Source organism: Aeromonas sp. s7(2024) (assembly GCF_040907825.1).
Classification (GTDB): domain Bacteria; phylum Pseudomonadota; class Gammaproteobacteria; order Enterobacterales; family Aeromonadaceae; genus Aeromonas; species Aeromonas veronii.
Genome location: NZ_JBFOCM010000023.1, coordinates 1 through 227,796, shown reverse-complemented (window position 1 = coordinate 227,796; position 227,796 = coordinate 1). Strand labels below are relative to the sequence as shown.

The 227,796-nt window shown below is 58.2% G+C and carries 207 protein-coding genes, 1 pseudogene and 1 other annotated feature (1 of these 209 only partly in view); of the genes and pseudogenes, 97 read left to right on the top strand and 111 right to left on the bottom strand.

Annotated elements, in window-relative coordinates; translation table 11 throughout:
• Positions 1-590: the 5' portion of an ABC transporter substrate-binding protein gene (locus AB5Y73_RS10725; protein WP_107683039.1), read on the bottom strand. It extends 532 nt beyond the left edge of the window; only the first 590 of its 1,122 coding nucleotides appear in the window; its start codon is at positions 588-590; the stop codon falls past the left edge of the window.
• A gap of 261 nt (positions 591-851) precedes the next feature.
• Here AB5Y73_RS10725 and AB5Y73_RS10720 point away from each other — a divergent pair, with 261 nt between their 5' ends.
• Positions 852-1,775: a DMT family transporter gene (locus AB5Y73_RS10720; RefSeq protein WP_181497335.1), complete on the top strand. Its 924-nt coding sequence runs from the start codon at positions 852-854 to the stop codon at positions 1,773-1,775.
• Positions 1,776-1,845: 70 nt separating this feature from the next.
• Here AB5Y73_RS10720 and yqeB read toward each other — a convergent pair whose 3' ends face one another.
• On the bottom strand, positions 1,846-3,438 hold the full coding sequence (gene yqeB / locus AB5Y73_RS10715; protein ID WP_107683037.1) for a selenium-dependent molybdenum cofactor biosynthesis protein YqeB: 1,593 nt from the start codon (positions 3,436-3,438) through the stop codon (positions 1,846-1,848).
• Positions 3,439-3,465: 27 nt separating this feature from the next.
• Positions 3,466-4,314, bottom strand: a complete 849-nt coding sequence (gene yqeC / locus AB5Y73_RS10710) for a selenium cofactor biosynthesis protein YqeC (protein ID WP_107683036.1) — start codon at positions 4,312-4,314, stop codon at positions 3,466-3,468.
• Between the two features lies 1 nt (position 4,315).
• Here yqeC and mocA point away from each other — a divergent pair, with 1 nt between their 5' ends.
• The 11 genes from mocA (at position 4,316) to xdhC (ending at position 22,241) form a co-directional block, all read left to right on the top strand.
• Positions 4,316-4,963, top strand: coding sequence for a molybdenum cofactor cytidylyltransferase (mocA, locus tag AB5Y73_RS10705; RefSeq protein WP_265781917.1), 648 nt, complete (start codon positions 4,316-4,318; stop codon positions 4,961-4,963).
• Positions 4,964-5,283: 320 nt separating this feature from the next.
• Positions 5,284-8,394: a putative selenate reductase subunit YgfK gene (gene ygfK / locus AB5Y73_RS10700; protein WP_107683035.1), complete on the top strand. Its 3,111-nt coding sequence runs from the start codon at positions 5,284-5,286 to the stop codon at positions 8,392-8,394.
• Between the two features lie 30 nt (positions 8,395-8,424).
• A complete protein-coding gene (gene ssnA, locus AB5Y73_RS10695) occupies positions 8,425-9,753 on the top strand; it encodes a putative aminohydrolase SsnA (RefSeq protein ID WP_107683034.1) in 1,329 nt (442 codons plus the stop codon).
• Positions 9,754-9,833: 80 nt separating this feature from the next.
• A complete protein-coding gene (ygfM, locus tag AB5Y73_RS10690) occupies positions 9,834-10,610 on the top strand; it encodes a molybdopterin-dependent oxidoreductase FAD-binding subunit (protein WP_107683033.1) in 777 nt (258 codons plus the stop codon).
• Entirely contained in the window at positions 10,607-13,504 is a 2,898-nt protein-coding gene (locus AB5Y73_RS10685; protein ID WP_220128896.1) for a molybdopterin-dependent oxidoreductase Mo/Fe-S-binding subunit, read from the top strand. The genes ygfM and AB5Y73_RS10685 overlap by 4 nt, the downstream gene beginning before the upstream one ends.
• 95 nt (positions 13,505-13,599) lie before the next feature.
• Positions 13,600-15,123, top strand: coding sequence for a nucleobase:cation symporter-2 family protein (locus tag AB5Y73_RS10680; protein ID WP_181497331.1), 1,524 nt, complete (start codon positions 13,600-13,602; stop codon positions 15,121-15,123).
• Positions 15,124-15,175: 52 nt separating this feature from the next.
• Positions 15,176-16,492, top strand: coding sequence for a guanine deaminase (guaD, locus tag AB5Y73_RS10675; RefSeq protein ID WP_118853873.1), 1,317 nt, complete (start codon positions 15,176-15,178; stop codon positions 16,490-16,492).
• Positions 16,493-16,891: 399 nt separating this feature from the next.
• Positions 16,892-18,193 (top strand): NCS2 family permease, encoded by a 1,302-nt coding sequence (locus AB5Y73_RS10670; protein WP_180343373.1) that lies wholly within the window; start codon positions 16,892-16,894, stop codon positions 18,191-18,193.
• 376 nt (positions 18,194-18,569) lie between these two features.
• Positions 18,570-20,888 (top strand): xanthine dehydrogenase molybdenum-binding subunit XdhA, encoded by a 2,319-nt coding sequence (xdhA, locus tag AB5Y73_RS10665; protein WP_107683030.1) that lies wholly within the window; start codon positions 18,570-18,572, stop codon positions 20,886-20,888.
• On the top strand, positions 20,881-21,759 hold the full coding sequence (xdhB, locus tag AB5Y73_RS10660; protein ID WP_107683029.1) for a xanthine dehydrogenase FAD-binding subunit XdhB: 879 nt from the start codon (positions 20,881-20,883) through the stop codon (positions 21,757-21,759). The genes xdhA and xdhB overlap by 8 nt, the downstream gene beginning before the upstream one ends.
• Positions 21,756-22,241 (top strand): xanthine dehydrogenase iron sulfur-binding subunit XdhC, encoded by a 486-nt coding sequence (xdhC, locus tag AB5Y73_RS10655; RefSeq protein WP_042080820.1) that lies wholly within the window; start codon positions 21,756-21,758, stop codon positions 22,239-22,241. Before xdhB ends, xdhC begins: the two co-directional genes overlap by 4 nt.
• 117 nt (positions 22,242-22,358) lie before the next feature.
• On the opposite strand, the gene AB5Y73_RS10650 is transcribed toward xdhC, so the two are convergent.
• The gene (locus AB5Y73_RS10650) at positions 22,359-22,898 is read right to left on the bottom strand and encodes a glycine zipper 2TM domain-containing protein (RefSeq protein WP_107683139.1); all 540 of its coding nucleotides are present in this window, start codon (positions 22,896-22,898) and stop codon (positions 22,359-22,361) included.
• A 503-nt stretch (positions 22,899-23,401) separates the two neighbouring features.
• On the opposite strand from AB5Y73_RS10650, the gene AB5Y73_RS10645 reads away from it, so the two are divergent.
• Positions 23,402-23,590, top strand: coding sequence for a hypothetical protein (locus AB5Y73_RS10645; RefSeq protein WP_279499631.1), 189 nt, complete (start codon positions 23,402-23,404; stop codon positions 23,588-23,590).
• Between the two features lie 62 nt (positions 23,591-23,652).
• On the opposite strand, the gene AB5Y73_RS10640 is transcribed toward AB5Y73_RS10645, so the two are convergent.
• Positions 23,653-25,179, bottom strand: a complete 1,527-nt coding sequence (locus AB5Y73_RS10640; protein ID WP_107683027.1) for a YfcC family protein — start codon at positions 25,177-25,179, stop codon at positions 23,653-23,655.
• A gap of 666 nt (positions 25,180-25,845) precedes the next feature.
• Here AB5Y73_RS10640 and AB5Y73_RS10635 point away from each other — a divergent pair.
• On the top strand, positions 25,846-27,468 hold the full coding sequence (locus AB5Y73_RS10635; RefSeq protein WP_107683026.1) for an acyl-CoA synthetase: 1,623 nt from the start codon (positions 25,846-25,848) through the stop codon (positions 27,466-27,468).
• A gap of 87 nt (positions 27,469-27,555) precedes the next feature.
• Here the strand turns inward: AB5Y73_RS10635 and AB5Y73_RS10630 are convergent, their stop codons facing one another.
• Positions 27,556-28,845 (bottom strand): sensor domain-containing diguanylate cyclase, encoded by a 1,290-nt coding sequence (locus AB5Y73_RS10630; RefSeq protein ID WP_107683025.1) that lies wholly within the window; start codon positions 28,843-28,845, stop codon positions 27,556-27,558.
• A 360-nt stretch (positions 28,846-29,205) separates the two neighbouring features.
• Between AB5Y73_RS10630 and AB5Y73_RS10625 the strand changes: the two genes are divergently transcribed.
• Positions 29,206-30,684 carry a P-loop NTPase fold protein gene (locus AB5Y73_RS10625; protein WP_234829654.1) on the top strand — a complete coding sequence of 493 codons (1,479 nt, stop codon included), beginning with the start codon at positions 29,206-29,208 and terminating at the stop codon, positions 30,682-30,684.
• A gap of 34 nt (positions 30,685-30,718) precedes the next feature.
• On the opposite strand, the gene hisIE is transcribed toward AB5Y73_RS10625, so the two are convergent.
• The 8 genes from hisIE to hisG all read right to left on the bottom strand — a co-directional run bounded on the left by hisIE (position 30,719) and on the right by hisG (position 38,075).
• Positions 30,719-31,339: a bifunctional phosphoribosyl-AMP cyclohydrolase/phosphoribosyl-ATP diphosphatase HisIE gene (gene hisIE, locus AB5Y73_RS10620; protein WP_265781861.1), complete on the bottom strand. Its 621-nt coding sequence runs from the start codon at positions 31,337-31,339 to the stop codon at positions 30,719-30,721.
• Positions 31,340-31,467: 128 nt separating this feature from the next.
• Positions 31,468-32,241, bottom strand: a complete 774-nt coding sequence (hisF, locus tag AB5Y73_RS10615) for an imidazole glycerol phosphate synthase subunit HisF (protein ID WP_005345639.1) — start codon at positions 32,239-32,241, stop codon at positions 31,468-31,470.
• A complete protein-coding gene (hisA, locus tag AB5Y73_RS10610) occupies positions 32,241-33,002 on the bottom strand; it encodes a 1-(5-phosphoribosyl)-5-[(5-phosphoribosylamino)methylideneamino]imidazole-4-carboxamide isomerase (RefSeq protein ID WP_042030922.1) in 762 nt (253 codons plus the stop codon). The genes hisF and hisA overlap by 1 nt, the downstream gene beginning before the upstream one ends.
• A 5-nt stretch (positions 33,003-33,007) precedes the next feature.
• A complete protein-coding gene (gene hisH, locus AB5Y73_RS10605; RefSeq protein ID WP_118853867.1) occupies positions 33,008-33,649 on the bottom strand; it encodes an imidazole glycerol phosphate synthase subunit HisH in 642 nt (213 codons plus the stop codon).
• Positions 33,649-34,758, bottom strand: a complete 1,110-nt coding sequence (gene hisB / locus AB5Y73_RS10600; protein ID WP_118853866.1) for a bifunctional histidinol-phosphatase/imidazoleglycerol-phosphate dehydratase HisB — start codon at positions 34,756-34,758, stop codon at positions 33,649-33,651. Before hisB ends, hisH begins: the two co-directional genes overlap by 1 nt.
• A gap of 15 nt (positions 34,759-34,773) precedes the next feature.
• Positions 34,774-35,844, bottom strand: coding sequence for a histidinol-phosphate transaminase (hisC, locus tag AB5Y73_RS10595; RefSeq protein ID WP_181497329.1), 1,071 nt, complete (start codon positions 35,842-35,844; stop codon positions 34,774-34,776).
• Positions 35,841-37,166 (bottom strand): histidinol dehydrogenase, encoded by a 1,326-nt coding sequence (gene hisD, locus AB5Y73_RS10590; protein ID WP_279499629.1) that lies wholly within the window; start codon positions 37,164-37,166, stop codon positions 35,841-35,843. Before hisD ends, hisC begins: the two co-directional genes overlap by 4 nt.
• A gap of 12 nt (positions 37,167-37,178) precedes the next feature.
• Entirely contained in the window at positions 37,179-38,075 is an 897-nt protein-coding gene (gene hisG, locus AB5Y73_RS10585) for an ATP phosphoribosyltransferase (protein ID WP_151285979.1), read from the bottom strand.
• 28 nt (positions 38,076-38,103) lie between these two features.
• Positions 38,104-38,228, bottom strand: a sequence feature (His leader region).
• 187 nt (positions 38,229-38,415) lie between these two features.
• Between hisG and AB5Y73_RS10580 the strand changes: the two genes are divergently transcribed.
• The 7 genes from AB5Y73_RS10580 (at position 38,416) to rnd (ending at position 46,048) form a co-directional block, all read left to right on the top strand.
• Positions 38,416-38,661, top strand: a complete 246-nt coding sequence (locus AB5Y73_RS10580; protein WP_005336755.1) for a hypothetical protein — start codon at positions 38,416-38,418, stop codon at positions 38,659-38,661.
• A 67-nt stretch (positions 38,662-38,728) separates the two neighbouring features.
• Positions 38,729-40,639 (top strand): ATP-dependent DNA helicase, encoded by a 1,911-nt coding sequence (locus AB5Y73_RS10575; protein WP_058056828.1) that lies wholly within the window; start codon positions 38,729-38,731, stop codon positions 40,637-40,639.
• Between the two features lie 90 nt (positions 40,640-40,729).
• The gene (tsaB, locus tag AB5Y73_RS10570) at positions 40,730-41,431 is read left to right on the top strand and encodes a tRNA (adenosine(37)-N6)-threonylcarbamoyltransferase complex dimerization subunit type 1 TsaB (RefSeq protein WP_181497327.1); all 702 of its coding nucleotides are present in this window, start codon (positions 40,730-40,732) and stop codon (positions 41,429-41,431) included.
• A 118-nt stretch (positions 41,432-41,549) separates the two neighbouring features.
• A complete protein-coding gene (locus AB5Y73_RS10565) occupies positions 41,550-42,065 on the top strand; it encodes a Slp family lipoprotein (protein WP_167556559.1) in 516 nt (171 codons plus the stop codon).
• Positions 42,066-42,073: 8 nt separating this feature from the next.
• Positions 42,074-42,952 (top strand): alpha/beta fold hydrolase, encoded by an 879-nt coding sequence (locus AB5Y73_RS10560; protein ID WP_181497326.1) that lies wholly within the window; start codon positions 42,074-42,076, stop codon positions 42,950-42,952.
• Between the two features lie 198 nt (positions 42,953-43,150).
• Complete coding sequence (gene fadD / locus AB5Y73_RS10555; RefSeq protein ID WP_181497736.1) at positions 43,151-44,827, top strand: long-chain-fatty-acid--CoA ligase FadD; 1,677 nt, start codon at positions 43,151-43,153, stop codon at positions 44,825-44,827.
• A gap of 108 nt (positions 44,828-44,935) precedes the next feature.
• Complete coding sequence (gene rnd / locus AB5Y73_RS10550; protein WP_107683017.1) at positions 44,936-46,048, top strand: ribonuclease D; 1,113 nt, start codon at positions 44,936-44,938, stop codon at positions 46,046-46,048.
• 189 nt (positions 46,049-46,237) lie between these two features.
• Here rnd and AB5Y73_RS10545 read toward each other — a convergent pair whose 3' ends face one another.
• From AB5Y73_RS10545 to AB5Y73_RS10520, 6 genes are all read right to left on the bottom strand, one after another.
• Positions 46,238-46,882, bottom strand: a complete 645-nt coding sequence (locus AB5Y73_RS10545) for an MBL fold metallo-hydrolase (protein ID WP_118853860.1) — start codon at positions 46,880-46,882, stop codon at positions 46,238-46,240.
• 22 nt (positions 46,883-46,904) lie between these two features.
• The gene (gene mnmH, locus AB5Y73_RS10540) at positions 46,905-48,020 is read right to left on the bottom strand and encodes a tRNA 2-selenouridine(34) synthase MnmH (RefSeq protein WP_181497325.1); all 1,116 of its coding nucleotides are present in this window, start codon (positions 48,018-48,020) and stop codon (positions 46,905-46,907) included.
• Positions 48,017-49,054, bottom strand: coding sequence for a selenide, water dikinase SelD (gene selD / locus AB5Y73_RS10535; RefSeq protein ID WP_107683014.1), 1,038 nt, complete (start codon positions 49,052-49,054; stop codon positions 48,017-48,019). The genes mnmH and selD overlap by 4 nt, the downstream gene beginning before the upstream one ends.
• Before the next feature lie 408 nt (positions 49,055-49,462).
• Positions 49,463-50,647, bottom strand: a complete 1,185-nt coding sequence (locus AB5Y73_RS10530) for an acyltransferase (RefSeq protein ID WP_181497324.1) — start codon at positions 50,645-50,647, stop codon at positions 49,463-49,465.
• Between the two features lie 350 nt (positions 50,648-50,997).
• Positions 50,998-52,191, bottom strand: a complete 1,194-nt coding sequence (locus tag AB5Y73_RS10525; protein ID WP_005336736.1) for a class I SAM-dependent methyltransferase — start codon at positions 52,189-52,191, stop codon at positions 50,998-51,000.
• Between the two features lie 113 nt (positions 52,192-52,304).
• Positions 52,305-53,735, bottom strand: coding sequence for a methyl-accepting chemotaxis protein (locus AB5Y73_RS10520; protein ID WP_118853858.1), 1,431 nt, complete (start codon positions 53,733-53,735; stop codon positions 52,305-52,307).
• An 82-nt stretch (positions 53,736-53,817) separates the two neighbouring features.
• On the opposite strand from AB5Y73_RS10520, the gene AB5Y73_RS10515 reads away from it, so the two are divergent.
• Together AB5Y73_RS10515 and AB5Y73_RS10510 are read left to right on the top strand one after the other, a co-directional pair.
• Positions 53,818-54,090 carry an acylphosphatase gene (locus tag AB5Y73_RS10515; protein WP_005345583.1) on the top strand — a complete coding sequence of 91 codons (273 nt, stop codon included), beginning with the start codon at positions 53,818-53,820 and terminating at the stop codon, positions 54,088-54,090.
• 15 nt (positions 54,091-54,105) lie between these two features.
• Positions 54,106-54,972 (top strand): CHAD domain-containing protein, encoded by an 867-nt coding sequence (locus AB5Y73_RS10510; RefSeq protein WP_118853857.1) that lies wholly within the window; start codon positions 54,106-54,108, stop codon positions 54,970-54,972.
• 136 nt (positions 54,973-55,108) lie between these two features.
• Here AB5Y73_RS10510 and metG read toward each other — a convergent pair whose 3' ends face one another.
• A complete protein-coding gene (gene metG, locus AB5Y73_RS10505; RefSeq protein WP_118853856.1) occupies positions 55,109-57,142 on the bottom strand; it encodes a methionine--tRNA ligase in 2,034 nt (677 codons plus the stop codon).
• A gap of 186 nt (positions 57,143-57,328) precedes the next feature.
• On the opposite strand from metG, the gene apbC reads away from it, so the two are divergent.
• The 4 genes from apbC (at position 57,329) to AB5Y73_RS10485 (ending at position 61,658) form a co-directional block, all read left to right on the top strand.
• Entirely contained in the window at positions 57,329-58,411 is a 1,083-nt protein-coding gene (gene apbC / locus AB5Y73_RS10500; protein ID WP_118853855.1) for an iron-sulfur cluster carrier protein ApbC, read from the top strand.
• A gap of 110 nt (positions 58,412-58,521) precedes the next feature.
• A complete protein-coding gene (gene udk / locus AB5Y73_RS10495; protein ID WP_005345570.1) occupies positions 58,522-59,166 on the top strand; it encodes a uridine kinase in 645 nt (214 codons plus the stop codon).
• Between the two features lie 63 nt (positions 59,167-59,229).
• Positions 59,230-59,811 (top strand): dCTP deaminase, encoded by a 582-nt coding sequence (gene dcd / locus AB5Y73_RS10490; protein WP_005336719.1) that lies wholly within the window; start codon positions 59,230-59,232, stop codon positions 59,809-59,811.
• A gap of 377 nt (positions 59,812-60,188) precedes the next feature.
• Entirely contained in the window at positions 60,189-61,658 is a 1,470-nt protein-coding gene (locus AB5Y73_RS10485) for an inorganic phosphate transporter (protein WP_107683006.1), read from the top strand.
• A gap of 132 nt (positions 61,659-61,790) precedes the next feature.
• On the opposite strand, the gene AB5Y73_RS10480 is transcribed toward AB5Y73_RS10485, so the two are convergent.
• On the bottom strand, positions 61,791-62,042 hold the full coding sequence (locus tag AB5Y73_RS10480; RefSeq protein WP_040065610.1) for a DUF1289 domain-containing protein: 252 nt from the start codon (positions 62,040-62,042) through the stop codon (positions 61,791-61,793).
• A gap of 150 nt (positions 62,043-62,192) precedes the next feature.
• On the opposite strand from AB5Y73_RS10480, the gene mltA reads away from it, so the two are divergent.
• The gene (gene mltA / locus AB5Y73_RS10475; protein WP_107683005.1) at positions 62,193-63,344 is read left to right on the top strand and encodes a murein transglycosylase A; all 1,152 of its coding nucleotides are present in this window, start codon (positions 62,193-62,195) and stop codon (positions 63,342-63,344) included.
• A 118-nt stretch (positions 63,345-63,462) separates the two neighbouring features.
• Here the strand turns inward: mltA and yfaE are convergent, their stop codons facing one another.
• The 5 genes from yfaE to ubiG all read right to left on the bottom strand — a co-directional run bounded on the left by yfaE (position 63,463) and on the right by ubiG (position 69,299).
• The gene (yfaE, locus tag AB5Y73_RS10470; protein ID WP_162519675.1) at positions 63,463-63,786 is read right to left on the bottom strand and encodes a class I ribonucleotide reductase maintenance protein YfaE; all 324 of its coding nucleotides are present in this window, start codon (positions 63,784-63,786) and stop codon (positions 63,463-63,465) included.
• Positions 63,783-64,916 carry a class Ia ribonucleoside-diphosphate reductase subunit beta gene (gene nrdB, locus AB5Y73_RS10465; RefSeq protein WP_107683134.1) on the bottom strand — a complete coding sequence of 378 codons (1,134 nt, stop codon included), beginning with the start codon at positions 64,914-64,916 and terminating at the stop codon, positions 63,783-63,785. The genes yfaE and nrdB overlap by 4 nt, the downstream gene beginning before the upstream one ends.
• An 80-nt stretch (positions 64,917-64,996) precedes the next feature.
• Entirely contained in the window at positions 64,997-67,264 is a 2,268-nt protein-coding gene (gene nrdA, locus AB5Y73_RS10460) for a class 1a ribonucleoside-diphosphate reductase subunit alpha (protein WP_181294870.1), read from the bottom strand.
• A gap of 623 nt (positions 67,265-67,887) precedes the next feature.
• A complete protein-coding gene (locus AB5Y73_RS10455; protein ID WP_107683003.1) occupies positions 67,888-68,583 on the bottom strand; it encodes an HAD family hydrolase in 696 nt (231 codons plus the stop codon).
• Complete coding sequence (gene ubiG / locus AB5Y73_RS10450) at positions 68,583-69,299, bottom strand: bifunctional 2-polyprenyl-6-hydroxyphenol methylase/3-demethylubiquinol 3-O-methyltransferase UbiG (RefSeq protein WP_021230071.1); 717 nt, start codon at positions 69,297-69,299, stop codon at positions 68,583-68,585. The genes AB5Y73_RS10455 and ubiG overlap by 1 nt, the downstream gene beginning before the upstream one ends.
• Before the next feature lie 198 nt (positions 69,300-69,497).
• On the opposite strand from ubiG, the gene gyrA reads away from it, so the two are divergent.
• Positions 69,498-72,245 (top strand): DNA topoisomerase (ATP-hydrolyzing) subunit A, encoded by a 2,748-nt coding sequence (gyrA, locus tag AB5Y73_RS10445; RefSeq protein WP_047434960.1) that lies wholly within the window; start codon positions 69,498-69,500, stop codon positions 72,243-72,245.
• A gap of 107 nt (positions 72,246-72,352) precedes the next feature.
• Here gyrA and AB5Y73_RS10440 read toward each other — a convergent pair whose 3' ends face one another.
• Positions 72,353-73,750, bottom strand: coding sequence for an alpha-amylase family protein (locus AB5Y73_RS10440; protein WP_279499628.1), 1,398 nt, complete (start codon positions 73,748-73,750; stop codon positions 72,353-72,355).
• 262 nt (positions 73,751-74,012) lie between these two features.
• Between AB5Y73_RS10440 and AB5Y73_RS10435 the strand changes: the two genes are divergently transcribed.
• Positions 74,013-74,168, top strand: coding sequence for a hypothetical protein (locus AB5Y73_RS10435; RefSeq protein ID WP_181294868.1), 156 nt, complete (start codon positions 74,013-74,015; stop codon positions 74,166-74,168).
• Positions 74,169-74,339: 171 nt separating this feature from the next.
• On the opposite strand, the gene AB5Y73_RS10430 is transcribed toward AB5Y73_RS10435, so the two are convergent.
• Positions 74,340-75,395 carry a PA0069 family radical SAM protein gene (locus tag AB5Y73_RS10430; protein WP_107683001.1) on the bottom strand — a complete coding sequence of 352 codons (1,056 nt, stop codon included), beginning with the start codon at positions 75,393-75,395 and terminating at the stop codon, positions 74,340-74,342.
• 173 nt (positions 75,396-75,568) lie between these two features.
• On the opposite strand from AB5Y73_RS10430, the gene AB5Y73_RS10425 reads away from it, so the two are divergent.
• The 14 genes from AB5Y73_RS10425 (at position 75,569) to AB5Y73_RS10360 (ending at position 92,522) form a co-directional block, all read left to right on the top strand.
• Positions 75,569-76,156: a tetratricopeptide repeat protein gene (locus AB5Y73_RS10425; protein WP_181294867.1), complete on the top strand. Its 588-nt coding sequence runs from the start codon at positions 75,569-75,571 to the stop codon at positions 76,154-76,156.
• A 233-nt stretch (positions 76,157-76,389) separates the two neighbouring features.
• Positions 76,390-78,318: a threonine--tRNA ligase gene (gene thrS, locus AB5Y73_RS10420; RefSeq protein ID WP_064336042.1), complete on the top strand. Its 1,929-nt coding sequence runs from the start codon at positions 76,390-76,392 to the stop codon at positions 78,316-78,318.
• A 21-nt stretch (positions 78,319-78,339) separates the two neighbouring features.
• Positions 78,340-78,870 carry a translation initiation factor IF-3 gene (gene infC / locus AB5Y73_RS10415; RefSeq protein WP_196783562.1) on the top strand — a complete coding sequence of 177 codons (531 nt, stop codon included), beginning with the start codon at positions 78,340-78,342 and terminating at the stop codon, positions 78,868-78,870.
• A gap of 86 nt (positions 78,871-78,956) precedes the next feature.
• Positions 78,957-79,154: a 50S ribosomal protein L35 gene (gene rpmI / locus AB5Y73_RS10410; protein ID WP_005336688.1), complete on the top strand. Its 198-nt coding sequence runs from the start codon at positions 78,957-78,959 to the stop codon at positions 79,152-79,154.
• Positions 79,155-79,169: 15 nt separating this feature from the next.
• Complete coding sequence (gene rplT / locus AB5Y73_RS10405) at positions 79,170-79,526, top strand: 50S ribosomal protein L20 (protein ID WP_005336687.1); 357 nt, start codon at positions 79,170-79,172, stop codon at positions 79,524-79,526.
• A gap of 380 nt (positions 79,527-79,906) precedes the next feature.
• Complete coding sequence (gene pheS, locus AB5Y73_RS10400) at positions 79,907-80,890, top strand: phenylalanine--tRNA ligase subunit alpha (protein ID WP_005351972.1); 984 nt, start codon at positions 79,907-79,909, stop codon at positions 80,888-80,890.
• A gap of 12 nt (positions 80,891-80,902) precedes the next feature.
• Entirely contained in the window at positions 80,903-83,290 is a 2,388-nt protein-coding gene (pheT, locus tag AB5Y73_RS10395) for a phenylalanine--tRNA ligase subunit beta (protein WP_107682999.1), read from the top strand.
• A 3-nt stretch (positions 83,291-83,293) separates the two neighbouring features.
• Positions 83,294-83,590 (top strand): integration host factor subunit alpha, encoded by a 297-nt coding sequence (ihfA, locus tag AB5Y73_RS10390; RefSeq protein WP_005300715.1) that lies wholly within the window; start codon positions 83,294-83,296, stop codon positions 83,588-83,590.
• Positions 83,591-83,605: 15 nt separating this feature from the next.
• Entirely contained in the window at positions 83,606-87,595 is a 3,990-nt protein-coding gene (locus AB5Y73_RS10385; protein WP_181497320.1) for a transporter substrate-binding domain-containing protein, read from the top strand.
• Positions 87,582-88,826 (top strand): response regulator, encoded by a 1,245-nt coding sequence (locus AB5Y73_RS10380; RefSeq protein WP_107682997.1) that lies wholly within the window; start codon positions 87,582-87,584, stop codon positions 88,824-88,826. The genes AB5Y73_RS10385 and AB5Y73_RS10380 overlap by 14 nt, the downstream gene beginning before the upstream one ends.
• A gap of 3 nt (positions 88,827-88,829) precedes the next feature.
• Entirely contained in the window at positions 88,830-89,471 is a 642-nt protein-coding gene (locus tag AB5Y73_RS10375) for a GNAT family N-acetyltransferase (protein WP_107682996.1), read from the top strand.
• A 60-nt stretch (positions 89,472-89,531) separates the two neighbouring features.
• Positions 89,532-90,305: a Sir2 family NAD+-dependent deacetylase gene (cobB, locus tag AB5Y73_RS10370; protein ID WP_107682995.1), complete on the top strand. Its 774-nt coding sequence runs from the start codon at positions 89,532-89,534 to the stop codon at positions 90,303-90,305.
• A gap of 91 nt (positions 90,306-90,396) precedes the next feature.
• Positions 90,397-90,873, top strand: a complete 477-nt coding sequence (locus AB5Y73_RS10365; RefSeq protein WP_107683133.1) for a hypothetical protein — start codon at positions 90,397-90,399, stop codon at positions 90,871-90,873.
• Positions 90,873-92,522 (top strand): diguanylate cyclase, encoded by a 1,650-nt coding sequence (locus tag AB5Y73_RS10360; RefSeq protein WP_181294866.1) that lies wholly within the window; start codon positions 90,873-90,875, stop codon positions 92,520-92,522. The genes AB5Y73_RS10365 and AB5Y73_RS10360 overlap by 1 nt, the downstream gene beginning before the upstream one ends.
• Positions 92,523-92,592: 70 nt before the next feature.
• Here the strand turns inward: AB5Y73_RS10360 and AB5Y73_RS10355 are convergent, their stop codons facing one another.
• The 13 genes from AB5Y73_RS10355 to potA form a co-directional block, all read right to left on the bottom strand.
• Entirely contained in the window at positions 92,593-93,612 is a 1,020-nt protein-coding gene (locus AB5Y73_RS10355) for a substrate-binding domain-containing protein (protein ID WP_107682993.1), read from the bottom strand.
• Positions 93,612-94,544, bottom strand: coding sequence for a ribokinase (rbsK, locus tag AB5Y73_RS10350; protein WP_107682992.1), 933 nt, complete (start codon positions 94,542-94,544; stop codon positions 93,612-93,614). Before rbsK ends, AB5Y73_RS10355 begins: the two co-directional genes overlap by 1 nt.
• 109 nt (positions 94,545-94,653) lie before the next feature.
• Complete coding sequence (gene rbsB / locus AB5Y73_RS10345; protein ID WP_107682991.1) at positions 94,654-95,529, bottom strand: ribose ABC transporter substrate-binding protein RbsB; 876 nt, start codon at positions 95,527-95,529, stop codon at positions 94,654-94,656.
• Positions 95,530-95,564: 35 nt separating this feature from the next.
• On the bottom strand, positions 95,565-96,533 hold the full coding sequence (gene rbsC, locus AB5Y73_RS10340) for a ribose ABC transporter permease (protein WP_107682990.1): 969 nt from the start codon (positions 96,531-96,533) through the stop codon (positions 95,565-95,567).
• Positions 96,530-98,059, bottom strand: coding sequence for a ribose ABC transporter ATP-binding protein RbsA (gene rbsA, locus AB5Y73_RS10335; protein ID WP_100653740.1), 1,530 nt, complete (start codon positions 98,057-98,059; stop codon positions 96,530-96,532). The genes rbsC and rbsA overlap by 4 nt, the downstream gene beginning before the upstream one ends.
• A gap of 36 nt (positions 98,060-98,095) precedes the next feature.
• Positions 98,096-98,515 carry a D-ribose pyranase gene (gene rbsD / locus AB5Y73_RS10330; RefSeq protein ID WP_107682989.1) on the bottom strand — a complete coding sequence of 140 codons (420 nt, stop codon included), beginning with the start codon at positions 98,513-98,515 and terminating at the stop codon, positions 98,096-98,098.
• Positions 98,516-98,748: 233 nt separating this feature from the next.
• Positions 98,749-99,366 (bottom strand): glutathione S-transferase family protein, encoded by a 618-nt coding sequence (locus AB5Y73_RS10325; RefSeq protein ID WP_107682988.1) that lies wholly within the window; start codon positions 99,364-99,366, stop codon positions 98,749-98,751.
• Between the two features lie 433 nt (positions 99,367-99,799).
• Positions 99,800-100,489, bottom strand: coding sequence for an RES family NAD+ phosphorylase (locus AB5Y73_RS10320; RefSeq protein WP_005336650.1), 690 nt, complete (start codon positions 100,487-100,489; stop codon positions 99,800-99,802).
• Positions 100,489-100,893, bottom strand: coding sequence for an MbcA/ParS/Xre antitoxin family protein (locus tag AB5Y73_RS10315; protein ID WP_005336648.1), 405 nt, complete (start codon positions 100,891-100,893; stop codon positions 100,489-100,491). The genes AB5Y73_RS10320 and AB5Y73_RS10315 overlap by 1 nt, the downstream gene beginning before the upstream one ends.
• Positions 100,894-101,269: 376 nt before the next feature.
• A complete protein-coding gene (locus AB5Y73_RS10310) occupies positions 101,270-102,337 on the bottom strand; it encodes an extracellular solute-binding protein (RefSeq protein ID WP_005345409.1) in 1,068 nt (355 codons plus the stop codon).
• Positions 102,338-102,418: 81 nt separating this feature from the next.
• A complete protein-coding gene (gene potC / locus AB5Y73_RS10305) occupies positions 102,419-103,189 on the bottom strand; it encodes a spermidine/putrescine ABC transporter permease PotC (RefSeq protein ID WP_107682987.1) in 771 nt (256 codons plus the stop codon).
• Entirely contained in the window at positions 103,186-104,073 is an 888-nt protein-coding gene (gene potB / locus AB5Y73_RS10300; RefSeq protein WP_107682986.1) for a spermidine/putrescine ABC transporter permease PotB, read from the bottom strand. Before potB ends, potC begins: the two co-directional genes overlap by 4 nt.
• Positions 104,060-105,163 (bottom strand): spermidine/putrescine ABC transporter ATP-binding protein PotA, encoded by a 1,104-nt coding sequence (potA, locus tag AB5Y73_RS10295; RefSeq protein WP_042083132.1) that lies wholly within the window; start codon positions 105,161-105,163, stop codon positions 104,060-104,062. Before potA ends, potB begins: the two co-directional genes overlap by 14 nt.
• Before the next feature lie 201 nt (positions 105,164-105,364).
• Between potA and AB5Y73_RS10290 the strand changes: the two genes are divergently transcribed.
• Positions 105,365-106,102 carry a hypothetical protein gene (locus AB5Y73_RS10290; RefSeq protein WP_005351939.1) on the top strand — a complete coding sequence of 246 codons (738 nt, stop codon included), beginning with the start codon at positions 105,365-105,367 and terminating at the stop codon, positions 106,100-106,102.
• Between the two features lie 16 nt (positions 106,103-106,118).
• Complete coding sequence (locus AB5Y73_RS10285; RefSeq protein ID WP_107682985.1) at positions 106,119-106,805, top strand: DUF2987 domain-containing protein; 687 nt, start codon at positions 106,119-106,121, stop codon at positions 106,803-106,805.
• Positions 106,806-106,907: 102 nt separating this feature from the next.
• Here AB5Y73_RS10285 and ttcA read toward each other — a convergent pair whose 3' ends face one another.
• The 11 genes from ttcA to ccoN all read right to left on the bottom strand — a co-directional run bounded on the left by ttcA (position 106,908) and on the right by ccoN (position 117,150).
• Positions 106,908-107,816 carry a tRNA 2-thiocytidine(32) synthetase TtcA gene (ttcA, locus tag AB5Y73_RS10280; RefSeq protein ID WP_005336634.1) on the bottom strand — a complete coding sequence of 303 codons (909 nt, stop codon included), beginning with the start codon at positions 107,814-107,816 and terminating at the stop codon, positions 106,908-106,910.
• A gap of 74 nt (positions 107,817-107,890) precedes the next feature.
• Positions 107,891-108,838, bottom strand: a complete 948-nt coding sequence (gene uspE, locus AB5Y73_RS10275; protein WP_005345417.1) for a universal stress protein UspE — start codon at positions 108,836-108,838, stop codon at positions 107,891-107,893.
• A 151-nt stretch (positions 108,839-108,989) separates the two neighbouring features.
• The gene (locus tag AB5Y73_RS10270) at positions 108,990-109,745 is read right to left on the bottom strand and encodes an FNR family transcription factor (protein ID WP_005351934.1); all 756 of its coding nucleotides are present in this window, start codon (positions 109,743-109,745) and stop codon (positions 108,990-108,992) included.
• 68 nt (positions 109,746-109,813) lie between these two features.
• The gene (locus tag AB5Y73_RS10265; protein ID WP_005336631.1) at positions 109,814-110,500 is read right to left on the bottom strand and encodes a sulfite exporter TauE/SafE family protein; all 687 of its coding nucleotides are present in this window, start codon (positions 110,498-110,500) and stop codon (positions 109,814-109,816) included.
• On the bottom strand, positions 110,484-110,672 hold the full coding sequence (gene ccoS, locus AB5Y73_RS10260) for a cbb3-type cytochrome oxidase assembly protein CcoS (protein WP_005336630.1): 189 nt from the start codon (positions 110,670-110,672) through the stop codon (positions 110,484-110,486). The genes AB5Y73_RS10265 and ccoS overlap by 17 nt, the downstream gene beginning before the upstream one ends.
• A 137-nt stretch (positions 110,673-110,809) precedes the next feature.
• Positions 110,810-113,194: a heavy metal translocating P-type ATPase gene (locus tag AB5Y73_RS10255; RefSeq protein WP_107682984.1), complete on the bottom strand. Its 2,385-nt coding sequence runs from the start codon at positions 113,192-113,194 to the stop codon at positions 110,810-110,812.
• Positions 113,195-113,280: 86 nt separating this feature from the next.
• Positions 113,281-113,781 (bottom strand): FixH family protein, encoded by a 501-nt coding sequence (locus tag AB5Y73_RS10250; RefSeq protein WP_043820362.1) that lies wholly within the window; start codon positions 113,779-113,781, stop codon positions 113,281-113,283.
• A 140-nt stretch (positions 113,782-113,921) separates the two neighbouring features.
• Entirely contained in the window at positions 113,922-114,905 is a 984-nt protein-coding gene (gene ccoP / locus AB5Y73_RS10245; protein ID WP_107682983.1) for a cytochrome-c oxidase, cbb3-type subunit III, read from the bottom strand.
• Complete coding sequence (locus tag AB5Y73_RS10240; protein WP_005336620.1) at positions 114,905-115,084, bottom strand: CcoQ/FixQ family Cbb3-type cytochrome c oxidase assembly chaperone; 180 nt, start codon at positions 115,082-115,084, stop codon at positions 114,905-114,907. Before AB5Y73_RS10240 ends, ccoP begins: the two co-directional genes overlap by 1 nt.
• Before the next feature lie 10 nt (positions 115,085-115,094).
• Entirely contained in the window at positions 115,095-115,709 is a 615-nt protein-coding gene (gene ccoO, locus AB5Y73_RS10235) for a cytochrome-c oxidase, cbb3-type subunit II (RefSeq protein ID WP_005336618.1), read from the bottom strand.
• A gap of 16 nt (positions 115,710-115,725) precedes the next feature.
• Positions 115,726-117,150, bottom strand: a complete 1,425-nt coding sequence (gene ccoN / locus AB5Y73_RS10230) for a cytochrome-c oxidase, cbb3-type subunit I (protein WP_005336616.1) — start codon at positions 117,148-117,150, stop codon at positions 115,726-115,728.
• 281 nt (positions 117,151-117,431) lie between these two features.
• On the opposite strand from ccoN, the gene AB5Y73_RS10225 reads away from it, so the two are divergent.
• The 9 genes from AB5Y73_RS10225 (at position 117,432) to AB5Y73_RS10185 (ending at position 131,102) form a co-directional block, all read left to right on the top strand.
• Complete coding sequence (locus tag AB5Y73_RS10225) at positions 117,432-117,893, top strand: hypothetical protein (protein WP_107683132.1); 462 nt, start codon at positions 117,432-117,434, stop codon at positions 117,891-117,893.
• 93 nt (positions 117,894-117,986) lie between these two features.
• Entirely contained in the window at positions 117,987-118,445 is a 459-nt protein-coding gene (locus tag AB5Y73_RS10220) for a GAF domain-containing protein (RefSeq protein WP_005360536.1), read from the top strand.
• 102 nt (positions 118,446-118,547) lie between these two features.
• Positions 118,548-119,186 (top strand): RNA chaperone ProQ, encoded by a 639-nt coding sequence (gene proQ / locus AB5Y73_RS10215; protein ID WP_005351923.1) that lies wholly within the window; start codon positions 118,548-118,550, stop codon positions 119,184-119,186.
• A gap of 8 nt (positions 119,187-119,194) precedes the next feature.
• Entirely contained in the window at positions 119,195-121,210 is a 2,016-nt protein-coding gene (gene prc / locus AB5Y73_RS10210; RefSeq protein WP_005351922.1) for a carboxy terminal-processing peptidase, read from the top strand.
• 143 nt (positions 121,211-121,353) lie between these two features.
• The gene (pepN, locus tag AB5Y73_RS10205; protein ID WP_279499626.1) at positions 121,354-123,978 is read left to right on the top strand and encodes an aminopeptidase N; all 2,625 of its coding nucleotides are present in this window, start codon (positions 121,354-121,356) and stop codon (positions 123,976-123,978) included.
• A 70-nt stretch (positions 123,979-124,048) separates the two neighbouring features.
• On the top strand, positions 124,049-124,270 hold the full coding sequence (locus AB5Y73_RS10200) for a DUF2835 family protein (protein WP_005351919.1): 222 nt from the start codon (positions 124,049-124,051) through the stop codon (positions 124,268-124,270).
• 278 nt (positions 124,271-124,548) lie between these two features.
• Positions 124,549-129,387: an NAD-glutamate dehydrogenase gene (locus AB5Y73_RS10195; RefSeq protein WP_181497316.1), complete on the top strand. Its 4,839-nt coding sequence runs from the start codon at positions 124,549-124,551 to the stop codon at positions 129,385-129,387.
• A gap of 77 nt (positions 129,388-129,464) precedes the next feature.
• On the top strand, positions 129,465-130,475 hold the full coding sequence (pyrD, locus tag AB5Y73_RS10190; protein ID WP_005336601.1) for a quinone-dependent dihydroorotate dehydrogenase: 1,011 nt from the start codon (positions 129,465-129,467) through the stop codon (positions 130,473-130,475).
• A gap of 90 nt (positions 130,476-130,565) precedes the next feature.
• Positions 130,566-131,102, top strand: coding sequence for a cell division protein ZapC (locus AB5Y73_RS10185; RefSeq protein WP_005345444.1), 537 nt, complete (start codon positions 130,566-130,568; stop codon positions 131,100-131,102).
• Here the strand turns inward: AB5Y73_RS10185 and AB5Y73_RS10180 are convergent.
• Positions 131,090-131,233, bottom strand: coding sequence for a hypothetical protein (locus tag AB5Y73_RS10180; RefSeq protein ID WP_234829653.1), 144 nt, complete (start codon positions 131,231-131,233; stop codon positions 131,090-131,092). The two genes, AB5Y73_RS10185 and AB5Y73_RS10180, sit on opposite strands and share 13 nt — an antisense overlap.
• 249 nt (positions 131,234-131,482) lie before the next feature.
• Here AB5Y73_RS10180 and AB5Y73_RS10175 point away from each other — a divergent pair, with 249 nt between their 5' ends.
• From AB5Y73_RS10175 to rmf, 6 genes are all read left to right on the top strand, one after another.
• Complete coding sequence (locus AB5Y73_RS10175) at positions 131,483-131,746, top strand: type B 50S ribosomal protein L31 (protein ID WP_005345445.1); 264 nt, start codon at positions 131,483-131,485, stop codon at positions 131,744-131,746.
• A complete protein-coding gene (gene ykgO / locus AB5Y73_RS10170) occupies positions 131,747-131,872 on the top strand; it encodes a type B 50S ribosomal protein L36 (protein WP_118853828.1) in 126 nt (41 codons plus the stop codon).
• A 141-nt stretch (positions 131,873-132,013) separates the two neighbouring features.
• Positions 132,014-134,209 carry a bifunctional 23S rRNA (guanine(2069)-N(7))-methyltransferase RlmK/23S rRNA (guanine(2445)-N(2))-methyltransferase RlmL gene (rlmKL, locus tag AB5Y73_RS10165; protein ID WP_162895348.1) on the top strand — a complete coding sequence of 732 codons (2,196 nt, stop codon included), beginning with the start codon at positions 132,014-132,016 and terminating at the stop codon, positions 134,207-134,209.
• Positions 134,209-134,439, top strand: coding sequence for a glutaredoxin family protein (locus AB5Y73_RS10160; RefSeq protein WP_107682975.1), 231 nt, complete (start codon positions 134,209-134,211; stop codon positions 134,437-134,439). The genes rlmKL and AB5Y73_RS10160 overlap by 1 nt, the downstream gene beginning before the upstream one ends.
• A gap of 74 nt (positions 134,440-134,513) precedes the next feature.
• The gene (locus AB5Y73_RS10155) at positions 134,514-136,427 is read left to right on the top strand and encodes an ABC transporter ATP-binding protein (RefSeq protein WP_107682974.1); all 1,914 of its coding nucleotides are present in this window, start codon (positions 134,514-134,516) and stop codon (positions 136,425-136,427) included.
• A gap of 161 nt (positions 136,428-136,588) precedes the next feature.
• A complete protein-coding gene (gene rmf, locus AB5Y73_RS10150; RefSeq protein ID WP_010674759.1) occupies positions 136,589-136,765 on the top strand; it encodes a ribosome modulation factor in 177 nt (58 codons plus the stop codon).
• 83 nt (positions 136,766-136,848) lie between these two features.
• Here the strand turns inward: rmf and fabA are convergent, their stop codons facing one another.
• From fabA to AB5Y73_RS10135, 3 genes are all read right to left on the bottom strand, one after another.
• On the bottom strand, positions 136,849-137,388 hold the full coding sequence (fabA, locus tag AB5Y73_RS10145) for a 3-hydroxyacyl-[acyl-carrier-protein] dehydratase FabA (RefSeq protein ID WP_196783564.1): 540 nt from the start codon (positions 137,386-137,388) through the stop codon (positions 136,849-136,851).
• Between the two features lie 98 nt (positions 137,389-137,486).
• Positions 137,487-139,463 carry a Lon protease family protein gene (locus AB5Y73_RS10140; protein WP_005351909.1) on the bottom strand — a complete coding sequence of 659 codons (1,977 nt, stop codon included), beginning with the start codon at positions 139,461-139,463 and terminating at the stop codon, positions 137,487-137,489.
• A 49-nt stretch (positions 139,464-139,512) separates the two neighbouring features.
• The gene (locus AB5Y73_RS10135) at positions 139,513-139,905 is read right to left on the bottom strand and encodes a helix-turn-helix domain-containing protein (RefSeq protein ID WP_368147549.1); all 393 of its coding nucleotides are present in this window, start codon (positions 139,903-139,905) and stop codon (positions 139,513-139,515) included.
• 124 nt (positions 139,906-140,029) lie between these two features.
• On the opposite strand from AB5Y73_RS10135, the gene AB5Y73_RS10130 reads away from it, so the two are divergent.
• The 8 genes from AB5Y73_RS10130 to AB5Y73_RS10095 all read left to right on the top strand — a co-directional run bounded on the left by AB5Y73_RS10130 (position 140,030) and on the right by AB5Y73_RS10095 (position 146,791).
• On the top strand, positions 140,030-140,281 hold the full coding sequence (locus tag AB5Y73_RS10130; protein WP_323968367.1) for a hypothetical protein: 252 nt from the start codon (positions 140,030-140,032) through the stop codon (positions 140,279-140,281).
• Positions 140,268-141,803 carry a replication initiation factor domain-containing protein gene (locus tag AB5Y73_RS10125; RefSeq protein ID WP_139495663.1) on the top strand — a complete coding sequence of 512 codons (1,536 nt, stop codon included), beginning with the start codon at positions 140,268-140,270 and terminating at the stop codon, positions 141,801-141,803. The genes AB5Y73_RS10130 and AB5Y73_RS10125 overlap by 14 nt, the downstream gene beginning before the upstream one ends.
• Positions 141,804-141,837: 34 nt before the next feature.
• Positions 141,838-142,158 (top strand): hypothetical protein, encoded by a 321-nt coding sequence (locus AB5Y73_RS10120; RefSeq protein ID WP_247822795.1) that lies wholly within the window; start codon positions 141,838-141,840, stop codon positions 142,156-142,158.
• Positions 142,159-142,456: 298 nt separating this feature from the next.
• Positions 142,457-142,672 carry a Flexible pilin gene (locus AB5Y73_RS10115; RefSeq protein WP_139731406.1) on the top strand — a complete coding sequence of 72 codons (216 nt, stop codon included), beginning with the start codon at positions 142,457-142,459 and terminating at the stop codon, positions 142,670-142,672.
• A 111-nt stretch (positions 142,673-142,783) separates the two neighbouring features.
• The gene (locus AB5Y73_RS10110) at positions 142,784-144,211 is read left to right on the top strand and encodes a hypothetical protein (RefSeq protein WP_368147547.1); all 1,428 of its coding nucleotides are present in this window, start codon (positions 142,784-142,786) and stop codon (positions 144,209-144,211) included.
• Between the two features lie 4 nt (positions 144,212-144,215).
• Positions 144,216-144,530: a DUF2523 domain-containing protein gene (locus tag AB5Y73_RS10105; protein WP_323968369.1), complete on the top strand. Its 315-nt coding sequence runs from the start codon at positions 144,216-144,218 to the stop codon at positions 144,528-144,530.
• Positions 144,531-145,733 (top strand): zonular occludens toxin domain-containing protein, encoded by a 1,203-nt coding sequence (locus AB5Y73_RS10100; protein ID WP_323968370.1) that lies wholly within the window; start codon positions 144,531-144,533, stop codon positions 145,731-145,733.
• Positions 145,734-146,458: 725 nt separating this feature from the next.
• The gene (locus tag AB5Y73_RS10095; protein WP_156808826.1) at positions 146,459-146,791 is read left to right on the top strand and encodes a hypothetical protein; all 333 of its coding nucleotides are present in this window, start codon (positions 146,459-146,461) and stop codon (positions 146,789-146,791) included.
• Between the two features lie 22 nt (positions 146,792-146,813).
• Here the strand turns inward: AB5Y73_RS10095 and AB5Y73_RS10090 are convergent, their stop codons facing one another.
• The 5 genes from AB5Y73_RS10090 to AB5Y73_RS10070 all read right to left on the bottom strand — a co-directional run bounded on the left by AB5Y73_RS10090 (position 146,814) and on the right by AB5Y73_RS10070 (position 149,861).
• Entirely contained in the window at positions 146,814-147,164 is a 351-nt protein-coding gene (locus AB5Y73_RS10090) for a DUF3653 domain-containing protein (RefSeq protein ID WP_368147546.1), read from the bottom strand.
• Between the two features lie 473 nt (positions 147,165-147,637).
• On the bottom strand, positions 147,638-147,910 hold the full coding sequence (locus AB5Y73_RS10085; protein ID WP_279499625.1) for a hypothetical protein: 273 nt from the start codon (positions 147,908-147,910) through the stop codon (positions 147,638-147,640).
• 65 nt (positions 147,911-147,975) lie between these two features.
• The gene (locus AB5Y73_RS10080) at positions 147,976-148,236 is read right to left on the bottom strand and encodes a hypothetical protein (RefSeq protein WP_270817343.1); all 261 of its coding nucleotides are present in this window, start codon (positions 148,234-148,236) and stop codon (positions 147,976-147,978) included.
• 853 nt (positions 148,237-149,089) lie between these two features.
• Complete coding sequence (locus AB5Y73_RS10075) at positions 149,090-149,443, bottom strand: hypothetical protein (protein ID WP_279499623.1); 354 nt, start codon at positions 149,441-149,443, stop codon at positions 149,090-149,092.
• Between the two features lie 163 nt (positions 149,444-149,606).
• Positions 149,607-149,861 (bottom strand): hypothetical protein, encoded by a 255-nt coding sequence (locus tag AB5Y73_RS10070; RefSeq protein ID WP_279499622.1) that lies wholly within the window; start codon positions 149,859-149,861, stop codon positions 149,607-149,609.
• Positions 149,862-150,075: 214 nt separating this feature from the next.
• On the opposite strand from AB5Y73_RS10070, the gene AB5Y73_RS10065 reads away from it, so the two are divergent.
• Positions 150,076-150,507, top strand: a complete 432-nt coding sequence (locus tag AB5Y73_RS10065; protein ID WP_279499621.1) for a hypothetical protein — start codon at positions 150,076-150,078, stop codon at positions 150,505-150,507.
• A 28-nt stretch (positions 150,508-150,535) separates the two neighbouring features.
• On the opposite strand, the gene AB5Y73_RS10060 is transcribed toward AB5Y73_RS10065, so the two are convergent.
• From AB5Y73_RS10060 to AB5Y73_RS10015, 10 genes are all read right to left on the bottom strand, one after another.
• Positions 150,536-150,826: a hypothetical protein gene (locus AB5Y73_RS10060; RefSeq protein WP_279499620.1), complete on the bottom strand. Its 291-nt coding sequence runs from the start codon at positions 150,824-150,826 to the stop codon at positions 150,536-150,538.
• Between the two features lie 222 nt (positions 150,827-151,048).
• The gene (locus AB5Y73_RS10055; RefSeq protein ID WP_279499619.1) at positions 151,049-152,023 is read right to left on the bottom strand and encodes a zonular occludens toxin domain-containing protein; all 975 of its coding nucleotides are present in this window, start codon (positions 152,021-152,023) and stop codon (positions 151,049-151,051) included.
• Positions 152,024-152,026: 3 nt separating this feature from the next.
• Positions 152,027-152,293: a DUF2523 family protein gene (locus AB5Y73_RS10050; protein WP_341535954.1), complete on the bottom strand. Its 267-nt coding sequence runs from the start codon at positions 152,291-152,293 to the stop codon at positions 152,027-152,029.
• Positions 152,293-153,405, bottom strand: coding sequence for a hypothetical protein (locus tag AB5Y73_RS10045; RefSeq protein WP_368147544.1), 1,113 nt, complete (start codon positions 153,403-153,405; stop codon positions 152,293-152,295). Before AB5Y73_RS10045 ends, AB5Y73_RS10050 begins: the two co-directional genes overlap by 1 nt.
• A gap of 59 nt (positions 153,406-153,464) precedes the next feature.
• Complete coding sequence (locus tag AB5Y73_RS10040) at positions 153,465-153,593, bottom strand: major capsid protein (RefSeq protein WP_005333101.1); 129 nt, start codon at positions 153,591-153,593, stop codon at positions 153,465-153,467.
• A gap of 191 nt (positions 153,594-153,784) precedes the next feature.
• A complete protein-coding gene (locus AB5Y73_RS10035) occupies positions 153,785-154,039 on the bottom strand; it encodes a hypothetical protein (RefSeq protein ID WP_167572763.1) in 255 nt (84 codons plus the stop codon).
• Between the two features lies 1 nt (position 154,040).
• Positions 154,041-154,382 (bottom strand): DNA-binding protein, encoded by a 342-nt coding sequence (locus tag AB5Y73_RS10030; protein WP_279499617.1) that lies wholly within the window; start codon positions 154,380-154,382, stop codon positions 154,041-154,043.
• A 51-nt stretch (positions 154,383-154,433) separates the two neighbouring features.
• Positions 154,434-156,182, bottom strand: coding sequence for a phage/plasmid replication protein, II/X family (locus tag AB5Y73_RS10025; RefSeq protein WP_279499615.1), 1,749 nt, complete (start codon positions 156,180-156,182; stop codon positions 154,434-154,436).
• 438 nt (positions 156,183-156,620) lie between these two features.
• The gene (locus AB5Y73_RS10020) at positions 156,621-156,809 is read right to left on the bottom strand and encodes a hypothetical protein (RefSeq protein ID WP_203131437.1); all 189 of its coding nucleotides are present in this window, start codon (positions 156,807-156,809) and stop codon (positions 156,621-156,623) included.
• 409 nt (positions 156,810-157,218) lie between these two features.
• Entirely contained in the window at positions 157,219-158,043 is an 825-nt protein-coding gene (locus AB5Y73_RS10015) for a hypothetical protein (RefSeq protein WP_368147543.1), read from the bottom strand.
• 345 nt (positions 158,044-158,388) lie between these two features.
• Between AB5Y73_RS10015 and AB5Y73_RS10010 the strand changes: the two genes are divergently transcribed.
• Positions 158,389-158,748 (top strand): hypothetical protein, encoded by a 360-nt coding sequence (locus AB5Y73_RS10010; RefSeq protein ID WP_107682966.1) that lies wholly within the window; start codon positions 158,389-158,391, stop codon positions 158,746-158,748.
• Positions 158,749-158,782: 34 nt separating this feature from the next.
• Here the strand turns inward: AB5Y73_RS10010 and AB5Y73_RS10005 are convergent, their stop codons facing one another.
• The 5 genes from AB5Y73_RS10005 to AB5Y73_RS09985 all read right to left on the bottom strand — a co-directional run bounded on the left by AB5Y73_RS10005 (position 158,783) and on the right by AB5Y73_RS09985 (position 162,583).
• Positions 158,783-159,022, bottom strand: a complete 240-nt coding sequence (locus AB5Y73_RS10005) for a hypothetical protein (protein ID WP_146163484.1) — start codon at positions 159,020-159,022, stop codon at positions 158,783-158,785.
• 63 nt (positions 159,023-159,085) lie between these two features.
• Positions 159,086-159,535, bottom strand: coding sequence for a hypothetical protein (locus AB5Y73_RS10000; RefSeq protein WP_146163483.1), 450 nt, complete (start codon positions 159,533-159,535; stop codon positions 159,086-159,088).
• Positions 159,536-159,911: 376 nt separating this feature from the next.
• Complete coding sequence (locus AB5Y73_RS09995; protein ID WP_118853817.1) at positions 159,912-160,250, bottom strand: hypothetical protein; 339 nt, start codon at positions 160,248-160,250, stop codon at positions 159,912-159,914.
• A 372-nt stretch (positions 160,251-160,622) separates the two neighbouring features.
• Entirely contained in the window at positions 160,623-161,900 is a 1,278-nt protein-coding gene (locus AB5Y73_RS09990; protein ID WP_181294876.1) for a site-specific integrase, read from the bottom strand.
• Between the two features lie 380 nt (positions 161,901-162,280).
• Entirely contained in the window at positions 162,281-162,583 is a 303-nt protein-coding gene (locus AB5Y73_RS09985) for a YebG family protein (protein ID WP_005333111.1), read from the bottom strand.
• A 170-nt stretch (positions 162,584-162,753) separates the two neighbouring features.
• Between AB5Y73_RS09985 and AB5Y73_RS09980 the strand changes: the two genes are divergently transcribed.
• The gene (locus AB5Y73_RS09980) at positions 162,754-163,629 is read left to right on the top strand and encodes a triacylglycerol lipase (RefSeq protein ID WP_107682962.1); all 876 of its coding nucleotides are present in this window, start codon (positions 162,754-162,756) and stop codon (positions 163,627-163,629) included.
• Positions 163,630-163,719: 90 nt separating this feature from the next.
• Here the strand turns inward: AB5Y73_RS09980 and AB5Y73_RS09975 are convergent, their stop codons facing one another.
• Complete coding sequence (locus tag AB5Y73_RS09975) at positions 163,720-165,693, bottom strand: SDR family oxidoreductase (protein WP_107682961.1); 1,974 nt, start codon at positions 165,691-165,693, stop codon at positions 163,720-163,722.
• 248 nt (positions 165,694-165,941) lie between these two features.
• Between AB5Y73_RS09975 and AB5Y73_RS09970 the strand changes: the two genes are divergently transcribed.
• The 4 genes from AB5Y73_RS09970 to AB5Y73_RS09955 all read left to right on the top strand — a co-directional run bounded on the left by AB5Y73_RS09970 (position 165,942) and on the right by AB5Y73_RS09955 (position 169,253).
• Complete coding sequence (locus AB5Y73_RS09970; RefSeq protein WP_005333118.1) at positions 165,942-166,514, top strand: phasin family protein; 573 nt, start codon at positions 165,942-165,944, stop codon at positions 166,512-166,514.
• 94 nt (positions 166,515-166,608) lie between these two features.
• The gene (locus AB5Y73_RS09965; RefSeq protein WP_040065538.1) at positions 166,609-167,796 is read left to right on the top strand and encodes a patatin-like phospholipase family protein; all 1,188 of its coding nucleotides are present in this window, start codon (positions 166,609-166,611) and stop codon (positions 167,794-167,796) included.
• A gap of 1 nt (position 167,797) precedes the next feature.
• On the top strand, positions 167,798-168,439 hold the full coding sequence (locus tag AB5Y73_RS09960) for a TetR/AcrR family transcriptional regulator (RefSeq protein WP_005345492.1): 642 nt from the start codon (positions 167,798-167,800) through the stop codon (positions 168,437-168,439).
• 25 nt (positions 168,440-168,464) lie between these two features.
• Positions 168,465-169,253, top strand: a complete 789-nt coding sequence (locus AB5Y73_RS09955) for a hypothetical protein (protein ID WP_118853816.1) — start codon at positions 168,465-168,467, stop codon at positions 169,251-169,253.
• 115 nt (positions 169,254-169,368) lie between these two features.
• Here AB5Y73_RS09955 and AB5Y73_RS09950 read toward each other — a convergent pair whose 3' ends face one another.
• The gene (locus AB5Y73_RS09950; protein ID WP_118853815.1) at positions 169,369-170,799 is read right to left on the bottom strand and encodes a wax ester/triacylglycerol synthase family O-acyltransferase; all 1,431 of its coding nucleotides are present in this window, start codon (positions 170,797-170,799) and stop codon (positions 169,369-169,371) included.
• Between the two features lie 254 nt (positions 170,800-171,053).
• A complete protein-coding gene (locus AB5Y73_RS09945; protein WP_019446402.1) occupies positions 171,054-171,386 on the bottom strand; it encodes a polyhydroxyalkanoic acid system family protein in 333 nt (110 codons plus the stop codon).
• Between the two features lie 259 nt (positions 171,387-171,645).
• Here AB5Y73_RS09945 and AB5Y73_RS09940 point away from each other — a divergent pair, with 259 nt between their 5' ends.
• Positions 171,646-172,374, top strand: coding sequence for a hypothetical protein (locus tag AB5Y73_RS09940; RefSeq protein WP_107682957.1), 729 nt, complete (start codon positions 171,646-171,648; stop codon positions 172,372-172,374).
• 99 nt (positions 172,375-172,473) lie between these two features.
• On the opposite strand, the gene AB5Y73_RS09935 is transcribed toward AB5Y73_RS09940, so the two are convergent.
• The 3 genes from AB5Y73_RS09935 to prpB are packed head-to-tail and all read right to left on the bottom strand — an operon-like array spanning position 172,474 to position 175,955.
• A complete protein-coding gene (locus tag AB5Y73_RS09935) occupies positions 172,474-173,919 on the bottom strand; it encodes a bifunctional 2-methylcitrate dehydratase/aconitate hydratase (protein ID WP_107682956.1) in 1,446 nt (481 codons plus the stop codon).
• A gap of 10 nt (positions 173,920-173,929) precedes the next feature.
• Positions 173,930-175,057 (bottom strand): 2-methylcitrate synthase, encoded by a 1,128-nt coding sequence (prpC, locus tag AB5Y73_RS09930; RefSeq protein WP_107682955.1) that lies wholly within the window; start codon positions 175,055-175,057, stop codon positions 173,930-173,932.
• Between the two features lie 10 nt (positions 175,058-175,067).
• A complete protein-coding gene (prpB, locus tag AB5Y73_RS09925; protein ID WP_107682954.1) occupies positions 175,068-175,955 on the bottom strand; it encodes a methylisocitrate lyase in 888 nt (295 codons plus the stop codon).
• A gap of 147 nt (positions 175,956-176,102) precedes the next feature.
• Between prpB and AB5Y73_RS09920 the strand changes: the two genes are divergently transcribed.
• The 4 genes from AB5Y73_RS09920 to rsmF all read left to right on the top strand — a co-directional run bounded on the left by AB5Y73_RS09920 (position 176,103) and on the right by rsmF (position 181,497).
• Positions 176,103-176,729 carry a paraquat-inducible protein A gene (locus AB5Y73_RS09920; RefSeq protein WP_005345516.1) on the top strand — a complete coding sequence of 209 codons (627 nt, stop codon included), beginning with the start codon at positions 176,103-176,105 and terminating at the stop codon, positions 176,727-176,729.
• Positions 176,713-177,315 carry a paraquat-inducible protein A gene (locus tag AB5Y73_RS09915; RefSeq protein WP_005333132.1) on the top strand — a complete coding sequence of 201 codons (603 nt, stop codon included), beginning with the start codon at positions 176,713-176,715 and terminating at the stop codon, positions 177,313-177,315. Before AB5Y73_RS09920 ends, AB5Y73_RS09915 begins: the two co-directional genes overlap by 17 nt.
• 55 nt (positions 177,316-177,370) lie before the next feature.
• Positions 177,371-179,923 (top strand): MlaD family protein, encoded by a 2,553-nt coding sequence (locus tag AB5Y73_RS09910; RefSeq protein ID WP_107682953.1) that lies wholly within the window; start codon positions 177,371-177,373, stop codon positions 179,921-179,923.
• 143 nt (positions 179,924-180,066) lie between these two features.
• Positions 180,067-181,497 (top strand): 16S rRNA (cytosine(1407)-C(5))-methyltransferase RsmF, encoded by a 1,431-nt coding sequence (rsmF, locus tag AB5Y73_RS09905; RefSeq protein WP_107682952.1) that lies wholly within the window; start codon positions 180,067-180,069, stop codon positions 181,495-181,497.
• A 226-nt stretch (positions 181,498-181,723) separates the two neighbouring features.
• Here the strand turns inward: rsmF and AB5Y73_RS09900 are convergent, their stop codons facing one another.
• From AB5Y73_RS09900 to yceD, 15 genes are all read right to left on the bottom strand, one after another.
• A complete protein-coding gene (locus AB5Y73_RS09900; RefSeq protein ID WP_234829652.1) occupies positions 181,724-181,996 on the bottom strand; it encodes a RepB family protein in 273 nt (90 codons plus the stop codon).
• A gap of 172 nt (positions 181,997-182,168) precedes the next feature.
• Positions 182,169-183,197, bottom strand: coding sequence for a site-specific integrase (locus AB5Y73_RS09895; RefSeq protein WP_107682950.1), 1,029 nt, complete (start codon positions 183,195-183,197; stop codon positions 182,169-182,171).
• 286 nt (positions 183,198-183,483) lie between these two features.
• Complete coding sequence (locus AB5Y73_RS09890; protein ID WP_279499608.1) at positions 183,484-184,263, bottom strand: YchF/TatD family DNA exonuclease; 780 nt, start codon at positions 184,261-184,263, stop codon at positions 183,484-183,486.
• Between the two features lie 24 nt (positions 184,264-184,287).
• Entirely contained in the window at positions 184,288-185,235 is a 948-nt protein-coding gene (holB, locus tag AB5Y73_RS09885) for a DNA polymerase III subunit delta' (RefSeq protein ID WP_107682948.1), read from the bottom strand.
• The gene (gene tmk / locus AB5Y73_RS09880; protein WP_107682947.1) at positions 185,220-185,861 is read right to left on the bottom strand and encodes a dTMP kinase; all 642 of its coding nucleotides are present in this window, start codon (positions 185,859-185,861) and stop codon (positions 185,220-185,222) included. Before tmk ends, holB begins: the two co-directional genes overlap by 16 nt.
• Positions 185,861-186,862 carry an endolytic transglycosylase MltG gene (mltG, locus tag AB5Y73_RS09875; RefSeq protein WP_005333156.1) on the bottom strand — a complete coding sequence of 334 codons (1,002 nt, stop codon included), beginning with the start codon at positions 186,860-186,862 and terminating at the stop codon, positions 185,861-185,863. The genes tmk and mltG overlap by 1 nt, the downstream gene beginning before the upstream one ends.
• On the bottom strand, positions 186,852-187,658 hold the full coding sequence (gene pabC, locus AB5Y73_RS09870; RefSeq protein ID WP_118853813.1) for an aminodeoxychorismate lyase: 807 nt from the start codon (positions 187,656-187,658) through the stop codon (positions 186,852-186,854). Before pabC ends, mltG begins: the two co-directional genes overlap by 11 nt.
• Before the next feature lie 67 nt (positions 187,659-187,725).
• Complete coding sequence (gene fabF, locus AB5Y73_RS09865; RefSeq protein WP_107682945.1) at positions 187,726-188,967, bottom strand: beta-ketoacyl-ACP synthase II; 1,242 nt, start codon at positions 188,965-188,967, stop codon at positions 187,726-187,728.
• An 82-nt stretch (positions 188,968-189,049) separates the two neighbouring features.
• Positions 189,050-189,286 (bottom strand): acyl carrier protein, encoded by a 237-nt coding sequence (gene acpP / locus AB5Y73_RS09860; protein ID WP_005300909.1) that lies wholly within the window; start codon positions 189,284-189,286, stop codon positions 189,050-189,052.
• Between the two features lie 158 nt (positions 189,287-189,444).
• A complete protein-coding gene (gene fabG / locus AB5Y73_RS09855) occupies positions 189,445-190,179 on the bottom strand; it encodes a 3-oxoacyl-ACP reductase FabG (protein ID WP_005351850.1) in 735 nt (244 codons plus the stop codon).
• Between the two features lie 13 nt (positions 190,180-190,192).
• Positions 190,193-191,128, bottom strand: a complete 936-nt coding sequence (gene fabD, locus AB5Y73_RS09850; RefSeq protein ID WP_107682944.1) for an ACP S-malonyltransferase — start codon at positions 191,126-191,128, stop codon at positions 190,193-190,195.
• Positions 191,129-191,199: 71 nt separating this feature from the next.
• Entirely contained in the window at positions 191,200-192,159 is a 960-nt protein-coding gene (locus AB5Y73_RS09845; protein WP_064336099.1) for a beta-ketoacyl-ACP synthase III, read from the bottom strand.
• Positions 192,160-192,166: 7 nt separating this feature from the next.
• The gene (plsX, locus tag AB5Y73_RS09840) at positions 192,167-193,186 is read right to left on the bottom strand and encodes a phosphate acyltransferase PlsX (protein WP_118853811.1); all 1,020 of its coding nucleotides are present in this window, start codon (positions 193,184-193,186) and stop codon (positions 192,167-192,169) included.
• A 9-nt stretch (positions 193,187-193,195) separates the two neighbouring features.
• Positions 193,196-193,363: a 50S ribosomal protein L32 gene (rpmF, locus tag AB5Y73_RS09835; RefSeq protein WP_005300935.1), complete on the bottom strand. Its 168-nt coding sequence runs from the start codon at positions 193,361-193,363 to the stop codon at positions 193,196-193,198.
• Positions 193,364-193,382: 19 nt separating this feature from the next.
• Positions 193,383-193,904, bottom strand: coding sequence for a 23S rRNA accumulation protein YceD (yceD, locus tag AB5Y73_RS09830; protein ID WP_013723766.1), 522 nt, complete (start codon positions 193,902-193,904; stop codon positions 193,383-193,385).
• Positions 193,905-194,023: 119 nt separating this feature from the next.
• Here yceD and AB5Y73_RS09825 point away from each other — a divergent pair, with 119 nt between their 5' ends.
• Complete coding sequence (locus AB5Y73_RS09825; RefSeq protein ID WP_118854768.1) at positions 194,024-194,605, top strand: nucleoside triphosphate pyrophosphatase; 582 nt, start codon at positions 194,024-194,026, stop codon at positions 194,603-194,605.
• Between the two features lie 100 nt (positions 194,606-194,705).
• Here the strand turns inward: AB5Y73_RS09825 and AB5Y73_RS09820 are convergent, their stop codons facing one another.
• Positions 194,706-195,380 carry an HAD family hydrolase gene (locus AB5Y73_RS09820; RefSeq protein WP_368147536.1) on the bottom strand — a complete coding sequence of 225 codons (675 nt, stop codon included), beginning with the start codon at positions 195,378-195,380 and terminating at the stop codon, positions 194,706-194,708.
• Positions 195,380-196,324: a 23S rRNA pseudouridine(955/2504/2580) synthase RluC gene (rluC, locus tag AB5Y73_RS09815; RefSeq protein ID WP_005351815.1), complete on the bottom strand. Its 945-nt coding sequence runs from the start codon at positions 196,322-196,324 to the stop codon at positions 195,380-195,382. Before rluC ends, AB5Y73_RS09820 begins: the two co-directional genes overlap by 1 nt.
• 413 nt (positions 196,325-196,737) lie before the next feature.
• On the opposite strand from rluC, the gene rne reads away from it, so the two are divergent.
• A complete protein-coding gene (gene rne, locus AB5Y73_RS09810; protein WP_107682941.1) occupies positions 196,738-199,830 on the top strand; it encodes a ribonuclease E in 3,093 nt (1,030 codons plus the stop codon).
• A gap of 745 nt (positions 199,831-200,575) precedes the next feature.
• On the opposite strand, the gene fruA is transcribed toward rne, so the two are convergent.
• The 3 genes from fruA to fruB are packed head-to-tail and all read right to left on the bottom strand — an operon-like array spanning position 200,576 to position 204,386.
• A complete protein-coding gene (fruA, locus tag AB5Y73_RS09805) occupies positions 200,576-202,300 on the bottom strand; it encodes a PTS fructose transporter subunit IIBC (protein WP_107682940.1) in 1,725 nt (574 codons plus the stop codon).
• Entirely contained in the window at positions 202,297-203,286 is a 990-nt protein-coding gene (pfkB, locus tag AB5Y73_RS09800; RefSeq protein ID WP_107682939.1) for a 1-phosphofructokinase, read from the bottom strand. The genes fruA and pfkB overlap by 4 nt, the downstream gene beginning before the upstream one ends.
• Positions 203,286-204,386: a fused PTS fructose transporter subunit IIA/HPr protein gene (gene fruB, locus AB5Y73_RS09795; protein WP_107682938.1), complete on the bottom strand. Its 1,101-nt coding sequence runs from the start codon at positions 204,384-204,386 to the stop codon at positions 203,286-203,288. The genes pfkB and fruB overlap by 1 nt, the downstream gene beginning before the upstream one ends.
• A 296-nt stretch (positions 204,387-204,682) precedes the next feature.
• Between fruB and cra the strand changes: the two genes are divergently transcribed.
• The 5 genes from cra (at position 204,683) to AB5Y73_RS09770 (ending at position 209,605) form a co-directional block, all read left to right on the top strand.
• Complete coding sequence (gene cra / locus AB5Y73_RS09790; protein WP_162895346.1) at positions 204,683-205,669, top strand: catabolite repressor/activator; 987 nt, start codon at positions 204,683-204,685, stop codon at positions 205,667-205,669.
• 557 nt (positions 205,670-206,226) lie between these two features.
• Positions 206,227-207,420, top strand: coding sequence for an aromatic amino acid transport family protein (locus AB5Y73_RS09785; protein ID WP_107682937.1), 1,194 nt, complete (start codon positions 206,227-206,229; stop codon positions 207,418-207,420).
• Positions 207,421-207,673: 253 nt separating this feature from the next.
• Complete coding sequence (locus tag AB5Y73_RS09780; RefSeq protein WP_107682936.1) at positions 207,674-208,231, top strand: hypothetical protein; 558 nt, start codon at positions 207,674-207,676, stop codon at positions 208,229-208,231.
• A gap of 220 nt (positions 208,232-208,451) precedes the next feature.
• Complete coding sequence (locus AB5Y73_RS09775) at positions 208,452-208,838, top strand: MAPEG family protein (RefSeq protein WP_107682935.1); 387 nt, start codon at positions 208,452-208,454, stop codon at positions 208,836-208,838.
• A 116-nt stretch (positions 208,839-208,954) separates the two neighbouring features.
• Entirely contained in the window at positions 208,955-209,605 is a 651-nt protein-coding gene (locus tag AB5Y73_RS09770; RefSeq protein ID WP_107682934.1) for a hypothetical protein, read from the top strand.
• Positions 209,606-209,724: 119 nt separating this feature from the next.
• Here AB5Y73_RS09770 and AB5Y73_RS09765 read toward each other — a convergent pair whose 3' ends face one another.
• A complete protein-coding gene (locus AB5Y73_RS09765; protein WP_005333194.1) occupies positions 209,725-211,125 on the bottom strand; it encodes a DEAD/DEAH box helicase in 1,401 nt (466 codons plus the stop codon).
• A 349-nt stretch (positions 211,126-211,474) separates the two neighbouring features.
• Here AB5Y73_RS09765 and AB5Y73_RS09760 point away from each other — a divergent pair, with 349 nt between their 5' ends.
• A complete protein-coding gene (locus AB5Y73_RS09760; RefSeq protein ID WP_107682933.1) occupies positions 211,475-212,305 on the top strand; it encodes an ABC transporter substrate-binding protein in 831 nt (276 codons plus the stop codon).
• Between the two features lie 111 nt (positions 212,306-212,416).
• On the opposite strand, the gene aroC is transcribed toward AB5Y73_RS09760, so the two are convergent.
• Complete coding sequence (gene aroC / locus AB5Y73_RS09755; protein ID WP_107682932.1) at positions 212,417-213,505, bottom strand: chorismate synthase; 1,089 nt, start codon at positions 213,503-213,505, stop codon at positions 212,417-212,419.
• 12 nt (positions 213,506-213,517) lie between these two features.
• Positions 213,518-214,453: a 50S ribosomal protein L3 N(5)-glutamine methyltransferase gene (prmB, locus tag AB5Y73_RS09750; RefSeq protein WP_107683130.1), complete on the bottom strand. Its 936-nt coding sequence runs from the start codon at positions 214,451-214,453 to the stop codon at positions 213,518-213,520.
• An 82-nt stretch (positions 214,454-214,535) separates the two neighbouring features.
• On the opposite strand from prmB, the gene smrB reads away from it, so the two are divergent.
• The gene (gene smrB / locus AB5Y73_RS09745; RefSeq protein ID WP_005333198.1) at positions 214,536-215,060 is read left to right on the top strand and encodes an endonuclease SmrB; all 525 of its coding nucleotides are present in this window, start codon (positions 214,536-214,538) and stop codon (positions 215,058-215,060) included.
• A 57-nt stretch (positions 215,061-215,117) separates the two neighbouring features.
• Positions 215,118-216,413 (top strand): diguanylate cyclase, encoded by a 1,296-nt coding sequence (locus tag AB5Y73_RS09740; protein WP_123173034.1) that lies wholly within the window; start codon positions 215,118-215,120, stop codon positions 216,411-216,413.
• 133 nt (positions 216,414-216,546) lie between these two features.
• Here AB5Y73_RS09740 and AB5Y73_RS09735 read toward each other — a convergent pair whose 3' ends face one another.
• The 4 genes from AB5Y73_RS09735 to AB5Y73_RS09720 all read right to left on the bottom strand — a co-directional run bounded on the left by AB5Y73_RS09735 (position 216,547) and on the right by AB5Y73_RS09720 (position 221,028).
• A complete protein-coding gene (locus tag AB5Y73_RS09735; protein ID WP_123173033.1) occupies positions 216,547-217,155 on the bottom strand; it encodes a histidine phosphatase family protein in 609 nt (202 codons plus the stop codon).
• 31 nt (positions 217,156-217,186) lie between these two features.
• The gene (locus AB5Y73_RS09730; RefSeq protein WP_019445125.1) at positions 217,187-217,573 is read right to left on the bottom strand and encodes a GFA family protein; all 387 of its coding nucleotides are present in this window, start codon (positions 217,571-217,573) and stop codon (positions 217,187-217,189) included.
• A 463-nt stretch (positions 217,574-218,036) separates the two neighbouring features.
• Positions 218,037-219,500, bottom strand: coding sequence for a chitinase (locus AB5Y73_RS09725; protein ID WP_181497300.1), 1,464 nt, complete (start codon positions 219,498-219,500; stop codon positions 218,037-218,039).
• A gap of 307 nt (positions 219,501-219,807) precedes the next feature.
• On the bottom strand, positions 219,808-221,028 hold the full coding sequence (locus AB5Y73_RS09720; RefSeq protein WP_107682930.1) for a methyltransferase: 1,221 nt from the start codon (positions 221,026-221,028) through the stop codon (positions 219,808-219,810).
• A 181-nt stretch (positions 221,029-221,209) separates the two neighbouring features.
• On the opposite strand from AB5Y73_RS09720, the gene AB5Y73_RS09715 reads away from it, so the two are divergent.
• Positions 221,210-221,788, top strand: a complete 579-nt coding sequence (locus tag AB5Y73_RS09715; protein ID WP_107682929.1) for an alkylphosphonate utilization protein — start codon at positions 221,210-221,212, stop codon at positions 221,786-221,788.
• Positions 221,789-221,994: 206 nt separating this feature from the next.
• On the opposite strand, the gene AB5Y73_RS09710 is transcribed toward AB5Y73_RS09715, so the two are convergent.
• Entirely contained in the window at positions 221,995-223,521 is a 1,527-nt protein-coding gene (locus tag AB5Y73_RS09710) for a fumarate hydratase (protein WP_005351759.1), read from the bottom strand.
• A gap of 294 nt (positions 223,522-223,815) precedes the next feature.
• On the opposite strand from AB5Y73_RS09710, the gene pabB reads away from it, so the two are divergent.
• From pabB to AB5Y73_RS09690, 4 genes and pseudogenes are all read left to right on the top strand, one after another.
• On the top strand, positions 223,816-225,099 hold the full coding sequence (pabB, locus tag AB5Y73_RS09705; RefSeq protein ID WP_234829683.1) for an aminodeoxychorismate synthase component I: 1,284 nt from the start codon (positions 223,816-223,818) through the stop codon (positions 225,097-225,099).
• 42 nt (positions 225,100-225,141) lie between these two features.
• Positions 225,142-225,708 (top strand): CoA pyrophosphatase, encoded by a 567-nt coding sequence (locus tag AB5Y73_RS09700; RefSeq protein WP_118853805.1) that lies wholly within the window; start codon positions 225,142-225,144, stop codon positions 225,706-225,708.
• Positions 225,709-225,924: 216 nt separating this feature from the next.
• Positions 225,925-227,223: a serine/threonine transporter gene (locus tag AB5Y73_RS09695; protein WP_118853804.1), complete on the top strand. Its 1,299-nt coding sequence runs from the start codon at positions 225,925-225,927 to the stop codon at positions 227,221-227,223.
• Between the two features lie 116 nt (positions 227,224-227,339).
• Positions 227,340-227,796, top strand: a pseudogene (locus AB5Y73_RS09690) (IS3 family transposase); the annotation flags it as partial.

The window sequence follows — 227,796 nt, the reverse complement described above, 5'->3', positions numbered from 1 at the left end:
TTCGCGTTGGCAACGCGGGAGGTGATGATGTCAATCTTGGTCTTGTATTCGTCGGCCATCTGTTGGGCACGAGCTTCCTGACCTGTCACCTTGCCCAGCAGCAAGGTACTCTCCATGTGGCGCTCCAGGGTCTGGGCGTTGTAGTCGATGACCATCACCGGGATCCCGGCCTGTTCGAAGCGTGGCAGATCCGGGCCGAGGGCCTCATATTGCCACTTCGCCAGGATCAGCAGATCGGGCTTGACCGCCAGGGTCTTCTCGATGGAGAAGCTCTGATCCTGCACATTGCCAAGGTCAGGCACCTTGGCCAGTTGCGGCAGGCTGGCCACATAGAGCGACCAGATGGCGGGGCGGGACTTGACGAACCAGCCACGGGACATGCCCACCAGCCGATCGGCGCCGCCTTCACCGGCCACGGCCAGATAATCCTCGGGATAGAAACCGAGCACGATACGGCTGGCCGGAAGTCTGAGGGAGACCTTGCGGCCCATCACATCTTCTACTTCAACCGGGGGATTTGCCTGCGCCATCCAGCTCATCAGGGCGAGCTGACCGAGCAGCAGCAACTTTGCCAGGGGGTGACGAAACATCTTGTGAAAACCTTGAAAGTATTTTGGGGTGAGAAGTATTAGCATTTGCATTTGATGATGGCAATCGATTTTACCAGGGGTCATAAAGGGACGTATATAGCGTGTTGGTCGTTCGAGGCCCACCTTGGCAAGGTTCTTCGCCAACGCCCCTCTTCAGGGGGCGTACACGTTTGGGCTGTCGGCCCCCACAAGAGTAAGATGGTCCTTTTCGTGGCTGGTTAGCCCGGCATGCAGGCGCACAGGCGCCAAAAAGGCAGAGTAATGAGCACAAAGATCAATATGGCGGCGCTGGGGGGACTCGTCCTGCTCACCGCCATCTGGAGTTACAGCTGGATCGTGATGAAGCAGGTGATGCTCTACGCGGGGGCGTTCGAGTTCACCGCCCTGCGCTGCTTGTGTGGTTCATTGGTGTTGTTGCTGGTATTGGCCCTGCGCGGCCGCCGTTATCTCAAACCCACCCCGTTTCGTTATACCTTGGCCATCGCCCTGTTCCAGACCTGCGGCATGGTGGGGCTGGCCCAGTGGGCCCTGATCAGCGGCGGGGCGGGCAAGGTGGCCATTTTGAGTTACACCATGCCGTTCTGGGTGGTGATCTTCGCGGCGCTCTTTCTCGGCGAGCGGATGCGCAAGCTGCACTATCTGGCGGTCGGAGTGGCGGCCTGCGGGCTGCTGCTGGTGATCCAGCCCTGGTTGCTGCATCTTGAATCCCTCAAGAGTGCCCTCTTGGCGATCCTCTCCGGCATCTGCTGGGGGATCAGCGCCATCATCGCCAAGCGGATGTATGCCCGCCATCCCGGGGTGGATCTGATGTCCCTCACCACCTGGCAGATGATCTACGCAACCGTAGTGATGGCGCTGGTGGCGGTGCTGGTGCCGGAGCGCCCCATCGACTGGCAGCCCTACGTGATGGGGGCGCTGGCCTATAGCGCCATCTTCGCCACCGCCATAGCCTGGAGTCTCTGGTTGTTTGTGCTGAAAAAACTGCCAGCGGGTATCGCCAGCCTCAGCACTCTGGCGGTGCCGGTGACCGGCGTGCTGCTCTCCTGGTGGCTGCTCGGGGAAAACCCGGGGCCGGTGGAAGGGAGCGGCATCGCCCTTATCGTGCTGGCATTGTTGGTGATCAGTCACAAGGGCAAACGCTCCGTGGTGTCGGTGGCGGGGGAGACCCGTATCAAGCACGGCTGAGCCGATTGCCAGCGAAGAGATAAAAGGGCCCGCCATCATGGCGAGCCCTTTTGGTTTTAAGAACACTCTCTTATCTGCGCTGGGCTAGATGCATCATGGCTTCCAGCACGGCGCCGCCGATAGCGCGTGCCTTGTCCGATACCGTGGTGGCATCGGCGCGCTCGCCACGCGGGTCGATATCGCCAATCTTGAAGCCGATAGGCACTTCGATGCCATCGCTGAGCAGCCCCCGCACCATGCCGGAGAGCGGCGCGATAATAGGGGCATCCCCCACATGGGCAATCACATCTCCCTCCTGCACCAGATCACCGAGCTTGATAATGCTCTTCATCACTCCGGCGACGGGCGCGCGCACCACCCGGCGGGCGGAGTGCCCCTCGATCACCCCGGGAATACCGGTATTGGGCTGGGCGGGGCCCTGATAGATGACCCGGCCCAGATGGTGGCCACGGTTGGTCTCGATCACCGCATCGCAGTCGCGTCCCGCCTCAAAGCCTGGGCCAAGGGCCACCGTAATGGGGGCCATCTCCTTGTGAGTGTCGAGATTTTGCTTGGCGAGGATGGCATCCACCAGATAGTGGGGCTTGAGCTCGGCGAGGGTGGCACAGTCGGGGTCAACCAGTAGCGGAATGACGCCCCGATCCAGCTGCTCGAACGCCTGTTCGACGCTCTCGACCCGCTTGGCTCGTACCCCTTCGACGCTTGTTTCGCCGTCAAACATCCCCTGGGCGAAGGCGACAGTGCGACGGATCACCGTGGGTTTGTCGAGATCCAGCATCACCACCTTGAAGCCTGCATTGTGCAGGCGCAGCGCCACCCCGGTGGCGATATCGCCGGAGCCACGCATCACCACCAGCTTATCCCGCTTGAGCCGCACGTCATCCTGCATTAGCCCACCCGATTTGCCGTTTTTCACTTGCAGCAGTTCGGCGAGGATGCTGATGGCGATCTCTTCCGGGGTTTCGGCTCCTATGTTGTAACCGATGGGGGCGTGCAGCCGCTGCAACTGTTCCTGGCTCACCCCTTGCTGGCGCAGCGCCTGGGTGAAGGTCTGTACCTTGCGCTTGCTAGCGAGCAGCCCCAGATAGGCGAGGGGACGGCTTATCAGCCGCTCCAGCGCCTCCTTGTCCTGATGGTTGGTGGCGATGATAACGAAGTTGGCGGGCTCGATGGCCAGCGCCTCGATCACCGCGCTGATGGTATCAGCCTGTTTGAGGTGAGTGCCGACGGGGAAGTGATCGGGATTGAGGCTCCCTTCAAAACAGTCGCCAACATGGATATCAAAACCCAGTGGCGCGGCTGCATGGGCCAGCGCCCGGTTGACGTGACCGGCGCCGATCAATACCAGACGGGGGCGCAGACCGTAGATATCGATATAGACCGACATGGCGCCACCACAGTCCGACCCGACCGCATGCTCACCGTTGCGGGCCATCCGGCCGTGGAAGATGCGCGGCTTGCGCTCGGCAATGGCCGCCACGGCCTCTTCGATCACCAGCCGCTCGATCATGCCGCCGCCGATGGTGCCGAGGATCTGGCCATCGGCCATCACCAGCATCTGGGCCTGATGGCGGGGGGTGGAGCCACGGCTCTCGATGATCTGGGCCATGGCAAATGGCGTGTTCTCCTGTTCCAGTCGGGCTGCGTGTGCAAACAGATTCATAAGGTACCTCTTCTTATCCTGAAACCATCATGGGCGAGGCGGCTGTGCCTCATCCTGAGCGAAGTAACCGAGTGCGTGGCGAATGGGCTGTGGCTCGCGAACCGCCCCCTGCCAGATGGCATAGATCTCGGGGTGGCGGCTATGCAGCTTTATCAATTCATCGAGCCACGACGCCTCATTTTGATAATCCCCATTGATAAACCAGATCCGGCGCGCCTTGGCCGGGGTGCCCTTGAACAGCCCCTCGGGGTGGGAGAGCAGCTGGTGAAACAGAACCCAGTCGAGGGGGTCACCGGCCTCTATCCCGCACAGGGCCTGAAGCTCTGCCCAGCGGTGGATCTGCTGCGGGTCGGCCTTGGCCCCCACCATGGCGCCGCCCGTCAGGGCGATCACCCAATCACTGTTCTGGGGAATGCAAGGTTCGTGCAAAGCGGGCACTTTCAATAACTTGTGATGGGCGCCATCCGCTTCGACCAGGATCAGATCGAAGCGCTGCTGCCCCTTGATGAGATCAATCTGCTGGGGCGTGGGGCCCGCCACCTTTCCGGTGCGCTCGTCGAGATGGCTGAACAGGGCAACCAGCGCCGGGCCATCCGGTAGCGCCTGACAGCGGGTAAGTTGACGAACGGGATCCGTCTCGATAATCAATTCCCGATAGTGTGACGGGGCAGGCAGAAACATCCTGGTGGTGGTGGTAATTAGCACCCTTTTACCCTGTTGATAAAAATATTCCGCCAGCCAGAACAGGGTGCTGGTTTTTCCACCGGCGCCGCAGAGGCTAATTAAGGTGGTATGGCTATCAATATTTTTGGTGAGCGGGTTTAATAGCGGATCTATATCTGGAAATGCGACAGCAACAACATATGGTAGCGACATAATGACGACCAAAATAAATATCGAAGGGAGTGGGGAACAACGTTGCCAGGAACAGGTGCAGTGTGACTGTATAATAACGGCGGCGGGTTTATCTTCCCGAATGGGTACCTGGAAAATGATGCTACCTTATTGCCAGGGGACAATGCTTGATGCAAGTCTCAAAAATGCCTTGGCTTTTTGTCAGCGGGTTATTCTGGTGGTGGGCCATCGTGGCGAGGAACTTCAAGCGCGCTACGGATCACGGCCGGATATTGCTGTCGTCCACAACCCCGACTATCGGCAGGGGCTGGGCAGCTCCATCCGCAGCGCCCTGGCGGCCAGTGACGCTGACTACCTCTTTATCAGCCACGGGGATCTCCCCTGTATCCCGCGCGATGTCTATCAACAGCTCTGGCAGACACGGGGCTGTGAGACACTCTTTCCCACCTGGCAGGGGGAGGCGGGTCATCCGGTGTTGCTGCCAAAATCCATCGCAAGGGAGCTGGCTACCGCGCCGGCACAAGGTTCGGTGCGCCGCTGGTTGCAAGGGCATCCACACCGTATGGTGCCAGTTGACAGCCCCGCTATCCTGTTTGATGTGGATACCCCGGAGCGCTATCAGGCGCTGCTGGGTGGCATTCTTGAAAATGAGAGCGAGCCCACGAAATAACCCAGTTTAAAAAAGATAACGGGGAGATAAATGGCGTATCAAAGTGATATTTCTCGCACTTGATCTGATAGGGCGAGTTCTTTTTGAACTGCTCATTAAGTAAATTTCAGAGTGATTGATAACTACTCGCAATACCCATAATGGTGGCATCGTAAATTCTCTCCATTAATTGGAGCTGTCTCACGCTTTTACCGTAAAAAATAGTTTTGTAACTGTAGTGGCCTGATTGTTGCTCTTCTCCTTGCCAAGGGGGAACACCCGTGCGGGATACCCCATTTATTCATGCTGCCAATGCGCAGAACAGCTGCAAGGAGATAGCCATGGGCGATATTATGCGACCCGTTCCGTTCAAGAACCTGCTGACCCGTATTTTTGCGGAATATAAAGAGAGTCAGAGCATTTTCGGTATTCCCGCCGCGCAATTCTATCGCAAGCAGGACGAGCGCAAGATCAAGGTGTTCGGTGAAACCTGCGAGACCCCCATCGGCCCGGCAGCCGGCCCCCATACCCAGTTGGCCCAGAACATCGTCACCTCCTGGCTGACCGGCGGGCGCTTTATCGAGCTCAAGACGGTGCAGATCCTGGACCGTCTCGAACTGGAAAAGCCCTGCATCGATGCCGAAGACGAGTGCTTCAACACCGAGTGGTCTACCGAGTTCACCCTGCCCAAGGCGTTTGACGAGTATCTTAAAGCCTGGTTTGCCCTCTATCTGCTGGAGGAGGTGTTCGACCCCCGTCTCGACGGAGATGCCAAGTCTTTCATCTTCAACATGAGCGTGGGTTACAACCTCGATGGCATCAAACAGCCGCCGATGCAGCAGTTCATCCACAGCCTGATGGATGCAAGCCAAAGTCCGAAATTTGCCGAGTACCAGCAGGTGGTACGTGACCTCGTGGCCGACGAGCAGTTTATCGCCGAGCTGGGACTGGGGGCGCGGCGCGATCGCCTGCAACAGCTGGTGGATCGCATCCCGGCCAATCTGGTGCACGGTGTCACCCTCTCCACCATGCACGGCTGCCCGCCCAACGAGATTGAGGCCATCTGCCGCTACATGCTGGAAGAGAAGGGGCTCAACACCTTCGTCAAACTCAACCCGACCCTGCTGGGTTACCCGCGGGTGCGCGAGATCCTCGATACCTGTGGCTTTGATTACATTGGTCTGAGCGAAGCGTCGTTCGATCACGACCTCAAGCTGGATCAGGCCAAGGCGATGCTGACCCGTCTGATGGCGCTGGGAGCCGAGAAGGGGCTCACCTTCGGGGTGAAACTCACCAATACCCTTGGCACCATCAACCGCAAAGGGGCGCTGCCGGGGGATGAGATGTACATGTCCGGCCGGGCGCTGTTCCCGCTCTCCATCAACGTGGCGGCCGTGCTGTCCCGCGCCTTCGATGGCAAGCTGCCCATCTCCTACTCGGGCGGTGCCAGCAAGTTCAACATCGCCGAGATCTTCGAGACCGGTATCCGTCCCATCACCATGGCCACCGACCTGCTTAAACCGGGTGGCTACCTGCGCCAGATCGAGTGCCTCAAAGAGATCGATGCCTCTGACAGCTGGGGCATGACTCAGGTGGATGTGGCCAAGCTGGAGGCGCTTGCCGCCAAGGCGCTCACCATGGATTACACCCAGAAGGAGTGGAAGTCCGACGATCGTATCGAAGTGGGCGGTGGTCTGCCGCTGACCGACTGCTACGTGGCGCCCTGCGTCACCGCCTGCGCCGTGCATCAGGATATCCCAGAGTACATTCGCCTGATGGGCGAGGGGGAGTATGTGGCGGCCCTTGAGCTGATTTATCAGCGCAACGCCTTGCCCGCCATCACCGGCCATATCTGCGATCACCAGTGCCAGTACAACTGCACCCGTCTCGACTACGACAGCGCGCTCAATATCCGCGAGCTGAAAAAAGTGGCGCTGGAGCGCGGCTGGGAAGGGTACAAGACTCGCTGGCATAAACCGGCAGGCAGTGGTGACAAGCACCCGGTTGCGGTGATTGGCGCCGGTCCGGCCGGTCTCTCCGCCGGTTACTTCCTGGCCCGTGCCGGTCACCCGGTCACCGTGTTCGAGCGCGAAGCGGATGCCGGTGGCGTGGTCAAACACATCATCCCCGAGTTCCGCATCCCGGCCGAGCTTATCCAGCACGACATCGACTTTGTCGCCGCCCACGGGGTCAAGTTCGAGTTTGGTTGCGATCCGGCGCTCACCGTCGACAAACTGCACGCCCAGGGCTTTACCTATGTCTTCGTCGGCATCGGTGCCGACAAGAATGGCGGCATGCGCCTCGAAGGGGGACATGATCGGGTCTACAAGTCCTTCCACTTCCTGCGCAGCTTCAATCAGGGCAAACCGCTGCCGCTCGGCCGCCATGTGGCGGTGATCGGCGCCGGTAACACCGCCATGGACTGCGCCCGCGCCGCCCTCAAGGTGCCGGGAGTGAGTGATGTCACCGTGATCTACCGTCGCAGCGAAAAAGAGATGCCCGCCTATCGCGAGGAGTATCTGGAAGCGGTAGAAGATGGGGTGCGTTTCTGCTTCCTCACTAACCCGGAGCGCTTTGACAAAGATGGCAAGCTTGTCGTGCGGATGATGGCGCTGGGGGATCCTGACGAGCAGGGCCGCCGCCGTCCGGTGCCCACCGAGCAGACCGAAGTGATGCAGATGGATGCCCTGATCACCGCCATCGGCGAGCAGCCTGACTGCGAGGTGCTCAAAGCCATGGGCATTCCTCTTGGCAGCGATGGCTGGCCCGAGGTGGACAGCCAGACCGGCGAAACCAGCCGTCGCAACGTCTTCCTGATCGGTGACGTACAGAGCGGCCCGTCCTCCATCGTCGGTGCCATCGGTGGCGCCCGCCGCGCCGCGGATCTGGTGCTCTCTCGCGAGCATGTCGCCAGCCAGCAGAGTGACGTGACCATCCAGCCGTCGGGCAAGGATGAGATCTACCGCCGCAAGGGGAGCATCGCCGTCACCATGGTTGACAAGAACGAGCGCGATGCATTCGTGGCGCAAGAGGCGCACCGTTGCCTCGAGTGCAACTACCTCTGCAGCAAGTGCGTGGATGTCTGCCCCAACCGGGCCAACGTCGCCATTGCGGTGCCGGGCTTCAAGGATCAGTTCCAGACCCTGCACCTGGATGCCTACTGCAACGAATGTGGCAACTGCGCCCAGTTCTGCCCGTGGCAGGGCAAGCCCTATCAGGACAAGGTCACCATCTTCAGCCTGCCCGAGGACTTCGACAACAGCCGCAACCCCGGTTTCTATCTGGCTGATGGCGGTGAGCTGCGGGTGCGTCAGGATGGCGAGACCTATCGCCTGACCATAGACGCCCAAAGCCGGATCAAGGATGCGCCAGTGGCCCTTGGCGACATGTGCCGGATCATCAGCCATGTCCATGCTCATCACCACTACCTGCTGGGGGCCGTCGAGGCCTGAGCGAACCACGAATAAGCGAAGGAGCAAACCATGTTTATTCTGAAGAACGTCACCGCTGTCCAGCTGGAGCCGACCCGGGTGCTGGAAGGGGTGGATATCGCCATCGAAGGATCGCTTATCAAAGCGGTGGGGCCCAATCTGCGGGCCCTCTACCCGGAGGCCAACTATCGGGAGATGGGCGGCAAGCTGGTGATGCCGGGCATCGTCTGTGCCCACAACCACTTCTACTCCGGCCTGTCGCGGGGGATCATGGCCAATATCGCCCCTTGCCCGGATTTTATCTCTACCCTGAAAAATCTCTGGTGGCGGCTCGATCGGGCGCTCGATGAGGAGTCCCTCTACTACAGCGGTCTCATCTGCTCGCTGGAAGCGATCAAGAGCGGCTGCAGCGCGGTGATCGACCACCACGCTTCGCCCAACTTCATCAAGGGCTCCCTGAATGTGCTGCGCAAAGGGTTTATGGAGGCGGGCCTGCGCGGCATGACCTGCTTCGAAACCACGGATCGCAACGGCGGCCTCGCCGAACTGCAGGCCGGGGTAGAGGAGAACATCCTGTTCGCCCAACAGATCGATGCGGCCAAAGCCAAGGGGAGCGAACCCTATCTGGTGGAGGCTCATATCGGCGCCCACGCCCCCTTCACCGTACCAGACGAAGGGTTGGCCATGCTGCGCGAAGCGGTGCAGGTCACCGGTCGCGGGCTGCATATCCATGTGGCGGAAGACCGTTACGACATGGCTCACGGTCACCACCACTATGGCAAGGAGCCCATCGCCCGGCTGGACGAGTTTGGCCTTATCGACAGCAAGACCCTGATCGCCCACGGCATCTACCTGAGCCCGGCTGACATCGAACTGCTCAACAGCCGCGATGCCTTCCTGGTGCACAACGCCCGCTCCAACATGAACAACCATGTGGGCTACAACATGCACCTGCCGGAGTATCGCAATCTGGCGCTCGGTACCGATGGTATCGGTTCCGACATGCTCGAAGAGCTCAAGTTCGCCTACTTCAAACACAAGGATGCCGGCGGAGCGCTGTGGCCCGACAGCTTTGCCCGGTTCCTCTGGAATGGCAACACCCTGCTGGAACGCAACTTCGGCGCCAAATTTGGCCGCCTGGAGCCGGGATACAAGGCCGACCTCACCATTTGTGACTACGCCGCACCGACCCCGCTGGCGCCGCGCAACCTCGGTGGCCATCTCGCCTTTGGTATGGGATCGAACAGCGTCAACAGCGTGATGGTGGAGGGGCGCATGGTCTATCAGGATCGCGAGTTCGCCTTTGACGTCGAACCCATTTATCAGCAGGCCAGCAAGGTGGCGAGCCGCCTGTGGCAACGGATGGATCAGCTGGCCTAAGGCCACCTTCCACAGTTTTGGACCGGATTGCCCGCCCTGTGGATTTTCCCGGCGGCGGGCAGCAAGAGTAAGGACGACACATGATTGAGCAATTCTTCCGACCCGAGCAACTGGGTCAGGCTTTGGAACTCAAGGCCAGTTTCGGCAACGACGCCGTCTACATGGGAGGCGGCAGCAAGCTTAACGCCGCTCCGACTCGCACCGACAAAAAGGTCGCTATCTCGCTGGACAGGCTGGGGCTTGACCAGATTGAGCAGCAGCACGGCCAGCTCCATATCGGCGCCACCGTCACCCTGCAGACCCTGAAAGATGATCCCCGTACCCCGGCCGCCCTGTGCGACGCGCTGGGGTTTGTCTACTCCCGCCATCTGCGCAATCAGGCCACTCTCGGCGGCGAAATTGCCTGCCAGCAGCAAGACTCCCCGCTGTTGCCGGTACTGCTGGTGCTTGAAGCAGTGGTGGTGCTGGAGAACAACCTGCTGCAACCCATCGACGCCTATCTGGCGGGTCAGCGCAATGCCCTGGTGCTGGGGATTGTGCTGCCGGAGCCTGAACTGCGCTGCGCCACCCGCCGCATCAGCCGCAATGCCGATGGCTTGGCGGTGATGACCGCCGCGGTAGCCCTCGACAGCATTGGCGAAAGGCGGGTAGCCGTCGCTGGCGTTACCCCGCAGCCGATGCGCCTGCGGGATCTGGAGCGCCGCGATCTGCACGATGCCGCGCTGGAGGCCGCCGTGAGCGAGCTGATTGCGCCCCGTGAGGATTTGGCGGGCAGCATAAGTTACAAGCGGTATATCACCGGCGTGGTAGTGGCGGATCTGCTGGTGGACTGCCAGCAGCAGGAGGTGCAAGCATGATGGAACTCAACTTTACCCTGAACGGTGCCCTGCGCACTGTCATCTGCAAGGCCGGTGACAATGCCCAGCGGGTGCTGTTCAACCAGTGCCGGATGCACTCGGTGCGCAACAGTGACGACGGCTTCGGCTTTGCCGGCTCCGATGCCATTCTCTTCAACGGCAAGGTGATCAACGCCTCCCTGCTGATCGCCGCACAACTGGATGGAGCAGAGGTGCGCACCGCCGAGTCGCTGGGCAGCTGGAACCAGCTCAGTCTGGTACAGCAGGCGATGGTAGATGTGGGCGTGGTGCAGTCCGGCTACAACGATCCGGCTGCGGCGCTCATCGTCACCGACCTGCTTGATCGCCATCCCGAACCGACCCGTGATCAAATCGATGACGCGCTCTCGGGTCTCTTTCACCGGGACGGCGGCTACCAGCAGTTCTATCAGGCCATCGAGCTTGCCAGTTCACGGATGAAGGATCCCGATTATCTGTGCCAGATTGCCCCCGAGTTTCGTGACGACCTGCGCCACATCGGCAAGAGCTGTCCCAAGGTTGACGCCGCCAAGATGGTGCAGGCCAAGCCCTGCTACGTGGAGGATCGGGTCACCGAGGATGCGCTGGTCATCAAGATGCTGCGCAGCCCCCATCCCCATGCGGTGATCACCAAACTCGACGTGAGCCGCGCCGAAGCCATACCGGGGGTGGTGCACGTCATCACTCACCTCAATTGCCCGGATATTTACTACACCCCGGGTGGCCAGAGCGCGCCCGAGCCGTCACCGCTCGATCGCCGCATGTTTGGCCGCAAGCTGCGTCACGTAGGTGACCGGGTGGCCGCCGTGGTGGCCGAGAGCGAAGCCATCGCATTGGCTGCACTCAAGCTCATCGAGGTCGAGTATCAGGTGCTGCCAGCGGTCATGAACATCGATGAGGCGATGGCCCCCAATGCGCCGCTGGTGCACGACGAGCCCATCGTCTACATGGCCGGTGCACCTGCGGATCTCGAGCAGCAGAACGCCTGCTCGGTGCGCCGTGGCGACGAGCACATGATCATCAACTTCCCCATCGGCTCCCGCCCGCACGAGAACCTGGCCGCCAGCGTCCATGGCCAGATCGGCGATGTGGCCAAGGGCTTTGCCGAGGCGGACGAGATAGTCGAGCGCACCTACGAATCGACCCAGGCCCAGCAGTGCCCGACCGAGCCGCACATCTGCTTCACCTACATGGATGGGGATCGTCTGGTTATTCACGCATCTACCCAGGTGCCGTGGCACGTGCGCCGTCAGGTGGCGCGCATCGTCGGCATGAAGCAGCATCAGGTGCATGTGATCAAGGAGCGGGTAGGGGGCGGCTTTGGCTCCAAGCAGGATATCCTGCTGGAAGAGGTGTGCGCCTGGGCGACCAGGGTCACCGGCCGTCCCGTCACCTTCCGCTACACCCGTGAAGAGGAGTTCATCAGCAACACCTCCCGCCACGTGGCCAAGGTGAAGGTGAAAGTGGGGGCCAAGAAAGATGGCACCATCACTGCCATCGACATGGATTTTCGTGCCAACACCGGCCCTTACGGCAACCACTCATTGACGGTGCCAAGCAACGGCCCGGCGCTCTCCCTGCCGCTCTATCCGTGCGACAACGTGCGCTTTACCGTCAACACCTACTACAGCAACATCTGCCCGACCGGTGCCTATCAGGGTTATGGCGCGCCCAAGGGCAACTTCGCCCTGACCATGGCCATTGCCGAGCTGGCCGAGAAACTGGGGATCGATCAGCTCGACATGGTGGAGCACAACCGGGTGCACGAAGGGGACATCCTCAAGGTGCTGGGGGCCATCGGCGAGGGAAAGATGCCCACTTCTGTGCCCCACGCCGCCAGCTGCGCCCTCGAGCCCATCCTCAAACAGGGTCGCGAACTGATTGCCTGGGATAGCCCCAAACCCGCCGACGGGGATTGGCGCATCGGCCGTGGCGTCGCCATCATCATGCAAAAATCGGGGATCCCGGATATCGATCAGGCCAACTGCATGGTCAAGCTGGAATCGGACGGCACCTTTATCGTCCACTCCGGTGGCGCCGATATCGGTACCGGCCTCGATACCGTGGTCGCCAAGCTGACCGCCGAGGTGCTCGGTTGCCCGCTCAGCGATGTGCATGTGATCTCCGGTGACACCGACCACGCCCTGTTCGACAAGGGGGCCTACGCCTCGTCCGGTACCTGCTTCTCCGGCAACGCGGCCAAGATGGCGGCCGAGAACCTCAAGGCGAAGATCCTGTTCCACGGCGCCTCCATGCTGGGCGAGCCGGTGGAGGATGTGGAGCTGGTTCATCCGGGCATAGTGCGCGGCAAGCAGGGGGAGGTGAGCCTCGCCAAGCTGGCCCACAAGGCCGAGACCGGTACCGGCTTCGGCATTCTGGTGGGCACCGCCAGCTACATCACCTCTGAGCTGGCCTTCCCGTATGGCGCCAACTTCGCCGAGGTGGCGGTCAACGTCAGAACCGGCGAGATCCGGCTCGACAAGTTCTACGCCCTGCTCGACTGCGGTACCCCCATCAACCCGGAGCTGGCCCTCGGCCAGATCTACGGGGCGACCATGCGGGCCATCGGCCACACCATGACCGAAGAGATCTGCTACGACAGCAAGGGCATCCCGCTCACCCGGGATCTGAAGAGCTATGGCGCGCCCAAGATTGGCGACATTCCGCGCGATTTTCGGGCCTTCCTGGTGCCGAGTGACGACAAGGTCGGCCCCTACGGCGCCAAGTCCATCTCGGAGATCGGGGTGAACGGCGCGGCGCCTGCCATCGCCACCGCCATCCACGACGCCTGCGGTGTCTGGCTGCGCAAGTGGCACTTCACGCCGGAGCAGATCCTGCGCGAGCTGGGCAAGCTGGAGCAAAAAGTGTCGGCATAACAAAAGAAAAGGTGAGGGGCGGGCGCCAGCTCGCCCCCAGCGCCTGACGGCGGAATGAGTACTCCGCCTACATTCTGTGTGATGGGACAAACACGATGTCTAAAACAACACGCAAGCACTCGGATCTCATTTACGAGCTGGAAGACAAACCCCCGTTTTATCAAACCCTGATGGGCGCAGTGACCCATCTGCTGGCCATTTTTGTCCCCATGGTAACCCCGGCGCTGATCGTCGGCGGCGCCCTGGGCCTATCCACCGAGATCACCGCCTATCTGGTCTCCATGGCGATGATCGCCTCCGGTATCGGCACCTGGCTGCAGGTAAACCGTTATGGCCCCATCGGGTCTGGGCTGCTCTCCATCCAGTCGGTCAACTTCTCCTTCGTCACCGTGATGATCGCCCTCGGCGGCGCCATGAAAAAAGATGGCATCCACGAGGAGCTGATCGTCTCGACCCTGCTCGGGGTCTCCTTTGTCGGTGCCTTTCTGGTGATGGGCTCCTCCTTCGTGCTGCCCTACCTCAAGCGGGTGATCACCCCGACCGTGAGCGGGGTCGTGGTGTTGATGATTGGTCTGAGCCTTATCAAGGTAGGGATCATCGACTTTGGCGGCGGCTTCTACGCCATGAGCAGCGGCACCTTTGGCAAATACGAGCACATCGGGCTGGGGCTTTTGGTGCTCTGCGTCATCGTCGCCTTCAACTGCAGTCGAAGCCCACTGCTGCGGATGAGCGGCATTGCCATCGGCCTGATGGTGGGTTATGCGGTGGCCCTGATGCTCGGTATGGTGGATTTCTCCGCCCTTGAGAACCTGCCGCTTATTACGGTGCCTATCCCGTTCAAGTACGGTTTTTCCTTCGACTTTCACGCCTTTATGTTGGCGGGCACCATCTATCTGTTGAGCGTGCTGGAGGCGGTGGGGGACATCACCGCCACCGCCATGGTCTCCCACCGGGATATTCAGGGCCCCGAGTTTCAAAAACGGCTCTCCGGCGGCGTACTGGCGGACGGTCTGGTCTCGGTCATTGCCTCGGCACTCGGCTCTTTGCCGCTCACCACCTTTGCCCAGAACAACGGCGTCATCCAGATGACCGGGGTGGCCTCACGCCATGTGGGCAAGTTTATCGCCGTCATCCTGGTGCTGCTGGGGCTTTTCCCCGTAGTAGGGCGCTTCTTTACCACCATACCGTCACCTGTGATGGGGGGCGCCATGGTCATCATGTTCTCCATGATCGCCATCGCCGGTGGTCGCATCATCATCAGCCACGGTTTCGATCGGCGGGAGACCCTGATTGTCGCCACCTCGCTGGGTCTTGGGCTTGGGGTCTCCTATGACCCGAACGTCTTCAAGGTGCTGCCGGCGGGTATCTACATGCTGGTGGAGAACCCCATCTGCGCCGGCGGCATCACCGCCATCATCATGAATCTGGTGCTGCCGCAAAGCCGCAAGCGCAAGGCAGCCGTCAGGGATGCCGAGGCGGTGGAGGTGATCCAGCTGAGCGACAAGCCGGATGTGATCTTTACCGCCCGCAGTGCGGGCCAGCCATCGGCCAGCAAGGGTGAGGGTTCACCAGAGCCAGTACCCGGGGAGGCGGTGGCGCCACAAGTGGAACGGATCTGACGGTTAAACCGGCAAAAAACGTCAACAGAACAAGAAAAACAGGGAAACGGTTATGAAAAACGACAACTCTGTCAAAGCGGTACGCGGCAGCTTCTTCGATATCACCCGGGTGGTGGATCAGCCCGAGGAGATTGAGTCCAACGCCCGTCTTATCGAGGATGGTCTGCTGATCATTCGCAACGGTTGCATCGACTGGTTCGGTGAGTGGGAGGAGGGGAAAGATCGCATTCCGGCCGAAGTGCGGGTGCGCGATTATCGCGGCAAGATGATAGTGCCGGGCTTTGTCGATACCCACATTCACTATCCCCAAAGTGAAATGGTGGGGGCCTATGGCGAGCAGCTGCTGGAGTGGCTCAACCGCCACACCTTCCCGGCCGAGCGGCGCTACAACGATCTCGAGTATGCCCGTGAGATGTCCACCTTCTTTATCAAGCAGCTGCTGCGCAACGGCACCACCACGGCGCTGGTGTTCGGCACAGTGCACCCCGAGTCAGTGGATGCCCTGTTCGAGGCGGCCAGCCGCATCAATATGCGGATGATCGCGGGCAAAGTGATGATGGATCGCAATGCCCCCGATTATCTGCTCGATACCGCCGAGAGCAGCTATGTGCAGAGCAAGCAGCTTATCGAGCGCTGGCACGGCAACGGTCGACTGCTCTATGCCATCACACCACGATTTGCTCCCACCTCGACACCCGAGCAGCTGGAGATGGCGCGGCGGCTGCGCGAAGAGTTTCCCACCACCTATCTGCACACCCATCTGTGCGAGAACAAGGACGAGATCGCCTGGGTCAAATCCCTTTTCCCGGCGCACAAGGGTTATCTCGATGTCTATCACCAGCATGGGCTCACCGGCCACAACTGCGTGTTTGCCCACTGCGTCCATCTGGAAGAGCAGGAGTGGGATTGCTTGAAGGAGACAGGCTCCACCATCGCGTTTTGTCCCACCTCCAACCTCTATCTCGGCAGCGGCCTGTTCAAGCTGCACAAGGCGTGGCGCAAGCAGGTGAAGGTGGGGATGGGCACCGACATCGGCGCCGGTACCACCTTCAACATGCTGCAGACCCTCAACGAGGCCTACAAGGTGATGCAGTTGCAGGGTGAGCGGCTCTCCGCCTATCAGGCCTTCTATCTGGCGACCCTGGGCGGCGCCCATTCGCTGGGGCTGGACGAGAAGATCGGCAGCTTTGCGGTGGGCAAGGAGGCGGACTTCGTGGTGCTCGACCCGGTCGCCACCCCGCTGCAGCAGCTGCGTTATGACAACTCCACCACCCTGCGGGACAAGCTCTTTGTGCTGTTGACCCTGGGGGATGACAGATCCATCTACCGCACCTATGTGGATGGCCAACTGGTGCATGAACGGGGGTAGGGCTTGTAGTGGGCTGCCGCGGCGCAGCCCCAACGAATACGGCGGCTGGCGTGCCCCACAGGGGCGCCAGTCTTGCCGCACCACAGGGGATCTCCCCGCATAGAACGTGAAATGGCCCGGTTTTTTTTGACCAGCAAGGCAAACGTTTGAGTCAAGGCTGCCTGCCCTGGTCTGTCTGTCGCATCCTCTGCCGCCATCGCCTGTTTTTTTATCAAACTGGCGCGAGGCAGACCCGCAGATCCTGTCGCCATTTCGTCATGGAACATTCAGGCGCGTGTGAAGGAGTTGGGTATGACCCAAGCAAACAGCAGGACAAACAGCGTGGAACAGCTGGCCAATGATGACGCCAGCCAGAGCGCAGCAAAGCAACAGCCGCTCACGGCTCTTGATCGCTACTTTATGATCAGCGAGCGGGGCAGCAACGTCAGACAGGAGGTGCTGGCGGGCCTCACCACCTTCCTTGCCATGGTCTACTCGGTGATCGTGGTGCCGAGCATGCTCGGCAAGGCGGGCTTTCCCCCCGGCGCCGTGTTTGTCGCCACCTGTCTGGTGGCGGGGTTCGGTTCGCTCTTGATGGGGCTCTGGGCCAAGTTGCCGATGGCCATCGGCTGCGCTATTTCTCTCACGGCGTTTACTGCATTCAGTCTGGTGCTGGGGCAGCAGATCCCCATTCCGGTGGCGTTGGGCGCCGTCTTCCTGATGGGGGTGCTGTTTACCGCCATCTCGGTGACCGGGGTGCGTAGCTGGATCCTCGACAACCTGCCGATGGGGATTGCCCACGGCACCGGCATCGGGATTGGTCTCTTCTTGCTGCTTATCGCCGCCAACGGGGTGGGGCTGGTGATCAAGAACCCGCTGGAGGGGCTGCCGGTGGCGCTGGGGGCCTTCACCTCCATGCCGGTCATCATGTCCCTGATCGGCCTTGCGGTGATCTTCGGGCTGGAGAAGCTGAGAGTACCGGGGGGGATCCTGCTGGTGATTATCGCCATCTCCATCTTCGGCCTGATTTTCGATCCGGCGGTGAAATATCAGGGGCTGTTCGCCCTGCCGAGCCTGTCGGACGATCAGGGCAAGTCCCTCATCTTCAGTCTGGATATCATGGGGGCCCTCTCGCCGCTGGTGCTGCCCAGCGTGCTGGCGCTGGTGATGACGGCGGTATTCGATGCCACCGGTACCATCCGCGCCGTGGCGGGGCAGGCCAACCTGCTCGATAAGGATGGTCACATCATCAACAGCGGCAAGGCGCTCAGTGCCGACTCGGTCAGCAGCATCTTCTCCAGTCTGGTGGGGGCGGCCCCCGCTGCCGTCTATATCGAATCGGCCGCGGGCACGGCGGCGGGAGGCAAAACCGGCCTGACCGCGACCGTGGTTGGCGGCCTGTTCCTGCTGATGCTGTTCCTCTCGCCGCTCTCTTATCTGGTGCCCGCCTATGCCACCGCACCGGCCCTGATGTATGTGGGTCTCCTGATGCTGAGCAACGTCACCAAACTCGATTTCGATGACTTTGTCGGGGCCATGTCCGGGTTGGTGTGCGCCGTCTTTATCGTGCTCACCTGCAACATCGTGACCGGTATCATGCTCGGCTTCAGCTCGCTGGTGATCGGCCGCATCTGCTCGAAGGAGTGGCACAAGCTCAACGTCGGCACCGTGGTCATCGCCCTGGCGCTGGTGCTCTTTTATGCTGGAGGGTGGGCTATTTAGGGATAACCCGCCCGTTTGGGGTCGCTCTGGCGGCCCCATTTTTATGCCTGTTATTTTTAGCCCGCTCATGCTGACTATCACGTCTCGGCTGTCTCCGCAGTTGGGGGGGCATCGCGATACCATTTTGATAAATCCTCCTACCAGATTGATAGGCTCCCACCCTTGCTCTCCTCGCTCTGCCGTTTTTTTCACCGCAAATGTGCCCCGTTTGCTCAGGGGCTGCCCTTGGCTTGTCGCTGCGAGCCAACAAAAGCGGGCTAGATGGGATCCCCTTCACACTTCTCCCCATTGTCCTGACGATGGCGGGAATCAGGCGCATATCTTGCTGTTTTTTATACCGGTTCCAGATTTTTCCCTTCGAAAAAAGGACTTGCATATGTCCATAGGATTACCGCTCAAGCGGGTGGATGCCGAGGCCAAGGTGACCGGCAGCGCCCGCTATACCGATGACAACATCATGCTCGGGATGCGCCACGCCAAGTACGTGCGAAGCAATATTGCCCACGGCAAGGTGCTTGCCATCGATGCGACCGAGGCACTGGCCCTGCATGGGGTCGAAGCCGTGTTTACCCATGAGGATGTGCCCACCACCTGTTTTCGCACCGCCGGTCACGCCTGGTCCCTCGATGAGGCGAAACGGGATGTGAAAGACCGGCGTCTGCTCACCGACCATGTACGCCACTTTGGCGATGGGGTCGCCATAGTCGTAGCCCGTGATCCGCTGGTGGCCGAGAAGGCTGCCGCGCTGGTCAAGGTGACTTACGAGCCGCTGCCGGTGATGACGGATGCCCAAAGCGCGCTGGCCGACGGTGCCTATCCCATCCACCCGAGCGGCAATCTGCTGCGCCAAAGCCAGCTTCGCGCCAATGACCCGGAGCAGGCCATTGCCTCCGCTGACCTGCAATTTCAGGCGCACTACCGGACGCCGGTGGTGCAGCACTGCCATCTGGAGACGGTGACCTGCTACGCCTACATGGATCAACCGGACCACATCATCGTGGTCAGTAGCACCCAGATCCCCCAGATAGTGCGTAGCCGGGTGGCCAAGTCCCTCGGCCTGCCCTGGTCTAGCGTGCGAGTGATCAAACCCTATATGGGCGGCGGTTTTGGCAACAAGCAGGATGTGCTGGAAGAGCCGATGGCGGCGTTTTTGAGCTACAAACTCGGCGGTGTGCCGGTCAAGGTGACTCTGAGCCGGGAGGAGTGCTTTTTTGCCTCCCGCACCCGCCACGGCTTTGCCATCGATGGCAAGATGGGCCTCAACCGCGATGGCATCCTCAAGGGCTATCAGCTCGACGTGCTCTCCAACACCGGCGGCTATGCCTCTCACGGCCACTCCATCGCCAGCGCCGGTGGCAACAAGATCAGCTACCTCTATCCGCGCAGCGCCTTCGGTTATGACGCCAAGACCTTCTACAGCAACCTGCCCACCGCTGGTGCCATGCGCGGTTACGGCGCGCCGCAGGCGATTTTTGCCCTCGAGTGTATGCTGGACGATGCCTGCGCCGAACTGGGGCTGGATCCGCTTGATGTACGTATCGCCAACGTGGCGCGGGAAGGGGATGTCAACCAGGTCAACCAGAAGACCATCTACAGCGCCGGGTTGCCCGACTGCCTGCTGCGTGGCCGCGAGATATTCGAGTGGGATCGACTCAAGGCCGAGTGCTTGGCGCAGGATCCTGCAAGCCGGGTGCGGCGCGGCATTGGGGTTGCGTGCTTTAGCTACGGCTCCAACACCTATCCGGTGGGGGTGGAGATCGCCGGTGCCCGCATGCTGCTCAATCAGGATGGCACCGTCAATCTGCAGATCGGCGCCACCGAGATAGGGCAGGGGTCGGACACTGTCTTTGCCCAGATGGCGGCCCAGACATTGGGCATTCCGTTTGAGCAGATCCGGGTTATCTCGACTCAGGATACCGACATCACCGCCTATGATCCTGGCTCGTTCGCCTCGCGTCAGAGCTATGTGGCGGCCCCCGCCATCCATCAGGCGGCGCTGCAACTGCGGGCCCGCATTTTGTCGCTGGCGGCCCAGCTCTGCCATCAGGATGTAGGATCCCTGACCCTGATCGACGGTTACGTGGTGCTGGCCGGTGCGCCGGACAAGGTGCTGATCAGCGTCGCCGAGGTGTCGGTCAACGCCTACTACCACCTCACCATCGGCGGTCAGATCACCTCCGAGGTCTCCCACAAGACCACCACCAACCCGCCCAGTTTCGGCTGTACCTTTGTCGATCTCAGCGTTGATATCGATCTCTGCAAGGTGACCATCAATCGCATCATCAACCTGCACGATGCGGGCAAGATCCTCAATCCGCAGCTGGCGGAGGGGCAGGTGCACGGCGGCATGGGGATGGGGATCGGCTGGTCCCTGTTCGAGGAGATGATCATCGACGCCAAAACTGGCGTGGTGCGCAACCCCAACCTGCTCGACTACAAGTTCCCCACCATGCTGGACTTGCCGGAGCTTGAATGCGACTTCGTGCAGACCTACGAGCCCCAATCGGTCTATGGCCACAAATCCCTGGGGGAACCGCCCATCATCTCGCCGGGCCCGGCGATCCGTAACGCCATCCGCATGGCGACCGGGGTGGCCATCAACGAGCTGCCCATCACCCCCAAAACCCTGTTCCGGGAGTTTGTCGCGGCGGGTTTGATTGGCGAGGGATCAGGGGAGGAGCAACACCATGTTTGATATTGCCCGTTACTACAAGGCGCACAGTGTAGCCGAGGCGGTCGCCCTGCGTCAGGCTGACCCCGAGGCGCGCCTCCTGGCCGGTGGCACCGATGTGATGATCCAGCTGCATCACCTCAACGCCGCCTATCGCCATATCGTCGATATTCACGACTTGCCCGAGCTCAAAGGGGTGAGCGAGTTGCCTGATGGATCGGTCCGCATCGGCTCCGGTACCACCTTTGCCGAGCTCATCGAAAACGAGCTGGTGCAGCGCCGCCTGCCGATGTTGGCCGAAGCGGCCGCCACCATCGCCGGCCCGCAGATCCGCAACGTCGCCACCTATGGCGGCAATATTTGCAACGGCGCCACCAGTGCTGACTCGGCGGCGCCGACTGTCGCGCTGGAAGCAGAGCTGGAAATCGCTGGCCCCGATGGTACGCGCCGCATCCCCATCGCCGGTTTTCATACCGGCCCTGGCAAGGTGGCGCTGCAACCTGCGGAGATCCTGGTGGCGTTTCATTTCGCCCCGGATACTCACCCCCAGGTGGGCTCCCACTACTTCAAATACGCCATGCGCGATGCCATGGACATCGCCACCATCGGCTGCGCCGCCTACTGCCAGATTGAGGATGGTCACTTCAAGCGCTTGCGGCTTGCTTACGGCGTGGCGGCACCGACGCCGGTGCGCACCCCTCACGCGGAAGCGGCGGCCGAAGGGCAACCCCTGACTCGCGCCACACTGGCCGCCATTGCCGAGGCGGTGGTGGCCGATGTGGCGCCACGATCCTCCTGGCGGGCGGAGAAAGAGTTTCGCCTGCACCTTATCAAAACCCTGGCGCTGCGGGTGGTCGCCTGCGCAGTCGAACGTGCCGGAGGCAAGATCCTATGATGCAACCGCAAAGCTGTCCCGCCGTGGAGATCCAGTGCGAGATCAACGGCAAGCCTTACTCCTATGCAGTGCCGCCCACCATGTCGCTGCTCCACTTCCTGCGCGGGCAGGGGCTCATCAGTGTGAAAGAGGGGTGCAGTGTCGGTGAGTGCGGCGCCTGTACCGTGCGGGTGAATGGCACTGCCATCGACAGCTGCCTCTATCTGGCGGTCTGGGCCGATGGCAAATCCATTCGCACCGTGGAGGGGGAGCGCAAAGGCAATGAGCTCTCCGACGTGCAGCAGGCCTTTATCGACGAGGGGGCGGTACAGTGCGGTTTTTGTACCCCGGGCCTCGTGATGGCGAGTGCCGCCCTGCTCGACAAGACCGCACGTCGTCCGCTGACCGATGCGGAGATCCGCCGCGGGCTGTCGGGCAACCTCTGCCGCTGTACCGGTTATCAGAACGTGGTACGGGCGGTGAAGAAGTGCTGCAAAGGGTGATAGTTCGGGTGCCGTGAGTGGTGCGTGCCGTTATTTGAAAAAAGGAAATCAAGCCGCCCAAAAACACAGGCCCGCCTCGAAAGAGGCGGGCCTGCTGCTGAGTGGGGTCAGGAGAAATCACACTTTTGGCTGGTCGATCACCAATTTGCCATCTTTGACCGGAATGGTGGCGCCCGGGGCTTGCTTCATGCGGATCACCCCCTCCTGACCGGCGAGGCGATAGGTCACGTCATAACCAATGGTGTTGACGCTCGTATCCTGTACGGTTTTGCAGCGCTGCTCGGTGGTGGTGTAGGTATCGCCCGCCTGCATATTGCCCTGCACCTGATTGCCGGCATAACCTCCCGCGACCGCCCCGGCGGCAGTAGCCACCTTCTTGCCGCTGCCACCGCCAAACTGGTGGCCGACCACGCCACCCAGCGCCGCGCCCACCACGGTGCCGAGGATCTTGTGCTCATCCTGTACCGGCTTGCGGTGAGTCATGGTGACGTTGCGACACTCCTGGCGGGGGGTCTTGATGGTCTCGGTGATCGGCTTGCTGGCTATCACCTCGGCAAAGGTGGGTTGGGGTGTAAAGAGGGAGCCGCTGGCCGCCGCCGAGAGCGCCAGGGCCGAGGCGATGCCAATACCGATACCTGCCATCATGGATCTGTTCATCTTGTTGTTCTCCTGCATACCCATACGGGCTGTTCCAATCTGGCGCCATCTTGTCATAACCGGTTGGCCGGACAAGGCGAGGGGGATGGGCCTGCGACAGGCGCTGGCAAGGTCAAAAAACAGCCACCATGAAAAAGTGTCTGGCTTTGGCGACAACGGACTAAAAGTGACCAGTTTCCGGCACATGGCGGGCTTTGCCAGTGTGATAAGGAGCAATTCGAGTCGCAATTTGCAAGGCGGGCGGTGAGCAGAATGCCAGAGTGGCAAGGCGTTGGCGGTGGCAGGTCAAGGGATAGGTTTTGAACGGGCGCGCTGTTCTTTGAGATGGCCACGTAAGTGGTTGATAAATGGCTCCAGCCCCATCGGATGTTGGCCGATAAGAGATCACGGCAAGCATTTTGCTTTGATTGAGTGAAGCAAAGGGTGAACGGGTCGGCAGACAACTGCGTAAGACCTGATATGAAGATGTTCACCCGAGATCACCGGATCAACGAGGGGGAGATATGTCAATGTTACCCAGCTGGATCACCCCGGCCATCCAGGCCAACATCATCACGGTGCAGCAGGCCGAACGTCTGCTCTCATCCTTCTACCAGCCCCTTGCCGAGCAGGGAGAGGAGCTTACCGCCGATATCGCCGACATCAGCCTCAAGCTCTACTGCTTCCGCCAGCAGGGGCGGGTACGCCACTAAGGCTGACAAAAGAACACCCCGCGCCAGGCACGGGGTGTTGTCACTCATGTATCACAGGCCCATCAGGCCAACATCACTTGCGCCACAAGCATCAGGGCGCCAAATCCCAGCACAAAGCCCACCATGGGCAGCACGAACTTGACCCACTTGTTGAACTGGATGCCGAGCATCTGCAGGGTGACCAGCACCAGTCCGGTGGGGGCCAGGAACAGCATGGCGTATTGGCCCCAGTTGTAGGCCGACACCACGATATAGCGGGGGATCATCACGGTATCTGCCAGCGGCGCCATGATGGGCATGGAGAGCACTGCGAGCCCCGAGGAGGAGGGCACCACCAGCCCCAGCAGGGTGAACACCAGCATCTGCGCCACCGCGAACACGGCGCCGTGCATGCCGGAGACCAGATCGGAGGCGTAGGCCAGAATGGTGTCCGAGATCATCCCCTGATCCAGCACCAGATTGACCCCCCGTGCCAGCCCGATGATGAGGGAGACCGCCACCAGCTCCGACGCCCCCTGGGTGAAGGCTTCGACCGCCTCTTTCTCTTTGAGACCCGAGATAAAAATGATGATGATGGCGATGGTCAGGAAGGAGGCCGCCATCTGCGGAAACCACCAACCGGCCATGGAGACGCCCCACACCATCAGCGGGAAGGCGAGGATAAACAGGGTCAGAATGATCTTGCGGCGCAGGGTGAAGGGCACCCCTTCGTCCATAGAGCCCTCTTTGAGAAAACGGGCGCGAAAACTCTCTCTGTCCTCATAGGTGTAGGAGAAGGCAGGGTTGGCCTTGATCTTCTTGCAGTACCAGTAGAGATAACTGATCACCACCAAGGTGCCCACCAGACAGCCAATGGCGCGAAAGATCAGCCCCTCGGTAAAGGGAATGCCGGCGGCATTGGAGGCGATCACCACCGAGAAGGGATTGATGGTGGAGAAGGTGGTGCCCATGGAGGCAGCGAGGAAGATGGCTCCCACGCAGACGATGGAGTCATAGCCGAGCGCCAGAAAGATGGGCACCAGTATGGGGTAGAAGGCGACCGCCTCTTCCTCCAGTCCGCAGGTGGTGCCTCCCAGCGCCATTACGAAGCAGACCAGCGCCACAAACAGGAACTCGTTGCCCCGGGTCTTGTGCGACAGCGCCACCAGCCCCGCACTGAATGCGCCTGTCTTGTTGATGACGCCGATCAGCCCCCCGAGCACCAGAATAAAGACGATGATATCCGCCCCCTCGATGGTGCCCTTGACCATGCTGACTGCCACGTCACCGAGCCCCTTGGGCGCTTGCTCCAGCCGTGCATAGGTGCCGGGAATGGCGATGGGCTTGCGGATGGTGCCGTTGGTAAATTGCTCCACCGCAATATTGATATTGAGTTTTGCCAGGGCATCCTGGGTTGCGGGAAGTCGGCTTATTTCCCCCTGTGGGCTATTGACCATCAGGCTTTCACTGGCCGGATTATAAGAGAGCTTGGCATAGGCGCCCGCCGGAATTATCCAGGTCAGCGCAATGGCCAGCAACATAATAAGAAACAGAATGGTAAATGCAGTAGGGAATTGTCTGCGTGGTGTGGTATTCGGCACGGCACTCATAAAATGCTCCTTGATAAAGCAGGTTTGGGCTCGGCGGAATATCGGGTCGATAGGGTTTCTGCGTCATACATCTAAGGTACGCAAACTCACTGTGGATTGCGTAGTGATTGGCGAGAAATCTGGCCTGATATTGAACATCCGGTAGATTGTTTCAAGTTGTAACCGTAACCCGTGCGTGGCTGGATGAACATGGCGCCATGCTCGCTTTATGGGATGGCTCACAAAATTTATTTTCCATGGATTTAACAGCTGATATGAAATAAAAGTTATTATGCAATAACTATTTCAGCTTTCGTTTTACGCGGCTTACTTTAAATAAAGGTCATGAAAATAGTGTGTACCGAGATGAATGAAATGACATATAAATCAGCTTTGATGGAATAATATTCCACTATTGTCATTTTTCGTTGTTCGCCAAAAACAGCCTGTGAAAAAAATGGCACGCTTTCCAGTAACGAAATATTTTTTGCAACGAAAACAGAAGGCCCCTGTTGGTAGCAGGCTGCCCCTGTCTAAGACGTTTTGCTAATACCTGCCGCCGCAGGCTCACTGTTAGGCTGTCATCCCCATAAGAGACCAGTTACGGGCAGGATGCCCATGTCGCTTGCTGATCTCTGATTGATCCCGAAACTGCCCGTTTTGTGCCACCTGTGAGGAAGGAATCCGATGACAGTGCAGAACATCTATGAGCGCGACCTTGCCAAAACCGCCGCCAATTTCGAGGCCCTGACCCCCATCAGCTTTCTGGGGCGGGCGGAGCGGGTTTATCCTGACTATCCGGCGCTGATCCACGGCTCGCTGCGCCAGAGCTGGGGCGAGACCGCCCGCCGTTGCCGCCAGTTGGCTTCGGCCCTGCGGCTTAGCGGTATCGGGGAGGGGGATACCGTCTCCATCGTTGCGCCCAATATCCCGGCGATGTTTGAAGCTCACTTTGGCGTGCCCATGAGCGGCGCTGTGCTCAACACCATCAATACCCGCCTCGATGCCGAGTCGATGGCTTTTATCTTCCAGCATGCCCAGAGCAAGGTGGTGCTGGTGGACAGGGAGTTTGGTACCGTGGTGCGCAAGGCGCTGGATCTGCTGAAGAGCCAACCTCTGGTCATCGCTATCGACGATCCCCTCTACCGGGAAGGGGCGCTTGTCAGTGACCTCGACTATGAGACCTTTATTTCCACTGGTAACGGCGATGAACCCGGCTGGTTGCCAGAGGATGAGTGGCAGGCCATTTCCCTTAACTACACCTCCGGCACTACCGGCAATCCCAAGGGGGTGGTCTATCACCATCGCGGCGCTCACCTCAACGCCATCAACAACGTACTCTCCTGGGAGCTGCCCAAACATCCCGTCTACCTCTGGACATTGCCGATGTTTCACTGCAACGGCTGGTGTTTCCCCTGGACGCTGGCGGCCACCGCCGGGGTGAGCGTCTGCCTGCGCCATGTGCAGGCAGACGCTATTTATGAGGCGCTGCACGAGCACAAGGTGAGCCACTTCTGCGCGGCGCCCATCGTGCTCAATATGCTCAACAATGCCGATCCGGCGCTCAAGCGGGGGCTGGATCACCCCATCAAGGTGATGACCGCTGGCGCTGCGCCCCCCGCCACCGTGATCGCCGGTATGGAAGCGATGGGGATCGCCGTGACCCACGTCTATGGCCTCACCGAAACCTATGGCCCCTGCGTGTTGTGCGAACCGCAAAGAAGCTGGCAAGGTCAGGATGCCACGGCGCTCTCCCGCCTCAAGGCGCGGCAGGGGGTTGCGTCACCTCTGCAGGGGGAGATGCGGGTTATCAACCCGGTCAGCGGCGAGCCGGTTGCCAAGGATGGCAAAACCATGGGGGAGATAGTGCTGCGCGGTAATGTGGTGATGAAAGGCTATCTCAAAAATCCGGCGGCCAGCGCCGAGGCGATGGCGGAGGGGTGGTTTCGCAGTGGCGATCTGGCGGTATGGCACCCGGATGGTTATGTGGAGATCAAGGACAGATCCAAGGACATCATCATCTCCGGCGGGGAGAACATCTCCAGTCTGGAGGTGGAGGATGTGCTCTATCGCCATCCCGATGTGGACGAAGCGGCGGTGATCGCCATGCCTGATGAGAAGTGGGGGGAGGTACCCTGCGCCTTCGTGAAACTGAAAGAGGGGCGAGAGACTACCCAGGCGGAGTTGATCGCCTTTTGCCGGGAGCAGATGGCCCACTTCAAGGCCCCCAAACGCATCATCTTCACCCCGCTGCCGAAAACCTCTACCGGCAAGGTGCAAAAATTCGTGCTGCGCAAACAGCTGGGGTAGCCGCCTGTTCGTAAGGAACCAGCACAGACTTTCATAGAAGCGAGAAACGAGGGAGCATGGAGGGCTGCTGGCCCTCCCATTGTGTGGCTAGGGAGCCTTGCAGGCGACGCAGTTGCGGCCGCTCTGTTTGGCCTGATAGAGCATCTGATCGGCGCGGGCGTAGAGGCTCTCCATCTGCTCCCCCTCGCCATTTTCCACCAGTCCGGCGCTGATGGTGATGACCAGCTTATCCCCATCGGGCAGGGGCAGCGGGCTTTGCATCACCTGCAGGCGCAGCCGTTCGGCCAGTGATGCGGCGGCCTGGAGGGTAGTGTTGGGCAGTAAAATGGCGAACTCGTCGCCACCGATACGAGCCAGCACATCTTCGCTGCGCAGCACCGATTGCATCACCCTGCCCAGATGCATCAGCGCGCTATCCCCAAGGGGATGCCCGAAGCGATCGTTGATGCACTTGAACTGATCCACATCCAGCACCATCAGCACCGAGGTGAGGTGGTGGCGCATGTCCAGACTGAGGTTCTTCTCGCACAACTCGAAAAAGAAACGGCGGTTGTAGAGACCGGTGAGGCCATCGCGCACCGACTGCTGGTGCAGCTGCTCCTTGAGCTGGTGCAGTTCGGTAATGTCGGAGGAGATACCGATCAGGGTGGGAGTGCCATCCCCCAACAGAAAGGGCACCTTGACCGACCAGTAGTAGTGCTGATTTCCCTCGGGATCGGTCAACATCTCTTCCCCGGCTTGCAGCTCGCCGGTTTCGAATACCCGGTTGTCCAACCGCCACAGCTGGCAGGCGCTGGCAGCCGGGATCACCTCGTCATCGCGCCGGTTGATGATCTGCTCGGCAGGAAGGCCCAGCAGATCGGCGACCTTTTGGTTGACGTAGAGAAAGCGGTGCAGGCTGTCTTTCATATAGATATGGGCATCCACATTGGCGAGGATGAGCTCCAGCAGCTGATGCTGCTCCGCCATGCGGGCCTCAATCAGCTTGTGTTCGGTGATATCGGTGGAGATGCCGCACAGGCCGATCAGGTTGCCATCCCTGTCATACATGGGCTTTTTGACAGTCCAGTAGTAGCGCTTTTCCCCGGTGGTTTTGAGGTAGTTGACCTCCTCCTGGGCGAGGGCAAGCTGCTGCTCCAGTACCAGTTGATCGTTGCGCTGAATCGCATCCGAGAATTCGAGATCAAAAAAAGCCCGATCATCCTGTCCCTGCAACTCGGCGAGGGTGCAGCCAAAGAGATCCAGCACCGCCTGATTGGCATAGGTGTAACGGCCCGCCAGATCCTTGGTGAACATGTAGGCGTCCGTCTCGTTGAAGATGGCTTTGAGGTGATCCAGCTCATGCTGCAATCGGGTCGAGAAGGGTTCTTCCTTCATGGGGCTAGCCATCCTTGGGTCGCTGCGATGGGTTGGTTGAACAGAGATAACCAACGTGCATCATCTTCTTTAAATTAAGCACCGAACAAGCCAGATTTCGCGTTTATTTCTGCAGGTTCTGCGCCATGTCACACGGTTGTCATCGTTGGCGTGGTCAAAGGAAATCAGCTGAGTCCGTGGCTATTTAGATAACCGTCCCCCTATATCGGCCCGGCTTCGTGAGCCAGCAGCGGAGAAATTAACCGGCAGTCAAATACGCCAGCCCGAGTGGCAGAAAGGGCAACAAACAGGTCTTTAATCAAACTATTTTTACTGTGCCCCTGATATCATCCTCAGCAACGCAATATGGAGAGATACGAGATGGCAGTGGCACCGTTTAATTGGGATGACGCAGTTCAGTGGGACGGGCCGGGGGCCATTGCGGGTAGCGAAGAGATCTTGAGTGCCGATCGGCTGGATCGCGCCCGCTATGCCGAATTTCTGACTAAATACCTGGCCGCCGAAGGCAAGCAGCGCAACTATGTGCTTAACCTCAATGCCGAATGGGGGGCGGGTAAAACCTGGTTTATCAAGCGCTGGTATATGGAGCTCAAAGCGCACTATCCCACCGTCTATATCGATGCTTGGCAACAGGATTTTTCCGATGATCCCTTATTGACGGTTATTTCATCGATTATCGACCAGTTAAAAATGATTGCGGGAAAAGAAAACCCGATTCCAGAAGGAATGCGTCAGCGGCTGCTGGGATTGTTTAAAGTGGGTGGCAAATTGGCCCTGAAAGCGGCAATCAAAAAAGCTGGATTGGAAGAAGATGATTTCTCTCTGGAAGGGGAGGATGCCAATCTGCTGGTCGATGCCTTATGCAGCAATCAGAAAGAGCGTTATGAATCTATCCAGTATCTTAAACAAGAGATACGGCAATGGGTTGAAGGTGCTGTTGTTTTAGGTAATGGAGAGCTGGATTATCCCGCTTTTATTTTGATTGATGAACTGGATCGCTGCCGCCCCTCCTATGCGGTAGAAATGCTGGAAACAATCAAGCATATATTCGACATTCCCAAAGTTGTTTTTGTATTGGCAACGGATACCGAGCAGTTGCAACATGCCATCAAGGTAATTTATGGCGGTGGGTTTGATGCCCAGACTTACTTGGGGAGATTTTTCAAACGACGTTTTTATTTGAATAAATGCCCTAGTCATTTTCTCATAGAAGAGTTTGTTGCGGATCGGTTTGAGCTTTTATGTAGTAAAACATTTCATTGCTTTTCAGATGCTAATGACTTTTCTAAAACACTTGCAAAAATTGTTGATGCATACCATCTCTCTGCAAGAGAGGTTGAGTCATTCCTAGATACTTTGTTTGCTATATTGCATTCAGTATCGGAGAATTCCATAGACATTATCTATTTATCGGCCTTACTTATTATGCACTCAAAAGTTTCTACGGCATATATGATTCTTCGTAATGGTGGTATTCTCTTAGATGCTGAGATTGCTAATATTAGTCTGAATAAAGATACTGTGCTGTCATTTAAAAGTAAGGCTAAACTGCCATTAACGATTAGTTATTGGTCTGGTGTTCAGTCAGGATGCAATGAAAAGGTGGTTTGGAAAGTGGATGACTTTTATGCATATATAATACAGGTTCACAAAACACTCAATGATTACTACTTATCTAGTAATAAGTATGCGCTGAATGAAATGAATCAGATAACTGTTATAAAATCAGATGTCAGGTGTGATGACAGCGGTGTGTATTATCAAGTATGTCTGAAAAGTAAAGGGTTGGGAAATTCTGACTATATAGAGTTGGTCGAATTATCAACTTTGTTATTATGATAGATGGGCTAAACGCCCATCTATCAATATGCAGTTATTTATTATGCCGCTCATAAAGCCGCTGAACGACATCCTGTAATCCCAGCCCTTCGTTTTGCAACAGCACGGTCAGGTGGTAGAGCAGATCGGCGGATTCGTTAATGAGCTCCTCCCGATCCTTGGCCATGGCGGCCAGCGCCACTTCGACACCTTCCTCACCTACCTTCTGGGCGATGCGCTTGGTGCCTTTGCCGTAGAGGCTGGCGGTGTAGCTGGTGGCTGGATCGGCCCCTTTGCGAGAAGCCAGCACCTGCTCCAGCTCTGCCAAAAAACCGAGCGGTGGCAGAGGGTGGCCGTTAAAGCAGGAGGTAGTGCCCTTGTGGCAAGTGGGGCCGACGGGGTTGGCGGCAATCAGCAGGGAATCCTGATCGCAGTCGGTGCTGATGGCCACGAGTTGGAGCATATTGCCCGAGCTTTCACCCTTGGTCCAGAGCCGCTGTTTGCTGCGGCTAAAGAAGGTGACCTGACCGGTAGTCTGGGTCTTTTCCAGCGCTTCACGGGTCATAAAGCCCTGCATCAGCACCTCGCCGCTGGCGGCGTGCTGGACGATGGCGGGGATCATGCCGTCACACTTTTCCCAGTCGAGCTCTTCAATTAATAAGTTGGAATTATGCACGGGTATCGGCTCCTCTATTATCAGACCGGCACTCAGGGCGGGGGATCATGGCGCATTTACACTTTTCCCAGTCGAGTTGTTCGGCGAGGGGGCGCGCGCTGGCGGTTGCTTGTGTGTTATCTGAGAAGTTATTCACGGATGGCGACTCCTTCGGTTTTTAGCCAGCGTTTCAATTCGGGAATGGGGATAAGGCCCTTGTGGAATACAGAGGCAGCCAGCGCCCCGTCCACATCGGCGAGGGTAAAGGCATCGCGAAAGTGCGCCATGGCACCGGCGCCGCCGGAGGCAATCAGCGGCACCTTGCAGACGCTGCGTACCAGCTTGAGCTGGTCGAGATCATAACCTTGGCGCATGCCGTCCTGATTCATCACGTTCAGCACGATTTCGCCCGCGCCGCGTTTTTGCACCTCCTGCACCCAATCGAGGGTGTGCCAAGCGGTGGTGCGGGTGCGACTCTCGTCGCCGGTAAACTGTTTGACCTGATAGTGGCCCGTGTCGGCGTCGAAGTAGGAGTCAATGCCCACCACCACGCACTGCACGCCAAAGCGCTCGGCCAGTCGGCTGATCAGGGTCGGGTCGGCCAGCGCAGGGGAGTTGATGGAGACCTTGTCGGCGCCAAATTCGAGGATCTGGCGGGCATCCTCAACGCTTTTGATGCCACCGGCGACGCAGAAGGGGATATCGATCACCTCTGCCACCCGGCTCACCCAGCTTTTGTCCACCACCCGGGCATCGCTGGAGGCGGTGATGTCATAGAACACCAACTCGTCAGCGCCCTCTTCGGCGTAGCGGCGCGCCAGCTCGACTATGCCGCCCATCACCTCGTGGTTACGAAATTGCACCCCTTTGACCACCACGCCATCTTTCACGTCGAGGCAGGGGATAATGCGTCTTGCCAGCATCAGTTGCCTCCTGTGGTGTCGGCTGCGGGGGCTTGCCAGCAGGCGATGGCGTCACCTACCGAGAACTTGCCCTCCAGCAGGGCGCGGCCAAGGATGATCCCCTTGACGCCGGAGCCCTTGAGCGCCTCGATATCCGCGATGCCGCCAATGCCGCCGGAAGCCTGAAAAGCGACGCTCGGGTAGCGGGCGCAGAGATCCCGATAGAGCTCGACGTTGGTGCCAGCCAGGGTGCCGTCACGGCTGATGTCGGTACAGAGCACATGCTTGAGCCCGGCGGGGAGGAAGCGCTCGATCAGCGCTTCAATGGTCACACCGCTGTTCTCCTGCCAGCCTGCCACAGCGATATGGCGATTGCCCTGCTCATCGATATTGACGTCCAGCGCCAGCACTATCTGCTCGGGGCCATATTTCTCCATCCAGCTCGCCACCAGATCCGGGGATTTGACGGCGGTGGAGCCAATCACCACCCGGCTGGCACCGGCGGCCAAGAGGTCTGCCACATCCTGTTCGGTGCGCACGCCGCCACCGACTTGCACCGGTGCTTCGGTGGCCGACAGCAGCTGGGTCAGCAGGGGGAGCTGGCGCGCCTTGGCATCCTTGGCACCGTCCAGATCCACCAGATGGAGCTGCACCGCCCCCTGAGAGACATATTCGTCGAAGCGGGCCTGCGGGCTGCTGCTGTATTCGGTCTTCTGCTCGTAGTCCCCCTGATAGAGGCGAACTACCTGACCGTTGATAAGGTCAATTGCGGGAATGATCATGCTAGTCACAGCTCCAGAAAATTTTGCAGCAAACGGGCACCGGCTGCGCCTGAGCGCTCCGGGTGGAATTGGGCGCCGAAGAAGTTGCTGTGCTCTGCAACCCCACCGACGATGGCGGTAAACGGCTGGCCGTAGTCACAGGTCGCCAGCGTCGCTTCGGTCACCTCCAGCGCATAGGAGTGAACGAAGTAGAAGTAGCTGCCGCTCGGGATCCCCTTGAGCAGAGGATGGGTCTCGTCATGCTCAATCTGGTTCCAACCCATATGGGGCAGGCGCAGATTGCCGACTTCCATCAACCGGATCTTGCCCGGCACAATGCCAAGGCAGTCGATAAGCCGCTCTGACGGGTCATCCGTACTCATGCTCTCTTCGGAGGCCTCCGCCAGCATCTGCATGCCGAGGCAAAAGCCCAGCAGCGGCTGCTTGGCGGCGCGAATTAGCGGTATCAGCCCGCGCTCGTTGAGGTTTTTCATGGCGGCCACCGCGGTGCCGACACCCGGCAGGATCAGCTTGTCCGCCTGCTCGATATCGGCTGCCTGGCTTGAGACCAGCGGCTGCACGCCGAGGCGCTCGAACGCCATCCTGACCGAGGCCAAATTGGCACAGCCGGTGTCGATAATGACCAGTTTCTGCTTGCTCACATCCATCACAGCACTCCCTTGCTGGAGGGAAGCTCGCTTCCTTCCACCCGAATAGCCTGACGCAGGGCGCGGCCAAAGCCTTTGAACAGCGCCTCCACCTGATGGTGGGTATTGCCGCTGCCCACCTTCATCTGCAATGTGATGGCCATGGCGTCCGAGAGGGAGCGGAAGAAGTGGGGCACCATTTCGGTGGCCATCGCGCCCACGTTGTCACGGCCAAAGCCGCTCGGGCAGTCAAACACGAAGTAGGGGCGGCCGCTGAGATCCAGCGCGGTGCTCACCTCCTGCTCGGTCAGCGGGCGCGCATCGATCACTGCCTGCACCTCGTCCATCGCCAGCACAAAACCGAAACGGCCGATGCCGCGCTTGTTGCCAAGGGCCTGACGCAGCGCCTGACCGAGGGCCAGTCCCACATCCTCTACCGTGTGGTGATCGTCAATATGCAGATCGCCGCTGACGTTCAGCTTGAGCTGGAAACCGGCGTGGGTGGCAATCTGATCCAGCATGTGATCAAAGAAGCCGATACCGGTGGCGATCTGGTTGCCGCCGCTCTTGTCCAAGTCAACAGCTACCTGAATGCGGGTCTCTTTGGTGTAACGTTCTACTTCGGCTACTCGTCCTTTGGATAACAGCTGATCACGGATGGCGAGCCAGTCGTGATCCTGCGGGTGGTAGCGAATACCGCCAATGCCCATATTCTCGGCGAGTTGCAGATCGGTCTGGCGATCGCCAATCACGAAGGAGTTGGTAAAGTCGATGCGACCCGAGGCGAGATACTCCTTCACCAGCCCGAGGTGGGGCTTGCGGCAGCTGCAACCGTCGGTGGGGAAGTGCGGGCAGATCAACACCTGCTCCCACTTCACCCCTTGCGATTCAAACAGGTGCATCATCAGGTCGTGGGGGGGCTGGAAGTTCTCCAGCGGCAGGCTGGCGGTGCCCAGCCCGTCCTGATTGGTCACCATCACCAGCACGTAGCCGGCGGTCTGCAACTCGCGCAGCACCGGAATGACCATGGGCTCGAAGCGAAGCTTGGCGAGGCTATCCACCTGCTTGTCGGTCACCGGCTCTTCAATCAGGGTGCCGTCGCGGTCGATAAACAAAAACGGGGTCTTCATCGCTACATCCTTGTCTTACAAAGTGGGAGAGGGCAGATCACGCAGTACCGCCAGCACGGCATCCATCTCGCCCTGATAGCCGATGGTGACGCGAATGCTGTTATCCAAGCCGGGTTTGGTCGAGAAATCCCGCAGTATGATGCCAGCGGCCTTCATGGCGGCAAAGACGGCGGCGCCATCCACAAAGCGCACCAGCACGAAGTTGCCCTTGTCCTCGAACACCGCTTTGACGCAGGCAAGCTTGGCCAGCTCTGCCTTGAAGGCGGCCTTTTGCTTGTTGAGCTCCATCACTCGCTCCTGCATCAGCTCCAGCCCCATGGGGGAGAGGGCCTGCGCCGCGATCTGGGCGATGGGCTCGGGGATGGGATAGGGGGCGATCACCTTGGCCAGCATGGCGATCACCTCGGGGCTTGCCAGCGTAAAGCCGCAGCGGATCCCCGCCAGCGCAAAAGCCTTGGAGAGGGTGCGGGTCACCACCAGATTGGGGAAGCGGGCCAGCAGGTCCACTACGGACGCTTCCGGGCAGAACTCGATATAGGCTTCGTCCACCACCACGATGGCGCGATCCTTGGCCTTCTCCAGCAGGGCGATGAGGCCATCGCGCCCCACCAGATCCCCGGTGGGGTTGTTGGGGGAGCAGAGAAACACCAGCTTCACATCGCCGAGGCGATCGGCGATGGCGGGCCAGTCGGGCTGGCGGCTGGCGGTCAGCGGCTGCTCGACGATGCCCACGCCACAGGTCTCGGCGCTGATGGCGTACATGCCGTAGGTGGGCGGACAGATGAGGATCTGATCTTCACCCGCTTCGCAGAAGGTGCGAATAAGCAGCTCGATGGCCTCATCGGCGCCGCGGCTCACCAGCACCTGATCCGGATTAACCCCGGCGTAGGCGGCATAGCCGTTCACCACCTCGGCCGGTTGGCACTCGGGGTAGCGGTTGAGACGGCTCCCCTCGATGGTGAAGGGATAGGCCTGCGGCGCCTCGTTGGCGTTGAGCCAGACGTGGCCCTTGCCGCCGATGCGGCGGGCGGATTGATAAGGGGTGAGGGCCCGCACCACGCGGCGCGCCAGATTGGCAATGCTCATGACAAATCCTTCTGCTGTGCTGTTGGTTGGGGCACGGCGGCCAGGGCGTTCAATCTGAGGGTGACGGCATTTTTATGGCCATCGAGCCCCTCGGCCTCTGCGATGCGCTCGACGATAGGGCCAAGGCCGCGAATACCTTCGGCGCTCAGCTCCTGCACCGTGTAGCGGCGCTGATAATCGGCGAGGCCAAGGCTGGAGCAGGTGCGGGCATAGCCGTAGGTGGGCAAGGTGTGGTTGGTGCCGCTGGCGTAATCGCCGACCGACTCGGGGGTCCATGCTCCCAGAAAAATGGAACCGGCGTTCTCGAGTTTATCCAGCAGATCACGGGGGTCGCGGGTCTGCACAAGCAGGTGCTCCGGCGCGTAGGCGTTGGAGATGACACATGCCTCGGCCAGATCGTCACAGAGGATCACCAGACTGCTGCCGAGCGCCTGCGCGGCGATATCGCGGCGGCTCAACTTGGCCAGCTGGCGCTTGATTTCCCCTGCGATGGCATCGGCCAGCAGCGGCGAGGTGGTGACCAGCACCACCTGGCTGTCGGGGCCGTGCTCGGCCTGGGAGAGCAGATCCGCTGCCACGAAGGCGGGGTTGGCGCTCTCGTCGGCAATCACCAGCACCTCGGAGGGGCCGGCGGGCATATCGATGGCGGCGCCGCGCCAGTCGCGGGATACCTGCCCCTTGGCTTCGGTCACATAGGCGTTGCCCGGGCCGAAGATCTTGTCCACCTTGGGGATGCTCTCGGTGCCGTAAGCCATAGCCGCGATGGCCTGGGCGCCGCCGATGGCGAACACCTTCTCGACGCCGCAGGCGCGGGCGGCAAACAGGATCTCGTCGCTGGCGGGGGACGGGGTGCAGAGCACCACTTCACGGCAACCGGCGATAGCCGCCGGAATGGCCAGCATCATCACGGTGGAGGGGAGCGGCGCGCTGCCCCCCGGCACATAGAGGCCGACCCGACTGATGGGCTGGGTGCGCAGCTCGCACACCACACCTGGTTGGGTTTCCACTCTTACCACCGGCTGTACTTGTGCGGCATGGAAGGTTCGAATGTTGGCAATGGCCGCTTCGATGGCGCTTTTGATGTCGTCATCCAGCCGCGCGCAGGCGGCTTCAATTTCAGCCTCGCTAACGCGCAACTGCTCACGGGGGGCGCGCTCGAAGCGCAGGCTCAGCTCGCGCAGGGCCTCATCGCCACGGCTGCGCACCGCGGCGATGATATCTCGCACCACGAGCCCGATATCGGCCTCGTCACTCAAGGCCGGTCGGGTCAGCACGTCGGCCTGCTGGGCGGGGGAGAGGGTCTTCCAGATCAGGGTCTGCATGTTGTCCCTTCCTTATTCCATCATTTTTTCGATGGGCAGCACCAGAATGGAGCTGGCACCCAGAGCCTTGAGCTGCTCCATGGTCTCCCAGAACAGGGTCTCGCTGGAGACGACGTGCAGCGCCACCTGATTGGTGTCACCGGCCAGTTGCATGATGGTGGGGCGCTCGGCACCCGGCAGCAGATCGGTGATGGCATCGAGCTTGTCCTTGGGGGCGTGCAGCATGATGTACTTGCTCTCGCGGGCCTGCTGCATCCCCTGAATGCGGGGTAGCAGTTTGTCGATGAGCTTCTGCTTGGCATCGGACAAGGGGTTGGGGGCCTGTACCAGTACCGCCTTGGAGCGGTAGATCACCTCTACCTCTTTCAGGCCGTTAGCCTCGAGAGTCGCACCGGTGGAGACCAGATCGCAGATGGCATCGGCCAGGCCTGCGCGGGGTGCCACTTCCACCGAGCCGCCCAGCATCACGCTCTTGAAGCCGAGCCCCTTGTCGTCAAAGAAGCGCTTGAGCAACCCGGGGTAGGAGGTGGCGATGCGCTTGCCGGCAAGGCTCGCTGGCCCTGTGTAGTTCACATCTTCCGGCACCGCCAGCGAAAGGCGGCAGCCACCAAAGTCCAGCTGCTTGAGGGTTTTGACCTCGAAGGGGAGGCCCTGTGAGGCGCGAATAAGCTGCACCTCTTCCAGCACGTTTTCGCCGATGATGCCAAGATCGACCACCCCTTCCATCACCAGACCCGGGATGTCGTCATCACGCACCCGCAGGATATCGATGGGCATGTTCTCGACATGGGCGATAAGTCGCTGCTCGCGCAGGTTGATTTTCAGGCCACAGCTCTTGAACAGGGCTTGGGAGTCCTGGCTCAGACGACCGGACTTTTGCATGGCGATACGCAGACGTTGTGTTTCCATTGCTCGATTTCCTTCTAGTCAAAAACGAAAAAACCCTCGGAAGTGGGTGCTTCCGAGGGTTTATGAATCTTGCGGTCCTTTTGGAAGTCACCAGTTAAGTGTCTTCCAGCAGTCAACCTCCTGAAAGACTAGTCGGGATGATGGTGGTGGTGATGAGTCTTCAGGGTGGTGAACTTCATGTAATCAATCCTTTACAAAATAAGATGTCGTAATTGACGCCTGATTTAAACTACCTGCCTTGACAGAAAATGCAACCCGAAAATGTGATTTGATCGATTAAAGTGGCGAAAACGGTTTTCTGGTCGATAACTAGACAATAACCCCTGCAGGAGTCGCCATCATGCCCAGCCAGGACCTGTTGTTCCCCATTTTGCCCCGGGCGCCCGCTGCGCCCGGCAGCGAAGAGATCAAGCGGGAAGTAAATCAGATCAGCAAAAAGCACCAGCTGCGCAAGACCAGCACTGACAACAGTGACTCCCAGCAGCGCCAGCAGGCGTATAGCACGCCCGCCAAGCGTGATCAGCCCAAGGCGGAGGAGGGCGATCACAAGCCGGATCCCGAGCATCAGATCGATCTGTTCGTCTAGGCAGATTATCTGTCCCGCTTTTGCCGCGCTTTTGGCATAATGGCCGCTTTTGCTGCGGGACGCCCTTTTGACCATCCAGACCCTGTTCAAGCCAGATGGCCCTCTGGCCAGCCATATCGACGGTTTCAAAGCCCGCGCTCCCCAACTGGAGATGGCCGAAGCGGTCGCGCGCGCCATCAAAAGTGGTGGCCGTCTGCTGGTGGAGGCAGGAACCGGTACCGGCAAGACCTACGCCTATCTGGTTCCTGCGCTGGAATCCGGCAAGCGGGTGGTGATCAGCACCGGCTCCAAGAACCTGCAGGAGCAGCTCTTCTATCGGGATCTTCCGACCATCACAGGGGCGCTCTCCTACACCCCGCCGGTGGCCCTGCTCAAGGGGCGCAGCAACTATCTCTGCATCGAGCGGATGAACCGGCTCTTGAGCGAATCCCATCTGCAAAAGCCTGAAATCCTGAACGATCTGGTGAAGGTCAAATCCTGGTCCACCGCCACCGATAACGGCGATGTGGGGGATATTCCGGGATTGCAGGAGAACGCCGAGATCCTCGCTCACGTCACCAGCACCAACGACAACTGTCTCGGTCGCGACTGCCCCTATTACGACGACTGCCATCTGGTGGTAGCCCGTCGCCGCGCCATGGATGCCCAGGTGGTGGTGATCAACCACCACCTCTTCTTCGCCGATATGGCGGTGAAAGACACCGGATTTGGCGAGTTGGTGCCGGAAGCACAAGTCTATGTGTTTGATGAAGCCCATCAGCTGCCGGAGATCGCCACCAACTACTTCGGCAAGTCGGTAGGCAGCCGAACGATTCAGGATCTGGCGCAGGATATCCAGCTAGCCTATCGGGCAGAGGCCCACGACATGGCCCAGCTTGGCAAGGCGGCGGACCGGCTCGCTATCGCCAGTCAGGATCTGCGTCTGGCCTTCGGAGTGGATGGCGGTCGCGGCAATACCCGCGACATGCTGCGCCAGCCGCTCTGGGGTCAGGCCTTGGCTCGTCTCAACGACGCCATCGGGCTCTGTTACGAGGTGCTGAAACTGGCTCTCGGCCGTGGCGAGCAGCTGGATCACGCCTTCGAGCGCATCAGTGAGCTGCGCACCCGCCTGGGTGAAGTGCTGGCGGTCAACCAGACCGGTTTCTCATACTGGTACGACTGCTCACGGCTTCATTTCACCCTCAATCTGACGCCGCTCTCGGTGGCCGAGCGATTCAGTGCCGAGGTGCAAAGACCGGAAGTGGCCTGGGTCTTTACTTCCGCCACCCTGACGGTGGATATGCGGTTTGACCACTTCAAGGCCGAGCTGGGGCTGGCGGGCAGCGCCGAGCTGATCCTCGACAGTCCGTTCGACTATGGCGAGCAGGCGCGGCTCTGTGTGCCCCGTTATCTACCGGAGCCCAACGCCTTTGGCCGTGGCGAGCAACTGGCCAATCTGATGATCCCCCTCATCAACAAGACGCCAGGGGGCTGTTTCTTCCTCTGCACCAGCCATCAGGTGATGCGTCAGGTGGCTGAGGTACTGCGCCGGGAGATCGGTCGCACCGTCTTGTTGCAGGGGGAGGACAACAAGCAGCGGTTGCTCAAGGAGTTTGTCGAGAATGGCCGCGCCGTGCTGGTGGCGACCAGCAGTTTTTGGGAGGGGATCGACGTGCGAGGGGCGGCGTTGTCGTGTGTTATCATCGACAAACTGCCGTTTGCCAGCCCGGATGATCCGCTGCTCAAGGCGCGGGTGGATGATTGCAAGCTTAAGGGGGGTGATCCCTTCGCCGAGTTGCAGTTGCCCAAGGCGGTGATTGCCCTCAAGCAGGGGGTGGGGCGGCTTATTCGTGATCGCAGTGATCACGGGGTGCTGGTGATCTGTGATCCACGCATGGTCAACAAACCTTACGGTGCCACCTTTATCAAGAGTCTGCCCGCCATCCCCCGTACCCGGGAGTTGGGAACGCTGGGGAGCTTTTTCGATCGCGGTGAATAAGTGTGCCGCCAGCTAACAGATTTGAACAACGGGTGAGCATATCTCGCTTGCCGGTTATGTAATTGACTGATTTTATAGAGATTGGAAAGCATGAATGAGTTGAAGATCCTGGCCGTAGATACCGCCACCGAAGCCTGCTCCGCCGCCTTGCTGGTGGGTGACAAGCTGTTCTCCCGCTGGGAGGAGGCGCCACGGGATCACACCCGAAAAATCCTGCCCATGGTTCAGGCTGTGTTAGAGGATGCCGGGATAAGTTTGAGTGACCTCGATGCCATCGCGTTCGGCCGTGGTCCGGGCTCCTTTACCGGCGTGCGGATCGGCATCAGTGTGGCGCAAGGTCTGGCGTTTGGTGCGGGGGTGCCGCTGATTGGCATCTCGACCCTGGCCGCCATGGCGCAAGGCGCCTATCGACTGGATGGCGCCCAGCAGGTGCTGACCGCCATTGATGCGCGGATGAACGAGGTCTATTTCGGCCGCTATAAGCTGATTGATGGCCGCATGCAGCTGGTGGGGGACGAGGTGGTGAGCGAGCCCGCGGCACTGGTTGACGCCCGTGGCAAGCAGGCGGGCCCTGTGACCTGCGTCGGCACCGGTTTTGAAACCTATGGCGAGACCCTGAGTGGTCTGGCCGATGAGCTGGCGGTGAGCCAGGTGCGTTTCCCGGCGGCAGAGGACATGCTGCCGCTGGCCCGCGCTGCCTGGCTGGCGGGGGAGGCGGTGCCGGTTGAGCAGGCTACGCCGGTTTATTTGCGTGACAAGGTGACCTGGAAAAAACTGCCGGGTCGCGAATAAGGGCAGGAGCACTGACAGCATGTCGCTCTTGCCGCTCATCAGCTGCAACACAAGCGGATGGCCCGACGGGCTACGCCGGCAACAGGAGAGTGACATGATGCGTAATACCAGAAGCGACATGATGAAACGCGGGTTGGTGGTCGGGGCGCTGGCCCTGCTGCTCGGAGCCTGCAGCTCGGTTCCTAAAGAGCTGGCCTATGAGCCAGAAAACCAGCTGGTGGCCTATCAGCCCGCCCTTGGCGGGATGGAGGGCAAACCGGCCCGCTGGAGCGGCGTTATCTCGGCGGTGCACAACAAGGCGGATCAGAGCGTCATTGAAGTGGTCTATCTGCCGCTTAAATCCAACGGCGTGCCGGAGCAGACCGAGCAGAGCCCGGGCCGTTTTCTGGCCATCATGAAGGGCTTTGTCGACCCGACCCTCTATGCCAAGGGGCGCAGCCTGACTGTGCTTGGCACCATAGGCAAACCGGTTGATAGCCAGATTGGCGAGCACAAGTACCGCTTCTCTGTGCTCAATGTGACGGGCAGCAAGCTGTGGCCGCCAGTCAAAGAGGTGGAGGTACGCTATATGGACCCCTACTTCTATGACCCCTTCTATGATCCCTTCTGGCCGAGACGGCCGCTGCGTCGCTAAGGCTTGCCATGATCAAGAGCATCAAAAGCACTCTGCACGAACGTCTGCTCACCTTGGCAGATGGTCGGCAGGTGGCCCTGCTTGAGAATCAACTCGCGGATCAGGCTCAGCAGGGCAAATCCCTGCTGATTGCCCTGCACGGCTGGCTCGACAATAGCGCCAGCTTCTTGCCGCTGGCGCCCCATCTGGGGGATTTTTACCTCATCTGTGTCGATCTGCCGGGGCACGGTCACTCCGGTCACAAAACCACCCCTTATGTCTTTGTCGACTGGCTGGACGATCTCTACCAGATCGTGCAGGCGGCGGGCTGGTCGCGTTTCACTCTGCTCGGTCACTCCCTCGGGGCGCTGATCGCCTCCGCCTATGCCGGGGTGTTCCCCGAACAGGTGGAGCGGTTGATCATGCTGGAGGGGCTGGGGCCGCTGAGCCAGCCCGATGAGGAGGTACCTGCCCAGCTGCGACGTGCGATTTTAAACCGTAGTCGCACCCGGGAGCGCAGTGCCAACGGCTTTGCCTCCATCGATGAGGCTGTCGCCGCCCGTTGCAAAGTGGCGGATATCACGCCGCAGGCGGCGCGTCTTATCTGTGAGCGGCAGCTTGAAGAGCGGGCAGGGCGCTGGCACTGGCGCAGCGATCCCCGTTTGCGGGATCTGTCGCCCCTGAGAATGAGCGAAGGGCAGGCGCGGGCACTTATGGCGGCTATCCGTTGTCCTGTGCTGTTGATTCAGGGGGAGCAGGGCTTTGCTGCGCTTGAAGCCCAATGGCAGGCCCGTCAAGATGCCTTCCAGCAGATCGAGCGGGTCATATTGGGTGGAAACCACCATTTTCATATGGAAAATTCGGTTGATACGGCCGTTTGTATCGTAAAGTTTTGTCAAGTTCGGTAGAATCGCCAGCTTTCAATAATTCCAGGTTTGTTTTCTCCCTCACATTTTTCTGTTGTTAATTTGCTGTTAATTGATGTTGCACTGTGTAAATATGTGCGGCATTAGAGCATCAGCTTAAAACAACCGATTAAAATGGATGTGAACCGGGACGGAGGCAACACAGTGAGCGCACAGGTGCTAGTTATGCAGGAGAAGTTTGTGGAAAAAGTCTGGCTGAAACGTTATCCGGAAGGGGTCCCCGCCGAGATCAATCCAGACCAATACAGCTCCCTGGTCGAGATGTTCGAATCCTCGGTGACCCAGTTTGCCGATCAGCCCGCCTTCGTCAACATGGGCCAAACCATCACCTACCGCCGATTGGAAGAGCAGTCCCGCGCCTTTGCTGCCTACCTGCAAAACGAGCTGAAGCTGGAGAAAGGGGATCGGGTTGCGGTGATGATGCCTAACCTGCTGCAATATCCCATCGCCGTGTTCGGCATCCTGCGCGCCGGCATGATCGTGGTCAACGTCAACCCGCTCTATACCCCGCGTGAGCTGGAGCATCAGCTCAAAGATTCCGGTGCCAAAGCCATCGTCATCGTCTCCAACTTCGCCCATACCCTGGAAAAAGTGGTCTACGACACCCCGATCAAGCACGTTATCCTGACCCGGATGGGGGACAATCTGGGGCTGGCCAAGGGCACCCTGGTCAACTTCGTGGTCAAGTACGTCAAGAAGCTGGTGCCGAAATACAATCTGCCCCACGCCACCACCATGCGTCAGGCCCTCTCCAAGGGGCGTTTCCTGCAGTACATCAAGCCAGAGATCACCAACGACGATCTCGCCTTCCTGCAGTACACCGGTGGCACCACCGGCCTCTCCAAAGGGGCCATGCTGACCCATCGCAACATGATTGCCAACGTCGAGCAGTGCCTCGGCGTCTACGGCCCCATGCTGGAGCGTGGCAAGGAGTTCGTGGTCACCGCGCTGCCGCTCTACCACGTCTTTGCCCTGACCGTGAACTGCCTGCTCTTTATGCGCATCGGTGGTTACAACCTGCTGATCAGCAACCCGCGCGACATCCCGGGTTTTGTCAAAGAGATCAAGAAGTACCCCTTTACCTGCATTACCGGGGTCAACACCCTGTTCAATGCGCTGGTCAACAATGAAGAGTTTCAGGGGATCGCCTTTGATAAGCTCAAGCTCACCATCGGCGGCGGCATGGCAGTGCAGCGTGTGGTTGCGGAGAAGTGGAAGACACTGACCGATACCCCGCTGCTGGAAGGCTATGGCCTGACCGAGTGTTCGCCACTGGTGAGCGTCTGCCCCTACGATCTCACTGATTACAACGGTTCCATCGGTCTGCCGGTCTGCTCTACCGAGATCCGTCTGGTAGATGACAACGGTCAGGTGATCCACGCCCTCGGCACCCCGGGCGAAATGCAGGTGCGCGGCCCGCAGGTGATGGTGGGCTACTGGCAGCGTCCCGAGGCGACCGCCGAAGTGATGCAGGATGGCTGGCTCTGTACCGGTGATATCGCCGTCTGCGACGAGCAGGGCTTCTTCAAGATCGTTGACCGCAAGAAGGACATGATCCTGGTCTCCGGTTTCAACGTCTATCCGAACGAGATCGAAGATGTCGTTGCCCTGCACCCGAAAGTGCTGGAAGTGGCTGCCGTCGGCGTGCCGCACAAGGTCTCCGGCGAGCTGGTGAAGATCTTTGTGGTCAAGAAAGATGCAAAATTGCAGGAGGACGAGATTATTGCCCACTGCCGCAAACATCTGACTGCCTATAAGGTGCCGAAACTGGTAGAATTTCGTGACGAACTTCCCAAGACCAATGTGGGCAAGATCCTGCGCCGCGTACTGCGCGACGAGGAGATTGCCAAGCAATAACCGGACTGCGGCTGCAGAATCTTCTGCAAACCAGCACCGTCGTTATGCAAAACCGTGGGTCATCCCACGGTTTTTTCTTTTTGGCCCTGATCAACCGCGCAGGCACAGATGCACTATCAACTTATCACTCAGCAAGCCGAACTTGAGCAGTATCTCGCTTCTCTGGCCGACGTTCCCCTGGCTATCGATACTGAATTCGTTCGCACCCGTACCTACTACCCCCAGCTTGGCCTGTTCCAGATCTATGACGGCGAGCATCTGGCGCTGCTGGATCCGCTGACCCTGGATCTCTCCGCCCTCTGGCAGCGACTGGGCAGGGAAGGGCAGATCGCCATCCTGCACGCCTCTGGCGAAGATCTGGAGCTTATCCAGCATCAGGCAGGTCACCTGCCCAACCAGATGCACGACACCCAGCTGGCTACCGCATTTCTCGGTTACGGCGTTTCGGTCGGCTTTGGTGCGCTGGTGAATGAATTCCTCGGGGTCGAGCTGGAAAAAGATCAGGCGCGCACCGACTGGCTGGCCCGCCCGCTTACGCCACGTCAGCTTGAATACGCGGCAGCGGATGTTTTCTACCTGATGCCGCTCTACGAGAAGGTGATGGCCAAACTGCGGGAAAGCGGCAAGTTTGCCTGGTTCGAGCAGGAGTGTCAGAACCACTCCGCCCGCAAGACCCAGGGCAGCGATCCCCGTCAGGCATATCTTGACATCGTCAACGCTTGGCAACTGGGTCGCCGCGAGCTCGCCATTCTGCGCGAGCTGGCCGCCTGGCGCCAGCAAGAGGCGGTGCGCCGGGATCTGGCCCTCAATTTTGTGGTGAAAGAGCTGCACCTGTTCAAGGTGGCGGAGCGTCGTCCTGCCTCCCTGAGGGATCTCAACGAGCTCGGCCTCTCGCCCATCGAGATCAAGATCCACGGCAAGCGGATGCTCGATATTGTCGCCAAGGCGCAGCAGAGCGATCCTGACAGCTGGCCCGAGCCCATTCGCCGGCTTGTGGACTTCCCCCAGTACAAGGCCGAGCTCAAGCGCATCAAGGGCATGGTGGAAGAGAAGGCCAAGGCCAGCAATATTCCGCCCGAGCTGATTGCCAGCAAGAAGATCATTCACCAGTACTTCACCTGGAGCTGGCGGATGAACGACAAAGAGCGGGCCCGCAGCGACAAACCGATGCTGCTGCAAGGGTGGCGTCATGAGCTGGTCGGTCACCTGCTGGCACAATAAGCCACCAAACGGTTGCACCCCATAAATCAATCCTCACCCTCGGGTGGGGATTTTTATTGGGCGAGAGAAACAAACGGGCATGCCGGTCTGGAGAAAACGACGAATCAGCGCGGGGCCAGATGGCTCGGAATGGAAAATGAAAAAGAATGAAAATAGAAAAGGCAGCGGCTAACACCGCTGCTTTTTTGATCACCAGATAGGCTGGGTCAGGTAGGGGTTGTTCACCTTCTCGCGGCCGAAGGTGGAGCTGGGACCATGGCCCGAGATAAAGACGATTTCGTCCCCCAGCGGCAGCAGGGTCTCGGTGATCGACTTAATCAGAGTCGCGTGATCGCCACGGGGGAAGTCGGTGCGGCCTATGCTACCGGCAAACAGCACGTCGCCAACCCAGGCGAGCTGCTCGGTTTGGGAGAGCAGCACGATATGGCCCGGGGTGTGGCCTGGGCAGAAGTAGACATCCAGCTCGCACTGGCCAACCTGCACCTTGTCACCCTGCTCCAGCCAGCGATCCGGCGTGAACGCGGGGGTATGGGCGAAGCCGAACATCTGGCTCTGCTGGGGCAGCATGTCGAGCCAGAAGGCGTCCTCCTTGTGGGGGCCGGTAATGGCGACGCCGGTTTTTTCCCGCAGCTCGGCGGCGGCACCAACGTGATCCAGATGACCGTGGGTCAGCAGGATATGAGTCAGGGTCAGGCCGCGCTTGGCGATGGCAGCCAGCAGTTTGTCCGCTTCGCCGCCCGGATCGATCAGGGCGGCCTGATGGGTCTCGTCACACCAGATGAGGGAGCAGTTCTGGGCGAACTGGGTGACCGGGATCACCTCGAATTTCAACATAGAGTTCCTCTCTTGGGATGGGTCAGCCGCGCAGCGCGCTGGCATGCTGCTCGGCGAAATAGTCGAGACAGGACTGTTTGTCACCGCGAAACACGATGCGCTCCTGCTTGTTGCCAAGCTGGTAGAGATACATGGGGTCGTAGTAGCGGGTCAGCAGCAGGGTGATCCAGGCCAGATGCTGCGCGGTATCGCCGTTTTTTTCCTGCTCGGTGAGGGCGGTCTGCATCAGGGCATCCAGCTCGCGGTGGGCCTGATCGCCGAGGCGGCGCTTGAGACGGGCCAACGCATCGGTGAGGTAGGCAACAAACAGCGGCCATCCCTCTTCTTGGCCATACATGGCTTGATAGCGCAGCCAGAGATCGTGCACGTAATCTTCGCGGATCTGCTCGGCCCGATCGATCTGCGGTACATCTACCACCACCAGCGGTGCCTGACTCATGGCCTCATGGAGGGAGAGGGGCAGGCAGCAGCGGCCGATCAGGCGACTCTCATCTTCGACCACGAAGGCATGCTCGCCCTGATGGCGGCGCTTGAACAGTTCGATGGCCATGTTGTTTTCAAAATTGATGTTGCTGGGCTGGCCGCCGGGCAGTTGACCAAACGACGAGCCCCTGTGATGGGCGTGTCCTTCCAGATCGAGCGCTTGGGCCACGTGGTCCAGCATATGGGTCTTGCCGGAGCCGGTCATGCCGGTCAGCACAGTCCAGCGGCACTCGGCAGAGGCCTTGTCCTGGGTGTCGATCAGGAAGCGGCGCAGCTCCTTGTAGCCACCGGCGACGCGGGGGCGAGTCACCCCCGCTTCAACCAGCCACTGTTGTACGGTTTGCGAGCGCAGGCCGCCGCGAAAGCAGTAGAGCACGGCATCGGGCTGCTTGCGCAACTGCGCCAGCCAGCCTTCGATACGTTCGGCACGTACTGCTCCCCCCACCAGCTTGTGTCCAAGCTCAATGGCGGCGGCCTGCCCCTGCTTCTTGAAGCAGGTCCCCACCTGGGCGCGCTCATCGTCTGTCATCAAGGGCAGGCTGGTCGAGCAGGGGAAGGCCCCCTCCTTGAACTCGATGGGGGCGCGCACATCAATCAACGGCACATCGTCCAAAAAGAGTTGGGCGTAGTCCGTGGCCAGTGGCAATTCACTCATTGGACAATCTCGATAAAGCGGGAGCCCTCAAGGGGCTTGATCTGGCCGATGGGCGAGAGCGCAATGCCAGCCTCTTGCGCGATGGCGAGCAGCTCGGCTTCGCTCTCTTTACCCACGGCGACCAGCAGGCCGCCGCTGGTTTGCGGATCACACATGATGTTGCGGGTGCGATCGTCCATGGCATCCAGCTTGTGGCCGTAGGAGTCATGGTTGCGCAGGGTACCGCCCGGAACGCAGCCCTCACTCAGGTAGTAATCCACCTCGTCCAGTAGCGGCAGCGCCTTGAAGTCGAGGCGGGCGCTGACATTGGATCCTTCGCACATCTCCAGCAGATGGCCAGCCAGACCAAAACCGGTGACGTCGGTCATGGCGTGCACACCCGGCAGCTCGGCAAAGCGTTGACCGATCTTGTTGAGGGTGCACATGGCGTTGGGGGCCAGCTGCTCGTGTTCAGGCTTCAGCTTGCCCTTCTTCTGGGCGGTGGTGAGGATACCGATACCGAGGGGCTTGGTCAGATAGAGGATGTCACCCACTTTGGCGGTGTCGTTCTGCTTGATGGCATTCAGAGGCACGATACCGGTGACCGCGAGGCCGAAGATGGGCTCGGGGGCATCGATACTGTGACCACCAGCCAGTGAAATGCCCGCTTCGTGGCACACCTGACGGCCGCCGTCGATCACCTGCTGGGCCACTTCCGGCGCCAGGGTATTGATGGGCCAGCCGAGGATGGCGATGGCAACGATGGGCTTGCCACCCATGGCGTAGATATCGCTGATGGCATTGGTGGCGGCAATGCGGCCAAAGGTGAAGGGGTCATCGACGATGGGCATGAAGAAGTCGGTGGTGGAGACAATGCCCTGACCGTTGCCGATATCGACCACGGCCGCGTCATCCTTGCTGCTGTTGCCAACGATCAGGGTCGGGTCGTTGAAGCCCGGGATCTGGCTCTTGAGAATGGTGTCGAGCACCTTGGGAGAGATTTTGCAGCCACAGCCAGCGCCGTGGCTGTATTGGGTCAGACGAATGGAAGACATACTTACCCCTTGTTTGTGCACCGTGTGCAGAGGCTCTGCGGGAGCCATCTTGGTCAATGCGCGGCCATCTACCGTCATGTAAAGAGCCGCAAAAATAGGTGGCCTTGGCTGCTTCTGGAAGCAGTGATGTCAGGCAGTCACGCAGGGCTGCCGGGTAGGACGGGGAAGAAGAGGCGACAGATGCGCCAACACAGCCCCGCCAAGGGCCACAGGACAGGGCATTATGCCACAAATGCCCCCTCCGGTTCGAACAGGAATTCACACAAAGCGAAGGGGATTGGCGGGTGAAAGGTAAGGGAGTAGAGCGCTGGCTTGAGCCACTCAATTATCGGCAGGGGGAGAGCACTCGCGGATTTGCCCGCAGAGGTTGGCTTGACCTCTGCGGGGCTATCAGTTGGCGAAAACGGGTTAGCCAGCTTGCTCCAGCACCGGCTGGCGAGCCTTGCCCCAGCGGCGCAGGCGCCGTTGCAGTGGCCGCTCCAGCAGGTTGTAGCTCAGCGCCGAGAGCCCGATCAGCACCGCCAGCATCAGCAAGGTTGCTACCACCCCCAGCAGCGGGTTGGTCTGGCCATACCACCACTCGGTGATCCCCGGCGCCAGATAGTGGATGAGCTCGCAACCGGTGAGCAGCACCAGCGCATGGAGCAGGTAGATGGAGTAGGAGAGATCCCCCAGCCAGTTGGTGAAGCGGTTATCCAGGAGGCGTAGCAGCGGGCTTTGGCGATCGCCCTGGCAGGCGGCAATCCAGATCAGCAGCACGTAGGAGCCGATCAGCAGCAGTGTCAGTGGTGGCGTCATAGTGAACTGCATCAGCGCGAAGGGCAGCACAAAGGCGACCAGCAGCGGCAGATCTCGCTTCATCATGGGCAAGCCTTGCGCGGCCTTGACCCTCGGCAGCAGCCAGAGGCCGAGCACAAATTCACTCACCCCGCGCCCCACCGCCAGCGCGCCGCTGGTGACATCCAGGGTGCCGCGACTGTGCACGATAAAGGCCAGCACCGTCAGCGCCAGCAGGGGGGCGAGATGGCTCCAGCGACTGCGGGTGACCGCCAGCGGAATCAGCAGCGGGAACAGCAGGTAGCTGATCCACTCCACGCTGAGCGACCAGGCGGCGAAGTTCCAGGTCAGCCCGTGATCGGTCACCACCTGCAGCAGCAGGAAGGCGCTCGGCAGCGCCTCGGCCGGGGTGAAGGGGGAGCCGAAGGGGGGCATCCCTTCCCACTCCCACATCTTGAACAAGGGGCCGGCGTAGAAACCCACCCCGTGCTGCGCCTTGTAAAGCTCCCAGCCGACCAGCAACAGCAGGGTTACCAGGTAGAGGGGGTAGACGCGGGTCAGCCGCAGCCAGAGAAAGCGGCCATAGCCCACGGTGCGGGGCGTGCGGGTGAAGGCCTCGCCATAGACATGGGCCAGCACCACGCCGCTCAAAATAAAGAACAGATCGACCCAGAGGTAGCCGTTCTCGATGAGTTGGGTGTGGCTTGCGATCGGCTCCATCCACTGGGGAAAGAGCAATAATCGGGCATGGAACAGCACCACCATCAGGGCAGCGATGCCCCGCAGCGGCGTTAACAGCGGCAATGATTGATTCATAACGGGATCCCTTGTGATGTTCAGCTTGGCCTGACATCGATTTTGTTGTTGTACCGCCCATCAATCCTGACGGGACGGTTGCCCCGGCTCGGCTGCCGCAGGCGGGATCACACTACGGAAAAGAGAGTCATACGGATGTGATTTAAATCATAAATGTGCAGTTATTGTGCAAAGTAATTTAAACAGAGAAGAAGTGGGGCGCTGGCAGCAAAAGAGGAGGAGAAGGAACGCGAATAAAGCAGAGAGGGTGGTCATCGGGGCGAGCGTCAGGCTCAGGTTTATACGGCGCGATGCAAAACAATCAGGCCCGCAAGGGGCCTGATTGATCACAAGGGGAGGGTGGTTGCCGATCAGCGGGCGCGTACCACCAGACCCTTGAGGTAGAAGCCTTCCGGATAGGCGGTACCGATGGGGTGATCAGAGGCCTGGGAGAGCAGCTCCAGGATCTGGGCATCGCGACCGGCATCGAGCGCCGCATCGGCGACGATCTTCTGGAACAGGCTCTGCTCCATCAGGCCGGAGCAGGAGTAGGTCAGCAGCACGCCACCCGGCGCCAGCAGCTGGAACGCCAGCATATTGATGTCCTTGTAGCCTCGGCAGGCACCCAGCAGCTGGGCCTTGCTCTCGGCGAACTTGGGCGGATCCAGCACGATGACGTCGAACTTCTCGCCTTTCTCGCGGTATTCACGCAGCAGCTTGAAGACGTCGTGACGGACAAACTGGGTGTTGCTGGTATCCAGCCCGTTCAGCTCGGCATTCTGGCGGGCGATATCCAGCGCATTCTGGGATAGATCGACGTTGACCACTTCCTTGGCGCCGCCCTTGAGGGCATAAACGCCAAAACCGCCGGTGTAGCAGAAGCAGTTGAGCACCCGCTTGCCTTCGGTGTACTTGGCGGCAGCCTGACGGTTGTCCCGCTGATCCAGATAGAAACCGGTTTTGTGACCGTTGCGAATGTCTACCAGGATCTTGACGCCGCCATTCTCCTCGATGACGACCGGCTCGTTCGGGGTCTCGCCATAGATGACGCCGGTGCGCTCTTTCAGCCCTTCCTTCTTGCGCACTGCCACGTCGGAGCGCTCATAGATGCTGCATTCTGGGTAGAGGGTACGCAGTGCTTGCGTGATCAGCTCACGCTGGAACTCGGCACCGGCTGAGAGGATCTGGCACACCAGAAAATCGGCATAACGGTCGATGGTCAGACCCGGCAGGCCGTCGGATTCGGCGGCGCAGAGGCGATAGCCGGTGAGGCCCTGACGCTTGATCAGCGGATCGCGAGACTCCTGCGCATATTTGAGACGACGGATAAAGAAGTCGAGATCGACGGTTTCATCCTTGTCGAAGGTCCAGACCCGGGCACGGATCTGGGAGCTGCCTGACCAGGCGCCACGGGCGAGCCACTTGCCATCGTTGGCATAGATCTCGACGGTATCGCCGTCAATGGGGTTGCCCTGAACCCGCTCAATCCCCTTGGAGAAGATCCAGGGATGGCGACGCAGCAGGGATTTTTCGCGGCCTTTGACGAGATAGATGGAAGCGCTCATGGATGTTTGCCGATGGTAGAAAGAAAAGGGGCCACATTCTATGTGGCCCGCAGGTAAAACTCAAACAACCCTGTGTAATGGATGGGGTTGCCCTGATCTGACACCTCATACGGTCAGAGTTTAATCCCCTTGAGTGCCTGGGTCAGTTCGCTGGCGGTGGCTTTCAGCCCTTGTGTGCCGGCTACCGAGGCACTGGCAGACTCCTCCACCTGCGCCGCTTCATGGCGCACCTGATCCAGATTGTGGGTGATCTCGGCGGCGACCGAGCTCTGCTCCTCGCTGGAGGTGGCGATCTGGGTGCTCATCTCCAGCACCGCATCGCTGTGGTTGCTCAGTTTTTCGATATCTAGCCCCACTTCGCTGATGAGCTGCTGGCTGCTGGCGGCACGCCCCACGGTTTTCTCCATGATCTCGTTCAGCGCCCCGGTACCGGTCTGCAGCTCTTCGATCATCTGCTGGATCTCCACCGTCGCTTGCTGGGTACGGCTGGCGAGAGTACGCACTTCATCTGCCACCACCGCAAAGCCGCGACCCTGCTCACCGGCACGGGCCGCTTCGATGGCGGCGTTAAGTGCCAGCAAGTTGGTCTGCTGGGAGATGGCGTTGATGACGTTGACCACCTCGTTGATCCGGTTGGCGTTGTGGGTCAGGCGCTCGACTGCGCCGGAGGCATTGCCAATCTCGTCGGCCAGGGTGCGGATCGCTTCGATGGTGCGGGCTACCCGGTTGGCGCCATTGGCTGCCTCTTCGCTCGACTGGCGGGTCTGCAGCAGGGTGTTGTTGGCATTGCGCGCTACTTCGCGGATCGCCGCCGACATCTGCTCCATGGCAGTGGCCAGTGAATCCATGTGCTGGCGCTGGGAACGCGCCATGCTCTCGCCTTCGCGGGCATGGTCACGAAACTCGTCGGCGGCCATGGTCAGCGCTTCGGCAGACTCCTCCACCAGTTTGACGATCTGGTGCTGGCGGTCGGTAAATCGGTCGATGCTGCCCGCCAGGGTGGAGAACTCATCCCGCACCGGGAAGAAGTTGAGACGGAAGGTTAGATCCCCGTCCGCCACGGTTTGCAGCGCCTTGTTGGTGGAGTAGAGCGCACCGGAGACAAAGGTCATCATGTAGTGGATCACCAGTGCCATCAGGGCAGCCAGCGCGCCGATCAGGAGCAGGGTCGAGCCCTGACCCTCCCACATGGAGAGGTTGCCGGTATCGAGATCACCGGTGACGTAGCCTGCCTGACCTGCTGGCGCGGTAAAGAGGTAGTGATCCCCTTGCTGCTGCAACCCGCTGCTGCCTTGCCGGGTCAGACGCAGATCAGCAGGCAATACCAGAGTGGGCTGCTGGCTGACCAGCTGCGCCGTGGTCTCGACCCGTTGTTGCAACTGCGCTACCCGCAGGGAGATCTCCTGCTGATGGCTGGCCGCCAGCATGTACCAGCTGAGGAAGGCGATGATGAAGAGAGGTAACCAGAACGCGATATGGAATTTTTCACTGATGGTGAGGTGAATGAGATAGCGGTCAACCCACCGGAATTTAACTTCTTTCATAATGGAGCTGCATCCTGCAGAGATAGAGTGTCGGGCACATTATCGTCTCGGGAAATTTTTTCTTAAGCGGAAGGTGTGAGAAATGGGAGAGCAATCGTTTGTCATTCGGGTGTGGGGGCAGGTGCAGGGGGTGGGATTTCGCTATTTCACCCGTGAGCGGGCGCTGCAACTGGGTTTGCGGGGCCATGCCTACAACCTGGAGGATGGCTCGGTGGAGATCCTCATCAGCGGCCCCGCGCAGGGGGTACAGATGATGCTGGGCTGGCTGGAGCATGGCCCGCGCACCGCTCGGGTGACCCGGATGGAGTATGAAGAGGCGCTGCCGCCCACCGGTCAGGGCTTTCACACCAACTGAAGGGGCGGAGACGAGATGGACGCTGACAAGGAAGGTCTGTTGCTGACTCAGGCAACAAGCTGGGTCGCCCGTTATCAGGAGGCGGCGCGGGCGGTGCGCGAAGAGGCCAGCGAACCGGCCGTGCATGGCTACCGTATCGCGGCGCGCCGCTTGCTGGCACTGCTCGCCCTGTGGCGACCACTCACCTATCATCCCGAGCTGGAGCGGCGTCTGCTGCGCTCGGTCGGGCGGCTCTCGGCGCTGCGGGATGCTCAGGTCTACGCCGAGCGTTTTGGCAAGCCGCCTGCCAGCACTGTTAATACCCACAAATCTGCCTGTCGCGTGCCCCTGTTGTCGCGGCGACTGGCCCGCTGGCTTGCGGCGGTGGCGCAGGTGCCGGATGCGCGGGCATTGGCGTTCCTCTATCAGCAGCATTTGGCCCTGCGCCTTGATGAGGCGCAAAGTGCTCTCGATGAACCTATTCCCTGCGTTGGGAAATCGGCCAGCACCCGTCAGCAACAGTTGCGCCGCTGGCATCGGCTACGCCTCGAGATCAAGCAGGCCCGTTATGGCGTGGAACTGTTGCTGGATCTGGGGAGTGGGGATCCCGGCTGGTTGAGCACTCTGACTCACTGGCAGGAGCGACTCGGCCAGTTGCAGGATTGGCGTCAATGGCGGCGGAGGTTGCGAGCAGAACAGGGGGGCACCCACAAGCAGACGAAACTGCGGCAGCAGTTGATGGGGAAGATCACCACCCGTTTGCGTCAACTGGACTGCCAGCAGGCGGAGCTGGTGGCGCTCAAACTGGCGATGCAGGCAGGCCACAACGTGGATGACATGCCAAGTCGGCTGGTCAGGTATTCAGGACAAAATGCATCTCCCGTGAATCCCGGTGGTGGATAGCCCCGAGGCCGCAATCTACGAAAGTCATCCGCGACCAGCATCTACAAAAGCTATCCAGGCCAAACAGGTGAGACAAAAAAGAGAGGCCGTTTGGCCTCTCTTCTCTATCTGGCTGTGGTCGCAGTCAGCGATACGCTTACTTGACGCGCATGCCTGGCTGGGCGCCTTCCTGCGGCTCCAGGATCCAGAGATCCTTGCCGCCCGGGCCTGCGGCCAGCACCATGCCTTCGGACATGCCAAAACGCATCTTGCGCGGGGCCAGGTTGGCCACCATCACGGTCAGCTTGCCTTCCAGATCTTCCGGGTTGTAGGCGGACTTGATACCGGCAAACACCTGACGGGTTTCGCCGCCGATATCCAGTTGCAGCTTGAGCAGCTTCTCGGCTTCCGGTACCGCTTCGGCCTTCTTGATCAGCGCGACGCGCAGGTCAATCTTGGCAAAATCGTCATAGGTGATGGTTTCGCTGATGGGGTCATCAGCCAGCGGGCCGGTCACTTTCGGTGCCTGCTCCTTGGCCAGGTCTTCCTTGGATGCTTCGATCATGGCTTCAATCTTCGCCGGCTCGATGCGGGAGAAGAGGGCCTTGAACGGCGCAACGGTGTGATTGACCAGCGGCATCTCGATGCCATCCCAGCTGAGGGTTTCGGCCAGGAAGGTTTCGGCACGTTCGGCCAGCAGCGGCATGACGGGCTTGAGGTAGGCCATCAGCACGCGGAACAGGTTGATGCCAACGGAGCAGACCGCCTGCAGCTCGGCATCTGCCCCTTCCTGCTTGGCGATAACCCAGGGAGCTTTGTCGTCCACATAGCGGTTGGCCTTGTCGGCCAGCGCCATGATCTCGCGGATGGCGCGGCTGAATTCGCGGCTCTCATAGGCTTCCGCAATAGCGGTACGGGCGTTGGCGAATTCGGCGTAGAGTTCGGGTTCGGCGCAGGTGGCAGCCAGCTTGCCGCCAAAACGCTTGGCAATAAAACCGGCGTTGCGGGAGGCGAGGTTGACCAGCTTGTTGACCACGTCAGCGTTGACGCGCTGCACGAAATCTTCGAGGTTCAGGTCCAGATCGTCGATGCGGCTGTTGAGCTTGGCGGCGTAGTAGTAACGCAGGCACTCCGGATCCAGGTGGTTCAGGTAGGTGGATGCCTTGATAAAGGTGCCCTTGGACTTGGACATCTTGGCGCCGTTGACGGTCACATAACCGTGCACGTTAACCTTGGTCGGCTTGCGGAAGTTGGCACCTTCCAGCATGGACGGCCAGAACAGGCAGTGGAAGTAGGCAATATCTTTACCGATGAAGTGGTAGAGCTCGGCGTCGGAGTCCGCTTTCCAGTAGCTGTCAAAGTCGATGTCGCCACGCTTGTTGCACAGGTTCTTGAAAGAGGCCATGTAACCGATGGGGGCATCCAGCCAGACGTAGAAGTACTTGCCCGGGGCGCCGGGAATTTCGAAACCGAAGTAGGGGGCGTCACGGGTGATGTCCCACTGCTGCAGGCCGCTTTCGAACCACTCCTGCATCTTGTTGGCCATCTCTTCCTGGATGGCGCCGGAGCCGCGTACCCACTCTGCCAGCCATTTTTCAAACTGCGGCAGATCGAAGAAGAAGTGTTCTGAGTCCTTCATCACCGGGGTGGCGCCGGAGACGGCAGATTTCGGATCGATAAGCTCAGTCGGGCTGTAGGTGGCACCACAGCTGTCACAGTTGTCGCCATACTGCTCCGGAGACTTGCACTTGGGGCAGGTACCCTTGACGAAACGGTCCGGCAGGAACATGGATTTTTCCGGATCGAACAGCTGGGAGATGGTGCGGCTCTTGATAAAGCCACCATTTTTCAGGCGGCCATAGATCAGCTCCGCCAGCTCGCGGTTCTCGTCGCTGTGGGTGGAGTGATAGTTGTCAAAGCTGATGTTGAACCCGGCGAAATCGGCCTGGTGCTCCTTGGAGACAGCGGCAATCATCTCTTCCGGGGTGATCCCCATCTGCTGTGCCTTGAGCATGATCGGGGTGCCGTGGGCATCATCGGCACAGATGAAGTGCACCTGATGACCGCGCATTCGCTGATAACGAACCCAGATATCGGCCTGGATATGTTCCAGCATGTGGCCAAGATGGATGGAGCCATTGGCATAGGGGAGGGCGCAGGTTACCAGCATTTTACGAGGATCAGTTGCCATATTACGTTCTTGATGTGCTTGTTGGGATGATAGAGTGCCGTGCATGTTACCCGAATTGGGGGTAGCCTGCCTAGGGTTGTGGCTATGCCAACCTTGGCAGCACCTGCTGTTACGATGGCAGGCAAGCCACTGATTTGTGTGCGGTAACCGTTCACCTCAAGATAATGACAAGATAATGAGGAGTTAATGGTGATTGATTCAGTAAAACAGATCCTCGCCGAATTTAAGCCAGCTGGCTGGCACAAGGATCTGGTGGATGCCGGATTCGTTCGCGAGATCATCAATCAGGGTCAGGGGCTCACTATCCGGCTGGTCTTGCCGTTTGCCGGTCTCTCGCTGCTCGATCAGCTCAAAGAGAACTACGATGCCAGGCTGCGCAGCACCAGCGGTGCCGCCCGTATCGACTGGGCACTGGAGATTGACGTCGCCAGCATGCCACGGGCCCAGGGCCTCAATGCCGTGCAGGGCATTCGCAACATCATCGTGGTTGCTTCCGGCAAGGGGGGGGTGGGCAAATCCACCACCGCGGTCAACCTGGCGCTGGCGCTGCAAAAAGAGGGGGCGCGGGTCGCCATTCTCGATGCCGATATCTATGGCCCTTCCATTCCCACCATGATGGGCACCCTCAAGGAGCGTCCGGTCAGCCATGACGGCAAGCTGATGGAGCCGGTGATGGCCTGCGGCCTCAAGAGCAACAGCATCGGCTATCTGGTCTCCGAGCAGGATGCCACCATCTGGCGTGGCCCGATGGCGAGCAAGGCGCTGGCGCAGATCCTTCATGAGACCCGCTGGGGCGAGGTGGATTATCTGGTGGTCGACATGCCGCCGGGCACTGGCGATATCCAGCTCACCATGGCCCAGCAGGTGCCGACGTCGGCGGCGGTGATCGTCACAACCCCGCAGGATGTGGCGCTGGCCGATGCCCGCAAGGGGATCGCCATGTTCAACAAGGTCAATGTGCCGGTGCTCGGCATCATCGAGAACATGAGTTATCACGTCTGCAGCGCCTGCGGTCATCATGAGCCGCTGTTCGGTACCGGTGGCGGTCAGAAGATGGCAGAGCAGTATCAAGTGGCGCTGCTTGGCCAGTTGCCGCTGCACATCGACATCCGCCAACACATGGATGATGGCTGCCCGACGGTGTTCGGTGCACCGGAAGGGAGCCTGGCTCAGGCCTATTTGAAGCTGGCGCGCAGGGTAGGGGCTGAACTCTTTTTCAGCGCAAAACCGATTGCGACCCCCCTCTATGCCATGGCGCTGGATGAATAATCAGCGGTCGGTCACTTGAAAGGGAATTGAGGGTGGGCATGACCCACCCTTTTTTATATAATGGATCGGTTTAAACCATCCCCACTGCTCTTCTCTTTTAGGTATTTGTCATGTCTGATACTCAACATTCGTGTGTGATCATCGGTATTGCGGGCGCATCTGCGTCTGGCAAAAGTCTTATAGCCCAGACCATTTATGAAGAGCTGGTGGCCGAACTGGGCGCAGGTCAGATTGGTGTGATCACCGAAGATTGCTACTACCGTGATCAGACCCACCTGACCATGGAAGAGCGGGTCAAGACTAACTATGACCACCCCAACGCGCTGGATCACGACTTGCTGGTACAGCACCTGAGCCAGCTGGTCAAAGGTGACGCGGTTGCCATTCCCCAGTACTCCTACACTGAACACACCCGGATGAGCGAAGTGACCCCGTTTGCGCCGCGCCGGGTGATCATTCTGGAAGGGATCCTGCTGCTGACCGACAGCCGTCTGCGGGATCTGATGGATGCCTCCATCTTCATGGATACCCCGCTCGACATCTGCCTGCTGCGCCGTCTGGTGCGTGATGTGCAAGAGCGTGGCCGTACCATGGACTCCGTGCTCAAGCAGTACCAGAAGACAGTGCGTCCGATGTTCCTGCAGTTTATCGAGCCGTCCAAACAGTATGCCGATGTGATCGTGCCCCGTGGTGGCAAGAACCGCATCGCCATCGACATGCTCAAAGCGCGTATCCGCCACATGTTGATTGGTTAAGATGAAACAAGCCGGGTGATGCCCGGCTTTTTTAAAAGCACAATTTGTCAGGAGAGTCGCCCAATGCGTCTGTGTGATACCGATATTGAACGCCATCTGGATGAAGGCAAGATCGTCATTGAGCCACGGCCCGGGGTAGAGCGGATCAGTGGTGTCAGTGTCGATGTGCTGCTGGGTAACGAGTTTCGGGTGTTTCGCGATCATACCGCGCCCTATATCGACCTGAGCGGCCCGAGCAGCGAGATGGCCGATGCCATCGATCGGGTGATGAGTGACGAGATCCACATCCCCGATGGTGAAGCCTTCTACCTGCACCCGGGTCAGCTGGCGCTGGCGGTGACCTACGAATCCGTCACCCTGCCTGCCGATATCGTCGGCTGGCTGGATGGCCGCTCTTCATTGGCGCGCCTGGGTTTGATGGTGCACGTGACGGCGCACCGGATCGATCCGGGTTGGTCCGGTCGCATCGTGCTGGAGTTCTACAACGGCGGTAAACTGCCGCTGGCGCTGCGTCCGAAGATGAAGATCGGCGCCTTGAACTTCGAGATGCTCTCCGGCGTCGCGGCCCGCCCCTACAACAAGCGGGAAAATGCCAAGTACAAGAGCCAACAGGGCGCCGTTGCCAGTCGCATCAATCAGGACTGATAACTGGCAACACGGCAACGATTCAAGGGAGCACAAGGTGCTCCCTTTTTGCATCTGGAATCAAACGGATATGGGATTGATGGTGCTGGTCGGATGAGATTGGCGGGGCAGGGACGTTTTATCACCACTTTTGCCCGTTTTTCTGTCATAAAAACGTCATAAAAATGAAATTATTGGCTTAATTGTCAGCTATTTTTGCCCTTTCCCGCAATCATTAGCGGCTTTAATTAATCGATGGCAAGCCGCATGATGACTGGCTCTAGGATATTTTTTTCCAAAAAGCTCTTTTTTTTTATGGCTGAAATATTTCAATGGTGGCTATGGTGTTGGCCGCCATCTGGCATAATCCGCCGCAACTCATAAACAGGCTTTTTTTTATGTTTGAAATGTTTAGTGGTTTGGGTTTGTGGTGGTCAATCGGTTTGGTATTGGCCGTTTTTTTTGTGCTTGCCTATGAATTTATCAACGGCTTTCACGATACCGCCAACGCGGTAGCAACGGTTATCTATACCAAGGCGATGCCAGCTCACCTGGCGGTCGTTGCATCGGGGATCTTCAACTTTTTTGGCGTCATGTTCGGCGGTCTGGGTGTGGCCTATGCCATTGTCCATCTGCTGCCCATCGACCTGCTGCTTGGGATGGACTCCACCCAAGGGTTGATCATGGTCTTCTCCTTGCTGTTTTCCGCCATTGTGTGGAACCTGGGCACCTGGTTCTTCGGGATCCCGGCCTCCAGTTCACATACCTTGATCGGTTCCATTCTGGGGGTCGGCGGCGCCTATGCCTGGATCACCCATAAACCGGTGACAGAAGGGATCAACGTGGGCAAAGCGATCGACATCATGCTTTCCCTCATCATCTCTCCCACCATCGGCTTCATCATCGCGGCGCTGCTGCTGCTGGCGATGAAGCGCATCTGGACCAGCAACAAGATCCACAAAACGCCGGAAGAGCGCCAGCTGGTGGATGGCAAGAAACACCCGCCATTCTGGGCGCGTCTGACCCTGGTGGCCTCGGCCATGGGCGTCAGCTTCGTGCACGGCTCCAACGATGGCCAGAAGGGTATCGGTCTGGTGATGCTGGTGCTGATCTGCATGGCGCCCGCCTATTTCGCGCTGGACATGAACAGCCGCGCCTATGATCTGGACCGGACCCAGGATGCCAACCAGCGCATCATGGAGATCTACCAGCGCAACCAGTCCGCCCTCTCTGGCGTCATCAACTTCTCTGCACCGGCAACGGCTCAGGAGGAGCTGATGACTCACTGCTCCGCAGATGGCGTGCTGCAGGCGATGGCCACCCTGGATGCCCGTCTGGGGGCCGTGCGTACTTATGATCAGATGAGCCTGACTGACCGCCGCGAAGTGCGTCGTCTGCTGCTCTGTATCGATGACACCGCCCGCAAGGCTGCCAAGCTGCCGCTGCCCGCCAAGGAGCTGACCGATCTGGCCAAATGGCGCAAGGATCTGACCGCGACCGCTGAATACGCACCGACCTGGGTGATCGTCTCCATCGCACTGGCGCTGGGTTGCGGCACCATGGTGGGCTGGCGTCGTATCGTCCATACCGTGGGCGAGAAGATCGGCACCACCGGCATGACCTACAGCCAGGGCATTGCGGCCCAGATCACTGCTGCTACCTCCATCGGGGTTGCCAGTCTGACTGGTATGCCGGTGTCCACCACCCACATCCTCTCTTCTGCGGTGGCGGGTACCATGGTAGCCAACAAATCCGGCCTGCAGAGCCAGACCATCAAGACCATCCTGATGGCCTGGGTGTTGACCCTGCCGTTGACCATGCTGCTCTCCGGTGGTCTGTTCATCATCAGCCACCATCTGTTTGGTTGATCTGCCGCGTTCATAACGCGCATCACAATGACAATGCCGCCCGGTCGAAAGATCGGGCGGCATTTTTTATATGCAGGATAGGTCGTGTCTCGTGAGCGCAGGAATATGGCTTGCAGGGATGTTTGGAGCGGGTCAGAAATCCCAGCCAGATTGCGGTATTGGTTCGGGTTGATCGCCTTCATGAGCCTTGCGCCGCGCAGCCTCGACCCGGCGTTTGCGATCCCGGCACAAGCGCATCACCTCTTGTTGCTGGGCAGGGGTCATGGTGAGCCAGTTGAAACGCTCTTCGCGATTGCGCAGGCACCCCTTGCAGTAGCCTTTGTTGTTCACTTCGCAGACCCCGATGCAGGGGCTCTGCAGCGGGAATATTTCGAGCTGTTCCATCCATCACCTCGCACATCCTGTCACCTTGTTATAACCCAGCGGATCCCCTTTGGAGAAATCCTGCTTCAAGTGATTGATGTCGTTTGCTTTCCCCCTGCAAATTTGGCATCTTCCCCGCCGAGCATGGCTCTTGGCGTTATATGAGGACATATGAACAAACACGCGTACTGGCTGACCGCCGCAGTGCTGGGACTGGCCGGTTGTGCGGGCAACTCTGACAAATCAGAAGTGCCCAAAAAACAGACCGACAACAGATGCTTTCTTAACTGCGAGGTGCCGGAAAATCTGGGCAAGCAGTATCTGGACGGGACCTTGCCAGAGGATCTGGTGAGGGTGGAGCGGGTCAATAGCCGTGCGCGTGCCGACTACAGCAAGTTTGGCCCGCAAAGCAGACTGGTATTGGAGCGCTCCGGCAAGATGACCCGCCGTTATGGCGAGCTCTATCACCAGCTCTCCCGCTGGGTGGCGGGCGGCGGCAATCCTGCCGACATCACCCGTTACGGTATCAGCCTGGCCCAGTTGGGCGGTGCCGATCGCATGGGTAACGTGCTCTTTACCGGTTACTACTCGCCGGTGCTGGAGGTGCGCCACCGCCCGGATGCCAAGTACAAATATCCCATCTATGCCATGCCCAAATGTGGCGATCGCTGTCCGACCCGGGCCGAGATCCATCAGGGGGCCTTGGCCAATCGCGGGCTGGAGCTGGGTTACAGCAAATCCCTTATCGACAACTTCCTGATGGATGTGCAGGGCTCCGGCTTTGTCCACTACGGGGATGACGATCGGCTGCAATATCTGGGTTACAGCGGCAAGAACGGCCACGGTTACGTCAGTATCGGCCGGGTACTGATCGACCGCGGTGAAGTGCCCAAAGAGCAGATGTCGATGAAGGCCATCAAGGAGTGGGCCAACCGTCAACCGGAGGAGACCGTCAAGGAGCTGGTGGAGCAGAACCCCTCCTATGTCTTCTTCGAGCGTCGACCCACCAATGATGTGATCGGCGCCGCCGGTATCCCGCTGCTGCCGCTGGCGGCTGTCGCTGCCGACAAGACCCTGCTGCCGATGGGGACCCCGATCCTCGCTGAAGTCCCTTTGCTCGATAAAGAGGGCAACTGGACCGGCAAGCACCAGCTGCGGCTGTTGATTGCGCTGGATGTGGGCGGGGCGGTGAAGAAGGGGCACCTAGATCTCTACCACGGTATGGGTGAGAAGGCCGGTGTCGCGGCCGGTCACTACAAGCACTTTGGCCGGGTCTGGAAGCTGGGCCTGCACCACGGGCCGACTGCCGCCCCCTGGTTGTAATCCTCTGAGGGTTTGGGCGTCTGTCATCGGGCGCCCAGGCAATGTGAAGAGACAAAAAAAGCTGCCGGATTGCTCCGGCGGCTTTCTATTTTGTGCGAGTTGCCAGTCTGTGGCTGCGTCAGCTCTTCTGGATATCCAGCCGGATGGCGCCGACCGGTTTGCAGCAGCAGGGGAGGCACTCCCCTTGGGCGACGAATGCCAGCGGCACCGCAGGATAGTGCACCTTGCCAGCCATCAGCGGAGTGCGGCAGGCGCCGCAATAGCCGCTGCGACACTGGAATTCCACATGATGACCGTGGCGCTCCAGGGTCTCCAACACGCTTTCGCCGGGATGGGCGTGCAGCACGGCACCATCCCGGGTATGTACCCGTGGTGCCACGACCGCATGCTGTTCGGCAGGTGCGTGCGGGGCAGGGGTCTGCGTGTTGGTGGCGTCACTCACAGCTCGAAATCACCCAGGTCGTCGGCATTGACTTCGCTGTCGATCTGACCGACCAGATAGGAGCTGACCTCTACCTCTTGCGGGGCGACCTGCACGTTGTCGGATGACAGCCAGGTGTTGATCCAGGGGATCGGGTTTTGCTTGGTGCCAGCAAAGGCTGGCTGCAGGCCGACCGCACTCATGCGCAGGTTGGTGATGTACTCCACGTACTGGCAGAGGATGTCCTTGTTCAAGCCGATCATGGAGCCGTCCTGGAACAGGTACTCGGCCCACTCTTTCTCCTGAATGGCCGCTTCTTTGAAGATCTCGAAGCAGGCCTGTTCGCACTCGGCGGCGATCTCGGCCATCTCCGGGTCATCCTGGCCGGTACGCATCAGGTTCAGCATGTGCTGGGTGCCGGTGAGGTGCAGCGCTTCGTCGCGGGCGATCATCTTGATGATCTTGGCGTTGCCTTCCATCAACTCTCGCTCGGCGAAGGCAAAGGAGCAGGCGAAGCTGACATAGAAGCGGATCGCTTCCAGAGCGTTGACACTCATCAAGCACAGATAGAGCTTCTTCTTGAGCTCGCGCAATGTGATGGTCACTTTGCGGCCCGCGACAGTGTGGGTCCCTTCACCATGCAGGTTGTAGAGGGCGGTCGCTTCGATCAGGTCGTCGTAGAAGTGGCTGATGGAGCCGGCGCGCTTCAAGATCTGCTCGTTGGTCACGATGTCGTCGAACACCTGGGCGGGGGTGTTGACGATATTGCGGATGATATGGGTGTAGGAGCGAGAGTGGATGGTCTCGGAGAAGGCCCAGGTCTCAATCCAGGTTTCCAGCTCCGGAATGGAGACCAGCGGCAGCAGGGCCACGTTGGGGCTGCGGCCCTGAATGGAGTCCAGCAGAGTCTGGTACTTCAGGTTGGAGATGAAGATGTGCTGCTCGTGCGGCGGCAGGGCCTGATAGTCGATGCGATCACGGGAGACATCCACCTCTTCCGGGCGCCAGAAGAAGGAGAGCTGCTTCTCGATCAGCCGCTCGAACACTTCGTGCTTTTGTTGATCATAACGGGCTACGTTGACCGATTGGCCAAAAAACATCGGCTCTTTGAGCTGGTCGTTTTGGGTTTGGCAGAAAGTTGAATAGGCCATGGTTACCAGAATATGTGAATAGAGAAAACAGGAGTGCGGGAGCTTCATGCTCCCGCCCGGTTATCAGTTCTTGCCGTGACTTAGATTTTGCAAGCCCCGCCAGCACAACCGTCATCTTGCAGGTCGGTCTGGGCATCGTCTGCACCATCACGGGTGTTGTGATAGTACAGGGTCTTGAGGCCGTATTTGTAGGCGGTCAGCAAGTCCTTGAGCAGCTGTTTCATCGGGACCTTGTTGCCTTCGAAACGGGCAGGGTCGTAGTTGGTGTTGGCGGAGATCGCCTGATCCACAAACTTCTGCATGATACCGACCAGCTGCAGGTAGCCGTCAACGCTCGGTTGCTTCCAGAGCAATTCGTATTGATCTTTCAGGCGATCATACTCGGGCACCACCTGTTTGAGAATGCCGTCTTTGGAGGCCTTGACCGACACCAGACCGCGCGGCGGCTCGATGCCGTTGGTAGCGTTGGAGATCTGGCTGGAGGTCTCGCTCGGCATCAGGGCGGTCAGGGTAGAGTTGCGCAAGCCCACGGACTTGATCTCTTCACGCAGGCTTTCCCAATTCAGATGCAGCGGCTCGTTGCACAGCGCATCCAGATCCTTCTTGTAGGTGTCGATGGGCAGGATGCCCTGGGCATAGGTGGTCTCGCCAAACAGCGGGCAGGGGCCGAACTCGCGGGCCAGCTGCACGGAGGCTTTCAGCAGATAGTACTGAATGGCCTCGAAGGTACGGTGAGTCAGGGCCAGACCGGAGCCGTCGGAGTAACGGGCACCGTTTTTGGCCAGGTAGTAGGCGTAGTTGATGACGCCGATCCCCAGGGTGCGACGACCCATGCTGCCCTTCTTGGCGGCGGCAATCGGGTAGTCCTGATAGTCGAGCAGGGCGTCGAGGGCACGCACGGCCAGATCGGCCATCTCCTCCAGGTCTTCCAGCTTCTCGATGGCACCGAGGTTGAAGGCGGAGAGGGTGCACAGGGCGATCTCGCCACTCTCGTCGTCGATGTTGTTGAGCGGCTTGGTCGGCAGCGCAATTTCGAGGCAGAGGTTGGACTGGCGTACCGGCGCCACGCTCGGGTCGAACGGGCTGTGGGTGTTGCAGTGATCCACGTTCTGGATGTAGATGCGACCGGTACCGGCACGCTCCTGCATCATCAGGGAGAAGAGGTCTACCGCTTTCAGGGTCTTCTTGCGAATGGCCGGATCCTGCTCGTACTTGACGTAGAGCGCTTCGAACTTGTCCTGATCGGCAAAGAAGGCATCGTACAGACCCGGCGCATCGGACGGGGAGAACAGTGTGATGTCACCGCCCTTGATGAGACGCTGGTACATCAGCTTGTTGATCTGCACGCCGTAGTCCATGTGACGAACACGGTTCTCTTCCACGCCGCGGTTGTTCTTCAGCACCAGCAGGCTTTCCACTTCGGTGTGCCACAGCGGGTAGAACAGAGTGGCCGCACCGCCGCGCACGCCGCCCTGGGAGCAGCACTTCACGGCGGTCTGGAAGTATTTGTAGAAGGGGATGCAACCGGTGTGGAACGCTTCGCCGCCACGGATGGGGCTGCCCAGACCGCGGATGCGACCGGCGTTGATGCCGATACCGGCGCGCTGGGAAACGTAACGCACGATGGAGCTGGCGGTGGCGTTGATGGAATCCAGACTGTCGTCGCACTCGATCAGCACGCAGGAGCTGAACTGACGGGTCGGGGTGCGCACGCCGCTCATGATTGGGGTCGGCAGGGAGATCTTGAAGGTCGAGACCGCATTATAGAAGCGCTTGATGTAGTCCAGCCGGGTATCTTTCGGATACTTGGAGAAGAGGCAGGCCGCAACCAGCATATAGAGGAACTGCGGGCTCTCGTAGATCTCGCCGGTGACGCGGTTCTGGACCAGATACTTGCCTTCCAGCTGTTTGACTGCCGCGTAGGAGAAATCCATGTCGCGCCAGTGATCCAGATGGGTGTTCAGCTCTTCGAATTCGGCCTGGGTGTAGTCTTCCAGCAGGTGCTTGTCGTACTTGCCCATGTCCACCAGACGAGCCACGTGCTGGTAGAGGTGGGGCGGTTCGAACTGGCCGTAGGCCTTCTTGCGCAGGTGGAAGATGGCCAGACGGGCGGCCATGTACTGGTAGTCAGGGGTCTGCTCGGAGATGAGGTCAGCCGTCGCCTTGATGATGGTTTCGTGAATGTCGGCGGTACGGATACCGTCATAGAACTGGATGTGGGATTTGAGCTCTACCTGGGAGACCGACACGTTGTCGAGCCCTTCGGCGGCCCAGTCCAGCACGCGGTGAATTTTATCCAGATCGATGGGTTCTTTGTGTCCGTTACGCTTCGTCACAAACAAGTTCATTGGCTGATGACCTTCAGTTGATTCCCGAAAAACCATCGCACAATGGTGCCACCCTGGCCCCGGCGGTGTGCGGGGGTTGGGTAGAGATTGTGCGATGAATCACAAGATGTAGTGTTATTTTAAGTTCGAGCTACAAGATAGTGAGGTCAGCCCGCCATTGCAATGTGTGGATAAGTGACGAGCTGTGGATAAATTGTGAGTCTTGCCCCATCAGTTAGTGACCGCTCACAGTGAGCGGGTTTTCATTCGTCCGCTCCGCTAAATGCAAGTCTCCCGATCGAAGATGGAAAATTTAAATAACTTTTTTTGCTTGCGAAACGGGGGGCTTTTTACTAGCAAACGGCGGCTGATTATCCCTTATGCAACAAGGGTCAAAAGCTGTCCAGTTGTCGCAGCCGCGGGCTCAGCGTGGCAAGGGCTTTGCATCAGATGACGGTGGTTTGTGGCCGCTTTGTGACGGCTGCGAGCTTGTCAAATGGGTATCCAACAGGCAGAAAGCTGCCTTTATTATCCATGAATAGAGGCGTGATGGTGGCGCAGGACGCGGGAGCGTAAAGGAAGAGATGCAAGGGGCGAAGAGTCTCTTCGCCCCGTTATCGCATATCTGCCGGTAAGGCTGCGCGTTACGCTTTGGCCGTCAACTCATAGCGCAGCCAGTGGTGCAGGGCTTGCACGGTATCAAAGTGCAGGTCGGCGCCCCACTGGGCGGGATCTTCCTCATCATTGAGATAGCCCCAGCCAGCGACGGCCGTACGCATGCCAGCATTGCGGCCCGCTTCGATGTCCCGCACATGATCCCCCACATAGAGGCAGTGAGCCGCCTCGACCCCCAGCTTCTCACAGGCAAAGAACATGGGGGCGGGGTCGGGCTTGCGTACCGGCAGGGTATCGGCACTGACCGTCACGCCGCAACTGGCAAGCTCTGGCAGGGCTGCCAGCAGCGGTTTGGTGAGAAAGCCCGGCTTGTTGGTGACGATGCCCCAGGGGAGCTGTTTCTCGTCGAGCCACTCGATTAGATCCACCATTCCCTCATAGGGGCGGGTACCGACGCAGAGATTGGCCGCGTAGTAGTCGAGTAGGGCATTGCGCAGGCGCGTGGCCCCCAGCTCTTCGAGCAGTTCATCGCCGAGGCCCGCTTTCAGCAGCCCGAGCGCTCCGTGGGAGGTGGTCTGACGAATAATGTCGTCAGAGAGCGGCGCAAAGCCTTCGCTGATCAGTACATGGTTGACGGCGGCCCCCAGATCCGGGGCGGTGTCGAGCAGGGTGCCGTCCAGATCGAACAGCACACCGCGCAGGGGCAGAGGGTGAGAGGCACTCATCAACCGTGCTCCGGGCGGACAAACTCCACCATATAGTTGACGTCGACATTTTTGCCGAGCTTGAACTGGTTGGTGAGGGGGGTGTAGTGGACGCCGCTCATATCCCGCACCAGCAGGCCAGCTGCTTCCCCCATGCGACACAGTTCGGCCGGGGTGATGAATTTTTTGTGATCGTGGGTACCCTTGGGCACCATCTTCATCAGGTATTCGGCCCCGATGATCATCATCAGATAGGATTTGGGGTTGCGGTTGATGGTGGAGACAAACACCCGGCCGCCCGGGCGTACCAGAGTCGCGATGGCGCGCAACACAGAGGCGGGGTCCGGCACATGCTCCAGCATCTCCATGCAGGTGACCACGTCATACTGGCCCGGCACTTCGGCGGCATGGGCTTCGGCGGTGATCTGGCGATATTCGAGCTCAACACCCTGCTCAAGGGCGTGCAGGCGGGCGACGCCGAGGGGTTCCTTGCCCATGTCGATGCCGGTGACCTTGGCGCCACGGCGGGCCATGCTCTCGGAGAGGATGCCGCCACCACATCCGATATCGAGAATGCGCTTGCCAAACAGGCCGCCACTTTTGTCGGTGATCCAGTCAAGGCGTACCGGATTGATTTGATGCAGGGGTTTGAATTCACCCTCCATGTCCCACCAGCGGGAGGCGATGGCTTCAAACTTGGCGATTTCTGTCAGATCGACATTGGCATCACTGTTCATTTTTCGAAGATCCTGTGGCAGGGCGCCCGCTTCTGAGTCATGGGCGCAATCTATTGTCCTGGCGGGCATTATAACGGACGGACTTTGTCACACCAGCCCGATCTGATACCCGATTTGTGGCTTAAGGTATTTGGCTCAGTGTGTTACCATGTCGCGCTGTTTAAGCCAAAGAACAACTAATTAGGGATAAGGCTTTCTATGAGCGATCTGGCCAGAGAGATCACGCCGGTCAACATCGAAGAAGAGCTCAAGAGTTCCTATCTTGATTACGCCATGAGCGTGATCGTAGGACGAGCTCTGCCGGATGTGCGTGATGGCTTGAAACCGGTTCACCGCCGCGTTCTGTTTGCTATGAACGAGTTGGGGAACGACTGGAACAAGCCCTATAAAAAATCGGCCCGTGTGGTCGGTGACGTAATCGGTAAATATCACCCGCACGGCGATATCGCTGTGTATGACACCATTGTCCGGATGGCGCAGGATTTCTCCATGCGTTACATGCTGGTCGATGGTCAGGGCAACTTCGGTTCAGTCGACGGCGACAGCGCCGCGGCCATGCGTTACACCGAAGTGCGGATGGCCCGCATCTCCCACGAGCTGCTGGCTGATCTGGACAAAGAGACCGTGGACTGGGTGCCGAACTATGACGGCACCGAGATGATCCCGGCTGTCATGCCTACCAAGGTTCCCAACCTGCTGGTCAACGGCTCCTCCGGTATCGCGGTGGGCATGGCGACCAACATTCCGCCTCACAACCTCACCGAGATTGTCAATGGCTGCCTGGCGCTGATCGAAAACGGTGACCTCACCATTGACGAGCTGATGACCTACATCACCGGCCCGGATTTCCCCACCGGCGGCATTATCAACGGTCGTTCCGGCATCGTGCAGGCGTACCGTACCGGTCGTGGCTCCATCTATGTGCGGGCCAAAGCTGAAGTGGAAGTGGACGAGAAGACCAGTCGCGAGACCATCATCGTTCACGAGATCCCCTATCAGGTGAACAAGGCTCGACTGATCGAGAAGATCGCCGAGCTGGTCAAAGAGAAGAAGATCGAGGGCATCAGTGCCCTGCGCGATGAGTCTGACAAAGACGGCATGCGCATCGTTATCGAGATCAAGCGCGGTGAGTCCGGCGAGATTGTGCTGAACAATCTCTACAAGCACACCCAGATGCAGACCACATTCGGCATCAACATGGTGGCGCTCGATAACAACCAGCCCAAGGTGATGAACCTTAAAGAGATCCTGGATGCGTTCCTGCTGCACCGCCGTGAAGTGGTGACTCGCCGGACCGTGTTCGAATTGCGCAAGGCGCGGGATCGGGCGCACATTTTGGAAGGTCTGGCGGTTGCGCTGGCCAACATCGATCCCATCATCGAGCTGATCCGCCACAGCGCGACCCCGGCCGACGCGAAAGCGGGCCTGGTTGCCAAGGGCTGGGAACTCGGCAACGTGGCCGCCATGCTGGAAAAAGCGGGCGACGACGCGGCACGGCCAGAGTGGCTGGAGCCCGAGTTCGGTATCCGTGAAGGTCAATACTTCCTGACCGAACAGCAAGCCCAGGCCATCCTTGACCTGCGTCTGCACAAGCTGACCGGCCTCGAGCACGAGAAGATCCTGGAAGAGTACCAATCTCTGCTGGATCTGATCGCCGAGCTGCTGCACATCCTGGCGAGCCCGGCTCGTCTGATGGAAGTGATCCGCGATGAACTGCTGGCTGTGCGCGAGCAGTATGGCGACGAGCGTCGCACCGAGATCAGCATGTCCAGTGCCGAGATCAACATCGAAGATCTGATCACCCCGGAAGATGTGGTGGTTACCCTGTCTCACCAGGGCTATGTGAAGTATCAGCCGCTCTCCGACTACGAGGCCCAGCGCCGCGGCGGTCGTGGCAAGTCGGCCACCCGGATCAAGGAAGAGGACTTTGTGGAGCGTCTGCTGGTGGCCAACACCCACGACACCATTCTGTGCTTCTCCACCCGTGGCAAGGTCTACTGGCTCAAGGTTTACCAGCTGCCGGAAGCGTCCCGTGGCGCCCGTGGTCGTCCGATCATCAACCTGCTGCCGCTGGAAGAGGGTGAGCGTATCACCGCTATCTTGCCGGTGAAGGAATATGACGCCGAGAAGTATGTGTTCTTCGCCACCGCCAACGGTACCGTGAAGAAGACCAGCCTCTCCGACTTCAGCCGTCCGCTCTCCTCCGGTATTCGTGCCATCAACCTCAAAGAGGGTGATGAGCTGATCGGGGTGGATATCACCGATGGCAGCAACGAGATCATGCTCTTCTCCGACGCGGGCAAAGTCGTTCGCTTCGCGGAAGGCAGCGGTCGCACTGATGCCGATGTCAGCGATGACGTTGAAACCGACGACGATGCCGGCAACGACGATGATGGCAGCGACAACGGCGAAGGCACCGAAAGCAAGGGTACCTTCAAGGGTGTGCGTCCCATGGGTCGTACCGCAGCCGGTGTCCGTGGCATCAAGCTGGGCGCCGGTGACAAGGTGGTTTCCCTCATCGTTCCGCGCGGCGAAGGTGCCATCCTCACCGCCACCGAGAACGGTTACGGCAAGCGGACTGCGTTGGCCGAATACCCGACCAAGAGCCGTGGTACCCAGGGCGTTATCTCCATCAAGGTGGATGAGCGTAATGGCAAGGTGATCGATGCGATCCAGGTCGAAGATACCGACCAGATCATGCTGATCACCAACGGCGGTACTCTGGTGCGTACCCGTGTTGCCGAGGTGAGTGTCATTGGCCGTAACACCGGCGGTGTCCGTCTGATCCGTACCGGTGAAGACGAGACCGTGGTTGGCCTGCAGCGCATCGCCGAGAGCGACGAAGACGAGAACGACGCTCTGGCCGTTGACGGTGAGGTATCTGAAGGTACCGATACCGCGACCGGCACTGATGCGGTCGATGCTGGGGAAGCGGGCGACGAGTAATCGTCACCAGTTACCCGAGCAACGTCTCTGAGCAAAAAGAGCGACCCTGGTGGTCGCTCTTTTTATTTGTCTGCTTTTTATGACTTTACGCTGCTCTTACGGCTGGATCACTCCTGCAGCCACATTCTGGCGCTGCGCGCAGGAATGGCGACCCGTACCCACTGGCTCTGCACGTTGACTACGGCCCCTTGGTCGAGCACGTCCCGATAGTTGCGATACCAGTTCATCTCGAACCTGGCGGTATCGAGCCAGTACTCCTGCTCATAGTCGCACTTGTTGATGCCGACCAGCCCCTGTTTGCCACGTTTGAACAGCACGAAGCAGTCGCCACTGCCGACCAGCTGCATGGGTTGACCCTGCACCGCATTGTGGAAGCGGATCATCCCCTTGAGATCGGCGCGCTGGTAGTAATCCTGCCAGCGCAGTCCATCCTTGGCCTGGGTCTCGCCGTGATCGGAGTAGATCAGCGGCGAGCCACCATCGCGGCCGAGCAGGTAGGCATAGGCCAGCTTCTCGTCAGTCTGGCTTAAGATCTGATAGCGGAAGCCGTCGTTGGTGGGGATGTCGTGGGTCACGGCAAAGGTGACGGCGCGACTGCCCGGTAGTGCCTGACCGTAGGCGCCCGGATCCGCCAGCAGGTTCATGCTGCCACCGTAACTGAAGGCGCCGCGCAGGGAGGCAAACAACGGAAAGTCATAGGCTCCCTGGCCGCTGCTGTCGAGGTAGGGTTTGAGGAAGCGCTCGTAATCGGTGCTGCCTGCCCCCCCAGTGGTGATCACCTCGCCAAACACGTGCATCCCCTGTTTGATCTCGGGGGTGAACACAGCATTGATCTGGTAATCGCTCATGTGTTTGACCGCATCGACCCGAAAACCCTTGATCCCCATCCCCTTGAGTGCTTTGAGGTAGGCCTGTTGCTGACTCACTACCCAGTTGTTGGGATCCAGATCCGCCAGCCCCTTGTCACTGGCGCCACCACAGAGTCGCCAATACTGGACATGACCCGGATCGCTCCAGTCGCTGATGCACCCTTCGGGATGAAAATCCTGACCGGAGAGGAAGTTTTGCCCCAGATCGCCAAACAGTTTCTGGCGCTCGAAATAGGCCGGGTTGCTGGCGTAGCTTTGCAGCAGCTCGTTGCCGGGATAGCTGAGGTCCTGGCGTTTCCAGCTTTCGTTGGCCATGTGGTTGAGCACCACATCGGCGTAGACGGCGATGCCCCGCGCCTTCATGGCGGCGATCAGCTGCTCGAGATCCTGCTTGTTGCCAAGAGGGGAGTCGACAAGACGCAGATCCTGCGGCTGGTAACGAGCCCACCACTCGTTGCCTGATGACTTGAGAGGCGGCGAGATGAGTACCTGTTTGTAACCGGCCGACTTGATAAGGTCGGCTTTGGCGGTCACTTCACTGTACTTCCAGTTGAAGGCGTGAAGTATGACGTCGGCGTGCGCCAAGGGGGCGATCAGCATGCCTGCGATCGCCCATATTCCCGCTGTGTGTTTCATTATTGTGTCCCTGTTTTTATTGATGCCTGAATGGGCAAGCCAGCTTTGGCGGGAACAGAGTGAGCTGCAATCCACAACCTGCAGATTTGTGACCGCTTTCAGGATGATTTCGCCGAATATGTGAACTGTTTCGGCTTTTCCTCGCCACCGCCAGTTGCCTTTTTACAAGTGATTTTTTTGTCATTTCCCTGTCATTCCCAGTCGCTATCCTGCCGGGCGAGTGGTGCGTTGTTGCCATCACCTTCACCGTCAGGAGCTGCATATGACCAGTTGGATCACGTGGGAAATTTGGTGGAGCCGGGTATGGGGCGAATCAGAGGTGCCGCAGTATGAAGAGGATGAGCACGAAGTGGCTCATGAACCCTCGCGACTACCGGTTGAAATGGTGCAGCAGGGGCGGGATCTGCGCGCAGGCTAAGGCGTTAGCCCTCTCTTTACCGGGTAGCGCTTTCTTGTGGCGACATGGCTACTTCGTTGGAAAATTCTGAAAAGCGGGGTTTCCACAGGATGTGTCGCAGCAGGTCTTCCTCTCAACCTCTTGGCAGGCAAGGGTTGTGCATCTGATGTATGCAGGACGTAAAAGGGGGGATTAGAAGAGCGACAGCTGCTCCCCGGGGCGGATAAACCCATCCAGCCTGAGCTGAATATGGCGTTTGCCCAGATCAAGGCGCTTGCTGATGAGGCGAAAGCGCTGGGCCAGCAGATCGGCAAAATGCCCCTCACCGCGCATGCGGGTGCCGAAGGCGGTACTGTTGAGCCCGCCACCGCGGCTGGCTCGCAACTGATTCAAAATAGCCTCCTTCTGGCCCGGATAGTGGGTATCGAGCCAGTCCCCAAATAGCGGCGCCAGCTCGTGGGGCAGGCGCAGCAGGATGTAATCGGCGCAACTGGCGCCAGCCTCGGCGGCCGATTTGATGATCTGCTCCAGCTCCGGTTCATTGAGCCGCGGGATCATGGGGGCGGCCAGTACCCCCACCTGCACGCCAGCGTTGGCCAGCTTCTCGATCACTTTCAAGCGGCCTGCACCTGTGCTGGCGCGGGGCTCCAGCTGTCGGCGCAGGGTTTCGTTCAAGGTCGTCACCGACACCATCACCTGACACAGTCCCTCTCTGGCCAGCTCGGTCAACAGATCGAGGTCGCGCAAGATCATGGCGCTCTTGGTAATGAGCCCGACCGGGTGGCGGTGGGCCAGCATCACTTCCAGCAACTGCCGGGTGAGGCGATAGCGCAGCTCGATGGGTTGATAGGGGTCGGTATTGGCGCCAATGAAGATGGTCTGTGGCTGATAGGCCGGTTTGGCAAACTCCCGGCGCAGCAGGTCGGCTGCATTGCGTTTGGCAAACAGCTTGCTCTCGAAATCGAGGCCGGGGGAGAGCTCCAGATAGGCATGGCTGGGTCTGGCATAGCAGTAGATGCAGCCGTGTTCGCACCCCTGATAGGGGTTGATGGAGCGACCAAAGGGGACATCCGGCGAGCTGTTGTAGCTGATGATGCTGCGTGCATCGATCTCCCGCACCTCGGTGCCAGGCACAGAGGGGGTGAAGGCGGCATCCCAATCGGACGATTGCCAGCCATCATCGACCGCTTCGACAAGGGGGCCGCTAAAACGGTGATCGATATTGTGGGGGCTGCCTCGTCCTGCCATGGTGCGCACCAGTACTGTTTATATATACAGTTATTTTGCAGGAGCCCCGGATAAATGACAACTACTGCTGATAGACCGGGTGCAAAAAGGGTTGTCGCAGGGATCTCTTGCTTGATCGCGGCGTTACATTTCGTTTACATAGACGAAATGAGAACTGGATCACGGAAATCATCATGAGCCCCACCACTTCCCGCTGGCTGTTTATCTGTCTGCTTGCCCTCGTTATCTGGCGTCTGCTTCCGCTCTCCAACGAGCAGGAGATGGCTGCCGCCAACCGTGCCTGGCGTACCGGTCACTTCGATGAGGCGACCCGGATCTGGTCGCCACTGGCGGCGCAGGGGCAACCCCGGGCGCAAGCCTTGATGGGCTGGAGTCATGAAGTGGGGCAGGGGAGCGAGCAGGATATGAACCAGGCCATCATGCTCTATCGTCAGTCGGCGCAAGCGGGCGATCCCTTTGGCCAGTACCGGTTGGCGGATGCCTATTTGCGGGGGGCGGGGGTGACGCGGGATCTGCGCCAAGCCTTTCACTGGATGGATCAGGCTGCCCGCAATGGTGATGTCCCAGCCATGCTGAAAGTCGGCGTCCTTCATCTGATGGGGGTCAGCGGCAGGGTCGATCTGCCTCAGGCGAAACAGTGGCTCTATCAGGCGGCACAAAAGGGCAACAAGCTGGCGCTTCAGGTGCTTCAAGAGCTGGCGCTGGCCGAGGAGGGGAGCAGTGACTTTGACTTCAACTGGCAATCCCTGCTTGGTGAATAGTCGGCAGGCGACTCATTTGACTGTAGAAAATATCTGCAAATCCGATACAGCACGCCCAACTTCTGGTAGCATGGAGCCGTTTTGGCTTGGTTTGTCACGTTAGACACGCTGTTTGCGTGTCAGGCCGTCTTCGCAAAGTGCTGTGGAGAACCAGAACATCACCTTATTTGAATCTCTTTTCCATCCCGCATGTGACCTTTGGTAGGGGTCACCACTGTATAAGGAAACACATAATGCCAATCATTACTCTGCCTGACGGCAGCCAACGTCAATTTGCCCACTCTGTTTCCGTCATGGATGTGGCTGCGGACATCGGTCCCGGTCTCGCCAAGGCGTGCATTGCCGGTCGGGTAAACGGTGAACTGGTGGATGCGTGCGAGCTGATCGAAGCCGATGCCTCGCTGGCCATCATCACCGCCAAAGACGAAGAAGGTCTGGACATCCTGCGCCACTCCTGCGCCCACTTGCTGGGTCATGCTATCAAGCAACTCTGGCCCCAGACCAAGATGGCCATCGGTCCTGTCATCGACAACGGCTTCTACTATGACGTTGATCTTGACCGTACCCTGACCGATGAAGATCTGGCTGCCCTGGAAGAGCGCATGCTGGCGCTGGTAGCCAAGGATTACGACGTCATCAAGAAGAAAGTCTCCTGGCAAGAAGCGCGCGATGTATTCGAGGCGCGCGGCGAGTCATACAAAGTCGAAATCCTAGATCAGAACATTGCCCGTGATGACCAGCCAGGTCTCTATCATCACGAAGAGTACATCGACATGTGTCGCGGCCCGCACGTGCCCAACATGCGTCACTGCCACCACTTCAAGTTGCTGAAGATGTCCGGCGCCTACTGGCGCGGCGATTCCAACAACAAGATGCTGCAGCGTATCTACGGTACCGCCTGGGCTGACAAGAAGCAGCTCAAGGCCTATCTGCAGCGCCTGGAAGAGGCCGCCAAGCGCGACCACCGCAAGATCGGCAAGCAGCTCGACCTGTATCACATGCAGGAAGAAGCACCCGGTATGGTGTTCTGGCACAACGATGGCTGGACCATCTTCCGTGAGCTGGAAACCTTTATCCGCGGCAAGCTCAAAGAGTACGACTATCAGGAAGTGAAAGGTCCGTTCATGATGGACCGCGTCCTGTGGGAGCGTTCAGGTCACTGGGAGAAGTATGCCCAGGCCATGTTCACCACCCAGTCTGAAAACCGCGAGTACGCCATCAAGCCGATGAACTGCCCGGGTCACGTCCAGATCTTCAACCAGGGTCTGAAGTCCTACCGCGATCTGCCGCTGCGTATGGCCGAGTTTGGTTCCTGCCACCGCAACGAGCCGTCCGGTTCCCTGCACGGTCTGATGCGGGTGCGCGGCTTCACTCAGGATGACGCTCACATCTTCTGTACCGAAGAGCAGATCATGGAAGAGGTCTCCGGCTGTATTCGTATGGTCTATGACGTTTACGGTACCTTTGGCTTCGAGAACATCGTGGTCAAGCTCTCCACTCGTCCCGAGCAGCGTATCGGCTCCGACGAGATGTGGGATCGTGCCGAGAAAGCCCTGGCCGAAGCGCTGGAACTCAACGGTCTGAAGTACGATCTGCAGCCGGGTGAAGGGGCGTTCTACGGTCCCAAAATTGAATTTACCCTGCACGATTGCCTTGATCGTGCGTGGCAATGTGGTACCGTGCAGCTCGACTTTGCCCTGCCTGGTCGTCTGGGTGCCACTTATGTGGGCGAAAATAACGATCGCCACGTACCCGTGATGATCCACCGGGCCATCCTGGGTTCTATCGAGCGCTTCATCGGTATCCTGACTGAAGAGTACGCCGGTCTGTTCCCGACCTGGTTGGCACCGACTCAGGCTGTGGTCATGAATATCACGGACAATCAGGCCGATTATGCGGTGAAAGTAGCCAAAGCATTGAATGATGCGGGCCTTCGCGCAAAAGCGGACTTGAGAAATGAGAAGATTGGCTTTAAAATCCGCGAGCATACTTTGAAGCGAGTACCTTTCATGCTGGTCTGCGGCGATAAAGAAGTTGAAGCCGGTAAGATTGCAGTACGGACTCGTAAAGGGGCTGACCTGGGCACTTATCCTGTTGAAGAGTTTATCGCTCTGTTGACCCAGGAAGTTCAGACCCGCGGACAAAAGAAAGTGGAGGAATAAGCTATAAAAGGCGGAAAAAAACTGGGCAAGCAACCGCAAGCCCGCGCTCACCGGATCAATGAAGAGATCCGTCTGAAAGAAGTTCGTCTGACTGGTCTGGATGGTGAAGCCATTGGCATCACCTCCATTCAGGATGCTCTGAACTTGGCCGCAGAGGCCGGAGTTGATCTGGTAGAGATCAGTCCAAATGCTGAGCCGCCCGTTTGCCGGATCATGGATTACGGCAAATTCCTCTACGAAAAGAGCAAAACAACCAAAGAACAGAAGAAAAAGCAGAAAGTCGTCCAGGTCAAGGAAATCAAATTCCGTCCTGGCACTGACGAAGGCGACTATCAGGTAAAACTACGCAACCTGGTTCGCTTTCTGGAAGACGGGGACAAGGCTAAGGTCACCCTGCGCTTCCGTGGTCGTGAAATGGCCCACCAGGATCTTGGTATCAAGGTTCTGGAGCGCGTCAAGAACGATCTGGAAGAGTTGGCCGTAGTCGAGTCGTTCCCGAAAGTCGAAGGCCGTCAAGCTGTGATGGTTCTCGCACCTAAGAAGAAATCTTAAGGCCCACAAGAAATTGACTCATGGGGCAAGCCCCATAAGTCGGTTCGCCTTGCGATTTTGTTGTCACTCACAATGCGGAGTATGAAATGCCGAAGATGAAAACCAACCGGGGTGCTGCAAAGCGCTTCAAAAAGACTGGCTCGGGTCGCTTCAAGTGCAAGCACAACCACCTGCGTCACATCCTGACCAAGAAGAGCAGCAAGCGTAAGCGTCAGCTGGGACCGAAATTCATGGTTTCTGCTGCCGACCACAAACGTGTTGTCGCTTGTCTGCCGTACGCATAAGGGGGGATGTGAAAAATGCCAAGAGTTAAACGTGGTGTGACTGCTCGAGCTCGTCACAAGAAAGTAATGAAAGCCGCCAAAGGTTACTACGGCGCCCGTTCCCGTGTTTACCGCGTAGCGGTACAAGCGGTAACCAAAGCTGGTCAGTATGCCTACCGTGACCGTCGCCAGAAAAAGCGTCAGTTCCGTCAGCTGTGGATTGCGCGTATCAACGCTGCAGCCCGTCAGAACGGTCTGTCCTACAGCCGTCTGATCAACGGTCTGAAGAAGGCTTCTATCGAGATCGATCGCAAGATCCTGTCCGATATCGCCGTTCACGACAAAATGGCTTTCACCGCCCTGGTTGAAAAAGCTAAAGCAGCTCTGGTTTAATCCAGTTCTGTTATAAACGCTAAAAGGAGGCTCAGGCCTCCTTTTTTGCGTTTGTCATTCACGGTTTCACATTACTTTTCCCTTTCTCCCATCCATATTCTGTCCACTGTTTTACACGCGCTACAGTTTTCTCCACACAAGGCGATATGTGCGAGATGACCTGTTCTACAAATGGGTTTATATGCCAACAAACTACGTGTTTGTTCTAGTATTTCAGAAGTGGCGGTGAACAGATGAGACTCGCTTGATATAACAAAATGATTTGTAGGGAGAAAAGCCCACCTTAGCTATGGTCAGCGAAGGGGCTTTTTTTGTATTATTCCCCTCTTGACCTTATTTAGCCTAAAGGCTCCTGTACCGGGAGTGGTGACGAGGAAGACATGCAACAGCTTGAAGAAGTAGTCGGCCAAGCCAGAGCCGAAATAGAGGGCGTGAGCGATATCGCGACCCTCGACGAAATCCGGGTCAAATATCTGGGTAAAAAGGGCTTTTTTACCGAGCAGATGAAGGGCCTGGGTGCCTTGTCTGCCGAAGAGCGTCCCGCCGCGGGCGCTGTGATCAACCAGGCAAAACAACAGGTTCAGGATGCGCTGAACGAGCGTCGTGAAGCGCTCGAAGTTGCCGTGCTGAACCAGAAGCTGGCAGCCGAGACCATCGACGTCAGCCTGCCGGGTCGCCGCATCGAGAATGGCGGTCTGCATCCTGTAACCCGCACCATCGAGCGCATCGAGCGCCTGTTTGGCGAGATGGGCTTCAAGGTTGCCCGTGGCCCCGAGATTGAAGATGGCTTCCACAACTTCGATGCGCTGAACATTCCGGCTCATCACCCGGCGCGTACCGATCACGATACCTTTTACTTCAATCCTGACCTGATGCTGCGTACCCACACCTCCGGTGTGCAGATCCGCACCATGCAGCAGCAACAGCCGCCGATCCGCATCATTGCACCGGGCCGCGTCTATCGTAACGACTACGACATGACCCACACCCCGATGTTCCATCAGGTTGAAGGTCTGCTGGTTGACGAGCATGCCAGCTTTACCGAGCTGAAGGGCATTCTGCACGACTTCCTGCGCAACTACTTCGAGGAAGACCTGACCATTCGCTTCCGTCCTTCCTATTTCCCGTTCACCGAGCCGAGCGCTGAAGTGGACGTGATGGGCAAGAACGGCAAGTGGCTGGAAGTGCTGGGCTGCGGCATGGTGCACCCGAATGTACTGCGTTCGGTCGGCATCGATCCGGAAAAATACTCCGGCTTTGCCTTCGGCATGGGCGTTGAGCGCCTGACCATGCTGCGTTACGGGGTCAACGACCTGCGTGCCTTCTTCGAAAACGACCTGCGCTTCCTCAAGCAGTTCAAGTAAGGGCGAGAGAACATGAAATTCAGTAAATCCTGGGTGATGGAGTGGGTCCGCACCGAGTTGAGTGACAATGCGCTGGCCGAGCAGATCACCATGGCCGGTCTGGAAGTGGACGCCGTGGAAACGGTGGCTGGCCAGTTCAACAATGTGGTCGTGGGTGAAGTGGTCGAGTGCGCCCAGCATCCTGACGCCGACAAGCTGCGGGTGACCAAAGTCAACGTGGGTGAAGCCGAGCTGCTGGACATCGTCTGCGGCGCGCCGAACTGCCGCCAGGGCCTGAAAGTGTGTGTGGCCAAAGTAGGGGCGACCCTGCCTGGTGATTTCACCATCAAGAAAGCCAAACTGCGTGGCCAACCGTCCCACGGCATGCTCTGCTCTTTCTGCGAGCTGGGTATCGACGTTGAAGCCGATGGCATCATCGAGCTGCCGGCCGATGCTCCCATTGGTACCGATATTCGTGACTACCTCAATCTGAACGACGTCTCCATCGACGTGGATCTGACTCCGAACCGTGCCGATTGCCTCGGTATCGCCGGTCTGGCCCGCGAAATCGGCGTGCTCAACAGCGTGGACGTGGTCGAGCCGATCTGGGCACCAGCTGTTGCCACCATTGATGCAACTTTCCCGATCCGGGTTGAAGCAACCGCCGATTGCCCCCGTTATCTGGGGCGCGTTATCAAGGGGCTGAACCTGCAGGCCCAGAGCCCGCTCTGGATGCAAGAGAAGCTGCGCCGTGGCGGCATTCGCTCCATCGACGCCATCGTCGACATCACCAACTACCTGCTGCTGGAATACGGTCAGCCGATGCACGCCTTCGATCTGGCTACCCTGGAAGGGGAACTGGTGGTACGTCGCGCCCACGCTGACGAGCCGATGACCCTGCTCGACGGCAACGAAGTGAAGCTCAAAGAGACCACCCTGGTGATTGCCGATGCCAAAGGTCCTGCCTGCATGGCCGGTATCTTCGGTGGCAACCGCACCGGTGTATCCGAGACCACTACCGACATCCTGCTGGAGTGCGCCTTCTTTGCGCCGCTCTCCATCACTGGCCGTGCTCGTGCTTACGGTCTGCACACCGACTCCTCCCACCGCTTCGAGCGCGGGGTGGATCCGCAGCTGCAAGCCAAGGTGATGGACCGTGCAACTCGCCTGCTGCTGGACATCTGCGGCGGCGAAGCGGGTCCGGTCATCGAGGTCAAATCCGATGCCCATCTGCCGAAAGCGGCACCCATCAAGCTGCGTCGCAGCAAGCTCGACAAGGTGATCGGTATCAGCGTGGCTGACGCTCAGGTGGTCGAGATCCTCACCCGCCTTGGCATGCAGGTGACTGTGGATGCTGACGGTTGGACTGCGCTGGCACCCTCCTGGCGTTTCGATATCGCCATCGAGGAAGACCTCATCGAGGAAGTGGCCCGCATCTACGGCTACAACAACATCCCGAACCTGAAACCGGCTGCCTCTCTGGCGATGGTTGAGCAGGCAGAAGGGCAGGTGACCTTGAAGCGCGTACGCGACCTGCTGGTGGACCGCGGTTTCCAGGAAGCGATCACCTACAGCTTCGTCGATCCCAAGACCCAGCAAACCCTGTTCCCGCAGAGCGATGCCATCGTACTGCCGAGCCCGATCTCGGTCGAGATGTCCGCCATGCGCGTCTCTCTGTTTCCGGGTCTGGTGCAGGCCGTTGTTTACAACCAGAACCGTCAGCAACCGCGTGTGCGTCTGTTTGAACAGGGTCTGCGTTTCATCAAGGATGAAAGCGCCGAGAACGGCATCCGTCAGGAGCCGATGCTGGCCGGTATCATCACTGGCAACCAGAGCGACGAGCACTGGGATATCAAAACCCGCGCAGCCGACTTCTTTGATTTGAAAGGGGATCTGGAAGCGGTGCTGGACTTGACCGCCGAAGGGGCCACCTTTACCTTCGAGCGCACCGAGCACAGCGCCCTGCACCCGGGCCAGAGCGCAGCCATCCTGCGCAATGGCGAGATCATCGGCCACATCGGCGTGATCCACCCGAGCCTCGAGAAGAAGCTGGGCCTCAAGAGCCGCGCGGTGATGTTTGAGCTGGAGCTGGACAAGCTGACCCCGGCCAAGGTGCCTGTGGCAGCCGAAGTTTCCAAGTTCCCGGCGAACCGTCGCGACATCGCCGTCGTGGTCGATCGTCAGGTTCTGGCAGGTGATGTGCTTGCGGTAATTAAAAAAGTTGGCGGAAATCAGGTAGTTGGAATAAACTTGTTTGACGTATACCAGGGTGCTGGTATGGCAGAGGACAAGAAGAGCCTGGCCATCAGTCTTGTATTGCAAGACACCCAGCGCACCCTGGAGGAGAAAGAGATTGCCGAGACCGTAGACAATGTCGTGCGGGCCCTTGGTGAAGAGTTGAATGCATCCTTGAGGGATTGATCTATGGCGCTTACCAAAGCCGACATTGCAGAGCACCTGTTCACCCAGCTCGGGATGAGCAAGCGTGAAGCCAAAGATATGGTGGAAGCCTTCTTTGAGGAAATCCGACAGGCGCTTGAGCGTGGTGAACAAGTCAAGATTTCAGGCTTCGGTAACTTTGACCTTCGTGAGAAGAATCAGCGTCCCGGACGCAACCCCAAGACGGGCGAGGATATTCCTATCAGCGCCCGCCGCGTGGTGACCTTCCGGCCTGGCCAGAAGCTCAAGGCCAGGGTAGAAAATGTTGAACCCAACGAGTGATAAAAAGCCAGGCAGATGCCTGGCTTTTGTTTTCAGATGACCAAATTCCCCGTTTTTCTTCTGGGTGCCGTACTGGCACTGCCATTGCACGCCAAGCCTTTGCAGACCACAGTGCTGCCGTTGGCGCCGGCGACCCAAGCTTATGTGAATTCACTGAGCCAGCTTTCGCTCTGCTATCCTGCGACGCTTCCTCCACCATACCTGATGGCCGAGGGGGGACTGCTCAAGGATCGTCTCGCCCGGTTGCAGGAGCTGTTCCCGATTCCGCTTGTGCTCAAAGAGCTGCCCGATTGGCAGACATTGCGCAACGGGCTCGCAGAGGGGGAATGCGACATCATTCCCTATGTCGGAACCCGCAAGAAGGCCGTGGAGGGCATGCGGTTAAGCCGTCCGATGATGGAGACCGATGCCGCCATCCTCTACAAGGGTGAAAATCTCAAACAGGCCCGCTTTCTGGTCTACTCGGTGGCAGACTCAGCCCGCCTGCTGCACGAGCTCTATCCTCAGGCGCGCATTATTTCCCTAAAAAGCGGAGAGAAGGTCTACGACGCGCTGCAGAGTGGCAAGGGTGATGCCTATCTGGGGGACTATCTGCAACTGCGCTATCTGATGCGCGAGTTTCCGGCCGATGGTTTGCGTCTGCGCCGCCTGTTTGGTGAGGATCGGATTATCAGCTATCGCCTGATGATGCGTGATCAGCCTGAGTTGGCCAATCTGGTGGACACCCTGATCCGTCATATGCCGGCCGGTACTATCTATACCGATCTGGCTCGCTATCTCGATCAGGGGTCGCTATATGTCAACCAGCCCCACTTCAGCGATACCGAGCAGGCCTGGTTATCCGGCCGCGGTCGCACCATTCGCCTGGTGGTCAATCCCGAGTTGATGCCCTATAGCGGCGTCAATGATCTGGGGGAGGCGAAAGGGTGGAGCGCGGATGTGCTGCGCTGGGTCACCCAGGAGACCGGCCTGAAATACAAGCTGGTGCCTGCCGCCAGCAAGGCGGAGGCCGTAGAAAAGCTGCGCCGTGGTGAGGCGGATATGATGGCCGGCTTGCCGGAATCCCCATCATTGACGGATCAGTTCATTTTCAGTCGGACGATCTCCACCAACCGGTTTGCCTTGATCAGCAAGCGCAAGCTGGCTGCCGATCGCATCACCCAACTCAAGCGGCAGCGTATTCTGGTGCCGGAATCCCTCTACGATCCCTCCTTGCTCGCCCAGCTCGGTGATCAGGAGTGGGTTCGCACCGACGGCCTCGAGCAGGGGCTGGCAGCGATCAAACAAGGCAAGGCTGACGCCATGCTGAGCGAGCTATATCAGCTGCAATATCCCCAGCGTACCAACTTGCTGGAAGGGCTCGATATCGAGGAGCTGGAAGATCGCTTCAGTCTTGGCTTTGCCATCAACAAGAGTCAGACCGAACTGGCCGGGGTGATGGATCGCAACCTGATGGCGCTGACCAGCACCCAGATTGACGAACTTAACCAGCGCTGGCGCCGCTTGCTCGTCGTGCAGCAGCCCGGCGTGAGCTACGCCGCCTGGTTTGGCTCCATTGCCATGGCACTGCTGATCAGCGGTATCGTCATCGGCGGGATCTGGCGGTCTCGTCAGCAACTGGCACGGGAAGTGGCCCAGCGTCACGCCGTCGAGAAGGCGCTGGCCATCGAGAGCGAACTGCGGGAAACCATGTTTCAGGCGTTGCCGGTGCCCGTCTATCTGCGCAACAGCCAGGGCAAGGTGATCAAATCCAATAAACAGGGGCGACGTCTGGCCCTGCGCTACTCGCAGCAGTTGATGCTGCCGCCGGTTCAGTCCCAAAAAAGTGAAGGAGAGCTGGTGCTGGGGGATCAGGTCTTCGCCTATGTCCAGCATCCGCTGCGACTGGACAAGCAAGCACCTGCCACCGATCTCATCGCCCTGTCGGATATCAGTGTGCTGCGTGAGCAGGCCCGTTTTTTGCGTCAGGCAGAGCGCCGCCTGCGCGCCCTGACCAATACCGTTCCCGGCGTGGTGCTGCAGTTTATGTTCGAGCGGGGACGGGTGGGGGGTATCGAGTTTATCAGCCGGGGCTGTTACGAGCTGCTGGGGCTGGCGAGTCAGCAGATCCGTCGTGAGCCCAAACGGGTGCTCACTATGCTGGAGCGCGAGGATCGCCGCCGGGTACGCCGTGAGATGTTCGCCATGTTGCAGGCTGGCAAACCCTTCGCATTCACCATGCGCTACCACCATCCGACCAAGGGTCTGCGCTGGTTGCAGCTCTATGGCCGTGGCCGCAGTCAACCGCAGGGTTGGCGAATTTATGCGGTGATGCAGGATGCCACTGCCCGTGTCGAGCAGGATCAAGCACTGCAGCACTCCCATGAGCAGGCGCAACAGGCAGTTCTTGCCAAGGGGCGCTTTTTGGCCGCCATCAGCCACGAGATCCGCACGCCGATGAACGCCATGCTCGGCTTGCTGGAGTGGCTGGCCAGCACTCCTTTGTCGAGAGAGCAGGATTCGGCGCTGGCGCGGGTGCGTCAGGCGGGGGATGAGCTGCTCGGCCTGCTCAACGATGTGCTCGACTTTAGCCGCAACGAAAACAGCAAACTCTCCCTCTCGCCCCAGCCCACCGATTTTGCCGAGTTGTGCGAGCACGTGGCGGCAGTGCACTGGACCAAGGCGCGGGCCAAGGGATTGCAACTGCGCCTTAAGTTGGACCCGGCTCTGCCAGCCCAGCAGACCCTCGACCCTCACCGGGTACGGCAAGTGCTCCACAACCTGCTCTCCAATGCCATCAAGTTCAGCCTGCGTGGGGAAGTGGTGCTGTGGGCCGAGGTGGTCGCATCAACCTTGCGCTTCGGTGTGGATGATCAGGGGCCGGGGATCACCGCCAAGATGCGCACCACGCTCTTTATGCCATTCGAGCAGTTTGCCGTTGAAGGGCAGCTGCGGGCGCCGGGCACAGGTCTTGGTCTGGCGATCTGCAAGCAGCTGGTCGAGCAGATGGGGGGTCTTATCGATGTCGAGGGGCGCGTCGGCGGTGGTAGCCGCTTCTATTGCGAGTTGCCCCTGAAGCGGGTGCAGCAGGAGCCGGACTGGCAGCCCAATGTGCGGCAGCTGGCGCTCTCTTTACCCCACGATGAGGCGCAAGCACTGTCGCCCTGGCTCAGTCGATTGGGGATCGCCACCGTCAGCAACGCCGTTGATACGCTGCAAGCGGAGGTGGACGAGAAGGAGCTCTACTATTGGGCCTGGCAAGGGGAGTCCTGGGTGCCCGGGACCATCATCACCCTGCTGCAGCCACGGTTGACCCCGGATCAACCTGTCGCCGGCACCCAGCCAGGGCTTGGCATGCGGGTACTGCTGGTTGAAGATCACGATGTCAATCGCGAGCTGATCAGCCTGCAACTAGGCCAACTTGGTGCCAGCGTTATCACTGCCGCCAACGGGCAGCTGGCGCTGGAGATGCTGGCGCAGCAGGAGGTGGATTTTGTGCTGACCGATCTGCAGATGCCGGTGATGAACGGGGCCGAGCTGTGCAGGCAGTTGCGCCAATCCGCCCGTTGGGCCCGTCTGCCGGTCTATGTGATCACCGCAGATCTCAGTGATCAGGCGGCAAGGGAGCTGCAATCCTGCGGTTGCGATGGCCATCTGGACAAGCCGGTCGCTCTCAAGGAGCTGGCGACCTTGCTGCGCCATATTGCCAAAGAGGGGAGCAATGCTGTCGTCCCGACACCGGTTGCCTCGCTGCTGACCGATGAACTGGCCGCCCTTTATCTGAAGGCTACCCGTGATGATTTGGCCGAACTTGAGCGCTGCAGCACAGAAGAAGATGAAGTTGGCGTGAATGCTGCTTTACACAAGTTGAAGGGGGCCGCCAGAATGGTAGGGGCGACTGCGTTGGTGGCGGTCATTGAAGAGTGGCAACAGGCGCCCCATCCGATGCTGCAAGCCAGATTGAACCGGGCACTGGATGAGTTCAGCCAGCAGTTTTCAAAGAGGGCTCAAGATGATCATCACTGATGAAGAATTACTGGCGTTGCTCGATTCGGAAGAGCATGAGGCGGCAGGATTTTGCCCCATTGTGCTCTATGCCCTCGACAGCACCGTCCATGAGTTGGCCAGCACCATGACATTGCCCTCCTATGTCACGCTGCACCGTACCCGACCGGATGCCTGCTGGCAGTGGGAAGGGTTGTTTGCGGCCGGTGCCATTGCCCTTTACGACCCCGCCGCTCATCAGCAGGCGGACTACTTCCCCCAGTTGCAGCAGCATGAGGGGATCTACGCTATCGGCGAGGATTGGCTGGGGGGGCTTGCCGCCAGTTACCATAACTGGTGCAACTGGCTGGCCGCTAACAAGGTGCTGCTGCTCGAGGATCACCCGTTTCAGGGGATGCAATTGCAACAGACCATCGCCGGGTTGGGGCTCTCCTGTCAGTGGGTACAGGATGAATCGGCCTGCCTTGCGGCATTGTCGGCGGGCGACATCAGCCTGCTGGTGTGCGATCTCAGTCTGGTGGAGCAAGATGCCATCAGTCTGTTGATGAACCAGCCCCAGTTGCAGGAGGTCGGGCTGCCCATTGTGCTGCTTTCGGCCCATGAGCAGACGCTGATCGACGGTGCCCGCCGCCTGCTGCACGATGCCGGTTTCAATATTCTGGCTGCACTGGCAAAGCCGCTTGATTGCGACGAGCTGCTCAGGTTGCTGCGTCGACTCTATCTGGGCCCGCTGCGTCAACAGCGCTTGAGCGGCCAACGCCGCACCATCCGCCGGTGGCAGGGGGAGGTGCAGGGTCAGCTAGGGCTGCTCTCCAGTCCCGCGACCCCTCATCCGGTCTGGCTGGCGGTGACAGGCTTGCCCAGCCGCTGGGAGGCGCTCAAGGATTGGCTGACGGAGCAGTCGCGTACCCCAGCCGAACTGACCCTGCTGATCCACCGTCGTGACCACCTGCTCGGCAATGCCGATCGCTTCGCGCTGGTGCTGCAAGCCAGTCTGGCGGGGAGCAAGCTGGCGCTGCTGCTCGATAACAGCCAGCATCTGCCATTCGATCTGCTGGAGCGTTTGCCGCTGCAAGCCTTGCTGCTGGGGCAGGGGATCTTGCCGGAGATGGAGTCCTTGACCGGTGACTCCCTGCTGGGACGCTTTATGGCCCGGGTTCGGGAGCTGGGGATCGCCGTCTATCTGGATGATCCTTACAACCTGCTCGACGTCGAGGTGTGGCGAGAGCGCGGTATGACGGGGCGCTGGTAAGCCATGCCGCGCTACCTCTGCTGGCCCATGCACCGGGAGCGCCTTGGCAAAGGACTGGAGGGCTGGCCTCATCCGGCTTCCCGGACCGCGTTGCCACTGGCTATGGAGGTCTCCGGGGTGCCGTGCCTGCTGCGCGAGCTGCATGGTGTGGCGCCTGCCCGCATGCTGGCCGCTTACGATGCATTGAGTGAAGAGAGCATCTATCTGCGCTTTATGCGTCCGAAACGGACACCGCCACCGAAACAGGTGGCCCAATTTCTCAATTACCATCCCGAACAACAGATCTCGCTGCTACTGACCGATCTGGCTGGTGAGCCGCTGGCTCAGGCGCAATCAATCCGCCGCCGCCTTCATCCCGATCGGGCGGAGTTCTCCTGCATCGTAGCGGATCACTTCCAGCACAAGGGGGCGGGGAGGCGCATTCTGCTGGCGCTGGCACTGCTGGCCAGGGCGGACGGGATCCGGGAGTGGACGGCGGAAGTGCTGGCCCAGAACCGGCCGATGCTGACCCTGCTCAAGCGCCTTGGCTTGCCGCTGACCCTGGTAACCGGGCGGGAGATGGTCTTTGTCAGGCTGGATCTGTCGGTACTGGATGCCTGGTTGCCCGCACCGCCAGCGGCGCCGCTTAAGACCAAGGGCGAATAGTGACACTTTTTTCCCTGTGCTAAGGTCACATTTATTGTGCGGGGATAGACGGAGCAGCTTATGGCGCAGTCATATAAACATATCGTGATCCTGACCGGCGCGGGGATCTCTGCCGAATCCGGCATCAAGACTTTTCGTGCCTGCGACGGTTTGTGGGAAGAGCACAAGGTCGAGGACGTGGCGACCCCCGAGGGGTATGCCCGGGATCCCGAACTGGTGCTGCGCTTTTACAACTCCCGCCGCAAACAGCTGCAACAGCCCCAGGTTCACCCCAATCCGGCCCACTATGCGCTGGCCCGCCTCGAGCGACTGCTGCCCGGCACGGTCACCCTGGTCACCCAGAACATCGACAATCTGCACGAGAGCGCTGGCAGCAAGAACCTTATCCATATGCACGGGGAGCTGCTCAAGGTCCGCTGCCCCGAGTCCGGTCAGGTGATCGAGTGGCGCGGTGATCTCCATCAGGACGAGCTCTGCTCCTGCTGCCAGTTCCCTCAGCCGATGCGTCCCCATGTGGTCTGGTTTGGCGAAATGCCGCTCGGGCTGGATCGCATCTATAGTGCGCTGGCCCAGTGCGATCTCTTTATCTCCATCGGCACCTCTGGCGCCGTCTATCCGGCCGCCGGGTTTGTCCATGAAGCGGGATTGAACGGGGCGCACACCATCGAGCTCAATCTCGAACCGAGCGAGGTGGGTAGCCAGTTTGACGAAAAACGCTATGGCCCAGCCTCCCTGCTGGTACCCGCCTATGTCGATGAGTTGCTGGAGGCGTGTGGCATTCATCAACCGAGGCAAGTCGAGGGGCACAACTGGATGGAGATGCGCGGTCCCTGAGCTACTGTGCGACGGGACAGTTGCAATGGTTCGGTGAAATCGCCACACTGGCAACCATTTAAAAAATGGGACGCAGTTGGCGCAAATTACCATGACCGCAGTAAAGCAATGGATCGCTTTTTTTCTCCTGATGCTGGCCAGTGCCAGTGCATCGGCCTCCATCCCCCTGATGACCTTGGTACTGCCAGATGGCCAGCAGGTGAGCCTCGATGAGGCGGCCCTCTCCGCCTTGCCACAGACCGAATTCACCACCACTACCCCCTGGACTCAGGGCGCTCACCACTATCGCGGGCCGACCCTGTCAACCGTGCTGGTGTCGCAAGGGATCCCGGATGCTCGCAAGATCGCCGTTTCGGCCCTCAACGGCTATCAGCAGGTGGTGGATCTGGCCCTGTTCGACGGCGTGCCGCTGACCCTGGTGCGTCAGGAGGACGGCAAACCGCTGACCCGGCGCAACAAGGGGCCGCTTTGGCTGCTCATCCCGTTCACCACCTATCCCAAGCTGGACGTGCCCGCCATCCATAACTGCATGGTGTGGCAGGTGACCCGCATCGAGATCGTCGATTGATGGGGCTATCCCGCCAAAATCTGCTGTTGGTTGCGGTGTCGCTGCTGTTTCTGCTCTCGTCGGGCAGCAGCCTCTATCTGCAGTATCGGCAGGAGCAGCTGGTCGATACCTTCTACCGCAATGTCCACTGGAACATCAGCCAGGTGATGCTCGAATCCCAGCGTTTCCTCTACGATCTGCAGCTCTACCGGGCTGGCAGACAGTCGATGGAGACCCTGAGCCTCGATTACGATCTGCTGTGGAACCGGCTCGATATCTTCCTCATCAGCAGTGAAACCGCCGAGATGCGCCAGCGGCACGGGCTCGGCAAAGTGCTGGCCACACTGTTCGAGCAGATCAAGCAGCTCGAACCCCAGATGGAGGCTGGTGCGCTTCGCGAGGGGGCTGAGCTTGCCCGCTTGCAGGAGGCGATCGCCAGCCAGACCCGTCTCATCGAACAGATAGGGGATCAGATCCTCTCCGGCCAGGAGCGGGAGCATTCGGTCAGCCAGATCCGCAACAGCCTGTTCTGGCTGCAGATCTGGCAACTGATCCTGTTGCTGACCGGTGGCGCTCTGGTCGCAGCCCTCATTCGCGCCAATCTGGCGAACCGTCGGCTTGCCCTGCTCGATCCCCTGACCCAGCTTGGCAACCGCCGTGCCCTGCAGGAGCAGCTCTCTCGCGCTCTGCATGCCGATGATGTGAGCGCCCTGGTGGTGCTCGATCTCAAGCGCTTCAAGCAGGTCAATGATCTACTGGGTTATCAGGTCGGTGATCGGCTGTTGCAGATGGTGGCCGACAAGCTGCAACAGGCCCATGGCAGCCACGCTTACCGGCTCGGCGGAGATGAATTTGCCGTGGTGTTGACCAAAGCGGATGATGCGCTGGAAACCGCCATTCATGAGCTGGTGGATCTGCTCCATTTCGAGTTCGTGACCCGGGAATGCAGCTTCGATCTGGCCTGTCGGCTCGGGGTCGCCAAGGCGCAGCAACAGGATGCCGCCCGGCTGCTGGATCAGGCGATCCTGGCCCTCAACCAGGCCAAGCGTAGCCAGGAGGGGGCGATCAGCTGGTTTGAGCCGGCCATGCTGCAGCAGTTGCAGTTGAGTCAGCAGCAGCTTCATCAGCTGCGAGAGTGGCTGGTTGGGCGCGAGCCTGCACCGCTGCGAGTGGCATTGCAGGAGCTCACAGACGGGCAGGGCAACGAGATGTGGCAATTGGCGCTTGAGTGGCGTGAGCAGGGAGTACCCTGCTATATGCGCTGGCTGCAGGAGTGCGGTGTGCTGGGGCCCGTGTTGGCCCGTGTGCTGCAAGCGCACGAGGCGCAGTATAACGATGGTCGGGCACTGCTGGTCCCGCTCGACAATCAGGCCCAGCTGACCCATCTACTGGCCTATTTGCCGGAGGCTTCCCGTACGCCGCTAGTGTTGCTGGTACCGACGCTACAGCCGGATGGTGCCTTGCTGGCGGGATTGCGGCAGCAGGGTTGCACTCTGGCGCTCAGAGAGATTGGCAGCACCACCGCGGCGCAGCTGGCAGCCGGCTGGCCTGTCCGCTACTGGTTGCCGCAGGGTGATGAAGATGGCGAGTTGCTGCAACCGCTGGCCAGACGATTGGGGCTGGTGCCACTGCAAGTGCTGGCAGCCAGGGAGACAAGGTCGCTGGCCTGAGGGCAAAACGCGGTATTGCATCGGCAAGAGACAAAATGAAACAAGGCGACCCAGGGGTCGCCTTGTTCGTTTATTGCCCCTGAACGTCAGGGACGGGCGCGCAGGATTGTCTGATCACCAGGTCCGGGTCGACGGTGATCAGGTGGTTCTCCACCGCTTCACCGTTGATGCGGGCCAGCAGGCGGGTGACGGCGAGGCGCCCCAGCTCCTCCTTGGGCTGGTTGACGGTGGTGAGTGGCGGCGACATAAATTCAGCCAGCGCCACATTGTCGTAGCCGACAATGGATAGGTCGCGCGGGATCACCAGTCCCGCCTGATGGGCGGCACTGATGGCCCCCATCGCCATCATGTCGTTGCAGACAAAGAGGGCGGTGGGGCGATCTGGCAATGCCAGCAGACGTGTCATCGCCTGATGGCCGCTGGCGCAGTCAAAATCCCCCTCCTGGATCCACTCTTGATTGATCGTGAGACCCGCCTCCTGCAGCGCCAGCTCAAAGCCAGCTTGGCGCTGGTTGGCGGGGGCGCGGCTGTGGGGGCCTGTGATGCAACCGATGGCGGTATGGCCCAGCTCAATCAGATGGCGGGTTGCGAGATAACCGCCATGGAAGGAGTTGTCGGCGATAAGATCCACATCCTCGCTGACCAGCCCCCAATCCATCACCACCACCGGCAGGCTCTTGAGCCAGTCGAGCTGATTGAACACCTCTTGTTGGCCTTCGCTACACATGATCAGCAGGCCATCGACCCGCTTGCGCAGCATCATTTTGAGGTAGGAGAGGGCCGTCTCGGCTTGACCCTCGGTGTTGCCCAGCATCAGGTTGTAGCCCTGCTCGAAGCAGTAACGCTCCACCCCGCGCACCACTTCGGCAAAGAAGGGGTTGCTGGAGGTGGTGACCAGCATGCCGATACTGTTGGTCTCCTTCACCTTAAGGCTGCGGGCCACCAGACTCGGGGCATAGTTGAGCTCGCGCATGGCAGCGAAGACCCGCTCACGGGTCTCCTCGGCCACAAAGCGGGTCTCGTTGATGACATGGGAGACGGTGGTGGTGGAGACCCCCGCCAGTGCCGCCACCTCCTTGATATTGGCCATCAGTGCCCCTGCGCAGTCTGCTCAAGCAGGAAGGTGTCGACCTCCTGCTTGCTCGGGATCGAGCTTTGGGCACCGAATCGGGTCACGGAGAGTGCCGCCGCCCCGTGGGCAAAGCGCACCGCGCTGTGGAAATCGGCTCCGGCCAGTTCCGCCGCCAACAGGGCGCCGTTGAAGGTATCGCCCGCGGCTGTGGTATCCACCGCCTTGACCCGAAAGCCCGGGATCAGCTGTTGCTGCTGGGCGTTGCTGCAATAGACCCCCTGCGACCCCAGAGTGATCATCACGTCCGCAATGCCCATCTTGTGGAAGCGGGCGGCCGCCTCGCGGGCGCTCGCTTCGTCGGTGACTTTGACGCCGGTCAACAGCTCGGCTTCAGTCTGGTTGGGGGTGATAAGGTCGACCAGCGCCAGCAGTTCGCTTGAGAGCGGACGGGCAGGGGCGGGGTTGAGCACCACCCGGGTGCCGTGGGCGCGAGCCAGGCGTGCTGCTTCATGAACGCTCTCGAGCGGCACTTCCAGCTGCAACAGCAGGGTGTGGGCGTCGGCGATCATCGCTTCATGGTTTTTCACCACGGCAGGGGTGATGGCACCGTTCGCTTCGGCGGAGATACCTATGCTGTTCTCCCCCTCATCGCTCACATAGATGATGGCGATACCGGTCGGGAGCGTGGGATCGAGCTCGACGGCGCTCACGTCAATACCGTCTTTGGCAAAACCGCTCTTCATCTGGTGGCCGATGGCGTCATCACCGATGCGGGCGATAAAGGAGACGGGGGCGCCAAGGCGGGCGGCAGCGACTGCCTGATTAGCCCCCTTGCCACCGGGCACGACCTGATAGCTGTGGCCAGTCAGGGTTTCACCCGGGCGCGGAAAGTGGGGAACGCGCAGCACGTGGTCTGCATTGACACTGCCCAGAACGACGAGACGATTCATGTTGACTACTCCTGATGCATCTTGGCTTGAACACGATGACTGAGTGAGTTCAAGCCGGGAGGCACCGTAATTGAGGGGAAAAAGGGGAGGCGAGCCTCCCCCTTGTGATTTATTTGCTGACCACTTGCAGCGGTACCGGAATGGATTTCTCGACCGGCTGACCTTTCAGCACCTTGTCGGCAGTCTCGACGCCGATGGCACCGATCAGCGCGGGCTGCTGGGCCACGGTGGCGGCCAGTTTACCCTTGGCCACGGCGGTTTTGCCATCGTCAGTGCCGTCGAAACCGACGATCATCACCTCTTTACCGGCAGCCTGCACCGCGCGGATGGCACCCAGCGCCATCTCGTCGTTCTGGGCAAAGACTGCTTGAACGGTCGGGTGGGCCGCCAGCAGGTTTTCCATGACGTTCAGACCCTTGGTGCGGTCAAAGTCGGCCGGCTGGGAAGCCAGCACCTGCAGCTTGTTGGCCGCCACGGCCAGGGCAAAGCCTTCGCCACGGTCACGGGCGGCGGAGGTACCGGCAATCCCTTCCAGCTGAATGACCTTGGCACCGGTACCCAGTTTTTCGGTGATGAAGTCACCGGCCAGCTTGCCGCCCGCCACGTTGTCGGAGGCAATGTGAGCCTTGACCTCACCCTGCGCGGCGCCGCGGTCCAGAGTCAGTACCGGGATGTTGGCGCGGTTGGCCAGACGGATGGCGTTGCCCACCGCTTCGGAGTCGGTCGGGTTGATCAGGATGGCGTTGACCTTGCGCACGGTGAGATCTTCCATGTTGGAGAGCTCTTTGGCCGGGTCATTCTGGGAGTCCAGCACCACCAGCTCGTAGCCAAGCTCCTTGGCCTTGGCTTCGGCACCCTCCTTCATGGTGACGAAGAAGGGGTTGTTGAGGGTGGAGACCACCATCGCCAGGGTATGGTCAGCAGCCTGGGCGGTGCCCAGCACGGACATGATGGCGGCAGCGAGCAGGGTATTGAGCTTTTTCATCATTTCATTCCTTGTGTGTGGCGTGTTTTACGTTGTTATCGGGTGCTTTTGTTGTCGACCATCACGGCAAGCAAGATCACGCTGGCCTTGGCGATCATCTGGTAATAGGAGCTGACATCGAGCAGGTTGAGGGCGTTGTTCAGGAAGCCGATGATCAGCGCCCCTATCAGGGTACCCATGATACGGCCCTTGCCGCCCATCAGGCTGGTACCACCCAGCACCACCGCGGCGATGGCATCCAGCTCGTAACCCATGCCCGCTGTCGGCTGGGCAGAGGAGAGGCGAGAGGTAACGATAAGCCCTGCCAGTGCCGAGAGCGCGCCGCACAGACCATACACCGCCAGCTTCACCCGATCCACATTGATACCGGAGAGGCGGGTAGCAGATTCGTTGCCACCCAGCGCGTAGATGTAGCGACCGAGGCGGGTGTGGTTGAGCATGAACCAGGCGAGCAGGAAGACGATGGCCATCAGCCAGATGGGCACCGGCAGACCGAGCAGATAGCCGGTACCCAGCCAGGCGAAGTGATCGGCGCCGTCACTGAAACCGGTGGAGATGGGGCGACCCTCGGTATAGACCATGGTGATACCGCGCAGGGCGGTCATGGTGACCAGGGTGGCGATAAATGCCTGCACCTTGCCCTTGGCAATGATGAGGCCGCTGACGCCGCCCAGCAGGGCACCGGCACCCAGAGTGAGGGGCACCACCAGCCAGATCGGCAGCTCCATGGCGACCATGGTGGCAGCCAGCGCGCCGCACAGGGCCAGTACCGAGCCGACCGACAGATCGATACCGGCGGTGAGGATAACCAGCGTCATGCCGACCGCCATGATGGCGTTGACCGAGGTCTGGCGCAGGATGTTGAGCAGGTTGTCGGCGGTGAAGAAGTTGGGGCTCAGGAAGGAGACCACACCAATCAGGACCAGCAGCGCGACCAGGGATTTGTTCTCGATCCACCACGCCTTGCTCATGACGCCACGGCGGGAAAGGGTTTGGGTTGTCATTGGGATGCCTCTTGTTCTGCTTGCCACTGTTTACCGACTGCCGCCGCCATCAGCTTCTCCTGATTGGCATCGCGGGTGTTGAACTCTGCGCTGATGCGCCCTTCGTGCATCACCATGATGCGATCACTCATGCCGAGCACTTCCGGCATCTCGGAGGAGACCAGAATGATGCTCATCCCCTCCTTCTTGAACTGGTTGATCAGCTGATAAATTTCCTTTTTCGCCCCCACGTCGACGCCGCGGGTCGGCTCGTCGAGGATCAGTACCTTGGGCCGGGTCAGCAGCCCTTTGGCGATGGCCACCTTCTGCTGGTTGCCGCCGGAGAGCAGCTTTATCAGCTGATCCTGACTCGGGGTCTTGATGTTGAACAGGCGCACATAGTCGCTCACCGCCTGCCGCTCGGCCTTGCCGTCAATCTTGCCGTTGCTGATGAACTCGTCGAGGGCACACAGACTCATGTTTTCGCGCACCGACAGCTCCAGCACCAGCCCATCGCCCTTGCGATCTTCAGAGATATAGGCGATGCCTGCGGCCAGCCCATCCGCCGGGCTTTTGGGCACCAGAGCATGACCGTCCACTGCCACTTCACCGGCGCTGATCGGGCTGGCGCCGTAGATCAGCTTCATCAGCTCGGTACGGCCTGAGCCCATCAGGCCGCTAAAGCCCAGAATTTCCCCCTGACGCAGGGAGAAGCTCACCCCGCGCACGCCGGGACCGGCCAGATCCTTCACCTGCAGGCTGACGGGGCCAAGCTCGCGCTCAAGACGCGGGTACTGTTCTTCCAGTCGGCGGCCCACCATCATCTCGATGATCTTGTCTTCATCCAGATCGCTCACCGCCTTCTCGCCGATCCACTTGCCATCGCGCAGCACAGTGACCCGATCGCAGATCTCGAAGATCTCCTTGAGGCGGTGGGAGATATAGACGATGCCGCAGCCTTGTTCGCGCAGCTCGCGGATAACCTTGAACAGCTGCTCGGTCTCGGTATCGGTCAGCGCATCGGTCGGCTCGTCCATGATGATGACGCTGGCATCGAACGACAGTGCCTTGGCGATCTCCACCATCTGCTGTTCGCCGATGGAGAGATCCCCGAGTCGGGTATCCGGCCCATGTTTGACGCCAAGTCGTGCCAGCAGGCCGCTTGCCCGCTCGCGCAGCTGTTTGTGGTCGATGCTGCCAAAACGGGTACGGGGTTCGCGCCCGAGGAAGATGTTGGCGGCAATCGACAACTCCGGCAGCAGGTTCAGCTCCTGATGGATGATGCTGATCCCCTGATCCTGAGAATCGCGCGGCCCCTTGAAGTGGACCGACTGACCGCGGTAGCTGACGCCGCCCGCATCGGCCTGATAGATACCGGTCAGCACCTTCATCAGGGTGGATTTGCCGGCACCATTTTCACCGAGCAGGGCCATCACCTGGCCCGGATAGACCCGCAGACCCGCTTCGTCGAGGGCGCGCACACCGGGGAAGGTCTTGACGATCCCGGTCAGCTCCAGAATGGGTGAGAGGGGGGAGGTTGTGCTCATTTGCAGCTTCCTTGAAGAGGCCTTCTTTGAAGAATGTCAGAACGCCACACCGGCGCAGAGGATCAGGTTGGCGTAGGGAGTCACCTCGCCGCTGCGCACGATCGCCTTGCTCTGGCGGGAGCGGGTTTTGAACTCCTCATGCAGACAGTATTCGATGGCGATGGACTTGCCCTGGGCGGCTGCGTGAGCCTCAAGCTGATCGACCAGCGCCTGATGGGCGGCGGGGCTGATCTGCTTGATCTCGCTTGCCATGATCACCTTCTCCACCACCAGCTCGGTGAGCAGCGCGGTCAGTACGGTTGCAAGGCTGGGCGTCCCCGCCATCAGCGCCAGATCGATCCGCTCCGGCCCTGCCGGAATGGGCAAGCCTGCATCGCAGACGGTGATCTCGTCGGTGTGGCCCATCTGTGCCACCAGAGCACTCAGGGGAGCATTGAGCAGTACGCCTCGTTTCATACAGCACCTCATCAGGCCTTGGCCCGTCAATCTGTGAACCGCTAGGCAACCGGTTACGCAACCGGTTGCGTCATGGCGCAAAGATAGGCCTTTTACTAAGGAAGGGCCACGGCAAAACCACGGAAATGTGAAAACGATCTCAAAGGCGGGAGAAGAAGTGCAGGGGAGGAGGCAGGAAGGGTGTCAGCAGAGCCCTGACACCCTTGTTATTCATCGAGCTATTGATTTTATGGTTAGTTGGCCAGAGCTTTGGCGACCGCCGGACGGCTCAGCATGCGCTGATAATGACCGGCAACCTTGGGGAATTCACTGATCTCGACCCTATCGCTTTTCAGCCAGCCTGCGACCACGAACAGATAGATATCCGCCACGCTGAACTGCTCGCCGAGTACCCAGGGGCCTGCCAGATAGTGCTGCTCAATCTGGGCAAAGCCATCGCGCATATTGCTGGCGACTTTCTGCTGCATGGCGGCAATGGCCTGCTCGTCATCGGCCCAGCGGCTGCCACGGCGACCGTGGGCGTGGGAGACATGCACGGTGGAGGCGAGGAAGCTGTTGACCTCCTGCATGCGGGCCAGCAGGAACGGGTTGTCCAGCGGCGCCAGCTTGGCTGCGGGGAAGCGCTGCGCCACATAGAGCAGCAGGGCCGGGGTCTCGGTCAGGGTGCCCTGCTCGGTGACAAGGGCAGGCACCCGCCCTTTGGGGTTGATGGCAAGATACGCAGGGTCACGTTGCTCCCCTGCGGCGAGGTTGACGAGACGGGGTTGGAACGGGGCATTCGCTTCCAGCAGGGCAATCTGCACGGCCATGGCACAGGTGCCGGGAGCGAAATAGAGGGTCAGATCGGACATGAATACTCCTGATTGGCTCAGGCCACCCGCGATATTGGCGAAAGATTGCTTCGCGGAGCACCACGGGCAGTCATGAAAAAGAGAGGGGGCAACGTTTGCCCCCCAACCAATCTACACCCCTGAGGGGTGATGAAAAAGTGCAGAATTAATCGACTTTGGCCGCTTTGCTGTTTGCCCACACCCTAAACCCCTTGGCCAAAACCTCGAACCAGATGTTGCTGAGCTTGATGGCATCGCTGACGACTGAGGGGTGGCAAGTTGGTACTGAAAGGACTGGGGGGGCAATAGCGCTCCCGCCTCGCGATGCACTCTATCTGTGAGAAATCATGCAGGTGGAAGACTGATGCCCGTGTGCGGGAATACAGCTCCTTTTTGCGATGATCCTTTCAGGCTTGAAGGGGAGCACCGCAATTATTATCAATAAGACAGAACCTTATTCCCCATATAGCTTAATTTCCAACACATTGGCGATGGCACTGCCATTCCAGTGGTATTCCAGATGCTGGGCTTGGTGAATCTTGGTGACCAGACGGGGGCGATAGAGCACATGGCAGTTATGACCGCTGTGGCGCACAGAACGGTAGTGGATACCGTCTATCCCCTTGGTTTTCTGTTCTTGGGCGAAAGCTTGGGATTGACCATAGTTGGTTGCGTGATAAAGCGGGGTGGAGAGAAATTCCGCGCTGGTGATATCGACCAGATTGGCGTTGAACTCGGTATAGAGCACCCGCATCTGTACTTTCTGAGCGGGTTCGTTGGTGTAGCCGAACATGCGCTCTTGGTGATACACAGTCTCTTTGATGGCAGTATCGAGCAGGGGGGCGCAGTAGTAACCGCCGAAATCGCCAGTGGTGAATCGGGCTCCTTCCGGGTTGATATGGGTGAAGGCTGCCATCACATAGCTGCTGCCATTTAGCCCGACCAACCAATCCTCTTTCGGTACCAACGACAGATCACCCGCCGCTTCATTCAACCGATCATTGGTCAGTGACTCTATGGCCCAGACGGCCTCCAGTTCGTCCGCATTAGCTACGTCTTCATAGAGATCGATGGTGGGGTAGCGGCTTGGAATGATCCGATAGGCTCGCTCCCCCTTGAGTTCAATCAGTGGCGGCTCTTGCATCAGGCCATCCCCCCGCGCCAGGCATGCAGACGGGTGGCCACTTCATACAAATCAGCCACGCGGCCAGCGTTCATAATGTCCATGGCGCTGCGCCCGGCAAAGAAGGGATGGCTGTTGGGTTTGCGCACCCAGCCGTAGATGCTGTCGTCGGCACTGAACAGCATCCTCAGACACTTATGGATATTGAGGATGTAGCTCATCCGTTCTTGCATATCCACGGTCAGACGGATCCCGCCGTTTGACTCTTTGTATTTGTTCAATGTTGAACGGGATGAAATGCCAAGAAGTTTCAGCTGTTCATCTGTATTGCAGTGCCACTTATCCAGGATACGGAATACCACAGGCAGTGCCTTACTGGGGTCAATGGCGCCATTTTTCAGGGCTTTTTGTGCAGTGTTGGCCATATGTCCTCCTTACTATAGTCAGCGCCAGACGGCTGTCTGGCGCGTGAAATGTTAACTTGAGTTTAGTGTAGAAGAAATGCGCACACATGTACACATTTATACATATATGCACATATGTGTTCATTCTTGGGCGTTAATCTTCTTCCTTGAGGTCACGTAAAAAACACTCAGTGGTCAGCCACTATCTGGTGTGGTCCTGGCTGGTACATTGGGTTGATTTTCGAGCCGATGGGCCAGCTTGATGGAGGCCAGACACTAGGCGCGCCATGTGTCGAGCGGTGTGCTGTCGTGTTTAGGCATCGAAGAGGTGAAGATGAAAAAGGGAGCGATTGCTCCCTTAATCCATTAAGCCCGTCAGGGCCGATTAACAGCCGACTTAACCGGCCTTGGCCACCATGGCTTTTAGCTGCAGGAAGTACTGCTCGTAGAGGCGGGAGGCATCCCCCACATCGGACTGGAATTCGCCCTTGCGTTTGATCTCGTCGCTCGGGAAGACCATGGGGTTGTTGCGAAACGCCGGGGTGAGCAGGGGAATGGCATCCTTGACCGGGGTGGGGTAGCCAATTGCCTCGGCCACCTTGGCGGCCACATCGGGGCGCATCAGGAAGTTGATCAGGGCGTGGGCCTCTTTCACATGTTTGGCCTTGGCCGGGATGGCGAGGTTGTCCATCCAGAGCACGGCGCCTTCTTCGGGGTAGGTCATCTGGATGGAGGGGTATTCGCGCTGGGCGCCGTAAGCCGAGCCGTTCCACAGCATGCCGATATTGACCTCACCGGCGATAAAGGGGTCGGCCGGGTTGTCGGAGTTGAACGCCTTGACGTTGGGCATCAGTTTTTTCAGGTATTCAAACGCTTCGGCAATTTGTGCCTTGTCCTGGGTGTTGGGGCTGTAACCCAGCTGCACCAGCGCGATATGGAACACCTCGCGGGCATCGTCCATCAGCAGCAGGCTCTCTTTCCACTCAGGTGCCCAGAGCTGTTTCCAGCTGGTAACCGGTTGCTCGATGATGTCGGTGTTGGTGCCGATCCCGGTTGCGCCCCAGATATAGGGGATGGAGTAGCGGTTGTCCGGGTCGTACTCGTGGTTGAGCAGGGTAGGGTCGAGGTGCTTGAAGTTGGGCAGCTGGGCGCGATCCAGCGGCTGCAGCATCCCCTCTTTGGCCATTTTCGAGATGAAGTAGGTGCTGGGCACCACCACGTCATAGCCGTCGCCATGGGTTTTCAGTTTGGCGTAGAGGGTCTCGTTGGATTCGTAGGTGGAGTAGATCACCTTGATGCCGGTCTCTTGCTGGAACTGCTCCAGCAGGCCGTCCGGCACATATTCCGACCAGTTGTAGAAGTAGACCACCTTGTCATCGGCCGCGTGAGCGCTCTGGCTCAGCAGCGGGGTGGTGAGGGTGAGGGCGGCTGCCAGCAGGGCGCCGGCCTTGTGTTGGATTGTCATCAACAACTCCTTGGGGTTATGGGGCCTTGCGGCCCACCGTGACAGAGTTCGCCAAAGATGGCGGGGACGAAACGGGCAGGGTTAACCCTGCCGTTTACGCAGTAACAGTTGCGCCAGCAGCACCATCCCGAGGGAGGCGACCAGCATCAGGGTGGCCAGGGCATTGACCTCGGGGGAGACCCCCACCTTGACCATGGAGTAGATCTTGAGCGGCAGGATCTCGTAGGCCGGGCCGGTCACAAAGGAGCTCACCACCACATCGTCCAGCGACAGGGTAAAGGAGAGCAGCCAGCCTGCCATCACCGCCGGCAGGGCCAGCGGCAGTATGATGCGGCGCAGGATGATCCACTCGCCAGCCCCCAGATCCCGTGCTGCCTCCAGCATCCGCACATCAAAACCGCACAGCCGCGAGTAGACGGTGATCACCACGAACGGCAGGCAGAAGGTGATGTGGGCGATCAGCAGCGACCAGAAGCCCAGCGCAATGCCGGTGACCACAAACAGGGTCAGGAGTGAAATGGCCATCACGATATCGGGGGACATCATCACCACAAACAGCATGCTGCTCACGTACTGCTTGCCGCGAAAGCGGTAGCGAAACAGCGCCACGGCGGTGAGGGTGCCGATCAGGGTGGCCGCGGTGGCGGTGAGGGCGGCGATGGTCAGGGAGTGCTGGGCCGCCTGCATCAGGCTGGCGCTGGCAAACAGCTTCTCATACCAGCCCAGGGTAACGCCGCGCCAGTCGATGCCATATTTCGACAGGTTGAAGGAGTTGGCGATCAGCACCCCGATGGGCACATAGAGATAGCCAAACACCAGCAGCAGAAACAGAGCTTTCAATGCGCGCATCATGCCAGCTCCCCCTTCTTGCTGAGCAGCTTGCCCGCCCGCCAGTGGCAGTAGACCAAGAGCGCCATCAGCACCGTCAGCATCACGCTGATGGCGGCGCCGAAGGGCCAGTCACGGCTGTTGAGGAACTGGGTCTTGATCAGGTTGCCGATCAGCAGGTGTTTGGCGCCCCCCAGCAGATCGGAGACATAGAACATCCCCATAGCGGGCAGGAACACCAGCAGACAACCGGCGATGATGCCGGGCAGGGTGAGGGGCAAAATGATCCGCACCAGCCGCTGCCAGCCGTTGGCGCCGAGATCCCGCGCCGCCTCCAGCAAACGGCCATCCAGCTTCTCGATGCTGGAGTAGAGCGGCAGCACCATAAAGGGGAGCAGCACATAGACCAGCCCGATGATGACGGCCACCTCGGTATACATCATCTGCAGCGGTCGCTCGATAAGCCCCAGATCCAGCAGCCAGCCGTTGATCAGCCCCCGGGTGCCGAGCAGCACTTTTAGCGCATAGGTACGGATCAGGGAGTTGGTCCAAAACGGCACCACCACCAGAAACAGCAGCAGCGGGCGAATGCGCGTTGGCAGATGGGCCAGCAGCCAGGCAAAGGGGTAGCCCACCAGCAGGCAGATGGCGGTGGCGAGCAGCGCCAGCCAGAGGGAGTGGAGCAGCACTTCGAAATAGAGGGGGTCCAGCAGGCGGCCATAGTTGCTCAGGGTAAAGAGCGGCGCGATAAGCTCGGACTCATCACGGGTCAGGAAGCTGACGCCGATGATCATCAGATTGGGCAGGAAGACAAACAGCGTCAGCCAGCCCAGGATCAGTGCGATGGCCCCGTTGCGAAAGCCGTTGTGGGCAAAGCTGTGCGGTACCCGCAGATTAGTGAGGCTCATAGGGCAGCACCACCTCCCAGCTGTCGACCCAGTGGATCGCCACCTCCTGACCCAGACGGTAGTCAAAGTCGGGGTCATCCTCGTCGAAGAACTCGGAGATAAGCAGCTGTTTGCCACTTTCGAGCTCGATCACCGAATCCAGCGTCGCCCCCTTATAGTTTCGCTCGCGGATGTTGCCCCGCAGCGCGCCGCTCTGATCGTCATCCTGATCGAGAATACGCAGATCTTCCGGGCGCAGCAGCACCAGTACCTTGTCGTCTGGCTGGAACGGCAAGGCGGTATGAAGCAGGCATTCGCGCCCCTCTACCTCGGCCTGCCAGATACCGGGCTCGCGCTGGCTGATCAGCTTTCCATCCATCACGTTGATCTCGCCGATAAAGCGGGCCACGAACAGGTTTGCTGGCGATTCGTAGATATCGCGCGGGGTGCCGCGCTGGATGATCTTGCCGCCCTCCATCACCAGGATGCGATCAGACATGGTGAGTGCCTCTTCCTGATCATGGGTAACGAAGACAAAGGTGATACCAAGGCGACGTTGCAGCGCCTTGAGCTCGCTCTGCATCTGCTTGCGCAGCTTGTAGTCGAGCGCCGAGAGGGATTCGTCGAGCAGCAGCAGGCGGGGCTTGTTGACCACGGCGCGGGCGATGGCGACCCGTTGCTGCTGGCCGCCGGAGAGCTGATCCGGGCGGCGGTTGGCCAGCTCGGTGAGCTGCACCATGGCGAGGGTCTCCTCGACCCGCTGGCGGATCTCGCTGGCCGGTACTTTCTGCATCTCGAGGCCAAAGGCGACGTTTTCAAACACCGTCATATGGGGGAAGAGCGCATAGCTCTGGAACACGGTGTTGATGTGCCTGTGTTCGGCGGGGATATGGGTGATCTCGTCACCGGCCAGATGGATGGTGCCACCGTCGACCGATTCTAGCCCGGCCAGCAGGCGCAGCAGGGTGGTCTTGCCACAGCCGGAGGGGCCCAGCAGGGTAAGAAATTCACCGTCATAGATTTCAAGGTCAAGGTCACTCAGGATCACCTTGCCATCGTATTTTTTGCTGATCTTGTTCAGCGCAACAATTACCTGTGGATTGTTCATCATCCGCCAGTCTCACCCCAGCCAGTGGCCATCGTGTTGAAAGAGGGCCGCATTCTATGCAGCCAACACATGAAATTAAAGGCTTTTTGGCCCGAATTAGCTGCAAGTGCGCAGGAAAAACGGCTACGAATAGCAGACCAAATCGCTATAATGTGCCACCTGATTTGGTCGTTTTCGATATTGGATAGTCAATTGAGTAATAAAATGCGTATTGGCGGCTCCCTTGAGCAGTCTCTGAACCAGGGCTACCGCCTTGATCTGAAAGGGGTCATCCAGGAGGGATGGCAACAGACCCGCCGTACCGGATTTGGCCTGCTGCTGGCGATTGTCGGGGTGACGGCGATCTGGATCCTGCTCAGCAATGTGCTGCTGTTGCCCTATCTGGGGGATGACAGCCAGATGAATGTGGCCATGGTGCTGAGCCTGCTGATGACGGTGGTGATGGCCCCCATGACCAGCTCCCTCGATATGCTTGGGTTGCAGCAGTCTGTCGGGGTGCGCGCTAGAGCCAACCAGGTGTTCGACTTCTTCCGCCACTTTGTGCGTCTCGGCATGTTGAGCCTGCTTGGCAGTCTGCTCACCAGCCTGTTTGGCCCGCTATTCGATCTGCTGGGCTTGCCCGCCGTGCTCTCTTTCATCCCCTCGGCTCTGATCGGCATGGGGCTGCTCTTTACCGTCCCGCTGGTGCTGGAGCGTGGCCTGACGCCGCCCCAGGCCATTCTGGTTTCTCTCAAGCTCTTTGCGCGCGGCTGGCCAAGCATTGTGCTGTTCCACGGCGTGATGACCGCGCTCTTCTTCTTGGCTCTGATCCCCATGGGGTTGGGGCTTATCTGGGTGGCACCGCTCTATTTCAACTGCAAGGGGATCCTCTATCGGGATCTCTGCGGGGTGGGGGTAGAGGTTAACGAGGTGACAGAAGGCCCCAACCATTTCAATGCATGATGCAAAAGGACGTTGAATGACCCGTCGATATGGAGTGACCAAGGCTGTGCGCCAGAGTTTGCTGGCCACGCTCTTGCTGCCAGGGCTGGCGCTGGCTGAGCCGGTGCTGGATCTGCAATACAGCACCTTCTACAGCCAGATGAAGACCTTTGCCAAAGGGGAGTTTGGTCACGCCAGACTGGGGTTTTATCTGACCGATCCGCAAAATGGCCAACGCTGCGGCCTCACCTTTGCCCGGGTTGCAACCGACAGCAAGGAAGTGGCGGGCGAGGTAACGGTCGATAGCGAACTGCGCCTGCCTTTTGATGAGGATCTCAACCTCGACAAGGGGATCGTGACCGTCGGCCTGAAAGAAGAGCACGCCACTTGCGATATGACGGTACAGGTGATGGCAGATGCACCGAAAGGGCCCGAGCTGCCGCTGGCCGAGCTGGCGGCCCGTCAACAGCAGATGCAGTCGCTGCTCGACAAGATGGCGGGCATGGTCGGCAAGCACTTCCTGCCGAAGATGGAAGGGGTGCGCATTACCCTGGTGCAGCAGAGCGGAACAGCTTATCTGATTGATGGTGCCCGTCAGGAAGCAATGCCCTGGCAGGAAGGCCACCTGCTGCTGAGCAATGAGCAACTGGCCGCGTTCGCTGCCGGGCAACTGCGCCTGCAGGGTGACGTGTTGCGCCTGACCCCCTGGTTGCACAAAGGGTGAGGCCGGTGGTGGTGTCACCGCAGTGACAGGCCCATAAAGAAAGCAAAAAGGAGCGATCATCGCTCCTTTTTTATTGCGTGGCGTTTGCCTTGTGAGCGCGGCTTAGCGCACTTCAATCACATCCAGCATGTCCATCTCGTCGATATCCAGCAGCGGCGCCTTTGGCATCTCGGGCGGATCAAACGCCTTGTCGCCGCCATCAATGATGCCGGAGTCGCGGTTGATGCTCTTGAAGTCAAACAGCTTGTGGTCGAGCAGGTGGCTCGGGATCACGTCCTGAATGGCGGTGAACATGGTCTCGATACGACCGGGGAAGCGGCGATCCCAATCCTGCATCATCTGCTTGATGGCCTGACGCTGCAGGTTCTCTTGCGAGCCGCACAGGTTGCACGGAATGATGGGGAAGGCTTTGACGTCGGCGTAGCGGATCAGATCCTTCTCTTTGCAGTAGGCCAGCGGGCGGATCACCACGTTCTTGCCATCATCGCTCACCAGCTTGGGCGGCATGGACTTGAGCTTGCCACCGTAGAACATGTTGAGGAACAGGGTCTCGAGGATGTCGTCGCGGTGGTGGCCAAGGGCAATCTTGGTGCAACCCAGCTCCTGAGCGGTGCGATAGAGAATACCGCGGCGCAGCCGTGAGCAGAGGGAGCAGGTGGTTTTGCCTTCCGGTACCTTCTCTTTGACGATGGAGTAGGTATCTTCCTCGACTATCTTGTACTCGATGCCGAGGGAATCCAGATACTCGGGCAGCACATGCTCGGGGAAACCGGGCTGCTTCTGATCCAGGTTGACGGCAACCAGATCGAAATGGATGGGGGCGCTGGCTTTGAGGCTCATCAGTATGTCGAGCATACCGAAGCTGTCCTTGCCGCCGGAGAGGCAGACCATGACCTTGTCGCCCTCTTCAATCATGTTGAAGTCGGCAATGGCCTGACCTACGTTGCGCCGCAGGCGCTTTTGCAGTTTGTTGAAACTGTATTTTTCTTTGGCGTTCAGCTCTTCTAGCATGCTCGTAAAACCCGGGACACAAATAAGCGCGTTATTATAGCCATGTCCCGGGGGAGGGCAAGGTGCCAGGCACCTTATGATTGATTGCGACGACTGTCGACCGGGCAGCTGTAGTCCGCCGGTTTGAGGATCAGGATGTCGCAGGAGAGGCGGTCAATCACATGTTCGGCGGTATTGCCGAGCAAAGCTGCAGAAAGCCCGGTACGGCCGACGCAGCCCATGATCATCAAGGTCGCCTTGAGCTCTTCTGCCATATCCGGCAACACCTCTTCCGGTAGCCCCTCTGCTACCCGGGTCCAGAGATGACCGATCCCGAACTTGTCGGCATGGCTTAGCAGCAGGCTTTCGTGGTGCTTGCGGATCGCTTCGTTGTAGGCGTTGGGATCAAACTCCGGCAGCTCGATGGCCACGTTGACCGGGGTGCCCGGGTAGGTGTTGACCAGATAAAGGTTGGAGCCCAGCAGCTCGGCGATGTCACTCCCCTCCTGGGTGATCCGTTCGTTGAGCAGTTTCTGATCCGGATCGTCGCTTGAGCAGTTGATGGCGGCGATGATGTTGCCGCCCCGTTGCCAGTGACCCTCCTTGACCAGCAGCACCGGACAGGGGCATTTGCGCAGCAGGTGCCAGTCGGTGGGGGTAAAGATGAAGGTTTGCAGGAAGCTGTGATGGTGTGTGGCTTTGACCACCAGATCGTGGCGCTGCTCCAGCACCTCCTGAATGACGCACTCGAAGGGACGATTGTGCCAGACTACCTTGACTTCGCATTCGATCCCCTGTGCCCGATAGGGGGTCAGGATCTCGTCCAGCCACTCACGTCGTTGTGAAATGACGCCGTCGCGCATCTCTTGCCGCTCGTCCACCGAGAGCATGGCGGTCATTTCATACGAGAAGTCATAGATGGTGAGCAGCAGGGTCAGATGGGCGTTTTCGTCCAGCTCGGCGACTTTGACTGCCCGTTCGAGGGCGATTTGACGCTCCTCTTCTGGATTGATAACCACCAGAATATTCTGATATTTGACCATCTTCTCCTCCTTGGAAAAGTCCAATGACAGCAGAATCTTAGCCATTACAGCTTAGCGCAGGAGGAGGGTATGGGGAACGTACCGGATCACATTCCAGAGGAAAGGATCCGGCAGGGAAAGCAGGAGAAAAGCGAGAGGGTAAGCGGAAAAATCAGCCGCAGGGCGGGCGAGTTGCACCGGCCATCATGCCAAGGGCGACCTGATCCAGCACGGTAATGTATTTGCCTTTAACGCTGATGAGACCGGACTTCTGGAAACGGCCGAGCAGACGACTGATGGTCTCGACGGTCAGACCCAGATAGTTGCCAATGTCACCACGGGTCATGGAGAGACGGAACTCTTTGGCGGAGAAACCGCGCTCGGAGAAGCGTACCGACAGATTGTGCAGGAAGGCGGCGAGGCGCTCTTCGGCATTCTTCTTGGAGAGCAGCAGGATCATCTCCTGATCGCCCATGATTTCGCTGCTCATCAGACGCATGATCTGCTGGCGCAGTTTGGGCATCTTGCCGGAGAGATCGTCCAGCACTTCAAACGGGATCTCGCACACCATGGCCGTCTCCAGCGCCTGAGCGAAGGAGGGGTGGGCTTGCTTGTTGATGGCATCAAAACCGACCAGATCGCCAGCGAGGTGGAACGCAGTGATCTGCTCATCCCCTTGCTCGGTGATGGTGTAAGACTTGATGGTCCCGGAACGGATGGCATAGAGCGATTTGAACTCATCGCCAGCCTTGAACAGCTCTTCACCCTTCTGGATCGGCTTCTTGCGCTCGATGATGCTGTCCAGCTGATCAAGCTCGTTGTCGTTCAGAGTGAAGGGAATACAGAGCTGACTGATGCTGCAATCCTGGCAATGAATTGCACAGCCACCGCTCTGGATACGTCTGCCAGGTTTCTTTTCCGGGATCATAGGCTCATACGAATAATTGATTTATATCAAACAAGTTTACCATCAACTCATCCGTTTTGGATAGGGTTTCAAAAGGAAGCAATGCCAATCCAGAAGGTATGTACCCCGAACAAAATGAGCAGCAGGGCACCGCCAAGGCGCAAACTGCGCAGGGTGAGCCAGTATCTCAGGCGATCGGCGAGCCCGCCTAACGCGAACAGGGTGGGCAGGGTGCCGAGACCAAAAAAGAGCATGATGAGCGCCCCGCCACTGGCCGAACCGGCCGCCGCGCTCCAGGTCAGCATGGAGTAGACCAGCCCGCAGGGCAGCCAGCCCCACACCATGCCAAAGGGCAATGCCTGCAGCGGTGAGGTGAAGGGGATAAATTTGCCCGCCAGCGGTTTGATACGGGGCCAAAGTCTGGCGCCGAGCCGCTCCAGCAGCAAGATCCCTTGCCACCAGCCCGCCAGATAAAGACCAAGCGCAATCATCAATAGCGCTGCCACGAGACGCAAGCCGGCAATAGCGTGTTTGCCTGCGCCCAGCTCGCTGGTGGTGGCGAGCAGGCCGCCCACTAGTGCACCTGCAATCACATAGCTCAGGATCCGGCCGAGGTTGTAGTTGAGTAGATAGGCGAGCCGCCCCCAGAAGTGCTGCTTGTTGGCGGGGATCGCCATGGAGAGCGCGGCGGAGACACCCCCGCACATGCCGATACAGTGGGCAGAGCCTGCCAGTCCGACCAGCAGGGCGCCGGCCAGATCAAGGTTGTGGGTCATGGTCAGCAGGCTTTACGGGTTTGTGGGCAGGTTGCTCTTCGTCAAACAGGATGTTGGAACCCTGCCGGTCGAGATCTTCAAACTGCTCGGAGCGAATGGCCCAGAAGAAGACGACCCCGGCGATGATCACAAACAGGATGGCGATGGGGATCAGGACAAAAATTATATTCATGGGGGATACCTTGGCGTTCATCCTTGGCAAGCGTCCCCTATGGTAACCCTGTTCGGGCAGGGGGCCAGCCGCTATCAGTGAGAAATGTGGCCTGAATCGGAGGCAGGCCACATTTCAGCTATTTTCCGCCCCCGGTCTCATCGGTTGAGGCGCATGGAGTTGGTCACCACGATGAGTGAACTGAGCGACATGCCCGCCGCCGCCAGATAGGGGGGCAGCCAGCCGCAGGCCGCCAGCGGCAACACCAGCAGGTTGTAACCGATGGACCAGGCGAAGTTCTCGATGATGATCTTGCGGGTACGCATTGCCAGCACTCTGGCCTCGAGCAGTCGGCTCAGGTCATCGGCCAGCAGGATGGCATCGGCGCTGTTTTTCGCCAGATCGGTGCCACCGGCCATGGCGAACGAGGCGTGCGCCCCGGCCAGTACAGGGGCGTCGTTGATGCCATCGCCCACCATGATGCTGATATCTCCTTGGGCTTCCCGGGCCTTGAGGTAGGCCAGCTTGCCATCGGGTGAGACCCCCTTGAGCAGCTCATCTACTCCCAGCTCGCGGGCAATCTCGTCTGCTTGCAGCGAGCTGTCACCAGTCAGCACGGTAGTTTGCAGACCTGCTGACTTGAATGCCGCGATCAGCGCCCTGGCATCGGGGCGCAGGGTATCTTCCAGATTGAAGCGGGCCAAGACCTGCTGCTCGTTGGCCAGATAGATAGCCAGACCGCGGCCTTGCTCTTGCGCCGGATCCAGTCCAAGCCAGCGGGCACTGCCGATGCGGTAGCGTACACCCTCCACCAGCGCCGTGATGCCATGACCGATGACAGGGGTGATCTCGCGGGCGGATGGCAGCACACTGATACTGTCGGCGGGCAGCCGGAAGGCGCGGGCAATGGGGTGTTCGGATTGCGCCTCCATGGCCCGGGCGATGGCGAGGCATTGCGTCTCGTCCACCTCTGCCAAGGTAGTTATGCCGGTCAGGCTGATCTCGCCGGTTGTCAGGGTGCCGGTCTTGTCCATCACGATCCGGTTGGCCTTGGTCAGCACGTCCAGCACATGACCGCGGCGCAGCAGAATGCCGTTGCGGGTCAGATTGGCGGTGGCCGAGGTTAGCGCCGTCGGAGTCGCCAGCGACAGGGCACAGGGGCAAGTGGCAACCAGCACGGCGAGGGTGACCCAGAACGCCTGATCCGGTTGATGGAAGTGCCAGAAAGTCCAGACCGCGGCGGCAATGATCAGCAGCACCAGAATAAAGTGGCGCGACAGCTGATCCGCCATCTGGGCGATGGCCGGTTTGTCATCGAGGGCGTGATCCTGCAGCCGCATGATCTGGGCGATCCGCGACTCTTCGATGCGGTGGCTGACCCGGATCTGCAGCGGCGCATCCGTGTTGATGGTGCCGGCATAGACCTGATCACCGCGCTGTTTGAGCAGGGGCAGCTGTTCACCGGTCAGCATGGATTCGTTGAGGCTGGCTTGTCCTGCGACAATGATGCCGTCCGCCGGCAAGGTGGCGCCAGCCAGCACCCGTACCCGATCGCCGACCTGCAAGGTCTTGGCCGCTACCTCATGTTCCCCTTCATCATCGATGCGGGTCGCCATGATGGGCACCAGTCTGGCCAGGTTGGAACTCGACTCCGACGCCTTGCGCCGGGCCCGCAACTCGAGAAAGCGTCCCAGCAGCAGGAAGAAGACGAACATGGTGATGGAGTCGTAATAGACCTCACCGGTATTGAACACGGTGGCCCACATGGAGGCGATAAAAGCCCCGATCAGCGCCAGCGACACCGACACATCCATCGACAGGTGACCCTGCTTCAGGCTGCGCCAGGCCCCCACGTAAAAGGGCTGGGCCGAGTAGATCATGATGGGGGTGGAGAGCAGCAGGCTTATCCACTTGAAGTAGACCATGAACTCATCTTCAACGCTGATGAAGAGATCCATGTAGAGGGCCACGGCGCACATCATCACCTGCATCGAGCCCAGCCCTGCCAGTGCCAGCCGGAACATATAGCTGCGCACCTCTTTGGCGTAGAGCGCCTCCTGTTGATGGGTCTGGAACGGGTAGGCGCGATAGCCGATCTGGGCAAATCCCTTGAGAATGTCACTCAGGGAGAGCTGGTCTGGATCCCACTTGATACGGGCCCGGTGGGTGGTGGTGTTGACGTTGATGTAGCGCAGGCCGCCAAGGGTCATCAGGTGACGTTCGATAAGCCAGGCACAGGCGGCGCAGGTGAGCCCTTCAACTGTCAGTTGGATTTCGCGAAGGGTACCGCTGTCGGTGACAAAATCCTGTTGCACTTCTGCCAGATCGTAGTGGGTGAGGGCGGCCAGCTCCTCGGGCACCAGATCCCCCTTGGTGCCGGGAGCGGTGCGGTGATCGTAGTAACTGGCGAGGCCGCACTCCATGATGGTTTCTGCCACAGCCTGACAACCGGGGCAGCACATGGGGCGAACAATCCCCTTTATCTCGAGGGAATAGCCACTATTGGCGGGTACCGGCTCGCCACAGTGAAAACAGGGAGTCATGCGTTATGCCCCCCTGAATGCAGAATGCAAGCAGCAGGGGCGCTGGCGAGCACCGGCTCGCCACAGTGAGAACAGCCGGTCATGGCTTAGCGTCCTTTCGGGTCGAGTTCGACAGGGGCCAGGGTGGGCAGCTGGACGGTCTCTTGCAATCGCCACTCGTGATCAAAGGCATCGACCCGAATGTGCCACTTGCCGACCAGCGGCTTGTCGAAATGGAGGCGATAGGTGCCGCTCGCATCGGCGGTGATCATGTGTTCGCTGTCCTGACCGGCCAAGGTCGGGTGAAACAATGAGAGATAGAGAGCTTGCCCGGCAGGAATGTCACCGCTGATGGGTTTGAGAGTCAGCTCGTTGCCGTCAACCTCCAGCCCAAAGCGGATATTGAGCGCTTCGGAGCGGTCAAACTTGCTCAAGTCCTGATTGATCTCTTTCCCTTGTTTGTAATAGTCCTCGGCCACCAGATTGACCCCATCCTTGCTGGCGATGATGGCGGTGGCGATACTGCCGACAACGGCGGCAGTGGGGAGGGCGATGATAAACCAGGGCCAGAATTGGCGATACCACGGTTTGGATAGAGGTTGGGTCATGATTGCTACTGCCATGAAACGAATGATTAACGTGGAAGATGGTTTTTACGCAACACAAGATAACAAAAAGCCTCGAGGAGTCGAGGCTTTTTGCTGTGTAATCACGTGTTTATCACATGTTACAACGTTACGGGCGAACCTTATTTGGCAGACTGTTGATGAGACAGGCTGTAAACGTAGGAGGCCAGCAGGTGAACCTTGTCCTCACCCAGAATGTCTTTCCAGGCTGGCATCACGCCGTGACGACCGTGGGTGATGGTTTGCACCACCACTTCGCGGGAGCCACCGTAGAGCCAGGTGTTGTTGGTCAGATCTGGCGCACCGACGGCAATACCGCCCTTCGCATCGGCCCCGTGGCAGGCAGCGCAGATGGCAAAGCGTGCTTCACCTTTCTTCGCTTCCACCAGGTCGACCTTGCGACCGGAGAGGCTCAGCACATAGGAGGCCACTTCCTGAACGCCATCTTTGCCGAGGATTTCACCCCAGGCAGCCATGATCCCCTGACGACCGCCCATGATGGTGGTCTTTATTTGATCAGGCTGGCCGCCCCATTGCCATTCGCTGTCGGTCAGGTTCGGGAAGCCGCGGCCACCACGGGCATCGGAGCCGTGGCACTGGGAGCAGTTCTGCAGGAACAGACGCTGACCCACTTTCAGGGCTTCCGGATCCTTGGCGATCTCGGTAATGGCACGATAGGTTTTGCCATCCGCTTCGTAGGTGAGTTCACGGAACTTGGCGCCGTAGATCTCGTCAGCCTTGGCGACCTCGCGGTCATACTCCACCGCGCGACCTTCAGCCTTTGCCGATGCGGTTGCAGCCTTGGACTCGGCCAGCGAGCGCACGTCCTGGTTGGAACTTTGCCAGCCCAGCAGGCCTTTGAAGTTGCCAAGCCCCGGGAAGGCGATCAGATAGACCAGACCGGTGACGATGAAGAAGAGGAACATGTAAGTCCACCACTTCGGCAGCGGGTTGTTGATCTCCTCGATGCCATCGAAGGAGTGACCCATCGATTTGCCTTCTTCAACACCCATCTTGTCCTTGCGGCACCACATCAGCAGCAAGAAGCAGCCGAGGATGGTTCCCAGACTGATGACAGTCACAAAAATGCTAAACAGAGTGCTCATTATTGTTTCGCTCCTGCGTTCTTTTTATCAGCACCGGGTTGCTCATCATCGGCAAAAACCAGATTGGCAGCCTCGTCGAAAGAGGTCTTGCGGCGTTTGCTGTAGGCCCAGACGATGATGCCAATCATGATGGCCATCAACAGCAGGGTATACAGACCGCGAAATGTGCCGTAGTCCATTTTCGCCTCCTTATTTCAGGGCATGACCCAGTGATTGCAGATAGGCCACCAGCGCATCCAGCTCGGTTTTGCCCTTGACGGCTTCGCCAGCACCCTGAATATCAGCGTCGGTATAGGGCACACCGAAGTGATCGCGGAACAGCGCCAGCTTCTTGGCCGTCATCTCACCGGTCAGCACATTGGTATCAAGCCAGGGGTAGGCGGGCATGTTGGATTCCGGTACCACATCGCGCGGGTTGATCAGGTGAACCTTGTGCCACTCGTCGGAGTAGCGGCCACCGACACGGGCCAAGTCCGGACCAGTACGCTTGGAGCCCCACAGGAAGGGGTGCTCCCAGACGCTCTCACCGGCGACCGAGTAGTGACCGTAACGCTCGGTTTCGGCACGGAACGGACGGATCATCTGGCTGTGGCAGTTGGTGCAGCCTTCGCGAATGAAGATGTCGCGTCCTTCCATCTGCAGAGCGGTGTAGGGCTTGAGGCCCTCCACCGGCTCGGTGGTTTGCTTTTGGAAGAACAGCGGAGTGATTTCAACCAGGCCCCCCAGACTGATGGCGAAGATGATGCCGACCACCAGCATGGGAACGCTTTTTTCAAATATTTCGTGACGGTTATTGTTGCTCATGGGTTGACCTCTTCAATCATGCTGGCTGGGCGACAGGTTCCAGAGAACCTTTGGGCGCAGTGATGGTGCGATAGGCGTTGTAAGCCATCAGCAACATGCCGGTGACGAAGAAGCAGCCACCCAGGAAGCGCACGAAATAGAAGGGATAGGATGCCTGCAACGCTTCAACGAAGCTGTAGGTCAGGGTGCCGTCTTCGTTGACTGCACGCCACATCAGGCCCTGCATCACGCCGGAAATCCACATGGCAACGATGTAGAGCACGGTGCCCACGGTAGCCAGCCAGAAGTGAACGTTGATCAGCTTGACGCTGTACATCCGGCCCTGGCCGAACAAGTTCGGGATCAGGTGATAGACAGCACCGATGGAGACCATGGCAACCCAGCCCAGCGCACCGGAGTGCACGTGACCGACGGTCCAGTCGGTGTAGTGGGAGAGGGCGTTGACGGTTTTGATCGCCATCATCGGGCCTTCGAAGGTCGACATGCCGTAGAAAGAGAGGGAGACGATCAGGAAGCGCAGGATGGGGTCATAACGCAGTTTGTGCCAGGCACCGGAGAGGGTCATGATGCCGTTGATCATACCGCCCCATGAGGGGACGAACAGGATCAGGGACATCACCATGCCCAGTGACTGAGCCCAGTCAGGCAGTGCGGTGTAGTGCAGGTGGTGCGGACCGGCCCAGATATAGAGGGAGATCAGCGCCCAGAAGTGGACGATGGAGAGGCGATAGGAGTAAACCGGGCGACCGGCCTGCTTGGGCACGAAGTAGTACATCATCCCCAGGAAGCCAGCGGTCAGCAGGAAGCCTACCGCGTTGTGGCCATACCACCACTGCACCATGGCGTCCATGGCGCCGGAGTACATGGAGTAGGACTTCATGCCGGAGAGCGGCACTTCCATGTTGTTGACAATGTGCAGCACCGCAACGGTGATGATGAAGGCGCCGAAGAACCAGTTGGCCACATAGATGTGGGAGGTGGTGCGCTTCATCAGGGTGCCGAAGAAGACGATGGCATAGGCGACCCATACCACAGTGATGGCGATATCAATCGGCCACTCCAGCTCGGCATACTCTTTGGCGGAGGTGTAACCCAGCGGCAGAGAGATGGCGGCAGAGAGGATGATTGCTTGCCAGCCCCAGAAGACGAAGGTTGCCAGCGGGCCACCAAACAGTCTGGTTTGACAGGTGCGCTGCACCACGTAAAACGAGGTGGCCATCAGTGCACTGACGCCGAAGGCGAAGATCACTGCGTTGGTATGGAGGGGCCGCAGACGACTGTAAGTCAGCCACGGGGTCTCGAAGTTGAGGGCAGGCCAGATCAACTGGGCTGCGATCAGTACGCCAACCGACATGCCGACAATTCCCCAGACAATCGTCATGACGGTAAACTGGCGAACAACGGTGTAGTTGTACTCAGGATGGTTAGTTGTATGGCTCATCGTTATATTCCGCTTCCGATGCTGCTGTTGTTTGGTTTTGTATCCGGAGGACCGGACTGGCTTCATCAGCCACCGCCGACCAGTTGTTAACATCTGTTAACGAAAGGAAAAGCAAAAGATGGCTAAATGAAAACTGCATGGGAATGATACTGAAGTGACAGGTAAAATAACAGTATAAACAGTGATATATTTGGCTCCGTCCGGTCTCGATATGGCAGTTTTTTACCTTGTTCGAGATCACAAAAAACTATTTTAATTGCATCTTAATCGGGCTGTTTTTGATGAAAGAGAGACTTACCGCACGTAAAGTTTTGCACCTCGTACTGGTATTGGCGCTGTTATTGGCGCTGATGGCCTATCGCACCTGGTTTTCGGCCGATAACAGCGTCTCTGCTGACCAGAAAAAAGATCAGATTTGTGATCTTTCCCACACCCCTTGCAGCGCGCTGATTGGTGACAAGCTGCTGACGGTCGCCATCAAGGAATTACCGCTGCGCGCCGAAGATGACTTTGCCATCGCTATTACCGGCGGCGATCCGGCCGTCAAACCTGTGAAAGCGACACTCGAAGGCAAAGATATGTTTATGGGCACCATTCCGGTGAACTTTGAACAAATAGACGGACAGTGGCAGGGGGTGACCCAGGTGGGGAGTTGTACATCACCCGTCATGATCTGGTTGTTAAATATCGAGTGGAGTAATGGTCAACGCCAGCAATTGGCGCTTTCCGTTGCCCGGGAATAACGGCGCAAGGAGTGGGGAGTGGAAAAAATATTTGAAATTTCCCGGCCAGGCGTTACCTTCCCCAAACCATCAGGGAGTGAAGTTCATTTAATCATGATTGAAAAACAACCGTTTTATCGCACCCTCAACCAGCAGGCCAAGGCGCTGCTGGAGGGGGAAACCGATCTGATTGCCAATCTGGCCAACCTCTCCGCACTGCTTAATCAGGAGCTGGCGGAGATCAACTGGGTCGGTTTTTATCTGTTGCAGGGCGAGACCCTGGTATTGGGGCCATTTCAGGGTAAACCGGCCTGCGTGCGGATCCCGGTCGGCCGCGGTGTGTGTGGTACGGCAGTGGCAGAGGGGAGAACCCAGCTCATTGACGATGTCCACCAGTTCGATGGTCACATCGCTTGTGATGGCGCGAGCAACTCGGAAATCGTGATCCCGGTGCGCCGTGGTGGCGAGATCATCGGGGTGCTCGATATCGACAGTCCGATTTTTAACCGTTTCGACCAGCAAGACCGGATTGGCCTCGAAGAAACGGTGCAAATTTTGGAAAGCATGCTCTAAGTCATTGCTAGATGGTTCGCAAAAGGCCCCAAGCTCTCTATAATGGGGCCTTTGTTGTGCTCGGGACGTGCCCGTGCGTTTATATGAAAGCCAAGGTTATACATGGAAAACACTGAGAAGCTGAAGAACAGTAAAGAGATCGTTGCCTACCTGGTCGAGAAATTCCCGGCCTGCTTCGTTGCTGAAGGAGAGGCCAAGCCGCTCAAGATTGGCATCTTCCAGGATTTGGCCGAGCGTCTTGCTGACGATGCCAGAGTCTCCAAGACCATGCTGCGTTCCGCACTGCGTCAATACACCTCCAGCTGGCGCTACCTGCACGGTCTCAAAGCTGGCCAGGCTCGCGTTGATCTGGATGGCAACCCGGGCGAGCTGCTGACCGAAGAGCACATCGAGCACGCCAAGCAAGCTCTGAAAGAGAGCAAAGAGCGCGTATTCGCCAGCCGTCGTACCAATACCAAAGAGAAGGATGAGAAGGCCAAGAAGCCCCGTCGTCCTGCTGTGCGCAAAACCGAGAAAGCTGATGTAGCTGCCAAGCCGAAAGCTGCCGCCAAGGCACCGGTCGCTGACGCTCCGCTGGTTAAAGTGGATGCCGCTACGCTGAAAGTGGGCCAGGATGTGCGCGTCGTTATGGGTAAATTCCCGGTTCCGGCAACCATCAAGGAAGTAACCAAGGACGATGTACAGGTCCAACTGCAGACCGGCATGATGGTGCGGGTCAAATCAGAGCACTTGGTTCTCTAAGGAGACAAATGTTGAAGCATGGCGTAATTCGTTTTTCCCTCGTTGCCTGTAGCCTGGCGCTTGCCGGGCTTGCACAGGCCATCGAGCCGGTGCTCAAGGAGAGTGATTTGCCTGTGTTGGCTCAAGAGAGCCAACATGCTACGGCCAGCAAGCGAATTACCAATCTGTTTACCCGCTCGCACTACAAACAGTTCAAGCTGGACGATGCCTTTTCCTCCGTGATTTTCGATAAATATCTGGAGAATCTGGACTACAGCCGCAACCTGTTTTTGGCCTCTGATATCAGCCGTTTTGAAAAGTACCGTAACGGTTTTGACACCGACCTCGAAAGAGGCCGTCTGGCTCCCGCCTACGAGATGTTCAACCTGAGTCAGCAGCGGCGTTATGAGCGGTTCGAATACGCCCTCAAACTGCTTGATACTCCTTTCGATTTTACCCAGACCGACAACTATGTGTTTGATCGGGAAGGGGCGGCTTGGCCCAAAGATGAAGCAGAGCTCAACGAGCTGTGGCGTCAGCGGGTCAAGTTCGATGCCCTGAGTCTCAAGCTCAGCGGCAAGGAGTGGCCCGAGATCAAGGAGCTGCTTGGCAAGCGTTACAACAACGCTATCAAGCGGATGTCCCAGACCGAGAGCGAGGATGTCTTCCAGCTCTTCATGAACTCCTTCGCTCGCGCCATCGAACCGCACACCAGTTACCTCTCACCGCGCAGTGCCGATCGTTTCAATACCGAGATGAACCTCTCGCTGGAGGGGATTGGTGCCGTGTTACAGGCGGAAGATGACTTTACCGTCATCCGTTCTCTGGTGCCTGGTGGCCCGGCTGCCAAATCCAACCACCTCAAGCCCGATGACAAGATCACCGGGGTAGGGCAGGAAGATGGCAAGATTGTCGATGTGATCGGCTGGCGTCTTGATGACGTGGTCGAGCTCATCAAGGGGCCCAAGGGGAGCAAGGTCAAGCTGGAGATCCAGCGCGGCAAGGGCGCAACTGCCAAGACCGAGCAGATCGAGCTGACCCGCGACAAGGTGCGCCTTGAAGACCGGGCAGCCAAGTCCAAGGTGATTAACGCCGAAGGCAAGAAGATTGGCGTCATCGAGATCCCGAGTTTCTACGTCAATCTGCACGACGACGTGATCAAGGAGCTCTCCAGCCTGAACAAGAAGAAGATCGATGGTCTGATCATCGATCTGCGCGGTAACGGCGGTGGCGCCCTGACCGAAGCTTCCGCCCTGAGCGGTCTCTTCTTTGCCAGCGGTCCCGTGGTGCAAATTCGTGATCATATGGGCCGTATCACGGTCAATGGCGATGACGATGGCAACGTCTACTACGGTGGGCCCATGTCGGTGATGATCGACCGCTACAGTGCCTCGGCTTCCGAGATCTTCGCTGCCGCCATGCAGGATTATGGCCGTGCCCTGATCCTGGGTGAAAACTCGTTTGGCAAGGGAACGGTGCAGCAGCATCGCAGTCTCGCCAAGGTCTATGACTTCTACGAGCAGCCGCTGGGTCACGTGCAGTACACCATCGCCAAGTTCTACCGGATCGACGGTGGCAGCACCCAGAACAAGGGCGTTGCGCCGGATATCAGCTTCCCGACACCGGTTGCTCCGGAAGAGACGGGCGAAAGCCGTGAGTTCAATGCGTTGCCGTGGGACAAGATTGCCTCCGCCAACTACGAGAAACTCGGTAACTTCGCCAGCGTACTGCCCAAGTTGCAGGCGGCACACGATGCCCGGATCGCCAAGGATCCCGAGTTTGCCTATGTGATGCAGGACATCGCCGACTACAAGGAGGAGAAAGACAAGAAGTCGGTCTCCCTCAACGAGGCGGAGCGTGTTGCAGAGCAGGCGAAACAGGATGAGAAAGCGCTCAAACGTACCAACGAGCGTCTGGCACGTCTTGGCAAGCCGGCGGTGAAGAGTCTGGATGAACTGCCCGCTGATTTTGAAGCGCCCGATGAGTATCTCATCGAAGCGGCCAATATCACGGCGGATCTGGCCAAGGTCAGCAAACGCAGCTGACAAAGCGACCTCCAATGCACAAGGGCGACTGCGGTCGCCCTTCTTTTTGTCTGGCGTATCTGACGTAATGCAAATTGTTTGACCCCGCCAGTTGGTTGTGACAGCCTCTTTCTCGCCTTTAACAAGCGTGGAAGCAGACAATAATGACCGATCACTCCCAGGCCATGACGGCCAAATATCGCCAGGATTATCAGGCGCCGCTCTACTGGATCGACACCATCGACCTCGATTTCCAACTGCAGGAGCCGCTGACCCAGGTCACCGCCATCACCCGCATTCGTCGCAACGGCGAGCACAATGCGCCGCTCGTCCTCGATGGTGAGCAGCTGACCCTCAAGAGCGTTGCCATTGATGGCATTCCCTGTGACAACTACGAACAAGGCGAGAGCAGCCTGACCCTGTTCAACCTGCCGGCCGAATGTGTGCTCACCATTGTCACCCAGCTGGATCCGGCCGCCAACACCGCGCTGGAAGGACTTTACAAATCAGGTGATGCCTACTGTACCCAGTGTGAAGCGGAGGGCTTTCGCCGCATTACCTATTATCTGGATCGCCCCGATATTCTGGCGCGCTACAGCACCCGCATCACCGCCGAAAAAACCAAGTATCCCTTCCTGCTCTCCAATGGCAACAAGGTCGACAGCGGTGATCTGGATGGCGGCCGTCACTTCGTGCAGTGGCAGGATCCTTTCCCCAAACCCAGCTACCTGTTTGCGCTGGTGGCCGGTGATTTCGATGTGGAGCGCAGCCACTACACCACCAAGAGCGGCCGCAAGGTGGCCCTCGAGATCTTCGTCGACAAGGGCAACCTCGATCGCGCCGGTTTTGCCATGGAGAGCCTCATCAACTCCATGCGCTGGGACGAGCAGCGTTTCGGCCTCGAATATGATCTCGACATCTACATGATCGTTGCGGTGGACTTCTTCAACATGGGCGCCATGGAGAACAAGGGGCTCAACATCTTCAACTCCAAGTTCGTGCTGGCCAATCCGGCCACCGCCACTGACAGCGACTACCACGGTATCGAACGGGTGATCGGTCACGAATATTTTCACAACTGGACCGGCAACCGTGTCACCTGTCGTGACTGGTTCCAGCTCAGCCTGAAAGAGGGGCTAACGGTATTCCGGGATCAGGAGTTCTCCTCCGATCTGGGCTCCCGTGGTGTCAACCGCATCAACAACGTGCGTACCGTCCGCGGCCCGCAGTTTGCGGAAGATGCCGGCCCCATGGCGCACCCGATCCGCCCGGATGTGGTGATCGAGATGAACAACTTCTACACCCTGACCGTCTACGAGAAGGGGTCGGAAGTGATCCGCATGATGCACACCCTGCTGGGGGAGGATGCCTTCCAGGCTGGTATGCGTCTCTACTTCGCGCGTCACGACGGTTCGGCCGCCACCTGCGATGATTTCGTGCAGGCGATGGAGGATGCTTCCGGTGTGGATCTCGGCCGTTTCCGCCGCTGGTACAGCCAGTCAGGCACCCCCGAGCTGACCGTGACCGACGAGTACGATGCCGCCAGCGGTGTTTACCGTCTGCATGTGAGCCAGCACACCCCGCCGACTCAGGATCAGCCGCAAAAGCTGCCGCTGCATATCCCCCTCGATATCGAACTCTATGACGAGCAGGGTGCCGTCATTGCGCTGCAATATCAGGGCAAGGCCATCGGCAACGTGCTCGACGTGCTGGAAGCGGAGCAGACCTTCGAATTCGATCGGGTGCCGGTCAAGCCGGTTCCCTCCCTGCTGCGGGACTTCTCTGCGCCGGTCAAGCTGCACTATGACTACAGCGACGAAGCGCTCGCCTTCCTGATGCGCTTTGCCCGCAACGAGTTTGCCCGCTGGGATGCGGCCCAAATGCTGATCAACAAAGCGGTCATCGATGGGGTGGCGCGGGTCCAGCACGGGCAGGGGGTTGAGCTCTCCCAAACCCTGCTGGCCGCCTTCGTCGCCATTCTGGACGACAGTGAACTGGATTTGGCCCTCAAGGCGGAGATCCTGGCGCTGCCCGGTGAGGCGACCCTGGCCGAGCTGTTCGAGGTGGCCGATATCGATGCCATCCATCAGGTGCGCGACGCGATCCACACCCGTCTTGCCGAGGCCTTTGGCGCGCGTTTGGCGGCGACCTATCAGAGTTTGCGTCTGAACGGTTATCAGGTGGTGCACGCCGATATGGCCAAGCGAGCCCTCAAAGGGGTCGTGCTCGGCTATCTGGCGGCGCTGGATGCGGAGCATGCCGATGCGCTGGTGCGCGAGCAGTATGCAACTGCCGACAACATGACCGACACCCTGGCGGCGTTGCAGGTGGCCAACGGCTATCTGTTGCCATGCCGTGCCGCGCTGTTGGCCGATTTTGAAGGCAAGTGGGCCAAGGATGGACTGGTGCTGGACAACTGGCTGCGGCTGATTGGCAGCAAACCGGCTGCCGATATACTCAGCGAAGTGAAACAGGCGATGAATCACCCCACTTTCAGCATTCGCAATCCGAACCGGCTGCGAGCGCTGATCGGCAGTTTCGCTATGAGCAATCAGGTGCAGTTCCATGCGGTGGATGGCAGTGGTTACCGCTTCCTGACCGATCTGCTGATCGAGCTCAACGAGGTGAATCCGCAGGTGGCCTCCCGCCTCATCACTCCGCTTATTCAGTTCAAGCGACTGGATGAGGCGCGCAAGGCCCTGATCCGCGCCGAGCTGACCCGTCTTGCCAACCTTGAGGGGCTGGCGCGGGATCTGTTCGAGAAGGTAAGCAAGGCGCTGCAGCAGTAACTGTCGACGGGGCAGGTGCGTGAATGCTCCTGCCCCTATTGTGTGATTTGTCGTGTGATCAGGAGCAAGCGTGAAGCAGTTTACTTTTCGGCTCTCATTGAATAGCGATGAGGTGATGCTGATGTATCAGGGCCATGCCAGACGGCTGGTGGTGCGCAGCGAACAGGGATTGACCCTGGAACTTGGCATAGAAAAAATACGCCCCTTTGTCGCCATCAATGGTGTGCATGGCTATTTTCGGCTGAAAACCCAGGACGATTACCGCTTTATCAGCCTCGAACGCATAAATTAACATAAATCGAACAGATTACCGACTGTTTATCTGCTTTGCGTCACTATCTATCCGGTAAACTGGCACAAAGGTAGTGGGAATTTCTGTATTTTTGGTTATTTACAAAATTTCTCACAGTTTAAGCCGTGATCTGCACCTTGTTTTTAACATCTCGTTAGCACCTTTCCTCGCCTTCCCTTATCCAAGCCATTACACTTCGCAACAACTCTGCACCAGCGGGTAACCAGGGTGGTTGCCTCTGCGTCGGTGGTTAATGTCGTCCGATAAGGAATATAAAAATGGCATTGAAAGACGCCCCTACCTCAGTTCTGCTCGAAAACGTTCTCAGCCTGATCCATCAGAAGTTGCCCAAAAACAGTGCCTCTCTGGTCGAGCGCTTCGTTGCCAAGTTCTACGGCAACATGGCGAGCTCCGACCTGCACGATCGCAATGACAGCGATCTCTACGGTGCGGCCCTGAGCCTGTGGAATGCCCTCAATCAGCGTAGCGGTACCGATCCCTACATCCGGGTCTACAACCCCGAGCTGACCCGTCACGGCTGGCAATCGCCCCATACCATCGTCGAGGTGATCCTGCAGGACTCGCCCTTCCTGGTGGACTCCATCCGGATGGCGCTCAAACGGCTCAATATCACCGCCCACATGATGCTGCACCAACCGCTGCACCTCATTCGCGGTTCGGATGGCAAGATTGACGCCATTCTGGAGCTCGACAACACCGACGGGCAGACCTCGGTTGAAACGGCATTCCTTATCGAGATCGATCACCTCACTAGCGAGGAGCAGATGGCCGCGCTGGCTGCCGAGCTCAACTCGGTGGCTGGTGAAGTGGCGCTGGCAGTCGGCGACTGGCAGCCGATGCTGGCCAAGCTCAATGAGATTATCGACGAACTGCCCAAGCGCAAGCACCCAGTCAGCAAGGAGGAGGTGGCCTCCTGCGTTGCCTTCCTCAAATGGGTGGCTGCCCACAACTTTACCCTGATGGGGTATCGTCGTTACGACGTCAAGGCGGTGGAGGGGGATCACGAGATCCTGCCGCAGGCGAGCTCCAGTCTGGGGCTGATGAAGAACTCCATCAAGGAGGTGGGCCAGCGCCTTGGCAACATGCCTGCCAGCGCCCGTCATGCCGCTCTGAGTTCTGACCTGCTGATCCTCACCAAATCCAACAGCAAGTCTCGGGTGCACCGTCCGGCCTATGTGGATTACATCGGCATCAAGCGCTTTGACGAGCATGGCAAGGTGATCGGGGAAGATCGCTTCATAGGTCTCTACGCATCTTCCATCTACAACACCAGCGCGACCCAGATCCCGCTCATCAGCCATCGTCTCGAGCGCATCATGGCGGCCTCCGGTCATGAGAAGGGCTCCCACGCCTACAAGGCGCTGCTGAACGTGCTGGAAACCTATCCCCGTGACGAGCTGATCCAGGCCCGCGAAGAGGAGCTGTTGGCTACCGGCCTTGGGGTGCTGGAGATGCAGGAGCGGGACATGCTGCGGCTATTCGTGCGCCGGGATGTGTACGGTCGTTTCTTCTCTTGCATGGTCTATGTCACCAAGGAGCGCTACAACACGGCGCTGCGGATCAAGACCCAGCAAATTTTGCAGAAATATTTTGGCAGCAATGAAGAGGTGGAGTTCAACGTCTACTTCACCGAAGGCGTGCTGGCGCGGACCCACTACATAGTGCGGGTCAACAACAACAACGTGGATGTGGATGTGAACGAAGTACAGAACAACCTGATTGAAGCGGCCCGCAGCTGGGACGACAGACTCGACTCCGTGCTGCTTTCCCACTATGGCGAGGCCCGTGGCAACGAGCTGCGCCGCCGTTTCAGCACCGCATTCCCCCGCGCTTACAAGGAGGATGTGCTGCCGGGCTCGGCCGTGGCCGACATCATGGCGCTCGATAACCTGAGCGAAGCCGAGCCGCTGGGCATGCTGTTTTACCGCGCGCAGGAGGAGGAGAACGATCGTCGGGTACGGCTCAAGCTGTTCCATCGCACCGAACCCATTCACCTCTCAGACGTGCTGCCGATGCTGGAGAACATGGGACTGCGGGTGATCGGCGAGACCCCGTATCAGGTACGCACTCCGGGGGGCGATCTGTTCTGGATCCTCGACTTCTCCATGCTGCTTCACGGCGAGCAGCCCTTTGATCTGGCCCAGAGCCAGCAGCGCTTCCAGCAGGCGTTTGCTGCCATCTGGAACAAGCAGCTGGAAGATGACGGCTTCAACCGGCTGGTGCTGGGGGCGGGTCTCACCGGCCGTCAGGTCTCGGTGTTGCGCGCCTATGCCAAATACATGCGCCAGACCGGTGTCTCCTTCAGCCAGTCCTATATCGAAGAGACCCTGACCCGCTACCCGGATATTGCCCAACTGCTGTTCACTCTGTTCGAACTGCGCCTGGATCCTGCCGGTAAACAGGACGCCCAGGTACAAGCCAAGCTGCACGAGGAGCTTGCCGCCAAGCTGGATCAGGTGGCTAACCTGGATGACGATCGTATCATTCGCCGCTATGTGGAGATGATCGACGCTACTCTGCGCACCAACTACTACCAGCTGGACAAGGCGGGCAACATCAAGCCCTACATCTCCTTCAAACTGGCTCCCTCCAGCATCACCGACATGCCGCTACCGCTGCCGAAATTCGAGATCTTCGTCTATTCACCGCGAGTGGAAGGGGTACATCTGCGCTGGGGCAAGGTCGCCCGTGGCGGCCTGCGCTGGTCCGATCGCAAAGAGGACTTCCGCACCGAAGTGCTGGGTCTGGTGAAAGCCCAGCAGGTGAAGAACACCGTCATCGTGCCGGTGGGGGCCAAGGGCGGTTTCTACTGCAAACAGATGCCGGTGGGGGCGCCCCGTGCCGTCATCCAGGAGGAGGGAAAGGCCTGTTATCGCCTGTTTATTCGTGGCCTGCTCGATGTGACCGACAACATCATCGGCGGCGAGGTGATCCCGCCCAAATCCGTGGTACGCCACGATGAGGATGACTACTACCTGGTGGTTGCTGCCGACAAGGGGACTGCCACCTTCTCGGATATTGCCAACGAGATCAGCCTCGAATACGGCCATTGGCTCGGCGATGCGTTCGCCTCCGGCGGCTCGGTCGGTTACGACCACAAGAAGATGGGTATCACCGCCCGCGGCGCCTGGGAGTCGGTCAAACGGCATTTTCGTGAAATTGGCGTCAACTGCCAGACCACGGACTTCACTTGCGTGGGGATAGGGGACATGGCCGGCGACGTGTTCGGCAACGGCATGCTGCTCTCCGAACACACCCGGCTGGTGGGCGCGTTCAACCACATGCACATCTTCGTTGACCCCACTCCTGATGCAGCCAAGAGCTTTGTCGAACGCCAGCGCCTGTTCGATTTGCCGGGTTCCAGCTGGGATGACTACAACCGCGAGCTGATATCACAAGGGGGCGGCATCTTCCTGCGCTCTGCCAAGTCCATCAAGCTGAGCCCCGAGATGCTGACACTACTCGGCACTGACAAGGCCAGCATGGCGCCGAACGAGCTGATCAAGGCGCTGCTTTGCCTCAATGTCGACCTGCTGTGGAACGGCGGCATTGGCACCTATGTGAAGAGCGCTCGCGAGAGCGATGGGGAAGTGGGCGATCGCAGCAATGACGCATTGCGGGTCAATGGGCGCGATTTGCGGGCCCGTATCGTGGGTGAGGGGGGCAACCTCGGCTTTACCCAGCTGGGTCGGGTGGAGTACGCCAGTCAGGGCGGTCGCATCAATACCGATTTTACCGACAACGTGGGGGGGGTGGATTGCTCCGACAATGAGGTGAACATCAAGATCCTGCTGAACCAATTGGTGGCGGCAGGTGATCTGACCCTCAAGCAACGTAACCAGATGCTCTACGAGATGACCGACGATGTGGCGCAGATCGTGATTACCAACGCCTATCGTCAATCCCAGTCCATCTCGGTCACCAGCTTCCGCGGTTCTGAACAACTTAAAGAGCAGCAGCGCTTTATTCAGGGGCTGGAGCGGGAAGGCAAGCTGGACCGTGCGTTGGAGTTCCTGCCATCCGATGAGGAGCTTTCCGAGCGGATGGCGGCAGGGCAGGGACTGACCCGCCCCGAACTGGCGGTGCTGGTGGCTTACGGCAAGATGGTGCTGAAAGAGCAGCTCAACTGCCCGGAAGTGACCGACGAGCCCTTCCTCGCCAACATGCTGGTCACCAGCTTCCCGGCCAAAGTACAGCTGCAGTTTGGTGCACAGCTGGCCGATCACCCGCTACGCGGCGAGATCATCGCTACCCGGGTGGCCAACATGCTGGTCAACGACATGGGGCTCAACTTCGCTAGCCGGATGAAGGACGAGACCGGTGCCTCGGTCGCCGAAGTGGCCTGCTGCTTTGCCATGGCCCGCGAAGTGTTTGGCATGAACCAGCTGTGGCGCGATATCGAAGGGTGCGACAACCTGGTGGATGCCCAGACTCAGCTCGAGCTGATGTTCTACAGCCGCCGCATTGTGCGCCGTGCCACCCGCTGGTTCCTGCGTGCCCGCAATCGCAGCTGGAGCATCAGCGAGAATATCGCCTTCTTCCGTCCAGCGTTCGAGACCCTCGGCACACACCTTTACGAGGTGATGGATGAGAGCGAAGTGGCCGAGCATCGTCAGGCTGTTGCCAAGTGGATGGAGAAACAGGTGCCGGAGGCCATTGCCCGTCAGGTCGCCCATATGAGCAGCCTCTTCTCCAGCCTGGATCTGGCGCAGATTGCCGCGGAGCACAAGACCGATATTCTGCGCGCCGCCAATGTTTACTATCGCCTCGGAGCCAAACTGGATCTGCACTGGTTCCTCGACCAGATCAACCATCAGCCGGTCGGCAACCACTGGCAGGCGATGGCGCGAGCCTCCTTCCGCGAAGATCTTGACTGGCAGCAACGCAGTCTCACTTCTGTGGTACTGGAAGGGTGCAAAGATCAGGGAGAATGCGCTACCATACTGGCCGACTGGATTTCGGAGCATGAACAACTCTTGTCCCGTTGGACCCATATGTTGGCCGACTTCAAGACCACCAGTACCCACGAGTTCGCCAAGTTCTCGGTGGCCTTGCGAGAGTTGAACCTGCTCCAGTTGAATTGTCGGGCACTTTAATTGCCAGATTAAGGCATGACACCGACATTACACCCAAAGCCCCGGCCAGTTGCCGGGGCTTTCTTTAAGGAGCAAAGATGTTGTACCCCATCGCCAGGCATTTCCTGTTCAAACTCAATCCGGAACAGGCTCACGATCTCTCCATGAAATATTTGCCCCGCCTTCTCGGTACGCCACTCGATTGTTTCTTCCGCCAGAATTTGCCGAAACGCCCCGTCACTGTCATGGGGCTTTCTTTTGCCAATCCGGTGGGATTGGCGGCCGGTCTGGATAAAGATGGTGAGTGCATTGACGCGCTGGGCGCCATGGGATTTGGTTTTATCGAGGTCGGTACCGTCACCCCCAGACCCCAAAGCGGCAATGACAAGCCCCGCCTGTTCCGGGTTATTCCGGCAGAGGGGATCATCAACCGGATGGGATTCAACAACAAGGGTGTGGATCATCTGGTGGCCAAGGTGAAAGAGGCCAAATATCAGGGAGTCATCGGCATTAATATCGGCAAGAACAAAGATACTCCCATCGAGCAGGGCAAGGATGATTACCTGATCTGCATGGACAAGGTTTATGATCATGCCGGTTATATTGCCGTCAATATCTCTTCCCCCAACACCCCGGGTTTGCGTTCCCTGCAATATGGCGAGGCGCTGGATGAATTGCTGGCCGCCCTCAAGGTGCGTCAGCAAGAGCTGGCTGCCCAATATAAAAAGTACGTGCCACTGGCGGTTAAAATTGCCCCGGATTTAAGCCTTGAAGAAATAGATCAGGTGGCCGCTTCGTTGGTACGGAATGGTATTGATGGGGTTATTGCCACTAATACCACCCTCGAGCGCGAGATGATTTATGACATGCCCCACGCCGGTGAAGCGGGTGGCCTGAGTGGTCGTCCGCTGCAGCATAAGAGTACCGAGGTGATCCGTCATCTGGCCAAGGCGCTCAATGGTGCTCTGCCAATTATCGGGGTGGGTGGTATTGATAGTGCCATGGCCGCCCGTGAAAAATTGGCCGCCGGTGCCAGTCTGGTACAAATTTATAGCGGCTTTATTTATAAAGGGCCGGGGCTGGTCAAAGAGATTGTGACTAATATTTAAGAAATAGATGGCGGAGCCCTTTATTTGACGTTGCTGATTTCCTGCATATGGAATAAAGTCAACTGGTAATTATCAAGTAAGGGCTCCAACATGTTTATCCAACCGACCGATAGCTGGCAATGGCACTATGATGCCCAGAGTGACCGTCTGATGTTGGACCTGTCTGATAACATGTTATTTGCGACCGAGTATAAAGGGCGACAATTGGTGCCTAGCTCGTTTGCGACTCAACCTTTTTGTGTCGATGATGCCGCCCTCTATTATCAGTTGATGGATAAAGCAGCCGAACTTGAGTGGAGTATTCCGCATCAGGTTCAGTTGGTGCTTAATGCCATCGCGGTCAGTCGCTTTTATAAACCCCTGATGCCGCAAAGCTGGTTTTTTAGTGAACAGCATCCGCAAGTGATCCCGCAAAACGGTGATCTGGTCCTGATGAATACACCCCATGGCAACGGCGAATTTATGGTCATTGAGGCAGGGGATCAGGCTAGCGTCTGTTTGAACCTCACTGCCGATCTGGTATTGACCACCAGTAAAACTCTGCCGCGTTTCGGGGTGATCAAGGTGATGAATAACCGGATGAAACCGCGTATTACCGTGACCGAGCAATATCGTCAGGTCAGTTGATATATTTTCATCAATCTTTTTATCTCTGTGATTACACCGCTGCCTCTTTTTACTGTTGTCACCTCAATCGCGCCTCGTTTCTGATACTTCATTGATCCGTGAACATCTTGCCCATTCTCATTGATCTTCATGGTTGTAATCCAGCCTCTCCTGAGGCTTGTTACACTCACTTGCACCTTGTGTTTTGACCCACGCAGTGTCTTGGCCTTCCGTGCTGCAAGTATGGAGCCTCCCTCTTGTTTCTTTCCGCTGGCGTAGTGCCTCCACCTCAGTATCAACACATCACTCACTGAAGCGATTTTCTTCATACGACATTTTATGCTTGAAACGAGAGCTATTCTCACTTACATTTTGTTATAACATAACAAAATGGAGTTGCCATGAAGCCTCATATTCACCCGGATTATCGTTTGGTGCTGTTCCATGACACGGCGGCAGATGCCTTTTTCCTGGTTGGTTCAACGATCAAGAGCGAGCGCCGCTATACGTGGCAAGACGGGAAGGAGTATCCCTATGTATCGCTCGATGTTTCCAGCCAGTCGCACTCGTTCTATACCGGCAAGCAGAAGCAGGTATCGAGCGAGGGGAGTGTGGCCCGTTTCAACAAGCGCTTTGGCGCATTTTCAAGTAAGAAGGAGTCCTGAATGCAGGTCGTCTGTTCGCTCAAATCCGCACGGGTGCGTCATCCCGATTGTCAGTTGGTGCGTCGTCGGGGAAAATTGTTCGTGATTTGCAAAAGCAATCCCCGTTTCAAGGCTCGTATGAAGTGACCCGCTAAATGATGTCTGGCCCCATGATCTCGCCATCGGGTAGTCATGGGGTCTTTTACCTTTATTCGCCACCTATCAATCTGTTTCCATCCTGCTGTTTGCGCCGACTTTTGCATGCTCCAGCCCGCCTGATGAGGTATAATGCTGGACTATTTTTATGGGTTCCCCGTGAGCGTGATGAAAGAATTTTTTGCAACCTGCCCCAAGGGGCTGGAAAACCTGTTGGCCGATGAGCTGACCAATCTTGGCGCAGAGCAGGTCCGTGAGACCGTGGCTGGCGTCCACTTCAAAGGCGAACTGGCGATTGGCTATAAAGCCTGCCTATGGAGCCGTTTTGCCTCCCGTATCGTGCTGGTGCTCTCCGAATTCCAGATGAACGACGATCTGGATCTTTATCTCGGTGCCCACACCATTCCCTGGGAAGAGCACTTCTCCGGTACCTCTACCATTGCGGTGGACTTTACCGGCACCAACCCCGCCATTCGCAATACCCAATATGGCGCGCTGAAGATCAAGGATGCCATCGTCGACCGCTTCACCAAGCGCGGTCACGTGCGTCCTGACGTGGACAAAAAGTCGCCGGATATCCGCATCATGGCGCACCTGGGCAAAGGCAAGGCCAATATCACGCTGGACTTGTCAGGCCCGGCGCTGCACCAGCGTTTCTATCGTCAGGGCACAGGTGAGGCGCCGCTCAAAGAGAACCTGGCCTGCGCCATGATTGCCCGTAGCGGCTGGGCCGGTGAGCCCATGATGGACCCCATGTGCGGTTCCGGTACTTTGCTGATTGAAGCGGCCTTTATCGCCGCCGACATGGCGCCGGCGCTGCGCCGCGAGCGCTTCGGTTTCGATCGCTGGCTGCAGCACGATAGTGAGCTGTGGCAAAGCCTGATGATGGAAGCGCAAGTGCGAGCCAAACGCGGTATGCAGCGCTGTGAGGTGAAACTATTTGGTTGTGATGCCGATTCACGTGTGCTGCTCAAAGCCCGTGACAACGCCAAAGCGGCCGGTGTCGCCCATCTCATCACCTTCAAGCAGGCCGATGTCACCAAGCTGGAAAACCCGCTGCCGATGCCTGCCCCTGTTGAAGGGGAAGAAGGTCAAGGAGAGGCCCGCCAGGTCGGTATGCTGATCTCCAACCCGCCCTACGGCGAACGTCTTGGTGAATTCCCGGCCCTGCTGGAAGTACATCAGGCCCTCGGCGATGCCCTGCGTCGCAGCTTCCAGGGGTGGAGAGTCTCCATTCTGTCTGCATCCCCCGAACTGCTCAGCTGTCTGCGCCTGCGTGCTGACAAGCAATATCGCCTGTTCAACGGCGCCCTCGAGTGTCAGCTGCGCAATTATCAAATCGCACTGGACTCCGTGGCTTCCCAAAAAGAGGTGGCGCAGGACTTTGCCAACCGTCTGCGCAAGAATCTGAAAACCCTCGAGAAGTGGGCCAACAAAGAGGGCATCGATTGCTATCGCCTCTATGATGCCGATTTGCCGGAATACAACGCCGCCATCGACCGCTATCAGGACTATCTGGTGGTGCAAGAGTATGCCGCGCCCAAGGACATCCCCGCCCAGAAGACCCGTCAGCGTCTGCTCGACATGGTTCAGGCCGCCATCAAGGTGACCGGCATGGACGGCGAGAAGGTGATCCTGAAGGTGCGTGAGCGTCAGGAAGGGAAACAGCAATATCAGAAGCTCTCCGAAGAGCAGCACCGGATGGAAGTGCAGGAGTACGGTGCACGTCTGTGGGTCAACCTCTACGACTATCTCGATACCGGCCTGTTCCTCGACCACCGTCAGACTCGCCGCATGCTGGGTCAGATGGCCAAGGGCAAGCGCTTCCTGAACCTGTTTGCCTACACCGGCAGTGCCACCGTGCACGCAGGTCTTGGCGGTGCCAGCGAGACCACCACAGTCGACATGTCCCACACCTACCTGAACTGGGCGCAGGACAACATGCGTCTCAACTCGCTGGTGGGCCGTCAGCACAAGTTTGTGCAGGCTGACTGCCTGAAGTGGTTGTCGGAAGCGGACGAGCAGTACGACCTCATCTTCATCGATCCGCCCACCTTCTCCAACTCCAAGCGGATGGACGAGAGCTTCGACGTACAGCGCGATCACCTGCTGCTGATGCAGCACCTGAAGCGCCTGCTGGCGGTGGACGGTACTCTGGTCTTCTCCAACAACAAGCGTCACTTCAAGATGGATCTGGCCGGTCTCGAGGCCACTGGTCTCAAGGCCCAGAACATCACCCAGAAGACGCGACCGAAGGATTTCGAACGTAACCAGCACATCCACAACTGCTGGATCATCACCCATGCGCCGGAGCAAGGCGAGGCGTGATGCTGACCCTGTTTCATACCGACGGTTGCCACCTGTGCGAGCAGGCCTGGGCGCTGGTGGAGGAGGCTGGTCTTGCCACCGCCACCCGCCAGTGCGACATCATGGATGATGAGCAGTGGCTTGCCACCTATCGGGTGCGCATTCCGGTGCTGCGTGACGAAGCAGGCCACGAGCTCGGTTGGCCCTTCACACTGGCCGAGCTCAAAAGCTGGGCCGCCCGTCAGGGGTGAGAGTGATTTGACGATAAAACGGGGGCAGACCCAGTCTGCTGCCCGTTTTTTTTCATATGAAATAAGGAACACACATGGCTCTTTTAACATTGCACGGCGCATGTCTGTCGTTCAGTGATTTCCCGCTGCTCGACAATGCCGAACTGACCATCGAGCGGGGCGAGCGCCTCTGTCTGGTTGGCCGCAACGGAGCGGGCAAGTCCACCCTGATGAAGGTCATTGCCAGTGAATTACCGCTGGACGACGGCCGCCTGGTGCTGCAACAAGATTTGAAAGTGACCCGCCTTGAGCAGGATCCACCGGCCTCCAGCGAGCTGACGGTGTTTGACTATGCCGCCGAAGGACTGGCCGGGGTAGGGGAGCTGCTCAAGCAATACCATCACATCTCCATGGAGCTGGCGAGCGATCCGTCAGACGCCAACATTCGCAAGATGAGCGAGTTGCAAGAGCAGCTCGATTATCAGAACGGCTGGCAGTTCGAGACCCGTATCAGTCAGGTGTTGACCCTGCTGGGGCTGGATCCTGACGTGACCCTCGATAGCCTCTCTGGTGGCTGGCTGCGCAAAGTGGCGCTGGCCCGTGCGCTGGCTTGCGATCCCGACTTGTTGCTGCTCGATGAGCCGACCAACCACCTGGATATCGAAGCCATCAACTGGCTGGAAGATTTCCTCAAGGATTTTCGCGGCGCCATCGTCTTTATCTCTCACGATCGGGAGTTCATCCACAAGCTGGCGACCCGGATCATCGATCTGGATCGCGGCGCCATCACCTCCTGGCCTGGCAACTATGACGAGTACCTGCAGGGGAAAGAGGAGTGGTTGCGGGTCGAAGAGCTGAAAAATGCCGAGTTCGACCGCAAGTTGGCCCAGGAAGAGGTGTGGGTGCGTCAGGGTATCAAGGCTCGTCGTACCCGTAACGAAGGTCGGGTGCGCGCCCTTGAGGCGATGCGGATGGAGCGCAGCCAGCGCCGCGAGTTGCAGGGCAAGGCCAAGCTGCAACTGGACGAGGTCAATCGATCCGGCAAGCTGGTGTTCGAGACCGAAGGGCTGGGGCTGGACTTTGGCGATCGCACCCTGTTCAAGGGGCTCGATCTGCAAGTGCTTCGCGGCGACAAGATTGCGTTGGTCGGCCCCAATGGCTGCGGCAAATCGACCCTGATCAAGCTGTTGCTGGGTCAGCTTGAGCCAACCCGTGGCACCGTCAAGGGGGGCACCAATCTGGAGGTGGCCTACTTCGATCAGTACCGCGAGCAGCTTGATCCCGAACAGACGGTGGTGGACAACGTCGGGGAGGGCAAGCAGGAGGTGATGGTGCGCGGTCGCTCCCGCCACATCCTCGGCTACCTGCAGGACTTCCTGTTCGAGCCCAAACGGGCTCGTACGCCGGTCAAGGCGCTCTCTGGCGGCGAGAAAAACCGTCTGCTGCTGGCCAAGCTGTTCCTTAAACCCAGCAACCTGCTGATCCTCGATGAACCGACCAACGACCTCGACGTCGAGACTCTGGAGCTGCTGGAAGAGCTGCTTTCCGACTACCCCGGTACCCTGCTGCTGGTGAGTCACGATCGTCGCTTCATCGACAACACAGTGACTGGCTGCTGGCTGTTTGAAGGGGATGGCCGCATCAGCGATTACGTGGGCGGTTACGCCGATATGATGGCGACCCGCGAACAGCAGAATGCCCAGCAACAGGCCAAGAGTTCACCGGTCAAGGCGCCCGAGCCGGTCGTTGCCGCCGCGCCAGAAGCGCCGAAGAAAAGCAAGAAGCTCTCCTACAAGCTGCAGCTTGAACTGGAAGGGTTGCCTGCTCGTCTTGAGCAGCTGGAAGCCGAGCTGGATGCGCTGCAAAGCGAGATCAACGAGCCAGGGTTCTTCTCGCTGCCGGCAGATAAAACCCAGCCGAAACTGGATGCGCTCAATGCCGCTGAAGCCGCGCTGGAGCAGGCATTTGCTCGCTGGGAAGAGCTGGAAGGACTCAAAAATCAGGAGTAAGTTCCCTGTAATTAAAACTTAATCCAGTTCAGTGCCTTGTGTCACATAGCCCGGTTAGGGTGGAAGTTTTTGTTTGACCGAGTGCGCTCGCAGGAGTAAAGATGAAAGCGACCGATGCAGAATTGGTCGCTTTTTTTGTTCCACGAAGAGGGTCGTAGATGATGAAGAGACAGAAGCGGGACCGTCTGGAAAGAGCTCGTGCTCGTGGTTATCAGGCTGGCGTGGTCGGCAAACAGAAAGAAGCGTGTCCGTATCAATGCCTGGATGCCCGAGGGCATTGGCTTGGTGGTTGGCGTGACGCCATGGAAGGGCGGGGCTCAGGCCTCTTCATGAAGTAGCAGGTACTTCATCACTCATTACAAAAGGAAAGGGGCCGTTGTGGCCCCTTTGCGTTAATGCTGTTTACCACCAATCAGAGAGATCAGAATGCGGTGGTATCTTTGAACAGGCCCACTTTCAGGTCGGTGGCGCTGTAGATCGGACGGCCGTCAACTTCGACCACACCATCAGCAATCCCCATCACCAGCTTGCGGTTGATGACGCGCTTGAAGGTGATCTTGTAGGTCACTTTTTTGGCAGTCGGCAGGATCTGGCCGGTGAATTTCACTTCACCTACGCCCAGAGCACGCCCCTTGCCAGGACCGCCTTTCCAGCCAAGGAAGAAGCCAACCAGCTGCCACATGGCGTCCAGACCGAGACAGCCAGGCATCACAGGATCACCCGGGAAGTGGCAATCGAAGAACCAGAGATCCGGAGTAATGTCGAGCTCAGCCAGGATCTCGCCCTTGCCGTGTTCGCCGCCGTTGTCATTGATCTTGACGATGCGGTCCATCATCAACATGTTGGGGGCAGGCAGCTGACTGTTACCCTCACCAAACAGTTCGCCACGGCTGCAAGCCAGCAGCTCTTCACGGGTAAAAGAGTTCTTGCCCTGTTCGCACAGGGAAAGGCGGGCTTCCATGGTGGTATTGTCTACGGTCACGCGGTATTTCCTTCAAATGGGTCAAAGCCGGGCCAATTTAGCTTACAGTTGTTCGCTAAACAACTCCGATCACTTCATCAGCGGCCAAACAGGCGCCCCAGCAGGGATTGCAGCAGTCCGACTTTGGCAGTGGAGCCGTTCAACTCGTCCAACCGCTCCTGAATACGGCCAAACAGGGTATCGGGCATATCAGGCTCACCGGCGACACAGCCAGTCAGCAACTCGATGGCCTCTTCCACATGATCCACCGGGTGGATGTGGAACTGGCCCGCTTCAACCGCTGCAATCACCTCGTCAGAGAGGTTCAGCTGCTGGATGTTGGTGCCCGGCAAAATGATCCCTTGCTTGCCGGTGATGCCGTGGATTTTGCACACCCGGAAGAAGCCTTCAATCTTCTCGTTGACGCCACCAACGGCTTGCACATTGCCAAACTGATCGACCGCACCGGTCACGGCGAAGTGCTGATAGATAGGCTGGCGGGCGAGGGCAGAGAGCAGGGCACACAAGCCGGTCAGTGAGGCACTGTCGCCATCAATTTCGTGGTAAGACTGCTCGAACACCAGATTCGCCGACAGGGGGGAGGGGTTCTCTGCACCAAATTTGTTGGAGAGATAGCCGTGGATAATCATCATCGCCTTGGCGTGGATATGACCGGCCAGCTCCGCTTTGCGCTCGATATCCGCCACATCGCCATCACCAAGGTGTACGGTCGCGGTGAGGCGCACCGGCTCGCCGAAGTCATAAGGGTGACCGGAGACCTGAATGACAGACAGGCCGTTGATCTGGCCAATCTCTTCGCCATCGGTTTGCAGCAGGATCTGGCCGTCGATAACCCCCTGATCGGACTGCTCAACCAGATAGTTGAGGCGGTAATCCTGTTCCTCCAGTGCGCCACGAATATGCTCGTCGGTGACCACCTCGGCTCCCAGCTCCCGGGCCAGACTGTCAGCCATCCGCATGATGGCAGAGAGTTGCACTTCGGAGAGCGACAGCCACTCCTGATGGTCACAGAGGCGGCTGGCATGACGACAAAGGGCGGCGAGGGCGGCTGGCGTGAAGTCCAGCAGGCTCCAGCGCTGGCGCAGCCAGGCCAGGTACTGCAGAAATTCCTGCAGATCCTCTTCAATATTCACCTCTGACACCAGATCAGCGCGCAGGAAGATGCGCTCGGACATATCGCGATCCAGCATCTGGAACTCGGCCACGTCCAGTCGGTCACCGACCAGGATCAGCTTTAGCTTGATGGGGGTCGCTTCAGGCGCGAAGAAGGGGGTCAGAGTTTTCCCTTCCTGATAGGCGTTCCAGTCCAGCTCGCCTTTTTGCATGGCATTTTTCAGTTTGAACCAGAGGTGCGGCTGATCCAGCAGCTCGTCCAGTTGCAAAATGAGGTAACCGCCGTTGGCTTCGCGCAGCAAGCCAGGCTCCAAAAGATGCTGGTTGGCATAGACAGAGCCTTGTTCGGTCTGGTAGTTGATGGAGCCAAACAGGGTATCCCAGTTGAGGTCACGGCCATAAATTACCGGCGCTTCCTGCGCTTCGTGGTGGATCAGCAGATTGATCAGAATGGGGTGCTGAAACTCCAGACCCAATGCCACGTGAGCCGCCAAATCGGAGAGGAAATCATCGATTTTCGGATCATTGTTCTGCTTGCGCATGATGCGAGTCACGATGCGTTCGGCATCGAGATGGTGGCTCAACAGCTTGAGCAGCTCGCCAACCATTTCGCAAAACTCGACGCCGGTGCCCGGTTGCAGGCGCAGCCAGATAGGCTTGTAGGGGTTGTTCAGATTCTCGGTGTAGCAGAGATCAAACAGGTCACCATCCTTGCCATTCGAGTCGGCAATCAGCGTCTGGCAAACGCCTTCGTAATCTGCGCCGGGGAATCCGTTGAGTAGCATGACCGGACAGTCACCATCAAAACTGGCAAGACGTTTGATGCCGGAAATGGCTCTGGGTTGCAGCGCAGCAAAGGGGATAGGTTCAAGCTCGCTAAGCTTGGGGAACTGTTCAATCGCAAAAGCGGGTTTTAATTGTTCTGATGTTAATTCAGCCACTTAAGACATCCGGTCGAAGATAGGATCAATTGTTGCCATTATACACAGTTCAATAAGTGGTGACAGGAAACAAGATACTGAATTTAACATAATATACATTATGCGCAGTGTTGTCTGGCCCGTGGCTGGGGGTCAGGAACATAGCAACCGCAAGGGCTACAGCCGTGCCTGTACCTTTTGTGTACTTCGCAAGAATGTTGTACCAAGCCTGCTTTATCTCGGGATCTGTCTCCCTGACTGCGGCAAGGCTTAATAGCACTTCCTCAACGTCTAGGCCGATTTCCTCGGCAATCTTTTTTGCTGTCGCATCAGTGAGTTGCACTTTGCCAGTGGTCAGGCTGGAGATGTGCGACTTGGTAAAACCAAGCTCGGCAGCGACTTGCTGATATTGGGTTAGCTTTTTGGTTCTCATGTATGCCTGAATCAGTGCTTTTGAGTCCATTTTGCTGTTTCCTCGCTTGCTTCGTTGGGCATATAACACACCTATTAGGGCCAAAAGTCACCCGTTGTTAGTCAGATTTAAATCTGATCTAATCCAGTCAGTCCATTATAAATCTGATTGACCCATGACCCACTTTAGCCCACAAAACCTTGATCTGCCTGCTCTCATTGAGCGCAAGGTCTATTGGCAGGCAGAGCCAACCGGTGATTATTCCGCTTGTGTGGCTGGTCAGGTCGAGATGTTCCGTGATCTGCATGAGCTGCGGGTCTATCTGTCCATGACGTACCCCGATACCGTGTTCGAGCTGGTCGAAGTGACCGAGGACACTTGGCAGGGTTTTTATGATCAGGGAGTCTTTTTTGATGACTGGTCATAACCCCGTTAACGCCATGATGCCGATAAATAGCGTTATCGGCACCAAAACCCTGATCGACTATCTGTCTTTCACTTGGGCACCTGTCGAGTTGATCCAGATGAAAGAGCTTGCCAAGCAAGGTGCGCTCTTGAAGGCTATCCCGCGCTTTGACACCAAGGTAAAGGCCCTTCAAGCGGCCATTTCTGAGCCTCCTGTCGAGGGTCTGCGTTACCTGTGGAAGCGTCCTGTCGGTTTCGCTCCCCTCGCCCACTTTGACAAGGTGACTGACCGTCTGTGTGACAAGGCCGAACGGCTGGGGGTCTCCCCTGCCCCGACTGTCGGTTATGACAAGACCACCGAGCGGTTGAGCCTTCAGGGTGTGCCAAAGTCCCCTGCCCCTGTCGTTACCCTGTCCATGACCGAAATGATGGAGCGGGCGTTGCATTCCAATTACAAGGCCCGTGCTGACATTCGCAAAGAGTTGAAAGCGGTCTGCGCATCCCTGCTCAAGTTCTCCCAGTTCGAAGTGGTCGAGGGTGCCAAGTATTGGGAAGCCTACAACGATTTGATTGACTGCTACGGGGTGCAATTTCTCGATGCCCTGTGCTGCTCTGAGCTTGAGCTGTGGCTTGAAGAGCTTAACACCAAGATCGGGGTGCCTATCCCTGAGCCTCGTTTCACTATGCGCCCTCGCCGCTCCGGTCTGCATGGTTACGCCAACTCGGCCGACCTGCTGTGTGATGGCCTCCCCTGTGGCCTGATTGGTTGGGGTGCTGCCAACCACGGTTGCATGGTGAGTTTTTCCGGTGTGGGCTGTGCCGCCCTCGATATGCAGGCGCTTCACTCTGTTATCTCTAACATGCCCTCTGTCCGTATTACTCGGGTGGATTTGGCGCTCGATGACTACACAGGTGAAGTGATCAGTTATCAGGGTGCTATTGATGGTGCTCAGGCGGGTGAGTTTCATCCCGAGCGGGGCCGTGCTCCGGCGTGGATGAAAATCGAATCCGGTGAGTTCGTTATATCCGAGATTGCCAAGGGCATTGTAAAGCGGTTTGGCATGGCACCGACCAAGGGTTGCTCTTTTTATGTTGGCAGCCGGATTAATGGTAAATGCGCTCGGATATATGAGAAGGGCAAACAAATGCAATCGGAAGAGAACCCAAATTGGGTACGCGCCGAAGGCGAGTTACACAATAAAGACCGGATAATCCCGCTCGATGTATTGATTAATCCTGATCCCTATTTCGCTGGTATGTATCCCCAGTTTGCAAAATGGTTGGATGAAGTGAAGCAATCGGAGTCTGTTCCGGTACGTGTTACCACTTTTAAAAACAAGTTCAAGACCAGTCGGGACAATGCTGTTTTCCATATGTCTCGGATGGCGGGCCGCCTTGTTAATTGGTTAGCAAGTGTTGAAGGGCTTTCCCCTGCAACGATTGTTCACCAATTAACAGCGCATCTTAAGGAAGATGATATTCCGGCGCGGTTAAGAATGCCGCTACCACCCGAGTTTATATCGGGTGAGCATTGTTTAGTTTGACCTATAAATCAGGTTCTTCAACGAGGTAAATATTATGTCCCTGCTCACTGGTGTTTTGGTAACTCGTGTTACTCATGGTTATGGTGTGTCCCGTAAATCTGGCGCTCCTGTCCCTTATGATTTCGCGCAAGTGGAATATCTGGCTCCGGCAAATAATGTCAACAAACCCGAGTGTAATATCCACTCATGGGGTTATGAAGTTCGCCAGCTGGCCCTTCGTAATGATGCGGCAACTATCAAAGAAATGGCCGACTGCCCCAAGCTGGTTGCCATTGATCTTGTGCTTGAAGCCGATCCCCAGAATCCGACCCGCAATGTGGTTGTTGGCTTCCAGCCTACTAAAAAGCCGGTATAACCGCCGCGCACCGAGGAGGAGGAGCGAGAGCGCGCAGCGAGCGACGACGAGGGCGCGATAATGCTTTGTCTAGATATTACCTCCGAAGGGTATGCTCGATTATCTGAGGGGGATTCTTGTAAATATGTGCTCCTGACTGTGCAGGAGCATTCTAGATTGACCGATATATCAAACTGGTTCCAGTTTGATATATCGACAACGACCATGGCCTTCGGTTTTGGATTAGCCATTTGGGTTCTTGGTCTTAAATTGGGCGCGATTGCCCGTGTTATTGTTGGTGCCAAAAGAGGATAAGATAATGCAAGTTTCAACTATGTTTCGTAATGGCTGTATCGCTGCTGTAACTGCTCTTACTACCAGCGCGGCATTTGCCGAAGGTGGCCCTGCTGATGCTGCTGGTAAAGCTTTGGAAGGTGCGCAATCTGATATTGCTGCAACCTCTCCCAAGGTCATGGCCGTTGTTGCCGCTGTTGTTGGTGTGGGCATCCTGATCAGCCTTATTCGCAAAGCCTAAGCCATGTCCCTGCTTATCGGGACGCTCTGGTTTTTGTTTTTTGTCGAGGGATGGCGTTCATCCTTCTCTATTTAAGGCGGCTTCGGTCGCCTTTTTTATATTGGGGGCCGTGTGCGCTTAGGTTGGCTTTTACTGTTATTTCCATCGGCGGCATTTGCTATTGCGGGCTGCCCTGTCGGTGTGCAATTGGGTAACGTTACTTTGGCAACGCCTTTGCCAGCTTGTCTTAAATTCGAAAGTTCCGAACTGGGTGGCTGTGAGGTTAATTGCGTGGGGGTTTGTATTGATCGCCCCTTGCTTAATCAACGTGGGCCAGTGGAGACCACAGGTACGGCTTGTAAGTTTACAGGCTATGGCAGCGGGAACGGCGATTCAGATGGCAGTGGCAATACGCCAGATGAAGGCCCTTCTGGTACTAAACCGATTGCTGGTTGGCTTGATTTTGAACCTGTGATTGGTGATGCCACCGGAACATCTGTTTCGGGTGCTGTTGCTAAGTTAAATAAAAACTTGGGTGTTGCTCTGCGTCAAGTTGTAGAAAGCACTAAGTCAGATACAGCCAATCTCAATTCTATCGCTCATAATGCCGAGTCATTTTCTCGGGATATGAAAGATGCGCTTTATCATATAAAGCAATCATCTAGTCAATTGTCTCAAGTTAATGGAAATCTTGGTGGTGTGGCTGCGGCTCTTAGTACCACAAGGGATTATTTGCAATCTATAGATGTCAAGTTGAGTAATCTTGGCTCTGGTTCTTCTGGTGGCGTTCCTTCTTCTGTTGCGTCTGACGTTGCTGGTATTTCCTCAATGATGGGGGCTTCCCTAAATATGATGTCTAGCCTTCAAGGCAACACAAGCGGACTTAATAACAAGCTTGACGACATTTCTGGAAATACTAAGGCAACCTCTTACTTTGCCAAGGATATGAAAGACTCGCTGAAAAATATTGAGCGTTCTTTGGGTGGTGGTTCTGGCTCTGGTTCGGGTTCTGATGGTGGTTCATCTGCTTGGACTTCTTCTGACGTTGCCTCTCTTGTTGAGAGTTCCGCGACTACTGCAAATCAATCTGAGCAACAGAAGTATGTTTTGCAAGATATGCGCACCGCTCTTGAGATTATGGCCGAGAAGCTTGGCAACGGTGGTGACGGTAGCGGTGACGGTAACGGCTCCGGTTCTTCTATTGATTATTCAAAGCTCCCAGGATCTTCTGATAATCCTCTTTCTGTTAAAGAGGCCAAATATAGCTCTTATTGCTCTGGGGAGAATTGTTTTTTTGATATTGCTGCAACCCAGAAAACTTTGGATGATGCAAAGAAATCTCTTTCTGATAAGCAGTCGGATATATCTAAAGAGGTTCAGGATATATTTGCCTTTCAATTGTCCGGCTCTGCTGGAGTAATTGATTGTTTCGATCTTTTCAGCCATAACGGCAAGAATTATCAGGTTTGCCCTCCTTCCAAGGAATATTGGGCGACCTTGGCGGCGATGATGATGTTTATTTTCTACTTCATTGCTTTGCTTGTTATTTTTAGGAGGTGATTTCATGGAATGGCTTGGTGAGTTTTTTAATTCTTTTTTCAGTGATATTTATCAGTTGCTCGTTCAGTTTGGCGCTTGGCTTTCAATAAAGCTCGTAATTGCTTGGGTTGAATTTAAGCTTTTTTTGCTTACTTTCACTTGGGATGTAGCCAAGGAAATACTTGTGAACCTTCATTTCAGTGATTTAATTTCAACTTCATTCAACTCTTTGCCTGATACAATGCGGTCACTGTTACTTTATTTACACATTGATAAAGGCTTGGCAATCATCACCCAAGCGTTTGTGACGCGCTTTTTGCTTTCAATTATGGGGTGGTAAATGTCAATCAAGATTCATCATGGCGCCCCTGGCTCTTATAAATCATCCGGCGCCATATTTACCGATGTTCTCCCAGCCATTAAGGCAGGGAGGCATATTATTACTAACGTTCGCGGTTTTACCGCTGAGCGTTGCAGGGAGGTTCTAGGTAAGGCTGTTCCTGATAGTTTCGAGGTTACATACATCGAGACCGAATCACAGAGTGGCCGTGATCATTTAGCTCGCTTTTACCATTGGGCTCCCAAGGGTGCTTTTTTCCTTGTTGACGAGGTTCAGCGGGTTTTTCCGCCTGCGTGGAGGCAGTCGGATTTAGATCGCCTTGACTACCCGAGCGGGCCAGACGCCGCTAAGGCTGATGGTCGCCCCGAAACAATAGACGTTGCATTTGATATGCACCGTCACCATAACTGGGATTTTGTCTTTACCACTCCCAATATCAAAAAGGTTCATTCTGTAATTAGGGCTGCTGCTGAGACTGCGATACGCCATACCAATATGAAGATATTGGGATTTGGTAAGCGTTATAAAACTGTTTTGCATTTGGCAGATAACAGCGGTTCTTCTATTTCTGACGTTTTGCAAGCCAAGCCATTTAATAAGGTGCCTGATTATGTTTTCAAGCTTTACGACTCAACTACAACGGGTAAGGTCACTGATACCATCGCGGGTTCTTCGATATTGCGAGATCCTAAAATACTTTTTTTTATGGTCTTTATCGGACTCTGTATATTCTTTGGTTTCATCAAGCCGGATTATATTGATGCGCCTGCTAAGGCCGCTGCGGTTTCTTCTTCCGGTTCTTCGTCTGATGCTAAAGTGGGTTCTTCGTCCGGTGCTGGGGTACGTCCTAGCGGCGCTCCTGCTGCGTCTGCTGGCGGGGTTCTTTCTGTAGGGCCGTTTGCGGGGCACAAGCTGATCATCAGCTGTCACCAGCTGATAAAGGATGAACGGGGATCATATCGGGTTGAGTATTGCTTTGCCCTGCGCAAGGGTGACGATGTGCAGCCCGTCTACAGTGACGATTGGCCGGATCAGCTGGCCAGTGTGGACGCTATGAGCGCCTGCCATGCCGTTGTGAAGTATCAGGGCAAGCCTGTTGACGTTTATTGTGATCCAGATGGTGACGCTCTTCGCCGTAAATACAATGCTGCCCTCTTTGCGGGTGGTGATACCAAAAACAAACCAAGTGATGACCGGACATAAATACCAATGACTGCGCAACGCGGTTATTTATGTTAAATACAGATGCTGGGGCGGTGTAACGGGTGTGGTTTGCCTATGTTGAGCTGTGCGAAACATGATGAACATCAATTCCGCAGGGCGCTTGCGTCCCGAGGACCTATGCCCCGATGCGTCTGCCTCCCCTTCTGCTGACCAGCGGCGGGCCTTTCCACTGAAACACCCCCCTTCCCTGCCAAACCGATCTTTAGTGCCCCAGTCAGAGCGACCAGTCGTAAGGGTTGAGGAAGGAGCGCAGCGAGGACGAAACCCTGTAGGCTATAGGGCGCGGGTGGTGCCTGCCTATTCCTCCTGTCGTAGACAAGCCGCTCCCAAGGTCTTTCGCCGTCTTTGTCTTTGGGGCTGCGGGTTTTCCGGTGCGGCTCCCCCCGTGTAGTAATACGGGGGGAATACTACCCCTTCCCTCTACCCCTACCGTCTACCCCCCGCCCCTTCCCGTTCTGCCCTTGACCACTCGATGGTGGGGCCATACGGGCAACCACTCGGCTAAGGCTTACTCGGGCGAGTGTTTAGTGCAGGGGCGTTCTTACTAAAGCGCGGGGGGCGCAGCCTCCAGCTTTTGCGGCGCTACGCGCCGACATATGTTTTTTCTATCAACCCATCTTAATGATAGTTGTTGATTATAATTGACACAGTTGACAGTATAGTTTCTGGTTGTGGTAAAGCCATTGATAACAAGAGGGATTCTTATGGATACAACCTTAAAAATACTATGTCATTTGTTTAGTTTTGACCTTCTCAAGAATGCTAGCCCGATGGTTGTTGCCTTGGCTCATCGTTCAATTCGGTTTGGCTTTGATAGTCTATCTGTAGAGCAGAAATTGATTCTTAAACCCTTTCTATCCGTTAAGTGTTCTGGTTATGAAGATGTGGATGGTGCGCATCAGTGTTCGAAGGTGTTAGAGGGTGAAGATCTTTTGGAGGCTTATGGAGCATCGGGCGGGTCTTGGTTCATTCAATGTCGTCACTGTCACGCAGCAACGAAGTGCATTGCTTATTGCGCTTCGGCGGATGATAAATAAATGGGGGCCGTAGCCCCCAAGCTCACATTACGCCAAGTTTCTTTCTCCAATAGAAAGCAGCCATTTGCCGTTCGGATCGCTCCACCTGGATGATGGCAATCGCCTCTATCCTGCGTCTGTCGAATCTCACACCTGTTGGTGATACAAGGCAATCATTCATCATTCGCCAACCTTCCCAGTCTTTCCAAATTGTGGGCAGTTCTCTCCCTGAAGCCATACGCATTAGCCGTTTATAGACAGGTGGGATCTCTTTGCCTTTATCCCAATATGTGACCTGCCTCACAGAAATAAAACAAAGATTGGCCGTTTCTTCAATTGATAAACCGCACTCAAACCATCGAAAAATGAAGTTTTTGGTCAACTCTCGTTCCATCCAAGTAAATACCTGATAAACCAGCAAAATTGCGTGGATTGGCTTATCGGCGGGTTTCGGATGGGCATTTAACAAAACGTCGCATTATGCGCAATCACCCAGTTGTCCTGGCTGATGCCGATAAAGCTAGTTATCGGCGTTGCCGTCGTTCGTCACCGGTTACCCGAAATCGTGCGCTCGTTCCTCGCATCCCACTTTCGGGTAACCGTTACCTAATTACGAATGCTGCGCACTTGGGCAAACAGCCAAGTGCCAGCGAGCAAAAACGAAGTGGATCCACCGAACAGGATGGCGTGGAATTAAAAAACCCGTCCACACCCCCTAAACGGGGGTATGAACGGGCTGTTCGAAACCACGCACGATAAGAGCATAGGGATACAGCAAAGTAAAACCAGTGCGGCCTTAGGTGGATGGCCAGAAGCAAGCGAACCGTTAGAGGTAACAGTTACCGATAAAGTCCGCTGGGCCTACTGTCAGTGGGTGTCAACATCAGCAAGGCCAGAGGCAATACTAGTTATGGCTTCAATTTGAGAACCAAGGCGCTGCAAAATGAATTCAAAGTCATCAAGAGAGAAGCCGTGACCAGTCAAGCAAGAAAGGCCGTCAAGCAACTCCGAATGCTCTGCAATTGCATCCAAAAGAAGAGATGCAGAAACAGAATCGCATGATTTTTTTTCATGCGAAGCACGAGAGCCAATAAAGGTAGAGAATTCCTGAGTTTCCGAAGTGTTAGAATGTTCAAGCATTTGATTTTCTCCATAGATGATAATGCAAGCCGGAGTTGCAGCTCCGGCATTTTTTTGGGTAACAGTTACCCATAAATGGGGTTCTGAACCAGCTTTGGCTGGTTGCCGGGAAACATATCCTTCAAATCAAGACCTGTCTTTTCGAGAATCTCCTTTTTGTGACGGTAATAGGTCGAGGGAGGCACTACATCAAAAAGCTGTATATCCCTATCCCAGCGGCGGTTATCGGTAACAGTTGCCAAATAAAGGCAGCTGTAATAAGTCGAACGAGCACCAAAACTAAGCCCCCTTATCTGAGCTGGACTAAGAAACCAATACTGTGACATGGCACCTCCTTAACTATCATAGTGGGATTGATAAATACCAATATAGCAAAGCGCGTAGCCATTGCAAGAGTGCTTTATTTCACTATGGGAGGGGTACGGTAAAAGTCCGCACCTAAGTAACTGATTCAAAGAGAAAAGAAAAAACATACCGTAGGTTAGTACGGTAAAGTCCGGGTGTTACTGGACCCCCGGACTCGACAGACCCAAACCCCCTGCCCCACAGCACCGAAAAGATTCATTGCCTCATGGCGAAAAGACGCCAAGAGGCCTGCGGGCTTCGCCCCCCGCGGGACCCTGAAAGACAAGAGCGTAAGACCTCAGCATGGGCTTGTCTCCGACACGAGGCAGGGATTGATACCACACGCGCCCATAGCCTTCGGCTGGCGCTCTCCAGTGGCCTTAAAGACGGTTTGGCAGGGAAAGGGGTGGTGCCATGAACGGGAGACAGCAGAGCCGACGCTGCGCGTCGTGAGTCGCGCTAGGAAACCGCATAGCCTCGGGGTAAGTGCGAGGGTTGCGCTTACAGCCCCTTCGGGGCTCGGGGTCGACGAAACCGAGGGGTGTATCAATGGTTCGCGCAGCTCACCATCAAGCTGTTAACACAGTGCAATTAATTCCAGTTAAACCAAGTGTGTTAAAGAATTGATTTCCGTTACAGATATCAAGATTGTTTTGGTAACTGTTACCGCAATTGACTGCGCCAAATGCGGGTTATATTAAACATCCCTTCGGGAGCCCCCTGCCCCTGCGGGATTTTGGCAGGGGGCCGAGTCTTCAACATAACCCCGAACATTATGCGCAGTCATGCTTGTAGGCAGAACAAAGGGGCCGGAGGCCCCTAGATGCTTGCGCGTCATGCTTTCACAACGCTCAGTCGGTAGTTATTGGGTTTTTCAGTCGCTGATTCACTCACAACAACATTCAAATCATGAATAGCTGAACCATTATGGGTCAAGCTCAACTGCACAAGAGCCTTGTCACTGATGGCTTTGTGCAAAGCCTGATTGAGATCAGCCGCTGATGGCTCATCTTGTAATGTCAAAACGAAGAATTTGTCAGAGAGTCTTATCCCCTTAGTCACTGAATCTCGACGATAACCAGATGTTGTAACTCGGTTGTACTCGGAAAGGCTAAACGGGCTCGCTTCAATCTTCTCTGGAAACAAAAATGTCAGCTTAAAGTCTTGATGGGTATAGTCGGTAGTCATGGACGCATCCTTGGGATTGTAGGCATTAGGTAGTGGACAGGTTTGCCGCACCAGAAGATCAGAGTAGAGAACGCGATACGTTTCTCTACTCATTACATCCGACACTAACAAGGGGCCACATAGGCCCCTTGATCATTGATGCCGATAACTAGCTTTATCGGCATCATTCTGTTTCAAGAGCACCCTCGATCAGATTTGCATAGCTGCTCAAATATTCGAGTTGTGTCCCAAGATCCCCGCCAGCTGAGACGTTTGCTTTAATCAACTCAAGAGCACAAGCTACTGCCATTGCTCGACGATCACTAGGCTCTGCACCTTGGTAACGAGTTGCTCTGGTTGACGTTAAACGCTTCGGAACACCCAGACATTCGACAAAAACAGAACCACTTCCAGATTCAGCAACCAGCGTATCTGACATATCTCTACCCCTAAATGTATGAGCACCATGCTCCATACGGATATTGGGGCTATTGCTTGTAAACCAAGCCCTTACTGACAAAAAACCTACTTCGTAAGAGATAACACCCCTCCCCCGTGGATGTTGTGAGCATGGTTGTCTGGGAATTTCCCCCGTATTACTTTTTGGAGGTCTTCACGTTTAATGAAAAACAGAAACAATTGGGATGTCACCAATGAGAAATAGCTGCACGGTTCGGGATTATCGGCGGCTGGATGAGTTGACCGCCGGCGTCGACCTGTTGGCACAACTGCGGCGCCATCGGTTTCGGCGGCTAGATATCAGTGTGCCCGATGACCACCAGTTGCTGTGGTTCGACGTGTTCCCGTTGGCCGGTGCGTTGGTGCTGGTTCATCAGGACACCCCGTTGTGGGTCTGCCGCTGGCAGTTGGTTGACCGGGTGGCGGTCATCCACGACTGGCGGGCGTTTTGGTACACCCATCGACAGAATTTTGCCCATCTGCCGCTGGAGGCGATTTTCTGGCTGTCCGATCGTTACCTGGTGAAATGGGACGTCACTGGCGGTGGCCACTTTTGGCGGCGCTGCCTGCGGGAGGCCCGCGCCCGGGGTTTGTCGGTGAACGCTGGTGCCATCGGCCAGCCCTAAACATTGCTCACCGGGTCGGATGGCTCGGTTAGCCGTGTTCTATGGGCGCGACCTCGCGGCGTGCAGCATGCAGAACGTCGGACATTGTTCCCGGGCTGACCCGTCGCACAACATCCATAGGCCTGGCACTACCCAGCCAGCCATTGGCCGACTGGAACCAGATCGCTAGCGCAACAGGACCGCGCTGGGTTTGCAGGACGCTGATGATCTCGGTCAGTTCGGGTGATGATGGCAGGTTCAGCTCGGCCAGACGGAGGACATAGCCTCGGGCCAGCAGCTCCTCACGGGTTACGACCCGAAAAGGCGATTTTTCTCCCATTTTTCTCTCCTCTGGTGTGGGCCTACTCTGTGAGACGTTGAAGGTCAAAACAGAGGTTTTGAAGGTTAAAATGGAGATGTTGAAGGTGAAACTTCATATTTTCATTACATGAAGACAATTATTATTGGTAACTGTTGCCGTAAATAATGATGACCGGCCATCCGCCTGTCCGCCGCCCGCCAGCGGTCGTCGCCCAGTCGCACGGCCCTGCGCCTGCGGCGCCTACCTGTTCGCCATCAACGCGTCTGCGTCCTGTTGCAGATATCCTACCAGATCAGCATCCCGTATCACCCACTGGGCCACACCATCTCCAGCGTGGGCCAGCAGCAGCACGTCGGCGCCCTCGACGCGATAGGCCGGAAACGTGTCCAGACTCGCATATCCCCCGCCCTCCCCCAGTTCGACACGGTATTCGGGGTGACCGTTCACCACTACTCGGGAACGGAAAAATGCCTGCGGGATCGGTGGCGGCAGGCTGGGCTCGGCACTGGAGACGGCGGCGGACACCGCCCCCTGCTCGGCGGTGGTGACGGTGGCGGCCTGCTCTGACGGGATATCGCCCTGCCCCTGCTGCCAGATAGACCAGAACGACCAGGCAAACAGCGAAACTGCCGTCAGCAGCGACCCGATGAGCAGTGCAAATTTTTTCAGTGGTGGCCGGGATTTATGGGTATGAACCTCGGCCGAGGTATACAGCTCATACAGCGTTTTATCAAAGGGCTTTTTGGTGATCAGTGCGTTTTTCTCTCCCTGGGATGGTTCCGGATCCTCGTTACATGAGTTCCACTCGAAAACTTTCCGGTGCTCCATGCCAAAAGGCCTGTACGCGTGCAGGTGCCGCCCGACAGTTTTACGAGCCAGCACGTCGATGAGTTTCGGGTCTGGGGTCATCAGGATCAGGTCGATCCCTGCGTGACGATGCTCGTTCAGGTACTGCACATGGTGCGGCACTCGGGCACCGCTGGCGCGGGGGGGCATAAGTTTTTGGCATTCGTCGATCACCACGATGGACCCTGCTGGCAGATCTGGCCAGGTGGTCGGGTCCTCCAGTGGAAAACAGCGCAGACGGTCGTAGGCCAGGCCATCTATGTTCGCGAACAGCGGCCGGATCCGCTCGCCGTTCGCGTTGTCGCGGATCATCTCAACGGCCAGCAGGGTTTTGCCGCTCCCTGGGCGGCCGGTGATGAGGGTGATCATATGTTACCTCACACGCATCGTGGTCAGCGCCGCCATGGCCAATCGTGCGGCATAGGCGGACAGGATCAGGTTGATGCACAGATCGATGCGGGCCAGCCCCATCAGCCCCAGCGCCGTTGCAGGAAGCCCGGTGACCAACGCTCGGATCTCCGAGGTAGCCAGCGACAGAATGGCGTCTAGTCCCTGATAGGACACAACAGCAACACCCAGCGCGAGCATAATTCTGGCCACGAAATTTCCGGCCATTAGTGTCCCAAATGCACCCCACATCAGCTAGGCCTCCCCACTCCGACGATCACGATCGATAGGAACCCAAACAGCGAAAGCAGTCGCATAACTGGGGCGACAGCGCTCTCGATCAGCCCGCACAGGGTCGTGTAGTCGATGGAAAAATTTTGCCCCATGACTGGGACAACCGTGGGCGCTGGGCACTGGCGGGGTAACCAGCCGCTCCCCCAGTCGTAAAAACGGCGCACGTCGATCACATCCCTGGGCACATCGGCCATCGAGGCCAGATCGGTCTGAGCCTCGGGGTCCGGATCCGGGTTGGGTTTAGTCCCCTCGCCCGGATTTGGGGCCGTCTCATCGACGATGACTGGCTCAAAAATGTCGGGATATAGCCCTGGACTGATCTGTATCGCGGCAGGGTTAGACAGGACCATATCGGCAAATTCGGCATCGGAAATTTCACCGCCGTTTTCCGGCTCGACCTGTTGTTCCCCGCGGGCCCAGTTACGTTTGTAGTTCCACAGGTCGCCAGGCTGCGGGTTATTGAGGTCGCCCCAGGTGGTGTAGAAGATCCCGCGCTGGACACTGGGTGGGATGTCCGGTGTACGCCAGCTGTCCGCTGCGCCACTGGGGCCAGCAGTTTTGAGGACCCAATAGCCGGTTTTTTTCTCGATACAGGGCAACCCCTGGAGCGTTTTGACGCGTGTGCCATCGGGGCCAGGCAGAAAAACCCAGTCACGGGGGCATTCCCCAGTAGCGGTCGATGGCCGCTGTAACCAGCCGTTGATCAGATCGTACCCGGCGTAGGCGGCTGCGGCGGTGATGGCGCCGACCGCCGCACAGCGAGCTGCCCCCGCAGGTGACAAGCAGGTGCGACCGAACCGCGCCAGGGCGTCAGGCACGACCCGTAAAACGCGGTTAACCCTGACCGCGTTCCCGAATCGGTCCCGAGCATCGATAACGGCGCCGACGGTTCGGGCTGTTCGGTCGATGCTGGTGACACCAACGATCCGCCCAGTGGTGCCGTTGGCCACCCGAACTGTGCCCGCCCCAGGGAACAACTCGACCACATCCGCGTGCACCGGTGCAGTGAGCGCGATCAGTGGTAGAGCAGCCAAAAGGCTCCGATTACTGCTGATATGTACAGCCACCATTCACTCCCCATACTGTTGGCCTCCGATATAAAGAGGGGGGCTGCGGCCCCCCTAGTTCCTTACTTAAACGCTCCGCGCACCCAGGTGAACGTGCGGATCGTGACGTACACGGACAGACAGGCCAGCCCGATCGTGGTGATCTGAGTGACAGCGCCGGTGATCGCCGTGGTGATGGATGTAAGATCCATAAAAAACTCCTCATAGGTTGTGATTTAGCGGATTATTTTCCGCAGTTGACGTAGGACCCACGCAGTGGCCCAGAGCAGGCCGATGGCCTGCACCAGTTCGACCGCCTGCGCGGGGGTAATATCGGGGAGCAGATCCATTGTCTGTCAGCCCCCCAGAATCGGTGTTGTGGCCAGCCGTCTCTCTGCCAGCATCAGCTCTGCGCCTCCGGATCCCGGTACTGTGTGTCCAGCACGCGAGCGCCATCGATCTCGTGCCCCGGCACGACGTAAAACCCCATCTTCTCCCCGACCAGCCGCTCAAAATGGGCCACGGGATCGGGCAGGAGTTGCAGTGCTAGCGGCGGGATGATCACATCGACGTCGCCCTCTGCTGTGCGCACGATAACGGAAAAATCCCGAGCTTGTTTAACGCCGGCCAGCACGCCGGTGACAGTGGTGACATGCATGTCAGAGCCCCAGGATTTGCTGTTTTGCGTCGAGCATCAACGCGGACCCTGCCCCACGTTTTCCGGTGTAGGCCTGCACCCAGACTGGCAGACTGAGAGTCTGACCGCGCAGCCCCTCGAGCTGACGCGGCAGTCCCGCATCGACGGCGGCCTGCGGCAGACGGACCTCGACCAGCTCGGCAGTCTCGCCGCCATAGGCGTCGAGGGTGGTCACCCGAACCCCGACCGTGTGACGGATGATCTGGCTATCGCCGTTGCGGAACGTGTCCTGTTTTACCCCAGCGATTTCACCGACCAAATACAGGCCGGCCGCACCGACAGTGGGTTGGGTTTTGTCATTCATCTGATCAGTCCTTTTTGGTAACTGTTACTGAAATTAGTGTCATAAAATCCCTTACACCAGACGCAACTGCGGGTGGCGGGGTACGGTGGGAACACGGAGATCTGCGACCTCCGACTGGACGACGATCAGATCCCAGTCGACCTCGGGCGGGAAAACGCCCGCGTGCGTGCTGAGCTCGCTCGCAGCGCTGCGCCGCAGGAAATCCGCGGTCTCGTACAGCTCACTGGGAGGCCCAAAAATCCCGCTGTGCTCGGGAGCTGGCCGCCCATCGTCAGTGCCCACGCACGCGACCAGCCCGTCGCCCACAGCGCGGCGGTGACGGTGCGGCACGGTCATAAGGTCCTGATCGTCCAGCCAGCGGTCCAGATTGGCTGGTTTAAACCAGGCGGGCGCGGCGCTGACTGCCTGCACCTCGAGCACCGACCGGAGAGAGACCACGACACCGGCCGCGAGGCGGCTCTCGGCGGTCCCGTCACAGGACTGGAGGGCTGCCAGCGAGATCCCGGCGTCGACGAGCTCGCCGATCGTCCTGTACCAGGTGGCCTGGGAGGCAGGAGGCGACAATTTGGCGGCTGTCCAGCCGCGATCGATGATCGCCCGCAGGTGGGTCAGGGCGCGGCGCGTGCCCATGCTGCGGGCACGCCCAACGGCATTTTCCTCGTAATAGGTGGTGATTTTCTGCTCGAGTTCGATCTCGTTCGAGAGTGACATGCTAGGGTCTCCCCAGAGTGCGGTTAGGACCGGGCGCCAGACGTGTGCCCAGAGGCTGTGGACAAAATTTGTACCGGCATCAGCGAGCTGGCGCTCGCAGCGGATGAGATCGAGGGCGGTGCCGTCCCAGTCGGTGATACCGAGGCGTTCGAGCTGACCGACCAGCCCGCGGCGCATGGTCCGGGCCTCGAGGCGCAGCAATTTCTCGCAGTAGGCTTGATAATCGGGGTCGGACAGGGCCTCGACCCGAGCTGCGAGGGCAGCGTTACCGGGGTCGCGACGGAGCTCCTGAGTCAGGCGTTTTTCCTCCTCTCGGGCCTCGGGCCCTTTGGGGTAGGCAGCCCCGCGCTGGTGCTCGCTGCGTGGGTTGACGTACACCGTGTCGCCGGATTTGGCGAGAATCTTCTGCTCAAGCTCGGCGTAGGTCCCCGTAGAACCGGCGGCGTGGACGTGCCCGATCTGCACGTGACTGATGCGCCGCAGCAGGGCGCTGACGTCAGCCACGGTGGCGCAGTGCACACCGGAGGTTGAGTCGACGCGCATGACCTGACACCCAACCACATCGACCAGGGCGGCGAGGTCCGGGCAGCCACGGACAAATGCAGACATCGCGATCGGGAGGGCCTGACCGAGTGTGTGAATATCGCTGAACGCGTTGAAACCGTAGGAAATTTTGGTCGGATTGATTTTCGCGGACACGTAGGGGTCTAACCCCAGACGGGCATTGCCACGAGGATAAATTTTTATCGCCATCGACCCGAGATGGGACTCGATGGATTCGAATGGGGTTTTCAGTTCGTCCGTGATCACTGACCCGTCGGGCTGGAACGTGACCTCTGCACACAGGCGCAGGTCAGGCACCAACGAGGCCAATTGCCTCAGATCGACGTCAAAAGTTTTTTCGGTGGAGAGGCTAACGATGCCGTCGGATTCGACCGCATCGGAGGAGCCCACACAGCAGCGTGGGTCGAACAGGAACCGGAATCTGAGCTCAACGAAATCGTTGAACGTCACGAACCCGGCCAGCGCCGTTTCGATGGCCGAACTGAGAGGTTTTTTTTGTGATACGGGCTGTGATACGGGGTCCATGCGCCTATCCGAGACAATGCTAATGAAAAAAATCCGGCCTCGGCGCCAAGGCCGGACCAACAACAGTTTTTTCATTACCCCGGAGGGTGCATTGCCCGAAGGCGTCATATCCCGAAGGATTTGATTGAGACACGAATGTGTCTCGAACTGACCGCTCCACATAAAACGTGGAACTCGAGCATCCTGCCACAGGGTCAGACGGAACACAACCGATTTTTACAGGTGAAAACAGACCCCAAATAGGCTAAAAAAGAGTCTCAAACGACATCGAATTTATCACGGTGAGAATTGGGTGGGAGATTACAGTACTCCCACCCGACCCAACCACCCTCCCCCAGACCGACCCGACACACAACAACAAAACCGCCCCCTACGGGGTCGCGCTCTCTGCCGCTGGGCAGGCCGACCGGCGTGGGTGGCCGAGTGCGGACGGCTAAATCAGCTGTCTGGCTCGCTATCTGCCACCGCCCGGTTGAACTCGGCGAACTCCGGTGCCTGCTCCTCCCAGTGCTCGATGCTAATGGACAACTGCTCTATCAACTGCTCATTGGCGTCATACGCATCGATCAGTCGTTCCAGCAGCGCCAGCGCCTGCTCGTACTCCTCCCGGCTAGAGATCTCCGTCATTCTGCCACCGGTGCCAGCTGGGCTAGGGTCGCGGAGCGAATCGATTCCAAGATAGAGGCCGCGTGCTCTGGGGGGATGGGCGCATCAAACCCTGCGACTAGAGCACGAATATGACTGTCGAGCGCATCGATGGCCGCTCTGTCAAACGTCACAGTGACGCTGCGGGCCCGTTGGCGTTGGCGGTATCTGGCCTGTTTTTGGGCTGGGGTCAGTGCCGTTCCTGTGCTGGGGCGGCCACGGCGGCGGGGTGTGAGGAGCTGGTCGTCGGTTTGGGTATCGTTGGGGTCGCGCATCTGGAAATCCTTTTTTGGTAACGGTGACCGAAATAGAGTAGCACTATTTATGGTAACTGTGACCAAAAATAAAGACAGGCATCAACGTGCCTGCCCTGATGTAAGAGAACGCAGATCTAGATCAAGGTCGGCTTACCATCGATGAACACGAGGCGCTTGCCATCTTCACGGGGGGCAACACGTGGGAGGATCGTGTTGGTGTCACCGAGGACATAAGAACCGGACTTCAGATAGAAATAGGCATCCGGGGCATCTTTTTTGGGGTGCAGGACGGAGCCTTTATCTGAACGCATTACATAAACGCCGTACTGGCCGGCAGGCAATTTCATTACATTGGAAAATTCCGTGCCATTAGCGGGCCGGACCACCTTGATGTAATGGTTAAAGCTCTTGTATGCAGGGTCAAAACAGCTGAAATCAAAGTTACTTTTTGCTAGAAAATCTGCAGGTTCGCACACATACGCATCTAGATTAGGCTTAGCAAAATAACCGTTTAAGGCTTTGAACTCTTCCGGATCTTCAGGCCTCTTCTCGTAATTGGCTTTCAACACACGCAACACAGTCGCAGCTGACCGATAATCTTCACCCGGCTGTAGTTTGGCGGTGAATACTTTAGCCGCGTCCAAAGGGTATTGATCAGCTAGACCTGAGATGAATCCCAGTCCAAGTCCTAACGTTCCGCCACCTAATGAACCAAGGCTTCCGCTGAGATCGTTGGCCAGCAGCATGGCATTGCTGCTCGAGGTTACGAGGGTGTCGAATTCCTGGCTGTAGCTGTTGTCCACAAGTAAATATGGATAACCAGCATAAGCAGCTACGTTCAACGCAACGCTCTTGCTCTTATCCTGAACGAATTGCTGTCCCAAATCTTTGGGGGTGGAGGAGCACCCGGTTATAGCTGCAATCGAAAGCACAGATGCAACAAAAATATTCCCTTTCATTTTTCTCTCACAGAGCCGGGAGCACCGGCAAGTTTTATACGGAGTCAATTGATTTTGTAGGGGATTCTAATGGAAATATTTTCGCGCGATCTAGGCCTGTCTCTATTTTTTCTCACAGAACGTGATGGAGATAGACAATGACGCCTAGTGGTGGGTGCTGAGAGTGAAGTGATACACCGCGCATAATAGACATTATGTTACGGGCGCTCTGCACCCTGCACGATGCCGCTGCGCGTCCCACGTGCTGTGTGCGCCGCGTCCTTGCGATGCTGGCGCATTATTTCGCAAGGAAAACCCTCAACATAATGCTCGCATTATGCGCAATGACGGATGCAGGAGGACAGAATGAAGAAACCCGAGCAATGGAGCCGTTTTGATGTGGTTGACGGCTTGGCCACTGAGGCCGACATGGTTGCCTATCTGCAGGCAGCGCTTGAAGATGGTGATCCGGCGCTGCTGAAAGCTGCGTTGGATGATGTAGAACGTGCTCGCGTAAAACTGAATGGTCAGCCGCGCTATACGCTGGAAGAACTGTTGGCTCAGTGTGACCCCAATTCCACGTCACCAAGTGAAACAGATTGGGGATCCGATGTGGGTTTAGAGCGCCAGGATTATCTGCCGGAGCTGCTGGCCAAGGTCGATCCTGACGAAATCGGTTGGGATTGGGATGCATCCGACAAGTCACCGAAATCAACTGAACAATAAAGAATTACTCACCAAGAGCAGCTTCTGACGGATGTTATTCTTGGTCTGGCCCACGCTCTGTGATGACATCCTCGCGCTCAGTCAGGAAATCTGGAGATGCCGGCTCGGTATCAAAAAAACCATTCCAGTCACGTGACTCTGACGGCTCTGATATAGAACTGCGCTGAGCAAGAGCTGACCGTGCTTCAGACAGGCTGTAAGTGAGCCCCTGTTCTATATCTGCCATGGACAATTCCAGTAGCTGAATCAATGGATCTTTTTGATGTTCGGACATGCCTGACCTTTTCAGCCGATGCCGATAAATGGGGTTATCGGCATCATCGTAAGAGATAACAAACTAGCTTTCAGCACCTAAGGGTAATGGGCCCAAGGCTCGAGAAAGGCTAAGAAACTCATGCTTGGTGGTGTCAGGAAGTACCTGGAACAGCTTTGCTATGTATGCTTGATCTTCTGACAAGCGCTTCATTCTACGATACGCATCATCTACAGGAATCGTAGTCAATACCCCCTTCCCTTCACTCCAGATGCTAAAGATTGCTGCGTTTACGCCCACCCTCTCCATCAGTTCGATAGCTGACAGGCTGCTGACATCAAGCTTGGCAAGAACCTCCTCCCCCAACGACTCCAAATAGCTGTGTTCTAGGTCATACGGAGGAAGCGATTCAAAAAAAGCGATTTTGGACTGAGTAAGATTGAAATGTTGTTCATATCGAACCTCACTCTTCGCTTTCCTCGCCGCTTTTGCTTTCTGTTTGGAGCGCTGCGCTCGTTTTTCTTTGTTGGCCACGGACAACTTCTCTATCAATGAGTGCGAGCCATATGGTGCTACCACATGGATAAACATTCAAGACAACACAGCTGGAATGGATTAACCAAATGTCCCATTTTGAGACATGAGTCCACTATTAAATCAATACGTTGTGCGGAATCCCCCTCACTAATTGAACGTTATGTTTGATTTTCACAGTTATAACTCTCGTTATTACAATGAATATTCTTAGAAATATCTGTCCCCTACTTGAGAGGTCTCTCTCTGGAAATATTGATACTCCTTCTTGTAAAGCAGCCATAAAAATGCCGACTATCGCGATAGATTCCCCTCCCCTTAATTCTCACGGCTTATTGTTGTGGCTGGCATGATTACGCCTTTTTTGGAAGGCGGGTCAATTCATATTCAAGGCACGTTTGGCGATGGCAAATGTGGGTGGCTGGCAGGTCAAGTAGAGGTTGCTGTTGAACTGCTGCAATATGCGTTTGAGCTCGTTCATATCATCGGGATGGAGGGTTAAGGACCAGAGTGCTCTGGGCTGGCCATGATGGAGGCCATTGGTATAAATAATGGTGCAATCTTCGATACGCAACTCTTTGCAGTGGGCCTCCATCTGCAGGCCCGCATCCGGAAACCAGATATGCAGCGTGCCTGAAGATATAAAGGTGAACTGGGCTATGAGAGACCCTTTGCCAACGATCCTGAAGGTCTTTTCCACCACTGCCACTTGCATACCCGCTCCTTGGTATCTCGTTAATATTGATATCAATATCACCAATGATGACTGGATATGCAAGTGTGATAACAAGGCGCTGTTCAACCGAATATGACTGCTTCCGGCATGTTACTTAGCTTTCGGCATCGAGTGTTCTCAGTGTTTCAGCAAGCAATTCCGTTTTTTGCTTCTCTGCTACGGGATAAATATGTATGCCGCAGATGGCAAGGAGCCTGTTCTGAATCATCCCTGTGAGCCAAAAATATTTCCTGAACCGATTGCCATCCAGAGAAGTACAAAATCGCCGCACCAACTTCTATGACATCCCAAACAAGCCATTCTGTGTTCTAAGAGCAGTCAATACAAATCAGGGTCATGTCACGTTGTTCGTTAGTTCTTGTTAATGTTATCTCTCACATGTTGGTTCAATCGGTCCAGCGGCTTTTGCTGGGCGCTCTCATGTCGTTCACTGTTGCTGGTGTGCAGGTATTTCGAAGTGGTGTCGATGCTGTCATGTCCTGCATCGGCTTGTACGTGGGAAAGCGGTCGACCATGCAGGTTGATGTCATGGGTGATCCCGGTGTGGCGGATCGCATGGGGAGAGAGTTGCCGCATTTCGGCCGCATCCTGGACAAATCCATCCTGCTCTGCCAATTCTGCGCCTTTACCGATGATCACCATGATCAAATCCCGTAGCTGGCGAATTCCAAGGTTGGCGTTTAGCTCGCCCTGCTCGCGGCCGTGGGCTGCCGCTTTATGGCGAACGAACAGTGGCGTCTGTTCATCCGGTGTCGGCAAGGGAGAGAGACCGAGGAAACGGCGGTAGCGTTCAAGTGCCGCCAACAGTGCTTGGGATACCGCTACGGTACGCCGTTTGCCCCCTTTGCTTTGCGGAATAAAGTAGCCCCAGACGCCGGTTTTGCGATCCCGCCTGAACTGCCCCATCACGGGGGTAAAGCCCGGCCGGGCTGCAACTTCAGAGATCCGCAGATAGCAGGCGTACATCAGAATGGTGAGAAAACGGCTGCGCTCGTGCTGCTCCGGATGGTCGTTGGCAAGGGTATCGGCGGCCTGCATCACATATGACCACTGCAACTCGCTGAAGGCCTGCACCTGATCATCGGCCTCCTGTTGTTGCGGCCGTTTGACCCGCTGCAGCAGCAGAGCGGGATTCCTGTCCATGTACTCCTCCTGGATCAGGAACTGGAAGAAAGCCGACAGGATGGCGAGCTTGGTCTTCATCGCCTGCTCGCTCAGGCGATAGGGCAAGGTGCGGCCCAGCTCCCGTTTGCCCAAAAACGGTCGCCATTGCGGATTGGGCAACCGCTCTCCCCACTCCTTGTCGAGGACAAACTGCGCCACGTTGCGATAGGCGATCAACACGTCAGGGGGGGACTGACAGTAGTCGAGATAGCGGATCATGATGCGGCGAGTGAGGTCTTTCGGGCTGATGGCCGCCTCGCGAAAGCACCAGTGCAAAAAAGTGGTCAGTTCGCTGCGATAGGTTTTGTAGTTGTTTTCGCTGTTGCGCTGCTCCAGCAGCCAATCGACCGCCAGTTCGTAAACCAGACCGGCATCGGGTACATCGTTGAGGCTGAGGTTGGCAAGGTACTGATTGACCTGTGGGTTACCGGCCTCCAGATAGATAAGGCTGTCAAACAGCGGCATGGCTGGCGGCAAGGATGATGGTTGTTGAGTCATGGTGTTGCTTGTTGATGCTGAGATGAGTTGATATGAGCCTGTGAGCTGAGTTGCTAGAAAAGGGCTCGTGATACATGAATGCGGCTTCTATTGGGATTTGTATTGCCTCTTGTTGTTGCTGATTAAGGTCACCAGGAGCGATCTGGATAACGTTCTCTCCATTGTTTGCTCATTATTTCCTCATAGATCTGGCTGATGTCGCTCAGTGGTGCGCGCTATTCAGTTATGCATTGGATATGCACCGTTGTTAAAAAATTCTCGGGGTAAATAGCCGCAAAAATGGTTTTAAATGCAAATAAAATGAATGCGGTGAGCTGTTTATCCCGAGAAATAGCAGGTCTGTGCAATCAGGCCACCTGCTTGAGTGGCTTCTCCTTGCGCTTGGCTGCTGGGGCCTCTTCCTCTTTCGTGCCTGCCTGAACCTTGCCGCCGCGCAGCAGGGTTTGCAGCACATCGCGCTGCTCTGCCAAGTAGAATGCCAGACTCTCTTGCTGCTCTGGGGCCAGCTCGATCGGGGCGCCAGCCAACAGGGTCATCAACTCATCGGCCGTATCCAGCAGCTTGTCATAGGCATCGGCCTCTTTTTTGCTGGCAAAGGTCATCTTTTCCACTCCCCCACGAACAACCACATATTTGATCTCGACAGCCATGATGGCCTCCTCTTGGTGATGATGGATAGAGTATATGTATGGATATACAGTATTGCAAATAACCTCATCGGAAAAGAGTTCGCCGGGGTTTAGCGACAAAAGCCGCGCTGGATCAAGCTGTCTCAAAGTGCCATTTGACTTCCACGCCTGACTGGTCGGATCATGGCCTTATGACGATCGTACGACACCTGTTTATCCTGCTGATGGTAGAGGTGCTGCTCCTCGGGAGTATCGCCCACTTGGTCGTGGGACTTCCCTGGTTGCTGACCCTGCTGTTTGTCGTGTTTGCCCTGCTTGGGTTGCGTTGTCTGGTGGTGCTCGGTAGCTGGCTGTTTACCCGCTTCTACCCCTCCCCGGCTATCGGCCCTTGGCGCAGGGTGAAGATGATGGCGCAGGAGATGCTGGCCTACCTCTACACCTTCACCTTGCTGTTGCCATTCGAGCCTTTGTTGATGGCGCCCGATCGGCTGCGTCTATGCCAGCGTCCCGTATTGCTGGTACATGGTTACGGTTGCAGCCGCGGGATCTGGCGCACCCAGCGCACCCGGCTGGAGACCGCAGGCCATGTGGTCGCCACCATTACCCTGATGCCACCATTTGGTCATATCGATGAGATGGTGCCGCTGCTGGCCACCCGGATTGACGATGTGCTGGCGCAGACCGGGGCTGACAAGCTGGTGCTGGTCGGTCACAGCATGGGGGGGCTGGTCTGCCGCGACTATCTGGCTATCCATGGTGGTGACAAGGTAGAGCGCCTGATCACGCTGGCTACGCCTCATCAGGGGAGTCAGCTGGCCGCTCTTGGGCTTGGGGCCAATGCCCGCGAGATGGAACCCGGTTCCGGCTGGTTGCAGCGTTTTGCCTCTGTGCCGCTTTGCGTGCCCGGCATCTCGGTGCGCACCAGTCACGACAATGTGGTGATGCCGCAGGAGCGGCAACGATTGGCGGGAATGGAAGATATCGAGTTGCCTGCCATTGGCCATCTCGCTCTGCTTTACTCCCGTCGCACGACAGATCTGCTGCTTGATCTGCTGTCCAGAGTCTGACCCTCCTTAACCGTTCTTCAACTGCTATTGCAAATAAAACAGGGGCCTGATTGCTCAGGCCCCTGTTGATCTCTTTATCGTATCACTCGGTTAGAAGTGGATACCCTTGATCAGGGTCGAGACGGCAACCTGATCGGCGGTGGCCTTGGACTTGTCGCCATCCTTGGGGTCGGCAAAGGTACGGAAGCTGGTGTTCATGATGACCTGAGCGACACGCGGTGCCAGGGCATGAACCACCTGACCAAATACCCCGAGGCGAGTGGCCAGACGAACGTGCTTGTTGATGATGGTATCGCATACCAGATCGGCCGCCTCTTCCGGCGTCATCATCGGTACCTGCTCATAGACCTTGGTCGGTGCGACCATCGGCGTTTTCACCAGCGGCATATTGATGATGGAGAAGCTCACCCCTTTATCGGCAAACTCGGAGGCGGCGGTACGCACCCAGGCATCGAGGGCAGATTTGGAGGCAACATAGGCGGAGAAGCGCGGCGCATTTGTCAACACCCCGATGGAGGAGATGTTGATGATGTGGCCTTTCTTCTTCTCGATCATTGTGGGCAGCACCCCCATGATCACCTTGAGCGCGCCGAAGTAGTTGAGCTGCATGGTGCGTTCCAGATCGTGGAAGCGATCGAAGGAGTCCTCGATGGAGCGGCGGATGGAGCGGCCGGCATTGTTGACCAGAATATCGACGCCGCCGTGATCGGCCACGATGCGAGCGGTGATCTCCTCGGCCTGCGCCAGATTGGAGAGATCCCCCTGATAGATCTCGATGGTCAGCCCCAGCTCGGCAAACTCGGCTTTAGTCTCGGCAATCTTCTGCTCGTCGCGGGCGATGGTAACGACGTTGGCCCCCGCCCCCGCCAGCTTGCGTGCGGTTGCACGACCAATGCCGGAGGTGGCACCGGTCACCAGCACCACCTTGCCCTCTACCCGACCACGCAGGGAGCGATCGATGAAGAGTTCGGGATCGAGGTGACGCTCCCAGTAATCCCACAGCCGCCAGGCGTAGCTGTGCAGCGGCGGCACTTCGATGCCTGTCCCTTTCAGTACCCGCTGGGTTTCGCGACTGTCGAAACGTGTGGGATAACTGATAAGGCGGAACACATCCTTGGGCAGACCCAGATCGGCGATGGCGGCATCGCGGATCCGGCGCACCGGAGCCATGGTCATCAGCATGGCGGTCAGGTGGCGGGGAATGAAATTAAAGAGAGAGGCGTTGATGCGGATCGCAGGCTCCGGCGCATGGGCGGCGCGGGAGAAGGTGCTCAGCATATCGCCGACCCGCATCGGGTTGGGGTCGGTCAGGTGGAAGGTTTTGTTCTCCTCGCCCTCCTGATGGGCGATATGCTCCATGGCATCGACCACAAAGTTGACCGGCACTATGTTGATGCGCCCGCCCTCAACCCCGATGGCTGGCATCCAGGGCGGCAGCAGACGGCGCAGTTTCTGAATGGTCTTGAAGAAGTAATAAGGGCCGTCGATCTTGTCCATCTCGCCGGTATTGGAGTCACCGACAACTATCCCCGGGCGGTAGACGCGCCACGGAATGGTGCACTCATTGCGCACAATCCCTTCCGCTTCGTGCTTGGTCTGGAAGTAAGGCATGTCGAGGTGTTCGGCCTCATCGAACATGTCCTCGCGAAACAGACCGTCGAACAGGCCCGCTGCAGCGATGGAGCTGCAGTGATGGAACTGCCCCGTCCCCAGCCGCTCGGCAAGTTGAACGGCTTGACGGGTCCCTTCGGTGTTGACCTGCTGCTGGATCCCGGCCTTGGCGTTGAGGTCATAGATGGCAGCCAGATGGAAGAAGTGGTCGATCTTGCCGATCAACTGCTCCTGTATCTCGACCGATACCCCCAGCAGCGGTTGCGTCATGTCGCCAAAAACCGGGACTGCGCGCGATTCATCCACATTCCAGAATGCAAATAACTCCGGCAATTTATCCTGATGAGAGGCGCGCATCAGAAAATAGACGATACAGTCGGGATGCTGTTGGAATAACTTTTTGATCAATCGACGCCCGATAAAACCACTACCGCCAGTAATGAAATAGTTCATAAAGAGAATCCTGCTACTGATTAGGGTGTTACTAGGTTGTTAGATATATCACGATTCATATGGGAATCCGCAATTTGATTGTCGGTTCGTGAGCAAACCCTAATTTCGGTGGTGTGCCTGTTCCGTTATTAGGTAGAACCCTCTATTTTTTCTCCCTAGACTGAAGTTGAAAAATCAGTAATGCCACAACCCGATTGCAGTTTCGTTGTCGCCATTACATTTAACTGTCGTTATTCAAGGAGAAGATCATGGCTAAGAAATTGAAAGCGCTGGCAGGGTCAGTGACCGACAACCAACTCACCTCCACCATCAAGGAGTCCACCCAGCAGATCTGGTTGGCGGGTCTGGGTGCCTATGCCAAAGCGCAGGAAGAGGGTGGCAAGATCTTTGAAGCCCTGGTGCAGGAAGGTGAAGCGCTGCAAGCAAAAACCCGTCAGAGCGCAGATGAGAAGATTGCCGCTGTGACCGACAAGACCGCCAATACCTGGGGCCGTCTGGAGCAGGTGTTTGAAGATCGCGTGGCCCGCGCTGTGGCCAGCCTCGGCATTCCGACCCGCAAGGATATCGACAAGCTCTCCAAGCGCATGGCCGAGCTGACCGACGTGGTCCAGCAACTGCTGGATGCACAGGAAGAGGAAGCCCCGGCCGCAGAAGCCAAACCGGCTGCCGCCAAAAAGCCCGCGGCCCGCAAGCCTCCGGTAAAGAAGGCACCGGTAGCCAAGGCTAAAGAGGCCGTGGTTGAGCAGGCTGCCGATCTCCTCTCCGCAGCGGAAGATGCGGTGAAAGAGGTGAAAGCCAAAGCAGAGAGCGTCCTGCCCTGATCCCTCGCGGTGACGGAAGGTGATTGATACCGGCCCATGCCCTGCGCTGGGCCGGTCTTGTCATGGTGAATGTCATGGATAGAGAGGCGACGCTATGAGTACCATCGCAATTGCCCTTGCTGGCGGCGGGCCGCTCGGCGGCATCTACGAGATCGGTGCCTGCGCTGCCCTCTCTGACAGCATCAACGGCCTGCGCCTTGACCATGCCGATATCTATGTTGGCGTCAGCTCGGGGGCCGTGGTGGCGTCGGCGCTGGCCAACGGTATCTCGCCGGCTAAGCTGGTGCGGATCCTGCTCAGCGATGATTCGGGGGAGATGTTTGACCCGGCCACCTTGCTGCGCCCTGCCTTTCGTGAATATGCCGACCGTCTGACCTCGATCCCGCCACTGGCGTGGCAGAGCCTGACCTACTATCTGGCGGCGCCCTGGAAGCGCAGCCTGTTTGAATCGCTGCAGGGGCTCTCCAAAGCTATTCCGACCGGACTGTTCGACAACCGCGGAGTGGATCGCACCCTGACCCAGTTTTTCTCTCGTCCCGGCCGCAGCAACGATTTCCGCCAGCTGCGCAGCAGACTGTTTGTGGTTGCCACCGAACTCGACACCGGCCATCCGGTCGCCTTCGGCAGCCCGGGGCTTGATGACGTGCCTATCTCGGCGGCGGTACAGGCGTCGGCCGCTCTGCCCGGCCTCTTCCCCCCTTCATTGATTAACGGGCGTTACTATGTGGACGGGGCGCTGATCAAGACCCTACACGCTTCGGTAGCGCTGGAAGAGGGGGCGGATCTGGTGTTCTGCATCAATCCGCTGGTGCCCTATGATGCGGACATGGCCGCCGGCGCGCCGACCAATCTGGTGGACAGCGGTCTGCCGGTGGTGCTGGCCCAGACTTTTCGCGCCATCATCCACTCCCGCATGCATGTGGGGATGGATCGCTACAAACACCAATATCCCGACGCCGACGCCCTGCTGTTTGAGCCCTCTTCTGCCGATGGCGAGATGTTCTTCACCAATGTTTTCAGTTACCGGGATCGTCGCCGCCTCTGCGAGCACGCTTACCAGCATACCCGTCGCGATCTCTGGCAGCGTCGTGACGAGCTGGCGCCGGTGCTGGCCAAACATGGCCTCGAGCTCAATCTGGCCGCGCTGGCCGATGAAGATCGCACCCTGCTGGCCCCCGGCATTGGCTCAGTCGCCGCCCTCGACAAGTCGCTGGAGCAGTTGCAGCACTGGCTTGCCAAACGCTATCGCCACGGCGTGCGTCGTTCATCACCAAAGGAGTAGCATGGATCGCAAACCCAAACGCCGTACCCGGGAGCGGATCCTGACCACTGCCCTCGCCTGCTTCAATCGACAAGGGGAACCCAGCGTCACCACCTCGGCCATTGCGGCCGAGATGGAGATCAGCCAGGGCAATCTCTACTACCACTTCCACAACAAGGAGGAGATCGTCAACGCCCTGTTCTGCGAATTTGAACAACAGATGGATCGCCTGTTGGAGGCGGTAAGCACCCCATCCGATGAGCCCGAAGATATCTGGCTCTTTCTCCACCTGATGTTTGAAGCCATCTGGCAGTACCGTTTCCTCTACTACGATATCGCGACCCTGATGAGTGGTTATCATCAGGTGGAACAGCGCTTTTCCGCCCTGCTGCGCCGCAAGGAGCAGACCGCCATCGCCATTTGCAACCATCTGCAAACGGTCGGGCTGATGGAGGGCACGGCGCAACAAATGCGCACGCTGGCGGCTAATGTGGCGCTGGTGGGCACATTCTGGATCTCTTACCAGCGGGCACTGCACCCCAAGGCGGACGCCGATATCGCCCTCGGCGTCTTTCAGGTGATGCAGCTGGTCGCACCCTATTTGCGGGCCGATGCCCGCGCTCATCTGGGCGCCCTCGCCCACCACTACACCGACAAGGTTTGATTCACATGCTACAGGGAGAACAAGCATGACCACTTCACAACTCGAATTTGTCCCCTTCCCCTACGCGGATGCGGCCTATGACTATGCCGGCCAGAAGCTGGCGGACAACTGGGATCGTCTCCATCAGGGGGATGCCGAACCCTGGCCCGAGGATGAACAGGTGCAGGATGCCTGGCGGGCCTATCATGCCGGGGATTTTGCCCATGCAGTTGCCCTTGGCGAAGCGGCCGGTGAGGCGGGCCTCAATGTGGCGAACAAGGCGCTGGTGATCCATGCCAGCTATCTGCTGGAAGACAAGTATGCCAAGCGCGCCGCCTTCGAGCGGGCGGCCAGCCATGCCGAGAAGCTGCAAAAACGTCAGCCCAGGAACGCCAACGCCTGGTATTTCCACGCGCTGGCCCTTGGTCGCTACAGTCAGGTGATTTCCATCTCCAAGGCCCTCTCGCAAGGAATTGGCGACAAGATCAAGGTAAGCCTTGAGAAGGCGCTGGAGCTGGCGCCAGATCACGCCGAGGCTCATATCGCCTTTGGCGCCTGGCACGCGGAGATCGTCGACAAGCTGGGGGCCATGATCGGCGGCCTCACCTATGGCGCCAAGAAGGAGGAGTCCGAGCGTCACTTCAAGGAGGCGCTGGCGCTGATCCCCGACTCGGCTATCGCCCGCATGGAGTACGCCAACGCACAGGTGATGCTGCACGGCAAGAGCCGCCTGAAAGCCGCCGAAGCCCTCTATGATGAAGCGGCCGAGTGCGAACCGATGGATGCCATGGAGCGCCTCGATGTGGAAGCTGCGCGGGAAGAGTTGGAGGATTAACCGCCACACTTGCCACGGATAGACAACAAAACAAGAGGCCAACCCACGGGTTGGCCTCTTTTATGATGGGTGCAGTCCGGTTGGCTACGCCGTCACTGGTCGCTCAAATGCTCGCTCAACCGAGCAGCGCATCCAGTCCGTTGGGGTCAAACAGCAGCTCCGGCTCCATCAGCACCAGCAACAGTAGTTGTTCGAACTCCACCGCAAACCGCTCGACCACCCGATCCGGATCCGGTACCAGCTTCTTGTCGGTGATTAGGCCCAGCTGCACCTTGTGATCGTAAGAGAGGATGGATACGCCGACGCCGATATCCCCCGATTGCGGCACCCAGAACAGCGGCTGACGTAATTTTGCTCCAGCCAGATAGAGGGTCTGCTGCGGGCCGGGCACATTGGTGATCACCGCACTGGCCTTGGCCGTGAGCAGCTCGACGGCCTGCTGTTGCACCGCATTGGGGGCCATGCCAAGGGCATGTAACAAGTTGAGCACTACCACGGGTTGTAGCGAGGTGCGCAGCGCCTGCATCCGGTCACGTACGGTATAGAGCCGCTGTAACGGGTGTTCAACATCCAGTGGCAAGTCCAGGGCGACCAGCCCGAAGCGGTTGCCAAGTGCTCCCTCATCGTCCGGTGCACGCATATTGACTGGCACCAGGGCGCGGATCTTGACCTTGTTGGCATCATCCCCCTTCTCCTGCAGGTAGTGGCGAAACGCCCCTGCGGTGGCGGCGATCAGCAGATCGTTGACCGAGCAGCCCAGCACCTTGCCCACCGCCTTGATATCCGGCAGATCAATTTGCTCCGACCAGGCCACCCGCTTGGTGCTGGTGGTCTTACCCCGCAGGCGGCAGGGGGAGTCATCACCGAGGGTGGCGATATTGCACAGCTCGCTCGCCAGATCGCGCCCGGTCTTGAGGTAATCCACCGCCTTGGTGGGATGGGTGACCACTTCGACATATTTGGACCAGAGGCTACCGGTCAGCTTGAGACCGGCCCGCACCAGACGGCTGCCCTGGTGGCAATCCTCCTCATCCTCGTCATCGCTGTCATCCAGTGGCTCCGGTGACGGTGGTCGCGGCGCCCCTTCCGGTGTGTTATCCATCATGGTCAGCATGGCTCGCACCAGCGAGAAGCCATCGCCCATGGCGTGGTGAATGCGCACCACCAGCGCTTGCCCACCCAGCGAAGTGTCGGTGAGGTGCATATCCCACAGGGGGCGCTGGTGGTTGAGCGGCGTCGAGGCGAGATCGGCCACCAGCTTCTCCAGCTCCAGCTTGCCTGCTTCACCCGGCAGGATCACTCGCTTGAGGTGCTGATCGAGATCGAAATCGGGATCATGACGCCAGTAGTAGGAGCCCCCCTCCAGCACGGCCCGCTGGTGAAAGCGGGGTTGCACCGAAATGGTGTGGCGCAATCCGGCCCGCAGACGCGTTTCATCAAGTTCTCCTTCAAACATCAGGACACCGATGATCTGCATCAGGTTGTTGGGTCTGTCCATGCGTAACCAGGCGGTATCGACGCAGGAGATAAATTCACTCAGTGGCATGGTTGTTTCCCTACAAAATGAATTTACCGAGACGGCAAATTGCTCCTGTCCTCATATCCGGATGAAGACTTGATGCAATCAGAATGACTTTAATGAGTGCCGACTCGAAATATGAAATAAAGATGAAAGATTACTGACAAATAGAATCAAGACCTCGCTGGATAATAAATCTGACAAACCATATGGCTTGCCAACTTATTTCAAACAGCCATCGTTTACAGCTGGTTTATTTAAAGGCAGTGCAACGAAGAGTTTCAAACACGTTTGGGGCAAGGTAAGCGATTGTCGACATAATCGAGGATCTCCTGCTCCAGTACGCTGCGTACCGGCAACAGCATCAAGCCAAGATGCACTTCCAGTTCCAGGGTATCTTCGTCCAGGGTGAGAGTGCCATGTACCCCTGAGCCGCGAAAACGAAGCTCGGTCTCCTCTTCATCTGCCCATTCGCAATCGAGTTGATAGCTCTCGCTCATGTCCGCAGCGATGGCTTCGGCCGCGATCCGGGCGGCGGCCAATCCCAGCGGATGCTGACGGCTGATCTGGATGATAGAGAGTGCGCTGCTGCCAGCGAGCGAGTTGAAGAACATGGTCGTTACTCTGGGTCATAAGTTAGTTATTGATATTAAACACATGTTCACAACAAATGAAAGGATGGTTCACATAAATGGGACTCACTTAACAGAGTCGAGAGGGATGAAGGCCATCAGCGGGGCATGGCATTTATTCCCTCCCCCGTGCGCGCTACACTTGTCACGGAACGGTCAGCAAAAGCTGCTTGTTTTTCATTCACTTGTATCTTCGTATCACCGAATCCCCATCAATGGGCCCAAGGCCAGAGAGCTGTAGATGACGCATCAAGAACATGCCCACGACGACGATAGCACCCTGGGTCGGCTCTACCGCCAGCTCAAGCGGGTTGCAGCCTTGCGCGAGCAGATGCGTGCCCACCCGGAAGATCAGCAGGATCGGGATCGGCTACGCCAGTGGCAGGCCGACCGGTTGGGGCGAACCCATCGTGATCTGCTGGAGAGTGACCGCTACGGCCCGGCGGCCGAGTTTTTCCTGACCGATCTCTATGGCCCCGGGGATTGCGCCCGCCGCGATGCGGACGTGATGCGGGTGATGCCGACCGCCGAGCGGCTGTTGCCGGAGTCCGGTCTCAAGGTGCTGGCGCAGGCGATCGAGCTTGATGCCCTCTCCGAAGAGTTGGACTATCTGATGGTGGTGGCGCTGCGGCGCATTGATGGCATTGATCCCATCACGCCGGACCATTACACCATCGCCTATCGTGCCGTGGGTGAACAGGCGCGCCGGGAACATCAGATTGCGTTGGTGAGCGAGCTTGGGATGACGCTGGACAGACTGGCGAGAAAGCCGCTGCTGGGGGCGACCCTCAAGCTGGTGTCAGGGCCAGCCCATCTGGCGGGGCTTGGCGAGCTCTTCTCCTTTGTCGAGCGTGGCTATCAGGTGTGTCATCAGATGGGGCGTGCTAATGAGTTCCTCGAGACCATCTCCAGTCGCGAGACGGCCATCATGACGGCGCTCTTTAACGGCGACAGCAGTGCGCTTGAGTAAGGCTTATCGAGGGATAAGCCGCCAGAATAACAAAGCGGGCCGATGAGCCCGCTTTTCGTTTATCACTGTTTGCCGATATGTTGGCCAATGCAAGACCGGTCAGATCACCAGCAGATCCATAAAGGCGTGCACCGGGGTGGCGGCAAGGCGCGGCCCATCCTGACAGAGGGCCAGAATGTCGTTGACCCGTTTGGCCGGGAAGCGGGTGGCCAGATTGTGCTGGAATTTCTCCACCAGCAGCGGGATCCCCTCCTCCCGACGGCGACGATGGCCGACCGGGTACTCCACCTCCACCTTGGCGGTGTGAGAGCCGTCCTTGAAGAAGATCTGGATGGCGTTGGCAATGGAGCGCTTGTCCGCCTCCAGATATTCGCGGCTGTAGCGTTTGTCCTCCTGCACCACCATCTTGCTACGCAGCGCGTCGATGCGGGGATCGGCTGCTACATCATCCTCGTAATCCTCGGCAATGAGGCGACCGAAGATGAGCGGCACCGCCACCATGTACTGCAGGCAGTGATCCCGATCGGCCGGGTTGTTGAGGGCACCCACCTTGCTGATGATGCGAATGGCCGACTCATGGGTGGTGAGCTCGATACGGTCTATCTCGTCGAGCCGCCCCTTCACCTGCCCATGCAGCTTCATGGCGCACTCTACCGCGGTCTGGGCATGGAACTCGGCGGGATAGGAGATCTTGAACAGCACGTTCTCCATCACATAGCTGCCGTACCCCTGATGCAGGGCGAACTGATTGCCCTTGAACAGCACATCGTAGAAACCCCATTTTGGCGCGCTCAGTACGCCGGGGTAGCCCATCTCGCCGCTCGTGGTGATAAGGGCGAGGCGCACCGCGCGCGAGGTTGCATCCCCCGCCGCCCAGCTCTTGCGCGACCCCGCATTGGGGGCATGACGGTAGGTACGCAGGCTCTGGCCATCGACCCAGGCCTGGGAAACCGCATCGATCACCTGATCGCGGGTTCCCCCGAGCATATGAGTCACCACGGCGGTGCTGGCAACCTTGACCAGTACCACGTGATCGAGACCGACCCGGTTGAAAGAGTTCTCCAGCGCCAGCACCCCCTGAATTTCATGGGCCTTGACCATGGCCACCAGCACATCGGCCATGGTGAGCGGCGCCTTGCCCTCGGCGACGCGGGTACGGGAGAGCCAGTCGGCAGTGGCAAGAATACCGCCCAGATTGTCGGAGGGGTGACCCCACTCGGCGGCCAGCCAGGTGTCGTTGTAATCGAGCCAGCGGATGATGGCGCCGATATCCCAAGCCGCCTTGACCGGATCGAGGCAGAGTTGGGTACCGGGCACCCGGGCCCCGTGGGGTACGAGCGTGCCCGGCACAATGGGGCCAAGGTGCTTGGTACACTCGGGGAAGCGCAGGGCCAGCAGGCCACAGCCCAGGGTATCCATCAGGCAGTAGCGGGCGGTGTCGAGAGCGGCCTGGCTGATAATGGGGTGATTGCAGACGTAATCGGCAATATCGACCAGCACCTGATCGGGCTCGGGTCTGTGGTTGACGTCGACGTTGGCGGACATCGTGATTTCCTTATCGTTGTTGTAGGGAGACAAAATGACGTGGCGCCGGGCCGACATAATCGGCGCTCGGGCGGATGATCCGGTTGTGCTCGCGCTGCTCCATCACGTGAGCGCACCAGCCGGTGACCCGCGAACAGACGAAGATGGGGGTGAACAGCTTGGTCGGGATCCCCATGTAGTGATAGGCGCTGGCGTGGAAGAAGTCGGCGTTGGGAAAGAGCTCTTTCTCTTCCCACATCACCTTCTCCGCCTCGCAGGAGACGCGATAGAGGCGATCATCCCCCACCGCTTCGGCAAGTTTGGCCGACCACTCCTTGATGATGATGTTGCGCGGATCCGAGGTGCGGTAGATGGCGTGGCCAAAGCCCATGATCTTCTCCTTGGCCGCCAACTTGGCCAGCAGTTCGCGCCTTGCCTGCGCTTCATCCTGCCAATGTTCGATCATCGCCATGGCTGCTTCGTTGGCGCCGCCGTGCAATGGGCCGCGCAGGGTACCGATGGCGGCGGTGATGCAGGAGAACATGTCGGAAAGAGTCGAGGCGCAAACTCGCGCCGCAAAGGTGGAGGCGTTGAACTCATGTTCGGCGTAGAGGATGAGGGAGACGTGCATCACCCGCCGCTCCAGCTCGCTCGGCGCCTTCTGGTGCAGCAGCGCCAAAAAGTGGCCACCGATACACTCCTCGTCGGTATCGAGGGCGATGCGGACCCCTTCATGACTGAACTTGTACCAGTAGATCAGGATCCCCGGGAAGGCCGCCAGCAGCCGATCAGCTACTTCATGCTCATGCTCGAAACCATCTTCCGGCTCCAGATCGCCGAGCATGGAGCAGCCGGTGCGCAGCACATCCATGGGGTGGGCATCGGCGGGAATGCGCTCCAGCACCTCCAGCAGCGGCTGGGGCAAGGCGCGCAGGCGACGCAGTTCGCGCTTGTACGCGTCAAGCTGCTGCTCACCGGGCAATTCCCCCTTGAGCAGCAGATAGGCGACCTCCTCGAACTGGGCGCTGTCGGCCAGCTCCTTGATGTCGTAGCCGCGATAGGTAAGACCGGTACCGCTCTTGCCCACGGTGCAGATGCTGGTCTCCCCCGCACTCTGCCCGCGCAGACCTGCCCCGCCCAACGGTTTTTGCTGTCCCATAAGCTGCCTCCTATTCCTTGGCTGTAAACAGACGATCCAGTGTCTGCTCGTAGTGGTGATATCCGAGGAAGTCGTAGAGCGACTCCCGGGTCTGCATGGTCGCCACGACGGCTCGCTGATGGCCATCCTGGCGAATATGGTGATAGACGTTGAGGGCGGCCTGATTGGCGGCGCGGTTGGCGCTCAAGGGGTAGAGCACCATATCAACGCCGTGGGCAGCGAGCAGTTCCTTGTCAAACAGCTCGGTTTTGCCGAACTCGGTCATGTTGGCGAGGATCGGCACTCCGGCCGCCTGCCTGAACTGGTCATACTGGGCCAGCTCGGTTACCGCCTCGGCGAAGATCATGTCGGCACCGGCGGCCACATAGGCGGCAGTGCGCTCAAGAGCCGACGCCATTCCCTCCACCGCCAGTGCATCGGTGCGCGCCATGATGACGAACTCGTTATTCTCGCGGGCATCCACCGCCGCCTTGATGCGATCGCACATCTCCTCAAGCGTGACCACCGCCTTGTTGGGGCGGTGGCCGCAGCGCTTCTGGGCCACCTGATCTTCCATATGGACCGCAGCAACCCCGGCCCGCTCGAACGCGTGAATGGTGCGGGCAATGTTAAACGCCCCGCCCCAGCCAGTATCGATATCGACCAGCAGCGGCACACGGGTCGCAGCAGTTATCCGTTCGGCATCGATCAGCACGTCGTTGAGGGAGGTCATACCGAGATCCGGCAAGCCGTAGGAGGCATTGGCTACTCCGGCACCTGAAAGATAAATAGCTTGAAAACCGCTGCGCTCAGCCATCAACGCCATATAGGCATTGATGGTGCCGACGATCTGCAGGGGATGTTCATTGGCAAGGGCGGTGCGAAAGCGCAGGCCTGCCGAGGGGGACAAACTGGACATCATGACTCCTTTCACCTGTCTAGTCTGGCTATCTAATATCACGTTTACGTTAACGTCAATTATACTTTCGTAACATTCTGGCCGCAGGCAAGACAGGAAACCGGTTTTAGGGTAAATTTCACCAATTCCTTCAACAGGTTGAATTGTATGATGGAGCCCGGTTCCGTGATTGTCTGTCCGGCGTGCGACTTGCTGATCCAGCGCAAAGCACTGCCGCTGCGTCGCCATGCCCACTGCCCGCGTTGTCACCAACATCTCTATGGCCGTTATGCCTTTCGTCCCTCCCAGTTGATGGCCCTGACCATCACCGGATTTCTGCTGCTGCCCTCCGCATTTTTTGAGCCGCTGATCTATCTGCGGCTGGCTGGGGTCAACACCGATGCCGACCTGCTGCGCGGTATCCTGGTGCTGTTTGGCGAAGGTGAATGGTGGGTAGCCAGCCTGGTGCTCTGGTGCGCCGTGTTGGCGCCGGTGGGATTATTGGCGGGGATCTTTGTGCTGGCTTCGGGTCTGGCCAAACGTTGGCACATTCTTCCCGTCACCTTGAAGCTGGTCGAGGTGTTTCGCCACTGGGCCATGCTGGAGGTCTATATCGTCAGCCTGCTGGTTGCCCTGTTCAAACTGATCGACATCGCCGATGTGCGCCTCGGTGGCGGGTTGCTCAGCCTCGGTATTTTGATGCTGCTCAACATGACCCTGCTGATCCTGTTTGACCCCGCCCCCTACTGGGCGCGGATCCCGTTAAAGGAGCCGGAACATGACCAGCGCCCGTGAGATGGGGCTCTGCCGCTGCCATACCTGCGGTCTGCTGGTGCGCTATCAAGCCGGGGCAGTCTGCCCCCGTTGCAGCAGCAAATTGCAGGTGCGCATTCCCCGCTCCCTCGCCTGGTCGTGGGGCTTGCTGGCGCTCGCCACCTTCATGTTGTTGCCTGCCAATCTGTTGCCCATTACCCATTTCTACAACAAGGGGTTACTGCAGTCAGATACCATCTTCAGCGGTATCATGATGCTCTATCGCAGCAAAATGAGCGGGATTGCCACCATAGTTCTCACCGCCAGCATACTGGTGCCAGTGGGAAAAATATTGGGGCTGGGCTGGATCTGCTGGCAGTTGCAGCGGGCCAAACCGGTGCGGCGCAAGCGCCAACTGGTGATGTATCGGGTGATCGATTTTATCGGTCGCTGGTCGATGCTGGACTTGTTCGTGATTTCGCTGATGGTGGCACTGGTCGATCGGGGTGTGCTGCTGAGTGTCCGCGCAGGCCCCGGAGCCACCGCCTTTGCCGGTGTGGTAGTGCTGACCATGATGTCGGCCCGCATGCTCGATACCCGTTTACTGTGGGACAAGGCGGCCCGTTAATGATTTCTCTGTTTTTGTCTGATGCGCTGTTTAATCCAGCCAATAAGGAGTCACTATGATCGGGGCTGAACCCGTCATCGAAAAGCGCCGCTGGTTATCGCCGGTCTGGCTGTTACCCCTGATAGCCCTGCTGCTGGCGGGTGGCTTTCTCTATCAGCAGGTATTGAGCCGTGGCCAGCTTATCCAGATCAACTTCGCGCAAGGCAACGGCATCTTGCCGGGCAAAACCCAGATTCGTTATCAGGGGGTGGCCATCGGCGTGGTGCAAGAGCTGGAGCTGGCTGAAGATGGCCGCAAGATTGCGGTGATGGCCAAGATTGACAGCCGTGCCAGACCGCTGATCCGCAAGGGATCCGACTTCTGGCTGGTGAGCCCCAAGGCGTCGCTCACCGAGATCTCCGGTCTCGATACCCTGGTCTCCGGCAACTACATCAACCTGCAACCAGGGCGTGAAAGCAATCCGCTGGAGGAGACTTTCGATGCCTTGGAAGGCCCTCCTCCCGGCTATCAGGCTCAGGGGCGCATGCTGCACCTGACCGCCGATTCGCTGGGTTCGGTAGGGATTGGCGCCAAGCTCTATTTCCGCGGTATCGAGGTGGGCAGCGTCATCAATACCCGTCTGGGTCAGGACAATCAGAACGTCATTCTGGATCTGGTGATCGAGCCGCGTTTCGAACATCTGGTCAAAGCCGATACCCGCTTCTGGAACATTAGCGGCATCAAAGGTTCTTTCAGTCTGGCTGGCGTCAGCGTGGAGGCTGGCAGCCTCACTTCCATTCTGAGCGGCGGCATTGCCTTTGACTCGCCCAAAGATTCACCGGAGCCGGAGAAAGGACAGACCTTCGTCCTCTATAAAGGGCTGGCGGAAGCAGCGCGCGGTGCGCGTATCGACATTGCGGCTGGCGATCTTCCGGTCAAGGAGGGGATGCCCATCCTCTATGAGGGGATCGAGATTGGTCGTGTCGACCCCATTCGCCTTACCGACAAAGGCCGGGTGGTCACAGCGCTGATCAACCCGGAGCAGGCTTATCGCATTACCGACAAGAGTCAACTGGTGTGGGAGAGCGTCTCCCTCTCCGCGACCGGTGTGCAGCATGCAGATCGCCTGCTCTCAGGCCCGGCCATTCGCCTCGACTATGTGGCGGGCAAACCGGTACAGAAGATGACCCTGACCGATCGCGCGCCCCAGAGCGGCACCAAGGTGACGCTGCAGGCTGACGATCTGGCAGGGCTCAATCAGGATGCACCTGTCTGGTACAAGGGATTGCAGGTGGGCCGTATCAGCCAGCTCACCCTGGATGCGCGCGGCAATGCCAGCATTGAGCTGGTGATGGCGCAGAACTATGGCCATCTGCTCAACCGTGCCCGCTTCTATCGCGCCGCCCCGTTGCAGATTGATGCCGATCTGAGCGGCATCAAAGTAGAAACCAGTCCGGCCAGTGCCTGGTTGGGGGGCGGGATCAAGCTGGTACAAGCCAGCAGTGGCGAGCGGATTAACCTTCTCTACCCGAGTCAGGAGCTGGCACTGCTCGGCACCCGTGATGCCAAGCCGCAGCGCTGGTTGCTCAAGGCAGATCAGGCCGATGGCATTGGCATTGGCTCGCCTGTGCTCTATCTGGGGCTGGAAGCGGGCAAAGTCAAGCAGCTGCGCGCCGCCAAAGAGGGGGTCGAGATCGAGCTAGAAATTGATGGCGTCTATGCTCCCCTCCTCGCCCAACAACCCCAGTTCTGGAAAAAACCGGCCATCGACACCAAGGTGCGGGTCGATGGTGTGCAGGTCAAGGTGGGCAACCTAGGTACTTTGCTGCGTGGCGCCATCGAGTTCGATCGGTTGGCCAATGGCCGCAGCAGTCATCAACTGTTCGATTCCAGGGAGCAAGCCAAGGCCAAGGTGCGCCAGCTGTCACTGGTGGCAGAGAGCAATCCGGGGCTCGGGATTGGCAGCCCGATCCGCTATCGCGGTGTCGATATCGGCAAAATTGAAGAGATCGAGCTGGAGCCGTCACTGGGTCAGGTGATCTTCAAGGCGGAACTCGATGGCCACTACGCCGAGCGTTTCCTGCAGTCCGGCGCCCGCTTTACTCTGGTGCAGGCCAAGCTGGGGCTGGGCGGTGTCGCTCACCTCGATACCTTGATCAAGGGGGCGTTTGTAGAAGCTCAACCCGGTAAAGGCGCTGGCAAAGATCGCTTCCCCTTGAGTCAGGTCGGCACGGTGGGTCTGGCCCTGACCCTCAAGAGCCCCTCCGTCAATGGCCTGAGCGTCGGCAGCCCGCTGCTGTTTCGCAAGATGGTGGTGGGCAGTGTCACCAAGGTGGCGCTGGCTCGGGATGGCAGCGAGGTGGTGATCGACGTCAACGTGGAACAGGAGTATGCCCATCTGGTGCGGGCCAACTCCCGTTTCTGGAATGTCTCCGGGGTCAAGGCGGATATCGGGCTGACCGGCGGCACTATCGAAGTGGAGACGGTGCAGAGCCTGCTGGCCGGCGGCATTGCGTTCAATACGCCGGAGAGAGAAATGGGGTCAACCGTCAGGGCGGGCCACAGCTATCCGCTCTACGGCAAGGCCGAGAAAGAGTGGCTGGAGTGGAGCCCTCGTATCCAGCCCTGATCTCTTCCCTTTGCATCCCATCCAAGCCCGGCTCCCTGCCGGGCTTTTTATATTCCGGTGCCTGTTGATAGGGTTCAGATTCAGAATATTCTTAGCCTTGTGGTAGGATATCGCCCCTCTTTTTCGGTCAACGAGACGGCACAGTGCACGACAACACCTTCCTTCCCGATTACTTTTTACGCCACATTGCGGCCATCATGCCGGCCCATCTCTCGATGGATGACTTTGTGGCCAGTTGTCGACGTCCTCTGCGCCGCAGCATTCGGGTCAACACCTTGAAGATCGCCGTCTCAGATTTCGTCGCCCTGATGGAGCCACTGGGTTGGCAGCTCGACCCTGTGCCCTGGTGTGATACCGGCTTCTGGCTGACCCGCAGCGATGAAACTGTCCCCCTTGGCAACACCGCCGAGCACTTGAGCGGGCTCTTCTACATTCAGGAAGCAAGCTCCATGCTGCCGGTGATGGCGCTCTTTGCCAGCGACAGGATCAAAGCGGATGGTATGTTGCTGGATGCAGCGGCGGCCCCCGGCTCCAAGACCACCCAGATAGCCGCCTTGATGAACAATCAGGGGATGCTGGTTGCCAACGAGTTTTCCAGCAGCCGGTTGAAAGTGCTTAGCGCCAATATCCAGCGCTGCGGCGTGACCAATGTAGGCATGACCCATTTTGATGCCAAGGTTTTTGGCCAGTGGTTGCCGGAGACCTTCGATGCCATCCTGCTCGATGCCCCCTGCTCCGGTGAAGGTACGGTGCGAAAAGATGAAGATGCGCTGCGCAACTGGAGTATCGAGAGCATCGACGAGATTGCGGCGGTACAGCAGGGGTTGCTGGAGAGTGCCTTCCATGCCTTGAAACCGGGCGGTGTGCTGGTCTACTCCACCTGTACCTTGAGTGAGCAGGAGAATCAGGCGGTCTGCCAATCCCTGCTGGACAAGTTTGGCGATGCCTTGAGTTTTGACTCGCTGGCTGACCTGTTCCCCCATGCAGAGCAGGCCTGTACATCCGAAGGATACCTGCACGTTTGGCCCCAGATCTTCGACAGTGAAGGCTTTTTTGTCGCCAGATTGAGCAAGCATCACTCTGTGCCCAACACCATGTTCAAGCCTGGCAAGCTGGGTAAATTCCCTTTTGCGCCGCTTCCTGCCAAAGAGGCGGAACCCATGTTGCGCGAGATCGAAGCCAACTTCGGGGTGGCACCGCAGGGTCAGCTGTTTGGCCGCAATGACGAGATCTGGCTCTTCCCCCAGCAGTTTGATCAGGTGCAGGGCAAGTTGCGTTTCGATCGCATCGGCATCAAGTTGGCCGAGACCTTCAAGAAAGGCTATCGCCTCACTCATGAGTGGGCACTGGCCTATGGCGATAAAGCGAGCAAGGGCGTGGTCGAGCTGGATAGCGCCAATGCGCGGGAATTCATGATGGGGCGGGACGTCTGGCCAGAGCAGGATGCGGGCACTGGCGAGGTGATCGTCCGCTATCAGGGACATACCCTGGGGATGGGGAAATGGGTGGGTAGTCGGGTCAAGAATGCCCTCCCCCGCGAGCTGGTGCGTGACAACAATCTGTTCAATGCGTAGTGGGCCGTTCGGTGCATAAGCACTTGAACGAGTCTGAAATACCCACACTCTGGTTGAACTTTTCTTCGGATCTTGAAAAGCCTTGAGCCTTGTCTAAGCTTAAGGCAATCCGAACACCAGTTAGCGCACGGCTCTGCAAGGAGCCAATTCCCCTATGCCAGGTACAAGGAATTCGTACCTGGCTTTTTTTATCTCTTCACGTATCGCTGTTACTTCACTCTTGTGTCTATTCAACGGTCTCTTCGACCTGTGTGGTGACTCTGTTTTCAAACGGAGGTTCTCTACCCAGCTCATGTTGGTAGAGCAGATCGATCGCCTGCTCGATGAGTGATGCCTGACTGTCTTCGAGATGAAGACCCAGTGCGGCCAATCGTTCGGCGTGGCGATTGCTGATCCAGCATTGCAGCCGGGTATGGGTCTCCTGCTTGCGTTTTACATGTTGGCGCTGCCGCTCGGCATTGTTTTGGGGCCCCGCCTCTTGCTCTTCACGCCCTGTCATTTCTTGGCTCATATGTCATTGCGATATTACGTTTCCGAGTTTGTTATCTCTCATCACATGCCATTATCCATAGGAAGATGCCCTTCCACCTTGGGCTGCTGGCTGCACGGCAAATATATCATCAGATCAACAAGATATCATTTAACATAAAAAATGAAGTGACGCAGTTGTGTCAAAGCAAGCCATCAAGGGCATGATCGGAGAATTTGTGGGCGTCATCGAAGTACTCCTGCAGGGTTCGCATATCCTTGTGGCGAGTGACTTCAATGATCTTGTTCATCGGCTTTCCGGCAGTTACAGCAGAGGTGATAAATCCACGGCGCAGGCTATGGCCACTGACGTAGAGATCGTCGATGGTTTGGCCAGTTCGCCGCTTGATCATCAGATTGATGCCCTGGGGGCCGAGTGGTTCAGCCATCAGTTGACCCCAGCGGTTCATGCGCCGAAACAGCGGCCCCTCGCTGATCCGGCTTTTGTGTAGCCATTTTTGCAGTGCCGACACGGGGCAATAGTGTTTGCCCGGGATCAGGGCTATTTCGGTTTCATGCAGCTGATGCTTGCTCGGTTTGAGGCGAAGGCGGATCCCCTGCCCCACAAAATCGAGATCGCTCACTTCAATTCGGGCTGCTTCCGAGCGGCGCAAGGCGCCACTGAACATCAAGAGCAGCAAGGTGTGATCACGCAAGCCAGCCAGATCACCGGTGTCGATGCCATCCAGCACCTGGGTCAATGGTTGCAGCGTCAGGGCACCGGTTTTGCGCTTGCGGTTATCCCCCAACCTGACAATACCGCGCATCATCTCCTTTATTTCGGGATGTTCGGTGGGCATGGGATGAATGCCTTTCTGCTTGAAGGCATAACGGATCCCTGCCAGACGCCTTACCAGAGTTGCCGGTTTACGAGGTTCACCGTTACGCAGCTCCCCCTTCCCCTCCTCTTTATCCAGCCATACCCAGTCAGCCAATACGCCATCGGCCTGATCTGCCAGAAAGTTCATGATGTCATGATGGGTTGTTTGTAGCGGATCCAGCCCGTGCAATTGGCACCAGAAGACAAAAATACGGGTATCCGCCTGATAGGCATTGAGGGTGGAATCCGCTTTTGCACTGCGCAAAAAGCGGCGTGCCCGACTATTTAGCTGTGCATCGAAAACAGTCTGCAGTGACTGATGAGCCGGATTGGACAAGGTTGGATATGCCACGGAACACTATGATTTGTATGAAGTTTAAGTGGATCTTACAGGATCCTCCACATGCATCAAGTATCGATAATGAATATTATCGATACTTAGAATATCTTGTTTTAATACCCTTTGACCACGCTGAATAAAGGAAACATAGGAATATCATTCGACCCAGTTTAGCAGAAACAAAAAAGTAAAATTGGCAGGAAGAAGTGAGAGATAACGTAGCTCGGTGTTGATATTCAGGTGGGTAATCAGCTTGGTATTTGAAATATAAAAAGCCCCGAGCAACGGGGCTTTTGGGTTATTTTTTAGCCAGCTTGAATAGTTCAAAGAAATTCCGGCTGGTGGCTTCTGCCAATTCAGCAAGCGGTACATGGCGCAGGTCGGCAATAAACTGGGCAACGTCTCGTACAAAGGCGGGCTCGTTCTCCCTCCCCCGATGCGGCACGGGTGCAAGATAGGGCGAGTCGGTCTCAACCAGCAATCTGTCGAGGGGCAGAGCCTTGACCACCTCTTGCAGGGCAGACGCATTTTTGAAGGTGGCGATCCCGGAGATGGATATATAGAACCCCATCGCCATTGCTGCTTCTGCCATTTCGAGGGATTCGGTGAAGCAGTGCAGCACACCGCCAACCTGATCAGCGCCCTCTTCACGCATGATCTGCAAGGTATCTTGCTGGGCATCGCGAGTGTGGATGATCAGCGGCTTGTTCAGCGCGTGAGCAACCCGGATATGTTCGCGGAAAGAAGCTTGCTGCACTTCCTTGTTCTCGGGCGAGTAAAAGTAATCAAGACCGGTCTCACCGATGGCCACCACACGTGGATCGGCAGCTTGCTTGAACAGTAACTCGGCATCGACACCGGGTTCCTGATTGAGCGGGTGTACCCCGCAAGAGGCAAACACCTGGGGATAGGGGGCGATCGCCTCGAGCATGGTCGGGAACTGTGCCTGAGTCACACTGACACAGAGAAAATATCCCACGTCCAGTTGCGCGGCCTTGGCCAGCACATCGGCCATGCTGGTCTGCTTGCTGCCATAGCTGAGGCGATCGAGATGACAGTGGGAATCAACGAGTAACATATAAAACCTTCTGCTTGTCGGTACTTATAACCAGCGACTGAGCCAGTTCATCAGATGGATGGTGGGATTGGAGAGCTGACCCGGCTGACATGCCGCTTTCAGGGCAACCAGATCTTGTTCTGCCTCCAGCAGTTTTTCGCTGGAGTGCTGCTCCGCCAACCGTTGACTCAAGATGGCCAGATCAGGCATGGCCAGCTGATGGTGACCACATCCGGCCTGGGTTTTCAGGGCATCGCACAAGAAGAGCTGCAACCAGTGCAACCTGACCTGCGTCTCCTGACCAAGCTGGCTGCACAAAGCCGTCGCCTTGACCGGACTTTGACTCAGGGCGACAAACTGTTCCAGCAGTTCGCGACGAGTACCGTCCTGTTGCTGCTCGATATAGTCGAGTACCCGCAGCGGAGCCCCCTGACAGATCCGCACCTGAGCCAGAGTGGCCTGATGACCCTGCTCGGCCAACCAGCGCACCGTCTCACCTTCTGCTGGCAACTGGCAGACATGTTTGTGACAGCGACTGAGAATGGTGGGAAGCAACCGGGAAACCTGGGAGGCGATGAGGATCAGCAGGCTGTCGCCGGCCGGCTCTTCCAGGGTTTTCAGCAGGGCATTGGCTGCCGATTCGGTCATCCGCTCCGCATCTGGAATGATCACCACCTTGCCACGGCCGAGCTGGGCAGAGCCCTGCAGCCGGGTGCAGATCTCGCGAATGGCCTCCACCCCGATGGTCTTGCTGTCGCGCGTTATGGTGCCGAGATCCGGGTGGTTGCCCTTGTCAAACAGCTGGCAAGAGTGGCAGTGGCCGCACGGCTCTCCGCGATCCGGTTGCTGGCAAAGGTGTAAACGCGCCAGCCGCTCGGCCAGCTGCTCCTTGCCAAGCCCGGGATCGCCGAGCAACAACCAAGCGTGGCCTAGACGACCGGACTGGGCCGTCTGGCTCAGGGCATGCCAGTCGGGGATCAGCCAGGGATACATAGCGGCTCGTTCGACAGATAGTGATCCAATGCACGCTCGATGGCAGCTTTGACCTGTTCCGGCGTTTGCGCCGCATCGATCACCACAATGGAATCATCCTTGGCGGCCAGTTCGAGATAACGAGTTCGGGTACGCTCGAAGAAGCTCAGTTGCTCCAGTTCGATGCGATCCAGCTCGCCACGATGGCGGGCGCGCTGCAAGCCAAGGGCGGGATCGATATCGAGATAGAGGGTGAGATCCGGCTTGAAGTTGCCGAGCACCGCCTGCTTGATGGCTCCGATAAGCTGGGCATCGATACCACGGCCGCCACCCTGATAGGCCTGGGAGGAGAGATCGTGGCGATCTCCCACCACCCAGACACCGTTGGCCAGTGCCGGCTTGATGCGGGTCTCCACCAGTTGTACCCGGGAGGCGTACATCAGCAGCAGTTCCGCCTCGATGGTGAGTCGCTCGTCGTGCACCTCTTTGACGATGGCCCGCATCCGCTCGGCCAGCGGCGTACCACCCGGCTCGCGGGTGCACTCGATCCGGTTGATGCCGTGGCGCTGCAGATAGTCGGTCACATAACGCACGGCCGAGCTCTTCCCTGCCCCTTCCAATCCTTCGATCACAATAAATTTAGACATTAAGGTTTCTTCAATATGTATTCGCGAACCGCCCGATTGTGTTCGTCGAGGGTCTTGGAGAAATAGTGGGCACCGCCCCCCTTGGCGACAAAATAGAGATAGTCGGTCGATTTGGGGTTAAGCGCAGCTTCGATTGAGGCCTTGCCCGGCATGGCAATAGGCGTGGGCGGCAGACCATCGATCACATAGGTGTTGTAGGGGTTCTTGTCGGTCAGATCGCTGCGGCGAATGTTGCCATCATAGCGATCTTTCACCCCGTAAATGACGGTGGGATCGGTTTGCAACTTCATGCCCAGACGCAGACGATTGACAAACACCGAGGCGATCTGCGCCCGCTCATCCGGCTGGCCGGTCTCTTTTTCAATAATTGAGGCCATGATCAACGCCTCGTAGGGGGTCTTGTAAGGCAGGTTGGCCTGACGTTTCTCCCAGCTCTGCTGCAGGAAAGTCTCCATATCCTGATGGGCACGACGCAGGATCGAGAGATCGCTGGCATGGGTGGTATAGGCGTAGGTTTCCGGCAGGAACCACCCCTCCAGCTTGCCATTCTCGATGCCGAGCTCCTGCGCCAGGTCGGCTTCTGATTGCTCGACGGTCAATCGCTCAAGGTATGGGGCGCTGGAGAGCTGCTTCTGCCAATCCTCGAAACGGGAACCTTCGACGAAGGTGAGGCTGAAGTGAAACTCCTTGCCCGATGCGAACAGAGAGAGGGTCTCCTTGAGAGGGGCCCCTTCCTTGATTTCATAGGTGCCCGATTTGATGGCCACCAGTTCGGGATGGCTGCGCAGCCAGAGCCGCACCGCCCAGGGGCTGGTTTCCCCCTCACCCAGTTCGGCGATGAGGCGCGCCGCATGGGCGCCCTTCTCCACCGTAAAGAGCCGGGTCGGCCCCTTGTTGGTGAGCGTCTCTACCTGTTGCCATTTGTAATGTACATAGCCCCCGGCAGCGGCTACCGTCAGCGCCGCCCCCGCGAGCAGGGTGTAAAGCCGATTAAACTTCAATGACCAAACGCTCCTGTAAATGGCGACTCAATACCGCTGGGGGATAGTGAATATCCTCGATGCCATTGACTGGCACGACCCCCATCAGGGTATTGGTGAGCCACACCTCTTCCGCCTGCCATAGTGACTCCAGCGGAGCCTCTACCACACGCAACTCAATACTCATCTGTTTCAACATCGCCATCACCTGGCGACGCATGATGCCATCGACACCACCGCGGGCGAGATCGGGCGTAAACACCGTCTTGCCCCGACGCCAAAACAGATTGGCACTGACCCCTTCAATCAGAAAACCACGACTGTTAAGCACTATCCCTTCGACTGCATTTCGGCTGACAAGTTCGCTTTTCAGCAATACCTGCTCCAGACGATTCAAGGTTTTAAGCCCGGCCAGCATAGGCGCATCACCGATCCGCTGGCGGCACACCACCATCTCGATCCCCTCCTGTTGCCACTGGCCATAGTGAGTGGGAAATGGCGCCAGAGTGACCATCCGGGTTGTGTGCTGACATCCGCTGCCGTCATAGCCTCGCCCCCCCTCGCCGCGGGTCAGGATCACCTTGGCCACGCATTGTGGCTGGTCGGCCACCATCTCTTCAACCTCCCGGGTCAAGAGATCCCAGTCCGGTTCAACCAATCCCAGCCGGTTGTTGGCCTGCTGCAACCGTGCCAGATGGGCAGGCCACTGCAACACGCGACCCTCCCTGACCGCCATGGTGGTGAAATGACCGTCACCATAGGCCAGCCCCCGATCATGGGCCGAGATCGTGTCAAGCTTCATGCCATTGATAAGCAAAGGGATCCCTCCGATAAAAAAGGCCCGATACCGGCAGTATCGGGCCTCTGTCATTGCCCGCAGGCAATTATACGCGTTTGAAGATCAGTGAGCCATTGGTGCCGCCGAAACCAAACGAGTTGGAAAGGGCGTACTCGAAGCTACCTGGCTTGGCCACATGGGGTACCAGATCCAGATCGCACTCATCATCCGGGTTGTCCAAGTTGATGGTGGGCGGAGCCACCTGATCACGCAGGGCCAACACAGTGATGATCGCCTCGATGGCACCGGCGGCGCCCAACAGGTGACCGGTCATGGACTTGGTGGAGCTGACCATCAGGGATTTGGCGTGCTCACCAAACACCGACTTCATGCCACGCAGCTCGGCTACATCACCCAGCGGGGTGGAGGTACCGTGCGCGTTGATGTAACCAATCTGCTCGGGGGCAATGCCGGCATCCTTGATGGCATTTTTCATGGCACGAGCGCCACCGTTGCCATCTGCAGGAGGCGCTGTCATGTGGTACGCGTCACCACTCATGCCAAAACCAACCAGCTCGGCGTAGATCTTGGCACCACGGGCCTTGGCGTGTTCGTACTCTTCCAGCACCAGTACCCCAGCACCGTCACCCAGCACGAAACCGTCGCGATCTTTATCCCACGGACGGCTCGCTTTTTGCGGCTCGTCGTTGCGGTTGGAGAGTGCCTTGGCGGCAGCAAACCCCCCCATCCCCATCGCGGTGGAGGCTTTTTCGGCACCGCCGGCGACCATCACATCGGCATCACCGTAAGCGATCATCCGACCCGCCATACCGATGGCATGGGTACCTGTGGTACAGGCGGTCGTCACGGCGATGTTCGGCCCTTGCAGACCTTTCATGATGGAGAGATGACCGGACACCATATTGATGATGGTGGACGGAACGAAGAAGGGACTGATCTTGCGCGGGCCGCCGTTGACCAAGCTTTCGTGGTTCTGTTCAATCAGACCCAGACCACCGATACCGGAGCCAATCGCCACGCCGACACGCTCGGCATTCTCTTCATTGATGGTCAGGCCGGAATCATCCAGCGCCTGCATACCAGCTGCGATGCCGTATTGAATGAAGAGATCCATCTTGCGAGCGTCTTTACGGTTGATACCGTACTGCTCGGGCTCGAAATCCTTGACCAGACCTGCGAAGCGGGTTGCAAACTCGCTGGCATCAAAGTGTTCGATAAGGGAAATGCCGCTCTGCCCGTTGAGCAGTGCTTGCCAGCTGGATTCGGCAGTGTTACCCACCGGGGAAAGCATCCCCAAGCCGGTCACCACGACTCTGCGTTTTGACACTGAGGTAGTCTCCGAGAGGTTTTTTGAAAAGGAACAAATACAAAAGAAGCGGCCCTGGGGCCGCTTCTTTCAGAACAGGAACTTATTCCTGATTAGCGGTGATGTAGTCGATAGCCGCTTGAACAGTGGTGATCTTCTCGGCTTCTTCATCAGGAATTTCGGTATCGAATTCTTCTTCCAGCGCCATTACCAGTTCAACGGTATCCAAAGAGTCAGCGCCCAGGTCGTCGACGAAGGAGGCAGCGTTCTTAACGTCTTCCTCTTTAACACCCAGTTGTTCGATGATGATTTTCTTTACGCGTTCTTCGATGTTGCTCATGACCTGAATTTTCCTTTAAAAATACGCTATTTGCGTCTGGTTGGGGTAGTTTATTCAATTGACGTGAGTTTGCAAGTAGCTTGCCGCTGGTCAAACCACGAAATGTGCCAAACTTCGGCGTACTATCGCAAATTTGAACAGATCTCACGACAAATTGATTACACCATGTACATCCCGCCATTAACATGCAGGGTTTCGCCGGTGATATAGGCTGCTTCATCAGAAGCCAAGAATACCACAGCTGCGGCAATTTCTTTTGGATCACCCAAACGGGCGGCAGGCACCTGACTCATGATGCCGGCACGTTGATCGTCATTCAGGGCACGGGTCATGTCGGTTTCGATGAAACCAGGAGCAACCGCGTTCACTGTGATACCACGGGATGCCACTTCCCGCGCCAACGATTTGGTAAAACCAACCAGACCGGCCTTGGCGGCAGCATAGTTGACCTGACCGGCATTGCCCATGGTTCCCACCACGGAGCCAATGCTGATGATGCGACCGTGACGTTTCTTCATCATGGCACGCAACACCGGTTTGCTCAGACGGTAAAGCGAGGTCAGATTGGTATCGATGATCTCGTTCCACTCGTCATCTTTCATCCGCATCAACAGGTTGTCACGGGTGATCCCTGCGTTGTTGATCAGGATGTCGATGTCGCCAAAGCGCGCCTTGATGGCGGCGAAGACGGCTTCTATGGATTCCTGGCTGGTCACGTTCAGTGCCATGCCGCAACCATTGTCGCCCAGATAGGCGCTGATCGCCTCGGCACCGCTCTCGCTGGTCGCCGTACCGACCACTTTCGCGCCACGGGCCACGAATGTTTCGGCAATCGCACGGCCGATGCCACGACTGGCACCGGTCACCAACACAACCTTATCGGTAAAGCTCATCACTTGCTCCTGTTTACTTGATCTGGGCCAGCGCCTGCTCGAAAGAGGCGGCATCGTTGGCGTGAATACCTTCCACGCGCTTGTCGATGCGCTTGGCGAGCCCGGTCAGCACTTTGCCCGGTCCCATCTCGATCTCGAGGGTAACCCCCTCATTGGCCATCCGCTCGACAGTCTCGGTCCAACGAACCGGGCTGAACAGCTGACGTACCAGCGCTTGCTTGATGGCGGCCGGATCCTGTTCACAGGATACGTCGACATTATTGATGACCGCGATGGTTGGAACCTTGATCTCGATCCCGTCCAGCGCAGCTGCCAGTTTTTCTGCGGCAGGTTTCATCAGCGCACAATGAGACGGCACGGAGACCGGCAGCGGCAGCGCACGCTTGGCGCCCGACTCTTTCATCAGCACGTTGGCGCGCTCAACGGCCTCTTTGTGACCGGCGATAACCACTTGGCCCGGGGAGTTGAAGTTGACCGGAGAGACCACCTGCCCTTGTGCCGCTTTTTCGCAGTTGGCTGCGATGGATTCGTTATCCAGACCGATGATGGCCGCCATGGCCCCGGTGCCTTCCGGTACCGCTTCTTGCATGGCCAGACCACGCAGCTCGACCAGTTTGACCGCATCGGCAAAATCGAGTGCGCCGCTGCAAACCAGCGCGGAATACTCACCCAGGCTGTGACCCGCCATGACGACAGGGGTTGCCCCACCCAGCTGTTGCCACAGGCGCCAGAGGGCGACAGAGGCAGTCAGCAGTGCAGGCTGGGTGCGCCAGGTTTTGTTCAGATCTTCAACCGGACCATCCATCACCAGGGCAAACAGGTCATAACCCAGCACCTGACTCGCCTCAGCGAAGGTCTCCTTGATCACGGCATGTTGTTCGGCCAGCTCGGCAAGCATGCCTACGGACTGGGAACCTTGTCCCGGGAAGGCAATGGCAAATTGGGTCATCATTGATTCCTTTTAGATAAGACAAAAATGAAATCGGTGACGGGATGATGGGCGCACCATCCCGCCGAAGATCAGAGGCGAACCAGCGCCGAGCCCCAGGCAAAACCGCCGCCAAAGGCTTCCAGCAGTACCAGCTGACCCGGTTTGATCCGGCCATCGCGCACCCCTTCATCGAAGGCGACCGGAACGGAAGCGGCAGAGGTATTGCCGTGCTTGTCGAGGGTCAGCACCACTTTATCGAGGCTCATACCCAACTTCTTGGCTGTGGCGCTGATGATGCGGAAGTTGGCTTGATGCGGCACCAGCCAGTCCAGCTCGCTCGGCTCGATGCCAGCAGCGGCCAACGTTTCGGTTACGATCTCGCTCAGACGGGTGACAGCGACCTTGAAGACATCGTTGCCCTTCATATACATGTAGGCTTCGAGCTCGGCACCCGGCATGCCGCGACGGGGATGAGGCAGCTTGAGCAGCTCGCCATAACGGCCATCGGCATGGAGATGGGTAGAGAGGATGCCCGGCGTCTCGCTGGCACCGACAATCACAGCCCCAGCCCCGTCACCAAACAGGATGATGGTACCGCGATCTTGCGGATCGCACATGCGGGAGAGCACATCGGCCCCGACGACCAGCACATGGCGGGCGGCACCAGATTTGACGAACTGATCGGCAATAGAGAGTGCGTAGGTGAAACCGGCACAGGCAGCAGCCACGTCAAAGGCAGGAATGCCCGGTACGCCGAGCAGCCCCTGCAGCTCGCAGGCAGCAGCCGGGAAGGCATTTTCAGCACTGGTGGTGGCCAGCACTATCATATCGAGATCGGCAGCGGTCAGACCGGCTGCTTCCAGGGCCCGCAGGGCGGCCTGGCAAGAGAGGGTGGCAACGGTTTCGTCAGCCCCGGCAATACGGCGCTCACGGATACCGGTGCGTTCTACGATCCACTCATCACTGGTCTCAACCATCTGCTCGAGATCGGCGTTGGTACGCACTGAACTCGGCAGGTAGCTGCCAGTACCCAGAATTTTGCTATGCATAGAGTTCTTATAGATCCCTGTCAGAGAAGACAGCTTCAAGGCGATCTGCTATTTGCAGTGGAAGTTGATGTTTGGCCTCTTGTGCGGCCAGCAGGATCGCATTACACAGAGCGCGCCGTTCGGCCCGCCCATGACTTTTTACCACAATGCCGCGCAATCCTAACAGACTTGCCCCGTTATACTGGTCGGGGTTCAGGTAAGAAAAACGCCGTTTGAACATAAATCCGGCGATCCGGCCAAGAAAAGTGCGTTTCTTGCGGGGATATCCGGCCAGCTGGGCCATCATCCGCACCACCCCCTCGGCCGTTTTGAGGGCGACATTGCCGACAAAACCGTCGCAGACGATCACGTCGCTGTCGCCGCTGAAGATGCGATCCCCTTCGACGAACCCGACATAATTGAGCGCGTGGCACTGACGCAACAATTCGGCGCTGTGGCGCACCAGATCGTTGCCCTTGATCTCCTCCTCGCCGATGTTGAGCAAGGCAACACGGGGGGATGCAATGCCTTCTACCTTTTCGGCCACGACGGAGCCCATCACTGCAAACTGCAGCAAGGTATCGGCATCGCAACTGACGTTAGCGCCAAGATCCAGCATCACGGTGCGTTTGCCACTCAATGTCGGCAACGCCTTGATGAGGGCGGGTCTGTCTACCCCGGGCAAGGATTTGAGCACGCACTTGGCCATCGCCATCAACGCACCGGTATTGCCGGCACTGACGCAGGCATCGGCCTCACCGGCTTTCACCAGATTGAGTACCACCCGCATGGAGGAGTCTTTCAGAGTACGCAGCGCCACGATCGGTTTATCGCCCATGCCAACCACTTGGGATGCATGTACGAAACGGACTCGGGGATGATTCAGCAAGCTATGTTGCTGCAGCAGAGAGGAGGTCTGGTGCTGGTCGCCGACCAGGATCAGTTTTAGCTGGGGTAAAAGAGACAGTGCCTGCACGGCGGCAGGCACTGTTTCCGAGGGGCCAATATCTCCCCCCATGATGTCTAGCGCGACAGTTTGCGTAGACAAAGGCAATCCTTAAGCGATTACCTTTTTACCGCGGTAGAAACCATCGGCAGTCACGTGGTGACGACGATGAATTTCGCCACTGGTCTGATCAACAGTCAGGGCAGCGGTGGTCAGCGCATCGTGGGAACGACGCATGCCACGCTTGGCACGGGTTTTACGGTTCTGTTGTACGGCCATTGTAGGCTAACTCCTAAATTCACTTACGTTTAAGCTCTTCAAGAACTGCAAAGGGATTCGGCCGCTCATCAGCAGGTTCGATTTCACCCCAGGTCATCTCCATGTTTCCTCTCGGGCATGCATCCAGAGAATGCATTGCGACTTGAGGCAACGAGAGGATGAGTTCATCCTCCAGGATTTGATGAAGATCTATCTCGCCGTTTTCGTCCAACTCAATGGGCTCATAAGCTTCCGGCAGTTCTTCCTCGTTTGTTCTTTCGAACAGCGGAGTGTAGATAAATTCAGCTTCACAGAGGTGTTCGAATGTCTCTCCGCAACGTTGGCAAACCAGGTCAACCTTGGCATGGGCAGTGCCTTTCATAACGGTCAACTTCTGGACATCTTTGCCAAAGTGCAGTGATACATCGATATCACTCTGCAAGCCAGCGGTTGATTCCTCCAGCCTGGGCATCTGCGACTTTTCCACTATCCCGATGTAATCGAGCAGCTTCAAGGCACTACGGACTGGATCAACCTTAACGGGCAACTTCACCTTTTGCATAGGGCGCGAATAATATAGGTCCAACAACTGATAGTCAAAGGAAAAAGTCCTTACCGCCGATGATTTTAAGCTCACAAGTCCCTAGAATGCCGGTACCTGCTTTCATCGGTAACTCGATTATGCCACAGAATCTGATCCTCGCCTCAACTTCTCGCTATCGCAAAGCCCTGCTGGAGAAGCTCGGACTCCCCTTTGAATGTGCCGCCCCCGATGTGGATGAGCAACCACTGGCTGGCGAATCCGCCGAGGCGCTGGTGGCCAGACTGGCTCGTGCCAAGGCTGATGCCATCGCAGGGCAACGTGATCACGGCTTGATCATCGGCTCTGATCAGGTGTGTGTCTGTGATGGACACATCCTCGGCAAACCGGTCACCATCGACAATGCCGTCGCCCAGCTGATGGCGGCTCAAGGTCGCAGCGTCACCTTTTACACCGGGCTGTGCGTACTTAACGCTGCAACCAATGAGATTCATCAATTGATTGAACCGTTTACGGTCCACTTTCGCGATCTCGACGAATCCGCCATTCGCCGCTATGTAGAGGCTGAACTGCCCCTCGATTGTGCGGGCAGTTTCAAATGCGAAGGGATGGGGATCGTGCTGTTCAAGGGGCTGGAGGGGCGCGATCCTAACGCCTTGATCGGTCTGCCGCTGATCGGCCTGATCGAGTTGCTGGAGCGCCACGGTATTGCCCTGCCCTGATTGCGGGTAAATAGATAAGCTAGATCGAGGATATAAAAAGCCCGGTCAATACACCGGGCTTCTGTTATCAATCAGATCGATGTCCCTTAAAGAGAGGCGTCTACAACAGCGCGCGAAGAGCCGTCATGGAGTCCACCACCGCCACTGGCCCGTGACGACTGAGGGCCTCGCGGCTATCCACCCCCCAGGTGACGCCAATGCACGGCATGGCGATTGCCTCGGCCATCGCCATATCGTGAACAGAGTCGCCGATCATGACGGCCTGACGGGGTGAAAGCTCCAACTCGTCCAGGATCTGCTCAAGCATCAGCGGATCAGGCTTGGAGCGGGCCTCATCGGCCCCACGGCTGGTCACAAACAACGGGCGCAGCCCGGTCTCATCCAATACCCGATCCAGCCCACGGCGCGATTTCCCGGTAGCGACAGCCAGTTGCAGTCCGCGTGACTGCCAGTCATGTAGCAACTCCCCTGCCCCGGCAAACAGCGGGCTGGGGGTCGCGTCGTGCAGATAGTGATGACGATAGCGATCGATGAGTGCGGCAATCTGGCGCTCATCAAAGGCACTGCCACTGCCACTGCCACTGCCACTACTTAAAGGGAACAGACGGGGCATGGCGACATCAAGGCTCAATCCGATGATCTGCCGGATCTGGGCTGGTGCAGGTACCGCCAGCTCACAATCTCTAGCAGCTCCTTGCACACAGGCAACAATCCGGCCCACCGAATCCATCAGGGTGCCGTCCCAATCGAAAATGGCGAGCCGGATATCCTGCATCAGCGTGGCAAGCCGTTGAGGAAGTTGTCGAGTTCAGGTGCCAGCGGCGCTTCTACCTGCATCTCGCGACCATCGGCCGGATGGGTGAAACTGAGCTTCCAGGCATGCAAAAAGAGCCGTTTCAGCCCTTGGCTGCGCATTTTCTCGTCAAATGCTGCTTCACCGTACTTATCGTCACAGGCGATCGGATGACCGGCATGCAGGGTGTGCACGCGGATCTGGTGAGTTCGACCGGTGATCGGGCTACATTCGACCAGAGTCGCTTCGGCAAATTGACGCACGATACGGAACCGGGTTTCGGAGGGCTTGCCATCGGCGCTGACCCGCACTACCCGTTCACCGGATTGCAGATCGTTCTTGCGCAGCGGCGCATTGACCACCTTGACGTGAGCCTGCCACTTGCCACGCACCAGCGCCAGATACTGCTTGCGCATGGTCTTGACCCGCAACTGTTCATGCAGGCTGCGCAGGGCGCTGCGTTTTTTGGCAACAAGCAATACACCAGAGGTGTCGCGATCCAGTCGATGAACCAATTCGAGGAAACGGGCTTCTGGACGCAGGGCTCTCAGCCCCTCAATAACGCCAAAACTCAGGCCGCTGCCACCGTGTACGGCCATGCCGGAGGGCTTGTTCAGCACGATCATGGCATCGTCTTCGAACAGGATCTGGCTCTCCAGACGCTGGATAACCCCGAGGTTTGCCGAAGGCAGCTCATTCTTCTCGGCAACGCGCACGGGGGGCACCCGCACCTCATCACCTGCGCAGAGTTTGTACTCCGGTTTGATGCGCTTTTTGTTTACTCGCACTTCGCCTTTACGAAGGATGCGATAGATCAGGCTCTTGGGGACGCCCTTTAGCTGAGTCTTGAGAAAATTGTCGATGCGCTGCCCGTCATGCTCAGCTTCGATGGTGAGCAGCTGCACTTGTTGTTGTATCTGTGTCATGGCGCGGATTTTAACACTGCCAGCGCCCCTTGGCTGCATGGTTTGTTGAAAAATGGCGCCTTGCTATAAAAGAGGTTTAAATGGGATAATAAACAAGGTTTTGTCATTGTGTTCAAGCCTTGTACTAAGTGGCCAAAAAGTATGCCACCCAATCCCGAAACACCGTGTATACAAGAACATGACGGTTCCCGGGTGCGAGGTACAACGCATGGAGAACACAAACATCACCGTTTATTTGTCTCCATTTCGGCATCCTTATTCATTCCTTCTCGAGAAGTGATGACCAGAACGCCCTTAGTTTGCGCCTCATGCATACCCCAACCGGGAGGTTGCCCCAGTATGCTGAAGACCCGAGGCCGGCGCTGGCAGGACCCAGATGGAGGAAATCAAAATGACACAATAATGAGAACTCAATGAAAAGAATGCTTATCAACGCAACTCAAGAAGAGGAGTTGCGCGTAGCGCTGGTTGACGGACAACAGCTCTACGATTTGGATATTGAAAGTCCGGGACACGAGCAGAAGAAAGCGAACATTTACAAGGGTAAGATCACCCGCGTAGAACCCAGCCTTGAAGCTGCTTTTGTTGACTACGGCGCCGAGCGCCACGGTTTCCTGCCGTTGAAGGAGATCGCCCGCAATTACTTCCCCTCCGGTTACTCCTATCAGGGTCGTCCCAACATCAAAGAAGTGGTCCGAGAAGGTCAGGAAGTTATCGTCCAGATCGACAAGGAAGAGCGTGGCACCAAGGGTGCAGCCCTCACCACCTTTATCAGCCTGGCAGGTAGCTACCTGGTACTGATGCCCAACAACCCCCGTGCCGGTGGTATCTCCCGCCGTATCGAGGGTGATGAGCGGACTGAACTGAAAGAAGCCCTGAGCGGATTGACCGTGCCGGAAGGCATGGGCCTGATCGTACGTACCGCAGGTGTGGGCAAGTCGCCAGAAGAGCTGGAGTGGGATCTGAACGTTCTGCTCAACCACTGGGACTCCATCCACAAAGCCTCTCAGGAGCGTGCTGCGCCGGTGCTGATCCACCAGGAAAGCAACGTCATCGTGCGTGCCATCCGTGACTATCTGCGTCGCGATGTGGGCGAGATCCTGATCGACAATCCGGTGATTTTCGAACGCGCCAAGGCCCATATCGAGCTGGTCCGTCCCGATTTCCTCAACCGCGTGAAGCTGTACAAGGGTGAAGTCGCCCTGTTCAACCACTTCCAGATTGAGAGCCAGATTGAATCAGCCTTCCAGCGTGAAGTGCGCCTCCCCTCCGGTGGCAGCATCGTTATCGATCCGACCGAAGCGCTGACCTCCATCGATATCAACTCCTCCCGCGCCACCAAGGGCGGCGATATCGAAGAGACTGCGTTGCAAACCAACCTGGAAGCCGCCGACGAAATTGCCCGTCAATTGCGTTTGCGCGACTTGGGTGGTCTGATCGTTATCGACTTCATCGACATGACCCCGGTTCGCCATCAGCGCGAAGTGGAAAACCGTCTGCGTGAAGCTGTGCATCAGGACAGGGCCCGCATCCAGCTGGGTCGGATCTCCCGTTTCGGTCTGCTGGAGATGTCTCGCCAGCGTCTGCGCCCCTCCCTCAACGAATCCAGCAGCCATATCTGCCCTCGTTGCCAGGGTCAGGGCGTGATCCGTGACAACGAATCCCTTGCTCTGTCCATCCTGCGTCTCATCGAAGAAGAGGCCATGAAGGACAACACCGAGCAGGTTCACGGCCAGGTGCCGGTGGATGTTGCCGCCTATCTGCTTAACGAGAAGCGTGCCGCCATCGCCAGTCTGGAACAGCGCAATGATGTGCGTGTTTACATCATTCCGAACCAGCATCTGGAAACCCCGCACTACGAAGTGACTCGCATTCGTCAGAACGAGATCCCGGAAGCGGCCAGCTACGAGCTGAAAACCGAGATTGCCAAGCCAGTCTACCAACCGAAGCAAGCTCAGGTGATCGAGCGTGAGCAACCGCTGCTGCAAGGCTTTGCCCAACCGGCGCAACCGGCCCCTGTTGCACCGCAACAGCCGGCGGCTCCCGTTGCTGCGGCCCCTGCCGAAGCCGGCTTCTTCAGCAAGCTGATCAAAGGCATTACCGGCCTGTTCAGCAGCGATGCAGCCCCTGCCGACGTGAAAGCGCCCGCCGAGAAACCAGCAGCTCGTGAAGCACGCAAGGATGAAGGTCAACGTCACCAGCGCGAAGAAGGCCGTGGCCGTGGTCAGCGTCCTCGTCGTGATGACAATCGTGGCAACCGCAACAATGCGGAAGCTGGCGAGAAGCGTGAAGGTGGCAACCGCGAAGCCGGTGAAAACCGCAATCGCCGTCCCCGCAAAGAGCGCGAGCCTCGTCAGGAGCGTGAAGCTCGTGGCGAAGTGCGCAGCGAACAGCGCATGGAACGTGAACCCCGTCAGGAGCGCGAGCCTCGCGAACCGCGCCAGGAACGTGCACCACGTCCGGCCCGTGAACCGCGTGCGCCCCGTGAGCCGCGCGCCGAAGTCGTTGTTGAAGCGGTAGACGCCGTTGATGCAGCTGCCGCCCAGCCACGTCAGGAAAAAGAGCAGAAAGTGGCCGAGCGCCGCGAACGTCGCCAACTGCGCAAGCAGATCCGCGTCGATGTCGCCGCTGCTGACACCCCTGCCCTGCCGGTTGACGAAGTACCAACGCAAGCTGAAGTGATCGATGCTACCGTGGGTAACGAGCAGGAAGAGCAGAGTGAAGGCCAGCGCCGTTCACGCCGTACTCCGCGCAGCCAGCGCATCGAAGGCCAACGCCGCAAGCGCATCAACGAAGATGCCCGCAGCCAACGTGACGAAGAACAGCAAGATACCACCACTCTGACCACCGCAGCCCAGGCAGATATTGCCAAAGCGCAGGTTGAAGAACCGGTAGTGCCTGTTGTTACCATCCCGAGCGCTGAAGCCGTCGCTGCTGCCCTGCAAGCCTCTGCGGCACTGACCGAGCATGTGGTTGTCGAAGCCGTTGCTGAAGAAGCTGCCGAGCAGGCTGCTGCCCAGGTTGAAGCAACTCAAACAGATGTGACCGCTAGCCCAGTTGTTGCAGCTGTCGCAGAAGTCGTGGTTGCAGCAGAGCCAGAAGTTGCTGTTGTCTCCGCTCCGACTGTCGACGTGACTGCCGCTACCGTGGTTGAAACCGCTCCGGTTGTTGAAGAAGCCCCTGCAGTCAACACTCCTGTCGTCGAAGCTGAACCGGCTGCAGTCGAAATGCCAGTTGCTGTTGTCGAAACACCTGCACCTGTCGCTGCCGTTGCGGTGGAAGAGACTCCGGTCGTGACCAAACAGGTAGCTCACGGTGCCGGCCTGCTGGCTCGTGCCCGCAAAGCATCCGCGCCGATGGCAACCCCTGCCGAAGCCCCTGCCCTGCCTGCTCGTGAGCCGGTTAACTACCCGCCGCTGGTACGCAACGAAGTGAGCACATCCGGTCGTCATGGTGGCAGCACAGCCGCCGTCAACGTGGCCACCTGCCCGGCCGGTCGCCCCTAAGCAACCCGGGTTGACCCCCTAAACAAAAGCCACACCAACCGGTGTGGCTTTTTTATTTCTCTTTTCCCCTGTGCACTCACAGACACATTAATACCCATGTTCTGCAAAGCAGCTTTGTCTGTTATCTCTCTATCATTGAACACTGCGTTAACTCATGTTTACTTTTTCACGTAACAGAGAATGCCAGTTTTTCAGCGCCTGTGTTCAGCATGAGGCCAACTGATTTTGTCTGTTTAACATCTTGTTTGTTGGCATACAAAAGCTGTATATATGACGATCTACAATAGGCTGGTGTGGGGTTCAAGATTCATTTGATATGGAACCGTCTGGTTCAATGCATACTTGCCAACCAGGGCATTCGGTTGTACCGAAACCTGAGTCCACCCTTTCGCAGAAATGAGGAGGTTTGTCATATAGCAAACCTGCCTCAGGTCTTGTTCAACTGATTATCAACTCAGGTTGCATCTACACAGATGCACATATAGGTAACTGTCGGTTGATATAGATTTGCTTTCCGGGAACTAGCCAGCTCCCCTATCCTAGCGGCAGCACAATCTATACACGGGATATTGGTTACGGCCCTTCCCCACACAATTAAGTGTTGAAACTGAGCCTGACGCTGGCCCTGATACGCGAGAATTCAGTAACCGCTGCTCAACGATTCTGTTTAAAAGGCATATAAAAATGCCGCCCGGCTTTGCAACCGGGCGGCATTGAACTGCTTGCTTTGAAAGTGGAATGACTATCAGGCTGTAGCCAGCTTGGCCTGCTCTTCGCCGCGTTTGAGCATGGCGTAGGAGACACCGGTCAGCAGCGAGCCTGCCGCAATCGCCACGATATACATCATGACGTTGCTAATGGCGTGCGGAATGAACAGCACGAACAGGCCGCCGTGGGGTGCCATCAGCTCACAGCCGAACAGCATGGAGAGCGCACCGGTCAGGGCGCCGCCGACCATGCAGGCCGGGATAACGCGCATCGGATCCTTGGCGGCAAACGGAATGGCCCCCTCGGAGATAAAGCACAAACCCAGCACAAAGGAGGCCTTGCCCGCTTCCTGCTCCGCCTTGATGAACTTGGTGCGGGCCAGGAAGGTGGCGATGCCCATGCCTAGCGCCGGCACCATACCGGCGGCCATCACCGCAGCCATCGGGGCGTAGGTTTTGGAGGCCAGCAGGCCGACCCCGAAGGCGTAGGCCGCCTTGTTGACCGGGCCGCCCATGTCGAAGCACATCATGGCCCCGATGATGACACCCAGCAGCACGGCGTTGGCAGAGCCCATGTTGTTGAGGAAGGTAGTCATGGCATTCATGATGCCGGCCACCGGGCCACCCACCACATAGATCATCACCAGACCGGTAAAGAGGCTGGCAAAGAGCGGAATGATCAGGATGGGCTTGAGCGCTTCCAGAGTCACCGGCAGGCGCACCTTGTCACTCAGGTATTTGGCACTGTAACCGGCCAGGAAACCGGCGACGATGCCGCCGAGGAAACCGGCGCCCAGCGAGCTTGCCAGCATGCCGCCTATCATGCCGGGGGCGAGACCCGGGCGGTCAGCGATGGAGTAGGCAATGTAACCGGCCAGCACCGGGATCATCAAGGCGAAGGCTGAGCCACCACCGATCTTCATCAGAGCGGCGGCCAGAGTGCCTTCCACCTTGAACGCCTCGATACCGAATACGAACGAGAGCGCGATGATAAGGCCACCCGCCACCACCATCGGCAGCATGAAGGAGACGCCGGTCAGCAGATGCTTGTAGGGGCCTGCTTTTTCCTCTTTCTTGGGCTGGCTGGCACCGCTGTGGCGATAGAGTGTCGCCTCGTTCCACGCCTTGTCGAGCTCGGCGCGGGTTTTCTTCAGCGCAGCGCCCGTGCTGGTGCGATAAACCGGCTTACCATCGAAACGGGCCATGTCCACCTCGATATCGGTGGCGAGGAACACCAGATCGGCAGAAGCAATCTCCTCGGCAGTCAGGGCGTTCTGGGCACCGACCGAGCCTTGGGTCTCGACGCGGATCTGGTAACCCAGCTGTTTGGCCATGGTCTCCAGCGCTTCTGCCGACATAAAGGTGTGGGCCACACCGGTCGGACAGGCGGTCACCGCCACAATGCGCTTGCCAGCGGCGGCCGGTTTGGCGGCTGCGGGCGCGGCTTGATGACGATAGACGCTGGCGCCGCTGGTTGCGGCTTCCAGCAAGGCAGCCGGATCCTGCAGGGCGAGATCCATGCTGCCCTGATAGACTCGCTTGCCATCATAGGCGGCGAGATCCACCGGGGCACTGGCAACAACCAGCACCAGATCGGCGGCGGCAATCTGCTCCTTGCTCGGTACTTGGCGGGGCTGCATGCTGGAGCCGACGTCGAGGGTGAGTTCCCAGCCAGCCAGTTTGGCCTGCTGTTCTATCCGTTTTGCAGCGAGAAAGCTGGTGGCAATGCCCGCAGGGCAAGCCGTAACCAAGATTGCTTTCATTGGGCATCTCCTGAGTTTTCCATTGAGGGGGTATTGCATTGAACTTGTGCCAGCTCATCCAGAGGCTGTACGCGCACCTGTTCAAGTAAGGGGTTGAGCACACTGATATCGTTAAAGCCTACCGCCACCTGACTAACCGCCAAGGCCGAGACGGCGGTGGCCAGCCGCAGGGTCTGCTCCGGCGCCCAGCCAAGGCTCAGACCATGGGCGAGACCAGCGACCAACGAGTCGCCAGCACCCACAGTGCTGACCACCTGCATCCGCGGCGGAATAGCCTGCCAGACGGCATCCGGGGCAAACCAGATGAGGCCATCGGCGCCGTTGGAGATCACCACGTTGGGGATGCCGCTTGCCTGCAGCGCGCGGGCACACTCGGCCTGCTCGCTCAGGGTCTTGATGGGGCGCCCCGCCCACTGGCTCAGCTCTTCCAGGTTGGGTTTGACTAGGGTCGGCGCCGCCTTGATCCCTTCGCTTAACGCCGCGCCGCTGCAATCAAAGATCACCTGCTTGCCCTTGGCCTTGAGCAGACGGATCAGATGGGCGCAGTAATCGGGAGCCACCCCTTTGGGCAGGCTGCCCGCCAGCACGAACCAGTCGGCGTGAGGTGCCAACTCGTCGATGGCCAGCTCCAGCGCGCTCACTTCCCCTTGCTGGATGGTGAGCCCCGGCAGGTTGAGATCGGTAACCCGACCGGACTGCTCGGAGATCTTGACGTTGATGCGGGTGCTGCCCGCCACGCGCACAAAGTGATCATCCAGCGCTCGCTCAGCAAACAGGGAGACAAAACTCTGTTCATTGTCAGCGCCCAGCCAGCCGGTCACACCCACTTCACGGCCCAAGTCCTTGAGCACCATGGCGACGTTGATCCCCTTGCCTGCGGCACGCAGGTTGGCCTCGCTCACCAGATTGACCTCGCCCAGGCTCATCTCTTCGAGACGGGTAGTGAGATCGAGGGCGGGGTTGAGGGTAATGGTGACAATCTTCATCAATGCGCCCCCTCGCCGAGACCAGCGGCAATCGCCTCACCGATCCCCTTGAGGGCGGCTTCGGCATCTGCCCCTTCGGCGCGAAACGCCAGACGATGCCCGCACTTGACCCCAAGGCCAATCACCTTCATCAGGCTCTTGGCGGAGACCGCTTCGCCGCTACCATCCAGATTGGCAACCCGGATGTCGGATTCAAACTCTTTGGCCACCTTGACCAGCATGGCGCCCGGACGGGCGTGCAGACCGTGGGGGTTGATGATGGTGAAGGTTTCACTAAGACCGCTCGCTGGCCCTGCCTGCAACATGGCCAACCCGTCGCTGCCTGCCAGCGTCGCCAGCTGACCAGCGGCCGCCAGTTTGGCCAGATTCTCCAGCTGCGGCAGATGGCTGCTATCTGCGGCGCACAACAGCAGCATGGCGTTGACCGGCAACTCCCCAGCGCACAGTGCGCGGCTCGGGGTGGCCAGCACCCACCCGGTCTGGGCTGCTTGCGCCCGGGCGAGCCAGACGCCCTCGCCCAGATAGGCGGGATCGCTTGCCAACAGGGCGCTTACCATGGCGGCATCGCCCCAGCCCGCCGATTTGGCGCGGGCGGCTGCTCCCAGCAGCAGTTGGTCGCGATCATCGGCCGGGAAGTCAGCCAAGGTCAGGTATTGCACCTCTTTGGCGGCAGTGGCGCCAGTCAGGATGTTGATGATGGTGTCGGCATCGGTGGCCTCTTTGAGCTGGGCAGCCGCCTGCTCGTCACCCAGCACATGGGTGAGCTGGCGCAAAATGCCCAGATGCTCGTCGGACTTGGCGGCGATGCCGATGGCGACATAGGCGATCTGCCCCTCATCCCACTCGATACCATTGGGGAACTGGGCCACCATGACGCCGGTGCTCTTCACCAGATGACGGGTATCGGTGGTGCCGTGGGGAATGGCGATGCCGCTGCCAAGATAGGTGGCATGCTGCGCCTCGCGGGCCAGCATCCCATCCACATAGCCCGCTTCCACCAGACCGGCTTCGGTCAGTTTGCCTGCCAGCAGGGCAATGGCGTCCGACTTGGTCGCCACCGACTGCCCCAGCAAGATCTGCTCTCGCGCCAACTTCAACATAGAGACTCTCCATCAGGTTCCGGCCACGCCGGTACGTCACAATTGAACATTCGGGTAACTCGCCAGCTGACAATAGACCCGAACACGGTTCACTGTGATCGGTGCCCGATTTTCAGGCCACTGGGTCTCTTCGTTGCTGACAGGCTGAATCGTTTCACTTACACTCAGACTGAATCGTTTCAGCGAATTGATCAAGTACCCACAAAGAGTGCTTTTCAATGATATGATCCCGCGCACACTTTTCGGTGCCCTCACCCGGCAGTGACCGTGGGTCTTGCAACTCAAACAGAGCCAATATGATGAAACTGGATGAAATCGCCGCCCTCGCCGGTGTCTCGCGCACCACGGCAAGCTATGTGATCAATGGCAAGGCCGACCAATACCGCATCAGTCAGGCCACCCGCGACAAGGTGATGGCCGTTGTCACCGCCCACAACTACCAGCCGGACAGCCGTGCCGCCTCCCTGCGCGGCGGTCAGACCAGGACCCTCGGCTTTATCCTGCCCGACCTTGAGAACGCCAGTTACGCCAAGCTGGCCAAGCGGCTGGAGCAGGGGGCGCGGGCGCAGGGATATCAGCTGCTGATCGTCTGCTCGGAAGATGATCCCGCCACCGAAAAAGAGCTGGCCCAGATGCTGGTGAGCCGCCATGTGGATGCCCTGCTGGTGGCCAGCTGCCTGCCGCCGGACGACCCCTTCTACGGTAAATTGCAGGCGCAAGGCAGCCAGATCCTCGCCATCGACCGGGCGATGGCCGCCGACAAGTTCGTCACCGTCGCCAGTGAAAACGAGAAAGCGAGCTTTGATCTCACCAGCTCCCTGCTTACCCCGACCTTGCGCCATATCGCCTTGATCACCGCGCTGCCAGCACTCACGATCAGTCAGGAGCGCAAAGCCGGTTTCGAGCAGGCGGTCGCCAGTCACAGCGCGGCTCGCCATCTGTGCGAGGGGGATCACTTCTCCCGTCTTGAGGGGTATCGCCTGATCAAAGATCTGCACCAGCAGCTGGGTCAACTGCCCGAAGCGCTGATCACTACCTCCTATATCCTGATGGAGGGGGTACTCGACTACCTGTTGGAGCAAGAGATCGATATGAGCCAGCTCGCCATGGCCACCTTCGGGGACGATCGGCTACTTGACTTCCTCCCCTTTGGCATCAACTCCCTGCCCCAGCAGCACGACGCGCTGGCGAGCCAGGCGCTGGATCTGGCGCTTAAGGCGGTGAATGGCGACTACCAGAGCGGGCTGCACTATGTGAGCCGCACCCTCAAGCGCCGTCGCTAACCTGACCGTTGCAGACCCGATTTGCTGTCAATGGGTGGGTAAAGCGAACAGATGACAATAAGGCTGCCAGGATTGGCAGCCTTATTGTTTTCCCCACAACCCTACCCGCCCGCTTTGCTTTCTCTACCGTCTGCCCGACTAAACAACCGGCCTCCACACTCCTTTCACCCCGCAACTAAACGCCAATGCCACGACAAGGCACTCCCCCATGCGTGCTGCAACCACTTGGCTGACCTGTATCAATAGCCCCTGCCAGTCATTTTTTCGGTGCCTTTTTCTGCAATTAGCCATCACTGTCATCATTTATTTCCACTTGTTGCCACCAGCCAGCACAAGATCCGCATAAAAGGGGTTGTTTCCGCTATTTTGATCCGCTAACGTGGCAACCATCTTTTACAACTGACAGGTTTTAGGTACAGATGTTCCCGTTCCGATATTGCTAGCCTCCGGCCCTATCACCGGAGGCACCTTCTGATAACGCCAATTGGCCCCCTCTTGTTGACGTCACTGCTGACATCGCCTGTTTGCACTGACACCGCTACGTTCGGATGGATAACATGAATACCAAAACTCTGGGTTGTACCCTGTTGATTGCCGGTACCACCATAGGTGCCGGCATGCTGGCCCTGCCGCTGGCCTCCTCCTCCCTCGGCGGCCCCGCCACCCTGATGTTGATGGTCGGCCTCTGGGCCCTGATGGCCTTCACCGCCATGCTGCAAGTAGAGGCAAGCCTCAACACCGGCAAGTGGTACCTGCACCAGCTGGCGGATCATCTGCTCGGCCCCTGGGGCAAGCGCATCGCCTCCTTCTGTATCCTGATGCTGTTCTACTCGCTGGCCTCCGCCTACATCAGCGGTGGTAGCAGCCTGCTGGCACAGGCGCTGGCCGATGCAGGCATGACCCTCAGCCAAGAGCAGGCCGCTTGGGCCTTTACCCTGCTGTTTGGCGGCATGGTCTGTGTCGGCACCCGCTCGGTGGATTACCTCAACCGGCTGATGTTCACCGTCAAACTGGTGATCATGGTGGTGGTGCTGGCGTTGCTGCTACCACGCACCGAAGGGCAGCATCTGCTCTCGATGCCGCTGGGTCAGGGCCTGTTGCTGGCGGGCCTGCCGGTCATCTTCACCTCGTTCGGCTTTCACGGCTCCATTCCGAGCGTGATGCTCTACCTCGGTGACTGCCCCAAGCAGTTGCGTCGGGTCTTTGTCTGGGGCTCAGCCCTGCCGCTGATCCTCTACGTGCTGTGGCAGGTGGCGATCCTCGGTCTGCTCGGCCAGCAAGCCCTGCTGCAAACCGGCGGCGCGCTGGACAGCCTGCTGGCCAACGTCGGCAAGCTGGTGAGCTGGCCTGCGTTTAATCAGGCGATGCACCTGTTTGCCGATCTGGCACTCGCCACCTCCTTCCTCGGGGTAACGCTGGGGCTGTTCGACTTTATGGCCAAGGCAACCCGCCGCAAGGACAACTGGCAGGGCCGCACTCAGACTGGCCTCATCACCTTCGTGCCGCCATTGCTGTTTGCCCTCTACTTCCCGCAGGGCTTTATCATGGCCCTCGGCTACGCAGCCATTGCGCTGGCGATCCTCGCGGTACTGCTGCCGGTGGCGCTGGTGTGGCAGAGCCGCAAACAGGCGCCTGCCCACCACTACCGCGCCCCGGGTGGCGTAGTGGCGCTTGGAGTGGCCGCCGCCATGGGCGTGCTGATCGTCGGCGTCCAGATCAGCGTCAGCCTTGGAATGCTGCCAGCGCTGTAATCCCCGATACTGAATGCCCCAAATAGCAAAGCCCCGCCAATTAACTTGGCGGGGCTTTTTGTTGGAAAAGAAATCAAGTTGGATACAGGCATCCGCCATTAATTAAGAGAGCGCCCCTTACCAAACAAACACCCAAACCTTCAGCTATATACCGACCTTTTTACTACCCAACCCTGAATAATCAGTTCAAAAACCGTTCATGCCCCTTCGCTACACTGCCCGCTCGTTTATCGCTATCAGGAGTTAGAAAACAATGATGTTGCACCTCAAGAAGAGCACCCTTGCCCTCGTCCTGCTTGCCGCCAGCGGCGCACTCAGCGCAGCCGAAATCGCCAACAACAATATTACCGAGGCGGAGATCAAGGCCGCGCAGGATGGTTGGGGCGCGGCGCTCATCAAGATCAGCGATGACTATCGCGCCGGTGGGATTGAGCGCGCCAAGGCGACCGCCGAGTCGGTGCTCGACAGCGCTTATGGCTACCAGCAGGGGTCGGTGCTGTTCAAACCCACCCTTGCCGGTGGCGAGCAGACCTTTCGCACCAACCGCGAGGGGGCGCTGGCCTACTTTGTCGGCAACAACAGCGCCTATCCGGCCGATAGCGGCTTTGCCCTGAAAAACTGGCAGAGCTATCGCTATGACAATGCCGCCGTCTATATCAATGGCGACATGGCGCTGACCATGGGCAAGGTACATCTGGTGGATCGCGACAACAAGGAGACCACTGTCGACAAGACCTGGGGTTTCAAGAAGGGAGATGATGGCAAGGTGCGCATCGTGCTGCACCACTCCTCCCTCCCTTACGAGGGGTAATGGCGGGGCTCTGCCCACCATCAACACGGTCAAAAAACAGCCATGCCACTTCGGCAGGGCTGTTTGTTTTGCGCCTGCGCTGGGCCGATGGCGAGTGAGTGGATGACAGTCGTGCTAAGGCAGTTTGCTGCTACCCTCAAGGCAAGCCATTGAGATGCCGAGCAATATCGCGTCTCGGAACACCAGCCACTCGTTATCATCACACAAGGAGCCAGATACCATGACCATACTGCCTGTTTACGCGGCCCTGCTCGCGCTGCTTTTTGTGTTGCTGAGCATTCGTACCATTCGCACCCGCCATAGCCGCAAGGTGGCGCTGGGGCATGGCGATGACCCCGCCATGTTGCGCGCCATGCGGGTACACGCCAACTTTGCCGAGTATGTCCCCCTCGCCCTGCTGCTGGTCTATTTCGTTGAAACCGGCAGCCATGCCCCCTGGCTGGTTCATTTGCTGGGGAGCGCCTTGCTGCTTGGCCGCCTCTGCCATGCATTTGGCATGAGCCGCACGCCGGAGAACTTCCGTTATCGGGTTGTGGGAATGGGGCTGACCTTCACTGTGATCCTGGTGAGCGCGGCCCATATCCTGATCACGGCGCTGCTCCCCTGACCCGGCCGTCACGAATAGCTGGCGAAGCGGTCTGGCAGCCATCCCTATCGGCTATTCTTCACTGCACAGATAGTCGCAACAGTGCTGCTTAAATAAGCCCGATTCAGGAGTGCGATATGAAGTGGATTGGCTGGTTACTGCTTGTCGGGCTGACTCCCGTTGCCCACGCAACCCCGCTGAAGCTGGCGGCAGCGGTCGAACACACTGCGATATTGCGCCCTTTTATTCATGACTGGTTTGGCCGGGCCGGCATCGACTTTCAGTTGATCCCCTGCACTTATGCCCGCTGCGAAAAGTTGATTGAGGCAGATCATGCCGTCGATGGCGATATGGCCCGGATCAAGGGCTTTGATCAGACCTATCCCCACTTGCTGCAGATCGGTGCCCCCATCTCAGAGGTGGCGATTTATAGTCAGCCAAGGGATAACCCGAGCTGGCCCCCTGCCAAGGGTACCGTGATTGGCTGCCTGCGTGGCATCCAGTGGTGCGAGCGCTTCCTCGGCAACTATCAGGTCATCTGGTTGAACGATGAGAAGCAAGGGCTTGCCCAACTGCATCGAGGCAAAGTGGACTGGCTCATCAAGATGCGCCCTGCCTCTCAACCTGCACTGGCGTCCCCCTGGCAGAAGATCACCAAAGAGCAGGTCTTTCTCTATCTCGATAAAAAGCACCGGGCGGAAATTGCAGCCCTGCTCAAGGTACAGCTGGCGTTTATCAATAACGGCCGCTGGCTGGCGATGCAAAAGCAGTACCTCTCCGCCATCTAGCGTTGCTCTCGCTGCACCACACAGTGCCGATTGCATGTCTGAAAAAACAAAAAGCCCTGCCAGATTGGCAGGGCTTTTTCAGTCAACCGCATAGCTGGGGAGTCAAGCTCCCGAGCCGCTTACTGGTTGTGGGTAGAGCGACGTGGACGACGGGCCTGAGCCGGTTTGCCAGCGCCATCAGCCGGACGCTGACCACCTTGCGGCTTGGGCTTGCCACCGTTACCGGTACGTGCACCACCCGCATTGCCATTGGAGGCGGAACGACCGGCACCTTGACGCTGGCCTTGACCTTGCGGACGCGGCGCACGGCGCTGCTCGCTCGGATCGCGGGGCTCTTTGCGCAGCGGCGCACCGATACCACGGGCGATGTTGTCGAGGGTCTCGCGGGAGGCTTCAAAACCGGCTACCTGCTCGCACGGGATGTTCTGCTTGGTCAGACGCTCGATCGCCTTGATAAGCTTCCCTTCATCGGCAGCCACCAGCGAGATGGCGTGACCGGCAGCACCGGCACGACCGGTACGACCGATGCGGTGAACGTAATCTTCCGCCACGTTCGGCAACTCGAAGTTGACCACTTGCGGCAGCTTGTCGATGTCAAGACCACGGGCGGCGATGTCGGTCGCCACCAGCACCTTGACGCTACCATCCTTGAAGCCGGCCAGTGCGCGAGTACGGGCACCCTGGCTCTTGTTACCGTGGATGGCGGCGGCGCTGACGCCGTTCTTGTCGAGGGTTTCGGCAACGCGGTTGGCCATATGCTTGGTACGGGTGAACACCAGTACCTGCTGCCAGTTGTTGCTGGTGACCAGATGGCTCAGCAGCGCGATCTTGTTGGCCTTGTCGCACGGATGCACCAACTGCTCGATACGCTCGGCAGTACTGTTGCGCGGGGCCACTTCGATCACCGCCGGGTTATCCAGCAGACCGGTGGCCAGTTCGCGGATCTCGTCGGCGAAGGTGGCGGAGAAGAGCAGGTTCTGACGCTTCTTCGGCATCAGGGCCAGGATGCGGCGGATGTCGCGAATAAAGCCCATGTCGAGCATGCGATCCGCTTCGTCCAGTACCAGGATTTCCACCTCGTCAAACTTGACGGCGTTCTGGTTGTAAAGATCCATCAGGCGGCCAGGACAGGCCACCAGCACGTCCAGACCACGGCGAGTCGCCATCATCTGCGGATTGATGCTGACGCCGCCGAACACCACGTGGCTGCGCATCGGCAGGTGTTTGCCGTAGTTACGCACGCTCTCGCCCACCTGGGCGGCCAGCTCGCGAGTCGGGGTCAGCACCAGCGCACGAATGCGGTTCGGAGAAACCTTGCGCTTGCTCTCCATCAGACGTTGCAGCATCGGCAGGGTAAAGCCTGCGGTCTTGCCGGTCCCTGTTTGGGCCGCCGCCATCAGATCGCGGCCAGCCAGAACGGCGGGGATCGCTTGCTGCTGAATGGGAGACGGGGTGTCGTAGCCTTGTTCGGCAACGGCACGCAACAAGGGTTCGGCCAGACCGAGGGAAGTAAAACTCATAATTACCTGCTAGAGATAGGGGCGCCGGGGATTTGTGGTGGGGCTCCTCTGCTGAGCCGATGCCATCTCACAAGATCTGGGCCTATTGAGAAAACAACGATTTCCCCGGGGAGCAGAGCAAAGGGGAAAGAATAGAGGCGCAGTCTAACGGAGTTGCCCGGGATAAACGAGAAAAATGTGATGTTCCTCCCAGCACGAACAGAAAATCCCCCACCCCCCCCCCCGAATAATCCCGTTGATTGATGTAGCACGCACCACACTATTAACTGGCAACACAATATCAGCCCTCGCAGGCATGGCTCGCAGGGCAAAAGCACGGGATAAAAGAACACAATAACGAGGTTTAGCTATGACCACGCCATATCGTCCCCGCGGCAGCTGGCAGGCAAGGATTGGCCTGCTGCTTCTGCTGCTAAGCCCTGTGCTGCAGGCCAGTCAGACCCTGACCGTGGCCTGGAGCCACTGGCCCCCCTTCAGCCAAATCAACAACCGGGGTGAGCTGGATGGGCTGGATGTCAGCCTGACCCGCCAGATCCTCACCCAGGCGGGCTTTGCCCCCAAGTATCGCGAACTTCCCTGGGCGCGGGCACTGCATCTGGTAGAACACGATCAGCTGGATGTGGCGATGGCCGCCCTCCCTCTGCCGGAGCGCCAGAGTTATGCCCGCTTCTCGACCCCCTACCGCCAGAGTGCCTATGTGCTGCTGAGCAATGACCCGATTCCCGGCCATCAGGATCGCTGGGCGCAGCTCGATAATCTGCCCGCGCTGTGCAACGAGAAAGGGCTCAAGATAGGCAAGTTGCGCGGCACCCGCCCCATGCATCAGATGGATAGCTGCCCGGCGCTTAAAATGGCGACCGAATACAACGCCGATGAGCGGATGATCGATCTGCTGCTGGCCCGCCGCCTCGATGGCATCATCATGGAGTGGCAATATGCCCGCTACCGGCTGGCCCAGCTGGGGGCCGAAGAGTTTATCAGCTGCCAGCTGTTGCTACACCACCAGCCGGTCAGCCTGATGTTTGCCAAAAACAGCGTGAGCGAAGAACAGATCCTCAAAGTCAACGAGGCCATTCATGCCTTGCCCAAACCCCACAACAAGTTCTCGCCCCCCAGGTGTCGCCTCAATGCCGATCCGGGCGCCGCGGATCTGCTGACCCGCACTCTCCGCAAGCATTGACGGGATAAGCCGCCACCTGAAATAGCAAAGGCGACCCGAAGGTCGCCTTTTTGGTATTGTCGAACTTGTTCCCCGAACAGGGAGCGCTCAGTCGATAAGCAGCAACAGGGATCAGCGCAGCTGCGGGGTATGGGTCAACACCCCCTGGTTCTGGGCGCGATGACGCAGCAGGTGATCCATCAACACCAGCGCCAGCATGGCTTCGGCGATGGGCACGGCGCGAATGCCGACACAAGGATCGTGACGGCCCTTGGTGATCATCTCGATTGCCTCGCCTTCGGTATTGATGGTCTTGCCCGGCACAGTGATGCTGGAAGTCGGTTTGAGCGCCATGCTTACCACGATATCCTGGCCTGACGAGATCCCACCCAGAATGCCGCCCGCATGGTTGCTGGCAAAGCCCACCGGGGTCATCTCGTCGCGATGCTCGGAGCCTTTTTGCTCCACTACCGCAAAGCCGTCACCGATCTCAACCCCTTTCACCGCATTGATGCCCATCATGGCATGGGCAATGTCGGCGTCGAGACGGTCAAACACCGGCTCACCCAGGCCCACCGGCACATTGCGCGCAATGACCTGCACCTTGGCACCGATACTGTTGCCCTCTTTTTTCAAGTCGCGCATGTATTGATCGAGCTCTTCCAGCTTGCCCGCATCGGGGAAGAAGAAGGGATTCTGCTCGATCTGCGCCGCGTCAAACGCCTCAGCCTTGATGGGGCCGAGCTGGGAGAGAAAACCGGTGATCTCGATGCCATGCACCTGTTTCAGGTACTTCTTGGCGATCGCACCCGCCGCTACCCGCATCGCGGTTTCGCGGGCGGAGGAGCGACCACCGCCGCGATAGTCCCGCTGACCATACTTCTGGTGGTAGGTGTAGTCAGCGTGACCCGGCCGGAACAGATCCTTGATGTCGGAGTAATCCTTGGAGCGCTGATCGGTATTCTCGATGAGCAGTCCGATGGAGGTGCCGGTGGTCTTGCCCTCGAACACCCCGGAGAGGATCTTCACCTCGTCCGGCTCGCGGCGCGGCGTGGTGTAGCGGGAGGTACCGGGCTTGCGCCGATCCAGATCCCCCTGCAGATCCGCTTCGCTTATCTCCAGCCCCGGCGGGCAACCATCGACCACGGCCCCCAGCGCCAGGCCGTGGCTCTCGCCAAAGGTAGTGACCCGAAAGAGTTGACCAAAACTGTTCCCTGCCATGCGCGCTCCTGCTTAGTTCTTGTAGATGGCGAAATGATCCTGATACTGCACCAGCTCGTCACGGGTCATCACAAAGACGCCATGACCGCCGTTTTCGAATTCAACCCAGGTAAAGAGGATCTCGGGGAACTGGGCTTCCAGATGGATCATGCTGTTGCCCACTTCGACCACCAGCACGCCGTTATCCTTGAGGAAATCTGCCGCATGGGCCAGCAGACGCTTGGTCAGCTTGAGACCATCGGAGCCGGACGCCAGCGCCAGCTCGGGCTCGTGACGGAACTCGTCTGGCAGATCCGACATATCTTCGGAGTCCACATAGGGCGGGTTGGAGACGATGAGATCGTACTTGTCGCCCGCCGGCAGATCGCGGAACAGGTCAGAACGGATCGGAATGACCTGCTGCTCCAGCCCGTGATCGTTGATATTGCGCTCGGCAACGTTCAGCGCATCGATGCTGATGTCGATGGCATCGACTTCCGCTTCCGGGAACTCGTGGGCCATGATGATGGCGATGCAACCGGAGCCGGTGCACAAGTCCATGATCCGGGTCGGTTCATGTTTGAGGAAGGGCGCGAAACGGTTGGCAACCATCTCGGCAATGGGGGAACGGGGAATGAGCACCCGCTCGTCCACGTAGAACTCCCAACCGGCATACCAGGCCTTGTTGGTCAGGTAGGCGGCCGGTACCCGCTCCTGTACGCGGCGGATAATCAGTTCTGCGATACGGTGACGCTCGCTGCTGGTGAGACGGGAGTGGCGCATCGCCGGGTCTACATCCGGTGGCAGATGTAACGCGGGCAGTACCAGCTGCACAGCTTCATCCCAGGCGTTGTCGGTTCCATGACCGTAAAAAATCCCGGCGTCGTTGAAACGACTCATGGCCCAACGCAACATGTCCTGGATGGTGTGCATCTCGGCAACCACCTCATCGATAAATATCTTGTCCAAATCCACCTCCAAGTCGAGTAATATCCGGCCCGAGCCCCGTTTACGTTGCGGGCAAGACGCATACCTAATACATGAGCATCTGATGAAAAAAACGCCCTCACCGACAGACGAGGAAACCCTGCTGTTCCGCGATGCGATAAAAGGTACCCGGAAAATCAAGCAAGATACCATAAGGGCCGAGTTACGCCCGGTCAAGCAGAAACGCGAATTGCGCGAAACCCGCGAAAAGCTTGGGGTTGACCACTATTTCAGCGATGAGTATCAGCCCCATCTCGACGATGATGGGCCGACCCGTTACGTGCGGGAAGATGTGTCAAAATTCGAGCTGAAAAAGCTCAAGCGAGGCATTTATCCGCCGGAGATCTATCTCGATCTGCACGGCATGAATCAGCAGCAGGCAAAACAGGAGCTGGCCGCCCTGCTCACCCTCTGCCAGAAAGAGAACATTCACGTCGCCTCGGTGATGCACGGCATCGGCAAACATATTCTCAAGCAGCGCATTCCCAGCTGGCTGGCCCAGCACCCCAATGTGCGCGCCTTCCATCAGGCCCCCCGCGAATGGGGCGGCGACAGCGCCATTCTGGTGTTGCTGGATATCGAAGAGTAGTTAGCCAAACGACCACACTATACTGAATATCAATATGTTATTCGCCGTGGAGGTCGCATGTTTACACAGGGTTCCCATGCCGACATAAAGTCATCTCTCGACGCCATCGGCGCTGCCGTAGCGGTGTTCAGCCTCGACAAGGATGATCACTTTGTGCTGGTCTCTGCCAACGATACCTTTGCCAAGGCGTTCGAGCTGGATGTCCTTGGCAGCATTGGCAAACAGCTGAGCGAGATGTTTCCCCGCTACATCACCAATACCATCGAGCCGCCAATGCACGAATGTGTGCGCATGCAGACCGGGCTCGAGAGCGAGCTGCCCATCGACAGCCTCTCGCGCACCAGTTGGTGGCGCTTTATTCTCTCCCCGATCATCCCCGAGCAGACACGGATCAACCGGATCATCGTCACCGCCATCGACATCACCGCCAGGATGCAGCTGGAAGAGGCGCTCACCACCAGTCGCCGTCGCTTCGAGGCAGTGGTCAACTCCGCCTATGACGGCATCATCAGTGTCAGCAGCGAGTCACGCATCGAGCTTATCAACACAGCCGCCTGCGAGATGTTCGGCATCGACGAAAGCTATCTCGGCAAGCGGCTGGAAACCCTGCTTCCCCAGCGTTTTCGCGCCAATCACGAGACCTATTTCAAAGCCTTCAGCAGCTCCCCCATCAATTCGCGCCCGATGCATGCCCGCGCCTCGGTGATGGGGCTGCGCCGCGATGGCAGCGAATTTCCGCTGGAGGTGACCATCGCCAAGATCAATCTGGGCCCGACCACCGAGATGACCGCCATCTTGCGGGATATCTCGGAGCGAGCCCGACTGGTGGAGGAGTTGAAGGTTGCCGCTACCACGGATCCCCTCACCGGCATTGCCAACCGGCGCCGCTTCAACGAGCTGGTCAACGCCGAGATGCAGCGCTGCCAGCGTTTCGGCCATACCATGAGCCTGCTGCTGATCGATATCGACCACTTCAAGGAAGTCAACGACACCTTTGGCCATCAGCAGGGGGATTTGGCGATCCTGAGTCTGGTGAAACGGATCAGCAAACAGCTGCGGGAGGTGGACATGCTGGGTCGCTGGGGTGGCGAAGAGTTTATCGTGCTGCTGCCGGAAACCTCCCTCGAGCTCGCCTGGGCCAGCGCCGAGCGGATCAGGCTCGCCATCGAATCCCAGCACCATGCACTGGACGGGGCTCTTGAGATCTCCCTCACCATCAGTATCGGGATCAGCGCCAGCAAGGGCAGCCATGACACTGTAGAGAAGATGGTTAGACGAGCCGACACCGCCCTCTATCTGGCCAAAAAGCAGGGGCGCAACTGCTGCCGCAAAGAGGAGCAGGAGCCGACTTAAGGACGCACGCCCCTGCCCTCTGGTGACACTGCTAACCTGTGCCTGCAGAGATAGCCAACCGCAGCGAACACAATAAAGCAGCGCGACTCTCTTCAGTAGCGCTGCTTTATTCGTTCTGCCTTTGGTGCACTCTTCAATCACCACCATCAAGAGGACGGCTAAAGCGCAGTGGACCACCATCAGCCAGAGAGAGCCTCACCGACAGCATGCCGCCGTTGGGCAATTGCCACTCGAAGAAGTCATCAAATCCGGCAATCGTTACGGCGCGGATCACCTTGGCGACGACACCATGCGCCACCAGTAGTATCCGTTCCCCTTGCATGGTCGAAGCAAGTTCCGTGAGTCCCTGCGAGACTCGGGCAATCACCTCATCAATGGTTTCACCACCGGGAGGAGCTTCAGCCCAGCGCCGGGTGATATTGCGCGCCCACAGTTCGGGATAGCGTGTTCTTGCCTCTACCTGCGTCAGCCCTTCAAACTGACCGACATCCCGCTCACGAAAGGCTGGCACAAGCTCCACAGGCAATCCCAACTGGCGAGACAAGATGGCAGCGCTCTCCCTTGTTCGCAGTAGGGGAGATGCCAGCAACCGATCAAACGGCTGCTGTGCCACAGCCACCTTCTCAGCCAGACTAGAGATCTGGTGCACGCCATCGTCATTGAGCCCGATATCCAACGCGCCCTGATAACGCCCTTCCGCATTGGCCTGCGTCTCGCCATGGCGGATAACTACCAGCTCCATGTCAACCTCCCTTGTTGGGGCTACCTTGGTTTTACTTCCCTTTGCGATAACGGGGATGCTCGTCCTGGATCGACAACCAAGGCAGCTGGCTGTCGGTATGGATGTGATAGGTTGGCGCAACAGCCTCTGGATTATCGAGAGAGGCGATAGCCAACGTGAGATAGTCAGGGTACTGGGTGCTGCGATACGTGAGGGTGGAGCCACACTCGGCGCAAAATCCCCGTCGGATAAAATCTGAAGACGCATACTCGGTCGGTTTGCCGCATAACCACTGCACCTGTTCGGCGTGAAAGTCCATCCAGGCCCCGACCGGTGCCCCCGTGGTGCGCTGGCAATCCCGACAGTGACAAAAATCGGCCGCAAAAGGTGCAGTCAGCATCTCATAACGGATCGCCCCGCAATGACAACCCCCCTTCATCTCGCCCCCTCGTTGCAATGTTGCACAAGCCAAAGAGATTACCAATATAAACCGGCCGTTTACATCTATTTTCTCAAGGGAATAAGCGACAATGTACCGAGATAAAGCTGAGTGATATAGCAAGACCTCACCATTTCAGGTGATAAATGACAGTTTACCAATAGAGAAGATACTCCTCATATTCGCTATGAGATGTTTCATTTTATGGTGGAAAATGAATTCGCAAGTAGCGCACTACACTCATCATAAGACGCTAGTTTATGGGGGCTAACGAACCTGAATATAAATTTCATTCTTAACTTTGCTTCAACACTATTTAAATTTTCAGATAGAAACTCACCTTATCAGTTAGAACATAAGCACCATTAAAAATACAAGATAATATTCAATGATGCACTGTTGATAATTAACGAGGAGAAGGAGTTATCCACCCTCTCCTCTTTGGGAGTGAAATTACGCCATCTTATTTGGCAGGAACTACAACCCAGGGGCCGCCTTTGGCGGGATCATCCCCCTGTGTCCACCATTTGGCCTGATAGACGGCACCCTTGTAACTCACCTTGCTGCCCGCGGTGTAGACCTTGGTCGCTTCCCAAGCCGGGTTGCCACCGATGGGGGGGTCACTCGGATCGACCGGCGGCGGGGTCAGTTTGTCTACGACCCGCACTTTCGGCCAGTTGGCGTGGGAGCCGTAGAAGTTGGTCACGCATTTCTGGTAATCGCCTGGCACCAGCGCCGAGTAGGCGGTCTGGAAGCCCACCAGCTCGCACTCGAAGGAGTAGCCGCCTGGGCGATCCGGATAGTATTTCCAGTTGCCATCCCAGTTGGTGTAGAGCACGTCGGTAGCGCCGTTAAGATTGAGGCTGCCATAGGGAGTCTGCTGCCAGCAGGTGTTCTTCTCATCCGCCTTGATCGGGATCTGGTAGTGGTTGGCCAGCCCTTCCCAGTAGCGGATGCGATTGACCGGCTGCCCCTTGTCCTTGTTCTGCTCGCCACACTCGATGCCGCCGTTGATGACGTTGATGGTGGTACCGAAGCCATAGCCGATACCGGCGTCAGCTTCCCGTTTGGAGGGTACCCAGGTACGATCAATCACGTGCAGCATGGCCGGTTTCGGGGCCTGCGGGGTGAGGAAAAACCAGATGGCAGAAGCGAGGTTGAGCCATGAGTCCGCCACCAGCCCCGGGTTGTTGAGCAGCACGGAGGCATCACCATCGAACATCGCCTCGGAGAAGGCGCCGTAGTTGAAGTGGTAAGAAAGCTGCTTGGCGCCGCGGCCGAAATACCCCTGACCCGTGCTGCAAGGCCACTTCTTGTTCTGCCAGTCGTTCTGGCCACAGCCGGTGGTATAACCGGTCTGTCCCTCTGACCAGCCCATCTCCCGCACATGCACCAGCGCCTGTTGCCACTCCTCCAGCCCCAGCGGGTTATCGGAGACGTTCTCCTTGGCAATATGGCCACCGGTCTCCTGTGAAAAGTGGGCAAAGGCCGTCACAATAGATTTTTTACAGATCGCATCAGAATCACGCCCGTCAGTATATTCGCCACAGAACGCAGGGAATTTACCGATGGCTCGCAAGAAGCGGACATAAGTATATTCCGGTGCTGCCATCTGGGTTAAATATTCCCATTCAGATTGGGGAAATACCCGTTCAACCCGTTTTACGTTGTCAGGATTGCTTGCCAGACCCGGTTCAATGGCATCAACGATTTTATTTGACCGGGTCGCCAATGCCTTGGCCCATATTGCATACATGGGATTGGCCGTCTTGGCTTTTTCCACGGCGGCCAGATCCGGGGCCGCAATCACATATCCTCCCGCATTTTGCGGATCGGGTTGAATATTCATGGCTGCACTCATTGCGGCATAGCTTGGCAATGTGCAGGTGGCAGCGATCAGCCAGGCACAACGCTTGGGTTTGAACATGTTTATCGTCCTTGTTTGAATTAATGCGTTCCAAGAGTAGGTGTTCCAATAACTAAATTCACGATGAGAATTAAGAAATAAGCAAAATTTGTGAGCCATTTCACCTTGTGATATTCAGTACAACTGAAACAAAGAAAAAGAACCCAAACGAAAACGCCAGAGCGTGATTTGTCACCCATTTTTAGAATAGTTGAGACGGCCAGGTGACCTGCCATACGGTCATTGTTCGTGATGAAAAAAATGGCTGACAGGCTCAACCTGTCAGCCATCATCAATGTTCAAGAGAAATGCTCAAAATCGCCGGATGTCAGACACGCACGGCACGGATCAGGATATTGCGCGGGGTCATGGGTTTGGCACAAAACTCCCCCACTTCGACCCGATAACCCTGCTCTTGCAAAAAGAGCGCGCGATCCAGCGCCAGCCAGATCTCGAGGGGACGGCGAAACAAATGACGCACCAGCTCCATGCGGGCGACATCACCAAAGCGGCGCTCCCCGTGTTCCAACCAGGCGGGATAGTCGAGCCCTGTTGGCAGCACAATCCCTTTGCGCTCGGCAGCCCAGCCGCAGAATGCCTCAAACGTGCCGGTCAGCAGGCTCTTTTGCATATTGGGCACCGGCAGATACTCATCCACCCCGCGCACCTGACGCTGCAGGCAGTCAAACCCGAGCCGCCACACCACTTCCTGCTCGCGCAGGCGGGCGATCCGCGCGCCACCGGTCACCGTCTCCTGTAGCGGCAACTTGAGATCCGCCTTGCTCAACACCAGCTCGCTGGCGTTGGCCGCCACCGACAGCGGGCGATAGTAGCTGCTGCGGATCAGGTGGTAACAACAGGGAGAGATGGTCACTCCGCGGGCACTGCGCTCGGCCACCCGCTCCAGCAGATGGGTGTGCAGCTCGCCGCAGGCATGGAGTGCCATGACATGATGTTCGGGAGCGATCAGCACCGCCGATTCGGGGGCAAAGGCATCGGCGCAGGTAAAGGTCATATTGGCGCCATCCCGCTCGGCCAGCAGCCGACCTTCGTCACAAAGCTGATCTTGCAGCTCCAGACTGAGGATCGGAGCCTGTCGATGAATTGATACCAGCCGCCCAAGGTGGCCCTTGCCGGCACACCACTCCAGATAGGGGCCCTGATGGGCAGGCAAACAGGCGGTGAACGACTCGATCTGGGCCTGCTTGCGCCCCGGCATATGCAGCGCCATCTCCTTGCTGCAGGTGATGGGCTCCGGGGTAAACGGGGCAAGCTGGCTGAGTTGCTGCAGCTCGGCTCCCTCGGCAATCCAGGGGGCAAGAAGACTGCTGAGAGCATCCATATCCGCATCGAGCTCTGCCAATTGGCCGAGCGTCAGCCCATTGAGCAACGCCGCCAGTTCGGGCGCCTCATCGGCAAAGGCCATGGTCAAATGATGATATGGCTGATATTGCCACCAGCGTCGGTAGCGGGTGAGCAGTCGATCCAGGTGTTGAAAACGTTGAGCCAGCACGAATGCCCCTGCCTTACAGTCAAAAAGGAGGCTCATTCTAGCGATCCCGCTTCAAATTGCACTCTCAATACCTGACGATCTGTGCCGCAGAACAGCCCCCACCCTGTGAGCCAGGGCAGACCTGACAAAGTGCGGGGTTTTATGCTATATTCCGCCCCCTCTTTCACGCGCCCCGCCCAACGCGGGTCGCTTTACCACTAGCTATGGGACCAACAACATGACCATCAACGCCATTCTGCAAGCGCGCGCGGGCGCCAAGTGTGAACTGTGCAGCGCCGAGCAGGCGCTGACCGCCTTCGTGGTGCCTCACTCCCCCGCCAGCGACGATGATCACAGCGTTGCTATCTGTGACACCTGCCGTGGTCAGCTGGAACAACCGGATACCCTGGTGGTCAACCACTGGCGTTGCCTGAGTGACAGCATGTGGAGCCAGGTGCCTGCGGTGCAGGTGATGGCATGGCGCCAGCTCAAAGCTCTCTCCGGCAAGGGTGAGGTGTGGGCTCAGGATCTGCTGGACATGATGTACATGGAAGACGAAGCCAAGGCCTGGGCTGAAGCTGGTATTGCTGACGAAGATGATGACAGCGTACCGACAGTTGACTCCAATGGCGCCATGCTGCAAGAGGGCGACTCCGTTACCCTGATCAAGGATCTGGACGTGAAAGGCGCCGGTTTCACCGCCAAGCGCGGCACCCTGGTCAAGGGCATCCGTCTGACCAACAACCCGCTCCATATCGAAGGCAAGGTCAACGGCGTGCAGATCGTACTGGTTGCGGCCTACCTGAAAAAGGCCTAAAGCCAAGGGCGATTGCTCTGCTGTCTACTACCAGAGCACATGCACAACGAAAAAGGATGGCGTCACGCCATCCTTTTTTATACCCGCTTGCCGCAAACGGCCAACCTGAGCCCATCACAGGCCAGCCAAAGCAACAAGGCGCATCCGGATGGACGCGCCTTGTTTACATGGCCGATGCCGTTTTAACCGACAGCGGAAACGGTCACTCAGGAGGAGAGTTTGCCGTCCAGCTCGGCAATCTTGGCCGACCAGTAGGCAGGGCCGGTTTCATGGATGTTGTTACCTTCGGAGTCGACCGCAACAGTCACCGGCATATCTTCCACTTCAAACTCGTAGATCGCTTCCATGCCGAGATCGGCAAAGGCTACCACGCGCGCCTTCTTGATAGCCTTGGCCACCAGATAGGCTGCGCCACCGACGGCCATCAGATAGACGGCCTTGTGTTGCTTGATGCTCTCGACGGTTTTCGGGCCACGCTCGGATTTGCCGATCATTCCGATCAGGCCGGTTTCACCCAGCATCATGTCGGTGAACTTGTCCATCCGGGTAGAGGTGGTGGGGCCAGCCGGGCCAACTACTTCGTCGCGCACCGCATCGACCGGGCCAACGTAATAGATAAAGCGGTTGGTGAAATCGACCCCTTCCGGCAGCCCTTCGCCATTTTTCAGCATGTCGGCGATACGCTTGTGGGCGGCGTCACGACCGGTGAGGATCTTGCCGGAGAGCAGCACGGTATCACCGCTCTTCCAGCTGGCCAGCTCGGCCTTGGTGATGCCATCAACGTTGACGCGGCGAACGTTGCCACCCGCTTCACGGGTGATCTCCGGCCAGTCGCTCAGTTTCGGCGGGGTCAGCTCGGCGGGCCCTGAGCCATCCAGCTCGAAGTGAACGTGGCGGGTCGCGGCGCAGTTGGGGATCATCACCACCGGCTTGGAGGCGGCATGAGTCGGCGCAGATTTCACCTTCACATCCAGCACGGTAGTGAGGCCGCCCAGACCCTGGGCACCGATCCCCAGCTTGTTGACCTTGTCGTAAAGCTCGACCCGCAGCTTCTCTTCGGTGGTTTGCGGGCCACGGGCAATCAGCTCCTGAATGTCGATGTGCTCCATCAGGGCCTCTTTGGCCAGCACCGCCGCTTTCTCGGCGGTACCGCCGATGCCGATGCCCAGCATGCCGGGCGGGCACCAGCCTGCGCCCATGGTCGGCACGGTTTTCAGCACCCACTCGACGATATCGTCAGAGGGGTTGAGCATCACCATCTTGGATTTGTTCTCGGAGCCGCCGCCTTTGGCCGCGATGCTCACTTCCACCTTGTTGCCGGGGATCATGTCGATATGCACCACGGCAGGGGCGTTGTCTTTGGTGTTTTTGCGACTGCCAGCCGGATCGGCCAGCACGGAGGCGCGCAGCGGGTTGTCAGGATTGGTGTAGGCACGACGGGTCCCTTCGTCCACCATCTCCTGCACTGTCATGTCACTGTCCCACTGGACCTGCATGCCGATCTTGACGAAACAGGTCACGATGCCGGTGTCCTGGCAGAGCGGACGATGACCTTCGGCGGACATGCGGGAGTTGATCAGGATCTGGGCCAGCGCATCTTTGGCGGCCGGGTTGGCCTCGCGGTCATACGCCGCTTTGGCAGCCTGAACAAAATCCAACGGGTGGTAATAGGAGATGTACTGGAGGGCATCTGCGATAGAATCGATGAAATCCTGTTTTTTTATAATGCTCATATCATCCTCACTGGTCCTTGTCTCTGCCACGGAGCAGGGCAAGGGCTTCCATATGATGGGCCGTGCTGACGTGCTGGCTAAAAACTATCAACCAACAAAAAACGAACGACACGGCAGTTTTTTCTTAAGTCACCGACACCTATGATACGCTTGCCCACCAGCACCGACTAGGGTTCGGGAACCAAACTGTTGCCTGTGTAACATAAAATGACGCCAACACTTCATATCCATCATCTAGACCATAGTGCTGAACTCCATCAGCTTTTTGCCCGCCTGCAACATCAGCCGTGGGCCATGTTGCTGGAATCGGCGGGGCCACTCGGCGCTGATAACGGCTTTGATATCATCACTGCCGATCCGCTGGCGACCCTCGAAACCCGCGGCCAGGTCACCACTCTCACCTGGCATGGTAAGAGCAGCGAACACAGCGAAGATCCCCTCGCCCTGCTGGCCCATATCCAGCAACAGCTGCTGGGGGAGCTCAAACTGTGCGCCACTCACCTGCCCTTTATTGGCGGCGCCCTCGGCCTGTTTGGCTATGATCTGGGCCGCCGCTTCGAACGTCTTCCCGTACAGGCAACCGCCGATATCGCGGTGCCAGACATGGCAGTGGGCATCTACGACTGGGCGCTGCTGCGCAATGTGGCGACCGGCGACTGGCAGCTGGTGCACTGGGGGGATAAAGCAGGCCTTGCCAACCGGCTGGCCTGGCTTGAACAGCAGCAGGCCAAACCGGCCCCCGCTTTTGCCTTGCTGGGGGCGTGGCAGAGCAATATGAGCCGCGCCGAGTATGGCGAGAAGTTTGCCCGCATTCAGGAATACCTCGCTGCGGGTGATTGCTATCAGATCAACCTGACCCAGCGTTTCAGCGCCCCCTATCAGGGGGATGAGTGGCAGGCCTATTGCCTGCTGGCAACCGCCAACAAGGCCCCCTTCTCTGCCTTTATCCGCCTGCCGGAGAGCGCGCTGCTGAGCCTCTCTCCCGAGCGGTTCCTGCTGCTCGATGGCCGTCATATCGAAACCAAACCCATCAAAGGCACTCGCCCTCGCCACCCCGATCCTGCCACCGATCAGCAAGTCGCGCTGGAGCTGGCGCAGGCGAACAAGGACAGATCAGAGAATCTGATGATCGTTGATCTGCTGCGCAACGACATCGGTCGGGTCAGCCGGCTGGGCTCGGTCAGCGTGCCTCATCTCTTTGCGGTGGAGTCGTTTCCGGCGGTACATCATCTGGTCTCCACCATCCACGGTGAGCTGGATGCACGCTGGCAAGGGGTCGATCTGCTACGGGCCTGTTTCCCGGGTGGCTCCATCACCGGCGCCCCCAAGATCCGCGCCATGGAGATCATCGAAGAGCTGGAGCCCCAGCGCCGTAATGCCTATTGCGGCAGCATCGGCTACCTCAGCCAGCATGGCCGGATGGATACCAGCATCTGCATTCGTACCCTGATCGCCGAAGCGGGTCGCCTGCACTGCTGGGCCGGTGGGGGCATCATCGCCGACTCCGACGCCGACAGCGAATATCAGGAGACCTATGACAAGGTCGCCCGCATCCTGCCGCCGCTGTCGGCGCTGTAACCCTCCCCACTGTCAGGCCAACGCACAGGAGAGCTCCCCGCCATGGATCGCCACGAACTGCTGACCCGCTTCCAGTTGCAGCGACCCGCCCCGGCCCATCGCCTCGCCATTGGCGGGCTCAGTCCGGCTGCGGTGTTGATCCCGGTGGTGATGCGCGATGAGGGACTCAGCGTGTTATTGACCCGGCGCAGCCCCCGGCTGCGTCATCATGGAGGGCAGATCAGCTTCCCCGGCGGGCGACAGGATCCCGGCGACGAGAACCTGATGGCCACGGCGCTGCGGGAGACCGAAGAGGAGCTCGGCATTCCGGCACAGCTGATTGAAGTGATCGGCACCCTCAACCCGCTCAATACAGTGTCACGATTCGAGGTGCTGCCGGTGCTGGGGCTGCTCGATGGTAACTATCCCCTCATCCTGAGTCCGGATGAGGTGGATCACGCCTTTGAAGTGCCGCTGACCCATCTGCTGGATCGGCGCAACCACATCCCCCTGACCCTTTCCAGAGGGGGGAAAGCACACACTATCTACTGGATCCCCTGGCAACAGCACTTTATCTGGGGGGCTACCGCCAGCATGATCAACCAGCTAGCCCAGCATCTCGCAAAATAACAATTTACTTACATTTGGCTGGGCGAGATTTAATCATTAACACTAAAATAACGTGCCAATTGATAAACAATAATTGAATTTTTCTTGTTTTGATCACATTTCCATAAGAAAGTGCGGTTTTTCGTGCCGTAAAGATGAATTTGATCAACATTTTTGATTAGAAAAACCGTATCCTTGCGCCGACTTAATAAGAACCACACATTCGGGGTGAGATAGATGTCAAACACAGTCACTGGCACGCAGGGAGTTGCGGCGTCAACAGAGCAAGGGATCTGCTCTACTCAAACCACTCGTTGGGAAAAACGCGACTCTACCTGGGTCATCAGTCTGTTCGGGACCGCGGTTGGCGCGGGGATCCTGTTCCTGCCGATCAACGCGGGTATGGGCGGTTTCTGGCCGCTGGTCGTCATGGCGCTGCTGGTAGGTCCCATGACCTATCTGGCACACCGTGGTCTGGCCCGCTTCGTGCTCTCCTCCAAAAAGCCAAATGCAGACATCACCGAAGTGGTGGAAGAGCACTTTGGCGTGGGTGCCGGTAAATTAATCACCCTGCTCTACTTCTTCGCCATCTACCCCATCGTGCTGATCTATGGCGTGGGTATCACCAACACCGTGGAAAGCTTTATGGTCAATCAGCTGCAGATGAGTGCCCCACCGCGCTGGATCCTCTCCATCGTGCTGATCATGGGCATGATGTCGGTGATGCTGGCCGGTGAAAAGCTGATGCTGAAAGTGACCGAGCTGCTGGTTTATCCGTTGATCGCCATTCTGGCCGGTATCTCTTTGTACCTGATCCCGGACTGGACCGGTGCCGCGCTGGAACAAGTGCCCTCTGCCAAGGATTTCGCCACTACCCTGTGGCTGACCATCCCGGTACTGGTTTTCTCCTTCAACCACAGCCCGGCCATCTCCAGCTTCTCCCTGGCCCAGCGCCGCGACCACGGTGATCAGGCTGTCGAGAAAGCCGATGCCATCCTCAAGCGTACCGCCATGGTGCTGCTGGGCTTCGTGATGTTCTTCGTCTTCTCCTGCGTCATGAGCCTGACACCGGCCCAGCTGGCAGAAGCCAAGGCCCAGAACATCGCCGTGCTCTCCTATCTGGCCAACCAGCATGCCAGCCCCATCATCTCCTACTTCGGTCCGCTGGTTGCGTTCGTCGCCATCGTCTCCTCCTTCTTCGGCCACTATCTGGGTGCCCGTGAAGGTCTGAAAGGGATGATCGTGCAGAACATGCGCAAGTCAGGCAAAGAGCCGAACGCCAAGAAAGTCGAGATGTTCATCATCGCCTTCTTCATCCTGACCCTGTGGGGCACTGCCATTGCCAACCCCTCCATCTTGGGCATGATTGAATCCTTGGGCGGCCCGATCATCGCTACCATCCTGTTCATCATGCCGATGTACGCCATCAAGCGCGTACCGGCCATGGCGAAGTATCAGGGTCATATCAGCAACGTATTTGTCTCTGTGATGGGGATGATCGCCATCTCCGCCATCCTCTATCAGCTGGTCGGTTAATCCCCTACCTGCCGCTGATAGCAAAAAGCCAGCCGAACACTCGGCTGGCTTTTTTTATTGCGTTGTCCCGTCCTGAATATGGTTTACACCTTTCCCCCCAATAAATGGAGAGCCCGATGGGACAAGGTGTGAAACGGACACAGCGCGATTACTCGCTGACTTTTAAACTGGCACTGGTCGAGAAGATTGAAAAAGGCGAGCTCACCTACAAACAGGCTCAGGTGCGTTATGGCATTCAGGGCCGCTCCACCGTTCTGGTATGGTTGCGTAAACATGGTCGGCAAGATTGGAGCCAGGGGGCTTCTGTACGTGCCGGCAGGAGCATCACCATGCCTGACCCCGACAACCAGACGTCCGAACAGCGCATCAAGGAACTCGAGCAACAGCTGACGCTGATGAGCCAGAAGGCCCAGTTCTTTGAGGCCGTCGTCGATGTACTGAAGAATGACTACGGCGTCTCCATCGTAAAAAAGCGACCCGGCAAGTCGAGAGGCTGACCATTGTCAGGGCTTGCCTGTTTCTGGGGATAAGCCGGCAGGCTTACTACAAGCGCAATCGGGTCGCCGACGAGCG

What these genes read in the sequence shown, in the direction of transcription:
- AB5Y73_RS10720 (WP_181497335.1), top strand. Translation starts at nt 852, where the DNA reads ATGAGCACAAAGATCAATATGGCGGCGCTGGGGGGACTCGTCCTGCTC.
- yqeB (WP_107683037.1), bottom strand. Translation starts at nt 3,438, where the DNA reads ATGAATCTGTTTGCACACGCAGCCCGACTGGAACAGGAGAACACGCCA.
- yqeC (WP_107683036.1), bottom strand. Translation starts at nt 4,314, where the DNA reads ATGTCGCTACCATATGTTGTTGCTGTCGCATTTCCAGATATAGATCCG.
- mocA (WP_265781917.1), top strand. Translation starts at nt 4,316, where the DNA reads ATGACGACCAAAATAAATATCGAAGGGAGTGGGGAACAACGTTGCCAG.
- ygfK (WP_107683035.1), top strand. Translation starts at nt 5,284, where the DNA reads ATGGGCGATATTATGCGACCCGTTCCGTTCAAGAACCTGCTGACCCGT.
- ssnA (WP_107683034.1), top strand. Translation starts at nt 8,425, where the DNA reads ATGTTTATTCTGAAGAACGTCACCGCTGTCCAGCTGGAGCCGACCCGG.
- ygfM (WP_107683033.1), top strand. Translation starts at nt 9,834, where the DNA reads ATGATTGAGCAATTCTTCCGACCCGAGCAACTGGGTCAGGCTTTGGAA.
- AB5Y73_RS10685 (WP_220128896.1), top strand. Translation starts at nt 10,607, where the DNA reads ATGATGGAACTCAACTTTACCCTGAACGGTGCCCTGCGCACTGTCATC.
- AB5Y73_RS10680 (WP_181497331.1), top strand. Translation starts at nt 13,600, where the DNA reads ATGTCTAAAACAACACGCAAGCACTCGGATCTCATTTACGAGCTGGAA.
- guaD (WP_118853873.1), top strand. Translation starts at nt 15,176, where the DNA reads ATGAAAAACGACAACTCTGTCAAAGCGGTACGCGGCAGCTTCTTCGAT.
- AB5Y73_RS10670 (WP_180343373.1), top strand. Translation starts at nt 16,892, where the DNA reads ATGATCAGCGAGCGGGGCAGCAACGTCAGACAGGAGGTGCTGGCGGGC.
- xdhA (WP_107683030.1), top strand. Translation starts at nt 18,570, where the DNA reads ATGTCCATAGGATTACCGCTCAAGCGGGTGGATGCCGAGGCCAAGGTG.
- xdhB (WP_107683029.1), top strand. Translation starts at nt 20,881, where the DNA reads ATGTTTGATATTGCCCGTTACTACAAGGCGCACAGTGTAGCCGAGGCG.
- xdhC (WP_042080820.1), top strand. Translation starts at nt 21,756, where the DNA reads ATGATGCAACCGCAAAGCTGTCCCGCCGTGGAGATCCAGTGCGAGATC.
- AB5Y73_RS10650 (WP_107683139.1), bottom strand. Translation starts at nt 22,898, where the DNA reads ATGAACAGATCCATGATGGCAGGTATCGGTATTGGCATCGCCTCGGCC.
- AB5Y73_RS10645 (WP_279499631.1), top strand. Translation starts at nt 23,402, where the DNA reads ATGTCAATGTTACCCAGCTGGATCACCCCGGCCATCCAGGCCAACATC.
- AB5Y73_RS10640 (WP_107683027.1), bottom strand. Translation starts at nt 25,179, where the DNA reads ATGAGTGCCGTGCCGAATACCACACCACGCAGACAATTCCCTACTGCA.
- AB5Y73_RS10635 (WP_107683026.1), top strand. Translation starts at nt 25,846, where the DNA reads ATGACAGTGCAGAACATCTATGAGCGCGACCTTGCCAAAACCGCCGCC.
- AB5Y73_RS10630 (WP_107683025.1), bottom strand. Translation starts at nt 28,845, where the DNA reads ATGAAGGAAGAACCCTTCTCGACCCGATTGCAGCATGAGCTGGATCAC.
- AB5Y73_RS10625 (WP_234829654.1), top strand. Translation starts at nt 29,206, where the DNA reads ATGGCAGTGGCACCGTTTAATTGGGATGACGCAGTTCAGTGGGACGGG.
- hisF (WP_005345639.1), bottom strand. Translation starts at nt 32,241, where the DNA reads ATGCTGGCAAGACGCATTATCCCCTGCCTCGACGTGAAAGATGGCGTG.
- hisA (WP_042030922.1), bottom strand. Translation starts at nt 33,002, where the DNA reads ATGATCATTCCCGCAATTGACCTTATCAACGGTCAGGTAGTTCGCCTC.
- hisH (WP_118853867.1), bottom strand. Translation starts at nt 33,649, where the DNA reads ATGGATGTGAGCAAGCAGAAACTGGTCATTATCGACACCGGCTGTGCC.
- hisB (WP_118853866.1), bottom strand. Translation starts at nt 34,758, where the DNA reads ATGAAGACCCCGTTTTTGTTTATCGACCGCGACGGCACCCTGATTGAA.
- hisC (WP_181497329.1), bottom strand. Translation starts at nt 35,844, where the DNA reads ATGAGCATTGCCAATCTGGCGCGCCGCGTGGTGCGGGCCCTCACCCCT.
- hisD (WP_279499629.1), bottom strand. Translation starts at nt 37,166, where the DNA reads ATGCAGACCCTGATCTGGAAGACCCTCTCCCCCGCCCAGCAGGCCGAC.
- hisG (WP_151285979.1), bottom strand. Translation starts at nt 38,075, where the DNA reads ATGGAAACACAACGTCTGCGTATCGCCATGCAAAAGTCCGGTCGTCTG.
- AB5Y73_RS10580 (WP_005336755.1), top strand. Translation starts at nt 38,416, where the DNA reads ATGCCCAGCCAGGACCTGTTGTTCCCCATTTTGCCCCGGGCGCCCGCT.
- tsaB (WP_181497327.1), top strand. Translation starts at nt 40,730, where the DNA reads ATGAATGAGTTGAAGATCCTGGCCGTAGATACCGCCACCGAAGCCTGC.
- AB5Y73_RS10565 (WP_167556559.1), top strand. Translation starts at nt 41,550, where the DNA reads ATGATGAAACGCGGGTTGGTGGTCGGGGCGCTGGCCCTGCTGCTCGGA.
- AB5Y73_RS10560 (WP_181497326.1), top strand. Translation starts at nt 42,074, where the DNA reads ATGATCAAGAGCATCAAAAGCACTCTGCACGAACGTCTGCTCACCTTG.
- rnd (WP_107683017.1), top strand. Translation starts at nt 44,936, where the DNA reads ATGCACTATCAACTTATCACTCAGCAAGCCGAACTTGAGCAGTATCTC.
- AB5Y73_RS10545 (WP_118853860.1), bottom strand. Translation starts at nt 46,882, where the DNA reads ATGTTGAAATTCGAGGTGATCCCGGTCACCCAGTTCGCCCAGAACTGC.
- mnmH (WP_181497325.1), bottom strand. Translation starts at nt 48,020, where the DNA reads ATGAGTGAATTGCCACTGGCCACGGACTACGCCCAACTCTTTTTGGAC.
- selD (WP_107683014.1), bottom strand. Translation starts at nt 49,054, where the DNA reads ATGTCTTCCATTCGTCTGACCCAATACAGCCACGGCGCTGGCTGTGGC.
- AB5Y73_RS10530 (WP_181497324.1), bottom strand. Translation starts at nt 50,647, where the DNA reads ATGAATCAATCATTGCCGCTGTTAACGCCGCTGCGGGGCATCGCTGCC.
- AB5Y73_RS10525 (WP_005336736.1), bottom strand. Translation starts at nt 52,191, where the DNA reads ATGAGCGCTTCCATCTATCTCGTCAAAGGCCGCGAAAAATCCCTGCTG.
- AB5Y73_RS10520 (WP_118853858.1), bottom strand. Translation starts at nt 53,735, where the DNA reads ATGAAAGAAGTTAAATTCCGGTGGGTTGACCGCTATCTCATTCACCTC.
- AB5Y73_RS10515 (WP_005345583.1), top strand. Translation starts at nt 53,818, where the DNA reads ATGGGAGAGCAATCGTTTGTCATTCGGGTGTGGGGGCAGGTGCAGGGG.
- AB5Y73_RS10510 (WP_118853857.1), top strand. Translation starts at nt 54,106, where the DNA reads ATGGACGCTGACAAGGAAGGTCTGTTGCTGACTCAGGCAACAAGCTGG.
- metG (WP_118853856.1), bottom strand. Translation starts at nt 57,142, where the DNA reads ATGGCAACTGATCCTCGTAAAATGCTGGTAACCTGCGCCCTCCCCTAT.
- apbC (WP_118853855.1), top strand. Translation starts at nt 57,329, where the DNA reads ATGGTGATTGATTCAGTAAAACAGATCCTCGCCGAATTTAAGCCAGCT.
- udk (WP_005345570.1), top strand. Translation starts at nt 58,522, where the DNA reads ATGTCTGATACTCAACATTCGTGTGTGATCATCGGTATTGCGGGCGCA.
- dcd (WP_005336719.1), top strand. Translation starts at nt 59,230, where the DNA reads ATGCGTCTGTGTGATACCGATATTGAACGCCATCTGGATGAAGGCAAG.
- AB5Y73_RS10485 (WP_107683006.1), top strand. Translation starts at nt 60,189, where the DNA reads ATGTTTGAAATGTTTAGTGGTTTGGGTTTGTGGTGGTCAATCGGTTTG.
- AB5Y73_RS10480 (WP_040065610.1), bottom strand. Translation starts at nt 62,042, where the DNA reads ATGGAACAGCTCGAAATATTCCCGCTGCAGAGCCCCTGCATCGGGGTC.
- mltA (WP_107683005.1), top strand. Translation starts at nt 62,193, where the DNA reads ATGAACAAACACGCGTACTGGCTGACCGCCGCAGTGCTGGGACTGGCC.
- nrdB (WP_107683134.1), bottom strand. Translation starts at nt 64,916, where the DNA reads ATGGCCTATTCAACTTTCTGCCAAACCCAAAACGACCAGCTCAAAGAG.
- nrdA (WP_181294870.1), bottom strand. Translation starts at nt 67,264, where the DNA reads ATGAACTTGTTTGTGACGAAGCGTAACGGACACAAAGAACCCATCGAT.
- AB5Y73_RS10455 (WP_107683003.1), bottom strand. Translation starts at nt 68,583, where the DNA reads ATGAGTGCCTCTCACCCTCTGCCCCTGCGCGGTGTGCTGTTCGATCTG.
- ubiG (WP_021230071.1), bottom strand. Translation starts at nt 69,299, where the DNA reads ATGAACAGTGATGCCAATGTCGATCTGACAGAAATCGCCAAGTTTGAA.
- gyrA (WP_047434960.1), top strand. Translation starts at nt 69,498, where the DNA reads ATGAGCGATCTGGCCAGAGAGATCACGCCGGTCAACATCGAAGAAGAG.
- AB5Y73_RS10440 (WP_279499628.1), bottom strand. Translation starts at nt 73,750, where the DNA reads ATGAAACACACAGCGGGAATATGGGCGATCGCAGGCATGCTGATCGCC.
- AB5Y73_RS10435 (WP_181294868.1), top strand. Translation starts at nt 74,013, where the DNA reads ATGACCAGTTGGATCACGTGGGAAATTTGGTGGAGCCGGGTATGGGGC.
- AB5Y73_RS10430 (WP_107683001.1), bottom strand. Translation starts at nt 75,395, where the DNA reads ATGGCAGGACGAGGCAGCCCCCACAATATCGATCACCGTTTTAGCGGC.
- AB5Y73_RS10425 (WP_181294867.1), top strand. Translation starts at nt 75,569, where the DNA reads ATGAGCCCCACCACTTCCCGCTGGCTGTTTATCTGTCTGCTTGCCCTC.
- thrS (WP_064336042.1), top strand. Translation starts at nt 76,390, where the DNA reads ATGCCAATCATTACTCTGCCTGACGGCAGCCAACGTCAATTTGCCCAC.
- rpmI (WP_005336688.1), top strand. Translation starts at nt 78,957, where the DNA reads ATGCCGAAGATGAAAACCAACCGGGGTGCTGCAAAGCGCTTCAAAAAG.
- rplT (WP_005336687.1), top strand. Translation starts at nt 79,170, where the DNA reads ATGCCAAGAGTTAAACGTGGTGTGACTGCTCGAGCTCGTCACAAGAAA.
- pheS (WP_005351972.1), top strand. Translation starts at nt 79,907, where the DNA reads ATGCAACAGCTTGAAGAAGTAGTCGGCCAAGCCAGAGCCGAAATAGAG.
- pheT (WP_107682999.1), top strand. Translation starts at nt 80,903, where the DNA reads ATGAAATTCAGTAAATCCTGGGTGATGGAGTGGGTCCGCACCGAGTTG.
- ihfA (WP_005300715.1), top strand. Translation starts at nt 83,294, where the DNA reads ATGGCGCTTACCAAAGCCGACATTGCAGAGCACCTGTTCACCCAGCTC.
- AB5Y73_RS10385 (WP_181497320.1), top strand. Translation starts at nt 83,606, where the DNA reads ATGCCTGGCTTTTGTTTTCAGATGACCAAATTCCCCGTTTTTCTTCTG.
- AB5Y73_RS10380 (WP_107682997.1), top strand. Translation starts at nt 87,582, where the DNA reads ATGATCATCACTGATGAAGAATTACTGGCGTTGCTCGATTCGGAAGAG.
- AB5Y73_RS10375 (WP_107682996.1), top strand. Translation starts at nt 88,830, where the DNA reads ATGCCGCGCTACCTCTGCTGGCCCATGCACCGGGAGCGCCTTGGCAAA.
- cobB (WP_107682995.1), top strand. Translation starts at nt 89,532, where the DNA reads ATGGCGCAGTCATATAAACATATCGTGATCCTGACCGGCGCGGGGATC.
- AB5Y73_RS10365 (WP_107683133.1), top strand. Translation starts at nt 90,397, where the DNA reads ATGACCGCAGTAAAGCAATGGATCGCTTTTTTTCTCCTGATGCTGGCC.
- AB5Y73_RS10360 (WP_181294866.1), top strand. Translation starts at nt 90,873, where the DNA reads ATGGGGCTATCCCGCCAAAATCTGCTGTTGGTTGCGGTGTCGCTGCTG.
- AB5Y73_RS10355 (WP_107682993.1), bottom strand. Translation starts at nt 93,612, where the DNA reads ATGGCCAATATCAAGGAGGTGGCGGCACTGGCGGGGGTCTCCACCACC.
- rbsK (WP_107682992.1), bottom strand. Translation starts at nt 94,544, where the DNA reads ATGAATCGTCTCGTCGTTCTGGGCAGTGTCAATGCAGACCACGTGCTG.
- rbsB (WP_107682991.1), bottom strand. Translation starts at nt 95,529, where the DNA reads ATGAAAAAGCTCAATACCCTGCTCGCTGCCGCCATCATGTCCGTGCTG.
- rbsC (WP_107682990.1), bottom strand. Translation starts at nt 96,533, where the DNA reads ATGACAACCCAAACCCTTTCCCGCCGTGGCGTCATGAGCAAGGCGTGG.
- rbsA (WP_100653740.1), bottom strand. Translation starts at nt 98,059, where the DNA reads ATGAGCACAACCTCCCCCCTCTCACCCATTCTGGAGCTGACCGGGATC.
- rbsD (WP_107682989.1), bottom strand. Translation starts at nt 98,515, where the DNA reads ATGAAACGAGGCGTACTGCTCAATGCTCCCCTGAGTGCTCTGGTGGCA.
- AB5Y73_RS10325 (WP_107682988.1), bottom strand. Translation starts at nt 99,366, where the DNA reads ATGTCCGATCTGACCCTCTATTTCGCTCCCGGCACCTGTGCCATGGCC.
- AB5Y73_RS10320 (WP_005336650.1), bottom strand. Translation starts at nt 100,489, where the DNA reads ATGCAAGAGCCGCCACTGATTGAACTCAAGGGGGAGCGAGCCTATCGG.
- AB5Y73_RS10315 (WP_005336648.1), bottom strand. Translation starts at nt 100,893, where the DNA reads ATGGCCAACACTGCACAAAAAGCCCTGAAAAATGGCGCCATTGACCCC.
- AB5Y73_RS10310 (WP_005345409.1), bottom strand. Translation starts at nt 102,337, where the DNA reads ATGACAATCCAACACAAGGCCGGCGCCCTGCTGGCAGCCGCCCTCACC.
- potC (WP_107682987.1), bottom strand. Translation starts at nt 103,189, where the DNA reads ATGATGCGCGCATTGAAAGCTCTGTTTCTGCTGCTGGTGTTTGGCTAT.
- potB (WP_107682986.1), bottom strand. Translation starts at nt 104,073, where the DNA reads ATGAGCCTCACTAATCTGCGGGTACCGCACAGCTTTGCCCACAACGGC.
- potA (WP_042083132.1), bottom strand. Translation starts at nt 105,163, where the DNA reads ATGATGAACAATCCACAGGTAATTGTTGCGCTGAACAAGATCAGCAAA.
- AB5Y73_RS10290 (WP_005351939.1), top strand. Translation starts at nt 105,365, where the DNA reads ATGCGTATTGGCGGCTCCCTTGAGCAGTCTCTGAACCAGGGCTACCGC.
- AB5Y73_RS10285 (WP_107682985.1), top strand. Translation starts at nt 106,119, where the DNA reads ATGACCCGTCGATATGGAGTGACCAAGGCTGTGCGCCAGAGTTTGCTG.
- ttcA (WP_005336634.1), bottom strand. Translation starts at nt 107,816, where the DNA reads ATGCTAGAAGAGCTGAACGCCAAAGAAAAATACAGTTTCAACAAACTG.
- uspE (WP_005345417.1), bottom strand. Translation starts at nt 108,838, where the DNA reads ATGGTCAAATATCAGAATATTCTGGTGGTTATCAATCCAGAAGAGGAG.
- AB5Y73_RS10270 (WP_005351934.1), bottom strand. Translation starts at nt 109,745, where the DNA reads ATGATCCCGGAAAAGAAACCTGGCAGACGTATCCAGAGCGGTGGCTGT.
- AB5Y73_RS10265 (WP_005336631.1), bottom strand. Translation starts at nt 110,500, where the DNA reads ATGACCCACAACCTTGATCTGGCCGGCGCCCTGCTGGTCGGACTGGCA.
- ccoS (WP_005336630.1), bottom strand. Translation starts at nt 110,672, where the DNA reads ATGAATATAATTTTTGTCCTGATCCCCATCGCCATCCTGTTTGTGATC.
- AB5Y73_RS10255 (WP_107682984.1), bottom strand. Translation starts at nt 113,194, where the DNA reads ATGACTCCCTGTTTTCACTGTGGCGAGCCGGTACCCGCCAATAGTGGC.
- AB5Y73_RS10250 (WP_043820362.1), bottom strand. Translation starts at nt 113,781, where the DNA reads ATGACCCAACCTCTATCCAAACCGTGGTATCGCCAATTCTGGCCCTGG.
- ccoP (WP_107682983.1), bottom strand. Translation starts at nt 114,905, where the DNA reads ATGAGCACTCTGTTTAGCATTTTTGTGACTGTCATCAGTCTGGGAACC.
- AB5Y73_RS10240 (WP_005336620.1), bottom strand. Translation starts at nt 115,084, where the DNA reads ATGGACTACGGCACATTTCGCGGTCTGTATACCCTGCTGTTGATGGCC.
- ccoO (WP_005336618.1), bottom strand. Translation starts at nt 115,709, where the DNA reads ATGAGCAACAATAACCGTCACGAAATATTTGAAAAAAGCGTTCCCATG.
- ccoN (WP_005336616.1), bottom strand. Translation starts at nt 117,150, where the DNA reads ATGAGCCATACAACTAACCATCCTGAGTACAACTACACCGTTGTTCGC.
- AB5Y73_RS10225 (WP_107683132.1), top strand. Translation starts at nt 117,432, where the DNA reads ATGAAAGAGAGACTTACCGCACGTAAAGTTTTGCACCTCGTACTGGTA.
- AB5Y73_RS10220 (WP_005360536.1), top strand. Translation starts at nt 117,987, where the DNA reads ATGATTGAAAAACAACCGTTTTATCGCACCCTCAACCAGCAGGCCAAG.
- proQ (WP_005351923.1), top strand. Translation starts at nt 118,548, where the DNA reads ATGGAAAACACTGAGAAGCTGAAGAACAGTAAAGAGATCGTTGCCTAC.
- prc (WP_005351922.1), top strand. Translation starts at nt 119,195, where the DNA reads ATGTTGAAGCATGGCGTAATTCGTTTTTCCCTCGTTGCCTGTAGCCTG.
- pepN (WP_279499626.1), top strand. Translation starts at nt 121,354, where the DNA reads ATGACCGATCACTCCCAGGCCATGACGGCCAAATATCGCCAGGATTAT.
- AB5Y73_RS10195 (WP_181497316.1), top strand. Translation starts at nt 124,549, where the DNA reads ATGGCATTGAAAGACGCCCCTACCTCAGTTCTGCTCGAAAACGTTCTC.
- pyrD (WP_005336601.1), top strand. Translation starts at nt 129,465, where the DNA reads ATGTTGTACCCCATCGCCAGGCATTTCCTGTTCAAACTCAATCCGGAA.
- AB5Y73_RS10185 (WP_005345444.1), top strand. Translation starts at nt 130,566, where the DNA reads ATGTTTATCCAACCGACCGATAGCTGGCAATGGCACTATGATGCCCAG.
- AB5Y73_RS10180 (WP_234829653.1), bottom strand. Translation starts at nt 131,233, where the DNA reads ATGAAGATCAATGAGAATGGGCAAGATGTTCACGGATCAATGAAGTAT.
- AB5Y73_RS10175 (WP_005345445.1), top strand. Translation starts at nt 131,483, where the DNA reads ATGAAGCCTCATATTCACCCGGATTATCGTTTGGTGCTGTTCCATGAC.
- ykgO (WP_118853828.1), top strand. Translation starts at nt 131,747, where the DNA reads ATGCAGGTCGTCTGTTCGCTCAAATCCGCACGGGTGCGTCATCCCGAT.
- rlmKL (WP_162895348.1), top strand. Translation starts at nt 132,014, where the DNA reads ATGCTGGACTATTTTTATGGGTTCCCCGTGAGCGTGATGAAAGAATTT.
- AB5Y73_RS10160 (WP_107682975.1), top strand. Translation starts at nt 134,209, where the DNA reads ATGCTGACCCTGTTTCATACCGACGGTTGCCACCTGTGCGAGCAGGCC.
- AB5Y73_RS10155 (WP_107682974.1), top strand. Translation starts at nt 134,514, where the DNA reads ATGGCTCTTTTAACATTGCACGGCGCATGTCTGTCGTTCAGTGATTTC.
- rmf (WP_010674759.1), top strand. Translation starts at nt 136,589, where the DNA reads ATGAAGAGACAGAAGCGGGACCGTCTGGAAAGAGCTCGTGCTCGTGGT.
- fabA (WP_196783564.1), bottom strand. Translation starts at nt 137,388, where the DNA reads ATGGAAGCCCGCCTTTCCCTGTGCGAACAGGGCAAGAACTCTTTTACC.
- AB5Y73_RS10135 (WP_368147549.1), bottom strand. Translation starts at nt 139,905, where the DNA reads ATGGACTCAAAAGCACTGATTCAGGCATACATGAGAACCAAAAAGCTA.
- AB5Y73_RS10130 (WP_323968367.1), top strand. Translation starts at nt 140,030, where the DNA reads ATGACCCACTTTAGCCCACAAAACCTTGATCTGCCTGCTCTCATTGAG.
- AB5Y73_RS10125 (WP_139495663.1), top strand. Translation starts at nt 140,268, where the DNA reads ATGACTGGTCATAACCCCGTTAACGCCATGATGCCGATAAATAGCGTT.
- AB5Y73_RS10120 (WP_247822795.1), top strand. Translation starts at nt 141,838, where the DNA reads ATGTCCCTGCTCACTGGTGTTTTGGTAACTCGTGTTACTCATGGTTAT.
- AB5Y73_RS10115 (WP_139731406.1), top strand. Translation starts at nt 142,457, where the DNA reads ATGCAAGTTTCAACTATGTTTCGTAATGGCTGTATCGCTGCTGTAACT.
- AB5Y73_RS10105 (WP_323968369.1), top strand. Translation starts at nt 144,216, where the DNA reads ATGGAATGGCTTGGTGAGTTTTTTAATTCTTTTTTCAGTGATATTTAT.
- AB5Y73_RS10100 (WP_323968370.1), top strand. Translation starts at nt 144,531, where the DNA reads ATGTCAATCAAGATTCATCATGGCGCCCCTGGCTCTTATAAATCATCC.
- AB5Y73_RS10095 (WP_156808826.1), top strand. Translation starts at nt 146,459, where the DNA reads ATGGATACAACCTTAAAAATACTATGTCATTTGTTTAGTTTTGACCTT.
- AB5Y73_RS10090 (WP_368147546.1), bottom strand. Translation starts at nt 147,164, where the DNA reads ATGGAACGAGAGTTGACCAAAAACTTCATTTTTCGATGGTTTGAGTGC.
- AB5Y73_RS10085 (WP_279499625.1), bottom strand. Translation starts at nt 147,910, where the DNA reads ATGCTTGAACATTCTAACACTTCGGAAACTCAGGAATTCTCTACCTTT.
- AB5Y73_RS10080 (WP_270817343.1), bottom strand. Translation starts at nt 148,236, where the DNA reads ATGTCACAGTATTGGTTTCTTAGTCCAGCTCAGATAAGGGGGCTTAGT.
- AB5Y73_RS10075 (WP_279499623.1), bottom strand. Translation starts at nt 149,443, where the DNA reads ATGACTACCGACTATACCCATCAAGACTTTAAGCTGACATTTTTGTTT.
- AB5Y73_RS10070 (WP_279499622.1), bottom strand. Translation starts at nt 149,861, where the DNA reads ATGTCAGATACGCTGGTTGCTGAATCTGGAAGTGGTTCTGTTTTTGTC.
- AB5Y73_RS10065 (WP_279499621.1), top strand. Translation starts at nt 150,076, where the DNA reads ATGAGAAATAGCTGCACGGTTCGGGATTATCGGCGGCTGGATGAGTTG.
- AB5Y73_RS10060 (WP_279499620.1), bottom strand. Translation starts at nt 150,826, where the DNA reads ATGGGAGAAAAATCGCCTTTTCGGGTCGTAACCCGTGAGGAGCTGCTG.
- AB5Y73_RS10055 (WP_279499619.1), bottom strand. Translation starts at nt 152,023, where the DNA reads ATGATCACCCTCATCACCGGCCGCCCAGGGAGCGGCAAAACCCTGCTG.
- AB5Y73_RS10050 (WP_341535954.1), bottom strand. Translation starts at nt 152,293, where the DNA reads ATGTGGGGTGCATTTGGGACACTAATGGCCGGAAATTTCGTGGCCAGA.
- AB5Y73_RS10045 (WP_368147544.1), bottom strand. Translation starts at nt 153,405, where the DNA reads ATGGTGGCTGTACATATCAGCAGTAATCGGAGCCTTTTGGCTGCTCTA.
- AB5Y73_RS10040 (WP_005333101.1), bottom strand. Translation starts at nt 153,593, where the DNA reads ATGGATCTTACATCCATCACCACGGCGATCACCGGCGCTGTCACTCAG.
- AB5Y73_RS10035 (WP_167572763.1), bottom strand. Translation starts at nt 154,039, where the DNA reads ATGCATGTCACCACTGTCACCGGCGTGCTGGCCGGCGTTAAACAAGCT.
- AB5Y73_RS10030 (WP_279499617.1), bottom strand. Translation starts at nt 154,382, where the DNA reads ATGAATGACAAAACCCAACCCACTGTCGGTGCGGCCGGCCTGTATTTG.
- AB5Y73_RS10025 (WP_279499615.1), bottom strand. Translation starts at nt 156,182, where the DNA reads ATGGACCCCGTATCACAGCCCGTATCACAAAAAAAACCTCTCAGTTCG.
- AB5Y73_RS10020 (WP_203131437.1), bottom strand. Translation starts at nt 156,809, where the DNA reads ATGACGGAGATCTCTAGCCGGGAGGAGTACGAGCAGGCGCTGGCGCTG.
- AB5Y73_RS10015 (WP_368147543.1), bottom strand. Translation starts at nt 158,043, where the DNA reads ATGAAAGGGAATATTTTTGTTGCATCTGTGCTTTCGATTGCAGCTATA.
- AB5Y73_RS10010 (WP_107682966.1), top strand. Translation starts at nt 158,389, where the DNA reads ATGAAGAAACCCGAGCAATGGAGCCGTTTTGATGTGGTTGACGGCTTG.
- AB5Y73_RS10005 (WP_146163484.1), bottom strand. Translation starts at nt 159,022, where the DNA reads ATGTCCGAACATCAAAAAGATCCATTGATTCAGCTACTGGAATTGTCC.
- AB5Y73_RS09995 (WP_118853817.1), bottom strand. Translation starts at nt 160,250, where the DNA reads ATGCAAGTGGCAGTGGTGGAAAAGACCTTCAGGATCGTTGGCAAAGGG.
- AB5Y73_RS09990 (WP_181294876.1), bottom strand. Translation starts at nt 161,900, where the DNA reads ATGCCGCTGTTTGACAGCCTTATCTATCTGGAGGCCGGTAACCCACAG.
- AB5Y73_RS09985 (WP_005333111.1), bottom strand. Translation starts at nt 162,583, where the DNA reads ATGGCTGTCGAGATCAAATATGTGGTTGTTCGTGGGGGAGTGGAAAAG.
- AB5Y73_RS09980 (WP_107682962.1), top strand. Translation starts at nt 162,754, where the DNA reads ATGACGATCGTACGACACCTGTTTATCCTGCTGATGGTAGAGGTGCTG.
- AB5Y73_RS09975 (WP_107682961.1), bottom strand. Translation starts at nt 165,693, where the DNA reads ATGAACTATTTCATTACTGGCGGTAGTGGTTTTATCGGGCGTCGATTG.
- AB5Y73_RS09970 (WP_005333118.1), top strand. Translation starts at nt 165,942, where the DNA reads ATGGCTAAGAAATTGAAAGCGCTGGCAGGGTCAGTGACCGACAACCAA.
- AB5Y73_RS09965 (WP_040065538.1), top strand. Translation starts at nt 166,609, where the DNA reads ATGAGTACCATCGCAATTGCCCTTGCTGGCGGCGGGCCGCTCGGCGGC.
- AB5Y73_RS09960 (WP_005345492.1), top strand. Translation starts at nt 167,798, where the DNA reads ATGGATCGCAAACCCAAACGCCGTACCCGGGAGCGGATCCTGACCACT.
- AB5Y73_RS09955 (WP_118853816.1), top strand. Translation starts at nt 168,465, where the DNA reads ATGACCACTTCACAACTCGAATTTGTCCCCTTCCCCTACGCGGATGCG.
- AB5Y73_RS09950 (WP_118853815.1), bottom strand. Translation starts at nt 170,799, where the DNA reads ATGCCACTGAGTGAATTTATCTCCTGCGTCGATACCGCCTGGTTACGC.
- AB5Y73_RS09945 (WP_019446402.1), bottom strand. Translation starts at nt 171,386, where the DNA reads ATGTTCTTCAACTCGCTCGCTGGCAGCAGCGCACTCTCTATCATCCAG.
- AB5Y73_RS09940 (WP_107682957.1), top strand. Translation starts at nt 171,646, where the DNA reads ATGACGCATCAAGAACATGCCCACGACGACGATAGCACCCTGGGTCGG.
- AB5Y73_RS09935 (WP_107682956.1), bottom strand. Translation starts at nt 173,919, where the DNA reads ATGTCCGCCAACGTCGACGTCAACCACAGACCCGAGCCCGATCAGGTG.
- prpC (WP_107682955.1), bottom strand. Translation starts at nt 175,057, where the DNA reads ATGGGACAGCAAAAACCGTTGGGCGGGGCAGGTCTGCGCGGGCAGAGT.
- prpB (WP_107682954.1), bottom strand. Translation starts at nt 175,955, where the DNA reads ATGTCCAGTTTGTCCCCCTCGGCAGGCCTGCGCTTTCGCACCGCCCTT.
- AB5Y73_RS09920 (WP_005345516.1), top strand. Translation starts at nt 176,103, where the DNA reads ATGATGGAGCCCGGTTCCGTGATTGTCTGTCCGGCGTGCGACTTGCTG.
- AB5Y73_RS09915 (WP_005333132.1), top strand. Translation starts at nt 176,713, where the DNA reads ATGACCAGCGCCCGTGAGATGGGGCTCTGCCGCTGCCATACCTGCGGT.
- AB5Y73_RS09910 (WP_107682953.1), top strand. Translation starts at nt 177,371, where the DNA reads ATGATCGGGGCTGAACCCGTCATCGAAAAGCGCCGCTGGTTATCGCCG.
- AB5Y73_RS09900 (WP_234829652.1), bottom strand. Translation starts at nt 181,996, where the DNA reads ATGACAGGGCGTGAAGAGCAAGAGGCGGGGCCCCAAAACAATGCCGAG.
- AB5Y73_RS09890 (WP_279499608.1), bottom strand. Translation starts at nt 184,263, where the DNA reads ATGTTACTCGTTGATTCCCACTGTCATCTCGATCGCCTCAGCTATGGC.
- holB (WP_107682948.1), bottom strand. Translation starts at nt 185,235, where the DNA reads ATGTATCCCTGGCTGATCCCCGACTGGCATGCCCTGAGCCAGACGGCC.
- tmk (WP_107682947.1), bottom strand. Translation starts at nt 185,861, where the DNA reads ATGTCTAAATTTATTGTGATCGAAGGATTGGAAGGGGCAGGGAAGAGC.
- acpP (WP_005300909.1), bottom strand. Translation starts at nt 189,286, where the DNA reads ATGAGCAACATCGAAGAACGCGTAAAGAAAATCATCATCGAACAACTG.
- fabG (WP_005351850.1), bottom strand. Translation starts at nt 190,179, where the DNA reads ATGAGCTTTACCGATAAGGTTGTGTTGGTGACCGGTGCCAGTCGTGGC.
- fabD (WP_107682944.1), bottom strand. Translation starts at nt 191,128, where the DNA reads ATGACCCAATTTGCCATTGCCTTCCCGGGACAAGGTTCCCAGTCCGTA.
- AB5Y73_RS09845 (WP_064336099.1), bottom strand. Translation starts at nt 192,159, where the DNA reads ATGCATAGCAAAATTCTGGGTACTGGCAGCTACCTGCCGAGTTCAGTG.
- rpmF (WP_005300935.1), bottom strand. Translation starts at nt 193,363, where the DNA reads ATGGCCGTACAACAGAACCGTAAAACCCGTGCCAAGCGTGGCATGCGT.
- yceD (WP_013723766.1), bottom strand. Translation starts at nt 193,904, where the DNA reads ATGCAAAAGGTGAAGTTGCCCGTTAAGGTTGATCCAGTCCGTAGTGCC.
- AB5Y73_RS09825 (WP_118854768.1), top strand. Translation starts at nt 194,024, where the DNA reads ATGCCACAGAATCTGATCCTCGCCTCAACTTCTCGCTATCGCAAAGCC.
- AB5Y73_RS09820 (WP_368147536.1), bottom strand. Translation starts at nt 195,380, where the DNA reads ATGCAGGATATCCGGCTCGCCATTTTCGATTGGGACGGCACCCTGATG.
- rluC (WP_005351815.1), bottom strand. Translation starts at nt 196,324, where the DNA reads ATGACACAGATACAACAACAAGTGCAGCTGCTCACCATCGAAGCTGAG.
- rne (WP_107682941.1), top strand. Translation starts at nt 196,738, where the DNA reads ATGAAAAGAATGCTTATCAACGCAACTCAAGAAGAGGAGTTGCGCGTA.
- fruA (WP_107682940.1), bottom strand. Translation starts at nt 202,300, where the DNA reads ATGAAAGCAATCTTGGTTACGGCTTGCCCTGCGGGCATTGCCACCAGC.
- pfkB (WP_107682939.1), bottom strand. Translation starts at nt 203,286, where the DNA reads ATGAAGATTGTCACCATTACCCTCAACCCCGCCCTCGATCTCACTACC.
- fruB (WP_107682938.1), bottom strand. Translation starts at nt 204,386, where the DNA reads ATGTTGAAGTTGGCGCGAGAGCAGATCTTGCTGGGGCAGTCGGTGGCG.
- cra (WP_162895346.1), top strand. Translation starts at nt 204,683, where the DNA reads ATGATGAAACTGGATGAAATCGCCGCCCTCGCCGGTGTCTCGCGCACC.
- AB5Y73_RS09785 (WP_107682937.1), top strand. Translation starts at nt 206,227, where the DNA reads ATGAATACCAAAACTCTGGGTTGTACCCTGTTGATTGCCGGTACCACC.
- AB5Y73_RS09780 (WP_107682936.1), top strand. Translation starts at nt 207,674, where the DNA reads ATGATGTTGCACCTCAAGAAGAGCACCCTTGCCCTCGTCCTGCTTGCC.
- AB5Y73_RS09775 (WP_107682935.1), top strand. Translation starts at nt 208,452, where the DNA reads ATGACCATACTGCCTGTTTACGCGGCCCTGCTCGCGCTGCTTTTTGTG.
- AB5Y73_RS09770 (WP_107682934.1), top strand. Translation starts at nt 208,955, where the DNA reads ATGAAGTGGATTGGCTGGTTACTGCTTGTCGGGCTGACTCCCGTTGCC.
- AB5Y73_RS09765 (WP_005333194.1), bottom strand. Translation starts at nt 211,125, where the DNA reads ATGAGTTTTACTTCCCTCGGTCTGGCCGAACCCTTGTTGCGTGCCGTT.
- AB5Y73_RS09760 (WP_107682933.1), top strand. Translation starts at nt 211,475, where the DNA reads ATGACCACGCCATATCGTCCCCGCGGCAGCTGGCAGGCAAGGATTGGC.
- aroC (WP_107682932.1), bottom strand. Translation starts at nt 213,505, where the DNA reads ATGGCAGGGAACAGTTTTGGTCAACTCTTTCGGGTCACTACCTTTGGC.
- smrB (WP_005333198.1), top strand. Translation starts at nt 214,536, where the DNA reads ATGAAAAAAACGCCCTCACCGACAGACGAGGAAACCCTGCTGTTCCGC.
- AB5Y73_RS09740 (WP_123173034.1), top strand. Translation starts at nt 215,118, where the DNA reads ATGTTTACACAGGGTTCCCATGCCGACATAAAGTCATCTCTCGACGCC.
- AB5Y73_RS09735 (WP_123173033.1), bottom strand. Translation starts at nt 217,155, where the DNA reads ATGGAGCTGGTAGTTATCCGCCATGGCGAGACGCAGGCCAATGCGGAA.
- AB5Y73_RS09730 (WP_019445125.1), bottom strand. Translation starts at nt 217,573, where the DNA reads ATGAAGGGGGGTTGTCATTGCGGGGCGATCCGTTATGAGATGCTGACT.
- AB5Y73_RS09725 (WP_181497300.1), bottom strand. Translation starts at nt 219,500, where the DNA reads ATGTTCAAACCCAAGCGTTGTGCCTGGCTGATCGCTGCCACCTGCACA.
- AB5Y73_RS09720 (WP_107682930.1), bottom strand. Translation starts at nt 221,028, where the DNA reads ATGAGCCTCCTTTTTGACTGTAAGGCAGGGGCATTCGTGCTGGCTCAA.
- AB5Y73_RS09715 (WP_107682929.1), top strand. Translation starts at nt 221,210, where the DNA reads ATGACCATCAACGCCATTCTGCAAGCGCGCGCGGGCGCCAAGTGTGAA.
- AB5Y73_RS09710 (WP_005351759.1), bottom strand. Translation starts at nt 223,521, where the DNA reads ATGAGCATTATAAAAAAACAGGATTTCATCGATTCTATCGCAGATGCC.
- pabB (WP_234829683.1), top strand. Translation starts at nt 223,816, where the DNA reads ATGTTGCTGGAATCGGCGGGGCCACTCGGCGCTGATAACGGCTTTGAT.
- AB5Y73_RS09700 (WP_118853805.1), top strand. Translation starts at nt 225,142, where the DNA reads ATGGATCGCCACGAACTGCTGACCCGCTTCCAGTTGCAGCGACCCGCC.
- AB5Y73_RS09695 (WP_118853804.1), top strand. Translation starts at nt 225,925, where the DNA reads ATGTCAAACACAGTCACTGGCACGCAGGGAGTTGCGGCGTCAACAGAG.